The organism is Thermoproteus thermophilus (genome assembly GCF_055392855.1).
The window spans coordinates 1,316,273-1,535,527 of the sequence record NZ_AP042466.1 but is presented as its reverse complement, the minus strand read 5'-3'; the positions used below and the strand labels follow the sequence as shown (position 1 = coordinate 1,535,527).

Below are 219,255 nucleotides of genomic sequence, written 5' to 3'. Positions count from 1 at the left end.
TGTGAGATCGCCGTACGCCCACGCGAGGGTCAAGAAGGTCGACGCCTCGGAGGCCTTGGCCATGCCGGGGGTCGTGGCGGTCTTCACGCCGCAGTCGGGGAGGCCTTTCGATTTCGCCCCCGGCGGCAAGGTCAGATACCAAGGAGAGGCCGTAGCTATGGTAGTGGCCGCGGACAGATACGCGCTCTACGACGCCTTGGAGAGGGTCTACGTGGACTACGAGCCTCTGCCCGCGGTCGTGGACCCGTTGAGGGCCATGGAGCCCGGCGCGCCTCTAGTCGACGAGTCCCTCGGGACCAACGTATCGCGCAGGGAGAAATACGCGGCGGGGGACGCCGAGAGGGCCTTGTCCTCGTCGGATAGAGTCGTCGAGGAGACGTTGGTCATAAATCGCGTCGTGCCATCGCCGATGGAGCCGCACGGCGTTTTGGCAGCCTATGACGGGAAGACGTTGTTGGTGTACGACTCCACGCAGAAGCCCCACGTGGTCAGGAGGGAGATAGCCAAGAGCCTCGACGTGCCCCTCTCGGCGGTCCGCGTAGTGCAGCCCGACGTCGGGGGCGGCTTCGGCTCCAAGATACAAGTGTACCCGGAGGAGATAAGAGTGGCGGCAGCGGCCATGGCCCTAAGAAGGCCCGTCAAGTGGACGGCGACTAGGAACGAGGACTTCAAGATGACCACTTACGGCAGGGGGCTAATACTTAGGTACAAGGCGGGCTTTACGAGAGACGGCGTGTTGAAGGCCATAAAGGGCGAGGTCATAGCCGACGCCGGCGCCTACGATTGGTTCGGCTTCGAGCTGGCCTCGACGGCGGCCACCATGTTGCCGGGCGCCTATAAGGTGAGGGACCTCGACGTAGACGCCGTATCTGTGTTGACGAACAAGCCGCCGTTAGGGCCCTATAGAGGAGCGGGCAGGCCCGAGGCCACCTTCTTCATAGAGAGGATAATGGACCTAATCGCAGACGAGGCTGGGCTCGACCCCGTCGAGGTGAGGAGGAGGAATTTAGTGGAGGCTGCCCCCTACGAGAACCCGCTGGGCCTTCGTTACGACACCGGCGAGTACTTGGCGGTGTTCCAAAAAGGCGTGGAGGCGACTGGCTACTACGACCTCGTCAAGATCGCGGAGGCGGAGAAGGCGCGCGGGCGGACGCTCGGCGTCGGCCTCTCGTTCTACATAGAGATAACCACTTACGGCCACGAGGTGGCGATAGTGAGGGCCGAGAGGGACGGGAGCTTCACGGTGGCCTTGGGCATAGCGCCTCACGGACAAGGAGACGCCACGGGCATAGCCCAGCTCGTGGCGGACGAGCTTCAAGTGCCCATAGAGAAGATCAGAGTAGTTTGGGGCGATACGGACCTAGTCCCCGACGGGCTTGGGACCGACGGGAGTAGGTCGCTCACCGCTGGGGGGTCCGCGGCCGTCTTGGCGGCGAGGAGGCTCTTGTCCGAGCTGAGGAGAGCCGCCGAGGAGCTACTCGGAGGACCTGTCGAGTACTCCGACGGCGTCTTCAAATCAGGCGACAAGTCAGTGTCGATAGGCGAAGTGGTCGAGGCGGTGTATAGGGGCAAGGTCAAGGCCCAGCTAGAGGCGATGGAGGTGTACAAGGCCAAGCCCACGTTCCCCTACGGCGTCGGCGTGGTGTTGGTGGAGCTGGACCCCGAGACCGGCCTCGTGAAGCCGCTCTTATACCGCTCCTACGATGACGTCGGGGTCGTCGTAAACCCGTTGCTAGTGGAGGGTCAGATACACGGCGGCGCATTGCAGGGCATTTCGCAAGTACTGTACGAGGAGGTGGCGTACGACCAAGACGGAAACCTCTTGACGCCCAACTTCGCGTTCTACCACATACCCAAGGCTGTCGAGGCGCCGCGTTACGAGCCAAAATTAGCCGAGTCGCCGCACAAGTCCGAGCATCCGACCGGCACGAAGGGCGTAGGCGAGGCGCCCACCATCGCCGCGGCCGCCGCGGCCATAAAGGCGGTGGAGGACGCCATAAGGAGGGCCACCGGGAGGAGGGTGAGGCTCACCTCGACGCCCGTCAAGCCCGAGGATATCTACAAGCTCATACGCGGTTGATCCTCGGCTCGACCAAGCCAGCGAGGACCCCTCCTATTATCCCGCCCAAATGCGCCACGTAGTTCACTCTGGGGAACATGGAGGAGAGTAGGAACAACACGACGAGGAGGGCAGGCCCAGCCCACCCCACATCGCGCGTCCTCGCCATGTTCCTGGTGACGTAGAAGGAGATGAGGCCGAAGATGCCTCCCGAGGCGCCGGCGGATAGCGTTTCGGGCGGGTAGAGGAGGACGGTGAGCGCGTTGCCCAGAGCCCCCGAGAGGAAAAACACGGCGTACTCCGCGGATCCGGCCTCGGAGCCGAACAACAGATAGACGGCGTATAGCGATATGGCGTTGAGAAAGAAGTCCAGAAAAGACGGCGTGATCAAGACGGCGGTCAATAGCTCGTAGTAGTATCCCGAGAGGACGGCCTTGTTGTAGAGGACTAGGTACGGCAAAAGCCAAGGGGCTCGCGCCTCCACCAACGCGCCTACCAGATAGCCGAGGGCCACCAACAACATTAACCGCAACGTGGCCTTCATCAGACCGCCCTCTTGAGCAAATACCAAGTGCCCAGGGCCTTGGCCACGAGCCTCCCCGACGCGTCCCTCACCTCGCCCTCGGCCACCACTAGTCTGCCCCCTCTCCTCACGACTTGGCCGCAGACCCTATAAGGCCCCTCCCTCCCCGGCTCTAAGAAGTTCACCTTGAGCTCCACGGTGACTTGGTCGGCTTCCTCGTTGACTGTGAGAACCGCCATGCCCATGGTCTCGTCCAAGACGGCCGCTATGACCCCGCCGTGGAGCACGCCGCCGGCCCTCTGCACGTTCTTGCCGTGGTCGAACTCGGCGCATGCGCGCCCTTGCGACACCTCGACGAGCCTATAGCCTATGAAGGCCATGATGGGCTCCGCCTCCTTGATGAAGGAGTTGGCCCTCTCGACATCCGTGGGGTACATACCGGGTTAATGGAGCTCATTTATGAGGATAATCGCCGAGCCTAATTGTTGTCGCACTCGCTCTTAATATTGGGCATATTCTTTAAAAATAGGATTGAGAAAGAATTATGGAAAAGGGAGCTATATTATTGAAGAAATGGACCCGCATAATGCCAATTATATGGATCGCCTACCTCCTCGCGTTTATAGATAGGGTGAACCTCGGCATAGCCTCGCTCGGGATGAAGCAAAGCTTGGGCCTCACCGATGCCGACTTCGGCCTCGCCGCCGGCATCTTCTTCATAGGATATTTCATATTGGAGATACCCGGCACGTACATAGTCGAGAGGTTCAGCGCGAGGAAGTGGATCGCCAGGATAATGATCAGCTGGGGCATCGTAGCCTCCCTCACCGGCCTGGTGCAAGACAGATGGCAACTTTACGCGGCGAGATTCGCCTTGGGCCTCGCCGAGGCGAGCTTCTTCCCAGGCATAATAGTATACTTGACGCATTGGTTCCTCGAGGATGAACGGAGCAGGGCGGTGGCCTATTTCATGAGCGCCATAGCCGTGGCCAACGTAATACTCTCCCCCATCTCGGGATGGCTCTTGACGGTCAATTGGCTAGGCTTAGAGGGGTGGCGTTGGGTGTTGATATTCGAGGGCATTCCGGCAATTCTCTGGGGTCTCGTGGTCTTGTTCCTTCTGCCCGATTGGCCGAGGGATGCGAAATGGCTCTCCCTCGACGAGGCCAAGTGGCTGGAGGAGGAGCTGAGAAAAGAGCGCGAGCTCCATCCGCCCGAGAGGATCTCCTCGTGGATAGTCGGGCTCAAGACGCCCATAGCTTGGCTACTCGCCTTGGTCTACTTCTTGGCCACCAGCGGGCTTTACGGCATTACTTTCTGGTCTCCGCAAGTCCTCAAGTCCTTAACAGGCGGCAACTCCGTAGTGATAGGGGCGCTCAACGCGGTGGTCTACCTAATAGCCTTGGCCTCCATGATCGCCGTGGGCAGATCCTCAGATAGGAGTGGCGAGAGGTTCCTCCACTCCTCGATCCCGTTGTTCCTCGGCGCCGTGGGCCTCGTCTTGGTGGCCCCGCTCTCGTCCAAGCCGCAATTGGCCTTCGTAGCGTTGGCCCTCGCTGCCGCTGGAACCTACGGCTTCTATCCGCCGTTTTGGCCCATACCCCAGCGCATGTTAGCCGGCGTCGCCAGGGCCGTGGCCGTCGGCTTGATAAACTCGGTGGGCAATCTGGGCGGCTTCGCGGGGCCTTATATCGTGGGTTATCTCAACACGTTGGCCAACTCCAGCTACGCGGGCCTCGCGTATTTAGCCGGATCGGCCGCGGCGGCGGGCCTCTTGTTGTTGTCGACCAAGCGCCTTATCGCGAAGTAGAGGTTATATCTCGAACGAAACGCCGGCGCCGCCAGGCGCGGCCACGCCCGGCATTGCGGATTGAAGAGCTGCGATGCCGGATATCCCGGTGCAATGGGTCCCCGCCACTAGGCGAGGGCCTTTGTTTTTTAGATATTGGACGGCCTCCTTGATCCTCGACTCGGGTAGCCCCATGAAGTGCAATCCGCCGATCACGGCAAGGAGCCTATCCGCCCCCGTTATCTGGAGGCCGTACTCAACTATGTTCTCAACGCCTGCGTGGCCGCACCCAGTTATCGCAACGAGGCCATCCGGGCGTTTTATATACAACGCCATGTCGTCGGGCACTAGATCGGACACAACCCCTGTGTGGGACGGGCCCCACCGCCTCGGTATCTCGCCCGAGGCCCAGACCCCCTCGGCGATCTTATAAGGGCCCTTAATTAATATCAGCCGAGCGCCCTTGGACTCCAGCTCTTCTCGCGTGAAGTTCACGCCTATCTCCACCTCGCCCTTTTCGTCCTTAGCGTAGGCCTTTGCGAACAAGTTCTCGTGGGCTATCACCGTCAACGGCCTCGATCTGGACGCTAGCAACGCCTTGACGCCGCCCGTGTGGTCTATATGGCGATGGCTGAGCACGAGGTAGTCGGGCTCGTCGGGGCTTATGCCGAGCGCTTTCATGTTGTTGAGGAGGGCGGTCCCGCTTAGGCCAGTATCGTATAGTATCTTGTAGTCGTGTACATACGCGGCGAAGCCCCACTCGCTTAACAGCCTCAACCTAAGCGAAAGTAGTTGAGTTAGGTAGTTATCTACTAATATAGTTATCTTCATAATGGCGATTATTTAACTTTTTATAGTTTCACATCCTATCCTCACGTGGGCCTTCGTAGCGGCTAGCTCCAGAGTTCTCCTATCCGCGCGAAGCCATCGCGCTAGTGCCTCGGCCCACGCCGGATCAGCGCACGGCCCGGCCCTTTGTAGCTCCCTCATCAGCCTATAGACCTTGTCCCTCTTCGCCTGCGCTCTTATTATGGCCTCCTCTAGGGAGAGGCCGGCGTATCTGACCGCGAGGACTATTTCTATTATCTTGTTTATCCTATCGGGCACGCCCACGATAGAGCCCTTGAGCTCTATCCTGCACCTCCTCGACGCGCCGGCGGACGCGGCGAGGCGCGCCGTGGCGCCCTTGTACACCCTCTCCTTGTCCACGACGCCGCCCACGACTATATCGGAGGCAGTCCTCAACAACTCCTCATTGGCTACGCAAGGCCCTTCGGGGTCGAGGTAGACGGAGGTCGCAGGCGGCGGCGCCCCGATTACGCGGACTGCGTGCCTCATGCCGCGCATAGATCTGCCGAACCTCTCGAGGAACTCGGGCGGCGCCCTGGCCAACACCAAGTTGCCGTCCCAGAGCTGACTCCTCACGACGGCTATAGACGCCGCCACTTGCTCCACCAGCTCGTTCTTTTCCGAGTCCGTGTGGACGTCCCAGAGGCCGAGGTCTATGTATATCCTGGGCTCTTGCGGCGGCTCCAACCTCACTTCGAGAGGCCGGCAATCGGCGTCGGCTTTCGCCAAGACGGCGCCGTCTGGGCCCTCGCAGAGCTTGTAGCGCCCCAGCAAGAGCCCGACCGCCGCGCACTGCTCAAGCTCGTGCTTGCACTTGAAACGGCGCGGGTAGACCAATTTCCGAACGCCGAGGCGTTCCAGCTCGCCCAGCAACATATCGCCGAGTATTCCCACATGTTGCGGGCCGCGATAAGTTTTATAACGGCACGCCCCGGCGAGTTGCGGACAGACGGGCGATTCGGCGCGAGGGGTTTTAATTCGTGAGTTATCCCGCACATGAAGGTCTACTCGAAGGAGCTCCGAGTCGAGACCTCGTCGAGGCGCTCCCTCGTCAACATAACGGATAAAGTCGAGGCGGTGGTTAAGGAGTCGGGGATATCGGAGGGGATAGCGTTGGTGTTCTTGGCCCACGCAACGGCGGCGCTTTTCGCCAACGAGGACGAGCCCAGGATACGTAGAGACTACGAGGCGTTCTTCGAGAGGCTAGCGCCGTCCTCGGGCCAATACGAGCACAACGCCATAGACGACAACGCCGACGCCCATTTGCTCAGCGCTTTGCTCAAGCAGTTCTACGTCTTTCCGGTAAAGGGCGGAAAGCTGGTAAGGGGGACTTGGCAAGAGCTCTTCTTAGCAGAGTTCGATGGGCCTCGGCTGCGCCGAGTCCACGTAGTAGTGATGGGCCAATGAGGGTGGTCTGCGCCCGTTGCGGCTACGAGAGGAAAAACGACGAGCTCAGATGCCCCAAATGCGGAGGGCCCTTTACTATAGAGTTGGATTTCTCCTATCGGGAAAAGATAAGGGATAACTTCCCCTATATATCTAAGTGGATAAGCCTCGGCGAGGGCAACACGCCTCTGGTAGAGGTCGAGGGGATCAAGTTCAAGCTGGATTTCTTGAACCCGACGGGCAGCTTCAAGGACAGGGGCTCGGCTACGTTGATATCGGCGTTGGCGGCTAAGGGCGTCAAGAGGATATCCGAGGACTCATCCGGCAACGCCGGGGCCTCGATAGCCGCGTACGGGGCGTTGGCAGGCATGGAGGTCGAGATCTACGTGCCCGAGACGGCGAGGGGGAACAAGGTGAGGCAGATAGAGGCCTATGGGGCTAAGGTGGTCAGAGTTCCGGGCACGCGCGACGACGTGGCCAAGGCCGCTGAGACCTCGGGCGCTTACTACGCCTCACACGTCTGGCGGCCGGAGTTCAGGGACGGGATAAGGACGTTGGCATACGAGCTGGTAAGGGATTTGGGAAAGGCCTTGGAGGAGGTCTATCTGCCCACCTCGGCGGGGACTCTGCTCCTGGGAGTCTACTCGGGCTTCAAGCACTTGCTGGACTCCGGCGTCGTGGAAGAGATGCCGAAGCTCATCGCAGTGCAGACCGAACAAGTGAGGCCCCTCTGCGCGGCGGTAAAGGGCGAGGCCTACGAGCCGCCTCCGAGGATCAACTCGATCGCAGACGCGTTGGTGTCCACGCGCCCGCCCTTGTTGCCAGAGATGGCGCGCGTCGTTGAGGAACACGGCGATTGCGTGTGGGTGTCCGAGGGCGAGATAGAGGCGGCTTGGAGGTGGCTGGCCAAGAGGGGGCTCTTGGTCGAGCCGTCTTCGGCCGCGGCGTTGGCCGGCTATTGGAAAAGAGGCGGCGGAAAGGGCTCAGTGGTGGTGCTCACCGGGAGCGGCCTCAAGGCGATATGAGCTGGGGGAGATCCATCGCGATAGCCTCTGAGAGCTTCCAGGCGACCTATCTAGGGCTCAAGATAAGCGAAATGGGCGGCAACGCCGCCGACGTCGCCGTCGGCGTCTCCTTGGCGCTTGCCTACTTGTTGCCGCATTTGAACGGGCTAGGCGGCGATTTCCTCGCCTTGTACGAGAGCGCCGGCTCCGTGAAGGCCGTCCTCGGCCTCGGCTGGGCCCCCTCGGGCGTCCCCGAGCGGCCTCCCGAGCGCGGCATATGCTCCGCCGTGGTGCCCGGATTCGCCAGAGGCCTTTGGGAGCTGCACAAGTCCTTGGGGTCCATGGAGTGGGGGAAACTCGTCAACTACGTGGCCGATCGCCTCGAGAGGGACGCGGTGATCCACCCATCCCTCGCCGAGGCCCTCTCCAAGACGGAGCTGGAGGGCCCCGGGGCTCGGCTCTACGCCTCGTTGCCCAAGGAGCCGGGGGCGCCGTATAGGCTCGACGGGCTGTTGAGGTTGATGAGGACGCTCGCGGAGCACGGGCCAGACGGCCTCTACGAGGCGTTGGCGGACTCCCTTTCCGGCACTTGTTTCGCGCGGGAGGATCTGCTCCGATATAAGGCAGAGCTGAGGGATCCCGTCAAGGCGGAGTACAAGGGATGGGCGTTGTACGAGGCGCCGCCGCCCTCCCTGGGCTTCGCGGTACTCCTTACCCTACGCCTTTCCGAGAACGAGTTGCCCAACGCTCCGTTCTCGTACGCGAGGATAAGGGCTGTGGTAAAGGCCGCCAGAAAGGCGCATTGGGCCCGCGATAAGTATCTGGGCGATGCGGAGGTGCCCGTAGAGGGGATCCTCAATGGCGAAGTGGAGCTCGGCGAGGCGGAGTCGCCAACGCCGACGCCCGGCACGACGTATTTCGCCGTCGTGGACGAGGAGACGACGATATCAGCCATACAGAGCATCTACTACAACTTCGGCTCCAGATACGTGGACAACTACGGCGTTGTGTTGAACAACAGAGCCTTCGACTTCACGACAGGCCCCAACGCGCCCGCGCCGAGGAAGAGGCCGGCACACACCCTTTCCGCGATAGTCGCAGTAAGGGAGGATCAAACTGCGGCGTTGGGCTCAAGCGCCGGCCACTACAGGCCCGTGATATACGCCCAGCTGGTCCAGAACCTCGTCGACTATTCCATGGACCCGCGCAGAGTCGTGTGGAGCCCTAGGTTCATCTGGACTGGCGGGTGGAGAGCCTTGGCGGAAAGGGGCTACGAGGAGGGGCCGGGGGTGGAGATAGTGGACTACCCGTCCAGACTAGGCGTCGCCGCCTTGGGGCTTAGGCGCGGGAGGTCCCTAGTAGCGGTTGCCGATATAAGGGGGGACGGGCTGGCCCTCTCGGTTTAATCATAAAATTTTTATTTGCTGATTGGCGGTGCGGTATGCTGAGGCTTCCGCCCGGGAGGAAGCCGCCCGACGAGATATACGTCTTCGTCGAAATACCGGCCGGCTCCAACGTCAAGTACGAATACGACGAGGAGCTAGGGGTGTTGAAAGTGGACAGAGTCCTCTACACCGCCCTCGTCTACCCCTTCAACTACGGCTTCATACCTGGCACGTTGTCGGAGGACGGAGATCCTCTCGACGTGGTGCTCCTCAGCGGCGCTGAGTTCGCCCCCGGCGTTTTGGTAGCGGCGAGGCCCCTGGGGCTTTTGGAGATGGAGGACGAGGAGGGTTTGGACTACAAGATCATCGCAGTGCCCCTCGAGAAGATAGACCCCTCCTACGCCGATGTTAAGGACGTGTTCGATTTGACTAAGCCGACTCTGGAAAAAATAAGGCATTTCTTCGAGAGGTACAAGGAGCTGGAGCCGGGCAAATGGGTTAAGGCCAGGGGATATCTGGGCGTAGAGGAGGCCAAGAAGTACATCGTCGAGGCCATCGAGCGGTTTAAGAAAAACTCGTAAGCTCGCTGTCCTCGGCTCGACCGACTACGAGGACCCCTCGTATATGTGGATAAACGTCGTACACGGGACTGGGAGGCCTAAGCCACAAGGGGCACCTTGGCCTTTCTCATAAGTTCCCTAAACTCCTCTATCCCCATCTCAGCGATCCTACACGCCCGTCTTATATCCCCCGTCTCTATGTAGTACATCAACGCAATTCTCTGCCTCGGCGGAAGCGAATTTATGAACTGCCAATCAGCCCTCTCCCTCCTAATCAGCCTGGCCTCCTCTACGTCCTCGAAATACCGCCGGAGCTCCTCCACAACAATTACACCGGATATATAAATACCCTTAAAACCGTCTAATGGACTCGAGCCTTTCAACTAGCCTCGAAAAATCCGCGGCCTCCGCCTATTTGGCGAACCTACGGCGTACGTGGACGTGCGCGCATCCACGTCGCCGAAGACGAAGCACCCTCCGTAGTAGACCGCTAGGGACAGACCGGCCCTCCTCGGCGCGTACCGTGGCCTTTACCTCGCCGTAGCGGTCGGCATCTCCACTTCCCTCGCCTCGGCGATGGGCCCCTCGGCCATGGACGCGAGCGCCTTGTCTTGCTCGTTTACGATCTCACGCAGCTCTTGCGGGAGGCGTTAGCTCGACCGGCTTAGCGCGAGAGGAGGGACATTATCGGCGTAATATTTCTAGATAACTAGCTTATTGCTAGAAGAACGCGTCGAGCGACGAGCTCTTGGCCTTGCCAAGCGCTCGCCTCAAGCGCTCCAGCCCCTTCTCGACGCGTTCTCTGCTGAAGTCGTGCTCCTCCACGAGTATCTCCAACACTTTGCCCTCGTCGGGCTCTCTGAACTCAACCTTGTACTGATCTGTGACAGGTGGGTTGAGGAACAACCTCTTGATCTCGAGCGGGTCCACGGGCCACCTGACGCCCTTTAGGACTGTCCTCAAGGCGTTCTCCAAGGAGCCGTGTTCGAGGATTATCTTATACGCCTTCTGAGGCCCTATCCCCGGCACTCCGTCCGGGTTGTAGTCGGTGCCGATGAGTATGGCGATGTCTATGAGCTGCTCCCTCGACTTGAGCCTCAAGGCCTTCAACACCCTGTCTAGTTCTATCAACTCGGGCGAGACCTCGACGTACTCCTCGCCTATTTTACGCCGCGGGGAGACTGCGAGGTTCCTCACGAGGCGGGGGGCCCCGAAAAGAAGGGAGTCGTAGTCCTGGCTACCGGCCCCCCACGCAGATCCCTTAGCGGCCATATGGGCTGCTTGGGCCTCTCCCTCGCTCGGCGCTTGGACCCAAGGTATGCCCATAGCCGTCAAGAGCGCCTTGGCGTCCTCGACCATCGCGTCGGTCACGTAAATAGCGCGTTTGGCGTACTTCGCGACCTCCTCGGCCTTCCCCTCGGCGGCGGCCCTCTCCATATGCTCCTTGGCCTTCTCCTTGGCGGCCCTCCTGGCCTCTATCTCGGCCCTCTTGAGCTCAGGGGGCTTCCCGTCGAAGACGTAGACGGGCTTGACCCCTGCCTCGACTAGGTTTATAGTCCTATAGAAAAGGCCGTTGAGGTGGCTCGTGATTCTGCCTCTGCTGTCCATGAGAGGGGTGCCGTCAGGTTGTCTTATAGAGGCTAGGAATTGATATAGGGCGTTGTAGGCGTCGAGGGCCACCACCCGCCCGGCCAGCTGCTCCAGCTTGACCTCGAGCTTCGCCTCTTGCGGTATGAGCTTGCCCAGCTCCGTGACTCCCACGTTGTCGAGGGCCCGGATATTTAAATCAGTGCCTTCGGGAGACTTGGTAGAACTCCCTGCCTCCTTTAGTTATCCTCCTCACGTACACCTTTCCGTAGAGCTCGAGGACCATCAAGGCCCTCCTCAGCTCCGCCTCGGTTATATCGGGCCTAGCCCTTTTGAGGAAGTCCATTATTTCGTCGGACGTGACGACCTCTTGTTTCTTCAGCTTGTACATCGTCTCGAGGACGTCGTTGACCAAGGCTACGATTATGTTTTTCATAGATAAAGCGGCGGAGTCGCCTTGGCCTTGGCGGCGGTCTGCAGCTGCCTGGCCCTCTCCAGCCAGCTCTCGTAGAACTTGAGCATATCTTGCGTTATGGACGGCTTGACCTTGTTGAGCGCCGCCTCGAAGTGCCTCATGGCGACCTCCTTGGCGTTTATATCCTCCCTCAACGCCATGAACGTGGCCTCCCTCACCACCAGCTCTATGTCGGCCCCCGAGTAGCCCTCGGTCCTCCTGGCCAGCTCCTCGAGGTCTACGTCCTTGGCCAAGGGCACGTTGCGGGTATGTATGAGGAATATGTCGAGTCTAGCTCTGAAGTCAGGCGGAGGCACGTATATTATGCGGTCGAATCTGCCGGGCCTCAACAAGGCGGGGTCCACGAGGTCGGGCCTATTGGTGGCGCCTATGACCACTACGTTCTCGAGAGTCCTCACGCCGTCCATCTCCGCCAAGAGCTGGGCGACTACGCGCTCTGTGACGAAGGAGTCGGCGCCTAGCCCTCTCGCCGACGCCAACGCGTCTATCTCGTCTATGAAGACCACGCAAGGCGCGGCCATCCTCGCCTTCTGGAATATCTCGCGTATCATCTTCTCCGACTCGCCGACCCATTTGGAGAATATCTCGGGCCCCCTCACGGCTATGAAGTTGGCGCCGGATTCCGTGGCCACGGCCTTGGCCAACAAGGTCTTGCCGGTGCCCGGAGGGCCGAAGAGCAATATGCCCTTGGGCGGCCTCAAGCCGAATTTCTTGAACAATTGCGGGTACTTCAAGGGCCACTCGACGGCCTCCCTCAACTCTTGTTTGACCTCCGAGAGGCCTCCGACGTCCTTCCAGCGGACTTTGGGCACCTCTATGTGTATCTCGCGGAGCGCCGACGGCACGATCTCCTTCATCGCCTCGAGGAAGTCTTGCATGGTCACCTTTATCTTCTCCAAGGACTCGGCGGGTATCGTGGGCTGGTTGAGGTCGACGATGCCGCCTTGTATGGCCCTCCTCAAGGCCCTCATAGCGGCCTCCTTAGCCAACGCGGCTATGTCCGCGCCGGTGTAGCCGTGGGTCATCTCGGCCAATTTTCTGAGATCCACGTCGGGACTTAAGGGCATGTTGCGGGTGTGTATTTGGAGTATCTCCAAACGCCCCTTGAAGTCGGGCGGGTTGATCCAGATCTCCCTGTCGAACCTCCCCGGCCTCCTCAAGGCGGGATCCACGGCGTCTGGCCTATTGGTGGCGCCTATGACCACTATCTGCCCCCTCTCCTGTAGCCCGTCCATTAGGGTCAAGAGCTGGGCCACCACCCTCTTCTCCACCTCGCCCGTGACCTCCTCCCTCTTGGGAGCTATGGCGTCTATCTCGTCTATGAAGATTATGGCGGGGGCGTTCTTCTTGGCCTCCTCGAATATCTCCCTCAACTTGGCCTCCGACTCGCCGTAGTACTTGGACATTATCTCGGGCCCGTTTATGGCTATGAAGTAGGCGTTGGCCTCGTTGGCCACGGCCTTGGCCAACAAGGTCTTGCCGGTGCCCGGAGGGCCGAAGAGCAATATGCCCTTGGGAGGCTCTATGCCCAAGTGCTTGAACAGCTCGGGGTGTCTGAGGGGCAGCTCGACCAACTCCCTTATCTTCTGCTTGGCCTCCTCCAAATCGCCTATGTCCTCCCAAGTGACAGGGGGGATCTTGACGCCCGAGACCGGCTTCTCGTAGAGCTGTATCTGCGTGTCGTCGGTTATGAGCAAGACTGCGTTGGCGGGACGCGCCTGCACGACTTGGAAGGTCAACGGCTGGCTCAACACATAGATCTGCAACACGTCGCCCTCCACGACTACGTAGTCCCTCAGCCTTTGTTTTATGTACTGGAGGAAGTTCGCGTCCACCGCTATGGTCATGGACACTGGCGCGAGCTTCACCGACTGGGCCGGCTTGGGCTCGACCTTCCTCACCTTGACGTTCTCGTTGAGGGAGACGTCCGCGTTCTTCCTCAATATGGAGTTCATACGGATTATCCCCTTCCCGCGATCCTCGGGGAGGCCGTTCCAGACCTTGGCGGCTGTCCTCCTCCTCCCGACTATCTCGACCACGTCGCCCACCATTATGCCGGCGCGTTCCATGACGTCGGGATCTATACGGACTATGGGCCTATTGGCGTCGCGGGCCTTGCTTTCGGCTACTCTGAGCTCTATCCAGCTCACGCGCTTGAGGCCATACGTCTATAAAAAGCTACATCCCGGAGCCTTCGAGGGCTAGAAGCCCAGCCTCGAGAAGTACTCCAGCTCTATGTTGCCGACTCCTTGGACCGATCTGAGGAGCTCCTCTACCTCGTCGGAGGTGTACTCGTCGGACTCTGGATGCCTTATGTAGACCTTGAGCGCAGTTATGCCGAAGCCTATGGGCTCCTCCTCTATCTTGTCCACCTTGTACTTGGGCTCTAGCCTCCCCTTTATGTCTTGTTTGAGCTTGGCCAGATCCACCTCGGCGCTATCGGGCAATACCCTATAGACCAAGGCCACCTCCGCCGACATGGGCCCCGTTCTATTGAGCCTTTAAAAATTTTGCCTAAGGCCCCTCGAAGCCGCAGACAGGGCACTTGTAGCGCACGCCCAGCTTCCTCGCCTTGTAGCTCCTGATGATCGTGGAGCGGCCGCAGTTGGGGCACACGAACTCCACGCCGCGCTCCAGCGGGGCCAAGGTCCAGTTCGTCGTCGTGTCGCTCGGCGGCGATGGGCCGTATATCTTGGCGCCTCTTATCGACATGCCCCGACTCGACTTGGGGTGTTTAAATCCATTGCGCCGAGAGAGGACAAGCTTTATTACCAGCTCTGCAACCCCGCCTCATGGATCTGTTGGCGGCCAGGTTGTTGTCGATAAAAAACGCGATAGCGCCCGCGGCCGGACCCGACGGCTCCATCTACTACCTCTCGGACTTGACGGGGCAGTACTTGATTTGGCGCTACGACGGGAGGAAACACGACGTGTTCTTCCCGTGGGAGGGACGAATAGGGGGCTTCGCGGTGTCCCCTAAGGGCAAAATCGCCTTCGCGGCCGACGTCGGGGGCGACGAGCGGTGGAGGATCTACACAGTCGAGGGGGATTCCGTGGCCGAGGTGTCGACCGAGGGCTTCAACAACCTAGGCGCCTGGAGCCCCGACGGCTCCCAGCTGGCCTACACCTCCACGGCCGAGAGGCCCGAGGACTTCTCCTTGTACGTCTACGACGGGACCTCCAGCAGAAAGGTCGCGGAGCTACAAGGGATAAACGCGGCTACTGATTGGTGCGACGAGGGGATATTGGTGCAACACTCCGAGTCTAGCCGCGACGGGGACGTCTATCTGGTATCGAAGGGCGAGGTCAAGAACTTGACCAAACACTCGGGCGAGGAGTTAAACGCCATGCCTAAGTGTTTGGGCAACGGCAGAATTGCCTACATAACTAACAAGTGGTCCGAATACGCCGGGATAGCCGTCATGGACCTCGGAAAGGGGGAGGCTAAACAGCTCGTCCAGCTGGATCGGGAAATAGAGATGTTCGACGTGTGGGGCAACTACATGGCCTACGCCGTTAACGAAGACGGCTACTCGGGCCTCTACGTAATGCATCTGCCCAGCGGATTGTCGTACAAGTTGGCGATGCCACCCGGCGTGGTGACCTACTTGAGCTGGCGCTACGGCAAATTGGTCTTCTCCTTGTCCGGCCCCCGCGTGGGGCACGAGGTCTTCGTATACGCGGGGGAGATAAGGGCTTTGACGGATCTGCCGAAATACGGCGTGGATATGTCGAAAAACGCAGTGCCGGAGGCCGCGAGGTTCAAGGCCAGCGACGGCGTGGAGATCCCCGTGCTCTTGTACAAGCCCCAATCCCCGCCTCCCTACAAGACGACGTTTTTGCTCCACGGAGGGCCGGAGAGCCAAGCTAGGCCCAACTTCGACCCCTTGGTCCAGCTCTTGGTCAGAATCGGCTACATGGTAGTCGCGCCGAACTTCAGAGGGTCTACCGGATACGGCAAGACGTACGTCAAGCTGGACGACTGGGGCAATAGGCTAAACGCCGTCAGGGACGTCCACGAGACCCTCGAGTGGCTGGCGGGGCGAGGGCTCGTGGCCGGCAAGCCGTGCGTGATGGGAGGTAGCTACGGCGGGTATCTCACCTTGATGTCGTTGGCCCTCTACCCCGACGATTGGGCATGCGGCGTCGAGATGGCCGGCATAGTCAACTTGGCCACGTTCCTCGAGAGGACGGCTCCGTGGAGGAGGCGCCATAGGGAGGCCGAGTACGGCAAGCTGGAGGACAAGGAGTTGTTGGCCCGGCTGAGCCCCATAACCTACGTCGACAAGATATCGGCGCCTCTCCTGGTAATACACGGCGTCAACGACGTGAGGGTCCCCGTATATGAGGCCGACCAGCTGGTGGCGAGGCTCAAGGAGCTGGGGAAGGCCGTGGAGTACCGGCGCTTGGAGGGCGAGGGCCACGTCTTCTCGTCTGCGGTTAGGCCGAGGATATACGGCGAGGTGGTCGAGTTCGTGAAGGCCCACCTGGGCCGATAACTCTTTTAAGCCGACGCGCCCCCGCCTCCATGATCGCGCAGAGGGGGAAAGAGCTCGTGTCCGCCATTAGGCCCGTCTGGGTGGAGACGGTCTCGTGGCACACGTCCTTGGCCATGCAGATAGAGGGCATTAGGCTCATGAAGAGGACCAAGTACCAAGAACTCGCCGTGATAGACACGGTCGACTTCGGGAGGGCCCTCGTCCTGGACGGCTTTATTCAGTCCACCTACGCGGACGAGCCCTATTATCACGAGTCCTTGATACACCCCGCCATGGTGGCCCACCCATCGCCGAGAAGGGTGCTCATATTGGGCGGAGGCGAGGGGGCTGCCTTGAGGGAAGCGCTCAAGCACAAGACCGTGGCCGAGGCCGTCATGGTCGACATCGATGGAGAGGTCGTCGAGGCCGCAAAGGAGTACTTGCCGGCGATGCACCAAGGGGCCTTCGAGGATCCCAGAGCCAAGGTGTTGATAATGGACGGCGCGAAGTACGTAGAGGAGGCGTTGGCGCGCGGCGAGAAGTTCGACGTCGTGGTGATGGACTTGACAGACCCCTACGGCCCAGAGATAGCGCAAGGGCTTTACTCGGCCCAGTTCTTGAAGAAGGTGAAGGGAGTGATGGCGGACGGCGGCGTTTTCGTGACCCAAGCGGGCAGCAGCTTCTTCTTCGAGGAGGAGTACGAATCGGTGTTGCGCAACGTATTGGCCAACTTCAAGATCGTCGTGGAGTACACCGCGTGGATCCCCTCTTTCGGCTACGCCGTTAATTTCGTGTTGGGCAGCGACGTCGTGGATCCCAGGACCTTGACGGCGGAGGAGGTGGACAAAAGGCTAGCGGACAGGGGGGTCTCGACGCTCTTCTACTCCGGCAGAACCCACGTCGCCCTGATGAACTTACCCGTGTACAAGCGATTCAAGAGGGCCTAGCCCTCTTCGGCCTCGCCGACATTAACGCCTTGACCAGCTCGTAGTGTTTGAGCTCGTCGAACTCTATGGACTTGAGCAACGCCCTGACCAAGGGGTCCTCTATGCTCGAGAGGGCGGCTAGGCTCTCCCGCATGCCTCTCTCCTCGCGCGAGATCTCCTCCAACTCCTCTTGCGTTAAGGCCATCTCGTCGGCTTTTATCCTCCCGGAGAGGTAGTCCAATATCGTAGTGAGGATCTCGGCGTGGCGGAGGCTGTCCATGGCTATCTGCATGAAGAGGGCCCTCACGAGGGGGTTGGCGGCCTTGTAGGCCAACGCCATGCTCCTATTGGCCGTCTCTTGCTCCAGCTTTACCCTCTCCATTATCAACAACATGACGTCGACCCCCGCGGCGCTCGGCGCCTCGAAGACGTTCTTGACCGCTTGCGCCAAGTCCGTGAGGTCCAACACGGCCTTGCTCCCTCCCTCGGCTATGGCGTCCACGTAGGACTTGATTATCGACATAGCCCTCTCGTCCGCCTCTATCCTCGCCGCAAGTTCGCCGCCTCTCTTGCCGCTGGCATATAGCGATACGGCCGCCGCAGTAACGCCGAGGAGCCTAGCCGTCTCGTTGACGGAGAACCCCTTCTTGACGAGCTCCTTGGCGATAACGGCCCTCACGGCCGATATGTACTTGTCCAGAGACACCACGAGGCCCGCCTCCGCGAATTTAAAGTTTTGGCTCAAGGGGACGGAAACGATATATATCGCGACGCACCGGGGGGCATGTACAGGGTCTACGAGAGGGCCGTCGAGGTCCCCATCAGGATCTCCAAGACCGCCGACGAACAAGCCAGGCTCAGGAGGCTGGAGCGGTGGCCGAGGGAGAGCGGGTTGAGCCTAGTGCTAGACGAGTCAGGGAGCAACTTCAACAAGCTCATGCAGATGTACGCCTCGGACTACGGCCTAGAGCTCGGCGAGAAGAAGTGGAGCGCCGACACGTCAGGCGACGAGGTCAAGGCCAGCCTCGAGGTGCCTTTCCTCAAAGCCGGGCAGACCAAGGGCAGGGCCGTCATGGAGGCCAGGATACCCAAAAGCCCGAGCGGAGAGGAGGGGAACAACTACGTGTACACGGCCAAGGTGTTGTACTACATAGAGCTGGAGGACGACGTGTTGGCCGAGGGGGCCACCAGCGGCATGGTGGAGTTCACCCTATAGGTAGGCCTCCCCGAGGGCGTGTATCCCCAGCTCGCCCATCCCTTTCTCCACCATCCTCTTGTAAAGCTCCAACGCGAGTGCCGTCGCCGGCATCGATAAGTTGGCCCTATGGGCTAACTCCATGGCGTAGGCCAAGTCCTTCTTCAAATGCACGGCCTTGAAGCCGGGGCTCAGATCGCCGCTCAAGAGCTTGGGGAGGTATAGCTCTATGGAGCCCGACCTGGCGGCGCCCTCGGCTAGGACTTGCGCGACTTTCTCCATGTCGAGGCCCAAGGCCTTGGCGAGCCTCAAGCCCTCCACCATGGCCACCGTGTTGAGGGCCACCACTACTTGGTTCACGAGCTTCATGGCTTGGCCGAAGCCCACGGGCCCTGCGTAGATCACCCTCTTGCTGAAGGCCTTGAACACCGGCAACAAGCGTTTGAACGCCTCCTCGCTCCCGCCGACCATCACGGTCAAGGCCCCCTCTTGGGCCCCCTTCTGGCCGCCCGTGACGGGCGCGTCCAAGAAGTCCACTCCGTATTTGGCGAGCCTCTCGGCGAAACGCCTCGCCCACTCGGGCGAGTTGGTGGACATGTCCACCACCACTTGGCCGGGCCTAGCCCCCTCCACGACGCCCTTGGGACCGAAGAGCACTTGCTCTACATCGGGCCCGTCGGAGACCATGACGATGACGACGTCCACGGCCCTCGCCAGCTCGGCCGGGGACTCGGCCACGTGCACCCCCAGCTTCGCGAAGGGCTCGGCCTTGGACCTAGTCCTGTTATAGACGGCGACCAGGAACCCGGCCTTGTGCAGGTGCATGGCCATAGGGGCTCCCATAATGCCCAAGCCCACGAAGCCGACCCGCATATGTAATATACCAATAGAATATATAAAAAGTGGTGACAACGCGGTTATATGCTCGGCGCTCCTCAACCAGTAGTTTCGTACAGCACCGTCAGGGAGGTCAAAGGGCCTTTGTTGGTCATAGAAAAGACCAGGGGAGTGGCCTACGGCGAGTTGGGCGAGGTCGTGGGGCCCGACGGCGAGCCGAGGCGCGTCCAAGTCATAGAGGTTGGCACCGATTACGCCGTCGTGCAAGTGCTGGGCCCAACTCTGGGGTTGCCCGCCAAGGGCTCCACTGTTAGGTTCTACGGCAAGACCTACACGCTCGGGGTCAGCGAGGAGCTCATAGGCCGTATACTCGACGGTAAGGGCCAGCCCCGCGACCACATGCCGTTGCCCCCGCCGCAAGACTTCAGGGACATCAACGGCGAGCCCTTGAACCCATACGCCAGAGAGTACCCGGAGGAGCCCATAGAGACCGGCATATCGGCGATAGACGGGCTCTACACCTTGGTGAGGGGGCAGAAACTGCCCATATTCTCCGGCACGGGCCTACCCCACAACATCATGGCGGCGCAAGTGGTGAGGCAAGCCGCGGTCAGGGGCAGCGAGGAGGGATTCGCCGTGGTCTTCGTGGGCATAGGCATCAGGAGCGAGGAGGCCATGTACTTCATGGACGAGTTCAGGAAGACCGGCGCCTTGAGGAGGGCCGTGGCCGTGATAAACCTAGCCTCCGACCCGGTGTCCGAGCGCATCTTGGCGCCGCGCATCGGCTTGACCATAGCGGAGTACTTGGCGTGGGACTTGGGCTACCACGTCCTCGTCGTGATGACCGACATGACGAACTACGCCGAGGGCCTCCGCGAGTTGTCGTCGGGGAAGGGCGAGCTGCCCGGCAGGCGCGGGTACCCCGGCTATATGTACACCGACTTGGCCAGTATATACGAGCGCGCGGGGAGGGCCAAGGGCAGGAAGGGCTCGGTCACGCAGTTCCCCATTCTCACCATGCCGCACGACGACATAACCCACCCGATACCGGACCTCTCGGGGTATATCACCGAGGGCCAGCTGGTGTTGAGCAGATCCATGTGGAGCAAGGGCATCTACCCGCCCTTCGATATAATAATGTCGTTGAGCCGTCTGGCCAAGGACGCAATAGGCGAGGGCAAGACCCGCGAGGACCACAAAGACGTCGCCAACACCCTCATAGCGGCCTACAGCCGCGCCTTGGAGATAAGGAGCTTGGCCACGTTGGTCGGCGAGCGCAACTTGGGCTGGCGCGAGAGGCGCTACCTCCGTTTCGCAGACGCCTTCGAGCAGAAGTTCGTCAAACAAGGCGTCTACGAGAGGCGCACCTTCGAGGAGACCTTGGAGATTGGCTGGGACGTGCTCTCCATACTGCCTGAGGACGAGCTGACTAACGCCAGGCCGGAGATAACGGCTAAGTACTACCGCAAACACATATTCGAGTCGGTACGGCTCTGAGGTTTTCCGCAACGCGTCGTCCTCCCGAGGGCGATCCGGGAGCGGCCTCGAGGCGGACGAGCGTCGGGGAGGGCCCACCGCGCGGAAGCGGCCGACGTCGGCGATAGGAATATCGAAGTATTACCTGGGAGACCGATATAAACGCCCCTCTTCCTTAGTCCATGCCCAAGAATAAGGGGCAGGAGAAGATGGCGCTGATATCCGTGCACGTCCCCAAGAGGATGTTGGAAGAGCTCGACGAGCTCGTCAGGAAGGGCATATACCCCAATCGTTCCGAGGCCATAAGGGCGGCTATAAGGGAGTTGCTCTACAAGGAGTCCCTAAAGCCGACTCCAAAACAACAAGTCGTCGAGGAGGTGCAAGACGAGGGAGAGGAGATCGAGGTTTTAACAGGCCGTTAGCCTCCGCCTAATTCTTATTAATCCGCCCAGTTTTAGCCGTGGCCTTGGTCTCGCCGATAGAATACGCAGTATTGAAAGCCGCAGAGCGGGTCAAGAACTTGAGGGAGGTCGCTGCAGAGGTCGGGGCGAGGCCGGAGGACCTCATGAGGTACGTGGAGTCCCTAAGGGCGAGGGGCCTTCTGGAGGTCGAGCGCAAGCCCGTGGAGGTGTACGAGTTGACCGAGGAGGGGCTCAAATACGCGAGGGAGGGCCTCCCCGAGCTGGCCCTCTTGAGGGCCGCCAAATGCGGCGAGATGTGCGTGGTCGAGGCGCCCGACACCCAAGAGGGGAGGATAGCGTTGACGAACTTGGCGAGGCTCGGGCTGAGGCCGCGCGGCAATAGGATAGAGGCTGGCAAGGAGGAGGTCGAGAGGGTCCTCAGAATACTCGAGGAGAGGCAAAGGCAGCTCTCCGCGCTGGCGTCGGGGGGATCCGCGTCGCCCGAGGCGCTCCAGGAGTTCTTGAGGCGTAAGCTGGTCAAGAAGTCGACGAGGACCGAGATATACATCAAGAGCTTGGTCGACGCCTCTTCGTTGAGGGTAGTCCAGATGAAGACGACGTTGACCTCCGAGGACCTCAAAAGCGGGGCTTGGAGAGAGGTGGTCCTCAAGCCCATAGACGTCACCGTGGAGGTCCCGCCCGCGCCTGCGCCGGTGCCCCACTTCTTCCAAGAGTTCTTGAACTACGTGAGGGAGGTCATGGTGGGGCTGGGGTTCGAGGAGGTGAGGGGGCCTATCCTCGAGTACGAGTTCTGGAACTTCGACGCCCTCTTCCAAGCCCAGGACCACCCGGCCAGAGAGGTCCACGACACGTTCTTCGTGAAGTGGGAGGGCCCCATGCCCGAACCCCCTCCCGAGGAGCTCATGGAGAGGGTGGGCGGAGAGCACGAGGCGGGCTGGGGCTATAAATGGAGCCGCGAGAAGGCGTTGGGCTTGGTCCTGCGCAGCCAGACCACGGCGACGACCATCAGAGCGCTCGCCGAGAGGGGCGAGGGGACCTATAAGGTGTTCTCCATCGGGAGGGTCTTCAGGCCGGAGCACATCGACGCGAAGCACAACGTCGAGTTCCACCAACTGGACGGGATAGTGGTGGGCCCTGGGCTCTCCTTCAAGCACTTGCTCGGCCAGCTCGAGCAGATAGCAAAGGCCTTGGGCATGGAGGAGGTCAAGTTCAAGCCGGCGTATTTCCCCTTCACGTCCCCCTCGGTGGAGGTCTACGCGAGGCACCCGAGGCTGGGCTGGGTGGAGTTCGGAGGAGCAGGGATTTTCAGGCCGGAGGTCACGAGGCCTCTCGGCGTGGAGAAGAGCAGAGTGTTGGCGTGGGGGTGGGGCCTCGACAGAGTGGCCATGATACTCTTGGGCATCGACGATATAAGGGACCTCTTCACGGTCGATCCGGAGAAGTTGGCCGAGTACTACCGCAGATGGAGCGCGTTCAAGAGGACCGTGGGATCCGTCGGCGGGAGGTTCACGCTCTAGCGCCGCGCCGCCTCTAAGACCGCCGCCGCTATGGCGCCGGCCACGTCCACTCCAGTCACCCTCTGCACGTTCTTGAACTCGGGAACGCCGTTGACCTCGAGCACCTTGTAGCCCTCCTTGGACTCGACCACGTCCACGCCGGCGTAGAGGGCCCCGACGGCCTCGGCGGCTTTCGCGGAGATCTCCTCCAACTCGGAGTCGATGGGGGCGGGCTCCGCCTTGCCGCCCCTAGCCGTGTTGGTGCGCCAATCGTTAGAGGCGATACGGTATATGGCAGCGACGGCTCTGCCCGCCACTACGGTGACGCGGATGTCCCTCCCCGGCTTCTCCACGTACTCCTGCACCAAGAACTCCTGCATGGAGGGCTCCAAGTGCCTCTTGTGCTCTACTATAGCGGCGAGGTCCTCGGGGGATTTGGCCAAGTTGACCAATCTGCCCCAAGAGCCGTCCGTGGGCTTGACTATGACGGGGTAGCCCAGCTCCTCGGCCGCCTTGAGCGCAGGCCCTAGCCCGAAGGCCAAGACGGTCTTAGGCGTCGGGACGCCAGCGCGCTTGAGCGCTAAGTACGTGAGGTACTTGTCGTGGGAGACGTAGAGGGAATGGGCCGAGTTTATGGAGATGCCCCCCGCGGCCTCGTACGTGTGCGCCAAGGGGAGGACCTTGGACCTCCCGGCCACTCTGATGAGCCCCACTCGGCCTAGGCCGTCCGGCGCGGCCAAATCCTCCGCGTTGACGAGCCTCACGGAGGCGCCGCGCTTCTTGAGGGCATCGACGAGCAGACGCTCGTCGAGCCTGAACAAGTCGTAGACGAGGTCTATTTCCCCGACATCGCCCTCGAGAGGGCTCGTCTTTTTAAGCTTAATGTTGACATTTGGCGAGCTTATCCACAGCCGATTTCCTAACCGCGTCGGGGTCCGGGGAGCCCAACACGGGCCTCTTGACCGCCTCCTTGGGGTCCGGCAACTGCGCGGAGCCGCCCTTGACGGCCTCGGCCACTTTGAAGTAGGCCTCTCTGAAGGGGGTCCCCGAAAGCGCCATCCTCTCCGCCGCGTCCGACGACGTGGTGGGGAATTTAGACGCGTCTTGATAGGCCTTATCGCAACGGAACTTCATGCCCTCCAGAAAACCTCCGAGGACCTCCAGCCCCTCCTCCGCGGTCTTGAAGACCCGCCACAAATGCCGCGTGGCCTCTTGTAGGTCGAGGCTGTAGCCGTAGCCTATCTTCTCCTGCACCGCCAACAAGGCCAAGGCGTCGGCAACGGCTTCCGATATGCGGGCGCGCAACACCTCCAAGGTGACCGGGTTCCTCTTGTGGGGCATTATGCTGCTCGTCGAGACGTGCTCCGGCGGGGGCTCTACGTAGCCTACGAGGGGGCTCGACCAAGCTATTAAGTCGTCCACGAACCTAGAGAGCTCGACGAGGGCCGAGGCCACGGCCGAGGCGGCCAAGCTGGCGAAGAAGCGGCTGGACGAGGCGTACAACGTGTTCTCGACGACGCCTCCGAAGCCGGCCAACTCGGCCAGCCGGGATCTATCCAAAGGGGCAGAGGTCCCGCCGGAGGGGCCGGAGCCCAACGGCGATTTGTCGACTATAGGCCTCACGGCGGCTAGGGCCGCTACGAGGTCCGAGAGGAGCTCGTGGAGGGCCAAGAGGTAGTGGCCGAAGGTGATCGGCTGGGCGGGCTGGAAATGCGTGAACGACGGCATGACGCAATCGGCGTACTCGACGGCGCGGCGCGCGGCTGTGCACATGAGGCGCTCGGCCGAGGCCCTCAACGCGTCTATATGGCGGAGGAGCCTAAGCCTTATGGCGGCGGCCACGTGGTCGTTCCTGCTACGGCCGAGCCCTACCCATCCGCCGCGGGGGCCCGCCTTCTTTATGAGGTAGTCCTCGAGGGCCTCGTGGACGTCCTCGTAGCCCGGCTTGAGGAGGTCCTCGGCGTCGGCCTCCTCCAAGGCCTTGAGTATGGCCTCTCCGTCCTCCTTCGGCACGAGCCCCCTCTCCACTAGATGCGCCACGTGCGCCCTCATCACGGCTATTACCTCCTCCGCTATCTCCGCGTCGTCTTGTATGCTGGAGGTGTACGAGGAGACCACGTCGCTCCTACCGCCTATCCATTGCCTATATAGGGCCATGGAAGTAGGGAATTCCAAAAAAATATTCCCGCGAAAAACTTATATACTTCAAATGTCCAGCTGGCGATGTCGCAGGGGCGAACCATAGGGCCTACCTAGTGCTCGAGGACGGCACCGTCCTAAAAGGGAAGGCGTTCGGGGCCGATAAGACGGCTGTGGGCGAGGTGGTCTTCACGACCTCGGTGGTCGGATATCCCCAGTCCATAACGGACCCGAGCTATAAGGGGCAGATCTTGGTCTTCACGCATCCCCTAATAGGCAACTACGGCGTGTCCGAGGACCAGTTCGAGTCGGACGGGCCGAAGGCCGAGGCCGTGGTGGTGTACGAGGCCACTCGGCCCAGCCACTATAAGGCCGTCATGTCCTTGGACGAATGGCTCAAGGCCAGCGGAGTCCCGGGCATCGAGGGCGTGGACACCAGGGCCTTGGTGCTCAAGTTGAGGGAACACGGCGTCATGATGGGGGCGGTCGGCCAAGAGCCGCCGGAGGAGCTCTTGGAGAGGTTGAGGAGATCGCCGAGATACGACGAAGTGCCCTACGCCTTGATGGTATCGCCGAAGGAGCCGGAGGAGCTCGGCGACGGGAGGATCTGCATCGGCGTCGTGGACTGCGGGGTCAAGAGGAGCATACTCAAGGAGCTAGTCAAGAGGGGCGTGAGGGTGTTGAGAGTGCCGTGCCTTAGGTGGGACCTCGCCTTGAGGTGCGACGCAGTGCTCTTCGGGCCCGGCCCCGGGAACCCCAACCTATTCGACCGCGTGGCGGAGGGCGTCAAGGCGGCCGTCGAGATGGGCCTGCCCGTGATGGGCATCTGCCTAGGCCACCAACTAGTGGCGAAGGCGCTCGGCGCGGAGCTTTACAAGCTCAAGTTCGGCCACCGCGCGTCCAACAAGCCCGTGAGGGATTTGGCGTTCACCGGCAAGACGTACATAACAACGCACAACCACGGCTACGCGGTAAGGCCGGGCGACAGCGGGCTTAGGCCGTGGGCGGTCCAGCCAGACGACGGGACCGTCGAGGGCCTATACCATCCGGAAAAGCCCATCTTGACGACGCAGTTCCACCCAGAGGCGGGGCCCGGCCCCCGCGACACCACATGGGTCTTCGACAAGTTCCTCAAAATCGTGAATCGGTAGGCCAAGCCGATTTGTCGGTTAGATAGCGTTTTAGAGCCTCCGGGCCCAGCTGGCACCCGTTCTTCTTGAGCCAAGAGGACCAGAGCGAGATGATTATATCGGTGTTATGGATCCCTATCAACTTCTCGAGGACCTCGTAGGCGCGCCAGGGCTCCTCCACCAACACCTTGTCGAACGGATACCCCAACATCGTCACGGACCTGAAATGTATGAGGAACCTCAAGGTGTAATCCAACGAGGAGTAGGCGCGGACGAGGAGCTCCTTGGTGAGGCACATATTTGTCTGATCAAGAGTTACATAAAACTTTTGCGTTAGTCTTAAAGGATCCGGCTAGACGTGCTCGACGGCGCGCGCCCCGCTCGCCTATAAAGATTTAAAGGTATGGCAAAAAGACGGCCATGTCCAGCGTTGTCAGGATAGTTGAAAAGCAGTTGGACGAGATATTGGCCATAGCCAAGAACCCGGCCCAGATACGAAACGCGGGAACTCTGGCACACGTGGACCACGGCAAGACCACCACGTCGGACTCGTTGTTGATGGGCGCCGGCCTCCTTTCGCCGAAAGTGGCCGGCAGGGCGTTGGCCATGGACTACGTTGAGATAGAACAGCTGAGGCAGATGACGGTGAAGGCCGCGAACATATCGCTCTACTTCGAGTACGGCGGCAAGCCGTATCTCATAAACTTCGTCGATACCCCAGGCCACGTGGACTTCACGGGGCACGTGACGAGGTCGTTGAGGGTCATGGACGGCGGCCTCGTGGTGGTGGACGCCGTGGAGGGCGTAATGACCCAGACGGAGACCGTGGTGAGGCAAGCCCTAGAGGAGTACGTCAGGCCCGTGCTCTTTATAAATAAAATAGATCGCCTCATAAAAGAGCTCAGGCTTTCGCCGCAAGAGATAATGCAGAGGATATTAACTATAGTTAAAGAGTTCAACTCCCTTATCGAGATGTTCGCGCCTCCGGAGTTCAAGGACGCCTGGAAGGTCGATCCGGGCAAAGGGCAAGTGGCCTTGGGCTCCGCCTTGCATAAATGGGGCATCACGATACCCCTAGCCCAGAAGACCGGCCTCAAGTTCAGCAACATAGTAGACGCCTACGAGAAGGGCTATGTGGACAAGCTGGCCGAGGAGTACCCGCTCTACAAGACGCTCTTGTCCATGATAATCGAGCACATACCGCCGCCCAACGTGGCGCAGAAGTACAGAATACCGAGGCTCTGGAGAGGCGACTTGAACAGCGATGTGGGCAAGGCGCTCCTCGAGGCGGACCCCAACGGGCCCACGGTGATAGCGGTGAGCAAGGTCAACGTGGACCCGCACGCCGGCCTCATAACCACGGGCCGCGTCTTCTCGGGCACCATAAGGGAGGGCGACGAGGTCTACATAATCGGCGCTAAGTCCAAGCGCAAGGTCCTCCAGACTTATATATACATGGGCCCGTCCCGCATCGTCGTCCCCTACATGCCCGCCGGCAATATAGTGGCGCTCTTGGGCACCGACGACGCGAGGGCGGGCGACACCATCGTCGCGACCAACTTCTCCGACAAGATCCCGCCCTTCGAGCGCATGCGGTACATCTCGGAGCCCGTGGTCACGGTGGCCATAGAGCCCAAGAACCCCGCCGACTTGGCCAGGCTCGTGGAGGCGTTGAAGGAGCAAGTGATAGAGGACCCGACGCTGGACGTCAAGATAGACCAAGAGACCGGCCAGATATTGTTGTCCGGCGTGGGCACGTTGCACTTGGAGATCGCCACATGGCTACTCAAGGAGAGGACGAAGATAGAGTTCACGGTGTCCCAGCCCTTGATAAGGTTCCGCGAGGCGGTGAGGGCTAGGTCTGACGTGTTCGAGGGCAAGTCGCCCAACAAGCACAACCGCTTGTACTTCTACGTGGAGCCCCTCGACGAGACCACCATCGAGTTGATAGCCACGAGGGAGGTCACGGAGGACATGGACCCGAGGGAGAGGGCCAAGGTGTTGAGGGAGAAGGCCGGCTGGGACACGGACGAGGCCAGAGGCATATGGGCCATAGACGACCGCTACTTCAACGTGCTCGTGGACAAGACCTCCGGCATCCAGTACTTGCGCGAGATCAGGGACTACATAGTGCAAGGCTTCCGTTGGACCACCGAGGCCGGGCCCTTGGCGCAAGAGCCGATAAGAGGGCTCAAGGTGGTCTTGACCGACGCCATAGTCCACGAGGACCCGGCCCACCGCGGCCCCGCCCAGATAATGCCGGCGACGAAGAACGCCATATTCGCTGCGATACTCTCGGCTAAGCCGACCCTCCTGGAGCCCGTGCTCAAGCTGGACATCAAGGTCCACCCAGACTACATCGGGGCCGTGACCTCTGTGCTCAACAAACACAGGGGGAAGATACTGGACTTGGCGCAGGAGGAGTACATGGCCATGATAAGGGCGGAGCTGCCTGTGCTCGAGTCCTTCACGATAAGCGACGAGCTCCGCGCCGCCGCGGCGGGGAAGGTGTTCTGGTCCATGCAGTTCTCCAGATGGTCGCCAGTGCCCGAGACGATGTTGTTGGACTTAGTGAAACAGATACGCAAGAGGAAAGGGCTGAAGGAGGAGATACCCAAGCCGACCGACTTCATCGAGTCCTACTAGAGTTGTAGCGCGCCACCGCTTTTCTGACCTCCTCGGCCGAGCCCGAGGCTATCACGACGGCTTTTTCCAAGTCTACCTTGGCCCCGCAGAAGGGGCACCCGTGGCTCTTGGCGCCCGCCCTCGCGGCGCTCGCCATTCCGCACCGCGGGCACACCACGGCGATGTATTTCATCTCCTCAACGCCAAGGCGCGGTCCAAGACCGCGCGGGCCAACTCCCTCTTGTGGGCGGGGCCCAGCCTCTCCGTCCTCCCGTCGCTATATATGACTATGTACTGGTCTTGAAGAGTGCCGAAGCCCAGCTTGGAGACGTCGTGGGCCAAGACGAGGTCCCAGCCGCCTTCCTCCATCCTGGCCTTGGCCCTGCGCAAGAGCTCCTCCTCGGGCACGTCGTGCTCTGCCTTGAAGCCGATTATCACGGCCCTCGGGTTGAGCCTCCTGGCCTCCGCCGCTATCTTGGGCGCCCTCAAGAGCCTCACGACGTACTCGGCGAGGTCGCTGCTTATCTTGCCGGAGGCCCTCTCGGCCACGTAGAAGTCCAGGGGCGCCGCCGCGAAGACCATGAGGTCCTGCGAGGGGGCAAGCTCGACGACCGCCTTGTACATGTCGAGGACCGAGGTGGCGGGGATCGCCTTGACGTTCGGAGGCGGCCTAACGCCGGGGCCCGCGACGAGCACCACCTCGGCGCCTCTCGCGGCCGCCTCGCGGGCGAAGTATATACCAGTCAGGCCGGAGCTCGGCGTTGATATATACTTAATATCGTCTATGTGCTCGTGGGTGGGACCCGCCGTGACTAAGACCTTGAGCCCCGACATATCGCGCGGGGCCGAGGCGTCTATGACAGACTCGGCGACTTCCTCAACTTCGGGGTACTTGGCCTTGCCCTCCTCCATCTTGGGCTCCACGACCATTACGCCCCAGGACTTGAGGCGCGATATCGCCTCTTGTAGAGCCGGGTTGCGCCACATGGCCGAGTTCATCGTCGGGACGAACACGGCGCGGGCGCCTGCGCCCAACGCGGCGTGTATACACGCGGTTGCCACCCCGTCGGCTACGCCAAGGGCCGCCTTGGCTATAGTGTTGGCCGTGGCGGGGGCGACCACCAGGATATCGGCCTTGGCGCAGATCGATATGTGCTCGGCCCTCCCTGTCAGCTTATACACAGGCCTCCTCCCCGTGGCCCACCTGAAGAGCTCCGGGCTCACCAGACGCGCGGCCTTGGCCGAGAGCACGGCCGTGACGTCGGCGCCATGTCTGATCAAGAGGCGGGCGAGGTCTATCGACTTATACAACGACACCCCCGACGTGACGACTAGGGCGACCGATTTGCCGGCCAGCAAACGCGAATACGAATATCTAATGGGCTCGACCTCGGCCACCGTCTCGAGGAGGCATCAGTTAAAAACATCGCCGTCGCTAATATTTTGTGGCCGTAATGTGAAGAAAAAAGAAAACTATTTTATAAGTTATTTTATTGTGATACTAATTAAGGAATTTAAAAGCACATGAAGGCGGTAGAACTAAACACTAAAAGAACTATGTTGAAGATAATACAAAGCGGCATACTGGCCGTCGCTCTGGCGTTGGCCGTCGTCGGCGTCGTGAAGCCGACTGGCACAAACGTTGGTGTCGGCATTGCCTAAAGGATCACGTTTTCGTTCATGGCTTGATAGACGTGCTTTTTCTTGATCGCCTCCGGATCGGCCACGTCGGCTATTATGGTCAGTTCCGCGTATTGAGCCATCGCTCCCACCACGGCTATGTAGTCAAACAAGTCGCCGGGCGCGATGTTCTCCAACGGGACTAGTCCCGTCACGACGATATATTTAGGCGTTATTTTCCCCCTTACCAGATCCGCGAGGAACTTCATTAATGTACTAAACGTCCTAGCCGCCACGACCCTTCCAGGCGGCGCGACGAGCCTCCTGGCTATGCTCACAGGGGAGAGGACCACTAAATAGGAGCGCTCGTCGTTTAGGAATTCTTGGACCCTCTGCGCGAGTAGGGACTCGTCGGCCGAGAACATGCCGATCTCGGCCCCCTTGAACGCGACGACCTTGAACTTCTCGTCCTCGATGGCTATTCCCTCGGTGGTCCCCTCAGCGGGCACGTCCACTGGCGAGATCCAAACGAGGCCCACGCCCTCCACTATGTCGAAGATATAGCGAGGGCTAGGAGGCCTTTTCCTGGACTTAACGAGCTGTATATACCTTATGACGTGGCCTACTGAGTTCACCTTGTACCACACCTTCACCACGTGGTCCACGACGTATTGTAGCCCCTTGTTCGGCGTCTCGGCCACGGCTATCACCGGCATATTCCGCGATACTTGATAAAGCGTGGTGTGGAAGAAACCGGCCAGATCCCCTCCCGGGCCCACCATGCCGTTTACGGAGTCCACCACGAGCGCGTCGTACTCCCCCACGTGCTCCAGGACGTACTTCGCTATGTTCTCGCGAAAAGATCGAGGGAAGTGTAGGAAGTGGAACTTCGTGCGCGTAGTGTTCAGTCTGTCGAGGAGCTTGTTGAAGAAATCCTCGTCCTCGTTCGTGGACACCCAGAGGACTTTGCCCTTAGCCATCGAGGCCAAGCGGAGGGCGAAAGAGGTCTTCCCGCTGCCCGGAGGTCCGTAGATCATTGTGGAGCCCGTCAGCAGATCCGCCATGAAGTCCACGAAGGATTACGCTCTTGGCTTTATATTCCTTGCGGTGTGCCGACGGCCGCGGCTTCCAACCTTTATATCCCAGCTAAGCGGACGACGCATGAGCCCTCTCTACGTGCTCCTCCACGCCCTCATAGCGGCGCTTATAGGGATCTTGGGCTATCTCGTCGGCAAGTTGGCGAGGTGGGCTTTGGCGAAAGGCTTGGCTCGCGTCGGCTTCGACGATTGGTTCAAGAGGTTCAACATAGGGCGGGCCGTTTTGCGCTCCGGCTACGCCGCTGGCGAGTTCTTCGGCTCCGTGGCAGCTTGGATTATCTACTTGGTCTTCCTCCTCTTGGCTGCGGCCTATTTGGCCTACTCCTTGGGGTATTCGGGCTGGGGCGACTCCTTGCTGTCCGTAGTCTACGTCTACATCTACGGCTTCGTGAAGTTCTTCATAATAGCCATAGTGGGCTTCATACTCGTAGACGGGTTCGTGGAGTACATCTACAAGGGCGCCTTAATTAAGGAGGACGCGAGGCTCTTGGCGCCCGTCGCCGAGTACGTAAGGGTCGTGCTCTACTTGGTGGTCATAACCTTCGCCCTCCAACAAGGAGGCATAGACGTCTCGACGCTCAGCCAGATGTTGATACCCATCACGTGGGGCCTCGTCGCGTCCATGGTGGCCATAGCCGTGCTCCAAGCGATCCGTAAATGAACCTCCTAGTAGCCGCGCCTCAGACCTCCAGCTACCGCGGGGCAGAGCTCACGGCGGCTAGGATGGTCAAATGGGCCTTGAGGCTGGGGCACAAGGCCTGGCTACTCACCAGCGCGTTCCACGACTGGGAGCCCGTGGTGCCCGAGAGGGAGCTCGACAGGAGCCTCTCGGGCTACGCCTCGTTCGAGAGGGATCCCAAAGCCGGCGTCCCCTCGCTCAGGGCGATCAGCTCCCGCTCCGTCATCCCCGCCAGGAGGATCACCATGAGGGACTTCTTCTCGGTTCTGAGGCGGATAGACGAGGACGTAGGAGTGGACGCCGCGGTCTTCCACTCGACTTTCTGGAACGGGCCCGAGGAGGCGGCGCGTTGGGTGGCCTGGAAGGAGGAGTTGGCCTCGATAGGCGAGGAGGTCAAGCCCACGGCCTTAGCCTATATGCCCCATCTGAGGCCCGTGGAGCTCGCCGCGAACCCCGTGGAGAGGACGTTGAGGATGGCGTGGAACGCCACGGCCCTTCCGAGAGTCCTCAGATCGGCCCGGCTGGCGCTCTGCGAAAGCCCTCCGGAATGCGACGACTTGTCGGCGGCCGGCGCGAGTAGGGAGAAGCTCGTCCACTACAAAGGCCTTCTCGACGACGATTTCGCGCGCCTCGTGGACGAGGCCAAGCCCGACCTCGTGAGGGATAAGCTCAGAATAAGGGAGGACTACGTGGCCGCGTTCGTGGGCCCTCTGGAGCCCCGGAAGAACCCGCTCGCCTTGGTCCACATGGCCAAGAGGCTCTCCGGCAAGGGAGTAGCCGTGGTGGTCGCCGGCGCGGGCGAGGAGGAGGAGAAGTTGAGGAGGGAGGCGGCGTCTGTGCGCAACCTCTACGTAGCCGGCGTCTTGTCGGAGGAGGAGAAGGCGTCTCTCGTGAAGGCCTCCGTCGCTAACGTGATACTCTCCAGGTCCGAGACCTTGGGCATAACTCAGCTGGAGTTCATGTACGGCGGAGTCCCAGTGGTGACGAGCGCGGCCTACGGCCAGAGGTGGCTCGTGAGGGACGGCGTGGACGGGATACACGTGAGGGGGCCCGACGACGTGCAAGGGGCCGTGGACGCCGTGGAGAGGCTGGCGAGGAACGCCTCGTTGAGGGAATCCCTGGGGAGGAACGCCAGGGAGAGGGCCAAGGAGTTCCTCATGTCGAGGCACTTGGGCGAGCTCCTCGACAAGATGAGGCCCTAAAGGATATATACCATTTATTCCTTCTCGGCGATGTATATAGCTAGGGCCCCCTCCACGAGCGCCAACTTGGGCTCGGGCTTCGACGTAGTGGCGGTGGCACACGACGCCTATTTCGCGGAGGCCTACGCGTCCGTGGGCTCCGGCTGCGGCGTGCACGTGAAGTTCAAGGGCTTCGACCCAGGGCCCGACAACACGGTCTCCAAGGCCTTCGAGAGGCTCTTCGCTATTTTGGGCATATGTAAAGGCGTCGAGGTCGTCGTCGAGAACGGGATACCCGTGGCTAGGGGGCTCGGCAGCAGCGGGGCCTCGGCCGTGGCCGCCCTCTCGGCCTTTTTGGCAGAGGCGGAGCTCGAGGTGGATCCCAGAATCGTAATAGAGGCGGCTGGATACGGCGAGGTCGCCGCGGCGGGGAGCCCCCACTTCGACAACGCGGCGGGCGCGGCGCTGGGAGGGGCCGTGGTCATAACGTCGCTCTCGCCCTTGGACGTGGTGAAGTTCTCGCCGCGCTTCACCCTTATCGTCGGCGTCCCTGACGTCCCGCCTATGCCCAACAAGACGAAGGCCATGAGGGAGGTGTTGCCGCGCGCCGTCGATTTCCCCGTCTACGTGAAGCAGATGTCCAGGTTGGCGGCGCTCGTGGCGGGCCTCGCCAAGTCGGACCCGAGGCTAGTGGCGAGGGGCATGGAGGACGACGTGGTGGAGGCCGCCAGGGCGCCCTTGGTCCCGGGCTACCGGAGGGTCAAACAATACGCCCTAGAGGCGGGGGCCCTCGCCGTGTCCCTATCAGGCGCCGGCCCCTCGATAGTGGCCCTAGTCGACGACAAGGACGCCGACGCTGTCCAGGACGCCGTGTTGAGGGCCTACGCCGAGGAGGGCATAAAGGCGGAGGCCAAAACCGCCTCGATCGCGGAAGGCGCCTTGTCCGTAGCGGGGAAAAGACTTATCTAGAAGCCGCGGACGCATCGTGGGATTTCAGAAGAACATTATCGAGAGGATAGCCTCGTACGTGCCCGGCTACGCTGGCTATAAGGAGAAGGAGCTCAGGAGGGAGGCCGACGCCTTGGTCAGAAGGCACGTGGCCTCCGTTTTGTCCTCGGCTAAGTCCAAGATGGTCTTGACGCCGTCAGCCGCCAGGGTCGTGGCGGCCAACCCCGACGCGAGGTACCTCTGGGACTCCGCGAAGGCCCTCTTCGACAGAGTGATACAGAGAATAGACAAAGCGCCGGAGGGCTATTCGGGGTTCTACGACTTGGTCAAAGTGGACGAGGCCTCGCTCGACGCGATTTATCAAATGGACTTGTCCTTGATCGAGAAGGCCAACGAAGTGGCGAAGCTAGTGGACGAGCTCTCGGCGGCTCAGCCCGGCTCCGACGCTTGGGTCCAAAAGCTCCGAGAGCTCTCGGCCGCGCTCTCCGGGCTGGACTCGGCCGTCGACGAGAGGTCCAACTTCATAGCCGGCTACACGCGCCGACAAGCCGAGGAGGCGGGCAAGGCCGTTGGCGTCGGCGGCTTGTTGAAGAGGCCTAGGGGCGAGTAGCCATGCCGCAAGTAATCCAGTGGGTCAACCCGAAGGAGGACGAGATAATCTGGCGCTATCCCGTGGACCGCATCGAGTGGGGCGCCCAGCTCGTGGTGGAGGAGTGGCAAGCCGCCGTCTTCTTCCGCGACGGCAAGGTGTACGACGTATTCCGCGCCGGGAGGCACACCCTCACCACCTTGAACCTACCCTTGTTGACGCAAGCGTTGAGCCGCATAGCAGGCTTCGACAAATCGCCCTTCGTGGCCACCGTCATATTCGTCTCCTTGAAACAACACCAGCTCCTCTTCGGCGGCAGGGCCCAGACGGTCGAGCTCGCGCCGATACAGTTCCACGGCTCCGCTTGGTTCAGAGTATCCGACCCTGCCCTCTTCGTGACCCAAGTGGTGGGAGGACAAGGAGTCTACACCACTGAGGACTTGCAGAAGTTCCTCCGCGGCTATTTCAACGAGTCCCTCATGGCCGAGCTCTCCAAGCAGTCGATCTTCACCATGTATCAATCCCTGGAACAAGCCTCCTTCGTGATCAAGAACGCGCTGGACCCCTATTTCAAAAGACTAGGGCTGGAGTTGATAGACCTCAAGTTCGAAGGACTCGACGTGACTGACCCAATATGGCGCGATAGGCTCTTCTACATCAGAGCGGCCGGCGTCAGTCCCTCCGACTATCTCCGCATGGAGGCCGTGGAGAAGGCCGCGGAGGCGTTGGGCAAAAGCCCAGGCGCGGCCGTGGGCGCAGGCATAGCGATAATACCTCCGCTCTTCGGCCCGACGTCCGGCGGCCAGCAGGCAGGCGGCGCGGGAGGGGGCGGAGGAGGGGGCGCCCCTCCGTCGACTATGGTGTCGAGCCAACTGGCGGCGCGGGGGGTCGTCTGCCCGCAGTGCGGATACGTCAACCCGCCGGGGGCTAAGTTCTGCATAAACTGCGGCGCTCCCTTGCCGCAAGAGAAGACGTGTCCCAAATGCGGCTTCAAGAACCCGCCGAACGCCAAGTTCTGCATGAACTGCGGATCGCCGTTGACATGAGGGCCCAGGACTACGCCTTGGCCGCCGCGATGATCGCGGAGGGGGTTTACCTCGTCGCCGCCTCGCTGGGCTTGGCCCCGCTCTCGGCCTACTTAGCCGCGGGGATCCCCTTGACGGCCTTCGGCGTTGTCTATTTGGCTTTAGGCGACAGGAGGGCGGCCCTTTGGGGAGGGCTCGTGGCCCTCGCCGGCATAGCCTTGGCCGCGGGCGGCGCCGCATCGCCCCTCTTGGTCGTGGGCGCAGTGCTCTTGTTGATAGGCCTCTTCGCCTTGGCCGGCCGTGTCGGGAGGGCTTAGGTGTTCCTATTGCGGAGCGCCGCTCGACGTCGGCCCGGACTCGGTGGTGGTCGTCTGCAAGTACTGCGGCAAGCCCAACCTAGTGGCGGCCGACGCCGACGTGGGGGAGGTGGCCATGGTCCCGACTCTGCGCGGGGATGCGGTGGCCAAGAAGGCCGTGGAGGCGGCCAAGCGCGAGCTCCGCCTCAAGCTGAGGCTAAAGAGGGCCGTCTTCGGGGACCCGGACTTGTTCTACGTGCCCTACTACTTCGTCGAGGTCTCCTTGAGGGCTTGGTACACGGCGAAGGTGCGCGTGACGTATACGAGGATTGTGGGCGGCGCGCGGGGGGCGAGGACGGAGGTCGTCACGAGGAACGTCTCCGTGTCGGGCGAGGTCTCCTACGCCGACACGATCCCGGTCCTCGCGAGGAGGGCGGCCGGAGGCGCGGCGGCCGAGAAGCTGGCGCGCCACTACCTCTCGACGAGGCCTAATGCGGTGGGCTTAGAACAAGGCGTAGATTACGGGATCTCCAAGGCCTTCATGGCGGCCGAGTTCGGGAGGGCGAAGGCGAAGGCCGTGGCGTTGAGGGAGGCCGTGGACGAGATGTTGAAGGAGGTCGAGGAGGACGCCAAGAGGAGGGCCAAGAGGGCCGTGGGTCATCCCGAGGCGAGCGCCAGCGTCGTCGACAAGGCCGTGGACTTCGAGGTGGAGAAGGCCGAAGCGCCTCGGCTGATCTACTTGCCGATTTGGCTCGTGCCGTACGTGATCGACGAGTCCCAATACTATTTCGCCGTGGCGGGATGGGACGGCGCGCTCCTCGCGAGCACAGAGCCCGTCTTCTTAGAGCAGAGGATGGCCTATATAGCTGGGACGGCCTTAGCGGCGGGCCTCCTGGGCGGCATAGGCGGCGCGCTGCTCCCCAAAAGCCTAATCATAGGCTCGGCGTTTTTGCTCCTCGGCGCCGCCGCGGCTTATTACGTGGGGAGCAAGTCGACTAGGGCCTTCGTGGTAAGGGCGTGAAGGTCCGTTGCCCGTACTGCGGGGCGGAGTACGAGGCGCCCGACTATGCCCAGTACTTAGTCTGCCCGTATTGCGGCACGGTGTTGAGGGAGGGGAGGGTCTTCGAGTCCGTGTACATTTTCGAGCCTCGTTTGGACAAGACGGCCGCCTTCGAGAAGGCGTTGGGCTTCAGGCCGTGGGCCTCGCCGAGGGATCTGGCCTCCTCCGCGAGGCCGGCGGATGCGGAGCTCCACTTCGTGCCGTTGTACCTCTACTACGTCTACTTCGAGCCCCTCAAGGAGTTGGCCACGTACGCGACGGCCTTGGCCTTGGAGAAGCCGCCGTTCTACATACCGGAGGACTACGAGTTCCCGGCGCGGTGGAGGACGGCCTTTAAGCCCTCCTTGGAGAGAAAGGCCACGTTCCACCAGCCCCAGCTCGACCCCGAGAGGGCTTGGGAGAGGAGGTCTAAGCAGTTCTCGAAGGAGGCCAGGGGCTACGCCTCAGCGTTCAAGATCAAGGTAGTGGACAAGACGAGCTTCGAGGGGATAGTCTACTACCCGTTCTGGAGGTTGAAATACGCGTATGGGGACAAGGAATACGCCGCGGTCGTGGACGCGGCCGAGGGCGACGTGGTCTACATGGAGTACCCGATCTCGCGACGGGGGAGGGCCGCCTCGTTGGCCGCCGCGGCGGCGATCCTCTTCGGCTCGGCTATCGTCGGCGGCATCTCTGGCTCGTTCTTGTTCGCCGTGAGCGAGCTGGCCCCCGTCATGGGGCTCCTCGGAGGCCTCCTCGCCGGCATCGGGGGCTCGATCGGCGTGTTGAGATACGCGGTCGAGCGCAAAGCAGTGTACAAGCAAGGACGAGCGGTGGAGCTTTTGTGATCAACCCACGACCAGCTCCTTGAGCTCGTCCAGCCTATAGCGCCTCAACAGCTCCACCAACACGCGAGCCGCCTCGGCGACGTCCACCCCGTCCCTCTGCGCGGCCCTCCTCAACTCGCCCAAGAGGGACTGCGCCCAGCCCTCGTCGCGACCGTAGCCGTACTCGGCCGCGTGTTGCTCATAGGCTATTCTGGAGAGCCCGTCGGCCTCTCTATTATCCTCGCGGGGGATCCACTCGATCTCCCACTTGGAGAAGCGCCGGAGTAGCCCCTCCACCTCCTCCTTCAGCTCGAGGAGCCTCAACGAGTTGACGCCCCACTCGCCCCTCATCTGCCTCACCACCAGTTGGCTATCGCCCTTGATGGAGACCTCGTCGCATCCCAGCTCCAGGGCCTTCTCCAAGGCCTTCCTCAACGCCGTGTACTCCGCCACGTTGTTGGTGCAGCCCTCGCCGTGGCAAGCGACGCCGTATCCTCTGGCCAAGCGCCTCCCCGCCTCGTCGTACACGACGTAGCCGTACGTGCCCAGCCCGCCCGGGTTTACGGGCTCGCAAGCCCCGTCGAAATAGACGACGCACTTCACGGACGCCTCCAGACGTAGGGCCTAGTCCCCTTCCAGAACTCCTCCTCGACCTCGGGGGGCAAGTCGTACTCCACGGGGTCCCTCACCCCGTTTATCTTGAACGCGAGGCGCCTCATGTAGCAAGGCCCGCAACGGCCGCAGTGTTTGGGCCCTTTGTCGTAACAACTCCACGTTAGGTGCAAGGGGGCTCCTGTCTCGAGGCCCAGCTTCACGATCTCGTGCTTGACGAGGCCTCCTACGGGCATCAACAACTGGACCCTCCTCTGGGGGCCTGTGGCGTAGGGCAGGACTTGGTTGAGGAGCCGTATGAACTCCATCTCGTTGTCGGGATAGGCGCCCGCCTCCTCCATGTTAACGCCGAGCGCCACGTAGTCGTAGCCCCAGGCCTCGGCCAACGCGACGGCCAACGCTATGAAGACGAAGTTCCTAGCGGGGACCCACTCGTGGGCGAACTCGGCCCCCTCCCTCCCCATGTCGACTCTGTTTATCTCCCCCTCGCCGAGGAGGGGGGAGCGCCTTACTATCTTGAAGAAGTCCATGTCCACCTCGATCAAGGGAAGCTCCATGGCCTTGGAGATCTCCCTCACTGCCCTCCTCTCGGGGTCCTCGGCTATGTGGCCGTAGTTGAAGTGGAGCAACGCCACCTCGTAGCCCTGCCTCGCGAGGACGGCGGCCGTCGTGGTGGAGTCGAGGCCTCCGCTGGCCACCACCAAGGCCCTCCTACGCGGCTTAGGCTCTACGTCGGCCTTCCAGAGGCTCGCGGACCTCCAAGTCTTGTCGACGCCCGCCTCGACGACCGTGTAGGGCTCCAGCCTCTTGACGTAGTTCCCCTCCCACGGCGGCACGTCGCCTTGTAGATACGCGTCTGAGCTGGCGAAGAACAAGGCGTTGAGGTGGCGATCCCACATGTAGTAAAGGGGCTTGAAGTTGGCCGCGAGCCACAGCCTCCCCGGCCTAGCCGAGTCCAAGACGGCTAGGGCGTAGCTCCCCACTACCTCGTCCCTCAATATGCGTTGGAGCCCCTCGAGGGTCCCGTCCCATATCCTCTCGAGGAGCGGCGGGAGTATCGCCGTGTCTATCCTCGACTTGCGCTTGAGCCCGTACTTCCTCTCGAGCTCCGCGTCGTTGGCTATCGTGCCGTTGTGGGTCACGGCTATCCTCTCCCCGATCATGGGCTGTATGTCGTCTTCGGTCTTCCTCTCCACGTGCTCCGTAGTGGGCTCGGCCCTGTTGTTGAATATGGCCGCGACCGCGTCCTCGTCCAACACCCTAGGCATGTCCTTGAGGGCCTCCGGGGCCGACCTCCTGTCCTTATACGCCTTGTAGCGGCCCGATCTGCTCAACACCACGACGCCGAAGCTGTCCCTGCCCCTCTCGGCCGCGGCCTCTGCGATGGACCTCAGCTTGGCCTCTATCGCCGCGGCCCTCTCGGAGTCCAGCTCGCCGAATATTAGGACGCCGCCTATCGAGCACACGGCCTTAGTGTTCGGTATAAATATTTTGAAGATTTTTATATCGCGATCGCGAAGGGCCGTGTCGAAGGGCTTCAAGAGCTTGACCCCCGTCGATAAGGCGGTCTCAGAGTTCCTCGCCAGGATATCCCACAAGCCGCCGGTGGTGGAGCTGCCGTTGGGCGAGGCGTTGGGCCGGTATTTGGCCAAGGACGTGGTGGCCGAGGTGGACGTGCCCCCGTTCGACAGAGCCGCCTTCGACGGCTACGCCGTGAGGTCCGTCGACACCCTCGGCGCCAGCAGGACAAACCCCGTGGTGTTGAGAGTCGTCGGCCGCTCGACGCCCGGGAGCCCGTTCCTGGGCTCGATCAAGGAGGGGGAGGCCGTGGAGATAGCCACCGGGGCGCCCCTCCCCGAGGGCGCAGACGCCGTCGTGCCCTACGAGGAGGCCGCCGACAGGGGAGGCTCCATAGAGGTATACAGGCCGGTCCCCCAGTATTACTACGTCTCTAGGAGGGGCGAGGACCTCTCCAAGGGCGAGCTCGTGTTGAGGGCGGGGACTAGGCTGAGGCCTTGGGACCTAGGCGTCTTGGCCTCCTTGGGCATGTCGCGGGTCCCCGTCTACCGAGTGAGGGCGGCCGTGATATCGACCGGCGACGAGCTCGTGGACGTGGAGGACGTGAAGGGCGCTCCGCCGCCCGGCAAAGTGGTGAACTCCACCAGGTTCGCCCTCGTGGGCCTCTTCCGCGAGATGGGCGCAGACGCCGAGTACTTGGGCCTACTGCCCGACGACGAGGAGGCCATAAGGAGGGCGCTCGAGAGAGCGCTCGGGGATTTCGACATAGTGGCCACCACAGGCGGGGCGTCCGTGGGAGGGCCTGACGCCACCCATAAGGCCGTGTCCTCAATAGCGGATTTCTACGTAAGGGGGATAGCTGTGAGGCCCGGGAGGCCCAACGGGGCCGCCGTCGTGGGCGGCAAGCCCGTCGTGGTGTTGTCGGGCTTCCCGGTGGCCGCCATAGTAGGCTTTGAGCTATTCGCAAAGCCGGCCGTGTTGAAAATGGTCGGGGGCAGGCCAGAGCCTTTGCCCTCGGTCAAGGGCGTGTTGACCAGGAGGATCACGACGCCGATAAACGTGAGGACCTACGCGAGGGTCAAGGCTTACGTGAAGGGCGGGAGGATCTACGTGGAGCCCTTGGCGGTGACCGGCAGCGGCGTCTTGTCCACGCTCACTAAGGGTAACGCCTTGCTCGTAGTGCCCGAGAATAGAGAGGGGTACGACGAGGGCGACGAGGTGGAGGTCCAACTGATCAGAGGACTCGAGGAGGCGTGAAGGACGTCGAGTTCTCGCCTTTCGAGGCCAAGGTCTCCAAGGGGAGGTTCCGCGAGGAGCTCAACGTCGAGTTGAGGATCAACGGCGTCTATTTCTGTAGGGTCAAGTTGTTCAAGGGGAGGCCTCCCCACTACGGCGCGTGGGCCGAGGTGTTCCACCTCAACCCCGCCTTCATCAACACGCCGTGGGAGGAGCGCCTCTACCGCGCCCTCTACGAGGCCATGGACCCCGGCGACGTCCTATACGTCGAGTACGTGGACGACTCCGAGACCTACGAGGCGCTCTACAAGGGCGTCCCTCCGCAAGAGACGAGGTTGGGCAAGCTCTTGGCCAAATGCGGCTTCCGCGTGGTGAAGGACTGGTATTTCCCCGAGGGGTGGCTCGAGGGAGGGCCGAAGCTACAGGCCGAGAAGGGCTAGCGCCTCCTCGCCGCCCGCTCTACTGCGTTTTTGTACTCGAGGCTGTGCCTCCTCAGCTCCTCGAGGATGTCCGGCCTCTCCTCGACGGTCGTCTTTGACATAAATGGATTATCTAATTCCTATTAAAGTATTATGGATCGTTGAACGTTCAACAAGACATAAGAGGTCCCCTCCCGGGCCCTCTATGTCGGTCGCGGACGGGTTCGAGTACTTGGAGAAGCTCAGGGATTTCTTCTACGGCTTGGCGGAGCTCAGGGATAGGCTCAAGGAGAGGGGCTTCAAGTGGCCCAGGCCCTACCCCGCCGACGGCGTGGCGACCGGGACCGTCAAGGTCAAAGTGGGCTTCCCCGCCATGTTGAGAAACGGCGTTATAATGGACGTCACCAACGTGGAGCAGGCCCAAATAGCGGAGGAGGCGGGGGCCGTGGGCGTCATGGTCTTGGACAAGCTCCCCTACGACGTCAGGAAGGCAGGGGGAGTCGCCAGGATGGCCGACTTGAAGATAATCGAGGAGGTCATGAACCACGTGACGATACCCGTCTCGGCCAAGGTGAGGATAGGCCACTACTACGAGGCGTTCTTGCTCGAGAAGATCGGAGTGGACCTAATAGACGAGTCCGAGGTGTTGACCCCGGTCGACGAACAACACCATATAAACAAGTGGCTCTTCACGGTCCCCTTCGTCAACGGCTGCCGCGAGCTGTGCGAGGCGTTGAGGAGGATATCGGAGGGGGCCTCTATGATAAGGTCCAAGGGCGAGGCCGGCACGGGCAACGTCAGCGAGGCTGTGAAGCACTTCAAGGCCTTGTACAAGGCCATAGACGAGCTGAGGGCCGGCGACGAGGAGAAGTTGAGGGACTACGCCCGGCAGTGCCAAGTGCCCTTGGAGCTGGTCGCGTTGACCGCTAGGCTGGGGAGGCTGCCCGTCATAACCTTCGCCGCGGGGGGCATAGCCACGCCGGCCGACGCGGCGCTCATGATGTGGCTCGGAGCCGACGGCGTGTTCGTAGGGTCCGGCATATTCAAGTCGCAAGACCCCAAGGAGAGGGCCGAGGCCATCGTGTTGGCCACGGCGCGTTGGGACGACCCGGAGGCCGTCGTCGAGGCCCAGAAAATGGTCAGCGAGAGGGCCTCCATGGCCGGAATAGACGTCAAGGCCTTGAGGCCCGAGGAGCTCTTGCAGACCAGGGGGATATGAGGGTCGGGGTTTTGGCCCTACAAGGCGACGTCGAGGAGCACGAGCGGGCCTTCAAGAAGGCGGCGGCGGAGCTAGGCTTCGGGATAGACGTGGTCAAGGTGAAGGAGGCGGGGCAACTACGCGATGTGAAGGCCTTGGCGATACCGGGCGGGGAGTCCACCGCTATAGGCCTATTGGCCAAGCGCACTCACCTCCTAGAGGAGCTCAAAAACGCCGTTGAGGGAGGCCTCCCCGTCTTGGGCACGTGCGCGGGCGCTGTGTTCATGGCCAAGGAGGTGAGGGACTCGACTGTGGGCGAGACGGGGCAGCCGATACTCGGCGTCATGGACATCGCGGTGCTCAGGAACGCATTCGGCAGACAAGCCGATTCCTTCGAGGTCGACTTAACGGTCGAGGGCCTCGGCCCAATGAGGGCGGTCTTCATCAGAGCGCCGGCCATAACTAGGACTTGGGGCTCCGCCAAGCCCTTGGCCTACGTCGAGCACCCCAAGTTGGGCAAGGCCATAGCCGCCGCCCAGCAAGAGGCCATGTTCGCCACGGCCTTCCACCCGGAGCTCACGACGACTTCTTTCCACAAGGCGTTGTTGGAGGCCGCCCTAGGGAGGCGCTAGTGGATCTCGATCACGTAGGGCTCTTTCTGGGCCTTGCTCCTGATTATTTTCACCCAGACGTTGCCCCTGGGGTCCATAAAACCGAGGCGCTGCGCGGATATATAGTCCTCGGACGAGAAGAGGTATTAGAACTTCAGAACCATGTTGTCCTCGGCCACTATCGCGGGGCGGCCGGCCCTCCTAACGTCCTCGCGGACCGTCGGGTTGAAGAGCTCGTCTATGTGGGTGAGGACCAAGACCTCGGCCATCACGACGTCGGCTTCGGCCAAGGCTTGGTAGGTGGTGGTGTGGGCGTACTTGGCGCAGACCTCGCGGTTCTCCTCGTTGCAAGTGGCCTCGTGTATCAAAACGTCGACGCCGGCGCCGAGCTTCTCCAACGGGGCGCAGCCCGGCGACGTATCTCCGGAGAAGAGGAGGTCCACGTCGGCCCTCACCCTAAAGCCGTAGGCCTCCTCGGCGGTGTGGTGACACGCGGCGGCCGACTCGACCTTGAGCCCGGGGAGGTCCAAGAGCGTGCCCGGCTCTATCCTCTTGATCTCAACGGCGTATCGCATGTTCTTTAAGATATGGGGCGCCGCGGCCTTTATGACGTCCTCGACCCTCCTAGGCGCGAAGACCGTGAGGGGCTTAGTCCTGCCCTCTATGTGGGCTTGGAAAAGCGCCTCGGGCAGGCCCAAGAAGTGGTCCATGTGGCTGTGCGTGACGAACACGTAGTCTATCTCCTTGAGCAAGCCCTTGTCGGAGAGGCGATAGTGGCACCCGACGCCGCAGTCGACAACTACGAGGTAGCCGTTGGCATCCACCAAGTTGGCGGCTCTCCACCTCCTCGAGCCGGGGCTCCCGCCAGCGCCCGAGCCCAATATGTGGACGTACATCACCTCGCGAACCTCAACGTTTTTTCTAGATCTATGCCGAACCTCACGGCCTCGCCCTCCTTGAAGTCTACTGCGGGAGGCGCCCTCGCCTTGATCCGGAATCCGTTGTACTCGAGCTCCACCAGCTTGTAGGGGCCCAAGTACTCTTGTCTCACGACCCTCGCCACGTAGTCCCCGGACCCCAACGCCACGTCCTCCGGCCTGAACCCCACCAGTTCGTCGCCGCCGAGGCCCAACGCCTTGGCGGGCAGAAGGTTGCCGATGCCGAGGAAGTTGAACACGAAAAGGCTCTTGGGCTTTCTGTAGAGCTCCTGGGGGGTGCCCACTTGTTCCACCCTTCCGTTGTTCATCACGACCATCAAATCGCCCAAGGCCATGGCCTCCTCTTGGTCGTGCGTCACGTGGATCACAGTGGCGCCCACGTTGCGTTGTAGCTCCTTCAAGAACCCCCTGACGTCGAGCCTCAGCCTGGCGTCCAAGTTGCTGAGCGGCTCGTCCAAGAGGAGGATCTTGGGCTCCTTGACTAAAGCGCGGGCTATGGCGACTCTTTGTTGTTGTCCTCCCGAGAGCTGATGGGGGTATTTATGGAGCTGATCCTTTATGTTCAACACCTCGGCTATGTGCTCGACCCTCCTCCTTATCTCCTCCTTGGGCAATTTCTTGTTCTTCAAGGGCATGGCTATGTTCTCGAACACGGTGAGGTGTGGGTACAACGCGTAGTTCTGGAAGACTATCCCCACGTCCCTCTCCCAGACGGGCAACTTGGTTATCTCCTTGTCGTCGAGCCAAATGGAGCCCTCGTCGGGCCTCTCGAGGCCGGCTATTAGGCGCAACAACGTGGTCTTGCCGGAGCCGGAAGGGCCTAGGACTACTGCGTAGGTCTTGTCGGGCACCACGAGCTCCTCCACGTATAGCGTGAACCCCTTGAAGGATTTCTTTAAATTCTTCAAGATCAACATATCATCCTGCTCCCCAGATCCTCTCGAGGTTGCGCCTCACCGCGATTAAGTAGATCAGAGGAGGCGCGATGCTCACTATTCCCGCCGCGGCGACTTGGCCGTAGCTCAAAGTCACGGGGCTCATCAACATGCCTATATATATCGAAAACGTCTGGGCCCCGCTGAAGCTGAGCGGTTTGGCTAAATTATACGGCGTTTGGGCGAAGGCCAACGGGAAGATCAAAGCTCCCCATGAGAATAGAAATGCGTATAGACCCGCGACGCTCATGCCGCTCTTGCTGAGCGGGAGCACCACCTTGACAAAGGCCTTTACCTTGTTCATGCCGTCGGCCAACGCGGCCTCCTCCACTTGGCGGTTGAAGCCCGAGTAGTAGTTGTAGAGTATCCATATACCGTAGGGGATCGTCATGATGGGGTAGGTCAGCACCAAGGCCCATAAAGTGTCCAACACGCCGAGTTCCCTCAACATGAGGTAGAGGGGTACTATATATATCAACGTCGGAGTAGACATAAGATAAAGTACGTACGCCATTAGCTTATATCCGCCGAAGCCGTGTACCCTCATCTGATAGGCCGTGGCCGCGGCCAATAGGACCGTCAAGGCTGTGTTTATAGCCGACACGTAGAGGCTCATCAACAAGAACGGAAGCCCGCCGGTGAACACTTGTACGTAGTTATCGATCGCCAACCTGGACGGGAACACCGACGGAGGCACTTGTATTATCTCGCCCGGCGGCTTCACCGATACGAGGAACAACCAGACGAACGGGACGGCGACGAAGGCCAAGGCGAGGGCCAACACTATCGAGTGCACAGCCTTGGGGACCTCCCTCCTCGGAACCCATGCCGGCAAGGGCAATTTCACGAACGTGCGGGCGGAGAGGGCCCTCATATAGGCGAGGGAAAGCGCCGTGCCCACCAACGTCATGACCACTATCAACGTGGCCGAGTACCCGAACTCGCCCGAGGCGAACGCCTCGAAGCTGTAGTACGCCAAATTGTCCAATATCCGCGGGCCCACTTGCGCCGTGCCGATATATATGGGGTCGAAGGTGAAGAACCCGGTCAACGCGGTCAGGACAAACGCCGTCAGTATCTGGGGGGAAATCAAGGGGAGGTCCACCGCGAGGAACTTCCTGGGCCCGGCCAAGCCGTCGGCCAACGCGGCCTCCTCGACGGATTTGGGTATCGCCTTGAGGCCGGAATATATTATCAACGTAGCCGTGGGGTACGCGCGCCACACGTCGATTAGGACTATGGCCCATATGGAGGATATGGGGTTGGCCTTGATGAGCCCCCAGCTCATCAAGTAATACCCGAGACCGTAGAGCGGGTTCAACAAGAGGTACCAAGCCATGGCGGCGGTCACCGGGGGTATAAACGCGGGTATCATTATGGGGAGGAGCCACTTCCCTCCGAGCCTCCTCAAGGCCAGCGCAGTCGGCACGGCCAACGCTATAGCTATGGCCGGGGTCGCGATCGTGTACACCACGGTGTTCCCCACTATGAGGGGCCCATAGGGGTCCTTCTCGAAGAGCCAGACGTAGTTGCCTAAGCCGACCCACTTCAAGCTCCCCTCGTAGGTCCGCTCGTAGAAGCTGAGGGCCAAGTTGCTGGCTATGGGGTAAAGCGTGAGGACGAGGAGGTAGACTACTGCAGGGAGGGCCAAAAAAAAGAGTTTGTTTATCCCTCATGAAATCTTCATTATGCTGAGCCAAGTGTTGTATATGTTCATCTGCGTGGTCTCGGCGTCTTGTTGGCCTCTTAGGTAGTTGGCCACTTGGTTGATGAAATAGGGCCTCAAATCGGTGAAGAAGTTGGTGACTCTGTTGACCAAAGTAAGCCGTTGTATATCGGTTACGTTGACGCCGGCTTGCAACAAGGGTATGAAGGGCTTGAGCCAGCTCATCGAGGGCACCTCGGAAGCCGCCTTGATGCCGCTGAGGGTGGCGGGCACGAAGCCCACCTTCTCGGCGCCTAGCTTGTACATCTCAGGGGATATCAAGAACGCTATGAAGCGCGCCGCCAAGTCGGGGTCCTTGGCGTAGGGGTTTATGCCTATAAACGTCGGGGCGAGCCCAGTGCCGTACGGGTACTTGCCGCCCGGAAGCGGCGATATGGCTATGTCGCCGGCAACCTTGGAGATCGTGGCGTTGTTGTAGATGGGTATGAAGCTCGTCCAAGCGGCCACCATGGCGTAATCGCCTGTCAAGAACAAGTCCCTGAGCTGGTCGTACTCCATGGCTTGCACCGTGATGGGCGGCTGGAACTGCACCAATTGTTTGTACGTCCTAAGCGCTTGGAGGAAGGACGGACAGCCCACTGTTATGTTAACGGAGCCCGTGGGGGTATAACGGAAGTAGGCCCAATAGCCTTGAGTGGGCACAGCGCCCTTGGCCACGTCGGCCGGGATGCCGACGCAAGGGTCGTTCAAGGCGTAGGTGTAGAAGATCGTTATGAAGCCGTTGAATATGGCTTGTTGAAGGCCGTCGGGGAACAAGAGGGCGTATTTAGCCACGTGTTTGGACTGGAGGAACTCGGCGGCGTCTATTAGCTGATCCCACGACGACCAGGTGAGCGGGTTCAAGTCGAACCCATACTTCTGCTTGAACTCCGCCTGCAACGTCGCGTTGTTGAATATCGACTTCCTGTACACGAGGACGTACCCGAACACCATCTGGAACGGCACGCCGAATATCTTGGTCACCGTCCCGTTCTTGGAGACCGCCATGACCGAGATCAACGCGCTGGTGGGTATGTCGGATCTATTGAGGACGCCGGAGTTGAAATAGGGCCTGAGGTCTAGCAGATACGGCCCCAGAGTGGACGCCTGCGATGGGTAGAAGATTATGAGCGACGGGTCCGGGTTCTTGTTCTGCAACGCCGTGAGGGCCGTCTGGACCATTTGGCCGAAGGGCACGGGCTGTATGGTTATCTTGACGCCTGGGTACCTCTTCATGAACTCGTTCGCGGCGAGTTGGATGTAGGGCATGAGCGTGGGGTCGCCGGTCGGCACTAGGACAGTTAAGGACCCGCTCAACTGCGTCGAGGTCGTCTGGGCCGATGTAGTCGAGGAGGCGCCGGGCGGTTGTTGCGACGGTTTTTGTAGGAGGAACAAGGCGGCTATCGCTATTACCGCTATCACCACAACGGCTATTGCCAGAACGCGCGTGTTGGACGCCATAGTCGTAATTGCTCAATACAATTAAAAATTATGCTATGAGCCTAAAGATATCGTGCTTATCGGCAACACGTCCCTCTTGAGGTCCTCCAAGAGGGATCTCAGCTCCTCCACCGCCGCCTTCAGTATGGCCTCGCCCTTCTCCTTGGAGGCCCTCGAGGGGTACCCCTGCACCGCCTTCTTGTACATCAGCTCGTAGGCCCTAGCGCCGTACACTGCGTATTTGACCTCGGCCCACTCGTCGGCGTCGCGGGGGACCTCCTTGACTAAGTGAGGGTACGCGGCCATGACCTCGCTGGTCTCGTCCTCAGCGGCGTGGCCCTCCGGCGTCTCGAGGACCTTGCGCCGCGCCTCCTTGGCCAAGTCCACCCACCAGTTGACGATCACGACGGTCAGATCCGATGACTTCGCGACGTCCTTGGCCGCCATCCTCAAGGCGTCTACGTTGCCGCCGTGCCCGTTGACCACGACGAGGTACTTGACCCCGTTTCTGGCCACTTCGAGGAAGACCTCCTTGTACAGCCTATATAGCGTCTCCGCCGATATGGATATAGTGCCGGGGAATTTGTCCAAGACGTAGGTAGTGCCGTACCAAATAGGCGGGAGGAGCAGAACTCCGGCCTCCTCCGCCGCCTTCTCGGACACGTACAACGCCATGAGGGCGTCCGTGCCCAAGGGCAGATGGGGGCCGTGCGCCTCGATCACGCCGACCGGCAACACCGCGACTTTCTTGTCGGCCTTCTCGAACTCGGGCCAAGTGAGCTCGGCCCACTTCACGCCCAACTCGTCGATTAACTTTTTAAGCACTTGCGCCTCCGACGGCGAGAGGCCATGTCCGTGCTCGACGCCTTGAGGAAAGCCGTGGGGGAGATAACGGGAGTCTTCGACGCGCCCGATTGGCTCGCCGCGGAGATATTAGGCGATCTGCCCGGCTGGGGCTCTCTAAACGAGGAGGTGATCCGCCGCGCCGTGGAGTTGAACTCGCCTAAGATATTCGGCGCGTTGCGGAGGAACCTACAGCTCTATCGCCCGGGCAGATCCAGCGTGAGGAAGGCCGCGCCCTACCTAGTCGCGGAGCTCCTGGAGGCGAACGGCTATAGGCCGGCCTTCTTGAGGCTGTTCGGCGCCGTGGTCCCCGCGGCGTATAGAGGGCGCGGGCTCTACACGCCGGTTATCCCGGTCGTCGAGGCCAAGAGGGCCGTCCTGAACAGGATCGCCGCCTTGTCGAGATATCCGGGGGCCTACGTGGTCTTGTCCGCGGTGGACTCGGTGCCTGGGCTTAAGCTAGAGGTGAGGCGCGTCCAGAGGCCTCCCTACTACTACGCAGTGGCCGAGGGGCTGGGCCGAGCCTTAGAGGCCGCGGGCGCCTTGAGGGCGAGGCAAGACGAGCCGACGGCTAGGCTCTACTCTTTCTGGAAGAAGTACAGATCGCAAGGCTATTTGGTGTTGGCGGGGAGGGAGGTGGGCGGCGTGGTCGTCGACGTGTTGGCGGTGGGGTTGGGCAAATACGGGGCCGTGGCCAAGGCGAGCAAGAGGAGGATAAACAGGCTCTCCAAGTTCTTGGACGAGGTCTACGAGGTCTGAGCCTTGGCGGCTCTCCTCTCCCGTATCTCCTTGATCCTCCTCTCGTTGAGGTCCAAGTGGAAGGACAACTCCTCTATGCCGTATCTCTTGGCTATGTCCCTCCCTTGTTTTATCAACTCTTCCGCCTCGTCGAGTTTCCTCTCGGCGATTAGGCTCTGGACTTGGTAGACGAGGCACTCGACTAGCTTCTCCTTGAACTCCAAGGCCTTCGTCTTGTTGTTCTGCCTCTCGGCAGACTGCATTAACCTCTCCCACTTCTCGCAAGCCATAGGCCCATGAAGGGCGGAGCTAATAAACTTTACAAGACCATCAACTGGGCCTTGAGCTTTAGTATCTTTGCGTAGACCTCGTCGAGGCCCATCCTCTTGGCTGTCTTGGCGGCCTTGACCAGCTGTCTGTTGAGCTTGGAGACGTATTCGGGGTTCTTTATGACCAGCCCCATGGAGAGCTTCTTGAGGTAGTCCTCGGCGTCGCGGACCACCCTCTCCAGCTCTTGGACGGCCAACTCCTCCTCCAGCTCGTCGACGCGCGCGGTCTTGGCCACGTTTATGTTCAACACTATGGGCTCCACGAGGATTTTCCTCTCCGGGCGGACTATGTTGTATTTGCCCATGAGGTAGCCGGCTATTAGGTAACGCACCAGCTCCGAGACGCCGTCTAGCCCCTCCCTCTGGGCCAACTGCTCCAAGACCTCCTTGACTTTTTTATGGACGCGGACCGAGACTATGGACCCCTCCTTGTCGGGAGCGCTGAAAAGTTGTTCGTACGTGAGGTCGAACTCCTTGACGCCCGCCATGGAGGCGAACGCGCCGAGTTATAAACTGGCAACTTGTAAAATGGACATGGACCGCGATCCTACGCGCGGTAAACGTTGGCCATATAAATCGCGGCAACGTTTTAATACGACGGGCGTCCCGACGGCGTGATCGTCGAGCTGCTCGTCGCCGCCGCCGTGGTCCTCGCGGCGCTCGCGGCGGCCGGCCTCTACAGAGAACGCGAGTTCTGGTCGGCGCGGGAGTCCTTCGAGCAGAAATGCGAGGAGGTGGACGTGGTGGTCCCGTTGAGGGGGGCCCCTCCGGGGCTCGAGGAGAACTTAGCGGCTATCGCTAAGCAGAGGACGAGCGCGCGGAGGACGCGTTTCCTATTCGTAGTCGATAGCCCCGACGACCCCTCTATCCCCATAGCCTCTAAATACGGCGAAGTGTTAGTGGTCGGCGAGGCGCCAGGGCTCCCCGGCAAGAGCTGGGCCTTGGCGAGGGCGTTGGCCGCAGTCGACGGGGATTGCGTGGTGTTCGCAGACGACGACATAAGGCCAGGCCCGGGATGGCTGGAGGGCCTCACTGCGCCTCTATCGGCCTACGAGGCCGCGACGACTTATAGATGGTACGTCGGGTCCGGCCTCTGCACCAGGGCCAGGGCCGCCGTCAGCAACACGGCCTTTTCGGCCATGCAGGACCCCCGCTCGAGGTTCCTCTGGGGCGGCTCCACGGCCTTGCGGCGCGAGGTCGTCGAGAAGGGCGGAGTGGCCGAGAGGCTGCCGCGCTATATCAGCGACGACTACGCCACGTACAGCGCGGTGAAGGAGCTGGGCGGGAGGATCTGGTTCGCCCGCTCGTCCATAGCGCCGACGCCCGACCCCCAGTGCTCGTGGCGCGAGATGTTCCGCTGGGCTGTGAGGCAGATCCTCATGGTGAAGTGGTACGCGCCCAAGGGCTGGGCCGTGGGGCTGGCCATATACACGCTCAACTTCGCCTTCGGCTTAGCCCTCCCGTTGATCGGCCTAGCCGTCGGGGAGCCCCTCTTGGCGATAGGCCTCTCCATACCCTTGATCAACTTAGCGAAGGACTTCGTCAGGGCGAAAGGCGTCGAGGAGAGGGCGGGGATAAAGACGTCGGCCCGCGACGTCGTCGCCACTTGGGCCTTGGGGAACTTCGTCATCCCTTTGGCAGTATGGGCCTCGGCATTTGTCAAATGCGTTAGGTGGAGGGGGCGCGTCTACTGCGAGGAGGACGCGAGGAGGCTCCTGGGACAAAGATATAAACAGGGCCGCCCCTAGACGCATGGCCTGCGTGGGCGAGGAGGAGGCCGTCAAGGCGGCCAAGAAGAAGGCCCTGGGCCTCCTCAGCTCGATGAGGAGCAAGGAGGCCGTCGTGGTCAAAGTCGGCGAGGATTGGCTGGTGGGCTTTATATCGGCCAAGCACAAAGGCGACGAGACCTCCATAGAGATCAAATGGGCCTACGTGGACTGCAAAGGCGTGGCGCTCGAGCGAGTGCCCCAAGACCTCGAAGGGGCCTTGAGGGGCCTTCTGGAGGATCTGCCCGCGATACTCAAGAGAGAGCTCGGCGATAGGGCGCGGCGATGATCTTGGCCATAGACGTCGGCGCGACTTGGACGAGGGTCTTTTTGGTGGAGCGCGACGGCTCCGTCAAGCGCAAGGAGAAGATGAGGACCACGACAAACCCCGTGGCCGACGCGGCAAAGGCCGCGGAGAGCTGGGATTTCGAGGCCGTGGGCATCGGCTCGATAGGCCCCTTGGACCTCAAGACGGGCTGGGTCGTCGGAGCCCCCAACTCCCCGGCCAGTAGGTTCCCCCTCGTGGACCCGTTGCTCAAGTTCAAGAAGCCGATATACGTGGCCAACGACTGCGTGGCCGCCGTCTGGGGCGAGTACGTGTTGGGGGGATGGGGCGTCGAGAACATAGCCTACCTCACCATCTCCACAGGCCTCGGCGTCGGGGCCGTGGTCAACGGGCATCTGCTCTTGGGCAAGGCCGGGAACGCGCACGAGCTGGGGCACGCTGTGTTGGACCTCTCGGGTGGCGTCAAGTGCGGCTGCGGGGGGCTGGGCCACTGGGAGGCCATGGCCAGCGGCGCCAACATACCCAAGTACTTCAAGACATACGCCGAGAGGCTCGGCAAAAGGCCGCCCGACGTCAAGAGCTCCGAGGAGGTGTTCAAGCTCTACAGAGAAGGCGATCCCTTGGCGCAGGCGTTCATAGACCATTGGCTCGAGGTCAACGCGGCGGGCATAGCGACGATAACCGCGGCGTACGACCCCGAAGTGCTCGTGGTGGGGGGCTCCGTGGCGTTGAACCACTGGGACGTGTTCAAGGCCGTCGAGGACAAAGTGAGGAAGTACACGCCGTTGGACCCGCCCGCGATAGAGAAGGCCAAGTTCGGCGACGACGAGGTGGCCATGGGCGCCGCCGCGTTGGTCATAAACCCGCCCGACACCCTCAAGAAGTTTGGCTACCCGAGGACGTAGCCAAGGCCGTTGGGCGAAAGACTTTAAAAACGCGACGTAACCAGAACTGGCGGCGGTAGCTCAGCCTGGTTGGAGCGCCCAGGGGCTTAGCCCCGCGTAGGGCTCATAAAGGGCCCGGCCCGGGCAGCCGGGAGGACCCGGGTTCAAATCCCGGCCGCCGCACTGCCTCCTTCCGCCCTCGTCGGTCGGAGGGGTTGGCCTATTCCGTTCAAGGGCGGTCAACGGCGCGTCCGCGACGACGCCTCAGCACGACGGGTCGCCGGAGGCGAGCACAAGCCCCTCTAGCGCCGAGCGGGCCGCCGAAGGCTTGCGCCAGTCGGCTGGCATGTTTTTAAATCCGTCGTAGCGCATGTACGTGGAGAGCGCTCGGCGCCCTTCTGGACAACGTCGTTTTGAAGAAGTTGGAGAAGGGCGAGAGGTTAAAGACGGAGGACCTAGTGGTGTTGATGTTGGCCACTTTTAGGGAACAGACGAAGAGGATAGACTCAATCGCCGATTCGTTAAACGACAGAATCAACGAGACAAACAAGAGGATAGACGCCGTGTTCGACTCCCTAAATCGTAGAGTCAACGAGCTACAAGGGCGCATCGACTTCCTCGCCGATTCCTTGAACCGCAGAATAGACGAGACTAACAAGAGGATAGACGATTTACATCAGAGGGTATACGACCTCCAGAAACGCGTAGACGCCTTGCAACAAGGGATGGAGGATTTACGGAGGCGTACGGACGAGATACAGAAGCGCATGGACGATTTAGAGAAACGCATGGACTTACTGCAACAGAGGATAGACGATCTTCAGAAAAGGATGGACGACCTCCAGAAGACCATGTTGGAGATCCAGAAGCTGTTGGTGGAGATGAACAAGACCATGTTGGGGATACAAGCGGCGGTGCTGGAGGCGTTGAAGAGGAGGGACTAGCCGCGCTTGAGCCGACGTTCGGGTCATCCGCTGATGGGCCGCGGCGCCGGAGCCCTAAGTTTCTACAACGACCCGGTGGGCCGCGCGCTTAGGCCGACAACTCCCTTATACGATATCCCGTCCGCCGCCTCCCGCGGCGCCTCGTACTTACCCCCAATACGCCGTCTCGGATCGCCGAGGCGGCCGGGGCTCCGCGGCCTCGGAGGAACGCCGGCGCGGCTTGCCGGAATCCGCGAATCGCCGGACCGCAAGAGGTCCGCTGGATAGGGCCTCGGCTCCTAGAAGGACAAAAACCGGCGGCGCGGACGTAGTCCCCTAAATCGCCTGCTCCGCGTCGTCGACGCGGAGGACCTGCCGGGACCTCGCGGCGCTTCCGCCCCGTCACGAGGACAAATCCCCGAGCGGATCAAGAGACGTCCTCTAGGCCTAGCGAGGAGGCCTCGTACACATAGTCTAGTGCATCCGCCTTGTACCTGAGGCATCCGTCCTCGGTCCTCTCGGTGACGCAGATCTGGAGGCCTGCGTGGGCGTGGAAGTTGCGCCTGAAGCGGTCTTTTTGTTGAAGTATGTTTACGCAGTCGTGGGGGTCCCACAAGCTTTGTCCGCAACTCGACTGACGCTTGTCGACGTAGTAGTCAAAGGCGTAGAGCTCGTAGCCTATCTTTAACCTTAATGCTTCGTCTTTTCCGAATACCCTCTCGGCGATTTCCCCCACGTCGCAAACTTTATCCCTACTTCGTTTCATTCCGGCGAATTTTTCCAGGATGCTCGCCAAGTACCAGACTCTGGCGAGGTGTTCGAAGTCCTCGGTCAGAGAGACTCCGTGTCTGATCTTGACCCAGCCGTCTCCTGCCTCTACCTTGGTGTTGTCGATGTAGAACTCCTCGGCCCTCCGCAACGCGTCCCTCAGCCGCGCCGTGTCGGGAAACGCGTAGGCTAAGACGAGGGGCAGGCCGTGCACCACGGCCCCCACAAATGCATTCAACTCTTTCGCCGGGAGTTTGTCGATCTCCTCAGCGACCTCACTTGCCTTGACCTCCGCCATCTTGCCGAATTTCAGCGGCTTAACTCTTCCTCTGAACCTCATCCTCTTCACCATCGGCTTGACCTCCCTCCTGTGCAGGACTTTGTGGATTGTCAAGGATTGGACTCCCTTGATGTGAGGGTCTGAGTTGTAAACCTCTAACTCCACCTCCTTCACGTACGCCGTCATCTGGGCCAAGTCCTCCACCGCATAGTACAAGAGGGTCGGCATGTAGTTCATCCCGTGCGACAAGTCGAGGGCGATCTTCACTTTCTCCTCGGAGCCCAGCCTCTCCAAGAGCCAACTCGCCAACTTGTAGTACGCGTAGTGTTTAAAGTCGACTAGCCGCCCCTCTATTTGAAGCGCCACCTCGCCGCCGCACCCCTTGTTCCTGAAGTTGCCCTTTCCGGGGACCACGACGAAGTCCACGCCGTCTATTCCCATAACCTTTGCGGCCTCCCTGTACATTTCCTCCACCTGCCGTTGCAATTCGCGGTAGTCGACTGCCATCTTCTCGGCGTATACCGTGTCTTGCACCACGACGACAACTCCGTCTGGTTGCAACTTCTCAATCAAGGGCTTGAGGGTGGACCTACTCCGCTCCTTTTGTTCGTCCTCAAACACATACGCCACCTCCTCCCACCACCAGCTCCTCACTCCGGCGCAATACTCCGTCCACGGCAGTCCCCACGCGGCGATGAGAAGCCTCCTCTCGCCCATATCAATTACAAGACGTCGGTATATATCCTTCTTCGCCTTGAGGTCGTCGTCGCCGCGGGCGCGGCTAAGTCGAGGCGTCGAACGCGGGGCCCGAGACGCGTTGAAAGCCCGACTCGAGAGGCCTTCCAGACGCCGCGAAGCCCGGCCCCGCAACGATGCGAGATGATTCTCCTCAAGCCGTCGTCCCTCAATCGCCTTGCCGCCCCCTCCAGCGCTACGTTAGTTGCACGCGCCGTATCGACGCCTATCGCCGATAGCCTCCTGGACTCCCGAGGCCTACGAGGCCGGCTCGTGCGCGAGGCCGATGACCCCCGTCGAGGGGCTCGAATCCCGACCTCAACAACGGCCGTACTCGTCAGAATGGGCCGGCGAATCGCGCCTAGTGGGCACTTGGGCCTGGAATATTGTGTAATCGCCGGATACCAGATAGGCTATGGCCGCGGTTATCATGGCCGCGGGCAGTAGGTTGTAACTGCCCGTCATCTCCACGACCATGAACATCACGGCCACGGGGGCCTTCGACGCAGCGCCGAAGAACGCCAACATGCTCACTACGACGAAAGGCGTTGGGCTGGGCGCCAGGCTGGGCGCTATGTAGTGGAAGAGGAGCCACGTGTCGTAGCCGACGAAGGCGCCGATGACTATGCCGGGGGCAAACACGCCGCCGCTACCGCCAGAGCCTATTGAGAACGCCGTGGCCAAGATCTTGAGGAACGGTAGGAGGGTGAGGAGCAGTAATAACGGCATCGGGATCAACGATACAAAGGCATCTACCTTGTCGAACTCCGCTAGGTTCAACCAACCGTAGCTGGTGCCCAGGACCTCGGGGGCCACAAGCCCTATCAACCCAGCCGCCAAGCCCCCAATCACGGGCTTTGCGTAGTTGGCGACCCTCATCTTCTTGAAGAGGCCGTGTACTGAGTAGAAGGTTTTAACGTATAGTATCGCCATTAGGCCGTCAACAACGCCGAGAAGTAAGTAAAGGGGCAACGTTGATGGGTCGAACTCGCCGAGGTAGTAGCCGAACAGCGGCGTGAAGCCGAACACGGAGCCGAAGATCACGTAACCCGCCGCCGAGGCTATGAGGGCCGGGAAGATGACCTCGGTCTCGAAATCCCTCTTGTACAAGATCTCCGAGGCCAGCAACGCTCCGCCGATGGGCGCCTTGAATATGGCCCCGATACCGGCGCCTATGCCCACCGCGACCGCAATCCTCCTATCCCGTTCGGACAAGCCCAGCAAATCGGCGATTAATGAGCCAATGCCTGCGCTCAACTGCGAGGCGGGTCCCTCAGCGCCCGCGCTGCCCCCCGATCCAATAGTTATCGCCGAGGCGACGAGCTTTATCGGCGGGACCCTCCTCCTAATCTTGCCCCCCAGCCTGTGGAACGCGTTTATGGCCGCGTCCGTGCCGTGGCCCTCGGCCTCGGGGGCCCAAGTGTAGACGATAAGCCCCGACAGCAAGCCGCCGAGCGCTACCGAGATCGGTATCAGCCAAGGCCTCGACGCGTGGAACGAGTAGTTTAAAGAGCCGCCCTCGCCCAGCGGCTCGGGCAGTTGCAAGCCCACCAGCTCGACCATGAAAAGGCGCTCCGCGAACTTCAAAGCGAGGTAGAAGACCGCGGCGGAGATCCCCGAAACTACGCCGAGGATTACCCCCAAGATGAGCCACTTGACGTAATACGATTGGGGGAGCCTCACGGCGGTGTAGTTATTGATTCCGTTTAGAGTTTGTCGCTATCCTCATCGCCGCGGTCGAGAACTCGGCGGATTAACGGGCGGGACTAACGGGCGGCGCGCCGCCGTCGCGGCCAGAGCTCTCGGAGGTCGAATCCGTCGCGGCCGGCCACTCGCCGGGACGGGCTCCGCCTTGGCCGCTTGGGTGATCCGTTCGCGGGTCGCTGGGCACGGCCGAGGAAGAGACAGGCCCCGGCCGTAGAGGCCTCACGGCTGGCATCGCCGCGGGGCACAGGGGGAGCGGCCGCGCCCCGTTGAGCTTATTTACCTTTAGAGTATTATACTTGTGGAGTCAAAATAGATAGGGAGGCCGAATTGCAATGGCTCGAGGAGGCCTACAAGGCCCCCACGGCGCAGTTGTTGGTGCTCTACGGCAGATCGGCAAAACCGCGTTGGTGGTGCAGTTCCTAAGAGGGAAGCGCGGCATATATCACATGTGCACTTACGACTCCGTCGAGAAAAAGAGCTTTTGGACAAGTTGGCGAAGCTGACTGGGCGGGAGTACCTCCGCCACTTAGAGCCGAGGCTCGACGTGTTCTTAGAGGTGGCGGCGCAAGAGGCCGGGGAGAGGCTGGTGTTGGCGCTGGACGAGTTCCAGTACTTAGTGGAGCTGGACCCCGCAGTGCCCTCCGCCTTGCAGAAGGCCTGGGACCTCGCCTTGTCCAAGACGAAGATCTTCTTGTTGTTGGTGGGGTCCAGCGTTGGGATGATAGAGGAGGAGGTGCTCTCGCGTAAATCGCCCCTATACGGCAGGCGCACTGGCAGTTGGAAACTAGGCGAGCTCCCCCCTGGGAGGATACACGAGCTCCTACCCGGCTGGGGCGAGGAGGACGTCTTCAAGGCGTGGGCCGTAGTCGGCGGAGTGCCCTACTATCTCGCCCAGTTCGACGCGGGGAAGAGCTTCGAGGAGAATTTAACGCGGTTGTTCAGAAAGGGCGGCCTCCTCTACGAAGAGCCCTTGTTCCTCCTAAGAGAAGAGTTGAGAAAACCTCGCGTCTACGTGTCTATACTAGAGGCCATAGCCAAGGGCCGGTACGCGCTCGGCGAGATAAGCGATTGGGCCGGGCTGGACAAGAGCAAAGCCTCTAAATACCTATGGGTCCTACAACGCCTAGATATTGTGCGCAGAGAAGTGCCCGTGGGCAGGAAGAGAGGCCTCTACTACATCGCCGACAACCTCTTCCGATTCTGGTTCCGTTTCGTGTACCCCAACTTATCGGCGCTGGAGCAAGGCGATGTGGAGCCGTTACGAGACCAACAAGCCCTCTCCCAATACTTCGGCGAGATGTTCGAGGAGTTCGTGAGGCGCTACTCCCCCCAGATCTTCGGCGTTAGGCTAGAAAAATATGTAAAAGGCGACCTCGACATAGACCTCGCCGGAGAGGCCGCGGGCTGTAGAATATACGGAGAGGTGAAGTGGTCGCAGGACGTGGACGCGGAGGCCGAGACGAGGAGACTCGCGAGAAAAGCCGACGGGGACGTCTACGTGGTGATAGCCAAGGGGTTCAAGCAGAGGACCCCCTACTCCTACACGTTGCGGGAGGTCCTCCACGCCCTGAGGGCGGGAGAGAGGATACAACTCTGCCCGAGGAGATAAACGCGCCGCGGCCGCGAAAGCGCCTGGATTATTGGCGATAGGCATATATCTCCCTTCCCAATATTTGTGCGTGTTAGAGAAACTTTACCAATATATACAACATTGCGAAAATGAAGAATGTATCAATAAAGAATTAGCGGACCTCTTAAGGGGGCGGCAGAGGGTTCTCGTCAAGGTTGGAGGGCTCAGCCTCTACGCTGACGCAGCGAAGGACTCGGAGGCGTACGAGGTCAAACTAGACGCAGAGCCCTACGACGGGATAGGCCAAGCCTTGGCGTACAAGTCGGCGGGGTACAAGGCCCACCTAGTGCACGTGTTGGATAAAAGGCGCGACCAATTCGATCTATACGTCGAGCTGTACCGGAGGCTGTCCTTGGACTTCTGCGTCCACGTAATCACCAAGGACGGCAAGTACTGGAGCTCATGCCCGCGGTGATCCCCGTAATCTCGGCGTCGGGAGGAGCCGGGAAGACGACGATATCCCTCCTGCTCGCCTACGTTTTGAAGAAACACGCCGGCGTCGACCCCAAGAGGATATTGATAATCGACCTCGACCCGACGGCGGGCCTCTCGTTGAGGACTTTCGGCGACGAGGAGTACGACGAGATTTGCAGAAGGAGGAGGACCCTCTACCACATGGACCAAGACGCCGATACTAAAAACGTGAGGATAGAGGACTACACGAACGCGCCGGGGAGGTCGGCCGAGAGCATCTCGAACGTCGCGGTGTTGCCCCCGGGCGAGGACTCGCAAGGGGGCTTGTCGTCGAGGATAGAGAAGTGGTTCACCTTCGCCTACAAGGAGAGGCTAAAGGCGCTTCTCGAGAAGGCGGGCGCCCTGTCCCGATACGACTACATAATAGTGGACTCGGCGCCTTTCTTCGACGCCAGGTATACCGTAGTCGCCTTGGCCACCTCGGACGCAGGCAAGGCGGTCGTCCCCTTGAGGCCCACGCCGGTGGACATCAAGAGGACTATAAGAATGGTCAAGACGTTGCGCGAATACATGCGCGTCGACCCCGTCTTCGTCTTCAACTTCGACAAGGATAAATTAGTCAAGGAGGCCGTGACTTTGAAGAGCTTGGGCTTCGACGTGCCTAAACCCGGAAGGGCCAACCCGTCCGAGCAGTTAAAGAGGCTAATAGGCGAGTTGGAGAGCTACGGCGACGCGGTCAAGTCCGCCATGGTCTATTACAAGGATCTATCGGACGTGGCGTTCCCGCGCGAGGAGCCCGAGAGCACTACGATGTTGGCGATCTGCAACCCGATAGTGGATGTGCTCAACGCCATGGGGGCGAACGTGCCGCCGTGCCAGGCGAGGGTGGAGGAGGGATAGGACGCGCCGAGAGGCCATAGACGGCGCTACGCGGCGAATCCCACTCGGGACGAGGCGGCGTGGGCGACATGTTGACAGGTCTGGTCGGCCGATTCGCGAAGACGTAGGCGGCGGGGCAGCTGGATCTTGTAGCTCGTCAGCCGCGCAGTAGTCCCATAGCCGTCGCGTCCAGGCGGACGGATCTCGGCTAGAGGCGTCGAGGATCGCGGAAGGGGCCGAATGCCGTAACTTATATAGTAGGGGGCCCGCCCCACGAACCCCCTCGCTGCGTCCCCTTGGGACCGGATGCCGTATCTGACGTAGCATACCGCCGTGCCCAAAAGGCGGACCCGGCCGACGAGGAGCGCCGCGACTTCGCCGAATATCCCGTTTTTAAATCGTCGTGCAACTAACTCTTTACAACAGCCAATATTTCAACTCTTGCCGGCGTATGTCGTTTATAAACGCCGAATGTCCAATTTAAAAAACGCCGTGCGGCCGAAAGGCGGCGCCGAGCCCTCGACCCCAGTTTTTCAACTCCTCTAAGGAGCTCCTCGAGCTCTCAAAACAAGAAATGGGGAATATAGAAAGACCGAGCGCTCGACGGAAAAACGCCGAATTTTCGAGGAAAAAATTTAAAAATACGAAAAACATAAGACCACGAAGCCCGGAATCTCAAAGAGAGGATTGAAAGTAAACAAATTGGCGATACTGGCCAAATTAAGCTAGCGCGATTGAGGAATCTCAAAGAGAGGATTGAAAGCCGCTACCTGGAGGAGCTGTGTACTCTGCGGCACGGGCGCGAGCTGGAATCTCAAAGAGAGGATTGAAAGGGGTACGAGAGGATCTACATACCCGCGGGCGCCGCGCCTGTCGAATCTCAAAGAGAGGATTGAAAGGTTCAGAGCAGACACGTCGTACATAAGCGTGCCGACTGGCTAGGAATCTCAAAGAGAGGATTGAAAGTAGTACACCTTGAAGCCGCGGCGACGGAGCTGAAGCGCGAGGATCGAGAATCTCAAAGAGAGGATTGAAAGTCATACATGTACGTCTTCGCCGTCATGCTGACGCTGATAAGCGAATCTCAAAGAGAGGATTGAAAGTGTACTTCGCTAAATCGCGCCACTTCATGCAGATTTCCCTGGTGAATCTCAAAGAGAGGATTGAAAGCGATCGTGACCATCGTCGTGTTGCCGACTAGTAGCGAAGCTCCGAATCTCAAAGAGAGGATTGAAAGTTGAAGCAGTTGTTGCAATAACGCACTGAATAGCTCACGACGCCGAATCTCAAAGAGAGGATTGAAAGCTTATGCAACAGCAATGATACCAGGTACGCGGCTACGAATCTCAAAGAGAGGATTGAAAGAAACACACTTCGGCCTCCCCTATATCAGTATCAGACGTGATGAATCTCAAAGAGAGAATTGAAAGTTGGGCTGATCTGGGGCGTCGAGTACACGCCGTTCTGGAAGGAGCGAATCTCAAAGAGAGGATTGAAAGAGGTGGGCATAGACGTCGAGGCGCTGTGCGCTGAACTAGGGGGGAATCTCAAAGAGAGGATTGAAAGAAAAAAGAGGGTAGCGGATACTCAATCACACATGAACACAGAATCTCAAAGAGAGGATTGAAAGTAGCTATATATGCCGACGCGTACATGCATATGACACGACTCACTGAATCTCAAAGAGAGGATTGAAAGGTCGTCCCGGGCGTTCACGTAGGCGCCGTGCTGAATTAGAAGAATCTCAAAGAGAGGATTGAAAGTTCCTGTACTATGGCCGCGAGCATCTCCGTGCGTTGGTGCAGGAATCTCAAAGAGAGGATTGAAAGGACGTTGGGCGGATTGACAACACGCGACACCTTCTGGCTGGAATCTCAAAGAGAGGATTGAAAGTTATCCTTGAAACAACCTCGTTCACAGTTAGAGCATGCTCTTTGAATCTCAAAGAGAGGATTGAAAGCCATTTTTCTCCCACCGTCTACGTCAACGCGAAACTACGCGAGAATCTCAAAGAGAGGATTGAAAGCTGTACACTTTAGCCTTAGCTTTACCTGGAGGAGTTTGTTGGCGAATCTCAAAGAGAGGATTGAAAGCGCCTCGTCTCCTCTATACGTGCATAGATACAGCAAAGGAATCTCAAAGAGAGGATTGAAAGACTTAAGTAGTAGCTTCTTCTCAACGGTATCGGTTACTACAATCTGCGAATCTCAAAAAGATAATTGAAAGGACGGCGGGCTCACCGCGAGGCAACCGCCCGTTAGCGTCTTGGAATTTCAAAAAGAGGATTGAAATGTAATTAGCAAGCCGAAGAGGCTAGACATGTGTCTAGACGAGATAGATGTGTGACGTGAGGTGGAGGCGCGCCCGGACCCCTCCACGCGCCGCGGAGCATAGAGCTACGCATCCCCACCTAGTATTTGCAAGACGTACTGGTCCAAGGCCGTTGTAGCGGCGATACAGCGCCGGGCCTTAGGCGCGTCGCGGCTTGAAGTCGTACGGCGCGGCTCTTCGCCGCCGTCGGCCGAGGCGCGTGTTTTGAGCCGGTCGCCATTGTGAAGCTTAAATTTGTATGCACATGAAAATTGGTGCGGCTTGCCGTCACGGTGGGTTTCGACTCCCGTCTTGTGGTGAGGGCTTTGGCTGACATAAGGGCCGGCTATGGCGAGAGGTTCAGAGGTAGCCCTCTAAGAGCCTTCGGGAGGAGGCTGGCGATATGTGCGTTGAGGCTTGTGGAGGTTCTTTGACTTGGGGGGTAGGGCTGGATGTCGTAAAACAACGCCCCTCTAACACGATAAAAACTAAGACTTACACAACTTTTCCCAATTATTTGAGCAGAGTTCCCCTTCGGTCAAAATTATTACACTTAAATCGTTGCATTGAGGTATTGGGATTAGTGGGAACATCCCCACTAGAACAGTTATTATCTTGGAAGCAGACAAACCACACCCCACCTTTTTATTACTAATACAACTTGTTACCATCTCCGACTTAAATTCAATTCCAATTATCCTTCCGTCATTACAGCGAAGGATGCAGTCAACTAATCTATCCTCTCGGCATCCACAATTAGTTTCTTGACAAGGCTCTACTTTTTGTTTAAAATGAAGCCACTCATTCCCATCGTGGACTTCAAGCTTGGAAATAAGGTAAAACTTAGTCTTATTACCTAAGCGCACCCTTACAACACAAGGACATCCACAAATACTACTCATACTTAACCAAAGCTCCTCCGTTTATTTTCTCGACCTTGGCTCCATAAACCTTTAATATGTACTCAGTATAATTCTCAATGTAAGACGCCAAGACGTCGATCTTTTCTATCTTACCCTTAACAATATTATAAATCGCTATGTCAGAGGCCTTAATCTCCGAGCCAAAAATTTTATTCACATAATACACGCGGCGCAACATGTCAACGAACAACAAGTCGTGTGTAGCCACCAGCACAGTCTTGCCGCACCCTGCGAGACTGTGTATCAATAGAGCCAGCCTGGCCTGCGCCAGGGGGTGCAAGGCTACCTCTGGGTTATCCATTAGGAAGACGTCGAATTCGTCGAGCACCCCCCTTAGGAACATGTTTTCTAATGCGCCCAGCTTCACCACAGTGGTGGATGAGAGAATAAGCGGAACCTCTAAATTCTTTAGTACCTCATAATTTTCGAAGCCTCTACGCCTAAAATCGAACTTTCCCTCAAGTTTGTCGCCTGTAACTACTTTTAAGTACTCATTTGCACATTCAAGTTGCTTCGGGGGGAGAGACATCTTTATCCACGCGCTGCGGAGCGGCTCGTAGCTCTCGAAGGGGGGCCACCCGCCGAATTTTAACAAGAGCTCATACTCTGTGGGCAAGTAGAACGGCTTTAATCTTTCAGTGTATCCATACTTGGCACATTCATAATCCTCACACACTAGCTTCAAATTATCTATCTCAATTGTCGCACTTCTCACCAAGCCCAATTCAGCAGGCTCATTTCCATAGTAATTCGCGTAGAGCGCGTCAAAGATAAGTCTAAACAACGTAGTCTTTCCAGACCTTGGCGGACCCACCACGATGGTTACTGGCGCCAGCTCCACTTCCCCGCTGAGTCTGCCTTGAATTTCTATTTTTACTTTCATGGCTTTTACCAACTCCACGTACTTATATCTTTTCTAAAATCACCTTTGCAATGCGATTTATATCGACCCAGTTTTTTCTCCTAATGTTCCATCTTGTTAGCTCGCGGATGACTTTGTACGGGTCGCCGCCGAACAAAATATACTCTGTGAGGAGCGCCAAGATTTCGGGCTCGGTGTCTGCTATTTCCTTGACTATTTTTGGCCACTGCGGCACCTCGAGTTTAACCTCTGCTATGAAGTCCATTAGTTTTGTCAAGTTGATCGTAGACGCCTCCTGCGACCTGATGAAATTGCCACTTCTAGAGGTCCGCCATACGATTAACTCCATTGGGTTGTCTATTGCGTAGAGCGTCTCGCCGGTGGACAGCCAGTAGATGGGCGCAGCTAGAGTGGGCATCTCTGCATGAGCCTCTCCGTAGCCCTCTGTGAGCCTCTGGATTGTCAATATGTCGTAGAAATCGGCGCGCTCGGCCGGCACGGGCGACATGAAGATCACGTCTAATTTATTCCCGCTTCTGTAAACTATGGCAGTTGCGCCGAAGATAAGGCCGAGGTTTGCCGATAGAAAACACGTACTACACACGCCGTACTGCTTGTCTACCACCCCCATGTTCTCTTGGACGTATTTTCCAAATGTAGACGAGAGGGAGATGTACAACGTATGTAGCTTCTTTGACTTGCTCCTCCCTTCTTTTTCTATTTGTTTATGGTCTTGGCGTTTGTAAGTAGATAAGTTAAATTCGCCTATAGCCTCGGGCAGAGACGTCGCCCACGACTTAAAAGCGCCAGGGTTGACGTTTGTAGCCGCCAGTTTCTCCAACAGCCCGGTTGCTAGGTCGCGGAGGAGGTACACCTCAGCCGAACGGGCAAGATAGTGCAGGATATCTACGTCTTTCACGTCGCAGTCGGCTCTGATCTCAAACCTCTCCCCAGCTCTAACCACCTCCCCGTCGTATACGCCCGCGCTCGCGCAGAGCCTCACCACGCCGTGCATAATCAACGCGTCGGCAATGACTCCGTGGCCCGGCGTGTAGTAGACTACGGACATAGCTTCTGCAAGGCGTTCTTATCGAGAGGCTCCGCGCCAGACAGCGCCGCTCTTACCACCTTTGTCCCCGCTTCCTCTCCGCACTTGCCGCAGATAGCCCTCCCCCAGTAGGCGGCGATGCCGTCGGCCACTACTAGTGGGTAAAGCACGGCCGCAATTTTTGCGCGCATGACATGGGCCCTTTCAATTCCGCCCACGGTGGCCTTTACTAAGACACGTCTCAAAATCTTTATAACGTCGGCGACGTCGAGGCCCTTCTTGTCCCACCGCTCTAGCTCATCGGCGAGGCAACTACTCCACCTCTTTACGTAGCTAGCGACGTCTTGGTAGTCGCAGCCCACCGCGAGCTCGTCTTGTAAAAATTCTAATGTCCTCTTCACTATGTATAGAGGCATGTAGCTCTCGCCTAGCTGTGTGATATAAGCGAAGGTGATTATGGGCTCGTGGTGAAGCCACACAGCCGCCGACACCGCCGTCTTTGCCTCCTCCGGCCCTTCGAAGCATTTATACGCAAAATAGGCGCTTACGACCTCGTGGCGGTAAAAACGCCTCTTCCCCGCTTGATATGCACGAGCCAGCTTCCCGAAGTCGTGTACCAGCGCGGCGTATAAAACGGGGTCTCCGCCCACGCCCAGCGCCCTCTGCACAGGTAGAAGGTAGTAAGGCTTTAACAACTCCCACACAGCCACAACTCTTTCTACATGGTCGACGAAGGACTCAGAACAGCCCTCTTTTGAATACGCCAAACACTTATTCATGCTCTGCCGCGGGAACTTCTCTTCCTCCTACCCCTCGAGGGCTTTGCCGACTCCTCGGCCTTCTCCACTCGAAGACCCGCCGCGTCGTACACGTCGGATAAGTCGTTGCAAACAGCCACTACATGCCCCAACCTATATACGGCGTTTATGTCCCGCCCCCCGGCTTCTAGTCGCGCGAAATCCCCCTTGACGTCTTTTATTCTGTATTTTTCACAGCTATCTAAGAGTTGCCACACTTTTTCCACCCTCGACTCTTCGCCGAATTTCGCGGAGATCCTAATCCTGGAGTTTTGCAGTACGTCGAGCTTAGCCCTCGTCTGCGCCTCGCCCTCAACCGCCACATCTCCCTTACTTAGCAAGTAAATATCTACGTAAAATGAGGGACGAAGGAATGGCTCCTCCTCGGGCGGGAGGGCGAAGAGGTGCAGCTTGTACAAGTAGTCCATAGTTTTCACGTAGAACTCGTCCCCCCTTCTCGACAACTCCTCTACCAAATCGTCGTCATATACGGCGTCTAGCAACTTCCTCGTCTTGTCCACGTCGCCTAGCGCTTGCACGAGGCTCGAGGCGTCTTTAACCACCTCCTTAGTCCTCTCCATTACCACACGTTCGTATGGGAGCGGGTCCACATTCGTGTAGACGTACGCCTCGGCCTTCTGGCCCCCTCTGCCAACACGCCCAATTCTCTGAATTAGGGCGTCGAGCGGGGCGAGCTCTGTATAAAGCCGCCTAAACGAGAAGTCCAGCCCCACCTCCACCGCCTGGGTTCCCACGAGAATCACGTCCTCTAGACCTCCCTCCTCCTCTTTGGCCAACTCATTTACAACCCTGTCTCTGTCCCCCCTCTTCATCAACGAGTGCACGATCATCACCCTCTTCCCCTTGCAGCGCTCTGTAAGGGATTTGTACATCTCTCTTGCCCTCTCCACCGTGTTTACCACTACTAGAGTACCCCCCTCGCACTCCACATCTCCCGCCGTCAGCTCTCTCTCGCGTATCTCTACGGCGACGTTCCTCTTCTTCCCGGGGAGTCGCGCGCTTATGATGCTCCTCCCGCACCTCTCTTCAAACAATTTGCGAAACGCTGTAGGCAACGTGGCCGTGGAGACGGCCACATATGCCCCGGCCTTGACTAAGAAACATGCCACATCCGCCAACACCCGGGGGCCTAGGAAGACCTCGTCTTGAATTACGTGCGCCTCGTCGAAGACTGTAAAGGCGTTCATCATAACGCCGACGGGTAGGGTGTATCTCCCAGTCTCCGCTCCCCCCTCCACCCACGTATCAACACGTTTGGCCAAATAGCCGTAGACGTAGGAGTCCACCGTAGTCAAAGTCACAGGGGCCGTGTAGAGATACGTGGGCTTCGCCACCTCTCCGTGGTCCTCGCCCACGTTGAGGCCGAATAGCTTGCCGTATACCTCAAACCTCCTACTCATCTGCCTCAACAAGGCGTGAACCGGCTCCACGACGAAAAGCCTCCCGGAGTGCCACCGCCCCAGCCTCCATTGCGCAAAGAACAACGCCGAGAACACCTCGGTCTTGCCCGAGCCGGTGGGCCCCTCTAAGAGGACGAGGCGGCCCCCGCTGTTGGCATAGAAAGCCTCTAGAATTTTGGCCGTAGCTTCGGCCTGCCGCTTGAGGACGCCCTCGTCTAGCGACGGGGACTTGCCCTTAGCCTTCGCCCAGCCCTCTACTGCGCTTTTTATTACCTCCTGCGACGCTTCAAACAAGTCACCAGTCATGGCCCTCTGGGAAGCGCACATCTTCGACGCATAGAACGCCGCCCTTTACCTGCACGCCAGCCGGGACGTACACCCCGCCTTGTCTAGAGATTACCGGGAAGGCGAACTGCCGCCTCTTACCTTCTTCGTCCTCGGCGATCTGCAACACGAAGCTACCCCCGGCAACCGCCTCTCGCCTCACCGCGACGTTCACGGCTTCGTCGCATTTCTCGGCCCTCACTACAGCCACGTCGTATACGGCGACTAGCGACTCGGTGTCGCCCAGCCTCTCCAGAAGCCATAACGCCTTTACCAGCTCGTCCCGCCGCTCCCTGGGCAAGATCAAGAACTTCTTCTCGGCGACGTAGACGTATTCCCTATTCAAGGCGTCGAAATAGCCCATGGCCTCCTTGAGTGAAGTCGGCATTTTCCCCTCCTCTAAGACGCCGCGCGCCCTCTTTAATATGACGCCGAAGCGCGCGGCCTCCACTGCGACGTCCCTGGCCTTGAGCACTAAACTCCTCGCCTTGGCCATACACTCCTCCCTCCCGCTGCACGCCCCTACGAGGGCGAGCCCTCTCCCCACGGCGCCTACGATTGTAGAGGGCGGCGCCATTGGGTAAGACACGGCGATTTGATAAGTCTCTAGATGCCGCACGGAGAAGAGAGGGGCTCTGGCCTTAACTAGAACCGCCTCCATCCACCTCCTTCACCAACTCGTCGAACAACTCCTTCAAAGTGTTCTTCGCCTCGACGCCCGCGCACGGTTCGCCGCCGTAGTACAACACCTTTATATTCCCACCGTCAAACGCCTTATACGCGTTCAACACGTCCATCGACTTCTTGCAATAGTCGGGGTAGGCTGGGTGGATCAAGTTGGGGATGGGCCTCGTCGACACGGCAGCCAAAACCTCCTTGACGTCGACTACGGGTAGGGCTCTGGCTTGCTTGGACCCGGCCCCGGTCAAGAGCTTCAACAAGGCAGCCACCGTAGCCCTCCTCCTGAGCTTAATCTCATCATCCTTTTTAATTTTACCTGCGCCCTCTGACTTATTACTACAAGTCTCAAACATAGGCGTAAGGACTTTATCTAAGTCTAATCTTACGTAGAAGCCATAAAGCCCAGAGGCGTATTCTTGTTTAAACAACATCATGGCCTCTCCCTCCTTTATTGCCCGCCTTACTTGTTCAGGGGCTACTCTGTTGTGTTGCACCGCGAACTTCGAGACGGCCTCGAGGTTCTTCGCCTCGAGGACGGGCACCATGAAGGAGGCCTTGACTAACGAGTCCCTCTTCGTGGAGCGCCCCTCAGCCGCTATTAGAAAGCCGTGGAGGTCGTTACAGAAGTCCATTATCGCCTCGCACTCGTTGGAGGCCAGTTGTAAGTTATCCAGAGTGGAGTCGTGTTTGTAGCCGCGGACGCCTATGCCCAACTTACAGAGGTCGTTGGCGTATTTGCCCCCCATCCGGACGTACTCCTCTGCGGCGTATACGGCGTGCCAATGTTTCAAGGCGTTGCCCGTCATGACGGGCACCTCGTAGGCGGAGCCGTCGTGCAACACCTTGGCCACGGCCACTTGGTTGTAGTTGCCCACCTCGCCTAGGCCGCTCAAAGCCGCCACGTTCACCACTACCCTGGCCGCGAACCTGACGAAGGTCATAACCCCAACAATTGCTTCAGCCTTAGCGTATACCTGTCGGGGGCTACGGCCAACGCGGCGAATTTCTTAATCTCCTTGGCCCGCTCCTCGTCGTTGGGCAGCTCCTCTAGGTATTTTATTAAGTCCTTCTCCTCTAAGGCCCAACTGCTCACCTTGCGCTCTAGGTAGTCCAGCGCCTCCTTTAGCTCGTTATCTTGTTGGTTGGACTTTATCTTCTCCCGTATTTTCGGTATGTCGTTCAAGACCTTGGCCGACAATCGTGATAGTTTTTGTAAAGAGTCCACGTACCTCCGCGGATTGCTCGCCATTTCGTCCAACACGTCGTAGGCCATCTCTATGTGGACCAGGAGCCGCGCTGTGTCGGCCGCCCGGTAGATTATCTCCGAGGACATAGAGGCTTTTTCAACTAGATTTTTATTCATTTCCCTTTACAACATCAGCGTGCTTTCGTTGTAAGTAAAGTTTAGCTAAAGTGGATATCAAGTTATCCGCGCTGAACACGGATCGATTCATTCTGACCACAAGCCCCCTCTGCTCGAGCGCGTTCAAATGCCTAAGCGCTGTGGTGGAGTCGAGCCCCATTCTGCCGGCCACTTCGCGGTAGTCTGCAGGCCTCTCCAACGTGGACAAGACCGCGAGCTTAGGCCCAGTCAACGCCCCTAGCTCCGTCAAGTGGACCAACGGGGAGAGGTCCACCACCTCCTCTTGGTATTCCGGGACTACGTAGATCTTGCTCCGTTTCACCACAGCGGCCACGAAGGCCAAGAGGACCAACAGCCTCGGCCCGCCGGCCAACACCACCACGTCGAAGTCCAAGTCGGCGAGTTTCTTCAAGGCGGAGGCGGGATCCCTTAAATCCACGGCGATGCCGGACCCGGTCCTCAACACCTTGACCACCGAGTTCACGGTATCAAGGCTCCTCTTGTCGTTCTCCCCGCCTGTCACCGCGTGGAGCAGATACAGCTCGTCCCCAGACCCCAGCTTGGCCAATGCCCTGATCACGAACGTGGCGTCGAAGCCCACTGTGACGGCCGTCCGCATTAAGTTGTAAACGCCTGCAATTTAAACCGTATGCGTTGCTGGACGACACGGATATTACTAGAGATCACTGAAACTTCGTGTTAACTCTCCTGGAAATCGCCAGGCTCCTCAAGAGGGCCAAAATAGTGGCAGGCTCAGGGGAGGTGTCGCCGGAGCTCAGGGGGTGGAGCTTCGACAGACCGCCCGTGAAGCCGCCCGCCTATTCAGGGCTGGCCCTCTCCGACTTCGCCTATTGGTACTGCCCCACGGGCAGATCCCTCTACTTGAAATACGTATTGGGGGAGCGGGGCTCGACGAACAAGACGCTCGCCGAGGGCCAACACCTGCACTCGGTCCTCTACAAGGCCGTGGAGGACTTCAAGCGGTTTGTGTACTCGGGGCAGCCCATGTCGCCGTCGTTCGAGGCGTTTCCGGAAGAGGTGAGGCCCAAGGCGGAGGCCCTTTATAAGTACGTGGCGACGCGGCTTTTGGGCGAATACCAATACGTCACGGCCGCGCGCATAGCCAAGAGCAAGGACTCTGCCGTCTTTTACGCCGCGCCTCTCGCCATGCAGGTGGCGGTGGACGGCGCGCCTCTCGGCCTCAGCACCGTGGTGGCGGATGGAGTAGCGCTCGGCGCCGTGGTGGAGTTCAAGTTCGGCCCCTCGCAGAACTTAGACGCGGCGTTGGCCGGATACGCCATGGCCCTCGAGGCGGAGTGGGGAGTGCCCATAGACTACGGCGTTCACGTCCAGATAAACGTGAACCACGCGGTGGAGTACAAGGCCGTTGCGTACTTCCTCGGCGACGCGGCCAGGCAGAAGTTCCTCGAGTTGAGGGACGAGGCCATAGACTTGGTGGAGTCCAAGAGGGATCCAGGCCCCGCGCCCGAGTGCCCCAAGGCCTGCCCCTTCTACTCCGCGTGTCATGCAGATCGTGGTCGCTAGCTACGGGGCGAAGATAGCCTCGAGGAGGGGGCTCTTGTTGGTGAAGACCAAGGAGGGGGAGAGGCAATACCCGTTGCACCAAGTAGACGAGGTCTTCTTGTTGACCGGCGGCATATCGGTCACCACCAAGGCGTTGAGGGCGCTCTTAAGGGCGGGCGCCACCGTGGCGGTCTTCGACGGGAGGGGGGAGCCGCTGGGGGTGTTTATGAAGCCAGTGGGGGACGCCACGGGGGAGAAGAGGCGGTGCCAATACGCCGCGGCTCTCGACGGCAGAGGGCTTCAGATGGCCAAGAACTGGGTCTGGAAAAAGATCAAAGGTCAATTGGATAATATAAAAACGTGGAGGAGGAGGCTGGCCGACTACGGCGAGTACGTGGAGCGGATCGGCAAGGCCTTGGAGGCCTTGAGGGCGGCCGCGACGGCGAGGGAAATCATGGAGGCCGAGGCGGCGGCAGCCGAGGCTTATTGGTCCGCCTATAGGGAATTGACGGGGTTTCCGGGCAGAGATCAAGAAGGCGGCGACCCCGTGAACTCGGCGTTGAACTACGGCTACGGCATCTTGAAGGCCTTGTGTTTTAAGTCCTTGCTCTTGGCCGGCCTAGACCCCTACGTGGGCTTTCTACACGTGGATAAATCGGGGCGGCCATCGCTCGTGTTGGACTTCATGGAGCAGTGGAGGCCCAGGATAGACGCCGTCGTGGCCAAGACGAAGGGCTTGAGGACCGACGGCGGCCTCCTCGTCCACGAGTCCAGGAAAGCCGTGGCGGCCGCCGTGTTGGAGGAGCTCGGCGCCGGCAAGAGCCCGATCTCCGCGGAGATACACAGAGCGGCGCGCGCCCTCGCCAAGGCCCTATGTACTTAGTAGTGGTGTACGACATCACCGAAGACCACGTGAGGAACAAAGTGGCCCAGATACTCCAGTCCTTCGGCCTGGCCAGGATGCAGAGATCCGTCTTCGTCGGCAGGCTGCCGCCCGCCCTCGAGAAAGAGCTCGCGGAGAGGCTCAGGCGGGCCATCCGCGGCGCCAACGCAGACATCGCCATATTCAAAGTAGACCGCCGGACATTGGAGAGGGCGGTGAGGATAGGCGGACATGCTCTGCGTTAGCCCCTCCCTAATCCGGCAGTATTTGTTCTGCCCCATGGCGGCTTATTTCATAATCGCCGGCATCGCCGAGCCGCCCACGGAGAGGATGAGGCGAGGCAAAGAAGCACAAAGAGAAGCCGTAGAGGCCGCGGCCAAGGCCCTCGGCGCCGAGAAAATACAACACTCAGCCCAGCTCAGAGGCGCAGGGATATGCGGAGTCGTAGACGCGGTGTTGTGGATAAACAAAAGGCCAGCCCCCCTAGAAGTCAAATACACTACGCCCCCCAAAAAAGACGCCGCTAAGCCACAAAGCCCAAGCCGCGGCCTACGCCATAGCCGCCCAAGCCGTCTACGGCAAGGCGGCCACCGCCGCGTATATCTACTACGCAGAGGCAGGCGAAATACGCGCCGTCTACCTAACCAAAGACCTAAAAGACTTAGTACAACACGTCACACGACAGATACAGAAAATCGCCACGGGAAAACACGCCCCACGGCCAAACCAACCACCAGCAAAATGCCAAGGATGCTGGTACAGAAAATACTGCGGCCACATAAAAGACACCACTATAGAAAAAATCTAAAACAAGCCCCCTACCCCCTCCCTCAAATCTGTAAAAAGACACATACGAGTATTTTTCCAATTCCTCATTCAAGATTCGTATATATCTCCGCCGCCACAACATCGCATGAATATATACGCCCTTCAATCCTCTTTTTGAGATTCCTCGATAAGCTTAGACAAGACCGTAGCGTGGCCGTCCTGGGGCTTTCAATCCTCTTTTTGAGATTCTCGCTACGCTCGTGCACTACGTGCCGTCAGCAATGCAACGCATCTTTCAATCCTCTTTTTGAGATTCACGACGATGTGGTTGTGTTCACTACCGGACTGGCCGAGGAGCTGACTTTCAATCCTCTTTTTGAGATTCACGACATTTGAGTCAGGATCAAGTATCTCAAGTGTATGGAACTTTCAATCCTCTTTTTGAGATTCAGGTGAAGCGCGAGGACGCCATATCGTTCCGAGAAGCGCTCTGCTTTCAATCCTCTTTTTGAGATTCGTTACGCCTGATTCGGGTTCTTGTATCTCCAGGATATGGAACTTTCAATCCTCTTTTTGAGATTCCGTATAGAAGCGTGTATTCAACGATGCTACGATTAGAGAGAAACTTTCAATCCTCTTTTTGAGATTCAACGCCTCGCTCTTCAGCATGGCGTTTATCGTGTTGACTGCTTTCAATCCTCTTTTTGAGATTCTGCGACGCAATCGCTATGAGCCGCATGCGCACCCTCCGCTTTCAATCCTCTTTTTGAGATTCACGCCAAAATCGCGACAGGGGCTATCATCGGAGTTGAGCTAGCCGTCTTTCAATCCTCTCTTTGAGATTCCGGGGTTGTGGTTTTTGTTTTTCGCGGATTTTTAAATTTTTTTCTTGGCTGGCGTGGCGCTCTGTCGCGGCCGCTTCTTGATGTTTAGTATCGCCGGCTTTGTATTTTATTCGCGGCTTCGTCTCGTCCACGAGAGTCGAAAGCGCGTTTCGACCCGCCGGCGGCGCTATCCGCTTTTCGGCCGCACGGCGTTTTTTAAATTGGACATTCGGCGTTTATGAACGACATACGCCGGAAAGAATTGAAATATTGATAATCGCCAAGAGTTAGTTGCACGACGATTTAAAAACGGGATATTCGGCGAGGCCTTCGTTGAATATTATTTGTGTTGCACGTCGTTGGATTTTTGAATCGGATGTCGTGTATGCGAGGGTTAGGGACGTCCTTGGCCTTCACGTTAGGCATGGAGTCTCTCCAGAAGACGATGTGCAGGTGGCCGTGGAGAAGCTGAGGGGGAGGGCCCCCGCCAAGCTACTGGAAGAGATGATTAGTATAGTCAATGCCCAGGTTTTGTAAAAGCGAGAGCCCCGCCAAGCTACTGGAAGAAATAGGCGTGCTCTACGTGGCGGCTGGTGTTAGTTTTTTGGTTTTTGGGCGTCGCATTGGAGGGGGGTTATCTTGACGACGCCTAGTCCCATGCCCCTGCCTGTGCCCACGTTGAAGGTTTCTATTAGCCTTAGCACGTGCCACATGTCCTCTAGCCTCTTTTGGTTGAAGGCTTTGTAGAGGGCCCATCCCACGAAGCCTCTGGCTATTCCGCCTTTCGGGAGCCTTACGGTGTGGACGCATCTGCCTTGGCATCCGAAGTCTGTCAATGCGACATATGTGTAAATCCACTTGAGGAAGGGGATTCCCAGCTTGGTTAGTCCTAGCTGCCTCGCGTGTTTTACTGCGGATTTGAACAGGGTGAGGGGTCTTGGGAGGAATTCGAAGACTGGGCGTCTCCTCTTGTACAGCGGGGGCGTGGCGAAGCGAAGGGGGGTTTGGAATTCGGCCTTGAAGCAGGGGGTCCGGGGGAGGGGTTCTAGGTATATATGGCTGAATTCTACTGCTTCTATGGCGAGCTTCTTGCCGAAGAGTTCTACTGTGTCGAGCGAGTCGACTAGCTTCTGGACGAGCTTCTCGTCGGCGGCTCCTACTCTGAATTCCAATAAGTCGCCGGGGGCCACGGCGGCGGCGTCGATGATGGGCTTTCCGTTGTGGTAGAGGGGGGTTACGGAGATGGGCTTCGGCTTTGCGTCGTGTAGGGCTGGGTCTAGTTTGCTCACCACTAGGGATAGGACCACGGTGCCGGTGAAGCCCACCACGACGATGGGCTCCAAGGCTCTGAGCATAACTTTAATGCGGTACGGCATACGTACACGCTTATGCGGGCATAAAAGCTTGGTGGCGTGTTTATAAACAAATGCGTAGTTATTTGTGGATATCTCTGAGTTTAGGCCGGTGGTTGGCGATGGCCGAGAGGACTTCGAGGTCGGCGGCTGGAGACGCCGAGGCTGGGGATTACAACTGGGCTTGTTTCAAAGCCCATCAAGCGGGGGGATATGCCGTGAAGGCGCTTTTATACGGGGTCGGGAAGCCGGCGAGGGGGCACGCCATTACGAAGCTCCTCCAAGAGGCGTCTCAGTTCGTTAAGGTGGGCGAGGAGGTGTGGGAGTGGGCTGCCTTGTTGGATAAGTTCTACGTCCCGACGAGGTATGTGGATGCTTGGAGTGAGGGGGCGCCCTACGAATACTATACGAGGAGGGACGCCGAGGCCGCGCTAAGGGCCGCAGAGGGTCTTATCCTGTGAAGGGAGTATGGACATCTTTGAGTGGAGGGCGAGGCTAATGGAAGCTGCCCTAGAGGTGGCGAGGAAAGTCGCGTCGAGAGTGCAGGGCACCGTGTTTCTGGTGGGTTCGTATGCCCGGGGGGACTTCTCGGCCGACAGCGACGTGGATCTCCTCGTGGTGGCGGAGTTCTCAGAGCCGCCTCATAGGCGCCTTTTGGGGGTCTGGGCGCCGGGGGTGGAGGTCATCGCGTTGACTCCTGGCGAGGTTTTTAGAGTGGTGGAGAAGTGCTACCCCCTTGCCCGGGACGTCGCGCTGGGGGTTGTGTTGAAAGACGACTTGGGCATAGCCGAGAGGCTCGTGGCGCTGGCGAGGAGGTGCGTCTAGATCGGCGCGGCCCGCATTAACTTCTCCGCGCCGGGGCTACCGCCCTTGTTGCTTCCTGATGTGTCCCCTTAGGGGGTGGATAGCGGGTGTTTGATTACTAGCCCGTAGTGTGGGACGTTTGGGTTTCATTTTGAGTTAGCACTTGGCTGACTTGTTCTTTTTAGGAGTAGTTTTGCGAGGCCGCTCGCGGCCTCTACGTACCACTCCACTTCTTCGGGGGCGAGGTATAGGGGGGGGTTGTGTGGGAGTATATGTTGGCGAGCCGCCAAAGTCCTTGGAAGATTTTTTCAAAGGCTTCCCCGACGTCGTCGTGTCCGTATATCTTTTCAAAGGCTATCTTATCGTCGTCTTTATAGGTGTCGGGGATTTTCGCCTTGACGGCTTCTAGGGTTTTTCTAACTGCTGTGAAGGCGAGGCTGGGGCTAGTTCGCAGTGCTCCCCTGGCCTCTTTTATGAACTCCTCCACTTCAACAACAGCGTCGCTGGGCTTGTCCCTCTAGTTCTATTTTAAACAGCGCCACCCAGTCGTTTTTGTCTATGCCGCAGATGTAGAGCCGAGAGCCGTCGCTTGCGTAAGACGTTTGCGTAATTTCGATTTCAAGTCAAGCTCTGCAAGGCGACGGAGGTGCCTATCGTGAACTGTCAAAGCCCTTATGGGGGTCTGGGAGGGCTCGGCTATCAGATAGTCTCCTACAGCTGTCATGATCCGCGTCTCTGCGCTGTGGATTATTTTGCCTTGAGGATCCGCCGCGTCCGTCTTGGACTCCGCTCGTCTTCTCAAGTAGGCACATATGTTTTGGCGGCTGGCTACTACTTTCTTGAGGTGAGGAGTTGGCCTCCTCGGGGCTTCCAAGCCGCGCCGCCTCGTCCAACGCGATCGGGCCGGAACGCCGCGCGGGCCCGCTACACCAGCGGGATTCCGGCTTCTCTAGCCACGTCCAGGAACTCCTCCAGCCTCAAGCCTGCTAGTTTAGCCGCCGTGCGGAAATCCCCCGTCTCTACGTAGTACATCAACGCAATTCTCTGCCTCGGCGGAAGCGAATTTATGAACTGCCAGTCGGCGGACTTCCTCCTGATCTCCCTTGCCTCCTCCAAGAGCTCGAGCCACTCGGCCACAGCTACGCCTCGCTCGTCGAATATAAACCTTCTCCCAAGCCGTATTGACGTGGCCGAGTTGCTCGAGAGGCTACTTCCCTTCCCCGGCCTTCGTCCGCGTTTCGGAGGCCTGGCGGAGTCGATCGCAGGGGGTTCTTGAGGCGGGTCTTGTGAGAGGCGTCGCGGGCAAGGCCTTCCGGGCGCGGAGGACTGCCCTCTCCGCCCTAAGGCTAGAGGCGGATGGACTCAAGGCCGAGGCGGGGCGTCTCGCGGCCCCTAGAGCGCCCGCCATGAGGCGTCGCCCTCATCGGCGTTGGAGGACGCTGCTACGACCTGGACGCAATCGCGTCGACGCCCGTGTGTAAAGCCCCTTGAGCCCGCGGCGTCGACGAGGCTCTACAGCCCGGCGACGAGGCGGCCCGCCTACGGGCTAAATGAACGAGCGGTACAGCCTGCCGTATCTCCCCGGCTTGCCCCTCACGGGTATCTCCTTCCCGCACTTGGGGCATCTCCCGTCCGCGAGCTCTATTCTCACCGCCCTATCGCCGGCGCGTTTAATCACGGGGTACCCGCAGTTGGGGCAGTAGGTGTGTTGTCCGGGATGCCCCGGGACGTTGCCCACGTATACGTAGTCCAGCTCCTTCCTGGCCCTACGCCATATCGCGTCCAAGAGCTCCGCCGGCGTGGGCGGGCGGAGGAGCCTATGCGCCGGGTAGTAGGCGGTTATGTGCAGAGGGGTCTCCCTGCCGAAGGAGGCCGCCGCCTCTATCACCTCCTCGGCCTCGTGGTCGTTGACGCCGGGGATTACGAGGTAGGTGAACTCCACGTGGACGCCTAGGCTTTTCGCGTAGCGCGTCGTGGAGAGGAGTTTGTCCAAATCGGCCGCCAGCCACCTCCTGTAGGTCTCCCTCCCGCCTTTTATGTCGACGTTCATGCCCTCCATGCCCGCCTCCGCCAAGCGCCTCACGGCCTCCTCCGAGAGGTAGCCGTTGGTGTTTATCGAGCAGTGCAGCCCCTTCCTCCGGGCCAGCCTGAACAAGTCCTCCGCGTATTCCGCCAACATCGTCGGCTCGTTGAAGCTCACGTTCACTCCGGAATCGCCGTTCTCCAAAGCCCACTGCACTACTCTCTCCGGGGGCGCGTATACGCCGACGGGTGAGGCCGTCTTGGAGAGGCTCCAGTTCTGGCACCACGCGCAGGGGAAGTTGCAGCCCCAAGTGCTTATCGTCAACGCCGATGTGGACGGGTAGAAGTGGAACAAGGGCTTTATCTCCACGGGCCTGGACTCGGCCGCGGTCAAGAGGCCGTACGCGGCCGTGTACAACACGCCTCCGTAGTTGAAACGCATGCCGCACGCCCCCACCGCGCCGTGCCTCAACGCGCAACGCCTGTGGCACAACGTGCAGACGACGGCGTCGCCTCGACTCTCCGCGTAGGGGGAAGGCCTCACGTTGGGGAGCCCGAGCAGCTCCTCCCCGACGCGATACGTCGGGATGGCCCAGGAATATACGGGCATACATACGCCGAGGCCGATATTTAAGCCGTTATCGAGGGCCCGCGGCTACCGGTCGTGCCGAGGCCTCGTCGCGTCGGCGTGGGGATAAGAGACGGCGCATCGCCGTAGACCCCCTCCCGGAGGAGCGCGGCGGGAGCTCGTCCAGCCGGCTCCAAATAGGAGGCCCCGCGCGGCTTCTCGACGCGCCGAGGAGGACGCCCCGGCCTCTTCAATTTATATCCACGTCCTCGTCCGAGGTGTGGTACTTGGTCGAGATCAAGGCCAAGGCCTTGTCGCCTTGCTTGCTCTCCGGCTGGAGCGGGTCCTTCGCTTATAGGCTCTTCCTCGACGCCATCCGCTCCGTGGCCGAGCCCAAGGATAGGCTCTACGCCCACCCGCTCTACCTCGGCGATCGCCCCGTGCTCTCCGGCGTGTCCGGGAGGGCCGTGGCGTTGGCGCCCGGCAGCGTCTTCGCGGCAAAGGCGGTCCTCTCCCAACACGACTTGAGGCTCCTCCTCGAGGCCGTCGCCGGCGGGTCGGTCAAGTCCAGCTGCGACGTCGCGATGGAGGGCCTCTCCTTCGAGGAGCTGCCCCAGACGTTGGGGGAGTCCGCCGGCTTCGCCGTGGTTTATCTGAAGTTCGCCCCCACCGCCTTCATGTTCCACGGGCGGGACGTCTTGTACCCGTCGCCGCAGAGGATGGCCTACTCCTTGACGAAGACATACCGGGAGCTCTTCGGCGCGGACCTCAAGACGCTCGCCGACAGGTCCTCCACGGCCTTGGAGCTCGTGGGCCTCTCCGTCAGGCAGGTGTGGGTAGACATAGGCGAGGCCAGGCGAGTGCCCGCCTTCATGGGCAAGGCCGCTTTGGCCATATACGGCGACGTGGACAAATGGCTGGGGCTCTTGAAGCTTGGCGAGGCCATGGGCGTCGGCATATCCAGGGCCATAGGCTTCGGGAAGTACAAAATAGAGAAAGTAGATAGGGCGATCTAGCGGCGGGCCCGCGCCACCTCCACCCCGCGGCTCGCCAAGGCCTTGGCGTCCTCCACGTACCTCCTGCGGGAGCGGGCGCGCTCTAGCTCGGCCCTCTCGATCTCCACGACGTATATCCCCGGCGCCTCGCCGAATTCCACCACGTCGCCGTTCGGGGAGGCCACGAAGGAGCCCCCCGCCACGGGCCTCCCGTCGGGGTACTCGTAGCCCGTGCCCAAGGCGGCCGCGACGTATACCGAGTTCTCGAAGGCCCTCGTCAGCCCGACGGCTCGCCAAAGCCCTCGCCTATCGGCGGATATGCTGGCCGGGTTGGCCAAGACCTCCGCGCCTTCTAGGACCAGCCTCCTGGCCAGCTCGGGGTACAACAAATCGACGCAGACGAGGCACCCCGCCGTCCAGCCCCCGGCCTCGAACAAGACGAGCCTCCCGCCGCCCGATACCCGCGCCCTCTCCCCCGTGGCGGCCGAGGGGAAGACCTTCTCGCCCAGCCCCAGAAGGCCGTCTTGGTCCACCACGGGGCATACCGACTTGGCGACCCCGTCTAGGTCCACGACGACGCTCCCCGCCACCACGACCCCGCCCACGGCCTTGGCCGCTCGGGCCATGCGGGACGCGTACTCCTCGAGGGCCTCCTCGCCCATGGCCTTAGTCCCCACCCAGTACTCGGGGAGCACCAACAAGTCGGCTTCCACGGCCCTCCTCAAGACCCACTCCACGGCCTTGTCCACGTCGTTGAAACGAGGCGTTTGCCCTATGCCGATCCTCACGGGCTAAAACCGAGGGGTAAAAAGTATCATCCTCGTCTGGAGTGTGGCCTTAAATCCGGGCGCGCCCCGATATGCGTGTTGTTGAAAAGGCGATTCTACGACGGCGCTTGGTCCTACTACCCGGTGGACAAGCCCTTGGACCTCTTCTCGGTCTTCGAATTCGTCGTCTACATAAGGGGGCAGGGATATAAGAAAGTCAGAGGGTTTTACGAGGAGAAGGACGCCTACTATTTGGCGTTGCCCGTAGACGCTGAGGAGGTGGAGGTCCTATACGTCGACTGGTCCTTGTGACTCCTGTGGCGGACCAACGGCGGGAGCGACCTGAACATCACCGCGTGCGTCCTGAAGACGTAGCTCTTGGCCACGCCGACGCCGTCTAGCGCGTATAGGAGATCCCCTGCGTAGTCCTTCAGCCCTATCTTCTCCAACACGTCGACGTCGCTCCTCAAGCCTATCTTGGTGTTGGTCAACTGGAGCACCAACGAGTTCAAGTCGGCGGGGGTGTGGGTGGCGAAGACAACGCCCAGCCTCCTCACCCTCCCCAGCCTCGTCAACTTGTTTATCATGGACTCCACCACGTCCTTCCCCACCTCCCTCCCAGTCTGGGGGAAGTAGTTGTGGGCCTCGTCTATTAGGACTAGGGTGGGCTCCGCGCGGCCCTTGGAGAACTCCTCGTCCTTTTTGTCGAATAGCGAGGAGAGCAGCCGGTACACCACGATGGAGGCCGCCGTGGGCTCCTCTCTGAAGAGCCTGAGGTCCACGTCCACGAACCCCTGGAAGAGGGCGCCGTAGTCGGGCTCGTCGAAGATCACCCGGAACTGCGGGGCTTTCCTCTCGGCGCTCTCCTTCTTGAACCACTCCACGTCGAATATCCCCGTGGCGTGCGCCGCGTAGAGGCTCCTGGCGATGTTCTCTACTTGCTGGCGGTGTAGGGGGAGGCCGCTGGTTACGTTTTCCAAGTTGTCGAGCAGCCTCTGCAACGTGAGCTCGCCCCCTCTCTGCTTCTGGAGCTTTCCCTTGGCTTGCTCCACTATCTTGGGGAACAACAACGTCACCTTCTCGGTGAAGGTGGTCAAGAGGTAGGGGAGCTTCTCGGCCACTTTCTCGAACCTCAAGGCCCACGGGTATAGGCTGAGCTCGAAATGTGTATCTCCAACTTTCAACTCCATATCGACGCGTTTCGCCTTGGCGGTCCCCTCGTCTATTTTCTCCACGACGGGCTCCAGCTTCAAGACGTCGGCGCCCGGATAGGACTCCTCCACGAAGAGCCTCGCCATTCCCGCCAACACGTACCTCGCGTACTCCTCCACGTCGCTTATATCGTCGAGGGAGTAATCGCCGTCGAACTCGGCCGCCTCGCCCAACAGCCCCTCCCACAACGCCTCCTCGGCCTTCGTCCTGACGTCTTCGTAGCGCCGCCTTACGAAATAGCTCGTTACGGGCCAAACCGCCGTGAGCTTCTCCAAGGGGCGATAGCCCTTGTACTGGAAGCCCGGGAGGGTCATGTGTAGGTAGTCCCCTTGTAGGTCGAAGGCCACTACCGAGGCCCCCACGTCGAGATGCGCCGAGAGGGCCAAGTTCTTCAACAAGACGGTCTTCCCGCTGCCCGTGGTGCCCACCACTAGGAGGTGCTCGTATAGGGAGTGCTCCGGGAGCCTCACCTCCACCGCCAACTCCCTTCCCCCTGCGTAGAGCTTGCCCAACAAGACGCCCTCTTTCGGCAGCCCTAAGAGCTCCGCCACGGCGTCGGGCTTCGGCTTGGCCACAGGGCTCAGCGGATCTATCGGCGTGTACACGGGCCTCGGATCGCAACTCCCCGCGTCGCACTCGGTTATGAGCTCGAGCTTGATCTTGGCCGGCGTCAAGAGGCCCGAGTACTCCTCGGCGCTGTGCCAGTCCGAGCTGAGGGGCGCCACGTTGGCTTTAGCCAACAAATGCTCTCTCTCCACGGCGACTGCTCTGCCCAAGATGAGCCTACGCCTCGCGGCGGCGACTATCAAGAGGAAATCCCCTATGTTTATCTCGTGGGCCAAATAGGCGTCGGCAGGTATCTCTATGGCCACGAGCCTCCTCTCGGCCGAGACCTCGACGGGCTCCGCGTAGTCGACGTAGCCGATCAACTCGCCGTAGGACTTCGCGATCTCCTTGGCCTCTTCGACCAAGCCCTTTATCTGCTCCGCGTCCATCACGGCGTTTGCAACGCGGCGTAGTGCTCGTAGGCGTCGTGCGCAGGCGATAGGCCCTTGAATAGGCCGGCCTCGAACACGCCCTTGAAGATCGCGGCGGACGCTAGCTTGGCCAACCTATCGGCCACGTCGACGCCCAAGGGGAGGCCCCTCTCGGAGAGCTTCGAGGCTAGATAGCCCGCTAGCTCCTCGGCGAGGCTTCCCTTGTCGTAGTGCTCTTTCAAGACCTCGATTCTGAAGACCTTGCTGAAGATAGGCGTTTTGATGTAGACGTACCAGAACACCTTGTCGGGCAGCTCCAACCCCCCGGAGTGGGGGTGCGCGGCGGGGCTCTGCGTGGAGCCCCTGCGCCCCGTCTTGTAAGAGGCGAGGAAGGGGCCTAGGAGGAGCCTATCCACCCCACGGCTGTGCGCCAAGTGCTCCACAACGGCGGCGTCGTTGTGCCCCTCCAGGCCGGCCCAGGCAGATAGGAGGTGGGCGTTTTCTACTCTCTTCACCACGCCGACCACTAGCTCGCGCCTCTTCAAAGCCTCTATCCTCTCCTGGAGGAGGGCCCTCTGAGCCCTCACTCTGGGATCGTCGCCTCTGTACACGCCGGGGTACGCGAAGTAGACCGGCCCGTCCACCACGACCGCTTGGCCCTCGGCGAGCTCCTCGAGGGCCCAGGTCTCCAAGCCGGCGCGCAGCTCGGAGGCCGCGTGCTCCTCGTCGTAGTCCTCGTCGTAGTAGTCGCCCGCCGGCGATTTGACGATGACGACGCCCTTGAGCTTCTCCTCGACCTCCTCGAGGACCTCCTTGGGGGCCTTCAAGGCCAAGAAGGGCCTACGCAGTTGTCCGTACAGAGTGGGGTAGACGCGCTCCCGTCGCCTCACGTCGTATACTCCCACCGACGCTATGAACAAGACAAGAGAAGTAAAAGGGAGAGTGCGCGATGAGCCGTCCACGGCCACGTACTCCAGCCACTCGGCCCTCCCCGGCGACTTGAAGGGGTTCTCGTCCAGGGGCTTCACCTCGGCCTCCACCTCGACGAGCTCCCCGCCTCTCACTCTGCGCAAGGGCCTCGGCCGCCTCGCGACGGACGCCAACACGTCGACGACGTGCGAGACCACGGACACAGAAAAAGAGAGGGGGGAGTGAACAAAAACTTATCGCCAAGAGCGTCGGCGGCTATTAAGGCGACGCCGAGGCGCGGCTACCTGCACTTAATCCCGGGGGCCGCGCGCCTCAGCACCGGGTCCGCCACCACGTACAACTCGCCTCTTTTTTCGAGAAAGCCGTAGTCCACCAAGTTCCTCAACAACTTGGTGACCTCGCCGTCCGTCACCTCTCTGCCCTCCGCCGCAGTCAAGAACCTCTTCACTTCGGACCACCTCGCCCCCTTCGCCGCCAGCTTCAAGACGTGGACGTACCGAGGGCTCCCGGCGTATTTCACGAACTTGCAGAACTCGGACTCGGCCATCCTCATAGCGTACGCGAGCGCCTCCTGCAACGCGTTGTCGGGATTCCTCAACGCCTTGAGGCCGAAGTACGCCAGCCAGCCCACCACGCCGTCGAAGACGTCCACCGCCTCCTCCAACAACCGCCTCTCGACGGACGCGCCCGCCGCGGCGAAGCCCTCCTCTAAGTACTTCAACGAGGCCTCGCGCGTGAAGGGGCCCACGTCTATCCTCTCGAGGTATCTGCCGAAGAGCGGGGACTCGGGCTCGTCCAACTTCAAGAACCGGTTGAGGAGGCCCGCCTTGGAGCCCGAGTAGACCACGGTCAAGTGGCGTAGGTTATCGTAGGCGTAGGCCAATACCGGCAAGAGCGACCTCCCCCTCATCTTGACCAGCTCTTGCGCCTCGTCCAAGATCAACAAGACCTTCTCGCCCCTCTCCTCGCCCAGTCTGTCCAACGCCTCTAGGAGGTCGGCGAGGCGGGGGGCCTTGCCGCCCCTCTCGAACTCCACTCTTGCGCCGGCCGCGGAGACCCCCTTCACCGATTTCAACAACTCGACCGCCCTCCTATACAGCGGCGTGATGGAGCTCAAGGCCTTGGAGAACAAGGCCAAGAAGTCGTCGTAGGCTATGTGCCCCTTGTCCTCGAAGGCCCTCACGTCGACGTAGATCCTCAACGCGTCGCGGGTGGCCGCCTTGATTATCGAGGTCTTGCCCACCCTCCTCATCCCCACCACCAACACGGCTGCTCTGTTCTTCACAGCCGACAAGAGCTCCGAGACCTCGCGCTCTCTGTCGAACAACTCCTCCAAGGTCTCCGCCGGCCTTTCGAGGAACACCATACCTATGTAGTAACTACGTAGGTATATATCCCCTTTCGAGGCCTCGTCGCCTAGAGCCGACGCCTCGCGGGCATCGCGCTATACGTTGTGGACGAGGGGGACGATTATCGGGACCAAGACCGTGAGGATCGCCCCGTTGGCGAAGGCGTATATCGAGAAAGACGAGCCGTAAAGCGCCGTGTACAACGGCAACGTGTTGTCCATGGTGGTGGCGCCTCCCATGGCCAACACCCCGGTCCTCCCGAATTTCCTCGCCAATAGGGGGGCAAAGATATATGTAAACTGCTCTCTTAGGAAATTGACCAAAAGGCCGTAGGCTCCCCCCACGGCGTCTCCGGCCCTCGCCAAATAGGGGCCCGTGAAGCTGTACCAGCCCAGCCCGAAGGCCACGGCGGGGGAGATGCCGAAGGCCGCGAAGAAGATGAGGCCTACCAACGCAGCCGAGAGGAGCGCCACGACGGGCGCCGCTAGGGCCGACGCGTCCAGCTTGATCTCGACCCCGGCCATGTCGGCGCCTGCGGCGAAGAGCAAGAGGTAGAGCAACGGGTCTATCGCCGCGGAGTAATCCGCCTTGAGGAACCCGCCTATCAATATGCCGCTGATCATCGAGGCGGCTGCGTAGATGGATATAGAGGGCCTCCTCGCCTTCTGGAAACCCCCGCCCCTCTCGAAAACAGACCCCAGTGCCGCGGCGGCGAGCACTAAGGCCAACGCGTAGGCTGCTGAGACCGCCAAGAAGAGGCCCGCGTTCCTCCAGACCACATCGGCGGCGTTGGCGGCCACGAAGAAGACGAGCAACACTACTAAGGCCGTGAAGAGCGCCTGGGGAGGCCTTCTGCCCAAGGCCTTGCCCGCGGCGTAGCCCGCGGCGATGGCCAAGGCGTAGAACGCCGCGTTGAACACGCTCAGCTCGAAAAAGCGGTTTTTAACGCTTGAGCTCCTCGCGGCAAGCGCATGCCTCGTTCTTATCGACATCCGTTGCGCCGACTCGGCGCTCGCAGAAGCCTAATGCGCTAAGCCCTCCTCAACCTCAAGGCGTTCAGCGTCACCGATATGCTGCTCAACGCCATAGCCAGTCCTGCAAACTCCGGGCGGAGGTACAACGGGTAGAAGGCCCCGGCGGCGACGGGGATCAACGCAGTGTTGTAGACGAAGGCCCAGAAGAGGTTGAAACGGGCATTCCTCACGATCCTCCTGGAGAGTTGTACGAACTCCACCACCTTGGCCAAATCGCCCTTCTTGACCACCACGTCGCCCGCCTCCTTTGCCGCCTCGGTCCCCGAGGCAACCGCTATGCCCACATCGGCTACGGCCAAGGCGGGGGCGTCGTTTACGCCATCGCCTATGAAGATCACGCCGCCGGTCCTCCCGAGCTCCTTGACCACCTCCGCCTTCTCGTCGGGGGTCTTGCCGCCGAAGTATTTCCTAATGCCCAACCTCTCCGCCGTCTTCGCCACGGCCAACTCGTGGTCGCCCGATATCACCACAGGCTCGTACCCCCACCTCCTCAGCCTCTCCACCACCTCCCGCGCCTCTTGTCTGACCTCGTCGCCCACCACGAAATACCCCCTCACCGCGCCGTCGACGATTATGTAGGCCACGGTGTAGCCCTCGGCCCTATGCCGCTCCGCCTCGCGTCGCATCTCCTCGGGGATCTCAACGCCGAGGCCCTCGGCGAGCTTCTCGTTGCCCACCCCCACCACGGCTCCGTCCACCTTAGCGTAGACGCCTTGGCCGGGGAAAGTGTCGTAGACCTCGGGCTCCAAGAGCCGGACGCCCCTCTCCGCCGCGAATTTCACCACAGCCGCCCCGATGGGGTGGGCCGACTTGGCCTCTGCCGAAGCCGCCAATGATAACGCCTCGTCGTCCCCCACGTATTTGACCACTTTGGGCACGCCGATAGTGAGAGTGCCCGTCTTGTCGAACGCCACGTACTTGGCCCTCAAGGCCCTCTCCACGGCCTCTACGTTCTTGATCAACAGCCCCTTCTCGGCGGCTCTCCCAACGCCCACGACCACCGCCAACGGCGTGGCCAAGCCCAACGCGCACGGGCAGGCCACGACGAGGACGGCCACTGCGAACAAGACGGCGCGCCAGACGGGCGCCCCGGCCAGCATCCACCCGGCGAAAGTGGCCGACGCAATCGCGATCACGGCCCAAGTGAAGACCCCCGCGACCTTGTCCGCGAGTCTCTGTATCGGCAACTTGGCGTTCTGCGCTTGCCTCACCAGCTTGACCACCTCGGCTAAATACGTAGCGTTGCCGGACCGCGTGGTCCTCACCAGAAGCCTCCCCTTGACTAAGGTAGTCCCCGCCAGGACGAGGTCGCCCGGCTTCTTCTCGACGGGCAGAGGCTCCCCGGTGAACGCCGATTCGTCCACCGCGCCGACGCCGTCGTCGACATAGCCGTCGACCGGCACCCTCTCCCCCTCGCGCACCTCCACCACCTCGCCGGGCTTGACCTCCGAGGCCTCCACCTCCACCCAGCCTCCTCCTCTCCTCACCCTAGCCCTAGGCGGCTGTAGCTGAGCCAGCTTCCTGACAGCGTCGCCTGTGCGCAACTTCATTAAACTCTCGGCGTATCTCCCGGCCAGTACAAAGGTTATGACCACCGCGGAGGCCTCGAAGAAGGTAGGCCCTCCGAAAAAGAGGGCGTATGAGCTGTAGAGGAAGGCGGAGAGCGTGCCCAACGTGACGAGGGTGTCCATGTTGGCAGTCTTGTTCCTAAACGCGCGGAGGGCGCCCGAGATGAACCTCCATCCCGAATAGAACTGCGCCACGGCCGCCAACGCCATCTGGGCCAACGGCGGGATTAACAACACGCCGAACATGGCCGGCACGAGCAAGACCGACGCCGCGGCCGCCGGAACGAGCCGACGCTCGAGGTCCTCGGCCTCCAGCTCGGCGGCGCGCCTATCGATATCCGCCTCCACCTCGCCCTTCTTGACCTCCTTGACCCTATACCCGGCCTCCTCCAGGCGCTTCGCCACGACGTCGGCGTCTACCTCCAAGGGGTTGTACTCGACGTAGACCACGCCCGTCGCCGGGTTGGCCCTCGCGTAGAATACGCCCCAGCCCCCAGCCCGCCTCTCCACGGCCTCGGCCTCCTCGGGCCTAAACTCCGCAACGATATACGCCGACTCCCTAAATACGTCGTATCCCACGCGCCTGACCGCCTTGAGCAAATCGGCGTAGTTTATGTCGGGGTCCACCACGAGCCTCGCCTCGTTGCTGGCCAGGGAGGCCTCGGCCCACTTCACGCCGGGCGTCGAGAGCAACGCCTTCTGTACGGTGAGGGAGCAAGTGGCGCAGTGCATGCCCAAGATCTTCAACACGGTCTCGCGCCCCTTGACCTTGACCCCTACTGAGATCTCCACGGGCTGTACTCGATCTGGGGGATATATTCTTGCGCTGAAACTCGCCCAATGTTGGACTTCACTCGGCCGATATCGCCTTTAAAGAGCCGGCACGCGCCCCTTCCCGGACTGCGTCCTTTTACTAACAAATCGAGGAGGTGACGCGAAGCTCGACTTGAGGAGGATCGCCTTGTCCCAAGACGTCCTCGATGCCGTGGAGGGCCGCCTCCTGGACGTCATCATAATCGGAGGAGGCCCCGCCGGCCTCGCCGCGGCCATATACGCCGCGCGCTTCGGCCTAAACGCGCTCGTCATGACGGAGGAAGTAGGGGGTCAGTTGACTAAGGCCGGCCTAATCGAGGACTACCTCGGCTTCCGGAGCGTGCGAGGCCCCGAGTTGGCCGAGATATTCGAAGCGCATTAAAACTTCGTAGCGGCTAGACGGGGGCCGCTCTCGGCCGCGGCTAAACGGCGTATCTCCATACGCCCCTCCCCTTGTAGTTGAACACGATGGTCTTATACGCGGTCACCGCCTCTACGCTGTACCCGATGCCCTCCCTGTACACGCCGCTTTTCTTCCTGCCGCCGAAGGGGTAGTACCCGACGCCGTGTCTAGGCATATCGTTCACGTAGACGGCGCCCACCTCGAGCAGCCGAATGGCCTTGCGGATCCTTGTTATGTCCCTCCCGAATATGCTGGCGTCGAGGCCGAAGGGCCTCCCGTTGGCCAATTGAATCGCCTCGTCCAAGTCCTTGACCTTCACCAAGAGCGCGACGGGGGCGAAGACCTCCCTTCTGTACAGCTCCATGTCCTTGACCTTGTCGGCGGGCGCCTCGACTAGCGTGGGCTTGACGTAATTAGGCCCCAGCCTCTCGCCGCCGGCCAACACCGACCCGCCCTTCCTCACCGCGTCCTCTATCGCCTTGAACATCTCGTCCGCGACGTCGGGGGATATCAAGGGGCCCATGTCCACGTCCGGGTTCCTCGGATCGCCGACCTTGACCTCGCCGAGCTTTTTGGCCAACCCCTTCTTCAAGTCCTCGTAGATCGCGCCCTCGGCCAACACGAGCTTTATCGCGTCGCACCTCTGCCCGGCGTAGCTGTAGATGCCGGCGGCTATTCTGTCCACGGCTAAGTCCAAGTCGGCGTCGTCGAGGACTATGGCCGGGTCGCCTCCGCCCAGCTCGAGCACGTACTGCTTGACGCCCCCCGCCCTCACTATCTTCTCCCCCGATTCGGTGCTGCCCGTGAAGCTAACCGCGGCCACTCTGTCGTCTGCCACGAGCCTCTCCGCCTCCGCCCCCGATATGGGCAAGACGGCCAACGCCTCGGGCGGATACCCCGCGTCCAACAAGGTCTTGGCGAACATCAAGGCCGGGAGGGGCGTCGACGACGCGGGCTTTACCAACACGGCGTTGCCGTAGATGAAGGAGTAGACCACCTTGTTAACCACGTCGAAGAGAGGATAATTGAACGGAGTTATCGCGAGCACTACGCCCAAGGGCTCCCGCCTGACGATGGCCTCGGTCTCCAGAGTGTCCTCGGTCCAATCCCCGGGGACGTAGTCGCCCGAGACTCTCTTCAAGTCGAGGTCGGCGAGCCTCAGCCTATTGATGGAGGACTTCACCTCGCCCCTGGCCTGCGCCCTGGTCTTGCCAGCGTTGAGGACGAGCACCTCCTCGTACAGCTCGGCGTTTTTCTCCATCAAATCGGCGGCGTTGCGCAGTATCTTGATCCTCTTCTCCCCCGGCAAGTCCCGCGCAGCCCATCTGCCCTTGGCGTAGACGACCTCGACGGCCTCCTCGAGCTCTTGGAGGCTGGGCGAGGCGACTTTAGCCATGACCGACATATCGATCGGCGATCTCACCTCCTTGACCGCTCCTTTGCCTCCCCACCTTCCCGCCAGATAGCTCAAGAACAACGGCACCTCGCCGCCGATAACGGCCTCCCCTAGTCCTTCGAACCTCATAGTGATAATCGCGAATGCGCCTTAAACCTTTACGCCCCGCCGGCCGACGCCTCCTCGAGGAGGGGGCGGCTCGTAGAATTCGACTCTTGAGGCTACGTTGAAAGGATACGCCTCGGCCCGTAGTCGTCTTGGCCCTTGTAGAGGCCGCGGCTCGTCCGCGCCCTAGCCCTTTCGGCGAGGGGCTCGAGCCTCGACGTCCTCCTCACCGCGCCACGCCCTTCCCCCTCCGCCGACTTAGCCGGCATCTGCTCGCCGCTACGATCCAGCTCGTCGCGTTGGGGCTCGTGGAGGCTACGCGCAGTGCCGGCGCACTGCAGAGGCCCCTCCCCTCTAGTCGCGAGGGGCTCCTCGGGCGAGGGCCCGGCGGGCATAACCGCTAGCTCGGCGTATTTGCCCTCCTTCTATTCCGCGACTAAGTCGCCGCCTCCTCGACCTCTGCCCCCTTGCTTGTCGCCGTAGTTGTGCGCGTAGTAGGGGCCGCGTCGCTCTCGGCACATAAAAAGGGGCTTACCCGCCGCGATTCAGAGATCGCGTAGGCGCCTCTGCGCCCAATCGCTCTTCGACGGAGCTGCGCCTCTTATCGCCGCCTTGCGCCGCGGCGACGGGGAAGAAATTATTTTTTAGAGGTCGGCGTGAACGTGAACTTCTTATTGGAGAACGCGAGGTCTTTCTGGAGGGCGGCGGGCGTCATGTTAGAAATGGGGGAGTTCAACTTGGCGCTTTTCCACTTAGAACAAGCGCTACAGCTCTGCCTTAAGTATAGGATATATGAAAAGTACGGGGATTTCCCTAAAACCTATGGCCTTAAACGCCTTTTAGCCGAGGCGGGAGCTCCGGCTGAGATAGACGCCGTAATAGTCGACTTGCTAGAAGACGCCTATATTGGGTCGCGATGCGCGCCCGTGAGGTATTCCGAGGAGACCGCTCGCAGAGCCTATCGAGAAGTGGAGAAAGCCCTCCGGAACTTGTCATGTCTTTAGACCTATATCGCAAAATGTGGGAGAAGAGGAAAGAGGAGTTGGAAAAGCTGTGGGAAGTCCTCGAGAGGATTAAGGCGAGGGCCAAGGAGTTGGACCCAGATGCTGTGGTCTACGTTTTCGGGAGTTTCGCCAGGGGGAGCCCCCGTCCGGACAGCGACGTGGACGTCCTAGTGGTTACGCGAGCGGCCTCCACGGAGCAAGGGCGGATATACGTCAGGGCTGAGCTCGGCAGAGTCCTAAGCCCTTATTCCCCCGTGGAGCTCCACGTGGCGTCTCCGGAGGAGTTGAAGTGGTATCTCCAGTTCATGGACGCCTTCGTGGAGGTGCCGTGAGGGCCAACACTCCGCTAAAGAGCCCGTCCCGGCGGCCCCCGCCGCTACGGCGGTAGCCGCTGGACGTAGACAAGGCTCGTCAAGTATTAAACACTACTTGGAAATAATTCTTTTATTTGTTCATATGTCCCCTTCTATGATCGAGCCGCACGGAGGGAGGTTAGTGTACAACGTAGTTGAGGATAGAGACAAGGCGGAGGCCGCCGTCAAGGGCCTCGCCAAGATGGAGATCGAGCCCACGTACGGCCCAGACGGCGCGCCGATCAGGAACCCCTATCGCGAGATCATGTCCATCGCCTACGGCTTCTTCAGCCCAGTGGAGGGGTTCATGACCAGGAACGAGGTAGACTCTATCATAAAGGAGAGGCGCCTCCTCTCGGGTTGGCTATTCCCCTTCCCCTTGATATTCGACGTGGACGAGGAAAAGCTCAAGGCAGTCGGCGTTAAGGAGGGGGATGAGGTCCTGCTCACGCTTAAGGGGAAGCCCTTCGCCATGTTGGAGATACAGGAGATATACAAGCTGGGAGACCGGAAAGAGCTCGCCGACGCGGTGTTCGGGACTCCTGAGAAAAACGGCGAGGTCGTGAAGAGGCGCTTCGACGAGAAGCACCCGGGGTGGCTCATATACCGCATGATGAGGCCGCTCGCCATCGCGGGCAAGGTCGTAGTGGTCAACCCGCCCAAGTTCAAGGACCCCTACGCCCGCTTCTGGACCCCTCCGCATAAGTCTAGAGAGATAATCGCCGCGAAGAAGTGGAAAGTTGTAGTGGCCCACCAGACGCGCAACGTGCCCCACATAGGCCACGAAATGCTCATGAAGAGGGCCATGTTCGTGGCCGGAGGCGATAGGCCGGGCGACGCGGTCCTCGTGAACGCCATAATCGGCGCTAAGAGGCCCGGCGATTACGTGGACGAGGCGATCCTCGAGGGGCACGAGGCCTTGAATAAGGCCGGCTACTTCCACCCCGATCGGCACATCGTGACCATGACTCTTTGGGACATGCGCTACGGCAATCCCCTCGAGTCCCTCCTCCACGGCGTGATCAGGCAGAACATGGGGGCCACGCACCACATGTTCGGCCGCGACCACGCCGCCACAGGCGACTACTACGACCCCTACGCCACGCAGTATTTGTGGACGAGGGGCCTCCCGAGCTACGGGATAAACGCCCCGCCGCACGAGGTCGACAAAGGGCTGAAGATAAAGCCGGTCAACCTCGGCGAATTCGCCTATTGTCCCAAATGCGGCGAGTACACGTATCTGGGCATATCCTACGGCGACTACAAGGAGGCTCCCCTCTGCGGCCACACGCCGGAGCGCATCTCGGGCTCCTTCCTACGCGGCATAATCATCGAGGGCCTCAAGCCGCCGAAAGTCGTCATGAGGCCCGAGGTGTACGACGTGATCGTGAAGTGGTGGAAAGTCTACGGCTATCCCTTCGTCACAGACCGCTACCTCAAAATTAAAGAACAAGAGCTCGAGGTGGAGCTATGACGTACAAGATCGGGCTGCTAATAGACGAGAAGAGATACGAGGCGATCAAGGACCTGCCCTTCGCCTCCAATCTCAAGTCCATGTTCGGCGGAGAGATCAAGATCTTAGAAGTTGAAGTCGACGAGGAGACCGCCAAGAGGATACTGGCCGAGTTCCCCTCGGCGCGTGTGGACGCCAGGGGCTTTCTAGAAGACCTCCCCGTGGCCTTCAAGAGGGCCCTCTTCCAAGCCGTAGTAGAGACGAAAAGCACTGGGAGGGAGGCTTTTGAAAAGGTGTTCGCGAGGCTGGCGGAGATAAAAGAAGCAGCCGCCAAGGAGAAGGAATACGTCCCGCCTCCCGCCTAACTTAAGATTTTTATTGTCCACATCTACTCATGCCTAGTTCCTCATCTCCAGACTCCTCGTACAACAAGTCTATCAACTCGTCGTAGTCTCTGTGGCTATAGTGCGGCAACCCGCGTTTCTCCGCAACGGCGCTTAACAGCGCAGCCACTGCGCCCCAGTACTTCTCGCCGGCTTGCGGCAAGTCGCCTTTGGCGTACAGCTCCTCCGCCTTGGCGAGATATTCTTCGTGGAGCTTTAGGTATAGGTCAACGCGGCTTGGAGGGTCGAGGCGCTCCGTCAACAACTCGGCGAGGACAGCTCCAAGTCCCTCCCCTTGGCCGCTCTCTTCAATATCTCCGCCAAGGCGGGGGACAACACGAGGGCCACGCCCTAACCCGCCTCTGGATTTATAAGCGTGGCGGCTCTTGGCGCTGTGCAGATGTGTTCTTAACGGCCTGCATGACGTTGTGAAAGCGGCTTGTCGCCGTTAGGGTTGCTCCCTCGACATCCCGATCAGCAACAGGCCTCGCCCTCGGCGACTTTCGGAGAGTTCAAATGGGGGAGAAAAAGAGGGGTTTAGCCCGAGGCTATCTCTTCGGCCTTCTTGATCACCTCGTCGTAGGGAGGCTCGTTTCTGGGATCATCGCTGTACCACACATACCTAATAGTGCCCTCCTTGTCGATTATATATACAGCGCGTTTAGCTAAGTGGTATAGCGGCAGGCCCAAGAGGTTTGCTTGCACCACGTCGTACATGCCTATCACGATGCGGTTGTAGTCGGAGAGCAACGGGAAGTTCAGCCTATTGGCCTCCTTGAAGGCCTTGAGCGCGAACGGGCTGTCCACGGATATCGCCAACACCTCTGCGTTGGCCTTATTCAAGAGGGCCATCTTATCTCTGAAAGTGCAGAGCTCTTTCGTGCACACCGACGTGAACGCCCCTGGGAAGAACAACAACACCACGGGCCTCCCCCTCTTGAGCACCTCCGAGAGCCTAACTGGCTTCAGCTCCTCGTTCAACAGCTCGAAGTCCGGCGCTTTGGCCCCGACCTGCAACGGCATAAAGTCGTATCGATTTCTTCTTTTAAATTTTTCTAAAAAAGATCATAATTCGAGTTCACCGCGGAGATCCTAGCATTTCTTCGAATTCTTGCGGGTTCTCTTTTATGTACTTCAATAAGAGGTCCACCTCGACGGGGTCCGTGTACAACATCCTCACGCCTAACGACGTGAAGTAGTTGTGGCTGGTCTGGCAAGCGCCCGCGGCGATAACGACGTCTACGTCCGGGAGCACCCTCTCCCTCAACCACGCGTACTTGGCGATGCCGTGTGCGTGGTGGTGCGGGCCTGCATCTAGGTCGGGCACTTCGCCTAGCGGGTTCGCCCTCTCCTCCAGGAGCTCCACGCGGCCGCCTTCTGCGTAGTTGTATATCTTAAATACGGGAGCGTGGGCGAAGTGGCCGTCGAAGATAGTGCCCTCCCTAGTAGCCGCCACAGCGATCTTCATTAGACACTATTCGATAGAAGTTAATAAATGTTTAAAAACATGGCCGGATGTAGCTTGCTCGAATACGTGTAGGCCGCCGCGGCTTCTTAAATGCCGCGCGAACCCTCCCCGTCAAGGGCTTGGGCGTAGAACTGCCCTCGTGTAGTGCAGACGTGGGGGTGTCGAGAGGCGCCTTCGGCGCCTCTCCACTTCTTAGAGCTCGGTCTGCGTGAAGGCCTCCCTAACCTGAGCCCTACCTCGGCGGCATCGCGCATTACACAAACCGCCGCAATGTAGGGGGTTCTATGGGTTTCACCAACCGAAAATTAAAAGGAATAATCGGGGGGATGCGTGGAGTGTTCCGAAATTAGGGTGGAGAGGCCTTGGCCTCCCAACCAAGTGAGGGCGCGTCGCTTTATCATTTACGACGTGTTCGACCCCCCGGACGTGCCGCCCGAGAAGCACGTCATCAGAATAGTGGGCATGGTCGAGAGGCCTCTCGAGATCCCGATGCCCGAGCTGCAGAAGAAGTACCCCTGCGTGGACGTGGTAGCCCCCTTCCACTGCGTCACCGGCTGGTCGATAGAGAAGGTGGTCTGGAGGGGCGTCCAGACGAAGGTCTTGTTGGAGGAGGCGAGGCCCTACGGGCCCTACGCGCTCGCGTGGGGGATAGACGGCTACAGCGCATCCCTCCCCTTGGAGGCGTTGATGGAGGAGAGCTCGATAGTGGCCTGGGCCATGAACGGCCAGCCCCTTCCTAAAAAACACGGAGCTCCCGCCCGTTTAGTGGTGCCGACGCGCTACGCGTGGAAAAGCGTCAAGTACTTCGGCGCCGTGGAGGTGCTGGAGGGCCCAGTTCCAGGATACTGGGAGGTCTCGGGCTACTCCATGAACGCAGATCCCTGGAAAGAGGAGAGGTTCGACTTCGGCAGGCCGCGGATGGCTGGCAGGAAAGTCGACTTGTAGCGCCTCTCCGCGAGGCCGTCCCCGCCCGTTTACTCGGTCCCCGGAGGCGTAGGCCCCCTAGAGGAGCCCCCGTTCGACATAGATGGTAGTGGCGCCGATCGCGCTCCTTGTTGATGGTATCGTTCTGGTTCTAAATATCGTTCACAGCGCTCATAGTCTGCTGGCTCTACAAGAGAATCAGCAAGGGCTACGCCGCTGGCTTGTCCGCGCGCTTCTCAAGCCCTCGGCAGGCCTCCGAGCGGCCCCTCTAATCGCCGATTTTTAAGCCTCGGCTTTCGGCCCGCCTTCAGCAATCGCCTCTGAGGCGGCGTAATTCTCGACGACAGTTGCCCGAGCGAAAAACGCCGTATGGTCTCGAGCCGTCGATCTTGCTGTGCAGAAGCGCTGGGCCCTCTCGGCCATCATTCCATCCGGCGCGAGCGGCTTGTGACCGTAGGCCGCTACAATCGCGCATTTGCTGGAGGGCTTGTTTCCTGTCTCCGAAACTCCGGACCGTAGTCGATATCACATCAGACATTTATGGAATAATCAAGTACTTCGTCCATGAAATGGTCGATAATAACGGCGTTGATCGCGTTGGCGGCTAACGTCTATGCCCAATGCCCGATGTGCGGCGGCTGGTGGGGCGGTTGGTGGGGCCCCGGCATGGGGTGGTGGGGCTTCTGGTGGATGTTGTTTGGATTCGGCCTATTTGTGTTGTTTATATTGCTTATAGTGTTTGTCGTATTTTGGCTTTATAGACAAATCGTCAAGGGGCAACAGCCGCACCACTAGCCTACCGGCGCGTTTCTCCAACGCTACGAGTTTTTTCTCGGCAAGCCTCTGCGCAGCCCTCCAAGCCCTGAGTTTTCTAAGCCCAAGCTCCTTGGCCACCTCGGACAAAAAGGCCTCGCCGCCTTTTTCGTATACTTTTATATATATAGATCTATCTGGCTCTTTAAGTAGATTTGTAATTATGGCAAGCGCCGGGCGTTTAGGTTCAGCCGGCTTGAACCCGTGATAGTATAAAAAGTAGAAGATCAAGACAGTGGGAGCGATCAGGAGGACGAACACAGGAAACATGGGCGATGGGAAGGAGCACCACGTACACATCAACCTCACATGGACGTAATCCAATGCGAGGGCCGTGGCCAAGATAAGCGCTATCAAGAGCGGAACTGTCGGTTTCATATGCGTAAGGGAATTCTGTGTTATAACTTTTCACGAACACGTCGAAGGCCTCGCCGGCGGTTTCACATAGCCCATATGTAGATGTCCGTACAAGACCGCCATGGGGCCCAAAATCTTAATAGCAACAACGGCGGCGGTGATAGTACTAATAACAGCTTACATGGCATACGCTACGTGGAACGCGGCCATGTACAACGAAGCGGCTGTCGGGATGATGGGGGGACCTATAGGAAGTATGCCGATGGGAGGCGTTGCGGGATCTGGAATTGGCTACTCGGCGAATTGGTGGGGCGCTCCGATAGGCATGATGGGCGGTCGCCCCATGATAGGCTGGCAGGGCAACGCGGCGTACGTCAACGACAGTAACATAGTCGAATACGTGGAACAAAGGACTGGGTACAACGTGATTTCTGTAGAGAAGTATAGTAATGGCTACTACGTAATTATCGGAGCTGACGATAAACCTCTATACGAAATATTAGTGTTTCCCAACGGCTTTATACATCCAGAGCCGCAATCCGTGATGTGGCACGGAGCTCCCATGAGGATTACAGAGGAGGAGGCCGAGTCTATAGCTGAGAATTGGCTGGCCCGCTACTTCCCTGGCTCGAAGATCGAGGAGGTCTACGTCTTCCCGGGCTACTACACTTTCCATTTCGAAATAAACGGCGATATGCAAATGCTGAGCGTAAATGGATACGACGGAGCAGTCTGGTACCACGGCTGGCACGGCAAATATCTAGGCGAGGTCGCTTTGGGGCATCATAGTTGAAATCGGTATTTTTCAACTCTTTCAGTCTATATAAAGCCCATGAGGTCGGTAGCGTCGGCGTAGTGGGAGTTAGGCCTCCCGGCGGGCGAGGCCGAGCGTTGTACCCAGCCCTTTGATTGAAATGCGGCTGGACCGCCGGCCGCTCCACGATCGGTTTTCCGAGATTTTAGGGACCGATCGCGGCCGCCCTCTGCCAACGGCTCGGCCGATCCTCGCATCTCGTATTCGACAAATTGCCCTATTTGGAAAAATTTTTTCAAAAGTATTCGAAAAAGTGCATGAGCGTTAAATACGACGTAGTGGTATTGGGGGGCGGCAGCGCGGGCGTCGCGGCGGCCGTCAAGGCCGCGCAGTTGGGGGCCAAGGTGGCCGTGGTCAACAAGGGCCTCTTAGGCGGGACGTGTGTTAACGTGGGCTGCGTCCCCTCGAAGTTCTTGATCAGAGCCGCGCAGTTCAAAAAAGAGGTGGAGAGGCCCTACTTCAAGGGATTCGCGGCCAAGCTGGAGGTGGACCTCAAGGCCTTGTGGGCCCACATGAAGGAGGTGGTGGAGACGTTGCGGAGGGGGAAATACGAGGAGGTCTTGAGGTACTACGACGTGGAGGTGGTGGAGGGCGAGGGCGTCTTGGTGGGCCCCAAGGCTGTTAAGGCGGGCGATAAGGTGGTGGAGGGCGAGAGGATAATCGTGGCGACGGGGGCTAGGCCGAGGATCCCCGACATCCCGGGCCTACGCGAGGCCGTGCAGAAGGGCCTCGCCTTCACCAACGAGGAGTTCTTCAGAATAGACCAGATGCCGTCCTCGGTCGTCTTCATCGGCGGCGGGGCCATAGCGGCGGAGTTATCACAAGCGCTCGCGAGGCTCGGCGTCGACGTGGCCGTGATCTACCGCACCGCCTTATTGAAATACGAGGAGGAGATAGCCTCTAAATTCGTCGAGGAGCTCTTAGCCGAGGAGGGGGTGAAGTTGGTGAGGGCCGAGGCGTCTAGGATAGAGGTAAAAGACGGAGGGGTGGAGGTGAAATACGCAGGGGGGACCGTCAAGGCGGAGGCCTTGTTCGTGGCGACCGGCAGGGTGCCCAACGTGGAGGCGACCGGGGGCTTGTTGAGGCTGGGCCCCCACGGAGGGGTGGAGGTGAACGAGAGGATGGAGACGTCGTTGCCGGGGGTGTACGCCGCCGGCGACGTCACCGGGGGATTAGGCGGCGCGCGTTATCTGGAAAACGTCGCGGCCAGGCAGGGGGTAATCGCCGCGATAAACGCGCTGGGCGGCAAGGCCGAGTTCAACCCCATGGCCGTGCCCCGGGTCGTCTTCACGGACCCCGCCGTGGCCAGCGTGGGGCTGAGGGAGGAGGACATGTTGAGGAGCGGCATAGGGTGTAGGTGTAGGGCGGCCCCCATCGAGGCCGTCGCGGCCGGGTGGACCAGAGGGCGCGTGGGGGGCTTCATAAAAATCAACACCTATCCCGAGACGTGGAAGGTATCCGTTAAAAGAGGCAAAATCGCGGGCGCCCTCGTCGTCGCCCCAGAGGCTGAGGAGTTGATAAACATATTCGCCTTGGCGATACAAAAAGGCCTCACTGTAGACGACCTCATAGAGTGGCTCCCCAGCTTCCCTTCGTATGCGGAAGCCGCAAGACTGGCGGCCCTAGCCTTCTATACGGACCCCACAAAACTAAGCTGTTGCGGAGGCTAAACCGCCAAGCGGCACCCAAGTTTTAAAATAATTGAGTAGGCGTGGACGTGGTCGAGTTGATCGAAAGACCCCTCCCAAAGCCTTCTTCGCTTGGGTACGCCTCCGCTCGAGTTCTGGAGGCTCTTGTAGAGGCCGGGCTTGCCTTGCGGTTTTTAGAAATGGGGCTTACTAGAAACGCGGCCGGCAAGGCTTTCCAAGCGTGGAGGGCCGTCCTCGCCGCGCTTCTAAGAATAGAATTAGATAGGCTGAAGGCCGCGGCGCAAAGCGAGGAGGAGAAGAGGCGGCTAGAGGGAAAAGCAGTGCCGAGACTCCCCACAACAAAGATGATATCACTCTCGCAGAGGCTGAGGGAATTGGGATACGGCGACGTGAGCGGCCTTACTGCCATAGCCCTCAACCTACACGATTATCAGTACCACGGCCCTGACCCGGACATGGCTCTGTCCAAGTACAGGACGAGGGAGGAGGCCGCCGCGGCCGTCGTAGAGATGGTCGAGGCGGTGTTGAAGCACGCCGAGGCGCTGAGGATGAGGGTTGCGTGGGGGGAAGAACATGAAAAAGCCGCGCGGGAGCTTAAAGAAAGGCTTGCAACAATATACGCTGAACGTCGGCAGTAGCAGCAAGTTCCACGCGCCGGTAGCGCCCACAGATTGATCTTTGATGTAGATGTGTAGATTGGAGATAGGCGCTATCGGGGCTAGTAGACGCCGGCTCCAATGGCGAGGCGCTGGTCAGTAGGAGGGCGGCCGAGGAGGACGGCCTCTGACCCTTAGGGCGAGGGAGAGGGTGTTGGCCGATGGGAGGGGGTAGGGTAGAGGTGGCGGTGGTTGTGGCAGATTAGGAAAGAGGGGACGGAGGCTTTTATAGAAATCTCGGCTAATTGCCCCCGACGTGTTAGTCGGCGCCTGGGCCCTGGAGTGAGGTATGTGATGGTGCACGGCGATTCCCGAGGCGTGCATTAACGCGTTGATGAGCGCACATTCTACTTTCAACACGTCTGGCAGAGGTCCTCTGAAGCATATACTTTCCTCCGCAACCTCTGCCCGTCCGGCATGGCGTATACCACGTCTAATTACAGCCCCTCCTCCAACTCGATGGGTTTGACATCTATTTGCAATAGAAATGTAAAGCGGCTAGGGCCTTAGCAGCCGTTTTGAAATCCAACCCTCTTTGGTCTTTACAAAATCTCTAGTCACCTCGGCGGCGAGCAGGCGTAGCTCGTCGAAGAGCCTCTCGTCGCCGCAGAGGAGGCGGCCTTCATAAAAGGCGTCTGCAAACACTGTGTTAAACGCCGCCACCAGCCTCCTGGCCTCCTCCGCCGTGGCGAAGTGCGCTTGTATTAAATCGTGAGGAGGCTCCCCCGGCGGCGCGTCGCCAATTACTACCAAGTCCCAGTCGCTGTGATTCTCTCTTCCCCCCTCGCCCTGGAGCCGAAGAGAATTACGGTATACCCCCTTGCGCACAGCTCCCTAATCCACCTCTCCGCCTCCGTGTGCGCCGCCAGAAACGCCTCTCTAAACACGGCCCCAAATAGCCGTCATACATCTTATACACTCCTCGGCGTCGTCTCTGTCGTGTTCCAACATCCTCGCATCCGGGTACCTCGCCCCTATGTACTGCTCCGTAAGATACTTTGCGCACCTCGCCAACTCTACATCTACCGCCACGCCCAGCGTCTGGGCTAAAAGGCTTAGCAGTTGTAAAATAGAGTACGTATACGGCCTAGAACCTGTGAGTTCTACAAGCTTGCCCTTCAGATACAGCTCTATAGCTTGTTGTGCAAAAAACACGCCTCTGCATAAAAGCCCCGTTGTAAAAATTCCTCGCTTAGCTTCTTGTAACGCTCCGCCTTCGTGAACCACCGCGAAGCCACGTTTACATATAGTAACTTATTTAAGTACGCGCAGGTCACAACTCCCTTTAGAGGAGTCTAGATGTGCTAGGTTTTTAGCCAAGTACTGCCTTCTCGGGGTGGAGCATTAGGCCGAGGGTTGCGCCCTCTGCCACGTCTATTATGTCGTCTACGGAGCCGTCGAGTTTTCTACGTATTTAAACACGGCGCGGCGGGAGCCGACTGGGATATACTTGCCCTCGCAGTGGGCCGCCGGCGTATAGGCTATTTCTCTCCTCTCATAGAGGAGGGTGAGAGGGTTTCGTTGTCTGTCACGCGTACGGGGACCCGCTTGCTGACGAATCCTGGCGGGTCGTTGGGGAGGAGAGCGTTTGGCAAAAACTCCGCCTCTATTATTGAAAGCCGATGTCTGCGTGTCTTGAGTTTCGGCGTTATGATTATCTAGGAGGCCGGCGTTTCTAACTCCTGTAGTGTTCTTCTACGAAGCGGTCGGCGTATGGGCCTTCGGGTAGTAGGGGCTTTGAGATGATGCAAGCAAGGCTTTCCGTGGACGACTTGCGGGATGGCCCCTAGCCTCCCCTCATACGGCGAGGCCGGCGGCTCTGGCATACCCAGAGCCAGCAAAACTAAGCCGTCGCGGAGGCCAAGCGTTTGGCCTATATCGCGAGGCCGCGATTCGTTAGCGATGATGCGGCATCCCCTGGGGGCCGTGTTTTAGATAATGTTCGGGATCCTTCTCGAATGCGTCTTTACACATAGGCGAACAGAAGTAGTAGACTTTCCCCTTATATAGCATCTTGTATTTAGCCGTGGCGGGGTCCACCTCCATGCCGCATACGGGGTCTATTTCCTTAGGCATATACACAAATCATTATTAATATAAAAGTGTCGCGAGGCCGCGATTTCGCGAGCGCGAGGCCTTGTGGGGGCGCCTATCCTCTAAGCCTCCTCCCGCCGTCTACTGGTATAACTGCGCCGTTTATCCAACCGGCCTCGTCCGTCAACAGCCATATCACTACCTTGGCCACCTCCTCGGGCGGGGCTTGGGGAGCGCCTAGGCGAGGCCTCTGGTACTGCCTCCCAGGCGCGAAGTCTTTAGACATGCCTCCCGGGGCCACTACGTTGACCCTAATCCCCCTGTCGATCAGCTCGGCCGCGAGGGACTCGGCGGCTTTGGCCACCGCGGCCTTGGCCGCCACGTAGGCTATGTGTTTAGGCCACGCCGCATATGCGCCGCCGATGGAGGAGACCAACACCACGGAGGAGCCCTCCGCCATCAGCTTCGAGAACGCCTTGACGGCGTAGAGGTGGGCCTTGAGGTTCCTGGCCAACATGTCCTCTAGTTGTTCGGGCTCGAGCTCCTCCACGCCCCCCGCCACGTATCCCCCAGCGGCGACCACGAGGCCGTGTACGGCGTCGAAGACCTTGGCCGCCTCCTCCGCCGCCCTCTTAGCCTCGGCCCAGTTGGAGAAATCCGCAACGCCCGTATACACCCTCCCGTATGGGGACATGGCGCGTGCCAACTGGGATAGGAACTCCTTGTTTCTCGCGAAGCCGTATACTTGCGCCCCCTCCCTTAACGCCAAGTACACTACGGCGGAGCCTAGGCCGGGGCCCACGCCCACCACTACTAAGTTCCTCCCAGCTAGCCTCATATACGCCTGTGCGAATTTACTTTTAGTTCTTGACTCCCGGCCCAGCCGCCTGGGCGAACGAGATGTATTCCCTGCGCGAGCCATTTCGGAGGCCCCGGCCGATTGCCCCCTTGCCCCTCATCCCGATCGGCCGCCGGCCTATCCTCGGGGCGGTCCGCGGCTCGCCGGGGAGGAGGCGCGCCTCAGCCCCGCTCGACCGCGGGCGCCTTTCGCAATACTTGAGCCCTAACGCGCGGTGCTATCTCGCCCGTCCCGCTCGGCTACGCGTGAGCCGCGGCTAGAAGACCTTCCAGCGCCCTGTCTCGTTGCCTCCGCCCACTATATCGACAAAAAATAGAAAGGGAAAAAGGCGTTTATTCCTGTCCCTTAGCGGCCGCGCACTGGCCCAGTCCCTTTAACACGGATATGAAGAAGCCTAGCCCTCTCTGTACGTCCGGATCCCTCAAGGCCGAGAGCAGCCCCATCAATCCCACCTGTTTATTGGTCTCCGCGGCGGCTATGGCGTGGGTTAAGCAGTCGAGCTTAGCGGGGTCTTGCGAGAGGTTAACGCCGGCGAGCAACGCCACGTTTTGTATCTTGGCGATGTTCTCCATGAACTCGCGGGACAACAGCCCCTCCGTGATGAAACGGAGGGTTGGCCGCCGCGTTCAACAAGTCGTCCAATACGCCGCTCCTCTTGAACTCCCAGAGGGTCTCCACTAAGTCTTTCATCACGTCGATCTTCTCCACTATGGCGGCGAGGGAGTTCTGCACCTTGGGGTCCTCCAGTAGTTTCAGCAGCTTCTCCTCCGAGCTCATAGCCCGCACCTCATCACTCCCCATATAGAGTAGTTGGTCAAGTCCTTCAGCCTCGCGAAGAACCCGCTCGCCGGCGGCATCACCGGGCCGTACTCCGTGGTGATCCCTGCCTATAGGCGGAGCTTCGCCTCCAGGACTGGGGAGGCGTTGAAGAGGATATTCTTGCTTATACACGTTGACCGCGTCGGATAGAATGGTCTTGCTCCTTCTTATTCCACTGGGGGATCTGGATAGCCCTCTTGGGCCGCCTGTCGATGATAATCCCGCCGGAGCAGTTCGGCGTGCCGAAGGAGCTCCACGAGGCTATTGCGCATTATGTGGGCGGCGCCGCCGGCGTCGTCGCCCTTTTGGGGGCTCGTGGTCCTCCTCGCGCGCAGAATCGCTAGGCCTGACGTGAGGAGGTTGGGCTTTCTAGACGATTGGTTCTAGCGTTGCTACTGGCCCTAGTAGCTCTTGGCGACTACCAGACGTTGGCGCTCCATCCGCCCTACATGGAGGCCATCTCGCCGTGGTTGCAGGCGATTTTGACCGGAAACCCCATGGCTGGAGTGACCTACATTGCGGAGGCCAACGTAGTCGCGAAGGTACCTGCTCGCCATAGTGTTCATGGCGTATGTGCCTCTGGGGAAGATGATGCATCCGTTTTCGTTCTTAGCTATGCCGACGTTGTGGAAACCCCCTACCGTTCTATATGGATATTTACTTGCACATCTTAAACAAAAAATAAATAATTAAAAGAGTAAAGATAATATTATTCATTTAGTACTTAAAAGAATCGCTAAAACATTTGACTTTTACATAGTTTATAGGTTAAATTTATATAGCTTATTTATCGTATAAATATGCCTATGTTTCCCTCGCTGGATCATAACGAGAAGTTGATTCTGGGCTACATCGCGTTAAAAGGTCCTATTACTATGTACCGCGTCGCCAGGGATCTCTCCTACCATTTTTCTCATACATATAGAAAGGCGGCCAAGCTGGAGAAACTCGGGCTTATTAGGAAGGGGCCGCTCGGCAGAGCCGCCCAGTACGAGGCCACTATTTATGGATATATGTATTGCTACGCGAACGGGATAGAGCCCAAGGAGGTTTTGTTGGCAAAGATCTCTAAGTTGCTGGGCCTCAGCCACTTCACGTTGGAGGAGGTGGAGGGCTTCTTGAAGTTCTACCTCTCCATAGCCGATAACCACGCCCCTGTCAACGGCTTCTTGACAATGACCTCATACATACTCGAAAAATGTAATTGGGATCCCATGTCTTGTCTGAACGGCGGCTCCAAGGAACAAGTGTTGACCAGTAGGGTGATCTCGTACGGCATAGTGTCTCTAATCAAGCGCATTTACAACCACAACGTAATAGTGGCTGATGACGACTACTTCGTGGTGTTCGACACGGAGAAGTGGAGAATCGTGGCGGCTCATTGCAAGCTCTGCGGCAGGGATAAATACTGTAGCCTAGACCCGTGCCCAACTCTTACTAAAAAAGTAGAGCTGAAGCTCAAGGCCTTGCTCGGAAAGAGCCCGTTACCCAAGCCTCAATTAATAAGTTTTAAGAATTACATGGACCCGTAACTTATGCCGAAGACGTTAGTGGATTTTATCCCCGCCCTTAAGGAGTACGTTAAACGGGTGGGCACGCCTTGCGACTTACGAGGCGAGCTAGTCCTCTGGGACGGCTTGTTTCTGGGCGAGGAGTTCATATCAAGCAGGGGGCGGTGCCTAAAAGCGCCGGATCTGGCGGAAGCCCTCCGCGTCACGGCGACGCCGTTTTGTGTGGAGAAGAAAAGGAGTAAAGTAGGGCCTCCGTATCTAGAGTACTTCTCTTCCCGGGACCTCGCCGTCTTGGCCGCCGTGGGCGAAGACGGCGTATACTTAGTGGAGAACATAGACGGCTCCGTGAGCTGTTTACGTAAAACCGATATGAACCCCGACGATTTCATACGCGTCGTGGAGACCCTCGCCAGATGGCTCGAGGTATTCCGCGAGAAGAGACCTCCGCATGGCCGAGATGTGGCTAAGGCTTTGTAAAACCAAGTCGATTCTAGACTACAGGCCCGTTGTGTTCCTAGAAGGACTGGGGCCCTACGTCGAGGTGCGCAACAAAGACGGCAGGAGGGCCGTGGCAAGGGCGGTGGAGGGCCCGTGTAGGGGCGTGTCCAGAGAGATCGCCTACCTCTTATACCCCTACTACGGCTGGGAGAGGATGGACGTAGAGGCCGAGTTCCACGTAGAGCCTGCGAGCCCCCCGGAGGCGACTAGGGTTGTGATGAGGGTCCCCTTCGGCATAACGGAGCAAGTAGTGAGGAGGCAACTGGCCGGCTTCCCCGTATACGAAGGCGCCGTGGCTTTGGAATACCTAGAACATATAGAATTCGGCGAGGTGGTCCACGTGGAGCCGCAAGCCTTCTCTGTAGTGGGGGATAACACTAAGTTCAGGCTCGTGGAGGTCCCCGTGGATCACGACGTCGTCGTCTATATGCGTAGGTAATCGTTGGCCCCGCCCTCCAACAATATATATCGAAGTCGAGGTATGTACATGAGTCGCATAAAATACATAATTAAGGGCGTTTGGACACACGACGGGGCCGGGGTGAAGCTCTTCCGAGTCTTCGGCGGGCTTGAGCTGGCCGAGTTGACAGACCCCTTCCTCCTCCTCGACCACTTCGGCTCTCGGTATCCGCATGAGTACATCATGGGCTTTCCTTGGCATCCCCACAGAGGCATTGAGACAGTGACCTACTTGCTGAAGGGAGAAGTGAAACACGCAGATTCCACCGGCGTGGAGGGGGTAATTAGAACTGGCGACATTCAGTGGATGACCGCGGGAAGCGGCATATTCCACGAAGAAATGCCGCGCCCAGCAAAAGTCAAGCGCGGCGATATGGAAGAGGAAGACCCCGAGGTATCGGGCTTCCAGCTGTGGGTGAACCTCCCACGGGCGAAGAAGATGACGGACCCCCGTTATAAAAACCTAAGGAGGGAGCTGGTGCCGAAAATTGCCACAGATACGGGAGCCGAGGTGGTTTTAATTGCAGGCAGGGTCTACGAGCCGGGGACTGGGGTTGTGGAGGGCCCGGCATCGGATCTACACGTCCCCGTAGTCTACATGGACGTGAGGTTGCAGGAGGACACGTCCTTTACTTTTAACGCAAGAGAGAGCCATACAGTGCTGGCGTATGTCTACGAGGGCCGGGTGTGGCTAAACGGAAGAGAGGTGGGACAGAGAGAGCTGGCGATCTTCGACAGAGAAGGCGGAGAGGTAGTGGCCAAGGGCAAGGGGAAGTTCCTCCTCCTCTCGGGCGAGCCGCTGGAGGAGCCAATAGCGTGGAGGGGGCCCATCGTGATGAACACCTGGGAGGAGATATGGGAGGCGTATAGAGAGTTGCGGGAGGGGACTTTCGTAAAGAAGAAGGCGGTGGAGTACGACTACTTTAAATGATCTGGCTAGCCACCGAGGACGGGCTATACCGGGTGGATAGAGGCAAGGCAGAGGGGGTGTGTTGTCCTGGGACTTGGCTAGTGGACGGCGTGAGACGGGGGGAGGGGCTATACCTCTGCTCGCCAGACGTGGGGGTTTTAGACGGCAAGGGCAGAGTCTTGCTCAGAGGCGAGTGCTGGGCCTTGAAAGAAGTCGAGGGGCGCCTAGTGGCCTCCCTAGGCGGGCCCCGGCTAGTGGACGTAGAAAGCGGCAGAGAGCTGGGGGACTACTCCGCAGTGGGAAGGGAGAGGGGGTGGTACTTCCCCGAGCCTCAGTACAAGCCTCACTTCACCGACTTGGCCAAGTTCGCGGGCATGTGGGTCGCCTCTACGGAAGTGGGGGATTTAATGACGGGGCCTTCGCTGGGCGAGCTGAGCCCAGCCCCCCTATACGCAGACCAACACGTGATGTTGATAGCGGGTAGCCGCTTGTTGGTGGGGACGGCCTCCGGGATTTATCACACGGAAGACCTCCGCGAGTTCGAGGAGACCAACGGGGCCTGGGGCTATATACACGGCTTGTTGAAGTGCGGAGAGCTATATGTGGCGCAGGAGATGTCGCCTAGGCCCCTTTGGGTTTCTAAAGACGGCGTAGTGTGGGACAACCTCCCCCTAGTGTTAGAGAGCCCCACTTTCGGTTCTACAAATATTGCATGTCTGGGCAGCCGCTTGGTCTATGCATCCCGCCGGGTGTATTACATAGACCTCGCAGAGTGGAAGGCGGAGCCGCTTGGCGTAGAGGTGCCGAGAGTTTATAAAATTATATAAATATATACAAAACGAGTTTTTCATGGTTCTGAAATACGCCACGTTGGCCGCATCTAGTTTAAAAGATGCCGAGGAGTTTTATAAGAAGATCCTAGGCCTAGAAACGAGGCTCGTGGGCGATGTCCTCTGCGTGGGCGACTGCGTTTTGAAAATCGTGGAGGGGACCGCCGGACACCCCCAAGGCACTTTCCCGTACCACGTGGCGCTTAGGTTGCCGGATAGGAGGGGCTTGGGCGCGGTTCTGCGCAGAGTTTTAGAATTCGAAGAAGTAGTAGAGGGCTTCGCAGACCACTTAGTATCAGAATCCATATACGTCAGAGATTTCGACGGCATTGGGGTAGAGCTCTACGTGGACAAGCCCAGGGAGCAGTGGCGAATAGACGAGAGGAGGCACGTGGTCATGGACACCCTCCCCCTAGACGTGAGGCGCCTTTTGTCTGAGGCGGGGCCTTCGCCCGGGCGGCCCGCGCTGGGGCATGTACACATGAGGACCGACAAAGTGGGCGAGGCCGAGCGCTTCTACGCCGGGCTTGGATTTAGGGTAACTGGCAGATGGATGGGCGCGGTGTTTATGGCATACGGCGACTACCACCACTTAGCCTTCAACGCGTGGCCTCTCCAGCCGCCGAGGAGGGGAGCGGGGATTGTGGAAATCGGCGTCGAAATAGCTGTGGATTCGACGGATCCCTTGGGGGTTAGGGTGAGGGGGCCGTGATCCCGCCGTGGCTAACCGTCAAGGCCGGGGACTACGAGAAGATAAGAGTGTGAGAGAGGCGCTTGACAAATACGGCGTCTACACAGTATGCGAGGGGGCTAGGTGTCCCAACATCTTCACCTGCTGGGGGGCACTGCCACTTTTATGATCCTGGGAGAAGTCTGCACAAGGGCGTGTAGGTTCTGTGCTGTAAAAACCGGCAACCCCCGGGGGTTTGTAGATTTTACAGAACCTCTAAGAGTGGCGGAGGCTGTGAGGGGCTCGGCTTAAGGTACGTAGTGATAACCTCCGTGGATAGAGACGACTTGCCGGACGGCGGGGCCGCCCACTTCGCGTCTACTATAAGGGAAGTGAAGCGGCTATCCCCCGGCGCTGTGGTAGAGGTGTTGACGCCGGATTTCGTCCGAGAGATATGCCTAAGATGGCAAGCGCAATTACTATGGGATCCGCGGAGCCGCTAAGTGCGTAGACCATGAAGCTCGAGGCGGCGCTCAAGATGTAAATAGAAGCCGAGAGAGCCACGGCGAATCTCAGAGGTAGGCCTGTTAATAAGTTTAACACGGGGACCAAGACCCAGCCGCCCCCAGCCCAAAGGCCCCTCCGATGAATCCCGCTAAGAAAAGCGCGGCCCCGGTCGGTTTAAGCCTCTTTGCTCTATACCTCACCACCCCGTCTCCTTCTCTATATTCGCCCAGAAGTCCAGGCCTCATGGCCCGCTTGTCAACATCCGAAGACTCCACAAGCTTCGGCTTTACTGTTAACATTATAAAAATTATAAAAATAAGGATAAATCCTAGAGATATTCTCACCAACGCCTCGCCTAGGGAGCCAAAGGCCTCGACCAAGCCGATCCCAACTACGGCCCCGACCACGGTGCCCAGCGACGTGAAACTAGCTATAAATACCAAAAAGTTTAGATTCATAAATCCTGTGTTAGCAAAACGACGACCTGCAAATATAGATGTAGTCATAGCAAGGGCAAGCCCTGCAGCTCTCACCACGTTGGAATTTATATTTGAAAAGCTAGAATAAGCGGAGTGAATAACACGCCTCCGCCCACCCCCGACAAAGCGGCAACTACGCCGATTGAAAAAGAGGCTAGGAATAGGAAAAGCTCGAAATATATGAAGTCCATCGCCTACGGCGGGATAATGTGTATCACTGGGGATATCCTAAAGCTCCACTGCCCAGTCTTGGGGTCGCGGCGGACGTGCGTAAAGACGTGCCAATTCTCCTCGTCGATATAGGGGTAGTCGGCGTTTAGGTAATAGCCGCGGGACTCCTTCCTGTTCATCATGGAGAAGGTCACCGCCTGCCCCACTATGAGGCGGTGGTACACCTCCCAGACGCGCAGGAGCTCGTGTAGCGACGCAGCCGCCGCGTAGCGGAAGTCCTCCTCCAACATCTTGAGGAGCTCCCAGCCGCGGTTGAGCAAGTACATGTTCGTGGTGTAGAACATGCCCCAGCCCGCCACGTACTCGTCCATGATCTTCTGCAGCCTCACCAACAGCTGGTACCAGTTTAGGTAGTTGGGGTGTATCTCAAACCAGTTGGTATACTGCGGCGGCATATCCGGCGTCGTCGTCAAGGGCTTGTTTTTGTGGTACCACTCCAACGGTCTATACACAATCTCCTTGTAGCGCTCGATAGTGTCGTTGCTCACCACCGGCTTATAGTCCTTCCCTGCGCCTAATAATACATACCTCACCGCCGACTTTCCGGCAATACGGCCCTCGGTGAAGGAGCCAGAGGAGAATTTGTGGCCGCTTGCGCCCACGGTGTCACCCGCGCCGAAGAGTCCCTCCACTGTCAACATCCTATTTGGACCCCACTTGTACTCCTCAGGCGCTATGTCCGGCGGCCCCGCGGCCCACATGCCAGCAGAGGAGCCGTGGCTCCCCTGTTGATATGGCTCAGTGGGCATGAGCTCAGACGGCGTCTTCTGCGGGTGGATGTTCTGCGAGGCCCAGTAGAGGGCTTGCGTCGGTGTCATGTCCAAGTAGTCCTCGAACAACACCTTGAGGGACTCCTCGTCGGGGAGCCTCTCTTGAGTCTGCATGAGGTCTGGCCCTCGCCCCTCCCTTAGGTTCTGGATAGTGACCCAAGTCCTTATAGGCGTGGGCGTGGGCCTGGCGTAGGCGTAGTCGTAGAAGATCTTAGCCAACTTCACCTTCTCTTCGTCGGGCAAGGGCTCCCACTGTTTACCCTTAACGTCAGTGGACCTCATCTTGAGGAGAAGGTAGGGAAAGCCCACGGGGCCGTAAGCGTCTTTGAAGCGGACTACTACTAGCCTAAATTCAAAGTTCACGGTCTCGGCGCCGGCGAGGAGGGGTATGGCATATGCCGATCCGCTGGCCCAGGTGGGGTACCAGGCACGACCCAGCCCCTCCCCCACGCTCCTCGGCCTGTAGAGAAGCGAAGTGCCCCCCGCCGCCACTATGACCGCCTTTGCCTTAAAGACGTAGAAAGTCCCGTCCCTAACGCCGAAGCCCACCACCCCCGCAATTCTATTCGGCTTCTCCTCGTCGAGGAGCGGATGGGTGACGAAGACCCTTTCATATACCTCGTCGGCGGATTTCTTACACGGCTCCGCAATTATCGCCTTGTAAGACTCGCCGTGGATGGGGTGTTGCCAGCGGCCTGTGCGGAGGTACTTCCCCGTCTTTGGGTCTCTCCACAGGGGTAGGCCCCACTCGTCGAAGAGCTTTATTGTAGACGTCATGTGGCGGGCTATGTCGTATACCAAGTCCTCTCTCACCACGCCGAGCAGGTCGTTTCTGACGTATTGCACAAACTCCTCCGGCTTGGGGTCGTCGGGGTCTGTGGAGAAGACGCCCAGGTTGGTGGCGCTGAGCCCCATCCCCACCGCGCCGCTCTTCTCCAAATTGGCCTTCTCCACGAGGGTCACTTTGCACTTGCCCCTGCACCAGAACTTGGCCTCAAACACCGCGCCGCAGCCGGCCATCCCGCCGCCTACTACTAAAATATCAGTCTCGACGACCTTTGTGGGGAAGTGAAGTGCGGACATACTACTTCCCGCCGGCCTTGGCCTTTAAGATGCTCCCCACAATTCTCACCATCTGTTTAGGCCTAGGGAGCTCGGGGAAGCCCAGGTACTCCGGCTTGTCCTCAAGTGCGAGGAGCTCGGAGTCTAGGTCTTGCCTCTCCGGGAAGTCCAAGGCCCCCTTGGCGGAGCCCCAAGGAGTGGTCCTTATCGGCGAGGCGAAATCGTACACGGTCCCGTCCCTGAAGACGATGCGCCAGTATATGATATTCTTCTTGGTGTCGCGGACGACGCCCACCCTAGCGCCAAGGGGGGCAAAGTCGCTATAGGGCCTCACGTCTACGGCGTGTTCTGGACAATACTTAACGCAGTTCATACACTCGGCGCAACTGACGGGGTCGGCGTTATAGGCCTTTCTAATTTTCGGATTATATTGCATATTATCGGCGGGGCATATGTCAACACATTTACCGCAACCCTTGCAGAGAGAGGCATATACAAATGTAGGCATATTCCGGACCGAGATTGTGATAAAAAAAGATTTGTTATCTACATTTTGGGAATAATGCTTTTTTAGCATCAAACAGCGTACGCCAATGCCGGTGGAACAATGCGGCATCTATACTTGTGTCGCGAGTCCTGTTGGGTGGTCCGTCGTCGACGTCCTCGCCGCGATTACGGTGTTGTGGATAATCGCGACGTTCGTGTACAAGGGCGTTAGGCAGTTCAACGTAATGCGATATCCCCAGATCGAGATCATGATACCCTACCCCGAATGGGATAGAAGGCTTTTGGCGAACAAGCCGCCGATCGGCGCGGGCAAGGCCGTGGCCTTGTTCTTCAAGACGCTTTTCGTAGACGTCTTGGCCATGAACATCTTGAAGTGCGAATACGGCCGCTCTGAGGCGGAGTTGGTGAGGACGAGGGGGATTAAGCGGGCGGCTAAGTTGTTTATGGTGTGGGGCTTCGTCTTCGCCGCTATTTCCACCACGATAGCCTACTTCACGTTCCCCAGAGACATGATAGTCCTCGACCTCACCCACCCCGCCAGGATCGCGGGTATGTTGGGCGGAGTCCTGATGATAATCGGCGCCTTGATGTGGATCTCAGTGCGTTATAAAGAGGTGAAATACGCCGGGCGGTTTACGCCGAACCGTTGGGAGTGGACAGGCGCCGATTATTTGCCCCTCATGGTGTTATTACTGGGCGTCTCCGGATTTGTTCTACAAGCGGCCATATACGTGTGGGCATATAGCTCCTCGACGGCGGCTACGGCCTTCCTCTATTCCGCCATCCACTTCCACGCCGTATTGGTGGCCGCCTTTTTCTGGCTCTTCTTCTGGACGAAGGCCGATCACATCATATACCGCTTCTTCTGGCGTATTTACGAATACGCAGACAAGGAATTCGCCGGGGCCAACACCAGGCTTCCGCCCACTACTCTAAAACCGTTGAACAGAACCGGCAAAGAGATCCCGCCCGGGTATTAACCCTCTTTTCCGTCCTCAACTCTGCAGAGGCGGACACAGCGCGGAGTGGTTCTGCCCTAGGCACGCACTGCCTTCTCGCGTCCAAGCATAGAGTTTTCGCCTCAGCGAAAAGACTAAACGAGGCGTCCTCGATACTTTAGTCGATCCCCCTCGCCGCGGCCCAACTCGTGCGCGTCGTGGCGCCATCCCTCCGCAACGGATTTCCCCAACCGAACCGCATAGAAGATTTGACGTAAAAATAGAGCGGTAGCCGAGCGGCCTTTCCCGTCGGCTTTCTTCTCGAGGGCCTCTACTACGAAACTTTTTATATATCGACTTATCGGTTTACGATGAAGGCCATTGTTGTTGAGGACTTGGTCAAGCGCTACGGGAAAGTGGAGGCGTTGAGGGGCATCTCCTTCGAGGTGAACAAGGGGGAGATCTTCGGCCTCTTGGGCCCCAACGGCGCGGGGAAGACCACTACCATAAAGATCCTCACAGGGTTGACCAAGCCCACATCGGGCAGAGCGTTTGTGGCAGGCTTCGACGTAGTGGAGAAGCCCGCCGAGGTCAAGAAGAGGATCGGGTGGGTGGCCTCAGAGGTCATCGTCGACGACGAGTTGACCGGCTGGGAGAACTTGGAGATACAAGCCGGTTTGGCCAAGGTCAAGAACTGGCGCGAGAGAGCCGCCGAGTTGTTGAAATACTTCGGCCTCCTCGAGGCCGCGGACCGCCCCGTGGGGAAGTACAGCACGGGAATGAGGAAGAGGCTCGAGGTGGCCATGGCGCTCCTCAACGCCCCGGAGATCCTCTTCATGGACGAGCCCACCGTGGGGCTGGACGTGGGGGCTAGGCTGGGCTTGTGGGAGGTCATAAGGCAGATAAACAAGGACTTCGGCGTGACTGTGTTGCTCACCACCCACTACATGGAGGAGGCAGAGGAGTTGTGCGATAGGGTGGCCATACTGAACAACGGCAAGATCGTCGCGTTGGACACGCCCGACGGGCTGAAGTCCAAATACGGCGTGGACGTGATAGAGCTGGAGGTCGAGGGGCAAGTCGACTTATCGGCGCTGAGCGCCTTGGGCGAGGTCGCTGTCAAGGACGGGAGGGTCTTGATAAAGACCAAGAACGCCGAGGAGAAAGTGGCCGAGGCCGTGAAGGCGGCGGGCCAGGTGAGGAGCGTGAGGGTTAAGAAGGTCAGCCTGGACACTGTGTTCGTCAACTTGACGGGCGCCACGATAGAGGGGGAGCAAGCCGATATAAGGCGCCTCTACGCAAGGGTCAGGCTGGCCAGGCGATGATCCCCGAGCTCTACTCGCTCTACAAAAGGGAACTGCTCAAGCTAATCCGCAGCAGATTCATGTGGGCTATGATAATAGCCCAGCCTCTCATGTGGATGATATTCTTCGGGAACAGCCTAGCGGGGCTCCCCAGGGGGTTCCTGGCGCAGTATTTCGGCGTGGAGAACTACTTGGCCTTCATGTTGCCCGGCATGATCTCCATATCCATGATGTCCACGGGGATGTTCGCCTCGATGAGCATCGTGATGGATCGGCGTCTGGGATACCTCAAGAGGGTCCTCACGACGCCCACCCCCCGCTCGGCGGTCTTCTTGGCGAAGGCGCTCGGCGGCATGACTAGGGGCATCGCCATGGTCCCCATAATATTAGCTCTGGGGGCGGCCCTCGGCGTCCAGTACAAGGTCAACTTCGCCGCGCTCGCCGCGTGGCTAGTGGGGCTCGTGGCGCTCGGCGTGGGCTTCTCGGCCCTCTTTGCCGTGTTCACCGCCAACACCTCCGACGTCCACGCCCCTGGCGTCGTGGCTAATTTCATAACGATGCCGTTGATGTTCACCTCCACGGCCATATTCCCCAGCCAATTCTTCCCCAGTTGGCTCAAGGCGATAAGCGACGTGAACCCCCTCACCTACGCCACGGAGCTCGGGAGGGAGGCGCTGATATACGGCGCTCCGCCCGACGCGGGGGCTCTGGCGGCGTTGTTGATATTCGCGGCCGTGACGGGCATCGCGGGCGTCGTTGTCGTCGAGATGCGCCTATCGCCTGACTAGCGCGGCGCCGTGTTCGGTCGATCCCCGAATCGCGAAGCCGCCATGTTCGTGGACCTCCACGAGGACATAGCCTATTACTTCTTGACAGCCGCGGATCCGCCGGCCTTCGACGTCGACGCCGAGGGCAGACAAAGCGATTTGCCCAAGCTCAAGCGGGCCGGCGCCGAGCTGGTCTTCGCCTCGGTCTTCCCCTTCGTCAACGCCTACGGCTCCCTCTCGCCGAGTTTGGAGCTGGCGTTGGACGAGCTAAAGGCGTACTACTCGATCTCGGAAAAACACGGCGTGAGGATCGTGGAGGGACGCGGCGATTTGCACGCGCCGGGCTTGAAGCTCCTCTTGGCCCTCGAGGGCGCCGACGTCTTGCGCTCCGTCGAGGACTTGCGGTTGTTCTACAAGCTCGGCGTCAGGGCCGTGGGGATTACGTGGAACGTCGACAACAAGTGGGGCCATTCGTGTTACTCCAAAAAGGACAAGGGGCTCACGGCGTCGGGGCAAGAGCTGGTCGAGGCGGCCCAGAAGCTCGGCGTGGTGGTGGACTTGGCCCACGCCAGCAAGCGGACTGCCCTAGACGCCATCGAGGCCGCCAAGAGGCCTGTGGTGATCAGCCACGCCAACGCGGCCGCCGTGGCGGCCCATCCGAGAAACGTGGACGACGAGGTCTTGAAGGCCTTGGCCGACAACGGCGGCGTTTTGGGGCTCACCTTAATACCCAAGACCATAGGCGACGACCCCTCGCCGAGGTCTCTCGCGAGGCATGCTAAGTACGTCAAGGAGAAATTCGGCGTAGAGGCGCTCGCGATAGGCACCGACTACTTGGGCATACCCGCGGCGCCCCCTGGCCTCGAGTCCGTGGACAAGATAGGCCGCCTCCTCGACGCGTTGAGGGAGGTGGGCTTCACCGAGGAGGAGGTCGAGGCCGTCGCTTGGCGTAACGCCTATAGGGTGTTGGCGGAGGCCCTCGCCTAGCTGCGCGGTTATCCCCACGCCTCCAACAAATATATCTTTAGGATCTCGCCCGGACCCGCCCTAAATCCTACGTAGGCCGGCGCGGCGGGGCTCTGGCACCCGAACCTGGCCAATATGTTGCCGTAGGCGTTTCTTATGATCACATCACCGAGGCCTTGCAACGGCCTGAGCTCCACGTATCGGCTGCCGGGCGGGCTTGCGCCGAAGATGCAACCGGACGTAGAGCCTCGCCAATACACGCCGAAGGACGGCGTCAGCGCAGAGGTAAACACGGCGTATGTCCCGACGCCTGTGAAGTTAGCCACATACGTCAAGGCGCCGGAGACTAGGGGGACTACGGCATATCCCCCCGACACCAGCAGATAGTTGTTAGAAACCCAGACGTTTCCTCCAGCTATCCAACCGCTGGGCGGAGGACATGCGCTGTACGTAATCGATAGATTGTCCCAAAAGACCCAAAAGTCGTCTAAAGTCCCCGGACCGTTATACGCAGCGTCCACTACGCCGAACGCTACGCCGACTATCGCCCCGGGGATGTCGCCGAGCTGTATATTCCAGCTATACGTATTGCCGCTGGACATGGGGCCTAGATATTTGAAGTAGTACTGCGTAGTGTTCGTACACGTGTTTACGCACACCAGGGAACCTGGGCTGATGAACGAGCTGACTATGGCAAAGGGAGCGCCATCTGTACGATAGTATATATATTCTCTATCGGGTTTTCCATCCCCGTTGAGGTCCACCGCCACAGACACAAAGGCCGCGTTGTTCTGGGCATCGGTAGAGTTTCTTATGTAGAGGCCCAACACAGATATAGACGTACCGGCCGCCGGGATTTCTTGCGGAAGCCAGTACTGCGCCACGGCGTAGCCGTAATCGGAGGATACATTGCCGGTGTTGCCGTAGGCGTCGACCTCCGTGGCTAAAGACGGGGGACTGGCGGGGCTCAAGGTAAGAGAGATATAGACGCTGCTATTAGGCGCGCCGTGAGTATACGGCTTAACATTTGGCGGAAGTGCACACGCGCGGAAGTTGTCCACCCAGCCCCTCGTATTTCCATACGGTGAATATATGACCACCGCAAGCCCCACTACGTAGCCGCTACTATACGTCGTCAAAGAGACGGGGGTCCACGTTTTTGTCGGAAAGGACGTGCCGAGGAGCACCGTTCGGTTCTGCAAGGCGTAGCCGTATATGACGCTGGATAAGGCGACAGGGTTTCTGCCGTTCACCGAATAGTAATAAATCACCTCCAAGTCGGGTTTTCCATCGCCATTTAGGTCTATGAAGAAGTTGAGCTGTATATAGTCGCTACCAGTTATGGCCGCTTGCATAAAGATCTCGATAGAGTAAGTCGACGAAGCCAGCTGAGGCCCCATCCACTGGCTGACGTTTATGAAGACAGCCCCCCACCCATTTTGGCCTTGCAAATACACTGAGGGGGGCGGATTACCCGTAGTGTTGTCGTATCGAGCTACGGAGTTTTTACCGCTCGTATAGAACTTTACCCAGCTGACGGGCGTGTCGAATCCCCAGCCCTTACATGAGGCGGAGAAATCCTCTATGTACGTGCTATTACCGCAATAGAAAGTCCATTGCGCCAACTCTCTCATCGGCTCGGCTGTGAAGTTCACAAGTTGTTGTACGTATACACCGCTTTGGTTAAACCAAGCGCAGGCCAACACGGAGTATCTAGAGGTGGCGACGGTGTACCAATTAAGCGGCGCGGTGAGCGGCGTGTACGGGCCGGCGTCTTGGCTCTGGGTTATCTGCACCGCGTTGCCCAACGCGATGGCGTAGACGCCGGAGCCCGACCTGCCGATTGCCTCCAGCTTGCCCTGCCAGCTGGCGCCTCTAGCCGCGAAGGCTCCCACCGTGTACAGCTCTGGCCAGCCGGGCATGAACTTCATGTAGTAGTAGGTCACGTTATACGCGCCCGCGTATTGGAACCAAGCGTTGGCCAACGGGTACAACGAGGAGTTGAAGACCTTGGACGCGGGGGACAAAGTGGCGTTCACGACCCATTTAGCGTTGTTCGCGAAATACAAGGCCGCGTAGATGGCAGCTCCCCCGAGCGCTAAAAGGGCGAGGAGCGCCGCGTTGATCGCGGTCCGCATCACATAGCCGCCATGAACTCCAGCTTCTCCCTATCCTCTGGGGAAAGGACGGCGGGGTCCACGGAGGCTAATATCACCTCGGCCGCCGACTTGGGGTTCGCGTAGTAATACGTAAATGGCCCTATTTTAATCGAGCGGAGCTTCCCCTCCCTCTCCAAGACGTACACGTGCCACTGCACGGACCCCCACGACTTCCCGACGGCCTTCACTATCTGCGACAGAGTGGCGGCGCCCATCCTCTCCACCACCCGCAGAATCTCCATACGGACGGGGTCTTGGGCCGCGGCCCTCTTGACCCTGGCTATAATGGGGAGGAAGGGGGCGGCCAAGAGCTCCCTCCTACTGCTGAGCAGATGGCTGAGGCCCGCTACGGCGAGCGTGCCCACGGCCGACGCTAGGATGGGCGCCTCGGGGGCCGGCGGCTTGGGCGGCGGCGGGGCGTAGAGGCTAACCGAGATGACGCCTTGCAGCGGCGCCGGCTCAAGGCCTTTATTCACACACGCTATCGTCACCGTCGCGGGCCCTTGCACCGTCAAAACCCCCGTGGCGTTACAGATCGGCGGAAGCGACGCGGTAATTACGGCAGTGGAGTTGGCGGGCACCGCCACTGGGAAGAGCCAAACGGACAGAGGGACCAAGATCAACGCCAGCGTCACGTTCATACGAAAAACGGATCTCCCAGCCCTAGCGCCTTGGCCACCGCCGCTAGTATAATGATATAGATCCAGGCCGCCGTTGCGAAGAGGTACATGGTCCATCTCTGTCTATACATCCCCCAATATGTATATACAATAGAGGTGAGCAGAAGCGCCAAGGCCAAGAGGTAGGTGAGGCGCAAGTAGAAGAGGCTCCATTGTAGTACTAGAAGCGTGAATATAAACCCCGCCACGAAAGAGGCCAAAACCCCGCTCCACACAACGAAGGTCACGGGCTTAGTGTAGTAGTAGAAATATATCAAGGGGGCTAACGCCACGATGGCCCCTCCGGCCGCGGAGAACAACACCATCTCGACAGGCTCCACGACTATATTTCTAGCACTATTTAAAATAACCATAGGCTATAGCTCCCCACCGCCAGCGCCGCGATGTACAGGGCGAATAGATATACATAGGGCGCGCAGGACAAGACCGCGAGGTCCAAGTCCTTTCTGGTGGGCCTAAGCGCTATGTGTATTTGTATCAACTGAGCCGCTACCACGAGAGCCATGCCGACCATGGCGGAGAGCTTCAAGGACGACACGCCGCCGTAGGCCGCGGTGAGCCACGCCGCGTATACATTAGCCGTAGTGGCGAGCACCAAGAATGGCACCAAGACGTCTCTGTGCTCGAACAAAGCTTGCGGGGAGACCCCCAGCTCCTTGGCCAACTCCCCCTCAACGTACACCCGCCCGAAGGCCACCGCCATCCCGACCGCAACCCCCACGATGACGACTACCCAGTTCATGGCCCCCACTTCCCTAACGCCTCTCTAGTAACGGACAACACGGTCGGCCATCCGCCCCACTTGCCGCTGGGGTCCGCGACTACGTATATCGAAATCCAGCCGGAGGGGACTCCGCAAGGCGGATTGCAAGCGTAATACGGCCTCTCGCCGCTCACCCAGTACGTGATGTTGCCTTTGTAGATCCAATAATTCCCCGCCTTGAACGGCCCCGCCGCGTCCACGGGCTTGAACAAGGAGACCTCCGTGGTCAATAAGACTGAGAGGGAGAAGTCGAAGTGGAGGACGGCGCCCCACATGCCCACAGGCGTGTTGTAGACGTAGAGGTATAGCTTGTACAGCCCAGCTTGCGCCGTGGTGTAGTTGATCGCCCTGAGCTCCGTCTTGAAGGTCGTGGAGTTCGCCGCCGTCGGCGCGTCGAACGCAGGCCCACCGCGCCCCGGCACCAAAACGCCTATCCTCGCCCTAAGCGGAGGCGGCTCCTGCACCGACACGCCGCCGAGGTTCGCACAAGGAGCTTTATATATATACAACGTAGATGTGTCGTTTAGATATATAAAGACGCCGTATCGTTCAATACCCGACGCCGCGGGGGCGAAGACGGGAGGCGAAATCCCTTGTTCTAGCTCTGTATAATAGGCCTTATCGATGAGGAGGACCGAGTTGTTGTACACGAAGACGCAGCCGGTCATCGGCAGCCTCAAATAGGGCCTCTCCCAGATGTATAGTTGCCCGTCTTGATCCACTTGCACGAACTGCCACCCGGAGCCGTTCAGCTTCACCGCGACTCTCTCGGGCGCGTCGGGATACCAGTCTATCAACTTAACCTTCAACTCCACTGCGTCCCGCAAGCCGGAAGGATATGTGAAGTTCACCCAACAAGTCCCTTGGAAGCCCGGAGGGATCGACAAGTCGATGGGGTAGACCCCGGGAGAGCCCCCTACGTAGCCAGGGGCCACTGCGCCGCACGTCGACGAGACGTAGACTTGCGCTGGGTAGAAGAGCGTGAGCTCCAACGCCTCGGGATAACGCCAAGGCCCATAAGGAGAGCTGTACAAGTACAGGGTTTTGTTCGAGGCCCCTACGTAGAAGAGGGACGAACCTATTTTCACGTCCCCGAGAGGGCCGGATCTGAACACGTAGTCGCCTCCCGGGGCCGTAAGTGCGATCAAAAATATAAGAGAGGGCAAGAAAAAAATCAACATCCTTTTTACGCTAGACATTAATTTTACGAAGTTTGCATTTGTACGTTCACTTGGTACGTGGCCAACACGGTCTTGCCGTTACGGGCACTTGACGGCAAATTGGGGTCTATCAAGAGATAGACCCCTGCCGACGCGCATTGGCCAGGATTGAGCGTCACCGCGGCGGACTGGGAGTATGTGGTGGCGCCCACAAAGCCCGCGCCCGGTTGCATATACGGATTTGTCCAATAGACATAGAAGGCCTTGACGTAGCTGCTATAATTTCCGGAGACTTGTCCTACGTATACTAGTTTAGCGGTCACAGGCGTCGGTCCGTAGTAGTTGCACACCCTTATCACATCTGTGTAGTTCGTGGGATCGCCCGTGAACCCGATCACCGAAATCCTAGTTATGTTGTAGCTCGTGTTGGGGTCGTAGTAGTAGCTCACTTTCACGTACGAGCCATTGGCGATGCCGACGTCGCTGCCGGCGTACTTCATGACGGGGGGCAACGTGGCGTTCACGAGCCAGTACGTGACGTTGGTGAACGTCACCGCGGCGGCTACAAACGCAGCTATCGCTAAGGCCGTAAATATCGTTAATAAGTACTTTTTCCTCGCAATCATTATAACGCCAAAGCTCGCCCATATATATATCTTACGTAGTGAAATCTTCACGTCTCCGCGGCGTTCGCCGAGCCTGTATGCAACTCTGGAGCCGAGCTCGAGGAGCGCCGCATCGATTGCTGACGTCGAGCGCACGTCTAGCGCTCCTCGGCCCGCGGCGCCTCGGGCCTACGCAACGCCTACGCGTCGCGATGGGCTTGACGACGTTATAATCGCCGATTCGGCCTACCGGGGACTTCGTGATGTCGCCTACACCTGGCCTCGTACGCCTCGGCCCCTCCCACGAGGATTCGGGGGCCGTCGGCCGGCCTCCCGTCGATAAGCCTCTGGGTCCTGGTGGCGGGCCTCCCGCAGATCTTGCACACGGCCGTCAGCGAGATCACCTTGTCAGCATAGGCCATGACCCTCATGGTGGTCTCGAAGGGCTCCCCCCTATAGTCCAGGTTGAGCCCGGCGGCTATCACGAGCTTCTCGTACGCGAGCTCGTCCAACACCTCGGCGAGGGATTGCGGGAAGAATTGAATTTCGTCGACCGCCACTACGTCGTGTTTAGCCCCCTCCCTCGCTATCGTCCTCACGCCGTCTTCGTCGTTGGGGACCACCAAGGCCTTGAGCTTGAGCCCGTTGTGGGAGACCACGGAGGACGCGTCGTAGCGCGAGTCGAGGGCCGGCTTGAATATCACGGCGCTCCTCCCAGCTATGATCTGCCTCTCCACCAGCCTGATCAGCTCTGTGGTCTTCCCCGCGAACATGGGCCCGACTACGACGACCAACACGTTCCGCCCGCGAGCGCGTTTAACGATTTAATCTTCAATTTAGGAGATAATATGGAACGACAAATGGCCAAGGCCTTGGAGGAGCTCGTCTTGAGGCCTCTAGGCGATATAGAGAATAGCGCTGAGGGGATTCTGGAGGCCTACGCCGAGCAGTTGGGCGTCCAGAGGCCCAAGGTGATAGCAGTCGCGATCCCCTTGGACGAGTGCGGGGGCGGGCAAGGGCCTTGTAGATCGATCCTGGGGGCGTACGAGCCGGGAGTGATAAGGATCTATTACAAGGCCGGCCTCGACACGTTGTTCCACCTCTTCGCCCACCACCTACAAGCCGCCGAGCTGGGCGATAGGTTCTTGGCGCTCAGGAGGGCCGAGTCGGAGAGGCTTCCCTGGGAGCTGAGGCCTCTCGAGATCTCGGCGGCTTTGAGATCGGCGCAGTTGGCCAGAGGGGCGCCGCCAAGGGTGAGGCGCATCTGGGAGGAGGAGATCAAGCCGAAGATAAAAGAGCTCGACGAGAACCTCGCCAGGCTGAGGGCCGAGCTCGACGTCCTCTACAAACGGCTCGAGGCATACGCGAGGCCCTAGACGGCGGTTACACGTAGCCGTTCGCCGACAGCTTGTCCACGACCCATCTCCACATCTCGTAGCCCTTGGGCGATATCGCGAAGTAGAAGAAGGCGGCCGAGAGGCCCAACAAAACGGCCGAGTAGACGTCGGCGGCGGCGTACAACGCGCCCGAGAGGGCCGGCAGATAACGGGCGGCCACGGCGAGGCCGAAGGGGGCCGTGCTCAACCCTAGGGCAAAGAAAAGGGCCAATACCAAGACGAATTGCCTCAACGAGAGCCTATATGTGGACTGAGCCACGTCGAGCTCCCTAATCTGCGGCGCCTCGGCGTAGGCCGACACGATCCACCCAAGCGCCGGCGCGTACAACGCGGCCGAGCCCAACGCCACGGCCAAGTAAACCGCCGGCCTGAACCAGAGGCCCTCCAACGCGTACGCGACGATCCAAGGGCTCGTCAATACGGCGGCCAACGCGGTCGTGGCCGATATCTTGTACTTGAAATACCGAGCCGGGTCCGAGGATAGGCTTATCCACAAGCGCTCCCTCTGCGGAACGCCCGAGGAGCCTGCGAGAAGGATGACGAATACTAAGTAGAAGGAAAAGCCCGCCGAGAAGGCGAGGAGAGGGCCTTGATCGCCCATGTAGGCCGCCGCGAAGTAGTAGGCCGCGGCGCCTACGGCCGAGACGGGGAGGAAGACCTTTATGGCGTTGACCCTGCTGGCGTACGCCCCTCGAGGCGCCCTGAAAGACGGCGATTTGACCGTGACGGTCCAGACGGCCCCCCAGAAGCTCTTGGGCAGACCCGCCCCCTTGACGGATCCCGCCGCGGCGGGCTTGAGAAACGCCGGCCCTCCCAACAACTCGTAGGCGTTGGAGGCCAACTCCTCGACCGCCTTCCGAAGAGGAGCCGCCGACGCCAAGAACAAGGCCAAGTCGTACGCCGCGTATAGGGGGCTGGGCTCGTACAAGCCGTAGAGCGGCGAGAGGGCCGGCATGTAGACGCCCAGACCTAGCAAGACGATGAAGGCGGGGGTGATGATATAGCCGTATAGCCTGGTGTAACTCGCTAGATACATCATCGAGGAGATAGCGCCGACTAGCGACAACAAGCTCACAGCGTAGTAGAGGGCGTCTAGCCCGCCCTTGACCGCCGCGAGCGTATAAGCCGACAAGACCAAGAAGTACATCAAGCCGTCCGCCACTGATTTCATCAAGAACACTTCCAGGGGTTTTACGGGCGTCGTGAAGACGAAGTCCAAATCGGATTTTACAATCGAGGCGCCGCCGGCGGCCGCGCTCAGAAACAAGGACATCACGATTACCGTGAGGTAAGGCAGCTCGACTACGTTGTGACGCCCCAACAAGCCCGCGATGAATATCAAGGCTAAAAAGGCCAAGAGCCACTTGGAGTACCGCATTTTCAGTTGAAAGTAGAGCGCCTTGAGGAGCCTCATCTCATCAACCTCGCGACCACCTCCTCTATCCTCTCGCCGGAGCCGGCCGCCAAATCGCGCAGCTCGGCCATGGACCCCCGCCAGACCACTACGCCTTTGTTTATGACGAGGACCTCCTTGGCCAACCTCTCGGCAATGGCCATTATGTGCGTGGAGACGAGGATCGTGGCGCCGTTGGCGTTCATTTCGTTGAAGAGCTTGATCACGGCCTCTTGGGCGGGTATGTCCAAGTAATTGAGGGGCTCGTCGAGTAGGAGGACTTTGGGGTTGTGCATTACGGCGAGGGCGATGGCCAACCTCTGCCTATTGCCCCTCGAGAGCGACGAGGCGAGGCGGTCCGCCAAGTCCTCGAGGCCCAGAGCCTTGAGCGCCTTGTCGACGGCCGAGTCGTCCAAGCCCCTCAACGCGGCCATGTACTCCAAGTTCTCCCTCACTGTGAGGTTGAGGAACGGCGAGGGGTCCTCGGGGAGATAGCCCATACACGCCTTGGCCTCCCTGGTCTGTCTCTGCACGTCGTATCCACAGACTCGGGCGGTCCCCTCGTCGGGCTTGAGCAAGCCGGCCAAGATCCTCAAGGTGGTGGTCTTCCCAGCTCCGTTGGGGCCTAGCAGAGCCGCCGCGACTCCGCACGGCACCTCGAAGCTGACGCCGTTCAGCGCGACTATCTTGCCGAAACGCCGTTTAAGGCCGCTGGCCGAGATACACACGCATCTACATTATGTTTTATATTTTGCGCCCTCGGCGTCCTCGTCGGCCTGTAGCTGTGCGCCCGCGCCCGAGGCCTCCGCCGGCGCTCCTCCAAGGCCTCGAGGCGTGCGGCCGTATCCGCCTCCCTCTAGGAAGCTCGCCGCGAAGCTCGAGGAGGCCTCCCGGGCCGAGGGCTAAAGCGCGACGAGTCGCCGCTAGGCGAGGCCGCTACGGGCTTAGGTCCATCTCGACGTACTCCTCTGCGATGATCTTGGCCTCCTCATACGACGCCTCGACTCCTTTCAACACCTCGGACCTCCCCCTGCACTTGACCACGACCACGGGCCTCTCCGAGATGACGGCTATCTTCCACCTAGGCCTCGCGTAGTCGGCGATTGTGCGGCCGGCGATCGGCTTGGCGTAGACCTCCCCCTCGGCCTCGGGCCTCTCGCCGCATTCCACAACTCCGGTCGCTACGTAGAACAACCCCTCCCTCCGCGCCAGTTTGTGGGATCTGTACAAGATGACGGCCGCCACGTGGGTGCATATGTCCCGCGCCCTCTTATGCCCCCACTCCGTCAGATAACAAGTACAATACCATCTGCCCTCCTTCGCAGAGAACCAGACTCGATATTCCGGGTATCGATCGCCGAGCTCGGGCCTCCCCTTGACCGTATAATAGCCGGGCCCTTCCGAGACGTCGCGGACCCTCGCCAAGGCCCTCTTGAGCCAACTCTTGGACTTGCCGGGGAATCTCCTCTTGAGGGGCTCGAGCGGATCCACAATATAGCAAATCCTTAAAATTATGCCCTAGCCTCCTCGACGTACCACTCCAACACCATGTCGTGGGCGTCTGCGAGCCTCAACGCTATCCTATACGCCGAGGCCCAATCCTCGAACTCCCCCGCCAACTCCCACCCCTCGTCGATGAGGTCTAAGTCCTCCTCCTTGCCCGTGACCAAGACCCTCCAAGTCCTCTCGTCAACGAGGACCCGGAACATGTATACGGGAAGTATACGGGTATTTAAGACCCTCAGGCGAGAAAACGCCCTCCTCTCCTGAGTACGTTTAAACTTTCTGCGAGCTCTTCCGTGTTAATTTTGCATTTTTAGAAATTGATTTTATTTCGAAAAAACTTCGCCACTATGCCCGAAAAGAGAATACCCAAGGGGACTAGAACCTACGAGAACCTCAAGATCGGATTCCAAGGGGAGTCCATGGCCAACAGGAGATACCTCTACTACGCCAAGTTGGCCAAGGAGAAGGGGTTAAACGAAATAGCCGAGGTCTTCGAGAAGACCGCCAACGCCGAGACGGGCCACGCCTTCGGCCACTTGATGTTCTTGGGCGTGGACCCCGTGGCCGAGATAGAAATAAACGACATAGAGGACGCGTTGAGGGCGGCCATATACGGCGAGACCTACGAGTGGACCCAGATGTACCCCGGATTCGCGAAGGTCGCCAGGGAGGAGGGCTTCGCCGAGGTGGCCCAGTGGTTCGAGACCTTGGCGAAGGTGGAGAGGCTACACGCGGGGAGGTTCAACGAGGCGCTCGATAAGTACTTGAGGTCCAAGGGCGTGAGGACCGAGGTCGACGACGAGGTGTTGGTGAGATGAAAGACTTAAGGGAGCTGGCCCGGTCGATCCTCCCGTCTAATCGTTATGGAGAGGTCAGGGACGAGGTGTTGGAGGCCGTAGCGCGCTACAAGGAGCGGAGATACTTGGACCTCTCGGACAGAATAACGCTACTCTTCGAGGACGCAGTGACTGTGTGGTTTCAAATCGAGGAGGTCCTATACATGGAAGGCGGGGAGGCCCCCGTCGACGAGGTCGTCAAGGCCTACGCCCCCATAGTGCCGAGGAGGGGGGAGATCTCGGCCACATTGATGGCGAATCTGTACGGAGAGGAGGAGCTAAGGACCTTGTTGCCCAAATTCGCCGGGATCCAAGACTCCTTGTATTTCACGTTAGACGGCAAAGAGGTCAAGGCCGCTCCGATATTCCCGGAGGACTACGCCGAGGACGCCTTGCCTCGTAGCGTACATTACCTCAAGGCGCCGTTGCCCGACGTCGAGAAGCTGGGGGTCGTCTTGAGGCATCCGGCGGCCTCGATCTCCGTGCGTTTAGACGACGCGGTCGTGTCGGCGATACGCAGATCTATGACCGCGGAGGAGACCAATTGGGCCTCGACAACGCGGACCTAGCGGCTCGCGCGTACTTCTTGGCCTTCTCGGCGTCGACGCCGTCTTTTCCTTTCACGTAGGTCCCCACGATGAAGCCGTAGGCGCCGGCGAACTTCTCGAGGTTCTCCGGCGTCGTGCCGCTGCCGACGTAGACAGGGAGGCCCGACGCGGCGGCCTCGGCCACGTGCGAGGGGTCAGGGGGCGAGCCCGTCCTCGAGCCGGTCACCACGACGGCTGACGCCCCTCCCCTCTCGGCGCAGTCCAACGCGACTTCCGAGATGGGCCGGTCGTGGAGCGGGGATCCGTGTTTCACGTGGACGTCCGCCAACACGGCGACGCGCGCCCTCAGCCTGGCCGCCACCTCGGCGACTTCTCTGGCCACGGGCTCCAAGATCCCCTCGGGCGCCGACACGACCTCGCACAGCGCGTTGGCTCTGATGAAGGAGCCGCCGGCGAGCGCGGCGATGGCCATCGCCTCGGGGGCGCTGTTCCTGAGCAAGTTGACGCCGACCGCTATCGAGACCGACTTGGCCACGTCCCGCGTTATCAAGGCCATGGCCGCCAGGGTCTCGGGCTCCTCGACCCTCGGCTTGAAGGGATAGTCGTTGAAGTTCTCCAAGATCACGCCGTCGAAGCCAGCCTCCTCGAGGACCCTCGCGTTCCTCACGGCGAACTCGACTATCTCCTCGAAACGCCCCTCATATCTCGGCGAGCCCGGGAGGGGCGGCAAGTGGATAGTGCCGACGACTCTCGGGAGGTTCATCTAGCCTCGATCCGTTTGACCTCGTACTTGGCGAACACGTGCCCGCATTGGGGACACCTCTTCACGACCAACGCGCCGTCCCTCACTACCTCCTCGTCGACGGACTTCCTGCAGACGGGGCAGTACCTCTTGGCCATGAAGCTGCTGGCCCTCGCCCTTTAAAGAGGACATCATAATATTAAAATGATCCATTATGGAGCCCCGCTCCATATACGACTTAACCGACGAGGAGGACCGCCGGGAGGCCGCCCGCTTCATAGCCATGGGCGCGACGGGCTTGGCCTTCGCCATACCCGAGGACTTAGATACGGGGTTGTTGGAGGACCTTTTCAAGAAGGCGGGGGCGTCGACGGTCGTGGTCGACGCATCGGGGTGGCCTCGAGAGGTCGTGGCGTCCACGGACAAGGGGCTCTTCCGCTTCAAGAAGGTCGAAGAGGGGGTGTACCGCCTAGAGCCCTCCCTGCGGCGGCCATGAGGGCTATGGAGGCAGTAGCCAAAAACGCCGAGAGGATAGGGGATAGGTGCATGGCGCCTACGGTTATCGCGTAGCTGTACACGACGCCGCTGGCGAGGTAGCCGAGGCCGAACGCCGCGTTGACGACGCCGAGCGCCGTAGCTCTGAAAGCGCCGCCGAGCTCCGCGGCGCGGGCCTTGGCCACTACGTCGGCGTACGAGGTGGCCGCAGAGTAGGCGAGCGCCCCGGCGAAGCCCGCGGCGAGCCCGCCGGCCGAGAACGCCGTCGTGGCTAAGAGGGCCGCGGCTGGGCCCAAGTACAGAGCCCAAGGCGCCGACTCGTACAGACGGCCCCAGGCCAACGAGGCGGGTATCTCGAAGGCCATAGCGGCGAAGTATATCGCAGAGGCTACCCAAGGAGCGCCCGGCGCCTCGTACATCTCCAAGCTGATGTGCATGAGGGAGGCCCCGAACAAAAACTGCGATGCGGCGAAGAGGGCCAAGGGCTTGGCCAAGGCGCCGCGCCGCCCTCCCTCCCTCCGGGCCGGCCTAACGCCTTGCGCGTACGCCGCAGTTAAAGCCGCCAACGCTGCGACGCCCGGGATCGTCAAGAGCAAGAAGACGTCGCCGTAGGCGAGGCCGACCGCCAACGCTAAAAGCGACGTGAGGGAGCCCAGCACGGCCCCTATTTGGTCCAAGGACGCGTGGAGGCCGAAAGCGAAGCTCTGCCTCCCTCCGCCAGCCGACGACAATATCGCGTCCCTGGCCGGAGTCCTCAAGGCCTTGCTGGCGCGCTCCAACATCACGAGGGCTACCGCGGCGCTGAGCCACGGCGCATAGGCTAAGCCGGCTATGGCGGCGACTTGTAGCGCGTAGCCGGCGAACGCCTCTCCCCAGTAGCCGCCTCGCCTATCGGCCAGAGGGCCTGTCGCGAACCTCAACAAATAGCCCAAGGAGTCCCCCACTCCGAATATCAGCCCCACGGCCAACGCGGAGGCCCCGAGGGCTTTCAAGTACTGGGGCAGGACGGCCCTGGCGCCTTCGTAGAGCCAATCGGCTAGAAGCGAGGTCAAGCCCAACAAGAGGATCAACCTATAGTTCGGGGCATGCACGGAGCCGCGGCAATTGTCGCTAAAAAATTTTCACAAAAGATAATAATACGAGAAGTAATAAGCCTATGCCCAAGAGGGCGATCCCGCTGAGGGTCTCGGACGTCATGGTGAGGGAGGTGGTCGCGGTGGGCAAAGACGCCCGCCTCAAGGAGATCGCAAACCTCATGTACGAGAGGAGAATAGGCAGCGTCGTCGTGGTGGACGAGGCCGGCAAGCCGGCGGGTATAGTGACCGAGAGGGACGTCGTCTACGCCTGCGCCAAGGGGCTCTCCGCCGACACGCCCGTCTGGATGGTGATGACCGAGAACCCGGTGACTATAAACGAGGACGCCCAGTTGATAGACGCAGTGGAGAAGATGAGGGAGCTCAACGTGAGGCACCTCCCTGTGGTGAACAAGGAGGGCAAGCTAGTGGGCATATTGAGCGTGAGGGACGTGTTGGACCTAGCAGCCTTCTTGGTGAGGATTAGGGAGTAAAAAAGGGGTTTTTACGAGCTGAAGAGCGGCTGTCCTTGCGGGTAGACCGTTATCTGGCCGGTGGTGCCGTCGTAGAAGCCGGCGTTTATCCAAGTCGGCGTCCCGTTGACTATCGCAACCCCGGTTATCAAATACGACGCGTATATTCTGTCATGGTATTGGTCCAAGTAGACGGGCCCGGTGACGCCGACGTAGGTCCCGTTCTTGCCCCATTGCTCCAACACGGAGTTTATGACTGTAGGATCGGTGGAGCCGGTAGCGGCTATGGCTTGCATGATTATCATCGCCGTATCGTAGTAATACGGGTCGTAACCTGTGGGGACGTGGCCGCAGAACTTCTTGAACTCGTCGACGAATTGGAGATAGCGCGGATCGTTGGGGTTGGGCGAGGCCACAGCGCCTAGGAACTTGGCCGAGGCGAGCGCCTGGCCCCCGGCTTGTAATATCGCGGTGCCGTAGACGTTGCTGTCCGTGCCGAACCACCTAACCTTGGAGAGGACGGGGTCGTTCATGGCGGCTTGGACCACCGCAGCGCCGTCTTGGTCGAAGGAGACTATCTCAAAGGCCGCGTCGGGGCCGGGCGTGCCTAAAGCGGCAGAGGCCTTCTGGACGGCGGCTTGCTCGGCGGCGGGCATGGCGGAGGGCGACGGGTCGTAGCCGAAAGCGCCGACTACTTGAATGCCGTACTTCTTGGTCTCGTTAATTATGGCCCTGGAAAGGCCTTGGCCCCACGCGTCAGATCTGTATACTATCACCACTCTTTTTATGCCCAGCATGTGATACAAGGCTGCGAGGACCTTAGCCTGCGCGTTGTCGGTGGGCGGTAGCCTGAACAAGTACGGCTTAGGCACGGCCAACAACGGCGAGGTCGATACGCTGGTTATCAATATGCCGTTCTGCTCCGCGAAGCTCTTGACAGCCGACAACTCGCTACTACAGGTCAACCCGGCCACGAACCTTATCCCTTGCGAGTAGAGGGTCTGGAGCTTCTGGAGCGCCGTGTTGGGATCGCAAGCGGAGTCCTGCACCACCAGCTGGAATTGAATGCCCTTATTTGCGAACATCTTGTTGGCGTCTTGCACGGCTAACTGTATAGCGCACTGGCCGCTGGTGCCCATGAATTGAAGGGAGCCCGTCAACGGCAACAAGGCGCCGATGGTGATCGTCTTAACCGAAGTAGTCGTCGGCTGGGCTGTCGTCGTGGCGTACGTAGTGCTCATAGTGGTCGTCGGCTGAGTCGTCGACGTGGTGCCGGTAGCCGCGTAAGTAGTGGTCGTCGGCGGGGCTTGCGGCCTGTAGGTCAACGCGGCGATCGCGGCCACTATTACTATCACCACCACGACGATCGCTATCCAGAGAGTTCTGGAGGCCATGGAGTGGGTAAATAAGGTTTATTTAATCGTTCTAGATCTTATCTTCTCCTTTATTTTATTTAAATCGACCGTCTTAACGGGCTTCTCGGGGACAATTCCTTGAGGCCTATACATAAGTACCAGTATTATCGCGATCCCGAATATAGCATAGGCGAGGTAGGTCGGATCTGCATGTAGCACAGCTTGAAGGGAGTTTTTGTATATGTCCAACAAAGTCTGAACAACATAGTAGACGACCACGCCTACGACCGCGCCGATGTTGTTGCCGAGGCCGCCGAGGATTAACATAGTCCAACCTATGAAGGTGTAAATGGGCAGATAGGTCCCCAATATCGTGTAGTCGAAATAATAGGCCAAAAGCGCTCCGGCCAGCCCTGCGAAGGCCGAGGCTAAAGCCAAGACCCTAATCCTGAATTTGACGATGTCCTTTCCGAACACCGCGGCGGCCGTCTCGGAGTCGCGTATAGCTCTCAGAGCTCTGCCGAAGGGCGAATTGCCCACCGTGTCGAAGACGAAGAAGGTCGCGGCCAAGAACGCGGAAGTCGCCGCGAAGTACACCAAGGTCCTGGTCTCGCCGGAAGCCCACGCGAATGGATCCGGGATCACTGCGCCGTTGACCCCGCAGGCGACCGGAGTTGCGTAGTAAGTGACTACTCTGAGGAACTCGCCGCTGACCAGCAATAATATTCCTAGGTAATCCTCCCTGAGCCTTATGGCGGGATATGCGAAGAGCACGCCTAGAGCCGCCGAGAGGACCATGGCGAGCGCGATGCCGAATAGGAAATAGCCGAGGCCTATGGCGGGGTTCTGGGCCAATATCTGGTTGATCACCGACGTCACCGAATATTGATACAACATACAATAATCGCCTATCTTGGCGAGCGGGTATATGCCCATGACCTTAAACACTGCGTTTTGATAGGCCAACAAGACCAGCTTAGTGGCGATGCCCCCCACCGCGATAGCCCCTATGATGAGGAACATGACCTTCCCGAACTGCGGCAAGCCGAGGTAGCCGACCTCTAAGTTCAAGCTGATGACGTAAATTCCATATATAGCAATATATATGATTATATTTTGCAGTAGGACGCGGACGTCCCTCGGCAGAGGCGATAAGAAGGCCAATACGCCCACGACCACTAGGGCGGCGATGAGCGCGGCCGTCTTGATGAGGATGTCCCTCATCATGTCCTCCCCCTCCTAGCCGCGATCAACCCCGCTATGCCTTGAGGCGCCAACAACAACGTGGCGATGACTATGGCGAAAGGTATGGCCAATTGATACTCGGACGGCAGATTGAGCGGGTTGAGGATGTAGTTGAAGCCGAGGACCATGCTCCATCCCACTATATAGCCCCCGATAACGCCGCCGTATATGCTGGACAGTCCTCCCACGATAACGGCGACGAATATTATCGGGAGCCTCAACCACCCCAGCTCCTCGGTGACGGGGAAGATCATGCCCATGTATATCCCAGCTATCCCCGTCACGGCGCCGATTATCAGCCAAGAGATCGCGTACACCCTCTCCACGTCTATGCCCAAGGCCCGGGCCAACGGGGCGTTGTCTATGCTGGCCCTCATGATGACGCCGAACTTCGTCTTGTTGAGGAGGTAGTATAGGGCGGCCAAAGTCAAGAGGAGGACTACAGTGGTGGTGATGGCCGTGGTCTCGCTCTGCGTCAGCCCGGGTATCTCGACCTCCCCGGAGCTCAGCAAGTAGTTGCGGGTGTTCCAGCCGTACGCCGTCTGCGCTATGCTGTCCAATATCGCCAACACGCCGAATATGAGGAAGTGTAGCCCGAACGAGGCTATCATGAGCACCGTTATGCTCGCGCCGCGTCTTATCATGGGCTTGAAGACTCCGATATAGGATAGATAGGCTACGGCCGCGCCTGCGAGAGCCGCTATCGGCATGGCCAAATACACAGATCCGGGCCTTATCCCTCCGAAAAGGAAGTAGAGGAAGTAAAACGCCGCATAGGCCCCGACTGAGGCCAAATCGCCGTGGGCGAACGAGGGTATCTTGGTGGTGATATAGGTCATGCTCAAGCCGATGGATGCCAGAGCGTAGATGTTAGAATATATCATCGCTGGGATAACTACGTTGTTTAGGAAATCATGTAGGTTAAACATAGCGCGCCATCGATCAGCCTATTTTAAAATATTGCCGCCTATATCGTTTATTTATTTCTATATATTTTAAAAGTTTTTATACCAAAATGATTCTGCGCCATGGCCTCCAGAACTCTCTGGATAGCGATCGTCGTGGTGGTGATAGTAATAGTGGCCGCGATCGCCGCGTTGACCTACAGGCCGCAAGCCCCGCCGACGACCACTACTTACGCGGCTACCGGCACCACGTCGACGACTCAGCCGACGACCACTATGAGCACTACGTACGCCACGACGACAGCCCAGCCGACGACTACTTCGGTTAAGACGATCACCATCGGCGCCTTGTTGCCGTTGACGGGCGCGCTCCAAAGCTACGGCCTCGGTTCCCAATGCGCCGTGCAGTTAGCCGTGCAAGACGCCAACAAGATGTTCGCAAATAAGGGCATTCAATTCCAGCTGGTGGCGCAGGATACTGCAACAGATCCCAACACGGCGCTCCAGAAGCTCCAGACCCTCTACTCGCAAGGGATAAGGTTCGTCGTAGGGCCTATGGCAAGCTCTGAGGTCTCAGCTATAATGAACTTCGCGGAGCAGAACCACATAATAGTGATCAGCCAATCCTCAACATCGCCGGCTCTGGCCATCCCTAAGCCGTATATATTCAGGCTGGTCCCCACCGACTTCTACCAAGGAAACGCCATAGCGGCTCTGCTACACTACTTAGGCGTGAAGAGGATAGTAATCGTCTATAGGTCGGATACGTGGGGCCAAGGCCTTTCCAGGGCCATAGCCAACGCCTCTGCTAAATACGGCATACAGACGTTGGGCATCTTCGGCTACGACCCGTCGCCCTCCGCCATGCCCGCCGCCGAGCAAGCCGCCGTCCAGAAGGCCTCTGCCGCTTTAGGCACGCCCGGCCCCGACGCGGCCTTTGTTATGGTTACGTTCGAGCAAGATGGAGTTGCCGTAGCGCAAGCAGCTGCGAACGACCCGGTCCTCTCCAAGGTTAGGTGGATAGGCACTGATGGAGTTGCCGGATCGTCGACGTTAGTCCAAGGCGCGGGCCAGGCGCTCGCCTCGGCCAAGTTCTTGGCCACGATAGCCGCGCCCAACCCCAACGATCCGCGCTATCTCCAATTCGTCGACGAGTTCAAGAAGTTCTGCGGCTCTCCGCCCGTGGCGTACGATCCGTACGCCTATGACGCCGCGATGATAATCATGCAAGCCATAGCCGCTACCGGCTCCACCGATCCTACAGTCATAAACTCCGTGTTGGAGCAATGGGGCAAGAACGGGACCTACGTCGGCGTCACCGGGCCCGTCTACTTGGACCAATACCATGACAGAATATACGCGTCGTATTTGATAACCGGGGTTGCGATAGTCAACGGGACGCCGACTTGGATAAACGCCGGCTTCTACGACGGCACCACCGGCCAGATAACGGTCTACCCGCAAGGACAGCCGCTCTTCAGCTCGTAAAATATATCAGAAATTTTTTAAAAACTATTTTCCTTCGCCTTCGTGCTTGAAATCAAGGGCGTAGTTAAACAGTTCGGAGCATTTAGAGCACTCGACGGCGTTGATATGACAGTCGAGAAGGGCAAGATCACGTTGCTCATAGGGCCTAACGGCTCGGGCAAGACTACTTTGATCAACGTAGTGACTGGGGTCTATAAGCCCGAGGCAGGCCGCGTGTTGTTCCACGACGAGGGGAAGGCGTTGGACATAACTGGGTGGCCCTCCCACAAGGTCTTCGCGCAGGGCATAGTGAGGACTTTCCAGATCCCCCAAGTGTTCCAGAAATTGACCGTCATAGAGAACCTCTTGGCCGTGGCCAGAGGGCAGATCGGCGAGGGGGTCCTCAACGCCGTCCGCGAGCGCAGATGGATTAGACAAGAGGAGGAGCTGGCCGAGAGGGCGTTCGAGATACTCGAGCTCGTGGGCCTCGGCGACGTCTGGGACCGCTACGCCTATTCCCTCTCGGCAGGCCAGATGAAGTTGTTGGAGCTCGCCAGGGCGCTCATGGCCGGGGCTAAGCTGATCATCTTGGACGAGCCCATCGCCGGCATACCCATAGCCCAAGCGCATTCCATATTCCAGACCATAAGGGACATAAACGCGAAAGGCGTGACTTTCTGGGTCGTGGAACACCGCATAGATATAGCCTTTAAGTACGTCGATTACGTATACGCCATGGCCAGCGGCAGGGTCATATCACAAGGGACGCCAGACGTCGTGGCCAAAGACCCCAAAGTGATAGAGAGCTATATCGGCGGATAATATGCCGCTCTTGAAGATCACCGAGCTCAGCGCCGGGTACGGCAAGTTCCACGTGCTCAACGGCGTCTCCTTGGAGGTGGAGCGCGGCGAGATAGCCGTGTTGTTGGGCCCCAACGGGGCCGGCAAGTCCACGTTGCTCAACGCCATAGCCGGCTTGGCCACGATATACGGCGGGACTATAGTGATCGACGGCAAGGACGTCACGAGAGAACGTCCGAGCGAGATACAAAAAGCCGGCGTGGGCTACGTGATGCAGTCGCCCAACAACTTCGGCACTCCTAACATCTTCCCGGAGCTGACGGTCAAGGAGAACCTCGTGGCGGCGTCTGTCGGCGTTTCGCCCGAAATAGCTGAGAAGACCCTCGGCGAGGTCCTGGAGCTCTTCCCCAAGCTCAAGGAGCTACAAAACCGCAAGGCCAAATTCCTCTCCGGCGGCGAGAGGCAGATGTTGGCCATATCCATGGGCCTCATGAAGAGGCCGAAGCTGCTCATGCTCGACGAGCCCACGGCCGGCCTAGCCCCCAAGGTGGCGTCGGACGTCTTCTTGGCCATAAAATCCATAAGGGACATGGGCATCACCATACTCCTAGTGGAGCAGAACGTCAGGAAGGCGCTCGAGATAGGCGATAGGGCCTTCGTCATGGTGACCGGCCGCCTCCGCTATTCCGGCCCGGCCAAGGAGCTCGACGAGGAGAAGCTGGGGAGGCTCATAATGGGTCAATAATTCTTTTATATGGAAAAAATAAACTACTTATGCCACATCCGCTCGACGAGAGCCCTTGGAGGAGGTCGCACTGGTTCCTCTTCGCCATAGTCTCCCTCAGCTTCCTCCTCGACGGCGTCCTCTTCAGCCTAGTGCCCCTCGTCGCCTACCTCTTGCCGGATCTGGAGCAGTACGCCACGTATGTCTTCGCGGCGAACTCCTTGGCCTACCTCCTGGGGGCCTTGGCCTTCGGGAAGATCTCCGACGTGTTGGGGAGGAGGGCCGGGCTCGTGGCCTCGTTGGCCCTCTACACGGCCGCTTCCATCGCCTTCGTCGCCGCGTATTGGCTCAACGCCTTGGGGCTAGCCGCGGCCTTCCTCTTGACGAGCATCATGAATTTCGGAGTCGGGGGCGAGATAGGGCCTGCCTTCTCGGCCCTCGCCGAGTTCGCCCCGGCTAGGCACAGAGGCAAGGCCTTGATGCTCGCGGCGAATTTCTGGAACATAGGAGCCGCCGTTATAGCGGCCTTGTCGTTGGTCTACGTTGCCCTCTCGAGCGACGTCCACACGATTATCCTCTGGATATTCGGCACGGCCGTGGCCTTGGCCTTAGTGGTCCTCGTCGCCAGGCTCCACCTCCCGGAATCTCCTAGATGGCTCGCGGCCCGCGGGAGGATCGCCGAGGCTAGGGCTGTGGTCGCCGCCTTCGCGGGCGTCGAGGCGGACCCGCCGCCTCAGCCAGAGGGCGTGGGGTTGAGGGAGGCGATGAGGACTAGGGCTTTGGGCCTCGCAGTCTTGGCCACCGTCAGCGCGGCCAACGTGACGACCTACAACATAGCCGCCTATTACCTCCCCTATGCTCCCGGCTTCCCCTACGGCGCCGATTCCGCGCCTCTCGCAGTGGCGGTCGCCAACGCCGGGGCCTCCATAGGCGCCTTCCTCCTCCTGCCCTTGATCGATAGGTCGAGGAAGATCTCGCTCACGTCGGCCTATCTGGGAGGCCTCCTCACGGCCCTCCTCTTCTGGTACTTGGCCCTGAAAGCCGTGCCGCTCGCCCCCTTCTTGGCCGCTATTTGGGCCAACGCCATATTCGCCGAGTGGTCTTGGGGATCCTTAGGCGTCCTCGAGAGCGAGTTGTTCCCGACGGGCGTCAGGGCGACCGTGGTGGGCCTAGTGACCGGGATAGCTTGGGGCGTCAACACCGCGCTAGTCGCCGTAGAGGGATACGTCGACGCGGCCACCTTCATGGCCATGAACGCAGCCGTCTGGGCCGCCGGCGTGGCCGCCGCAGTTTTATGGCACTTGAAGGGCCGGGAATCGGCCATGAGGACCTTGGAGGAGCTACAGAGCGCCGCCGGCTAAGCTTTATAGCCGCTACCTCTTTTTTTGTCGTGGACGGCCCGGGGCTGTGATAGATCCGCAGAGGTTGCTCGACCTAGTCTTGAAATACGCCGTAAAGGAGGAGGGAGGAGTAGTCTATAGGCGATATAAGAGGTTCCGCGCCGATAGGTGGTACGGCGGCATAGCGACCGCGGACGTCGTCGGCTGTAATCTGAGATGCGGCATGTGTTGGGCGTGGCGGAACACCTCCTTCGCGCTCGTCGGCGGCGAGTGGCTATCGCCGGACGATGTGGCGAGGAGGCTCGCCGAGGTGGCCAAGAGCAAGGGGTATCGGCAAGTCAGAATCTCGGGGGGCGAGCCCCTCATAGCGCCAAGGCACGTGTTGAGGGCGATGGACTTGTTGCGGGACTACGTCTTCGTCGTGGAGACGAACGGTTTGTTGATAGACGAGGCCTTGGCCAAGGAGCTGGCCTCTAGGCCCAACGCGGTGGTCAGGGTGTCCATAAAGGGGGCGACGCCGGAGGAGTTCGCTAAAATCACCGCGTCTCCTCCTCAGTACTTCCGCAAACAACTAGAGGCTATACGTCTATTGGTGGAGAGCGGCATGGAGCCCTGCCGCGACGTCTACCCGGCGGCCATGTTGGGCTTCTCGACGGACGAATCGACGAGGAGGCTAGTCGAAGCCCTCGGCGAGATAGACCCGAGGCTGTCCGAGTGCGTCGATGTGGAGTACGTGATACTCTACCCCCACGTGGTGAAGTTGATGAGGGCTAGAGGGCTAGTCCCCACGAGGGCTGTTACGCCCAAGGGGGTACCGGCGTTTATGATATGAACTGCTTGGACTTGACCTTGTACCCCAGCTTGACCTTGGCCCTCCTCGACGAGAACTACGTGAAGAGGTTCGGCGCGAGGAAAGGCGTCTACGCGGGGGACGACCAGTACCTATCGGGCAGATGGTACAACCCTTGGCGGTACATAAACGACGCGGACGGCGATGTGAGGGACAAAGCGCAAGAGCTCGTCGAGAAGCTCGGCGATTGTGTAAGCATATCCATATCCCCAGGCGACGAGCACTTGATCTTCATCACGGCGTTCTTGACCCAGAACACCTCCTACCACGGCAACGTCCTCAAGTGGACCAAGGCGCTTTTCTCCAAGACGGAGGACCCTAGGGGAATCGCCGAGGAGGCCCCTAGGGTCGGCAACAGCTATCAACTCCGGAGGCTGCCGGCGGCCGTGGAGGAGTACTTATCGCTCAACTCGCCGAGGGACAGATCCGTTTTGTTGAGGATAAAAGGGGTGGGGCCCAAGGTGGCCGATTTATTCCTCCTCTTCACCGGCGACACGACGTCGGCGCCTGTGGACAAACACTACATGCGCGTGGCCCCTAGGCTAGGGCTGAGGGGGAGGGCGCCTGAGCCCTCCTATTGTAGGAAGTACGCTTGTCACGAATGCCCGTTGGCGCGTAGTTGTCTGAGGTGGTTGTCGTACTCCAAGCTGGGGAGGCTGGCCGGGTGGGTCCAGACCGTGTCGTACCTACTAGACAAAGGAGTCGTCAACGCGTAGAGGCGGCTCCTCGACGGCGGATTGCTTATAAACTGGACAAACCGTTGCCACAGCATGGGGTGGACGAGTTCGTCGTAACGCCGTGGGAGGTAAAGGGCAGAGTCGACTACGATAAGCTGTTGAAGCAATTCGGCGCCAAGCCCCTCACAGCCGAGGAGGTGGCCTTGTTGGAGAAACACGCAGGCGAGGTCCACCCGTTGATCAAGAGGGGCTTCTTCTACGCGCATAGGGATTTCGACTTCATAATGCGATGGCACGGCGAGGGCAAGCCGTGGGCCCTCTACACGGGCCGGGGGCCCAGCGGGCCTGTGCACATAGGCCACATGGTGCCGTGGATCTTGTTGAAGTGGCTCTCGGACAAGTTCGGCCTAGAGGTCTATTTCCAGATGACCGACGACGAGAAGTTCTACGACGATCCCGAGATGTCCTTGGACGAGACGAGGAGATGGGCCTACGAGAACGCGCTCGACGTGATAGCGCTCGGCTTTGGGCCCGACAAGCTCCACCTGATAATAGACACCTTGGACATCAAGCCGTTGTTCCCCATAGCGGTGAAGACCGCCAAGAAGCTCACGTGGAACACCGTGAAGGCCACTTTCGGCTTCACGGACTCCACCAACATAGGGCTTATATTCTACCCCTCGTTGCAGATAGCGGTCTCGTTCCTCCCCACCGAGCTGAGGGGCGAGCCCACGCCCGTGTTGATACCGTGCGCCATAGACCAAGACCCCTATTTCCGCCTCGCGAGGGATATAGCAGACTCCTTGGGCTACCCCAAGCCCGCGACCCTATACTCCAAGTTCATAATGGCGTTGACGGGGGAGAGCAAAATGTCGGCTTCCAACCCCGATTCGGCGATATACACGATAGACGACGAGAAGGCCGTCAAGCGCAAGATCATGAACGCCTTCACGGGCGGGAGGCCGACCGCCGAGGAGCAGAGGAAATACGGCGGCAACCCCGAGATATGTCCGGTGTTCCACTACCACATGCTCTTCGACCCCGACGACGCCTCCGTGGAGAAGATAAGGCGCGATTGCAAGTCCGGCGCCCTCCTCTGCGGAGAGTGCAAGCTCATGTTATACGACAAGATCAGCCGCTTCCTCAAGGCGCATAAAGAGGCGAGGGAAAAGGCCAAGGACAAAGTGGACCAGTATAGGCTGAGCGCGAAGCTCAGATAGCTAGGCTACTATCTTGGCGATCGCGTACGTCCCGCCTACTTTCTCTATCTGGACCTTCACGCGCTGGCCGGGCTCGGCGCCTGGGACGAAGACTATGAAGCCCTCGACCTTGGCCACGCCGTCTCCCCTCCTGGACTTCTCCACTATATCCACCTCGATCACGTCCCCTTCTTTGACCGGTTTCGGCCCTCTCGGGCCGCCGCGGCCTGCTCGCCGCGGCCTTCTCCTTTCGCTTTCCATTAGCCCTTAGGATTAGGGGTATAAAAGCCTTTTCACCTCGGCGTTACGAAATTCCTCCCGTCGCGTTTCTCCACGGAGACCAGCCCGGCGCGCTCCAGCCGTCTGACTGACTTGAATACGGTGGTCCTGGGGAGGCCGAGGTTGCGGGCGATATCGGACTCGTAGGAGCCGCCAGTCCTCCTTATATAGGAGAGGACGAGCTTGTCTGTGTCGTTGAGGTCGAGCGCCGCGCGGCGCCCTCTGCGCAACACATAGGCAGCTGAGGCCGCAACCGCCGCGATGGCGACTGCCGCGAGCCAATAGATCGGCGAGCTGGAAGTCTGCGCGAGGCCCGGTTGCGACTGCACGGCGCTCGTCGACGTCGTAGTGCCCTGGACGGTCGTCGAAATTCCTTGAGCTGTCGCGGCGCTCGTCGACGTCGAGGTCTTTTGGATTATCGACGTCGCGGAGCCGTTTCCTCTAGCCGTCGCGTTGCCGGACAAGGCCCGGCCTTGTAAAGTATAGGCGACGACGCCCGGCCCCTTGGCCACCACGATAAGCGCGTCGTTCGACTTAGTGTAGTTCAGTATAGTGAGCGTCGGCGTCAACAAAACGCCGCCTTGGGCCCAGATCACGTAGATCCCGTCCGTCACGTTGAAGGAGATTATCCCGTCCAAGGTCCTTACCCTTGGCACGTATTCCACCGTGATCAAGGCCCGGCCCAGCACAGGCACTAGTAGGGTCGTCCCGTTGAGCACGGCCGCCACCGGCGTCTTGTTGTTGAGGACGACGGGGGCCGAGAGAGGGGGCGCGGGCAGGGACAGGGCGTACACGGTGCCCGTCAACGTCTGGTTGAAGACCAATAAGGCTGTCCCGTTGGCGAACAGCAGGATGGCCCACAACATGCGGGGAGAGGAAAAAGGGGTATATCTTGGTTTCGTTAATCCTCCTGCCCGGACTCGCCCGAGCCCTGCTTGTTCACGGCGTTGTCCTCACCGCCGCCGGAGCGTTTCTTGTCCCCGCCCTTGCCGCCAGCCTTGTCATCGCCGCTTGACGGCTTGCCCTTGCCGGCTTGTCCCACGCCCTTATCTTCGCGGTCCTGCCCTACGCCTTTGTTATCGCCGACGCCTTTGGCCTTCTGGTGGTCGCCGTGTTCCTCCCCGCCGATCTGCACCTCTATCTTGTAGCCGCGGCCCGTCTTGTGCACCTCTATGCTGGTGCCGTTGGCTAGTTTGACCTCGAGCTCTTTAATCGTCGTGGTTATGTTGGCCAAATAAGCAGCCGCCTTGGCGAGCTCGGCAGCCGTGGCGGGGTCGTAGGGCTGAAGCTCCTTAGATACCGACATCAAGAAGCTTGCTAGTTGCGACATATTGCCGGCGAATGCCTTCACCTCCAGCTCGTTGCGGGTTCCGTTCAACGCGGCCAGCTTCTTGTCTACCTCGTACTCCACCTTGGCCTTGAGGTAAGTTGCGTTGGGCCTCGTGGCGTTGAGCGACTTGGCGGTCACCATTATGTTGACCTCCGCCTTCTTGGTGGCGTTGCTCGAGGCTATGTATCCGCCCAGTTGTTTCAAGAGCGATAAAGCCGTCGTCGTGTTGCCCGACTTGAGGGCGTTGGCTATCTGCGACAGTATCTGCGACACGTACGTGCTGTTGAACGCGCCGATCGCGTGGCCGACCACGTGTATGTAGTAGGCCGTCGTGGCGTTGTACACCACGGTCTTGAGGTTGACCGTGATGACGTTCTTGTTGTAGTTTATCACTAGATGTGTTCCGTTCGATACATAGACCAAGTGGATAGTGCCGGACGGCGTAGTCACATAGACCACGGTCGCGTTGGCCGTCTGGGTCACGTTGGCGGCCGGCGCCGTCAAGTTCCCAGCATAGCTGACGGTCGCATTGACGCCGCTAGTTGAGTTCGTCGTTGTGGCGTTGGCGGCCAGGGCCGTGTGGAGGCCGGCCGCCATGAGCGCCAACACCGCTATGGCCAACGACATGGCCAAGGTTTTGAGCTCCTTCATGGTTCGGCGTCGCGAGGAGGGGCTAAAAGGAATATCTTCACGAGAAGTCGTGAACGCGCAGCTTCGAGGCGTGAACGAGCCCGCTTGCCGTGTATTCACGCAGTGAACGACTACGGCGACGCCGGCCGCGCGCCTCTGCGGTATATAACAACTCAGCGCGTTTCTATATCGCGGCCCTCATAGGATCGGCACTCTAAGGCGTTGTAGAAGTGCGGCCGCCGGGACTTGAACCCGGGACCGCCCGGTCTTCAGCCGGGCGCTCTCCCGCTGAGCTACGGCCGCTTTACCTTTATGAAATTAGCGAGTTTAAAATTTTACGCGACGCCTCAAGAAGGCGCTAAGCCGACGACGGGAATTAGGGAGTCGGCCGCCCCAGCTCTCGGGCCCGCGACGGCTTGGACCTCGTAGCTCCCCTTAAGCAAGAGATCCCGCGCCTAGAGCTGTCTTACAAGTTTTATAACTAAGTTCAATTCATGGAGCTCTCGGTATTCTCAGGCTTCACGTTGATATACGGCGCTCCCGGCACCGGGAAGACCTCGTTGGCCCTCCACATAGCCGACAAGCTAGGCAAGAGGATTATGTACGTTGGGATGTACGAGGACGGGGAGAGGATCAGGAACAAGCTCCGGTACTTGGGCCTCGACACGGCCAAGTTCATAGTCTACGACTTCATCAACGTGTCGGAACACAGGGCCGTCCTCGAAATGGTAGGCGATGCGTACGTGAGGGAATTGCCGGACTTAGTCGTCATAGACGGCGTCAACTACTTCCCCGACGATAGGGAGACGGCCTCGGCCCTCTATCGTATGTTCGAATCGCCGGTGATAGCTATCGGCGAGGAGCCCACGGGCGCGAGGCCCTTGGCCTATATGGCCGATTTGTTGATAGAGGTGGGGCAGAGGTTCCGCAAAGGCGCGCGTTATAGGTACGCTAGGTTCCTCAAATCGAGGCTCGGCCCGCCGCCCGCCTCGGAGCTCTACTTCGTAGTGATTAAGGGCGGGCCCGTCTTCGTGGAGCCGTGGGATGAGGGGAAGACTTCGTCGAGGCTCGCCGCAACGCTTCCCATGAAACGGGTTGTGTTCTCGGAAGACGCCGTGAAGGCGTTGACGAGCGCGAAGCAGGATTACACTAAGCCGGGCCTTTTGGAGGGCTCGAGGGTGGCCGACTTCATAGGCACCGCCCCTGAGGACATAGCCTTGGCCGCCGCCTTGTTCTGCGACTACGCCGAATCGGCCAAGGCCGTGTTGGTCCAGACAAACCCCTCCGTCGAGCGGTTCCTCAAATGTGGGCTGGAGAGGCGCCTCGTGCCGGCGGAGGAGCTGGACGACGACAAGGGGCTCGAGGCCGTCAAAGACGCCGTGGGCGACGCCAAGGTGCTCCTCCTATACGGCGCGGAGCAAATAGTGAGGAGGTACGGCTCGCCGAGGCTCAAGCTGTTGCTCGATTTCCTGCACACAATCCGCCCCGACTTGGCCATCCTCGCCGTCTTCTCCGGCCTGGAGCCGAGGCCTAGCCTCAACGCCATGTTCAACACAGTCTGGAGAATCGAGGGCGGGAGGGCCGACGTGGTGAAATCGACGTTGGGGTGGCCCGTCAGGAGCTTCAAGATGGAGAGGAGGGAGGGGTCCTTCTACTTCGCCCCGGCTTAATTTATATAGGCCGATTATTGGACGTGAGGCTGGTGTTGTTGGCGCTCTTCGCCGAGTACGCTCTCCTGGCCCTAACGGCGGCGCTCGGCTACGCCTACCACCACGTAGTGCCTCAGCAGCTCATAGACGCGTTGAGGGGCTACATGAACCAAACCGCGACGGGCCCTCTGCAGATCTTCGGCCACAACGCCGTCATAATGGCGGCGGATTCGATCCCCTTCGTGGGCCCCATAGCCCTCGCCGTGTCTATATCCGCCACGGGGTTCATACTGGGGGCTATCGTTGGGTATTCGCCTCTCGGCCAGATGGGCCCCTTCGCGTTGGCGTTGGCCTATCTGCTCACGGCGGTTATGCCGCACGGCGTACTGGAGCTCTTCTCCTACGCCTTCGCCGCGGCCGGCTCCGTGGACGCCACGGCGAGGATCTTGAGGAGGCGAGGCGGCGCGTTGCGGAGCTGGTCGATCCATTTCGCGGCGGCGTTGGCCTTGCTCCTCGCTGCGGCGTACGTGGAGTGGCTGGAGATAAAGGCCTTGAGCTCTTTCCTGCCCCGCTTTTGATTGCGGAAAAGCATATATTCGAGCTAGGGGGCCGGTCCATGGAGTTGTCGAGCCCTGCGTTCAAATACGGCGAAGTGATCCCCCGCAAGTACACCTGCGATGGCGAGGACGTCTCGCCCCCGTTAGTCATATCAGGAGTCCCGCAAGAGGCCAAGGCGCTGGCGCTCATCATGGAGGACCCCGACGCCCCGATAGGCCTCTTCACCCACTGGGTCCTCTACGAGATACCGCCGACTGTCAAGGAGCTCCCCGAGGGCGTCCCCAAGAGGCCCGAGGTGCCCGGCCTCGGCCTCCAAGGCGTTAACGACTTCGGGAGGGTCGGATACGGCGGCCCTTGTCCTCCTAGAGGCCACGGCCCTCATCGTTATTTCTTCAAGCTCTACGCGCTCTCGGCGCCGTTGGGGCTAGGCCCGAGGGCCTCCCGCAAGAACGTGCTCGACGCCATGCAGGGGAAGATCCTCGCGCAAGCGGAGTATATGGGCATATATAAAAGATGACAGGAAGAATTTACTTCAAATATTGTAGTTATCAGAAGGAAATATAAATTGCGGACTTCATTGGCGCATGGCGAAACAGAAGCTGAAGTTCTACGACATAAAGGCCAAACAAGCGTTCGAGACCGACAAGTACGAGACCGTCGAGAAGAACACCGCCCGCGGCCCCATGATATTCGCCGTGGCCACCTCGCCGTATACCGGCATAAAGGTCTGGAGGCTGATCGGCAAGAAGAAATAAGGGGGCAAACCCTCCTTTTTCCCTCAACTCTTTCCTCGACCGACGTCGACCAGTATCCTCATTAAGCTATGCGCTCTGCCGAACGTGATAAAGACGTTCGCTTGGCTGAGGGCGCGCCAAGCCCGTTGGGATCTCGCCAACAGCGGCGTGGCGCCCCTCGACTTCGAGGACTACTTGGCGGAGCCCGGAGTCGACTTAGTGGAGCTTATATCGGACGTATACGACGTCGATAGGCGGTCCATCGCCTTGACCTCGGGCGCACAAGAGGGCAATTTCTTGGCCCTATGGGCGTTGCGGAAGAGGGCCGATCGCGTTGTCGTGTTCCCGCCCGAGTACGAGCCCATAACGGCGTTGCCGGAAGAGCTCGGACTAAAACGCATCGAAGGCGTCGGCGATCCCTTCGCCTACGTGGACAAGGGCGTCGTGTTGTTCTTCTCGAACCCGAGGAACCCCACGGGCAGCTACTTATCGCAACGGGAGCTGGCCGAGCTGGCGGACGAGGCGAGGAGGAAGGGGGCGTACGTAGTCGTTGATATAATCTTCGTGGATTTCGTCGACGCGGAGCCGAGGGGGTTCCCCTCCGAGAACGCCGTCTTCAACTACAGCACCGACAAGTTCTTCACCAGCCAAGTGAGGATAGGCTGGAGCTTCGGCGATCCCGTAGTGGTCGCGGCAATGGCAGAGGCCAAGGACTTGTTCAACCCCGGGCCCAAGGAGCTCGAGGTGAGAGCCGGCTACGGCTTTTTGTCCAAGAGAGGCGAAATAAGGCAGAGGAACATCGCTTGGATATCGAAGAACTGGGCCGCCTTGAGGAGCGCGTTGGGCGATGTCGGCGTTGAATACCGGGAGCACATGCCCATAGCCTTTCTGCGCCTCGGATGCGACGGCCTCGCGTTGGCCGAGCGGTTGGCGGCTAGGGGCGTAGCGACGGTGCCCGGGCGTTATTTCGGCGTGGAGAAGGCGTTACGCGTGGGTTTAGCCAGAGTGGAGCCGGAGAAATTCGGCGAGCCGTTGTCGGTACTGGTGGAGGAGCTTGGCTCGTGTGGCCGACCGCCTAGGAGCCGCTAACCGCAAGATCCTCGAGACGGGGGGAAAAGCTTAAAATCCACGTGTTTGGCTCGCAAAGGGCCCGTAGTCTAGCGGCTAGGATTGAACGCAGTTCCCTAAAGCCCGCCTGACGCGCGGGAGATCCCGGGTTCGAATCCCGGCGGGCCCACCACCGGGCTTTTAAGGCCAAGGCGTTTCATAACCCCTCAGCGCCTAGACGCGCCCCTCCGCCGTTCCTCCACGGCTCGCCGCGGCCTTGAATAACGGATCCCCCTGTTTGCTTTAGTCGCAACTACGTTGGGACCCGGCGGCGTATATGGGGGTCTTAATAGCGGTCACGGTTCTACTGTGCACGCGGGCGACTATATCTAGGTAGTTAAGAAGGCCCCACTCCTCAGCGAGGGATATAACGGCCGCTATGCCCATGGCTTTTACGAGCTTTATGAACTCGAGCAAGACCGTGTAGAAGACCTTCTCGCCGAAGAACCTCGCCAAGATGTCCAAGCCGTCCACGAACAAGGCGTCGGCCTTATGCTTAACGGCGAGGGTATAGACTTGTAGCAAGAAGGCCTCTACGTCGAGCGGGGCGTTTAGGACCTCTACGTTGTACTTGCCCTTCAATATATCCGCGTCGCCTAGGAAGCTCAGGTAATATACGCTCCTCTCCGCCCTCTTCAAGCTCTCGGCCGTCTTGAGCATAATGCTCGATTTGCCGGAGCCGATTGGGCCCACCAACGCCGTCACGGCCCCCTTCATGACGCCGCCTAAGGTCTCGTCGATACAAGGCACGCCGGTCTTTATCGCCTCGCCGGGTCTCGACAAGGGCGCGGCCTTTATCAAGACGAACCCGAGGCCTTCGGTTATTGCGAAGGGCAGGGCATAGCCTGCCCTCCCTCCTCTTATCTTCCTCACCACAAGCTCCCTCACTGTGCCGTAGGGATAGACGTCGTACCTCAGCTCTATGACGTTGTCGGCGATGTACATAATCCGCTCCGCCACTTGCCTCTCGGCGGTGGCCAATACGTCCATGCCGGCCGTCTTGATGAGCTTGTATATGAGGTTGTGCAAGACCTTAACGCCGCCGTCAGGATGATCGCCGTATGTAAGCTCCGTTATGGAGTCCAGGACGAGGAGGTCGGGCTTTTGCTGGAACGCGACCTCTATCAGAGAGCGGGAGAATGCCTCTAGGTCCTCGACGAGAGGCGCCTCCCAATAGACGAGCCTATCGCCGAAGGCATAGCCCAGCTTGGCCATGTTGGCGCGGAACGTCGGCTCGTCCTCGAACGCAGAGACCCAGAGGGTCCGCCTATAGTTGTTGTAGGCGTACCAAGCGGCGAAAGTAGTTTTCCCCGCGCCGGCGGGGCCGTATACTAACGTCACGCCCTTCAGCTTCAGCTCTTCCATAACCCCTTATCGCTGAGGTATTTCCTCAACGTTTCTTGGTCCATGACGCAGCCGTTTCGCCTCAACCACTCAGCCAACATGAACAACACAAGCTCTGCGTTATGTCGCCCCAATAATTTCACCAAAGTTTCGTACATCCTCCAAGGCTCATCCGCCAGCACTTTGTCGAAAAGATAGCCCAGCATAGTGATAGATCTATAATGTATAAGGAACCTCAACGTGTACTCCATGGAGCCGTAGAAGCGGAGGAGGAACTCCTTTGTGAGGCACACTGAATTCTTCCGCTCACTATGGATATTTATAATTTACGCTGAATGAATTTTTCATGTATTTAAAGATGAATCAAATAGTACATAGAAAAGAATTCCCATTAAAGGGCTGTATATTAAGCCCGCGAATATCATGACCGATAACGGGTCGAGGGAGAGCCCGCCTATTTGCAAAACGCCGAGGGGGCTGAATGAAAAGCTTGGCGGCTGTCGTCGTAGCGGCCGCGGGCTTATTCCTTTGGCTCAAGCGCCGAGGATCCAGAGCCCGGCGGGTTGGCCCCCAGCTGCCCCTCTAGCCGGGAGGCCCGCGCCCTAAGGAGGTCTTCTTGGCCCAAACCTTTCTGGGGTCCACGCGGTAGAACACCCTCCCGGCCCCGTGCAGCAACAAGTTGGTCCTCTCGAGCACGGGCCCCCACTCGTCCACGAGGCCTTCGCGCACTTTGACCTTGAGCGCCTCGAAGACGTAAAGCCTGACCTCCCCCACGTCCAGCTTGGCCGCGACCTTGGCCTCGTATATGGCTATGGAGCCGTCCAAGCCGGGCGCCTTAACCACGTCGCTGGGTATAAGCCTAACGCCGAAGGCTGATATCTTGTCCACGTCCCTCCCGCTGACGGAGCCCAAGGCGTACGCCAGATCGGCCATGTCTATAGGAACCACGTTTATGGTGGCCTCGCCCGAGTGCTCTAAACACTGGAACGTGTAGCTCGACTTGTCCACGGCTACGGCGATGGTGGGCGGCTCCTCGGACACCGGCGTGTTCCAGCTGGCCGGCATCGCGTTGAGCTTGCCGCCCGGGCACTCCGCTATTATGACCACCGTGGGGCGGGGGTGGAGGGGGCGGTAGAAGACGCCTTTGTACTCGACGTACATGGACCTAGGTGAGACTTAATTAAAAAAGAAGAAACGGATAACACATGGAGCGCACGAACGGAGTGGCCTTCAAGACGAACTTGCCTCCCGACAAGGTGAAACAGCTAGTGGAGGTGCTCCGCGGCATCTACGACCCCGAGATACCCATCAACGTCTACGACTTGGGCCTCATCAGGGAGATAACCCTCGGGGAGGACGGCACTTTGAAGATAGTGATGACGTTGACGGCCGTGGGGTGTCCCGTGAGCGCCAACTTGGCCAACGAGGTCGGCCTCGCCGTGCAGTCGGTGGTGCAAGAGGCCAAGGACGTGGAGGTGGACGTGGACTTCGAGCGGCCTTGGGACCCCACCCAGATGACGCCCGAGGGCAGGGAGATGTTCAAGGCCATCTACGGCTACGACATAGTGGAGCAGTACCTCAGACAACAACAAGAACTGGCCCAGCAGTAGCGCGCGTAGTCCATCTTTATATACTACGCGGTGTAGTGGCCCGTGTTGGCCATATTCGGGGGGAGGCCCGTCAGGGAGAAGCCCATAGTGGCCAAGCCGGTCGTCTACAGCCCCGAGCTGGTGAAGGAGATCGAGGAGGTGTTGAAGTCGGGAGTCCTCGTGTCGACTCACGGGAAGTGGGTCAAGGCCTTCGAGGAGGAGCTGGCGGGGTTCCTCGGCGTTAGGCACGTCTTGGCCACGACCAGCGGGACCACCGCGCTCCACTTGGCCCTCAAGGCCATCGGCGTGGGTCCAGGGGACGAGGTGGTCACAACGCCTTTCACCTTCGCCGCCTCCGCCACGGCGGTTCTACACGCCAACGCGGTCCCCGTCTTCGCCGATATCGACAGAGAGACCCTCAACTTGGACCCCGCGTCCGTCGAGGCCAAGATAACCGACAAGACGAAGGCCGTTGTCGTGGTGCACTTGGCCGGCTACCCGGCGGAGATGGACGCGTTCGCCAAAATCGCCGAGAAGTACGGCGTGTATATAGTCGAGGACGTGGCGCAAGCGCTGGGGGCGGAGTACAGGGGCAAGAAGGCGGGGGCTCTCGGCCACATCTCGGCGTTTAGCTTCTACGCCACGAAGCACATAACCGGCGGCGAGGGCGGCGCCGTGGCCACCGACGTTGCGGCCTACGCCGAGCGGGCGCGCCTCATGAGGGCCCACGGCGAGGTCGGGAAGTACTGGTACGAGCTGTTGGGCTACAACTACAGGATGACCGAGCTCCAGGGCCTGCTCCTGTACCACGAGCTCAAGAAATTCGGCGAGTTCCAGAAGGCGCGGGAGGAGTACGTCAAGGCCCTCTTGGACGGGCTCGCGCGCTTGGAGGGCGAAGGCCTCCTCTCTGTCGTGAGGCCTAAGCCCTACGTGAAGCACAGCTGGCATCTAGTGCAGATACTGCTATCAGTGGAGAGGTTGAGCAAGCCGCGTGACTTCGTGGTGGAGGCGTTGAGGAGCGAGGGGATAGGGAACGTCTTCGTGGCCTACCCTGTCCCGTTGTACAGGACCCCCCTCTTCCAGAAAATGGAGGGGCACGGCAGAGGGTGTCCTTGGAGTTGCCCGTTCTACGGGAGGAGGATCGCCTACGAGAGGCTCCCGAACGCGGAGTGGGCGGCCGAGAGGGTCGTCTCGTTGCTAGTGTTGCCCAACTTGACCCCCGAGGACGCGGCGGACACGGCCAAGGCCTTCGAGAAGGTGTTGGGCGAGCTAAGGCGTTGAGCCCTTGGCCTCGGCCCTCAGCTTAATCACGACGTTTAACTCCCCTCCTTTCTCGACCTCGCAAAAGCCCTTGATGTAGATATCGTAGACGCCTGGCGCTATTTCTAAAGGCGCGTCGTAGCCCAGTATCAAGACCATCGCCCTGATGCACTGGCCCGTGCTCACGGCGCACGGCATCTGGACCACGTACTCCTTGGGCCCGGCCAGCCTCGCCGCGAGCCCGCCGACTATGCGGGCGCTCCCCTTGGCCTCGACCGAGAACTGCACCTCGGCCGGCGCGTCGGCCCTCAACGTCGCCACGTGGATCTCCTTGCCGGAGCACAACGCCTTTGACGTCGTTTTCCAATAAGGCGGCGACATCTCCACGCCGTTTAGGACGCCCACGAGCTCGGCCGAGCCCTTGAGCCCTCCGCTGTTGGCCAACAAGGCGACGAGCACAGGCGCCGCCAGCAACGCCCAGATAAACCTCACTCCCGCGCCCGAGCGCATCCTTCGAAAGTTATCGGCGGAACAGCTTGTCGTACACGGCCGCCGCGTTCTCGAAGATCCTCTCGAAGTACTCCTCGGAGGCCAGCCCCTTCTCGACGGCCTTCCTTATCTTCAAGGCCAAGCTCCACGGCGGTATCACCGCGCCCGGCCTCTTGTTGTCGTCTATGTAGTCGCTCTCCACGAGGTAGACGGGCTCGAGGCGCAGCGCCTCCTCGAACTCCCCCCTACGGCCTATGGGCACCGAGGGCACTAGCCCGAGCTCCTTGGCCGCGAGGACGGCGCGGGGCTCTATGTGGTGCATCACGATCGAGCCGGGCCTCGCGTTGGCCCTAGCCGCTATCTCGGCCACGCTCTTCGCGGTCTCGACGCCCTTGCGCTCTAGGTGTAGGTGGACCACGGCGCCGACGTCGCGGGCCTTGGCCAAGACGTACTCGAGCACTCTGTCGCACAACTGGACCAACCGCTCGTCCGCGTCCCAGTGGGGCCTTCCGTATTCCCCGAGCCCCACCGCCTTCCCCTCGGCCACGTAACGCGCCGCGAGGTCGACGGTCCACCTCATGAACTCCTCGACCTCAGCCTCGCTCCACCCGGCGTCCCGCAAGGCGGCGCACTCGGCCGGGTGCACCCCCACCACGGCGCCCGAGATGAGCCCGATCCGCCTCGCCGCCTCGCTGTTCTTGACCGTGTGTTCGTAGAGCTTCTCCACCCACGCCTTATCCCCCGGCGATCCGCCAATGGACCAAGTCAGGAGCGCCACGAAGATTATGCCCGTGCCGCCCGCTTTCTTGAACCTCTTGGCCACCTCCTCGGCGCCGAGGCCTGTCGCCTCGTTGGCGTGGGCGTGGTTGTCGAACACGCGCATGGACCGCCTGGGGGATAAGCTTAAATATCAACGCGCCGTCTCCCATATGGCGAGGAGGCGGAGGAGGGGCGATCTGAACCTCTTCACGGCGGCGGGCCTCTTGAACTTCTCAAGAGAGGGCGAAATAGAGAAGTACAAGCTGAGCCCGAAAGCCGTGGTTATAGGCGCTGTAGTGGTAATGGGGGTGGTCATCGCCTTGACCCTCTTGAGGATTTGATGAGGACTCCGCCTAGGATAAAAGTGCTCGAGGCCCTCTCGGCGCTCGCCGACGGCAGAGTGAGGCCGATCGGCGAAAAGGAGGCTGAGGTGATCTCATCGGACGGCTCGAGGACCTATAAGGTGTTCGTGGACTTGGGCAAGAGGGTGGCCTACAGCGACGACAACGGCACTATGTACAGGGGATATATAGGCTATCCCATTATATCTTTCTTGATGGCCCGCGGCGTTTTGCCGGTGGACAAGAGGATAGGGGAGGCGTTGAGGGGGATCCCGTGGAGGAAGCTCAACGAGGAGTACAAGAAATACGACGTCGTGATGGGCTTAGTGAAGGCCCAGTTGAAGGAGAGGGGGATCTCGGAGGAGGAGGTGGAGCGCTATATCGACTTGGTCTTGGCGTATTTGAAGAAGTTGGGCTTGAGGCTGGAGAGGCCGGCGGATCGAGGCGGGCAAACTTTTTAACCATCTGGGTTGTTGAGGACTGGCGGGGGTGCCCGAGCCAGGTCAAAGGGGCAGGGTTGTCGGTATTGCCGGCCCATAGGTCCCTGTGGCGTAGGCCTGCGTGGGTTCAAATCCCACCCCCCGCACCACGGTTTCCTCCACTGGACGCGCGTGTTATACCGCAAGCGCAGCCTACACGACCCCGATACCGCAGCCCGGACTCCATAGAGGTATGGGAATAGGGAGGCGGCGGTCTGGACGGGCGAGTCGGCGAGGGCGGCGTTGAGCTGCCGAGGCTTTGAGGGAGTCGCGGGATAGGGAACACGGGGAGGCCGCGCGGGAGTCCCCCGCGAGCCGGCCTCGAGGGGCGAGCCGCCGCGTCTGCTCGGCGTAGACTCCTCGTGGCGCTTTTAAGGCCGCGTGGGGTCGGCGAGCCCTCGACGGATTGAGCGGGGCGCATAGAGCCGGCGGGCGCGGCGTCCGGCCATCTCGCGAGGACGAGCTGGAGGCCGGAAAGGCTTGTCGGGCGAATTCATCGCCCTCTCGACGAGGGGACTGGAGCGTCGTCAATGGCGAGGGAGTTGAAGTACAAACTGCACGAGCCTGTCGGCGGGCGATCGCATAGTTCGGCCGTTGGGCCTACGTCTCGACGATGGGCTGAAAGTAGTGAAGAGGCCGCGTACTGGGCGGAGGGTCTTCCCCGCGTATTAAGGCGCAATCCTCCCTCGATAGAGAGGCGGCGGGGGACGCGGTATGCGCGATATGCCCCTCCGCTTTGGCCGCGCGCCCCTAGCCTTTGCCCCTCACGGCCTCTTTGTTGCTCCAGCCGATTAGTGGCGCCTTCCGCCGGCCTTTGGCCTCGTTGGAGCCTCCCTAGGAACGCCGCGCGGCCAACGCCGACGGTGCCCTCGTCGAATTCCTCTCGCGTAGTCCAGCTCGGCGTAGGGCCAAACGGCTCGTCGAGCGGCGGTCGCAGAAGTACGCTGATGTTCGTCGCCGTTATATATTTATTGTATCAGTAAAATAGTAGTATGAAGTGTCCCTATTGCGGCTCCGTCGATGTGGAGGTTGTTAAAAGTTGGAAGATGCCGAGGCAGGGATACGACGTGACGCACTACCGTTGTAAGAGCTGCGGGGGGCTCTTCAACCACTACGTGGGCAAGGGCAGGGAGTTCGTGCTCAGAGTCGGGCCGAGGAGGCCGGCGGGGCGGCGATAGGGCTGAGTTGCGCGAGGCGAGGCGCTGAGGCCCGTATGTCGACGCTTCCACGAAAAGGCTCGTCTTGGGAACCGTTTTTTACCGCGGTTACCGCCCTCTTTCTTGAGGGACATTGCCGAAGACGTCGCGCTGCCCTATTCTTTAAAAAACTGACATACTATCAACGATGGCCGATCAGCGGATTAATATGATAATAGAAGATATTTTCCCGCTCGACGAGGTTAACCAGTACGCGGCGGTGGAGAAGGGCCCGGGCAGGCCGCCCCACTGGGAGATGGTCTTCTGGTGGACTAGGAAGCCCCTCAGCTCCGCGCGGGCCGTCATAGCCGCGGCCTTGCTCCCCGCAGATGCGTATTCCAACGGGGAACAATTCCTCAACGACCTCTTCCCGTGCCGTAGCGACAAAAAGACGGTGCACGCCTGTAACCCCTCGCCCAGACTCGTGGAGAAGCTCAAGGGCAAGAAATTGCTGGACCCCTTCGCGGGCTTCGGCTCTATACCCCTGGAGGCCCTCCGGCTGGGGCTCGACGTGACCGCCGTGGAGCTGTTGCCGACCGCGTACGTGTTCTTGAAGGCGGTGTTGGAATACCCCAAGCAGTGGGGGCGCCTAAAGAAGAAGATGGACGACAAGGAGGCCAAGGAGCTGGGGCTAAAAAGCGGCGAGATTCCCCTCCTCGTCTACGACGTGGCTAAGTGGGGCAAATGGGTCGTCGAACAGCTTAGAAACGACCCGGACGTCAAGGAGCTATACGACGAAGACGTCGCGGTGTACATAGGCACGTGGGAGGTGAAGTGCCCAGTCTGCGGGAGGCACACGCCGCTAGTGGGGAACTGGTGGCTAGCCAAGGTGAAGGCCGGCGGTAGAGGCTACGAGAGGCTGGCGTGGATGGAGTTCCGCAACGGCGACGTGGTCGTGGCGGACCTAAATAAAGAGTTGAAAACGCCGATCATAAGCGCCGAGGTCGCGACGAGGGGCGAAGAAGGAGAGAGCGGCTTGGTCAAGCTGAAAAACGGAAAGACGTACGTCGTGCCGCGGCCTAACGTAAATGCAAGAAGCGAGACGGCGCAGTGCCTCTTCTGCAAAGCGGAGATAAACCACAGAGTAGTAGACGGCCGGGTTGTAAAAACAACGAAGAAAAAAGAAGGCGTCTGGTACGTGAAGTGGGCATTAAAGCAATGGAACGAGAATTATGAGAAATACTTGAAAGGCGAATTAACACTGGAGGAGTTAAGGAATTCACCAGCAAGACCCACACTACTAGTCAAGGTTAAGGTGAAGAATGGCGACTTAGAATTCGAACCAGCGGGCAGGGAGGATAATGAGAAGCTATGGAAGGCAGTGGAGAAGATCAAACAATTGTGGGGAGACCCAGACATACCAATAGAGGAGTTATGGAAATATACTATGGGAACGGCAGGTGCTTTAAGGATAATAGTATGGGACTTTGATAAATTCTACAAGCTCTTTAATCCGCGCCAACTCCTAGCCCTGGTTAAACTCGTCAAGCTAATACGCGAGGCTGGCAAGAAGGTGGAGGAAGAGAAACTGAGAGAGGGACGTGACAAGCAGGAGGCGTTAGAGTATGCAGAAGCAGTGACGACATACCTAGCAATAGCACTAGTGAGATACGCTGAACATACATCATTAGCTACGCCCTGGACTTCCTCTACAGGGTTTGGTTCATCTCTTGCGTTGAAGCCTGCGAATATAATGACTTACCGTGGAATCGCTATGGTATGGAACTGGTGTGAAACATCACCATTCATGGACTTTGCAGGTAGTTATATAAGAGGATTAAAGACGAATATTGATGGTTTATCTTATCTTACCCACGCAGTTTCCAATAGCCCGGGCACGGTCAAGGTCTTGCTCGACGACGCCACGACGTTAAGCAAGTTGGGAGATGAGAAATTTGACGTAGTTGTTACCGACCCGCCCTACGCCGATGACGTGCCGTATGCGGAGCTTAGCGACTTCTATTACGTGTGGCTCAAGAGGGCGCTCTCCGACGTTGACGGGGGGCGTCTCGTGCCTAGGTTTCTGCCGGAGGCCTTCTTCGACGAATTCGGCGAGGAGATTACCACGCAGTGGAAAGTCTTCGCAGCGAGGGAGATCTCCGAGAACGAAGGTAGGCGCAAGTTCTTCAACAGCGAGCCGTTCGACGTGCTTTTGTCTAGGGCTTTCTCCAACATCCTCAGATTCCTTAAGTCGGAGGGCTTGCTCGTCACCTACTACGTCGCCAAGAGGCCCGAGGCTTGGGAGGCTTTTATAAAAGCGTTGTGGGAGGTGAACGGGCTTGAGCTTGTGGCGGCACACCCCGTGGCTACTGAGAGCGAGGAGAACATCGTGGCTAGAGGCAAGGCCTCGGTCCTGGGGGGCTACGTCTCGGTCTGGAGGAGAAGGCAACGCGCCGAGCCGTTATCTCTCGACGACTCCGCCGTGGACGAGGTCGCGGACATCTTAAAGCGCGTAGCCAACAGCGTAGAGGGCCACACCGCGTGGGTTTACGCCTACCTCTCGGCCCTTAGCTATTTGACCAGACACGCCGCGGTGATCAGCGGAGGCGTCAAGTTGGATTTACGCGGCGTTATCGACGAGGCGGTCAACTTGGCCTTCCAAGCGCTTCTGAGGAGAGCCGGCGTGAAGCACTTGGACTCCTATTGTAAAGCCTACTTGATGTTGAGGATAGTCGAGAACGAAAGAGGCGTAGTGGACAGCGATGTCGTCTCGCACGTCGAGAGGGCCGTGGGCCTACGCGACGTCGATTTGGCCAAATTCGGCTTGATCAAGCCGATGGAGACCGGCGGGCCCAAGGTCGCCAAGAGGAAGGCCTTCGAGGTGTTGGCGCCTAGGAGGGATACCGTGGACGAGTTGAGGAGGGTCTACTCCTATCAGCGAGGCAAATCGCCGGCGCTGGACTGTTTTAGGCAACTCCAGCTCAACGCCTTGGCGCGCACGCCCGCGTCGTGTTCGCCGGTGCACAGAGAGGCTGCCGTGGAGTTGGCGAGAGCTCTCGTCGAGTTGGCGAAGGCCGGGCTGCTCGACGGGGAGGACCCAGACGTCAAGATCTCCAAGGCAGTCCTGGGAATGGAGTGGTGGCAATGAGCTTAGTCAAGGCGCTCGCCGAGGGCAAGGTCAGCTCCGCCGTCGACGTCTACGAGGTGTACAAGGCGTTGTTCAAGGGCGAGAGGCCTCTGCCCGTCTACGAGCCGTATTGCGATCCCGACAAGTTCTTCTCGATCACCTACGTAACGCCCGCGTTTAAGCAGTATTTGGCAGACTTCCTCCGCAAGCTCAGCGCCGGCGAGTCCGAGATCTACTTAATGCCCGCGATCCTCGGCGCCGGCAAATCCCACTTCTTGGCCTTAGTCCTGCACTTGGTCAAGCTTTACGGCGTTTGTCGCGGCGATGGCGGCTGCGTCAAGAGGGAGTTGGCCAAATACGGCGTGGACATAGACGCGCCGAATATAGGCAAGGCGCCCGTCGTGTACGTCTTCCACGGACAATACGAGGCCGCGGGCGAGGCGAAGGAGTTGATGAATATCCGGGACAAGGAGAAGTTGAGGGGCTTCTTGAGGGGCAAGACGCCCGTGGTGTTGGTCTTCGACGAGACTCAGTATCTCGAGCGCAAGAACGAGGAGTTCCCGTTGTGGATCCAAATGTTGGCGGAGGTGGCCAGGGAGTTGCCCGGCGTCTTCCTATTCGTCTCGTTCTCCCTATTCCCCGGCGAAAGGCCGGACCTCTCCACGGCCAAGTCGCAAGACGCCGTCAAGAGGGTCAACCCCGTCACCATCTCCCTGGATACTGTCAACAACATCGCGTCGATCTTCAGGCGCTGGGCCGGGCTATCCGTCAGACAAGTCGACTCAACGCCGTTGAGGGGCGTAGTCGACGATAGGCTCTTGGCGGATTTCGACAAGAGGATCAACGAAACTTATCCGTTCAACCCCGTATTCCTTGACGTCGTGTTGCAACTCGCCAACGAGTCGATCGTGGAGAGGACCCGCGTCCAGTTAACCAGGGAGCTCTTGCGCACGTTGGCGCGCGCCTACCTCAAAGCCAACGACAAGGAGCTAGTGGTGTTCGCCCATTTGCCCGAGCTCAAGGAGATCTTGGTGATAGGAGGCGCCCTCGCCGGCTTTTGGGACGCTTTATTGAACATCTACGCCCAAGACCTGGAGAGAGTCAAGAGCCGCGCGAGGGAGGAGCCGGGCTTCGAGAAGACCGCAATCTCTGTGCTCAGACACGTGTTGTTGGTCACGTTCCTCAACAAGCTGTTGCCCAGCCCAGTGGCGTATCCCTCCGAGGACGACGTAATTGCGGGCAACTACAACGGCGTAGATATCAGGCCTGCGGACATAAGGCGTTTCCTCCAAGAGGCGGCTAAGTTGGGCCTACACGTAGAGAAGCTCGCCGGCAATAGGTACATCTATTGGTATATCGGCGACGAGGTCGACGCGATTCGCGAGGCCATGTTAAAGTTCGGCGACGACAAGGCGCTCGACTTCGTGGCCAACTTAGTGGCCTCCGTGTTGAGGGACAAAGTCGACATGTTCTCGAGGGTGTACATATCAGGCCTAGGCGAGTCGAGCTCCCACGGCAAGATACAAGTCGTAAACAAGGACGAGTGGGAAGAGCTCCTCAAGGATCCCGATAGCTCCACGTTGGCCGTGGACATCTTGGACTTTGGCGTCTCCGTAAAACGCAACAACCTCGTCGTTATACGCCACAACGATAAGGCGGAGATACCCCCCGTGGTCGAGGAGATCTTGAAGGAGATCTACAAGGAGCCCGGCGATTTGAAGAAAGCCGTCGTGGAGCTGGGCAGGGCCGTGCTCGCCGTGGACGAAGTCGCCAAAAACCTCCACGACTATTTCAAGGACCTCCTCAGCGTCGAGGACGACAAGCTGAAGAGGGAGTTCGAGGAGCTGCTCAAGAGCAGGTTGGAGAAGTGGAGGGAAAACCTCCAGATAGCTCTGCGCTCGGCCGTCACTAATTGGTTGAGCTCCGCGACTATAGGGTTCAAGAACGCGAGCGATAGGCTAGATAAACTCCTCGGCGATTTGCGCAAGAGGAAGAAGGACGTAGAGGCCACGTTCGTGGAGCAATTGTTCGAAAGCGGCGTAATCCAGTGGAACTCCTTCGTTAAGCTGGGCGACCTCTGGAGCATGTACCTCAACAACGAGAGCTTCCCGGCCATCCCTATCTCGTTCGACGAATTCAAGAGGCTTGTCAAGGATTATTGCGACAGCAATTGCGGATGCATCTTCGAGGTCGACGGCAAGATCCGCTGGCTCGTCGAACACGGCTGCGACAAGACGGTCCTCAGCGGCGGGGACGTGAAGAACGTGGGCCTGGTGCCCGTATTCGTCGGCGGCAAGCTCAACGACTGGGCTATAGAGAAGTATCTAAATCAATTAGCACAGGATCCCGATAAAAACTATATAATTATTTATAAAAAACCCTCTGGTGAAGTAAAAAAGCCAGTTCACAATTTATTGATGGAAAGAGGAGAATGGGACTACCTCATGGAGGGGCGCCTCGAGGTCGAGGCGAGGCGGGGCAGGCGGATCACGGTGTACGTCGACGGCGTCCCCACCTTAACTGTGGATAGACAGCCCGGCTCGGTCCTCAACGTGAGCATCGAGGCCGACGCCGACATACGCTCTGTGGTTTATAGATTAGACTACTTGGAGAGGGAGTTGGCAGTCCGCGGGAAAACAGCGACTTTCAGCGTAGTCGCGCCCAAGGAGCCTGGAGAGCACTTCTTGGATTTAGACATAGTATTCGAGGACGGCTACAAGGAGGCGCGCAGAGTCAAGGTCGTCGTTAAGGGTAAATGTAAAAAAATAGAGAAAACTTATAGAATAAGTGAAGGAGACTTAATTAAGAATATTAGAGTTAGTACTACAAAAAGTGCAAGCGATCTCGTAGATTATCTATTGCGCAAGAACATCGCCTTCGTCGTAAAGCTGAACTCGCGCAAGGGCGAGCAGAACGAGGAGTTGTCCATGAGCGCCAAGTTCGTCGTAAGGGACAGAGATGCTCGGGACAAGGTAATTCGCCTATTGAAGGCCGTCGAGTACATAACCCCCTCGATAGACGGCGTGTTCGAGTTCGACGACGCCGTCAAGGCGGACGCCGATATGGCCAACTGGTTCAAGACTAGGAGCGATGCGTCGTTCGAGGTCGAGAGAGAGGCCGAGTGTTAGCGCATGCCTTCCCTGATCGAAATACTTAAAGAGGCCGGCAAGAACTTATACAAACATCAACTAGATTTCGTCTCGGACGTCATCCTGCTTCCGAACATCAAAGTGCTTTTGGCCGATGACGTGGGCTTGGGCAAGACCATACAGGCCTTGCTCTTGACGAGGGCTCTCATGGACCTCGAGAGGGTCAACACGGTGTTGATAGTGGTGCCCCGCGCCGTGTTCGGCCAGTGGTCCGAGGAGCTGGAGCGTTTCGGGATCGACTACTATCCCATCGAGTCAGAGGACTTCCCCATAGGGCATAGGGTTTACTTGATCACGCTCGATAGGGCCAAGTCGACGGGCTACATGGAGAGGCTCTCCAAGCTGAGCTGGGATCTCGTGATCGTCGACGAGGCCCATAAGCTGAGGCTCGAGACGCAGAGGATAAGAGTTGCGGATTTATGTAAAACGGCCGCGAACTGTCTGCTCTTGACCGCGACGCCGCATACAGGCGACGAGAGGGACTACGACTTCTTGAAGGGGTTGGTGAACGGCTTCGCGATCAGAAGGGAGAAGAAAGACGTAGAGGAGTACGAGGGGAAGAAGATATTCCCCCGCCTTCAGTACTGGATCGTCCAGGCGAAGGCGTCGCGCGAGGAGGCCAAGGCGTTGAGCAGAATACTAGGCGTGTTAGATAGGCTAGACGTCGAGAGCATAGTGAAAGTAGTCGCTGAGAAGAGGGCCATGTCCAGCCCCCTCTCCTTCTTGTCGACGTTGTCCAAGATAGTAGGCGGCAGTTGCACTCCGAGCGAGCTCGAGGAGGGGGAGTTGGACGCGTGCCTCGGCAACATCGCCGGGCTCAAGGAGTTGAAAGATGCCGTGAAGGACTACGTGGAGCTCCCGGACACGAAGCTCGAGGCGTTGAGGAAGTTGATATTCGAGTCGAAGGAGTTGGAGGGGAAGAAGATCCTCGTCTTCACGGAGTATGCGACCACCGCCGAGTACCTCTTCGACAAACTGCGCGGATACTTGTCCAAAAACGGCGATTGCCCGATCCAAGACGCTGGCGAGGGGTTCGCCAAGGCCAGTTGCGGCAAAGTCGGATTGATGTATATCACGTCCAAGGCCAGGGAGAAGCTCGACGTCAACATCGAGGCGCTCAACTTGGCGAAATCGCACGACTTGGCGATCCTCATCTCGACTGATATAATGTCCGAGGGCGTCAACCTACAAGCCTACAACGTGTTGATAAACTACGAGGTCGTCTGGAGCCCCACTAAACACGTGCAACGCATCGGCAGGATCTGGCGCTTCGGCCAATCGGCCGACCAAGTGACCGTAATAGACATGGTGTTGAAGACCGGTTTACAACGAGACGAGTACTCCTATTACGTCTACCTCTTGGAGAAGTTATACGAGATATCCGTGGTGGCCCTTGCGCCTCAGAGCTACGGCGAGTACTCGATCTACAAGTTCGATGAGGGCAAGCTCGAGAGGATCCTGGAGATCGGCTCGTCGGTCTATCTGGACGAGTACGAGGTATTCAACAGCGTGGCGGACAAGAAGTTGGATGAGCTCAAGCAGAAGATAAGCAAGATATTGGCGAGGAAGGAAGAGCTCAAGTGGAAGCCTAAGGATCTGGTCGAGAAGGGTCTCCGGGTCAAATTGGGCTATCCGGCCAGGAATAGGCCGGAGGCGGGCAGCGGCTACTACCGAGTGGAGTTGAGGTACGTGTCCGGAGGCGTCTTGTTGAACAAGGAGGCCTTGTTAGTGAGGTTGCCCACGCCGTTGAGCAAAAGCCGCGAGCTGCCTGAGGCTCTCCTCAGAGAGGCCGAAGTGCCGTGGGATAACGTGGAGGTGGAGGTCGGCGACGTCAAGGAGGACGAGAAGAACGAGGTGGAGCGCAAGGTGTACAGGGAGTTGGTGATCCCGTTTAGGAGTTACGTGGAGCTCTTGAAGAAGTACATGCCGCTGGGCAACGTGGATCTAGAAATGGGGCTGATCACGAGGGCGTTAGTAAAACCAGGAGAGGGGATCGTCTTGTCGGGCGACTTCGAGGAGCTGGTGTGGAGGGAGGTGAGGGCGAGCAGGGGCAGGGCTAAGGTGGAGTATAAAGCGGTGGAGTGCAGCAAGGCGGAATTGAGGAGGAGCGGGTATCAGATCGTGGAGGACTACGTCAGCGCGCCGAGGCCCTTCGATTTAGTGGTGAGGAGGAACGGGGTTATATACACCGTGGAGATCAAGGGCAAACGCGTGGAGAGGGCCAACGAGCCGTTGTCCTTCACGGCGAACGAAATAGACTGGGCCTCGCGGTTTCCGGATAGGCACATAATATGCGTGGCGTATGTAGACGATTACGGATGCCGAAGTACGGAGTGCGCGACCTTCGAGGAATTCCAAAAACAGTGGATCTTGGAGACCGTGAGGGGTTTGGAGTATAAGTTCAACGCGAGGAGGAAGTAGTTTCCGCAACGTCGAGCGGTCCTCGAGGCTCGACCACGGTCCAGCGGCCGGCGCTCGTCCAAGCGCCGCGAGGCGGCTACGCTTTTGGCCGGACTTCCAGTATATTATTACGAGAAAAATATAAAAACCTCTTACTCTTGCAATATATGGATTTCCAGACAGCTAATAAATACTTATATGAAGGATATCTCTATACGTTAATACTAATTATAGCGTCGGTCGTCCTCGTTATGGCGTTGATAATAGGGCTAGTAATCGCAACGCCGCAAGTTCTTTACATTCCAGAATTTCCAGGATTTCCGAACATATCGTCGAGCGCCTCGGCCTTTGCGGGCCTCGGCGCCGTGCTCTTCGCTATAATAGTGCTAATCGTCGTCTACCTCGTCATCTTCTTCCGTTACATCTTCAGAGGCTATATGGCCTTGCATAGGCTCGGGATAAAATGGGCTTGGTGGCTCGCCTGGGGCCCGATAATCGTCGGTATCATCGCGTTGGCGCTTCTCGGCTCTGTCGCCGCTATCGCCGCCTCGCCCCCCCGGCTAGTGCAGCCCGTCGGCATCGGGGGGATGTTAATAGGGCTGGCCGTCGTCGCGGTTGTCTTGGCCGCATTTGGGATCTTTGTATCTGTTGCACATATATTATTTCTTGACAATATGCATGAATATACTAATATATCCTTATTTCGCACTGCATTTATTCTATATATAATATCTTTAGTGCTCTCCTTTATCCCCTACGTCAGCATAGTAGACGGGATCCTCTTCCTAGTCGAATACATAATCGAGATGTTGGCCTATAGGGAGGCCTCGAGGTGGACTCCGCCTAGCCCTCAACAACCCCCCTCTTGAGCCAGCTCAACGAGTTCACGTCGACGGCGCGGCCGGTCTTCAAAAGCGATACCATGTTCCAAGTGATGAGCGCGATGATTATATGGCGGCAGATCTTGCCGCCGAAAGTGTTGGCCTCGCAAGTGCACTTGGCCCCGTAGGGCCCGACCGATACGTAGTGCCAGACGCCCTTCCTCGTGCTGGACTCGACAGCCATCCTTACGCCTATCACCTTGTCCTCGTCCTCCACGATCTCCAAGATCCTGGCCTTCTTGGGCTGTATGGAGAAGTACAAGTCCAACACCTTGGACAGCCTAACGCCCAAGGCGCCCGATAGGTCCAACAAAAAACGCCTAGCCCCCTCCTCGATCTCCGCGGAGCTCATCTACGAACTCCCGCGCGCCTGCCAATAAAGATATGCCCCTCGCCTCCAAGGAGTGATCTCCTAATATCACGTACTCCATGCCCAAGGCGCGGCCGATGAGGAGCGCGGCCGCCACGTCCAACATCCTCAACTTCCCTCTGAGGTCCGCGAAGCCGACCGCGGCGCCTATGCCGGCGAGCAGGAGCTCGTAGCTGGAGCAGCCCAAGCTCCTCGCCTTTAAGCCCATGGAGGCTATGCGCGAGTACAAAGACGGCGGGACCGACTCCCCCATAGCCACGAAGGCCACGCGCGCGGGCGCCTCCCGCCTCTTGACCACGACGCCGTTTCTGGATGGGGGCTGGCCGGGGCCGACGACGTAGATCTCCCCCCGCGGGGGCACTGCGAGGACGGCGTATTCGAGGTCCTCCAGACCGCCCGTCTTGTAGCGGCCGGCCGCCAAGGATATGGCGAAGACGGGGATCCCCAGAGAGTAGTTGAGGGACCCGTCGAGGGGGTCCAACACGAAGACGTACTTCTCGTCGCCCCATCTGTACACGCCGCCCTCCTCGGCTATGAGGACCCCGCCCTCGAAGGAGCTCCTCAACGCCGCGTATATGTACTGCTCCATCTCCGCGTCGATGGCCCTGGTCACGTCGTCGGCGCGGCTGGCCACGACCTCGAGCCCTCTGCCGTTCCGAAAGCCCTCCCAGAGCATCCAAGAGGCCTTGGCGGCTATGGCTTGCAATCTGCCCAACACGACGGAGATGAGGAGCGTATATAAATCAGCTAAAGCGCCATCGGCCATCTATGCCCGTAACCCTGACTACATCACCAACCATAAATACGGCCGTGTTTATATACGCGATGAGGAGGAGCGACGCGCCGATAGGTGAGGACTAGGAGGTGAGCTCCGATAAACGTTATATATAGGGCCGTACGGGGACTAGTGGGAGGTCGGAGAAGGAGGAGGAAGATTATACAGAGGCCCAAGAGGACTCCGCCCAAGATCTTCGTGTGCCCCAACTGCGGAGCCCAGACCGTTAACGTGAAGAAGATAGGCGAGGGGAAATACGTCGTGGTGTGCGGCACGTGCGGCTTGAGGGAGGAATTCGACGAGCGCCCCCGCTGGAGCTCCGTCGATTACTACAACGCCTTCGTCGACCACTTCCTCGAGGGCAAGATAAAGCCGCCCGAGCAGACTGCCGGAGAGGAGGGAGGGGAGGATGAGGGTTCTTGAATACCTCTCGGACGGCGTCAAGCACTTCACGTTGATAGACCCCGACAAGTCCGTCGATTACGTCAAGATAGCCAAGACCGCGCTGGAGGCGGGCACAGACGGCATCCTGGTCGGAGGCTCTCTGGGGATACCCTCGGAGGAGCTAGACGCCGTGGTGAAGGACCTCAAGTCCATATCGCATGTGCCCATAGTGCTTTTCCCGGGCACCGTGTGCCAGCTGACGCCTAGGGCCGACGCCGTGTTGTTCTTGAGCGTGTTGAACTCGCAAGACCCCTATTTCATAGTGGGGGCCCAGCTACAAGGCGCCGTGATATTGGCGAAGCACTACCCGAACCTCGAGGTGATATCCACGGCGTATCTCCTAGTAGGCGACGGCGGCGCGGCCGGCTACATCAGCGCGGCCAGGCCCGTGCCCTTGAGGAGGCCCGACATTGCGGTCGCCTACGCCCTCGCCGCGAAGTACATGGGCTTCAACGCGGTCTACCTCGAGGCCGGCAGCGGCGCGCCGGAGCCCGTGCCGATCCCGATGGTGAGGGCCGTGAGGAGGTACTTGGACCGCGTACTGATAGTGGGAGGGGGCATCCGGTCCGGCAAAACCGCGGGCGAGATAGCCAAGGAGAGGCCCAACGTGATAGTCACGGGGACGATAGCTGAGGAGCAGCCCGAGAAGCTGGGCGAGATCGTGCGCGCGATAAGGGAAGCCGCTGGGCGTTGACCCGGGCGACGATCCTCTGTTGCTTCTCGCCGCGTCGCGAATACGATGGGAGGATCGGCCGCGGCGTTTTTCTAAACGCGAAAAAGCTTTAAGCAGAGGAGTTCTCTCGTACGGGCGGGGGTGCCCGAGCCAGGTCAAAGGGGCAGGGTTTTCGGTGCGGCCGGCCCATAGGTCCCTGTGGCGTAGGCCTGCGTGGGTTCAAATCCCACCCCCCGCACCACGGTTTCCTTCTTTGAGCATTACTCTGCTCACGGGCTCTCTATACGCGCTCGTCGCCCATATTCGCCGTCGATAGCCGCCTCTCAGCCGAGTTGTCGACGGCGTGTCGTGGCGATATTCGACGTCCACAGTGGCTGACTGCGCGTTGACGTTAATATCCCGGGTCGACGTCTCCGCGATGATCTTGGTGTTGGCCGAGGCGGCGTTGGAGCTCGTGCCCAGGGAGCTCTGGCGCCACCCAGCCGTCGTCAAAGACGCGAGGAGGCGCGGGAAGGAGCCCGGCCGTATACTCCTCGACAGGGCGAGGCACCACACCGCTATGGCGACGCTCCGCTCGTCCGAGCGCAGGGGCAGGCCCGACATAGTGCACATGTGCATGCTCGCCTTCCAGTACTCTCTCCTCAACGCGGCGGGGAAGGGGTCTATGTTCGTCCACGCCATCAACGACGTCGTGATCAAGATAAGGCCCGACACGAGGCCTCCAAAGAACTACTACAACTTCGTGGGCCTCATGGAGCAGCTGTTGGCCGAGGGCAGAGTCCCCCCGCGAGGGGACCCCCTCATGGTCGTCGAGAGGAAGAAGTTGAGGGACCTCTTGGAGGAGCTGGGAGGGCGATGGGTGGTGCTACACGAGCGGGGGCGGCGCGCGGACCCCCTAGAGCTGGGCAGAGGCCTCGCCGACTCGGTCGTCGTCGTGGGGGGCTTCCCACACGGCGATTTCGAGAACAAATGGGTGGTGGAGGAGGCCGCTGGCGTCTACCGAATAGGCGATAGGCCCCTCGACGCTTGGCAAGTGGTGGCCAAGGCTGTGGCCTTGGCGGAGATAGCCCTAGGCCTTATTTAGCCCCCTCAACGCCCTCAGCCAAGTCGCTATGGACTCGCCGCCGGCGACGAGCTTGTTGCGGATTAGGTAATACTGAGAGGCGGCCCCCCTCTCCACCAACCACGCCGCGAACATGTTGACGAGGACCCTCTCGCCTCCTCTTTTCAACATGCCCATGGCGTAATCCACGACGTAGTCCTTGGCGACTGGGTTCCCCTTGGCCGCGGCTTGTCTGGCCCGCTCCAACAAGAGCTTGGGCCCCATCTCGGCGAGCCATTTCTTGAACTCGGGGAGCTCCTTCTGGAACGCCTGCGCGATGGGCGTCTGCGCGAACTTGTCCCAATAACGGTCGAGCTCGTCGGCGATCATCCTATCCTCGGCCATGAGAGGCGCTATCTTATATCATTTAAACATTTCCCGTGGACAAGAAGGAGCTAGCCGCCGTGCTCGACGCGTTGCCGGGATTCGCCAAGCCCAAGCTCGGCCTAGAGCAGTACGCGACGCCCGGCGATATAGCGGCCACTATAGCGTGGACTATGTACATGCGCGGCGAGCTCGACGAGGGCTGGACGGCCGATCTCGGCTGCGGGACCGGCAGATTGGCCTACGCCGTGTTCGCCCTCGGCGGCAGAGCTGTATGTATAGATATAGATCCAGATGCCTTGAGGATAGCGAAAGGCCTAGGCCTAGACGTGGCCCTCTGCGACGCCAGATCGCCTTGCGTCAAGAGGGGCGTCAAGGTCGTCATGAATCCCCCTTTCGGCGTCTGGCGCCCCCACGCCGACGTGGAGTTCCTGAAGGGGGCCTCGCAAGTGGCGCCCGTGATCTACACCATACACAAATACAGCACGAGGGAGTACGTGGAGAGAGCGGCCCAGCGCCTCGGCTATAGGCCCAGCCTCCTCGACGCGGCGTTCATAACCATACCGCCCATGTATAGGCACCACAAGAAGAGGTCCCACAGAGTGGAGGTCGCGATCTTCAGGCTGGAGCGGGGCTAGGCCAAGAGCGACTTCTCGAGGGCCTCCAGATCGCCCATTATGGCCTGGACCGCGCGCCTTATGGCGTCCAACGGGCTCCCGTTGCGCGTCTTCAGCTTGAAGGTCACGTCCTCCAGGAGGGGGTGGCCCACGTCGAAGATCACGTACTCCACGTCGGGATCCTCGGAGAGGTATTCCACCAAGGGCGAGAAGAGCGTGTAGGTCTCGCCCTTGGTCTTGATCTCTATGTAGTGCTCCTCCAGTTTGACTATCTCAAGCGACATCACGAGGCCTCCCCGAAAAACGCCCTTTTATTTTTTCCCCACCAACGCTCTGAGCCTCTTCTTGGCCGTCTGCAAGTCGACTGCTAGGCTGTACACGCGCCCCTTGTTCAGAACCCCGCTTGCGGCCAAGCGCTCGAGGGCCTCCTCGGGCCTCGACTTAGTGAGCGCTATGTACACCGCCGTTATGCGCTTCGCGTGGGGGCTCACGGCGGCCTCCTCCAGCGCCTTGTAGGCGGCCGAGAGCTCGGACACCGCGGCCTTCACTTGTTCCAGAGACGCGTCCGTCACGATCTCGCCGCCTTTCAACCTCGCTGTGAAGCCCCTCGCGGCCAAGTAGTCGGCCAAGACGTCCGGGGGCACGGGCGACTCCACCTCCGCCTCCTTGAAGACCACCTCGAGGGGGTAGGACCTCATCGGCCTCAGCCTAGCCCTCGCGATCCCCGCCAAGGTCTTCACCGCGGCGATGGCCCTCTTTATCTCAGCCGGCGAGCCGCTGAGCTGTATATAGACGTTGGTCCCCCTGACGATGGCGTAGTACTCGACGCCGACGTATTTGGGAAGGAGCTCCAAAAAATGCTCGAGCTCCTCCCTGTTGGCCAACTTCACCGATATCGTCCTATACATAAAAGCCTTGGGCTATCTTGCGCACGTCGACGGCCCCGCAGACGGGGCACACGAGCTGGGCCCCGCGCCTCTTCATGACGTTGCCGCATTTGGGGCAAATGGCCCTGACCACGCCGTATGTGGGGCCCTTTATCGACAACAAGAACGGCGGCCCTAAGCTGGACACCACGCGCGCCCTCACGTAATCGCCGATGCCCACCTTTCCGTCCGCGAACTGCGGCGGTATAATCGCCGAGACCGGGTACTTGAGCTCCTCGACGCCTTTCCCCTCCTTGGCGACGCACCTAGCACTGAGGGCTTTAGCTCCCTTGGACGTCACGACGCAGTACACCGTATCCCCTTGTCTCGGATAGCTGTTGTCCCTCAACGGCTTGACCAAGGCCGTGTGCCCCCTCTTGTCGTATATGGCCACGCCGAGCGCCGCCGCGCGGAACACGCCGTCTAGGTAAGCTCTGCCGTCTACGACGAACTCCTCCGGCGTGGCGACCTCCTCGCCCGGCAACACTAACTTGCGCTGGATCTGCACGAAAGGCTAATAACGCACGTTAAAATTGTTTATCGAGCCCGATGACGACGGTCTTTAGTAGCTACAGATGCGCGGGAACCCACGATCCGAGGGTTATAGGAGCCCCAGCCTCGACAACAAATCGAAGGCGTTGTGCTCCGGGGACAACTTGACTACGGCCTTCTTCTCGCCCCTCGGCGTTATCACGGTGTTGACGTACTCGACCTTGACGCCGTAGAGCTTCTCGAACTGCTCCTTGACGGCCTTCTTGGTGTCTGACCTATCCACCACCACCGTTATCTTGTTCTCCTTTTCGGCGAGCATCAAGGCCTTCTCCGTCAACACGAAGCGCCGGATCATAGGAACAAGCCCTTGAGCTCCTCGAGGGATTTCCGAGTCCACAGGGTCAATCTGCCGGGAACGCCGCCGGGCGCTAAATGCAACACGCTAAGCGCCTTGACGTATGTAACATCCACCCCCGGCAAGTTCCTAGCCGCCTTCACGAGGGGCGCGCCCGGGTCCGACACCACGAACAACAAGCTCTTGGGCTCCTTGTAGCGCCTCCCCCTCATCTTGCCGATGCCGGACCTCACCCTGATCCTCTCGGCGGCTCTCTCGACGTCGGCCCAGACGTGCAAGGCCGACAAGATCCTCCTCAACTCCTCGGTCCTGCCCACCTTCTCCACGTCGTCTACGACGACGAGCGGCAACTGCTCCAAGCCCTCCACGACGTGGCCCCTGGCCTTCACCAACGGCAAATACGCCGTCGCGGCTATGGCAGACCTTATGGCCAACCTCCTCTCCTTCTTGTTGATCTCCTCGTGTAGCTTCTTCTCGACCCTCGGAGGATGGGCCCTCCTGCCGCCCACGGTGTTCGGCGCGAAGCAGCCCCTGGGCCAGAGATGTCCTTTATACCTCGGGATCCTCGCTATGCCGAGCCCAACGCCGAAGGATTGGCAGCTGTGGCTTTTGCCCGCCTCTGGGCTGACGCCCTTGGGCTGGAATCTGGCCGACAAAGCGCTCAGGAAGGCCCTCTTGATGAGGTCGGGCCTCACGGGCTCGAAGAAATGGGGCGGGAGCTCCACCTCGCCTATCTTGCTCCCGTCGAGGCCGTAGACGGCGACTCTCTCCGGCGGCGGAGAGTAGAGCGGCTTTATGAGCGGCGATAGGTCCTGGTTCCTCAACTGGAGCAACAGCCTATCGATCGACACGACCGCCATATCCGACCGGTATTTAAGCTATACCTTGTACCGAGAGCCAGACCACTTGCGGAGCCGTCGTGGGCGCCTTGGGCGGCGGCCTGACGGGGTGCCTCAACACGACCAAGCGCTTCTGTACTCCGGGGACGCTGCCGGCCAACACCACGAAATCGCTCTTGACGAGGCCGTAGTGCGGCCAACCTCCCTTGGGGTTTATCTCCGCCGGGTTGGCGCCGATTTTCAAGATCCTCTTGTTGTACTCCGTGCGTTGGTGGAAGCCCATCTGGCCGGGCCTCGGCTGGGTGAACATGAGCGCCGGGCTCTGCGGGCCTATGGTGCCCGTCCTCCTATGGCCCTTGCGGTGTTTATGCCAACGCGGCAAGATCTTGACGCCGAACCTCTTTATGACTCCTTGCCAGCCCTTGCCCCTCGTCACCGCTATGACGTCCACGAGGCGCCCCTCCGCGAAGACATCCGAGATCCTCACCTCTTTGCCCAAGACGTCGAGCGCGTACTTGAGCCGGTCCTCCAACGAGGGGACTCCGCCTATGGGTATCTCGAGGACCTCGGGCGTCTTCTTGCCTATGCCGGCTAGCCTCGGCTGCGTCGCCACGATAGCCCTCACGTCCACGGCCAACGGCTTGACGGCCTCTATCTTCTTGAGCTGGGCCTCTAGGTCGAACTTCTCCGGGAGCGTCTTGACCGCCCTCCGCACGTCCTTGGGGATCTCCGGGGCCCAGGCCTCGGCCAAGGCCTTCCTATAGCCGTTGGTCGGGTCCAGCCCGTAGAGCCTCACGGCGAGCACTCTAAGCGGAGGCGCCTCGAGGACCGTGGCGGCCCTGACTACTTCCTTGCCGAAGAGGGGGCTCGTCTGTTCGTCCTCGACTACCACTGCGTGGAGCATCCCGACCTTATAGGCGGCGAACCCCATGAGGGCCGGCTTGCCGAGGTCCACGTAGGGCCACGTCCTCACCCTGGGCACTATATCCGCTGCGCGCTTCCTCGGGTATACGCCCATCGAGCCGCGGCGCGGCCTATTTATCTTAAGGCCCATGGCGTCTCGCAAGAGCTCGATTTATAAACTTAGACACGCCGTTCAGCACAACGACCCCGCTCTCCTCGTCGTGGCGGCGAGGCGCCGTTGTCGAGGGGCTTCCCAGGAGGATCCCGCTAGGCGGAGGGGCCGCAGTCTAGGCCGAGGCACGGGGGGCGTATATACCTCGGCGAGGGAGTAGACGAGCTCATATAAACAACGCGAGGGAGCCCGCCTTGTCGAAACGCGCCGCTACGAAGACGCGCCCGGGGGCGTCGCCTAGCCTCGCAAGCGCCTCAACACCTTGGGGTTTATGAGGTCCCTTATGGAGATCACGCCTATGGCCTTGCCTCCCTCCACCACTACTAGGTGCCTTATGTTGTTCGCCCACATGAGCTCCGCGGCCCTCTCCACGTCGTCGTCCGCGTTGACGGTTATCAGCCCCGTGGACATGAAGGCCTCGACGGGGGTCGACAACGGCATCCTCATGCTTATGGCCCTCACTATATCGCGTTCGGACAACACGGCGACGGGGTTGCCGGCCGCGTCCGTCACCAACAACGCCCCTATGTTGTGCTTAGTCAAGGCGTCCGCGGCCTCCAGCAACGTGGCCGTCTGCGAGATCGTCACGGGAGGCCTCTTGATTAAGTCGCGTACTTTTAGTCCTCGGGAGGAGGCCACCATACCCTATCGCCCAAGGCCCTCAGCGCTTTGTCCTCTAAGAAGTCCCTTATGGAGACCACGCCCTTCACCCGGCCGTCCTCGCCCACCACGATGAGGTGTCTAACCCTCCTCTCCCTCATCTTCTTCAAGACCTCGTACACGTCGTCGTCTGGAGTCGCCGTGAGCAAGTTGGAGGTGGTGCCCACCTCGGCGGCCTTGGCCTTCAGCCTTCCGTACGCTATGGCCCTCACTAGGTCCCGCTCCGTCACGATGCCGGCAGGCCTCCCCTCTTCGTCCACCAAGACCACCGAGCCCACGTTCTTCTCCGCCATCAGCCGGGCCACCTCCTCCACCGTGGCGTCCGGCCTTGCGGTCACGAGCTGGCCCTTGATATATTCATTTATTTTAGACATATGAAGTAGGCATTACAAGATTTATTAACATTAACCCAAGAATTTGCGGTATTTGCCCAACGCTATTATGTTCGGCTCGCTCCTCGGCATTCTCAACAACGCCAAGTAGGCCGAGCTGGGCTTGACGTCTATGCCCAAATAGTCGGCGAGCTCCACGGCCGCCGCCACGAGCTCCGCGCTTAGGTATCTCTGGGCCGTCTGCGGGTCGAAGAACTCGTAGTCGTATTCGAGCTCCCTCCTATACGTGGGGAGGTGTTTGAGGACTAAATCGAGCTTATCGGCCTTGGCCAACTCTAGCAGATACGGGGCGTCCGCCAACGTCGGGGGGAAGCCCATGGCGTACCACGTCGAGGTGTACACTATGGCGCGGGGCATGTGGACCGCGCGCTCCCCGTCCAGGATAGATCTGCCGTAGTCCTTCCAGCTCACCCTATCCCTGGTTGTGGGCACGAGCCTCGCCACCTCGACCACCCTCTCCGCGTGTTTGAGCATCTGGAGCTTGTACTTCATGGAGGCCTCTTGTATAAGGGACAACACGTCGTCCCCGACAGGCGCTCTGACCCCGCAACAGGCGTTCAGGATGGACTCCCTAACTCTTACGTACTCGTCCAGGGACGCGTCGTATCTGACAGCGGATTGCACAGTCGCCGTGTGGTAGCCCGAGTACTGCACTACTTCCAGATGCGCCAGCCGCGGGTTGTTGAGCCCGCCTCTGAAGGGGGGAGAGCCCATGCCCAGTATGGGCCTCACCTTGATCCCCGCCTCCGCCTCGAACTCCTTCAGCCTCGACATGGCGTATAGTATAGCCAAGGCCGAGGCCAAGTGGCCGTGCTTGACCGCCGAGTCGGACTTGCCCAAGAAGACGCGCACCTCCTCGACCTCCTCGCCCTTGAAGACCTCGCCCACTATGGCCTTGGCCTTCACTTGGACGAAGGCGTCCTCTATGAGGGGGATCACCTCGATGTCGCCCACGTCGACGCCGGTCTCGGACTTGTAGATCTCGGCCTTGCGCTTCAACATCCTCCTCACCAACATGACTGTGTCGAGGTCCTCCACCATGGGCAACACCACCCACCTCACGGCCTGGACCTCGGCGTATTTTCTCGAGAAGTAGTTGGCCACGATGGCCGCCTCAAGCGACAACATGGCCCTGTCGAACTCCTCGAGCTTGGGGTTGGGGAGCCTCACGGTCACGTAGAACTTCTCCCCCAAGGGGATCTCGCTCTTGACGGCCTTGGTCACGATCTCCTTGGGCTGGCTATAGGGCGTCATTTTGCCCTCGTAGTCCACCATTATCTCGTCGCATCCGTACGCAGTGTAGGCCACGATGGCCTCGTCCACCTCTTCGTTGGCCGTGATCTTGACGGTGGTGTCAGGATGTTGAGTGCACATGAGCCTCGGCACGGGCATCGCCTTAAATATGGAGGAGTTTATAAACATTTCATTTTTAGTTAGTTTTATAAAGTTCTATAATTACAATAGTATATTAAATTAGATATGTAGTTTGTATATTTAAAAATAGGACGAAGAGCGCGGGACATGAAGGCGGCGGTGTTACATGAATACAACAAGCCCCTCTCGGTCGAGGAGGTGGACGTGGCGAGGCCGCACGAGGGCGAGGTCTTGTTGAAAGTCAAGGCGGCCGGCGTGTGCCACAGCGATCTCTACGTGCTCGAGGGCGCCACGCCTGTGCAGCCCCCATTGATACCGGGGCACGAGGCCGTCGCAGTAGTGGAGGAGGTCGGGCCCGGGGTTACCAACTTCTCGCCAGGCGACGTCGTGGTCACCTCCTTCGTGTGGCCGTGCGGCCGTTGCAAGAACTGCGCGAGGGGGATGGAGAACCTCTGCGAGAGGTTCTCCGAGGTCAGGCTCAAGGGGACTCTGCTGGACGGCGAACACCACGTCTTCTTGAAGGGAAGGCCCTTGAGGGTCTTCTTGGGAGGGCTCTGGGCCGAGGAGGCCGTAGTCCCCGCGTCTGCGTTGGCCAAGCTGCCCAAGCCCCTCGCGGACAAGCCGGAGATGGCCATGCTCGGCTGCGCCTTCTTGACAGCGTACGGGGCCGTGGTGAACTCGGGAGGCGTGGGCCCCGGCGATGTCGTCGCTGTGGTGGGCACCGGCGGCGTCGGGCTGGCCGTAGTGCAAGTGGCCAAGGCCGTCGGCGCCAGGGTGATAGCCGTGGGGAGGAACCCGGCGAAGCTCAAGCTGGCGAGGGAGCTCGGCGCTGAGGTCGTGGACATCAGAGGGGTCGACCCGATAAAGGCGGTCAAGGACCTCACTAGCGGGAGGGGGGCCGACGTGGTGGTGGAGGCCGTGGGGTCCGAGGAGACGATCGACATGTCCGTGGAGATGGCCGCGGCCGGCGGGAGGGTCGTGTTGGTGGGCCTCATGGCAGTGGGCAAGAAGGCGCCTGTCCACGTGGCGAGGGTGGTGAGGGCCGGGATATCCTTGGTGGGGAGCTACGGCGCAAGGCCCAGAGTCGATCTGCCCAAGGTCGTGTCCCTCGTCGAGAGGGGCCTCCTCAAGCCCGAGCTGCTCGCGGGGCCCTTCTACGGCTTGGAGCAGATAAACGAGGCCGTGGAGGCCTTGAGGTCGGGCAAAGCGGTGAGGCCCATAATTAGTCTAACAGCCTAGCGACGGCGGCTAAGGGGTGCCAGACAGGTCCCGTGAAGGGCATATAGGAGTACTCGGCGAGGATCGCGGACGAGATGGGCTTTCCTATGAACTGAGCGGCCAAGTCGACGACGGCCGCGACGTAGGGGGTTAAGCCGGCCGCCTGCACGCCGACTAGGATATCGCCGACCGCCACGGCCTTCACCCTTATCTCCTTGCCGTTGGGCATGAAGGCCGCCCTATCTCTCGCGACCAACACGGCCGAGCGCGCTTTGCCGAGCTCCCTCGCCTCCGCCTCGCCTATGCCGGCCCTCCCCACGTACATGTCGAAGAACTTAGTGACGGAGGCCCCGACCACCGGCGGGAACTCGAGGACCCTCAGCCCAGTCCCCGCGTTGGCCCCCGCCACGTAGCCCATTTTGTTCGCGTAGGGGGCCAAGGGCAGCCACACGGGCTTCCCCGTCACGGCGTTCGTGGCCTCCGCCACGTCCCCGGCCGCGTACACGCCAGGCGCCGACGTCTCCATGTACTTGTTGGTCCACACGGCGCCGGTTTCGCCGAGCTTTGCTCCAAGGGCTACGGCGAGCTCCACGTTGGGCCTAACGCCCGTCGCCAAGACCACCGCATCGGCCTCGACGACGCTCTCGGTGGTCTCCACGTACTCCACAACGCCGTTCCTCCCGGCGATTCGCACCACCCCTTCGCCTAGCCTCAGCTCGGCCCCCTTAGACCTCATGTACTCGTTCACCCACCGGCCGAGCTCCTCGTCGACCATTTTGTTCAAGACCCATCTGCCCGACTCCACCACGACCACTTTCTTCCCCAGCTTCAAGAGGGCCTCGGCCATCTCCACGCCTATGTAGCCGCCCCCCACTATCACCACCTCGGAGGCACGCTTGAGCCCCTCCTTTAATTCCCAGACCTCCGCGGGGTGCCTCACTGTGTAGACGCCCCTCAGCTCGACCCCCTCTATTCTCGGAGCCTTGGGCGATGCCCCCGTCGCTATGATCAAGGCGTCCCACTCCAACAGCCCCGTGCGCGCGCCCGACAGCTTTATCTTTCCCCCCTCGGCGGCTTCGGCCTTCGTGTTGACGTAGACCTCGACGCCCCTCTCCCGCGAGAACTCGTCGGCGGTGTATAGGTACGGCTTCACGAGACGGCTGAGCGCGTAGGGCATCGCGCACGGCGCGTGCGTCACGTAGGGGCTGGCCTCGACTAAGACGACCTTGGCCGAGGGGTTCGCCCTCTTGGCCTTGGAGGCCGCGGTGGCCCCCGCGGCGCCGCCCCCTACGACGACGATGCGCCTCATGGCCGCATTGCGTTTCTTCTATTTAATTTTTATTTGTTTTATTTATTTTTGAAAATCAACTACAAGATCTTTAATTATATTTTTATCATGAATTGGTTCTATCAATATATCTTGAGTTCCCAAATCCATTAACTTCGTCGCGCAGGCCAAGACCGGCCTTCCGTTGGCCTTGACGGCGCACGCTCCGCATATGCCCATCCTACACGCGTATCTAAACGCCACGGTCCCGTCGAGGTCCTCCCTTATCGTTATCAACGCGTCCAACACCGTGATGGTCGGCGGCGCGTCTACGACGTAGGTCTGGACGTACTGGACGCCGTCTTTATACCTCCTGATAGATATCCGGTACCTCATAGTTGTCTAGCCTCGGGGGGCCACCTCTCCATTCTGACCGGCTGGTACACAACGCCGTAGCTCTCGCCGATTTTGTACACCAACGTGTGGCGGAGCCAGTTCTTGTCGTCGCGCCTTGGGTGGTCCAATCTGTAGTGGGCCCCCCGCGACTCCGTCCTAAAATAGGCGCCGAGGAGCACCGCGTATGCGGCGTGGAGCATCCCGTCCAGCTCTATCACCTCCCTCAACTCCATGTTGTACACCTTGCTTGAGTCGTTCACGTTCACTTGCTTCAAGGCGCCCATGAGCTTCACGACCTCGGAGAGGGCCTCGGCCGTGGTCGAGGCCTCTCTGAAGATCCCCGCCCCCTTCATCATGGCGTTCTGCAAGGCGGTCTTTATCTGCGACGCGGGCACCCCGCCGCTCTCCTTTCTGCCCAGCGCGTAGAATATGCGTTTTTCCTCCTCATCGGCTATGCTCCTCAAGTACTCCTCTACCGCGCCTCCCCTCTTCTCCATGGCGTATCTGGCCGCCGCTTCGCCCGTCAGCCTCCCCCACACCGCGCACTCGCTGAGCGAGTTGGAGCCCAGCCTGTTGGCCCCGTGGACGCTGACTGAGGCGGCCTCGCCGGCGGCCCAAAGCCCCTTGATCCAGTTGCCCGACGCGTCCAAGACGCGCCCGTAGAGGTCCGTGTTCACGCCGCCCATGAAGTAATGCACGGCGGGGGCAACCGGGATGAGCTCTTGCAACGGGTCTATCCCCGCGTAGGTCCTGACTACCTCGAGCAGAAGGGGCAACCTCTCCTTGACCCTCGCGGGGTCGAGGTGGCGGATGTCCAGCCCCACGTAGCATAAATCCCCCTTCCAGAACCCGCGCCCCGCCTTGCACTCCATGGCTATGGCGCGGGACACGACGTCGCGCGGGGCCAACTCCATCTGTTGCGGCGCATAGCGCTTCATGAAGCGCTCGCCCAGCTTGTTGACCAAGTAGGCCCCCTCGGCCCTGGCCGCCTCGCTGATCAGTATACCGCTCGGCACCAAGGCCGTGGGGTGCCATTGGACGAACTCCATGTCCTTGAGCGGTATCCCCTCCCTCAAGGCGAGGCCGAGGACCTCGCCGGTGTTGAGGTGGCCCATGGTGGTCAGCCGGAACATCCTCCCGCCCCCTCCGGCGGCCAGGACGCCCGCCGGCGCCTTGAAGAACTTCACGTCCCCCCTCCTCATGTCCAAAGCCACGAGCCCGTAGAATCGCCCGTGCTTCACGACGATTTTGGTCACTAAATGTTCTTCATAAAACTTTATATTGAGAAATCCCCTTGTATATTTATAAAGTGTTGTCATTATATAGAAGCCTGTTTTGTCCTTAGCAAAGACCGTCCTGGGCTTGCTCATACCTCCAAAACGCCTCAAGGCCAAGGTGCCGTCGGGCTCCCTCGTCCAAGGAACGCCTATCTTCTCGAGGAATAAGACCTCCTTAGGGGCCTCCTCCGCCAACAAGAGCGCCGCGTCTTGGTCCACCAAGAACTCCCCGCCTTTGACCGTGTCGTAGGCGTGTAGTTGCGGCGAATCGCCCGTCTTATCCGGGTACATAACGGCGGCCATGCCCCCCTCGGCCGATATGCTGTGGGATCGGGGGCCGACCGCCTTGGTCACGACGCAGACCTCCAGCTTCTCGTCGACGCTCGCCGCTGCGACGGCTGCCCTAAGCCCGGCGAGCCCCGATCCTAACACTACTACATCACATACGACAATTTCCACATATAACAATGATAAAATATTTTAAAGATTTTTGCTAATGATTAAACAAAATTAAAAATTATAATTATTAATCGCCGACGGCCGAGCTGTTTTCCGCTTGCAAGTCGGCGTAGCTCGCTGTGTCTACTAGGATCTCCTTCTCCCTCAACAAATCCCTGATGGACAAAACCCCGTAGAGCCTCCCCTTGTCGGTGACCACGAGGTGGCGGATGTTGTGCTTATAGAACAACGCCGCCGCCTCCTTCACGTCGGCATTGGCCTCTATCGTCACGACGTTCTTCGTCGCGATGGCCTCGACGGGTAGGCCTAAGTCCAAGCCTTGGGCCACGGCCCTCACGACATCCCTCTCCGAGACCACGCCGGCCAGCTCGTCGCCTTTTACGAGCACCACTAGGCCTATCCTCCTGCTCGCCATTATGGCGGCTATCTCCCTTATCGGCGTTTCGGGAGGGGCTGTCACGGGAGGGGAGCTGGCCAAATAGCGGACTTTCATCTCTCCGCGTCGCTCTTCTTGTGCGGCTCCACCCTCTTGTCGACCGGGCGATTGTCCATGCGCGCGAGGTATTTCGCTATCTTCTCCGCGGCCTCCAAGTCGTAGAGCCTCTGCATGGAGATCCTCTGGGCTTGCGGGCTGCCGGCCCCGTGCACGGACTCTATCAAGTACCCCACGCTTATGCTGACGTTCTCCAAGAGCCTCAACATGCGGAGGCGCGCCTCTGCGGAGAACTCGGGCACGCCTTGGAGGTACTTCTCGATCAACTGCTTGATCTCGGGGTTCTTCAAGTCGAACTCGCTGGGAGCTGTGCCGAGTACGCCGCCCGCTATGTCGTGGGACAACCTGGCTATCTCGTAGGGGAATCTGGTCACCAAGTGCTTGGTCACGTTGGCGAACATGGGGTTCACCCAAAAGCCCCCGGGCCCGTCGGCGAGTTTCCTCCCCTCCCAGCTTGCGGCCAACCCCGCCGAGTACATGGTCTCGTTTAGGAATATCATCTCGGTTATCTTCTCCTGCACGTGGGGCTTGTCCGCAACGCCTATTTGTTTGGCCAAGTTGTGGGCAGCGCCGATGATCACATCGCCTAGGCCCGACTTGCAGCCGGCGTAGCCTTGTCTATGATAAGAGGAGAATATCTCCACCAACACCCCGGCCTCTTTCCAGTCTCTGTATAAGAAGACCCTATCCCACGGCACGAACACGTCGTCGAAGATTAGGAGCCCTTCGTGGTTGAACATATACGGCAAGCCGTCTATCTCGCCGCCCTCGAGCCTCCTCGCGTCGTTCAATTGTCTTCCTACTACTACCTTGACGCCCGGCGAGTCTAAGGGCACGGCGAAGGAGATCGCGTAGGCCTCGTCTTTTTCCGTCATGGCGCGGGTGGGCATGACCACGACCTCGTCCACTACGGCGACGCCCGTTATGTTGGCCTTGGCGCCTCTGACTATTATGCCGTCGTCCCTCTCCTCGACCACGCGGACGTAGGCGTCGGGGTTGGGCTGTTCGCTGGGCCGTAAAGTCCTCACGCCCTTGACGTCAGTCATGGCGCCGGCCAGGGCCAGGTCCTTCCTCTGCACGTCCGCCAAGTACTTCATGAAGTTGTCGTGGTACGTCTTCTTGCCCTTCTCGGCGAGCCTCTTGGTCACTATATAGAGCGTGTTCAAGGCGTCCCAGCCCACGCACCGCTGGAAACAAGCGCCGGTCTTGTGGCTTAGCTTCCTGAGCAACTTCACCTTGGCGACGAGGTCTTGCGGTCCTTGATGGAGCGAATTGAACCGGTTCACCTCTTCGCCTATTATGGGGCTGTGGACCCTGGCCAAATCCCTCGTGTCCTCCTCGAAGGCCGCGTCGAAGGTGGCCTTGAAGGAGAGCACGGAGGGCTTGAGGAAGAGGTTCGTCGTGACGTCGGAGATCCTCTTGCCCATGACGTATATAGCCGCGTGTTGCCTATGCCTTATCCCCTCGACGTACTGGTCGCCGGTTCTTAGACCCATAGAGGGCGAGGGCGCGGAATATATAACGTTTCTATCGCTTTACATTGTTGTTATTATTTATCATTTTAAATAATTATAGAGTTAAAGCATTAATATACATAAAAGAAATTCTTAATAAACCCCATAAAGGCCGGCGCATGTCGAAGGAAGTGCTGGTCTTCAACCCAGCGACGGGCGAGGTGTTGGCCGCGCTCAAGTCGGCCACTAGGGAGGACGTGAGGCTCGCGGTGGACGCGGCCTACGAGGCCTTCCACAAGTGGTCGGCCTTGCCCCTCAAGGCGCGCGCCAAGCTCTTGCTCAAAGCCGCCGACTACCTGGAGATCTCCTTCGACGAGGTCTTGAGGACTTTGGTGGCCGAGTCGGGGAAGCCCATCAAAGACGCCGCGGCCGAGTTGTGGAGGGCCGTGGAGATAATCAGGTCCAGCGCCTACGAGGCCAGGTTCGTGCTCGAGGGCCACGCGCCGCGCGTCGACGCCTACGACTACCCTCCCGGCAACGAGTCCAGGCTAGTCGTCGAGAGGAGAGAGCCCATAGGCGTCGTGGGAGGCGCTCTGAGCTACAACAACCCCGCCTCCACCTTCGCCCACAAGGTGGCGCCGATAGTGGCAGCCGGGAACACGGTGGTGGCGAAGCCCTCGACGCACACCCCTCTGACCGCGCTCAAGCTCTACGAGGTGTTCAAGAAGGCCGGCTTCCCCGATGGCGTGATCAACGTAGTCGTGGGCAGCGGGGAGGAGGTCTTCGACGAGCTTTTGGAGAACCCGAAGGTGGCCGGGATAACCTTCACGGGCAGCACCGCGGTGGGCCTACAAGTGGCCGCCAAGGCCGCGGGCAGAGGCAAGAAGTACATGATAGCCCCCAGCGGCTCCGACCCCGCCATAGTCTTCAAAGACGCCGACTTGGAGAGGGCGGCCGTCGTCGTCGTCAGGGCTAGGTTCGAGAACGCGGGCCAGAACTGCAACGCCACCAAGAGGCTCTACGTGGAGAGGGGGATATTCGACGAGTTCGTGAAGATGGTCGTGGAGAGGACTGCGGCCCTCAAAGTAGGGGACCCAATGGACGAGAGCACCGACATGGGCCCGTTGATATCGGAGAAGATGGTCAAGGCGATGGAGGGCTTCGTGGAGGACGCCGTGTCTAAGGGCGCGGTCGTCCTCTACGGCGGACGGAGGATGAACAGAAAGGGCTTCTTCTTCGAGCCCACGCTCCTAAGAGTCGACGACGGCAATGCCGACATCAGGGCGTTGAGGGAGGAAGTGTTCGGCCCAGTGTTGCCCATAGCCCCCTTCGAGGACGAGGAGGAGGCGGTGGAGCTGGCCAACTCCACGCCCTATGGGCTACAAGCCGCCGTGTTCACCGGCGATTACAAAAAGGCGCTTAGAGTCGCGTCGGCCATAAGGGCAGGCTCCGTCATGATAAACGACTCCACCAGAGTCAGGTTCGACGCGCTCCCCTACGGCGGCGTCAAGAACTCGGGCTTCGGCTGGCGCGAGGGCGTCAGGGCCACTATGTTCTACTTCACGGAGCCCAAGTACTACGTCTTCGGGATCTAAGCGTTATCGCCCGGTATTTAGCCTTCTTAGATCCGCCGAGTAGGGGCCCCTCGCCGTTGAGGGATTGCTGGAGCTCGGGCGCCCGTCGTGGCGTTGAGGTCGCCCCCTCGTCGAGCTAACCGCGAATCGGCATGTTGGGCTAGGCGTTATGCCAGTTCGGTGAGGGTTCGATGAGGCCGATGCGCGACAGTCGTGGAACTGGAGTGGTTAGCGGATTCGGCTCGCTCGCCGCCTCGACGCGCGTCGTGGCAATCGAGGGCTATCGCCCCCGCCCCTCATAAGAAGCCGTTTAAGTCCGGCGAATCACAAAAGCTTTTCGAGGAGCGGGTTGAGCCGTCTAGCTCCTCCCACTGCCTCCAGAAGCCCAACGGCCTCTAGGTGTTTCACGTCGAGGCCGAGCTCCCTTGCCAGCTTGTGCTCGTCGATCTTTCCGCTAGCGAACTCGGCCACTGAGCCCCTCAGCTGAAGCGGTATCATGGGGAGCTCCACTAGTTTTCTGAAAGTCTCGTGTATGTAGAAGACGCCGACGGCCCCGGTCAAATAGGCCGCCAGCACCGCAAAAGTGGACTCCGGCTTAAAGCCGCCGCTCGCTATTAAGTACGCCAGCCTGCCCTCCCTCCTCGCCTCTGCGAAATCGTTCTTTATGACTGCGGCCAGCTCCAAGAGCGACTCCTTGAACTCCTCCTCCCGGCCCAGCCCCTTGATCACCTTGATCGAGCCCTTGCACTTGCCCTTCTCGTCGAATTTGCCCGCGACGCGGCATATCACGGCGTCGATGACCTCGGCCGCGAGCCTCCCTTGTTCCGTATCGGAGGCGTAAAGGGAGTATCTAAGATCCGACGCCATCCAGGGCCATTTCTCCAACACGGCGACTATGGTGTTCAGCTCGGCGCAACACTCCCTCGGGCTCTGCGCCGCGTATTCCACCAAACTTTGCTTGTCCGGCCCGTCGCGCAGTAGCCCCTTCTTGGACGCGTTGGCCAGAAGCGATGCGCCGACCGTCACGCCTAAGAATACCGGGACCATGGATTGAGGACCTCTTTTAAATATAACGCACAAGCCCGTCGACGGGGACCTCGAGCGGCTAAGCCCGCTGAGATCCGCCGATTCCTCCACGCCGTCGACGACGCGTAGCAGCCTCGGCGATTATAGGCCAAGCCCCACGAGCTCTATCTCGGACGCCTCGCCGTTGATCGCCAGGGCCGAGTACCCGCCCCTCCTCGCGGCCTCGACCTCTCTTTTGCCGTCGACTCTAGCCCTCTCCACGACCGCTCCATATATCACGAGCTCCCTCACGAACAGCGGGCGCGAGAACGAGACCTTGCCCCCCTTGCTTATCGCCTCGACGCCGCCTAAATCGGCCTTCCCCTCGCCGAATACGAGCAAGTCGTTGCCGGACAAGGGACTTATTGCCCTTGAACTGGAAATCGACCGGGGGCAAGGGCTCGTTCACCTTGATCTTGTAGACGCCCTCGCCCTCTTCGACCTCCATCAGCATATCCCCGGCGCGGCTCGCCCTAAAATACTTAAATTGGGCGAGTCCCCATGGCGCCGATGAGGAAGAGCTTTTTGTTGTCGTCTTGGCTGTTCGGCTTCGCCAACAGCCTCTCGGCTCCGCTCCTGGGACTCTACGTCTACGTCAACTCGTCCCTAGAACAGACCTTGGAGTTCTTGTTCATGAGCTCGGCCTTCATCTTGACCGGCTACATAACGGTGGGCTATCTCGTGGCCTTCCGCAACAACGCAGCGACCTACATGGGGCTGGGCATATGGCTCCACGTGGCGTTCTACTCGTCTTTGTTGGCCCTAGGGGTGCGGGTCGTGGACGTCCTGCCCTTCATAGCGGCGTTGTACGGCCTAGCTCAAGGCTTTTACTGGTGCGGCTGGGACGTCGTGTTCTATAACGTCGTCGATAAACTGCAGTTCTTCAACAAGTCGTTCTATCTGGGCCTCGTGACGAACTTCGCCTCGCCCGCGATATACGGCGCTGTCCTCTCGGCGTTTCGCAACTCGGGATACGGCCTCTTGTTCCTCATGACGGCCGCGCTCCTCGTCCTGGCGATCTTCTTAGTCGAGGACGCCAGAATCAACGCGAAGGTAGACGTAAAGAATGCCGTTTTCGTGATAAAGAACGATAAGGGGATGTATAAATACACGGCGACTGCCTTGGCCCTAGTCGGCGGGGCCAACTACGTCTTGGGGAACCTCAATACGATTCTGCTCTATCAAGTTACTAAGTCGTATCGCTACTTCGCGTTGACCAACTACTTGTTGACCGCGGCCTCGGCCGCTTCGGTGTACGTGTTGAGGGATAGGCTCGTGCACAAGATAGGCCCTCGCCGCTTAGTTGTGTCGTCGTCGATTCTCTTGTCGTTATCCGGCGCATCGCTCCTCCTCGGCCTCCCGTTGATTTACTTAACCGCGTACTACGTCGCATCGCCGTTGATATACCCAATAGTCGACGTCTATACCTGGAACGCCATGGATAAAAGGCGCCTAATGGACTACTTAGTAAATAGACAAATAATGCTGAACGGCGGGAGGATGTTGCTCTCGTTGTCCGAGATCTTGATGGCCAGCTCCGTAGGCGGCGGGGCGGCCTTAGGGCTATCCGTTATACTGACCGCGTCGCTCATCTTCGCGAGGGCCGGCCCCTTAAGGAAATTAGCCCCTCTGCGCTAGCCCCCCTCGGCGAGCTCGTCGACCCGTATCGCCCTCCCGCGTAGACGGCGGGAACGCTCGAGGACGGCCTCGGCGGAGCTCAAGCGTATCCCCACCTCCTCAGCTTCTTCAACATCTCCGCGTCGTCGGTGAGCATTTGCTCTAGGAGGTCCGCGACGTATTCGTCCACGTTGTGATAGCCAGCGGCTTCGGCGGCTTTCCTCAAGGCCTCGTAGAGGCGCTCTGGCAAACGCACGCACATAACCGAACTCGATGAGATATCTAAATAACAATTATTCCCCGCGCTCCTCCCGCGCCTCGGCGGCCGCCGCGGCTAAGACTTCCCAAAGGGCGCCTCGGGCCGATGGACTAGTCCTCGCCCCTCACTACGCCCACAACGAAGAGCGGGACCTCGAACTCGCCGCCGTGGAAGTAGAACAAGAGGATCTTGGTTATCTCCCTCAACATGAGCATCAAGGACCCCCTCCTCACGTTAACCGCCTCGGCGGCTTCCTTCCAAGGCCTTGCTTGAAGGACCTTGGATATAAGCATAAGCTCCAAGGCCTCGTCCAACGAGGGCCTCTTGCTCTTGGGCGAATAGAAATACTTCACGGCCAAGAAGTAGAGGGCGTCGGAGACGTTCTCGAACGTCATGGGACCCACCGCGTAGGCCACCAGCCTATCTATTTGGTTCCTCGACAGCTCCGGCTTGGGCTCTATCCCCCAGCCCCAGTCCTCCAAGAGCATTCTGGCCTCGGCCGGGTCGAGGTCGCTGTAGGGCCCCATCAACGAGTGGATCAAACGCCTTCTGAACTCCACGTTCGCGTATTTAACGAGCTCGGCCGCCTTCTCGTTAAGCGGTTTTATGAGGAGGACGCTGTACTCCCCGGACACCGGGTTCCTCTCGGGCGATATGTGTATGGGGATATAGCCGTTCTTGATCCAGAACTTCAACAACTTCCCGTGGACGCCGAAGCCCACTCCTACCCAGTCGTACCCCCTCTTGGCGGCCTCGGCCTCGACCATCTTGAGGGCCTCGGTGCCCAGCCCCATGTCCTGCGCCGCCGGGTGGGTCGCTATTCTGACTATGCGCCACCCCTTCAACTCGGCGAATTCGGGAAGGCGCCAGTACTTGAGGAACCTATCTGGCAGTATGTTCCCTGGCAGCTTCAGCCCCCTCAGCGCCTCGTCCACGAAGTCTTCGCCCAGCCCTCCCTCCTCGGCCAACTCCAAGGAGACGACTATTTTGCCGTTCTCGAGCGCGACGGCCCGCGCAGTGTGGTGGGGCGCGTCGAGCAACATGCCCAAGTCGTCCGGCTCGTTCCTGTAATGGGCCTGTACGTATATGCCGAAGAACCTCCTCAGCCTCTCCTCGTCGGAGACCACGTCGGCCTCGTCGAGGTACTTGAGCCTCTTCTCCCTTATCAGCTCGTAGTCCTCGTCGCCTAGCTCCTCGGGCTCGGCGTCTAGGAGGAACGTGTCGAATAGCCACCTCTCCACGGGATCGCCGCGGCCGTAGCGGATGGGCTCCTCCATCTCGTAGATCTTCACGTCCGTGTCGGGGTCCTTCTTGAGGCTCTCGAGGAACCTTATGGAGAAGCCCCTCCCGGCCCCCTCGTACCCGTGTATGGTCGTGGCGAAGACAAGCCTATCGAACTTCTTGTGGGCCGCGTAGAGTATCGGCAAGGGGATGGCGGCGGCTTCGTCTATGGCGACCACATCGGCTTTCTCCCTCTTCAGCAACTGGTAGGGGGTTATGAAATCCACGAATATCCCCTTGGCCTTCACCGACTTGATCTCGCCGTTCTCCTTCTCCACGCCCGGCTTATAGCCGAGGGCCTTCAGCCCCTTCAAGAGGAACTCGGCCAACGTCTCCACGTTGGTGTACTCCATGGCGCTCACGACTATCTGCGTCTGCGACTTCGCCTTCCTGAGCCTATGCCCCAGCCCGGCGAGGCCTAGCCCGAGCGCGGCGCTCTTGCCCCTGCCCCTATCGGCTATGACCACCAGGGCTTGTTTCCGCTTCGGCTTCTCGTATAGCCCCTCCATTAGCTTGAGGACCTCTACTTGGTCTTGCGTGGCCGCCAACTGGTAGATCTTGACAGGGATCACGGCCTTGTCCGGCACCTTCACCTCGGGCTTTACCCACTCCGGGGGCTCCGAGACGGGCCTCCGCAACACCTCGCCTCTCTCCGCGTCGTATACCACAATGCCGTCGTGTTCCCAGAGCTTCCTCCAGAACCTCTCCTTCATCCTGTGCCTCACGTCGTTGGGCCTATACTGGGGTACCAAGAGCGTGGCCTGGAACTTCGTGATGTAGCTCCTCCAGACCTCCAGAGGCGGCAACGTCAACACGTACAGCCCCCCGCCGGCGACCACTCCCCCGAGCCTCCCCACGTCGTTGGGCTTCAAGTCGTTGATGAGGTCGAGCACCGCGAAGTCGTATGTCTTGCCCAACAACTTCGGCGTGTCCTTATAGGGGCGGAACTCTATCTCCAACGGGGAGTCCTTCATCAAGTCCCTCACGTAGTTGTGCCTCCTATTGGCGTCCGCGTACTCGGGCTGGAACATGTACAAGCCCCTCCCGCTGTCCGCGATCGATTCGAACGCCTCGAGGGCGTCCGCCACCGCCTCGGCCACTTTCCGATCGTCGACTCCGACCACGGCGACGAGCCTCCGGTGGCGGGCCCTCTTCGCCTTGGACAACTCCTCCGCCACGACCTCTTTCAGCACTCTGGGACTTCTGTTAGAGGGCTTAAAAACCTTAGGGCCCGGCTACGCGATCCTCCCCGTGGTCGTCGCTGAGGCGCGCCTATGCGAAACGGGAGAGGAGCTCCTTTATCTTCTCTTCGGGTAGCTCGAGCGGCGCCTCTATGGGCGGCCTCCCGCCGAGCAGTTTGGCGACTTCCTCCTCGTAGGGAGGTAGATCCTCCCTCTTGTAGAATACGCCTATGGGTATCTTACCGTTGGGGTCCAACGTGGGCCACTCCAGCGCTCTCTTATATGCTTGCTCGAAATCGGCCGGGTCGTGGCCCACGGACTCTAGCTTGTAGATCCTCGCCCTGAACCAGTCGTACGTGTTCACCCGGTTGAAGGTCACGCAAGGGCTCAGTACATCTATTAGGGCGAAGCCCTTGTGCCTCAAGGCCTCGACTATTATCTGGGCTAGGTGAGCCACGTCGCCGCTGAAGCCCCTCGCCACGAACGTGGCCCCGGCCGATAGCGCCAAAGCCAACGGGTTGACCGGTTCGTCTATGGAGCCGTATGGAGTGGTCTTGGTCCTCATGCCCTTCAAGGACGTGGGCGACATCTGGCCCGTCGTGAGGCCGTAGACTTGGTTGTTGGAGACCACGTAGACGACGCCCACGTTGCGCCTCGCCGCGTGTATGAGGTGGTTGAGCCCTATGCCGTAGCCGTCGCCGTCGCCCCCTACGCCTATCACGGTCAGTTTGGGGTTCGCCGCCTTGATGGCTGTGGCCACGGGCAACACGCGGCCGTGTATGCCGTGTAGGCCGTAGGTCTTCATGAAGTGCGGCAACTGCGAAGAGCAGCCTATCCCCGACACGATCACCACCTCCTCGTTCTTGGCCCCCACCTCGGCGAGGGCTCTCCTCAAGGCCTCCAGTATGCCGTAATCGCCGCAGCCCGGACACCATATGGGCTGCCTAGCCACGGCGAAGTCCATGGGCTTTTTGCTCACTTGGACTTTAATCGACGCCATGGCTACACCAGCTCGGAGAGCTCGTCTACGCTGAACGGCTCGCCCCACCACTTCAAGATCCTCCTCTTGAACTCGACGCCGAGCTCCCTCTTGAGGTACAACGCCAGTTGGCCCTCGTAGTTGAGCTCCACGTCGACGAGCGTCTTCGATCCGTCGAGCGCCCTCGAGGCGGCCTCCTTGTTCAACGGGTATATATCCCTGAAGGCGACCACTTGCACGTCGTTTCTGGACGACGCGAGGTCCAACAAAGGCATGGCCGTAGAGCCCCAGGTGACCAGCGCCATTTCGCCCGACCCGAAGACGGCGGGGCCCTCCATCTCCTCGACGACTTTTGCCATCTTCCTCATCCTCTTGTCGTGCATGGCCTTCCTTATCTCGGGCAAATGCCTATCGGTTATCACGTCGCCCCTCTCGTCGTGCTCGTCGCTGGTGGCCACGTGCATCCCGCCGGGGACGCCCGGTATCACTCTAGGCGACACGCCGCTCTCGGTCAATTTATAGCGCTTGTAATCCTCCCACACCACGGGCGAGGTGACCAGCTCGCCCCTCTCTATCTTGAACCTCCTCCAATCTATGTCGTCTATGGTCGTCAAGGACTCGTTGAAGTAGAGATCCGTCATGACGATGACGGGGATCTGGTACTTCTCGGCCAAGTTGAAGGCCTTGGCGGCGGCGTATAGCCCATCCTCTATAGTATACGGCGCCAAAACGGCGTGGGGGTATTCGCCGTGCGAGGGCGATAGGGCCATTAAGAGGTCCGCTTGCTCTGTCTCGGTGGGGAGGCCGGTGCTGGGACCGCCCCTCTGGCTCAAGAACACCACTGCTGGCGCCTCTATCATGCCGGCGAGGCCGAAGGCCTCGTGCATGAGGTCGAAGCCGCCGCCGGAGGTGCCAGTCGCCGCCCTGACGCCGGCGAAGGAAGCGCCGACGACCATGTTCATAGCCGCTATCTCGTCCTCCGCTTGCAACACAGCGACGCCGAACTTGGGCCCCACTTCGGCCAAGAAATGCATGATGGGGCTCGCCGGCGTCATGGGGTAGGCAACGTAGAACCTCATGCCGGCCAATATAGAGCCCACGGCTAGGGCCTCGGCGCCTGACATGAGTAGCTTGGGCTCCCCGGCCTTGCCCAAGCCGAAGGCGCCCCCCGCCGTCTTAGCGGCGTGGTCGAAGCCCATTTGGGCCGCTTGTATGTTCTGTTCTGCGATTTTCCCGCCCTTCTCGCCGAACTCCCTCCTCAAGAGGTCCTCGAGCACTGAGAGGTCCGCCCCCAAGATGCCCATAAGGGCTCCTACGGCCACCGTGTTGCGCATTATCTTGTTGCCGGCCTTCACGGCATAGTCCGTCAACGGGACCGGCACCTCGCCCTTCCTCTGGGGCGTCTGCCTATCGGCCGAGTCGTATATCACATATTTCGCCCCGCCCTCGTAGGCGGCCAAGGCGTTCTTGTTGAGGGCCACGAGGACGTCGAAGGACCTCCAACGGCCGTGGCTGTGTATCTTCGCGGTGGACGCCCTGATTTGGTAGAACATCGTTGGGTTGCCCTTGATTATCGACGCATATTGGCGATACGCGAATACGTGATAGCCGAGCCTAGCCAAGGCTTGTGCTGTTAGGCGGCCGGCCGACTCTACGCCTTCGCCTTGCGCTCCGCTTATCCGGATAGTCAATTCCATGAATCGAATTTCGATTTTCATTAATATTAATTATGGATTTAGGGAGTAGGCGTGAGGTGATATGGATACATACACCGGCGTCGTGAATACAAAGCGAAATACAGGGATGGTCCTCGGCGAAATCCCCCAGCCGGCTCCTAGACGCAATCCCGGAGAACGATATATAAAGGTTTAACGACGACTTAGTTCACGCCGTGAACTTGACGGTTCACGGCGTAGCGCGCGCCGTGAACTTCACGGATCCTTTTATATCCCGACGATTCGGAGGGCATGATCGTCCTCGAGTACCACGCCCCGGTAGGGCTCGCCCTCATTGCCAGAAAGGCCGCCTGCGGGCAGATCGAGGTGGAATACGCCGCGCTCCCCCCTCCTCCCGTGAAGCCGCCGGCATATGTGGACGTGCTCCGCGCCCCCAACGGGGGCGTGGCGCTTGTGAACCCCAGACCGCTCTCGGAGGAGGAGCTGGTTCTGGATCACGCAGACCAGGCAATAGAGGGGGAGATACGGAGAGGGCGGCTGGAGGGCGTCGTGTGTAATAAAAGAGTGACTATGAGGGTGCATATCCCCTACAACGGCCCCGTCCTCGCTTTGGTGCCAGTCCGCAAAATAGGGAGAATTCCGAGGGAGGCCTTCCGCCTTATCGCCTACAAGCTGGCGTTGCCTTAAGGCCGCATTCGTCTCGGGAGCTTGAGCGACGGCACTCGCGCGCCTACGCTTTCGGAGTTCTGGGTCGCGCGTATGAGGCCCATTTAATAGCCCAAGCGGCATTTGGCCTTCGGAACGCGCCGAGATCCTCAAGGCCGTCGACGAGCCCTCTGCGCCCGATCGACGAGCGCTAAATGCTTGGCGTTTGTCTGCAGAAAAGATAAAAACACGGGATCTCAAGCAATCGGCCCCGGTAGCTCAGCCTGGTTGGAGCGCTCGCTTGGTAAGCGAGAGGTCCCGGGAGGGAGTAGAACCCCGGGAGTTCAAATCCCGGCCGGGGCTCCACGCGTTTTCACCGAGGGCTAGACCCTCACGAGCCTACTGCGTTTCTGGTACAAGGGCAACGCCTCCGGCGGCCTTACGTGGACCTCGAAGGGAGGCCCTATCCCGGCCCGCCACAACCTCTCCAAAACTACGGGCGGATCCGCCGTGGTGACCACCAAGACGTCTATGTCGCTGGAGAGGACGTGTCTCCCCTCGGCCACGGAGCCGAAGAGGTAAACCTCGGCGTTTGGGTCCAACGATTTGGCCACCTCCTTAATCGTCGAGAGGTATTTCTCCAAGTTCTCGAACGCCTCCCGCCTCCTCTTGGCGTCCTCGATTAATAAATCAAAGCCCACTGTTCATTATTTCGAGAACCACTTTAAATAATCTCTCGGCCTCATCTCTCGTGTATTCGCGGGGGATATAGCGCGAGTTTATATACGCGTCCTCCAAGGCGCCTAGCTCTAGGAGGTATTTATCGAGCAGCTCTCCCGCCAAGCGCCCCCTCTCCCCTTGCGCGACGGCTTGCAAGAGCTTGAGCAACTGGCGGAGGCTATGGGTCCTCGGGTACTGGACGCCGAGCTCGAGGAGCTTGGCTCTCAAGAAGAGCTGAAGCGCTTGCTCTAAGTTGAAGACGGCGAGATCGTAGATCCCGACGTCGATCTGGAACCTCGCAGTCCTTAAGAAATCCCTGGCCTCCGCAACAAAGTCTCCACCTCGTCCCTCGCGCCCACATAACATAATTTCCCTTTTATTTGAGCCGCTGGCGGGCTTCGCCCAAACCGCCTCGGGAAGTCGTCGGCCTCGAGGACGCGGCCTAGCCCATAGGCCCTTGCGCCAACGGCTCGGCGGCAACCTTAAAGGTCGTTGCGTCGTCTTGTACGTGTCCGAGGAGGTCAAGCCGATATTCGCGAGGGCCTTCTTCCACATGGAGCCCTCCGGCCGCGTCGCGCAGTACATGGTGTTCTACTACGACGACCCCCGCGCGTATTACGCCGGCCTCACGAGGAGAGAGCTGGAGAGGGAGCGCGAGATCGTGTGGAGGAATATGCAAGCCTTTCTGGACGAGGAGGAGATACGCATCAACGGGAGGAGGGTCGAGGCGAAGGTCGTCTACGTCGACATAGGCCTCATGGCCATAAATCGGCCCTATATAGTCTTCTTGATAGAATTCGGCGGAGAGCTCCGACGCGGCGTCAACGTCTACGAGGACTTCTACGAGGAGGAAATCGCGGAGTACCCCTACGAGTTCCTATGGCGGCTGCCCGGGCGCGTGTTGAGGGCCTCCATGGCCGGCGAGGCGAGGGCGGTTGGGAACCTCCTATTTGTGAGAGTGCCGGCCGGCGTCAAGGTCGGCGGGAGGGAGGCGATAGAGTTCTACGTGGATTAATCAGCGTTTGGACGACGCGGCTTGCGCGAACCTCAACAAGAACTCCCACTTGCGGTCTATCTCCTCCTCCATCTGGCGTATTTGCTCCTCCGTCAAGTGGGCGAACCTCCCCTGTAGCTTCAAGTACTCGATAAGCGGCTTTCTTCTCTTCTTGTCGATAAGGGCGGAGCTAGGCGGATTTAGTCTAAACTCGCCGTTGTCGTACTCCCATAGTATAAACGCGCCGGTCTCCACGGCCTTTCTGGCCACCTCGACGGTCAACGACGGGTCGAAGTGCCACCCGGGCGGACAAGGCGCGAATAGATGGATGAACCTGAAGCCCCTCCTCTCCGACGCCTTCTTGATCTTGTTGTAGAAGTCTTGTGGATAAGCTATGCTGGCAGTGGCCACGTACGGAACTCCGTGGGCCAACAAGATGAGGGCCACGTCCTTCTTCCCCTCGCGTTTGCCCGTGGGCGTCGTCGTGGTCCACGCGCCTCTTGGCGTTTCGCTGCTCCTCTGTATTCCGGTGTTCATATAGGCCTCGTTGTCGTACATTATGTACAACACATCGCTGTTCCTCTCGGCGGCGGCGCTCACGGCGGCGAACCCTATATCCGCCGTGCCGCCGTCGCCGGCCCACACCACGGCCTTGCCGTTGATCCCCAGCTGTTTAAACGCCTCCGATATGCCCGTAGCCACCGAGGCGGCCGAGGCGAAGGGCACGTTCAATATCGGCATGTTAATACCCGACTTGGGGCCCAGCCCTTGAACTACCGACGCGCAGCTAGCCGGTATCGAGAGCACCGCCTCCTCGCCCAAGGCCATCCCCAACACCTTAAGGCCTATCATCATGCCGCAGCCGGCACACGCCGAGTTGCCCGGCATCACGTACTTCTTCTTGGGCAGGAGGTCTATCCTTATCATAGCAACAACACGCGCTCGCCGCCCTCTATGGCGTATTTGATGGCCTTGCGGAACTCCTCGGCCTTGAAGTCCACGCCCGCTAGCCCGGCCAACACGTTGACCACTTTATCGCGCCCCAACACCGACGCGACTTCTCTGCCCAAGACGCCCCCCGCGGGGGTGATGTCGCGGTCGAAGACCACGACTTTGTCGAAGCTCGATAACTCCTCCAGCTCCTCGTCGGGGAACGGCCTCACGAAGCGGAGCCTCATGAGGCCCACGGGAACTCCGTCGCGCCTCAACGACTTGACCGCCTCCTTGGCGTCGCCGCACCACGCGCCCATGCAGACCGCCGCGTATTTGGCCCCCTCCAGCTCGAACTTCTCCACCAAACCGCCGTATTCGCGGCCCGTCAACTCGCCGTATTCGGCGTCTATCCATTTCACGAGCTTCTTAGCCTCTTGGTGCGCCTTGTATATGTTCCTTAGATGCTCTGCGTGTATCCTATCGTCCGAGGGTATGTTGCCCATGGTGATGGGCTCGCCGGGCCTGAGCCTCAAGGGCAGATCGGGATTCCTCGGCGGTAGGAACTTGTCCACGACCTCCTGCGGCGGGAGCTCCACGGTCTCCACGGTGTGCGATAACACGAAGCCGTCCAGCCCCACTGCGACGGGCAAATAGGCGCTTTCGGCGAGCTTGAAGGCTTGGATCGTCAAATCGAAGGCCTCTTGAACGCTGGAGGCCATGGCTATGGCCCACCCGGAATCCCTTATGGCCAATATGTCGTTGTGCTCGTCGTGGATGTTCCACGGAGGCCCTAGAGTCCTCGTGACCACGGCCATGACTATCGGCGCGCGGCTGCCGGCGGCCCACCAGAGCATCTCGTACATGTAGAAGAGCCCGTGGCTGCTCGTCGCTGTGAACGACCTAGCGCCGGCCATGGCGGCGCCGTAGACCACGGCCAGCGCCGAGAACTCAGACTCGACGTTGACGAAGCTCGCCTTGAGCTCCCCCTTTTCCACGAACTCCGACAACTTCTCGACTATGGTGGTCTGCGGCGTGATGGGATAGGCCGCTATCACGTGAGGCCTCGCCATCTTGACGGCGTGGGCCACGGCGTAGTTGCCCGTCAACGCCGTCTTGAAGACTTGCAACGCCTTCATAGCCCCGCCTCGGGGACCATGTCTATGGCCTTGACTGGACATTCGTGGGCGCAAATGCCGCAACCTTTACAGTACGTGTAGTCTATTTTTATTTTTTGTCCTTTTTCCCAATCGATTACCGACTCGGGACAATAAAGCCAACATATACCGCAATCTATACATTTATCTAAGTTGACCACAGGCTTATACGTACGCCACGTGCCGGTCAGCCCGCCGGAGCCCGGCGCGGGTCTTGATATGGGGACTAACGCGAGCCCCACGTAGGATTAATCGATTGTGGTATTTATGTTTTTTATATAGACATATAGAGATTGAGGTTTGCTTTGTTCTTGGACCTATTCCGCCTCATAGGAGGCAATTTTGTATCTCCTCCCACAGAGTTGCATTTAAAACTATACTAAGTATTTAGTCATCTTATACGACCTCTTCTCGGCGCTATATAGGGCTATAAAGGTTATAAGACAAGTCGTTCTCTTATGGCATGATCGAGGTGGTGTTCTTCGGGAGAGGTGGCATGGGGGCCGTCACCGCGGCGCAGCTCCTCGCCCGCGTGGCCACGATAGAGGGCAAGTTCGGACAAGCCATTCCCGAGTTCGGGGCCGAGCGCAGGGGGGCCATCGTGAGGGCCTACCTGAGAATAGACGACAAGCCCATCGAGGTCCACTCTTCGGTTTCATCCGGCGACTACGTGGTGGTGCTCGACGACCGCATAATCTCGCAGACCAACGTGAGGGCTTTCGGGAAGCCCAACGCTATATACATCGTCAACTCCAAGGAGGAGGAGCCGTGGTATATAGCAATAGACGCCACGTCCATAGCGTTGAAGCACGGGCTAGTGGCGGCGGGCTGGCCTCTCGTCAACATGATCATGGCCAGCGCCTTCGCCGCTGTCAGCAAGGCGGTGACGATCGACGGGATCATAAAGACGATCCCCGAGTTCGTGCCTGCGCGCGCCGCCAAGGCCAATGTGGAGGCCGCCAAGGAGGCCTACGAGATCATGTCTAGGAGGATCGCCGCCAGGGCCGTCTGACTAGATAGGCGATTAACGCCGCGGCTAGCGCTACGACTACCAGGTACACGACAGGCGTCGTCGCCTTCGCGGCCGTCACGGCGGGCGAGGTCCACGCGGCGACCTCTAGCCCGCATTTAGAGGGGGGCTTTACGTAGCCCGGCACGTCGTATGCGCTTATCGGGAGGTAGACGACGTACTTCGTCGCGTTGATGAACGATATCTCGTTGACGCCAGGCTTCAGCTCGGCCTCGATGCACCTATCGCCGACTCCCAGCGCCAACTTGATAGGTCGCCCGAGGTCGTTTTCGACGACTAGAACAGCGCCGTTCTGCGTCGGCTCGATAGACTTGAGGCGCACCAAGGCCAACGTAGCGTTTATCGAGCTGAGTATCGCGTCGACGTATATCAACGGTTGTTGGCCGAACCAGCCGGGGCCGTAGTTGGGCGGGCCGGTCTGCCAAGTCCAATCGCTGCCCTCGGCGATGTACAAGTAGTTCCAGAGAGTCGAGAGGAGGTCAGTGGAGTTCGGGGCTTGTGCGGGGCTTAGCGATACTGCTGGGGACGGCCTCCCGCCCAGCGCCTTAGTGAAGGCCACTAGGTACTCCCTCGCCAAGGCGACCGCGCGCCATATGGCTATTTTGCCGGGATAGCCGTTGTTCCAATTGTTGAGGTTAAGCGCCCATGAGCTCTCGGGCAAATTCGTCACGACGTACTTGGAATGGCTCGCTATTGCTTGCGAGATCGTCTGCGTGATAAGCCATTGGCCCGAGTACTGGGACAAGGCCTCATATATAGCGTAGAGGTCCCTCGGGCCCGTCATGTAGTTGAATATGAGCGGGTTCTCGCCGTCGAGCGCGACCACCACGACGGCGCCTGGGCGCTCCATATATATCTTAGCCAAATATTGTATTAGTAGTTGTTTTACTAATTCTGTATCTGTTAAAGTAAATAGATAAAAGGAAAATAAATTGGATAGACTATCGTCTCTGAACAACACGTATACGCGATTCCCCATGCTATCCTCCACGATATAGGGGACGTAGGGCGTCTGGGATCCGTTGACATAGGTAGCCGAGGGCAAAAACGCCTGCGCGTCGAGGACTGTGCAGTTGATGCCGGCCTCTCTGTAGAGGTGCACGAGGCCCATGTTGAAGGCCATCTCGGGCGTCCAAACGCACGACGCCCTCACGTCGAATACCTTATAGGTCTCCTCCTCGCCCATGGCGAGCTGGGCCAAGAGGTCGTCGGCCCAACCGTTATCATAAACTATGGCCTCAAGTGGATGATAGAAAGGCGCTGTCAACACCTCGACCCTCCCGCTCTTGACGAGTTCTCTGTATAGGGTCAAGGTCCTGTTCACCGCATAGATGTCGTGAGTTATATTGCCGGGGTACTCGCCCAGATATCTAAACCCTCTTGGGCCCTCTGCTAAGAGGGCCTCCCACTGGTAGAGGAGGACGGGCGTGAAGACTATGGAGACGTTAACGTCGAATTTGCTCAACAGAAGGGCTTGGAGCTCGTACGAGCCCACATATCGGCCTTCCCATTTGAAGTCCTCCCCCGTGTGCAACGGGACCCACGGCATGGCCCACGTCCCGTTGGGCTCGATGTAGAGTGGCTGGTGCATGTTCCAGACTATGACGAGGCTGACGGGCTGTTTGCCCGTGGTGTTCAGCACGTAGAACTGGGGCAGAGTAGTGTTCAACAAAGTGGCGTTGCCCGCGACCACTTTCACCGTAGGCGTGTACACGCCTTGAGGCATCTGCACCGGCACCGTGAAGTTTACGAGGTTCAAGCCGCTCGAGAGGGCTATTGCCCTCGACGCCTTGAATGGGCCTATCGACAACTCGACTACGGCGTTTAGAGGGCCTAGAGAGTTCTGCAAACCGATGGACACGCTGGCCGCCTCGCCTACAGTGTAGACATATTTATCGTAGGGATATCTGGGCGCCAACGAGAGCGGAGAGCACGAGGCCTGCGCTGCGAAGTTCAAAGTGCCGTTACGTATCAAGAGGCCCGAGGACTTATCGTAGTAGACCCACTGCACCCACTGGCCGGGCCGGAACGGCCCTATCGTGGCCGTGTAGTTGCCCCATAGCGGGTTGTACTCCATCGCGATCTCGCCGATATTCGACCAAGGGAGCCCAGTCTGCGGGCCTGAGGTCAAGCCGTAGCGCAAGACCACCTCGTCCGGCGCGCGCCCAATGGCGGTTATAAAGAGGGTACAATTGGGCAATACGCGCGCCGACGTAACGCCCACGTTGGGCGGATTTATCTGGACGTTCCAGTTCCAGAAGGGGGTTCCCCGATAGTTTATCCAGACGCCCGCAGTCGCGTCGTAGAAAACGAAGGCGACCCAAGTGCCGTTCTTAAAAGGCCCTATCGTGGCCGTGTAGTTGACGCCGTTCCAAGCCATCGCGGTGTCGTTTATAGTAGTCCAAGGGCCTTGGGGATATGGCTCAAGGCCCCAGTGGAGGAGGACCTTGTGGTTCTGGGGGATGCCGGCTATGTACACTGTTAGATAGCCGTCGTGGGTCACGGAGAAGGTAACGGCGTATTGGGCCCAGACGAGGGCGGATATGAGCAGGATCAAAGCCCACGCCCTCATGGACCGCGCTTGGACTCCGCCTAAAAATTTTTCTCATATAGGTCGTCTTTTGTCGATAAGCTTATGCGATATCGGAAGGAAAAAAAATTAAATAACTTTAATGAATTTACGTATCATGAGGGGCTTAAGTAGAACGGCTTCTATAGCGATCGTCGTTGTCGTGGTGGTGATCGTCGCCATCCTCGTCGCGTATTACGCCTCGCGGCCGCCCGCCCCCGCTCCGCCGACCACCTCCTCGCAAACGCCCTCGGCAACCTCCCCGACGGCCTCCGCCACGACGACCCGGACCGAGACTTCCACAACGCCGCCGACAAGCCCGCCGTTTAGCCTAAGCAGCCTCCTCAACCCCAACTTCGTCTGCAATCAACTCCTCGGGGGTAAGACCGTCACTATAACCGTCTGGGACACCTACGGCTCCACCGAGGACCAAGCCTTTAACGCAACGCTTGCTTCTTTCGAGCAAGCATATCCCTGTATAAAGGTCCAAGTTACTTTTGGTGTTTCTATAGCAACGGCGAATTTCGTGTCGGCGGCTAAAGCCGGCCAAGCGCCCAACGTCTATAGAGACACCAGCGATGATGCGGGGAAGCTATTCGCCGGCGGCCTTCTGCTCAACGTCAGCAAATACATGAACCCGGCCGATATAGAGGCCTCGTACATACCCGTAGCCGTCGAGAACTTCAAGCTGGGCAACTCCATCTACGGCCTCCCAGACAACGTCAACTATATCGTTATGTTCTATAACAAGAAGTACCTCAATAACACGCTGACCCAGAAGCTATTCGGAGTAAACGTAGACCAGCTCAACACCGATCAGCTCTTGCAGATATGCAGCCTCATAAACTCCACGTATAAAGTATGGTGTATAGCCTACGGGGCGGGCCAAGAGTGGGGCTATAGGTTCGCGGCGTGGTTCGCCGGCTTCGGCGGCCGGATATTCGACGACAAGGGCATGCCGCAGCTCAACTCCTCGGCTATGGTCAAGGCCATGGAGTTCTGGTACGACTTGACCTACAACAAGAAATACAACGCCCCAGGCGTGACCCCCAGCATAGAGCAACAGCTCTTCACGCAAGGGATTGCGGCAATAATCTTCGACGGGCCTTGGGACCTCAAAATATACGAGAAGGCCCTAGGGCCTAACCTAGGCGCCGCGCCTCTGCCCGTGATATCCGCGACCGGCAAGAGGGCCGCGCCCTTCATAGGCTCAACCGGCTGGGTCATAGCATCGCAGAAGGCCAGCGGCGCCTCGCAAGAGCAGATATACGCCTCTTTGGCCTTCATAGCCTACGTCACGAGCAAGAACGCCGAGATGAACCTCTGGAACTACGCAGGCGATATCCCCGCCCAGAAGGACGCCTACAACGCCGTGATGTCGCAGTTGGCCTCGGGCGCGTTGCAACCGGCCTACATGAACGACGTATATAAGGGCATATTGGAGCAAGCCCAATACGGCCAGAAGTTCCCCAACATACCTCAGATGGGCTTCTATTGGCCATGTTTCCACCAGTACTTCACCCTGTACTTCGCCAATAGGACCATAACCGCGACGCAAGCCGCACAGGAGATGCAGAGTTGTATGATAACCAACATGCAACAAGCCGGGCTGCTCCCGTCTTCCTAATGGCCTCCATAAAGACTATTTTTTCTAATTATTTTTATATTTTACCTGTTATTATAGTGGTAATATTTCTTTATTTATATCCAATTATATATACTATATATATTTCTTTTACTAACTTTAATTTATATCATTTTTTCGAGTATCAGTGGGTCGGGCTCTCCAACTACATCGCGGTGCTCACCTCGAGCACCTTCGCGCAGATCCTCCTAAACACCGCGATATGGACCGTGGGTAGCTTGATACCCATGATGACCGTCGGCTTTCTGCTAGCGCTTATACTCAACCAGAGGGACCTCAAGGGGAGGGGCGTCTTCTTCACGTTGCTCCTAGTGCCCTGGGCCTTCCCCGCGTTCATATCCCTCATAGTCTGGCAAGGCATGTGGAATTGGAAGTTCGGGATAGTCAACAAGATATTGTCTCTGTTCGGAATAAGCCCCATAGACTGGTTCGACGTAGTGCCCATGGCTTGGGTCATGTTGATACTCACCAACCTCTGGTTGTCCTTCCCCTACTACACCTCGGTCTTCTTATCTGCCCTACAGAGCATACCGGAGGAGCTCTACTCCATCGCTGAGATAGACGGCGCAAGTCGCCTCGCGCGCTTCCGCTACATAACGTTGCCGTTGATGAGGAGGACCATCGCGTTCGTGGGCATAGGCGGCTTCACCTTTACTTGGAATAACTTCTACCCGATATACATCTTGACCGGCGGCGGGCCCGGCAACGCCACCAACATACTGGTGGTCTACGCCTATCAAGCCGCGTTCCAGAACAGCCTTTATAACTACGCGGCCGTGTATTCCGTAATAGACGCGGCTATATTGATAGCCATGGCGGTGATAATGCTTAAGTTCTCCGGTGTGTTGGAGACGATAACATGAAGATCTGGGACGCGATCCGGCTAGGCGTCTCGTACGTCGTCTTGGCCATATCGGCGATAATAGCAGTTTTCCCTATCTACTACATAATCATCACTTCGTTAAGCGATGTGCCAACGATAGCCTCTATAAGCGTCAACAGCCTAATCCCGCAACCTAAAAGCCTCACGTTAGACGCATATAGGAATATACTCTTCTCAACGTTCTTCCAAGGAACAGGCTTCTTCGTTTGGTTGAGGAACAGCTTGATCTTGGCAAGCGGCACTGTGGCCTTATCGGTGGCGTTAGCCTTCCTATCCGGCGTGGCCCTCTCGAGGCTAAACGTGCCGGGGAAACGCGCCTTGATGGTGACGGTCTACGTGTTGACCTTCTTCCCCATGACGGTCACGGTCCTCCCGCTCTACCTCATGTTCGCCTCGCTTCACTTGATAAACACGTACTACGGGCTTATCTTGGCCTACTCGAGCGGCGTATCGGTCTACGGCGCTTATTTGGTGAAGCTGTTCGTCGACTCGATACCCAAGGAATACGAGGAGGCCGCCTTAATAGACGGGCTCTCGCGCTTCGGCGCTTTTACGAGGATCCTCTTGCCCCTCAGCAAGCCCGTCCTCGCCTTCATAGGGCTTTTGGCCTTCATGGGGGCCTACACCGATTACGCCATGGCCAACGTCTTCATAACCAGCGGCGATATGTGGACCTTGACGTTGGGCATGTGGTACCTCTCGTTCACTAACAGATCTACGCTCTACAACGTCTTCGCCGCCTTCGCGGTGCTCATGGGCATACCGATCATGGCCGTGTTCCTCGCCTTCCAGAAGTACCTCACTAAGATGTATACGATGAGCGGAGTCAAGGGATAGCCCTAGATCGCGAGCGTCAACCGTCAACAACGCCGTCTTTCTTCATGCGAATCCGCCTTATATCTCCCCACCGGCCAACGCCCGCCGTCTATTGAATATATCGGTATATCAGCCTCGAGCACCCCTCTGGCGTCCACTATGACTGGCGTTTTCATATGTCTAGCGAGCTCGCTGGCCTTGACCTTATAGACGCTGTGGTCCGTGGACACCACGGCTAGGGAGGCGCCGGCCAACGCCTCCTCAAGATCGGCGGTTAGCTTTATCCCGAGTCTCTCCAGCGTCTTGTCCCTCCTCACGTATGGGTCGTGGACCACTATGTTGGCCGGCCTTATCCCGAATTCGAGCAAGCCCCTGAGCAGATCGTACGTGGGGCTACGCCTAGTGTCGTCCACGTCGCCTCTGAAGGCCAGCCCCAACACGGCGATTTTCGCCTCGACGGGGTTGACGCCTTCTCTTATCATGGCCTTGACCGCGGCCTCGGCCACTCTGTAGGGCTGGGCCTCGTTCACGGCCCTCCCCAAGGCCGTCAAGGGGAGATCCACGCCTAGCTTCTCGGCCGTCCACATCAAGAAGTAGGGATACACGGGGATGCAGCTCCCGCCGACTCCGGTCCCCGGCTTGTGGACGTGGCTGTAGGGCTGGCTGTTGGCGGCGACTCTGGCCTCGGCGAAGGATACGCCCAAGGCGTTGGCTAGATTGGCCATCTCGTTGGCCAAGGCTATGTTCAGATCTCGGTATACTCCCTCCAACAGCTTCTCGAACTCCGCGGCCTTTATCGACGAGAGCTTTATAACGCCCTTCTTGGCCACCTTCTTGTAAAGCGCCGCCGCGACCTCGGCGCTTTTCGGCCCAACGCCGGCCACTATCTTGGGGTAGTTCTCCTCTATGTCCTTGAGCGCGTGGCCCACCATGATCCTCTCGGGGCTATAGGCGAGGTAGAAGTCCTCCTCGGCCGTCAGCCCAGACTCCTCGAGTACCGGCCTCACTACCTCCTCCGTGGTGCCGGGCGGCACGCTGGACTCCACGACGACGAGATCCTCCCTCTTCAGCCCTTGCGCTATCGCCTTGGCGGCCGATATAAGCGCCGAGAAGTCCACTTGTATGCTGGGGCGGGTCGAGGCCAAATATACGGGCACTGTGATGAACTTGGCCTTGCTCCTGATAGAGGCCATCTCGCCGTCCGTCGTGACCTCCATCCTCCCGGCCTTGACGGCCTCCGAGATGGCGCGCCTCACGTCCTCCTCGACGTACTCCACCACTCCGTTCGACAACGCGGCGACTTTCTCCGCGTCCACATCCACGCCTATTACCTTGGCCCCGGCGCGCGCCCACGCCGCGGCGAGCGCAAGCCCCACATAGCCGAGGCCGTAAACGGCGACGGTCAACTCGCCCCTCTCCAACAGCTCCACGAGCATGAGGAGGAGGGGCGGCCGATTTAAAACTACTACGCCAAGTAGGGCCTATACCACTCGTCCGCGAGGGCCGGCCTAACGACGCTAGAGGTCCCCTCCACGACGCCTGCGCGTTTAATAACAGCATCTCTGACCAAGGCCAGATCCAGCGGCAGGCTGGGGCCGTAGTGGGCCAACGTGTCGTTGGGCACCAGCAAGACGTCGCCTTTTGCGCACGCCCTACATCTAGCGCGCCTTATCCACGCGGCCTCCTCTGGCCTCGGCGCCTTGGTCTTGCCCTCGTAGAGCACCAGGGCCGGGTCGAGCCTCTCGACGAGCTCCACAGCACTCTCCAGCGAGCCCAAGAATCGGTATACGCAGTGTATCCCCTTGACGTATTTTATCCCCACCGCCTCCAGAGCAGACGCCGTAAAGGACTCGCGGCACGCCACGTCGTATCCGTCCAGGTAGAAGACCGCGAGCGCGTCCTCGGCGACGGGGCCGCCTCTGAGCAGATCCTTATAGACCCCGGCCACGTGATCGCCGAGCTCGTCGGCGTCGAGCAGCCTCGATACGAACTTGAAGTTGCCCAAGACGTCGTCGACGCTGGCGGGCGTCTCCACGACGGCTACCGGGGCTATCTCGTCCAGTCGGCCCACTAGGTCTTTCTGGACGGGGTAATACGCTATCACTAGATCGGGTCTCAGCTCCCGAACCGCGCCGATGTCCGCCGTAGTGAAGGACCCCACGTGCGGGACCTTGAGGACATCGCGGGGCCTGTACGAGAAGACATCTCTGCCGACTAGACGATCCCCGAGCCCTGCGACTAGGAGGAACTCGGTTATCGAGGGGTTCAAGGACACCACGCGGCGGGCTACGCCGTCTAGAGGCCGAGTCAACCACGGCATATCAAGGCCTCAGAACGGGGGTCTTGCCGAAGCCCGGCACGTCGAAGTACTGGCCCGAGGCCGGGAATACCCTCACGCCGACGGCTCTGCCCTTGCTCTTTGCGATAGCCTCTAGGTCTAGGAGGATCCTCCTCAAGCTGTTCTCGTCGGCTTCTATCGGCACCATGTCGAGGCCGGCCACGCACACTGAGGCGTACGAGACGAGTTTGCGGAGATCCAAGACGCCCTCCTCGACGAGCCTCTTCAACTCCTCGTCCTCAGCCAACGGCAACATCACCTCGCTGAAGCCCAGCAGCTTGACCCCCGAAGACCATATGGCCTCGTTGAGCGCCCTTATGGCGGCCATGGCGCCCCAATCCCCCACCCTCACGCCGAAAACTCTATGTATGGCCTTTGCGACGGATTTCTCGCCCCAAGGCGAGAGGCTCCCGTCGACGCCCAGGAAGGGCTCGCCGATAGAGGAGGCCAAGGATTCGCCGAGCTTTTCGGCTAGCCTCAACGCGGCGGGCACATCGTCGAGGGAGTTGATATCGTCGGGGTAGAGCGCAGAGAGCGCGACGCCCTCTCTGTCCACTATGGCGGCTGGATAATAGGGCGAGTCGTAGACGCGGCCTCCCAACAAGAGCGCCACGTTTCTGGCCAAATACGGCTCGCCGGCCTTATCTATCCTCTTCAAGAACTCCAGGTATCTGCCCACGGACGTAACCGTCGCGAACACGTCGTAAGTCCTCACGAGGTCCTCGAGGTCGTCGGCCTCGTAGACGCCTATAGCGGCGTACTCTACGCCAAGCTCCTCGAGGGCCTTTAAGGTCTGGACCACGCCTCCCCTCGGCGGGGTGGCCACCGAGACTCTTATCGTCAAGGGGCGCATCCGCCTCGCCGCGTCCAAGAAACGCGATATCCTCTCCGGGTCGAGCCTCCGCACGTTCAAGGCGATCGCCCTTATCTCCATGGCCGACACGAAGGACGGTTTTTAATAATACCAAGTGAGGGCGTGGGCGTGCTCCGGCGGGTATTGGCCGAGGGAACGGGCCTTGCACACGGCCTTGAACGGGCATTCGTCGCACTTGGGCCTATCCCTAACGCAGACCTTTCTGCCGAACGACCACAAGAAGTCGTCGAGCGTGAAGGGGTCGATCCCTGAGAACTTGGACACGAGCCTCCAAGCCAGCTTCACCTTCCTCCTCGCCTCGACATCCTCCTCCCGGCTCAGCTCGACGCCCTCGAATAGATAGCGGTAATCGACGTCGGCGATGCCCAACCTATAGGCGATTCTGGACAAGTGGTTGTCCACGGGTACGTCGAAGTTCTCCGGGTCCTTGAACTCCACGAGGCCCCTCCCGTCCAAGAACTTGGCCAAGAGGAGCGCCTTCTTGGCCACAGGGTCCTCGTACGCCCTTATGCGCCTCAGCCTCTCTATGAGCTCCGAGACTTTGTCGGGTATCAAGGCCTCGAAGCCCCCGGCCCTCAAGGCTTTGCGGCCCAAATCCCTCAAGAGGAGTAGCCTGACGTTGATATCCCACACCGGGATGCCGCCTATGGAGAAGAGCCTCTTGGCGTCGTCCGGGCCCAGCTCGGCCAGCCTCTCCGCTTTGAAGAGCCCGTCGTCGTAGGCCAACCGGCCGAGCCTCCAAAGGGCGTCTGCTCCGTGGAAGAACTCCCCGTTTATGTAGCCCTCGAAGGGGCCGAACGGCGTCGAGGTCCTGTGGTCCACGGCCACCATCGCGGTGAAGTAGGCCAGCTGGTCCTCCCTAGGGTCCGAGGGGGGCGGGTAGAACCTCTCGTCGAGGTATCTATCCCTTTTGAGGCCCAAGCCCCTCACCACGTCGGCCACCTCGCGTATCTTGTCGACGTCTATCGCGACGTCCACTGCCCGCGGGAGGTGCATAATTAAAAAACGTATAGGCGGCTCCCCCCATGCGCCTATGCGTGATCGTCAAGGGCTCCGTCTCGGTGGCGATAAGGCCCTCTTTCTCGGCCGTCAAGGGGGCTCTACACGGCCACGACTACGTCGTAAGGGCCGCCTTCTGCGGCCCCGACGATGTGGACTACTTGACCGACGCCGAGGAGCTCCAGCGGAGGCTCTGGTCCCTCTTGGCCGAGATGGACGGCAAGTACTTGAAATCTGCCCGGGAGCGGGGCGCGCCCGAGCCCTACTACGAGATCCCTTGCGGCCCAGAGGGCGCCAGCGGCGAGTGTTTGGCTAGATATATAGCGAGGACGCTCGGCGCTACTTGGGTCGAGGTATGCGAGGGCGGCTTGGCCACTCCTTGTTTCTACTACGGGCCGTAGTCACTGCCGTAGTTGCCCCCTGAGCTGCGAGTCGGCTTGGGCCAACCGCCCCGAGAGGGCCCTCCTCCACAAGGCGTTGAACTTCACGTAGCCCGTCGCCCTCTCCAAATAGACCTCCTTGGCGAAGTGGCCGTTCAGCGCCTCCTCCACGACGCCGCGGGCTAGCCGCCGCAAGGCCTTCCCGTATGCGCCGGCTCTGAGGAGTTGGCCGTAGGCGTCGACCGGCGATTGTAGGCGCAGAACGCCGTAGGGCCCCACCAAGGCCATGAGCCTCCCCAACTCGCCCAACTCCCCCGAGGCGTAGAGCTCCAACGCGGCGAGCTCTTGCGGCACGCCGGCCTCGACCATGGCCTCGAATGCGACCTCCAACGCGGCGAGCAGCGCCGCCTTGAGTATCTGCTCTCCTAGAAGATCGGCCAAGGCCTCGTCCCTCGCAGACGCCTCGACCGCGAAGCCTCCTTGTCTGAAGGCCCCCGCCAAGTCAGCGACGGCCAGCGCTATGTCCAACGCGTTTCCGGACGCGTCTTGGACAACCCCGACCACTGCGGCGAAGCCCCTTCCCTGCAGGTATCTGTCCCGCATCGCGGCCCCGGGGATCTTGGGCACGAACAACGCGACGTCGACGCCGCCGGGGGTCTCGAGCAAGCCGTAGGCCGCCGGGAAGCCGCTGGTCAAGACGAGGGCCTTCCCCGAATGTAGCCCCGGCAGCACCTCCGTCCGAAATATCTCGGGGGCCGCGTCGTCGGGGAGGGCCAACACCACCACGTCGCCCAGCTCGGCCGCCTCCGGCACTGGCCTCGGCTCGAAGCCGTCGGACTTCGCCCTCCTCGCGTGCTCCCCGCCGAGGAGGTCGCCCACGATGACCGACGCCCCGGAATCCCGCATGTTGAGCGCCAACGACCTCCCGACGTTGCCGTAGCCGATGACGGCCACGGCCCTCCCCTTGAGGAGATCCCCCTTGCCCTCTCTGTATATCTTGACCATATCGCCGTCGTCAACCCTATTTTAAAAAGACGCCGTCCGTGCGTGCGCGTGAAGGTCAAGATAATGGCCCCCCTATACTTCGGGCTGAATTCCGTGGACCAAATCTCCCTTGATTTAAACCTAGCGGATGGGACAAGCGTTGAGGACTTGGTGAATATATTAAATGAGATATATCCTGGCTTTAAGGATAAAATAATAAAAAATGGAAAAATATTGGAGATGCATGATATATTAGTAAACGGAAGATCCGTGGACTTCCTAGACGGGCTCAAGACGCGCCTTAAGGACGGCGACTTCGTCCTAATAGTCTCGCCATTTGGCGGCTAAATATTAATGATAAGATAAAAAGTTTTTTATAATAGATGAAATCATCTATATATGGCGGTATTTCGAGTTGCTCGAATAGATCTACATACCGAAAAAGTTACAGAAGAGGTGTACAAGGACGACATCCTCAAGAAGTTCCTCGGAGGCAGAGGGCTCGGCTCCTACTTGGCCCTCAAGGAGATACCGAAGGGGATAGACCCCTTCTCGCCGAGTAATAGGCTCTACATATTCGCCGGGCCGCTCTCCGCGATGGTCAACCTGTCGACGAGCCGCGTCACAGTCGTCACCAAGTCGCCGCTGACGGGCTCCTTGACTCACGCCAACGCAGGCGGGAACTTCGCGTATTGGTTGAGGAAGTCAGGCTACGACGGTCTGATAATAGAGGGCGCCGCCGAGGACCCCGTCTACGTGGTCGTCAAGGACGGCGATGTGGCCATAAAGCCCGCTAAACACCTCTGGGGCAAATGGACGGGCGCCACTATCAAGGCCCTCTTGAGGGAGAACGGCTTCCCCGAGGAGGAGAAAGCTGCCGGCGCCGCCGTCATCGGGCCGGCCGGCGAGAACTTAGTGAGGATAGCAGGCATCAGGATGTCCGACTACGAGCGCTTCGCCGGGAGAGGCGGCGTGGGCGCGGTCATGGGCTCCAAGAAGCTGAAGGGCATATTGGTCTGGGGCACCCGCGATCTGCTCAAGGACGTGAAGGACAGGGCCAAGTTCATAGCCGAGTCTACCAAGTTGGCCCAGAGGCTTATGTCGGGCCCCACGGCCAAGGCGCTCCACATATACGGCACCAACTTGCTGACGGCCGTCATAAACTCCATAGGCGGTTATCCCATTAGGAACTTCGAGACGGGCTACGCCGAGGAGGCCGACAAGCTGACCGGCGAGTACATAAAGAAGAACTACGTGGTGGAGACGCACGCGTGTATGATGTGCCCCATAGCGTGTACCCAACACGTGATGGTGAAGAGCGGCCCCTACAAGTTCGTGGGCAAGGCCAAGTACGAGTACGAGAACACTTGGGCCCTCGGCGGCAACATAGGCCTCTTCGACCCCGAGGCGGATCTGAGGCTCCAGAAATTGGCCAACGAGCTAGGCCTCGACACGATCTCGTTGGGCAACACGCTCGCGGCCGCGATAGAGTTGGCCAAGAGGGGGAAGCTCAAGCTGGACGTGGACTGGGGAGATGCCGGAGCTCTGGTCGATCTAGCCATAAGGACGGCCAACAGGAGCGATATAGGCGACGACCTCGCCGAGGGCGATTACAGGCTCGCGTTGAAGTACGGCGAGCCCAGCGTCTTCCGCGGCTCGAGAGGACAAGGCCTCCCGGCCTACGACCCGAGGGCGTTGAAGGGATTCGCCTTGTCCTACTTCACCGCCAATCGCGGCGGCGACCACCTCGAGGCGTATTCGCCCACGTGGGAAGTGCTCGGCGTTCCCGAAAAGGTGGACCCGCTCTGCGAGACTCCCGAATGTATCGAGAAACAAGCGAGGATAGTGATATACGCCCAACACCTCATGGCTTTGACGGACTCGGTGACCTACTGCAAGTTCGCCACGTTGGACCGCGAGGGCATATTCGAGAAGGACTTGGCGTATCTCTTTAACTTGGCCTACGACTGGGACGTCACGCCCGAGGATATGTTGACCATAGGCGAGCGCATATTCAACGTCGAGAGGCTCTTCCACGTCAAGGAGGGCAAATGGGTTAAGGACGAGCTCAACCCGCACTTCAGGAACCCGATACCCACGGGCCCGGCCAAAGGCCACTCTGCAGCCAAGATGTTCGACGAGGGGATAAAGGTGTACTACAAGCTGAGGGGCTGGGTGGACGGCAAGCCTACCTATGAAACTCTGAAGAGGCTCGGCCTAGAGGAGTTCCAGTACCTACTTTGAATTTTTAAATACATATACGTTTTTTCTCATGAGGATTAAGGTGAGGTATTTAGCAACGCTCTACGACCTAATGGGTACCATGAAGGACGTGTTGGAGGTGCCCGACGGGTCGACCGTGATGGACCTAATCAAGGCCATAGACGAGAGATACGGCGGGAGGTTGTCCAAGGAGATACTCGATGGCGAGAGGCTCAAGGACGAGTACAACGTGTTGGTCAACGGGCGATCCGTCGAGTACCTCGCGGGCTTGGGCACGAGGCTCAAGGACGGGGACGAGGTCGTCTTCTTGCCGCCAGTGGGCGGCGGCTAATCGCTCGGGGAGCTACGTTTGGCCTTCCATTTCTTGTACATCTCAATCCACCTCTTCGCCGTTCCGTTGAAGTACATCTCCAAGGCGGCTCTTATGGCCTCGTTCCTCGTGACGAAGATGCCCTTCGTCACGAGGAAATCGACTTTCTTGACGGTGTTCTTGGTGAGGGTGAAGGAAACGAGCTTCATTCTATCCCCCTTCTTCTGCCTCATGTGTTGTTCATTGATTTGTAATATATATCTTACGTTAGATCCTCTATTAACTAATACAAGTCAAGCCTTTACTTCGTATCTACCGTCGGGCCAGACGGTCGCAGTAGCTCTCCTAGTGGCCCAACACGAGAAGACCACGGCCAACGCGAAGGTGGCGGGATGTCTATACGCGTACTCTATATGGACGTCCAACGCCGTTATGTTCCCGCCAACGCCGTGGGCGCCTAGGCCCAGCTTGTTTATGGCCTTGAGGAGGGCCTCCTCCATTTTGGCGACCTCGGGGTTCTGGTTCCTGGAGCCGACGGGCCTAAGGGTAGCGGCCTTCTTGGCCAACTTAGCCGCGGCGTCGAGGGTGGGCCCGATGCCTATGCCCACTATCACGGGCGGACAAGGCATGGGCCCCGCGTCTATGACGGACTCGAGCACTATTCTGGGCAACTCCTTGAGCGCCACGCCGGGGGGCAAGACCATCGCCTTGCCCGGCAGCTCCGACCCGCCTCCTTTGGGCACGTAGGTGAACTGCAGATAATCGCCGTCGAACAGCTCGACGTCGAATACCGGAACGCCGATGCCCGTGTTATCCCCGGGGTTCCTCTCGACGAAGGGATCCGTCGTGTTGGGCCTCAGCGGAAGCTCCTTTGTCGTCTGCCTCACGGCCTCTGTGAGTATGGAGAGGACCTTGCTCCTGATGGGGAAGCCGTCTCCCAGCTTCACGAAGAAGGTGGGGACGCCCGTGTCCTGGCAAACGGCCGACGTAGTCGCCGTTGCTAGTTCTATGTTTTTGAGGATCGCGCCCAGCTGCACCTTGGCCGCCTCGGAGGCCTCCTCGCCGTGGGCCCTCCTCAACGCGCCGACCACGTCGAGGGCCGGGGAGATGCTCGCCTTGACGATGGCCTCCTTTGCGGCCTTGAGGACTACCTCTTCGAGGTTCATGTAGCTATCCACTAGATAAAAAATATTGCTAACTCCATCAACTCCTTTAGGCCGGAGACGATGGGAAGACCTAAAATAACTTAGTCTTCATTTTCCATGGCCACGTACAAGCTCACGACGCCTCTCGGGGACGAACAAGTGGAGAGGCTGAGGGTCGGCGATACGCTCTACATATCGGGCATTATCGTGAGCGCGAGGGACGCGGCGCACGCGAGGATGTTGGAGTACATCAAGGAGGGCAAGCCGTTGCCCGTCGACTTGAGAGGCGGCGTGATATACCACGCGGGGCCCGTCGCCAAGAAGGAGGGGGATAAGTGGAGGATAATAGCCATGGGCCCCACCACGTCGGCTAGAATGGAGGCGTTCGAGGCCGATGTCATAGAGAGGCTCGGCGTTAAGCTGATAATAGGCAAGGGCGGCATGGGCAAAAGGACCGCCGAGGCCATGAGGAAGTACAAGGCGGCTTACGCGATCTTCACCGGCGGGGCGGGGGTGTTGGCCGCCCAAGCGATAAGGAGAGTCGTCGACGTGCACTGGCTGGACCTCGGCATGGCCGAGGCCATGTGGGTCCTCGAGGTGGAGGACTTCGGGCCTCTCACGGTCATGATAGACTCTACGGGCTATAACTTCTACGACGAGGCGAGGGAGAAGATGAAGGCCAAGGTGCCCGAGCTGGTGAAGGAGCTGGGCGAGGTCTTCAAGGCGTAGTCGATTGTACAACGACGACGGAGCTCCCCGGCGCTGGCCGCCTCAAGTTTAACCTAACGGTGCACACCACATCTCTACACGATATGGAGGCGCCCATCTTTCTGGCTATGGCGAGGGCCTTCACGTTCTCCCTGAAGACCTCTGCCTTAACGGCGTCGAAACCCAAGCGGGGGAGCAAGGCTGCGAAGAGCTCCGCTATCCTGGTGCCGTAGCCCTTCCCTTGTAGGGCGTCCACGACGACTAGCCCCGCCTCGGCAACCTCGCCGCAGGGAACCACGTCCACGACGGCCAAAGGCGTTCTGTCCCGCAAGACCAAGAAGGTTCTGCCCCCGCAAGACCATATGCGCTCGTAAACGGTAGCCGGGTCCTTCACGGCGGCGAGGAATCTGAGGTATCTGCTCTCCTCGCCGACCATGGAGTAGAACCTCCTTATCTCGTCGTAAAGGCCTGTGATCTCGTAGTAGTCGAGATCCACGTGTTCTTACATTATATATCTTTAAAAATCTTATTATTCCCAAAAATGAATTTAGTTAAGTTAATAAATTCTATGAATTTTTAAAAGATACTGTTTTTATTTGTCTAGAAGGAAGTTTTTATAGATATAGAAAGATGTCCATTTTTAAGAATACCTCAATCGTGCGAGGCCGCGACGGCCGCGCCCTTGACGGCCTCCGATACGTACCTCTCGCGGTTCTTCTCGAAATCGTCGGCTTGATAGGCCTTGATCTTGGCCAATATCTTGGGGAGCGTCGTGTACTCCATCTCCTCGGGCGGTAGGCGATGGGGCTGGAACGGGCCCATGCGGCGTATGTACTCGGTTATCTGCGCGGCTAGTTGGCGCGTGTAGTCGAAGGCGGGGTCGTCGAAGAGGTCGACGGGGCCCTCGAGGTAGCCGTCGTGTAGCTGCCAGCCCAAGGCGCCCACTTTGGGCGGGCCGTCGAACCTGGTCATCTTGGCGCCAATCGCTATCCTCTTCTCGGCGTCTATTTGATAGAAACGCATGGGCATGAGCGGCCCGGCGTGGGATCCCCTCATCCATCCGTGGACTAAGTGCGGATAGGCGAAGGCCTCCAACACCTCGCCGACTGCCGGCATTCCGTGTTGGGCCCTCACTATGGCCACCGGGTCGTCCTTGCCCACGTAGCGGCCCGCTATGAGGTTCAGCCTCTCGACGCTAACGGCGGCTGCCGGCGCGCCGTCCGCTCGCCTGTACACGCGCCTAATTATATAACGACCCGTCGTGCCTATAAGGCCCAGGAGGGAGTAGGACTCCTCCGGCGCCCTCAATAGATATACTTTATGTTCATACACGTCCAACACCTCGAAGAGGAAGCCCTCGTGCATAGCGGGGTCTATCACTAAGCCCGCCGTGTTGAAGGGGTCGGCGAACATCTTATACATGGGTAAGTTAAAGGCGCCCGGCTCGGTCTTATCTGCGGCGAAGGTTATAATAGGTTCGGAGGGCCTCTCCTCGATCTCCAGCTCCGCCACTTGCGGCCCCATGCCCCTCACGTTGCCCGAGAAGGCCTCCTTCAGCAAGTCTTGCCCGGCGCCGTAGAGCTTGTACCTCCTAGCGACCTTCTCGGTCACCTCCTTGAATATATCCCAAGCCAGCCCGTGTATCTCGGGGTTGTCGGGGCCTTTCGTATGGGTCATGAGCAAAGATATGTCGTCCCCCACGTTGTAGGCGAAGTAGTCTATTAGGAGCCCCCTCTTCTGCGCATCCTTGAGCCTCTCCGCGGCCAGCTCTAGCATTTTGGGGTGGACCCAAGCGTGGCCGGGCCATCCGCCCACGTCGGCTTTTATGATAGATATCGTGACCTTCATGAGTCGGCCGGCTGGTGCGTCTATAAAAGTTTTGGTAGTACAATTACAGTTTACTCAATCGTTATTACAAGTTAATTGAAGTATACTGTATAGCATTAGGAATGTATGAGCTTAAAAATATACATACCGTAGGCGCTTCTGATGCTATACGGGACAGTATTCCTATCTCTGATGCTGAGTAGATTAGCAACTAATTAGGTCTATATAGGTATATATAAATGATTTTGTACATAACTATCATTATAGATATTTGTATTTTCTGTGGAACATTTTATCATACTTTCCTGAATCTATCTTGTAGATTGGTTTATCCTAGAAATAGTTGTTCCTATAAATATATAATAAATTAGTTTAATTATATATATAATCTATTTTACTAAGATTTTCAGAGAATATTTATAAAAACAATTTATTCTAATCTTCTATGTCCCTGGAAGAGAAGAACTTGCCCTTCGAGGAATACGTCGCCAACGACAAATGGCGCTCGCGAACGATCGACGTAAAGGCCTATTGGGAGTTCCACAAGAGGTCCGTCGAGAACCTAGAGGAGTTCTGGGCCTCGATAGCCAGAGAGCTCGAGTGGTTCAAGCCCTGGGAGAAGGTGCTGGACGCCTCGAACCCGCCGTTCTACAAGTGGTTCGTGGGAGGGGAGTTGAACCTCTCGTACCTAGCGTTGGACAGACACGTGAAGACTTGGCGCAAGAACAAGCTGGCCTTGATATGGGAGGGCGAGCCGGTGGACCAGTCGGGATACCCCACGGACCGCCGCAAGTTCACCTACTACGACATGTGGAGGGAGGTCAACAGAGTGGCCTACATGTTGAGGAACAACTTCGGGATAAGGAAGGGGGACCGCATAACTTTGTACTTGCCGATGATACCCGAATTGCCCATAACCATGTACGCAGCCTGGAGGATAGGCGCGATAACCAACGTCGTGTTCTCGGGCTTCTCGGCCGACGCTTTGGCCGATCGCATTAACGACTCCCAGTCCCGCCTCGTCATAACCGCGGACGGCTTCTGGCGTAGGGGGAAGGTCGTGAGGCTGAAGGACATAGTGGACAAGGCCTTGGAGAAGGCGCCCTCTGTCGAGAACGTGATAGTGTACAAGAGGCTCGGCCTAAACGACGTGCCCATGACCGAGGGCAGGGATTGGTTCTGGGACAAGGCGATGGCCGGCGTGCCCCACAACGCCTACGTGGAGCCCGAGAGGATAGAGAGCACGCATCCCTCCTATATGCTCTACACGTCGGGCACCACGGGCAAGCCCAAGGGCATAATTCACGATACGGGAGGCTGGGCCGTCCACGTATACGCCACTATGAAGTGGGTGTTCGACTTGAAAGACGACGACATCTACTGGTGCACGGCAGATATAGGGTGGGTGACCGGGCATTCGTACATCGTGTTGGGCCCCATGCTAATGGGCGCTACCCAGGTCATGTACGAAGGAGCGCCGGACTTCCCGCAGCCTGATCGTTGGTGGGCCATTATAGAGAGATATGGGGTGACCGTGCTCTACACCTCGCCCACGGCCATAAGGACCTTCATGAGATTCGGCGAAGAGTGGCCCAGGAAACACGACCTATCGACGTTGCGCATAATACACTCCGTGGGAGAGCCGATAAACCCCGAGGCGTGGAGATGGGCTTACACGAACTTGGGCTATCAAAACGTGGCGTTCGGCTCCACTTGGTGGATGACCGAGACGGGCGGCATAGTGATATCCCACGCGCCCGGCCTCTACTTAGTGCCCATGAAGCCCGGGACCAACGGGCCGCCTCTGCCCGGCTTCGAGGTAGACGTCGTCGACGAGAACGGCAAGCCGGTCCCGCCCGGCGTCAAGGGCTATTTGGTAATCAAGAGGCCTTGGCCCGGCATGCTGCACGGCATTTGGGGAGACCCGGAGCGGTACATAAAGACCTATTGGTCTAGGTTCCCCGGCATGTTCTACGCCGGCGATTACGCCATAAAGGACAAGGACGGCTATATATGGGTCTTGGGCAGAGCGGACGAGGTCATAAAAGTGGCCGGGCACCGCTTGGGCACCTACGAGCTGGAGTCCGCCCTGATCTCGCACCCCGCAGTGGCAGAGGCCGCGGTGATAGGGGTGCCCGACCCCATCAAGGGCGAAGTGCCCATAGCCTTCGTGGTGCTCAAACAAGGAGTGGCCGGCACCGACGAGTTGCGGAAAGAGCTGAGGGAGCACGTGAGGAGGACGGTGGGCCCGATAGCCGAGCCCTCGCAGATATTCTTCGTCACGAAGTTGCCCAAGACGCGCTCGGGCAAGATAATGCGGAGGTTGTTGAGAGCCGTGGCGACCAACGCCCCTCTAGGGGACGTGACCACGCTGGAGGACGAGACCTCCGTGGAGGAGGCGAAGAAGGCGTACGAGGAGTTGAAGAAAGAAATACAGTAATAAATATAGATTTTGTTTTAAAACATTTACTTTTACATTATTAAAGAGTTCTACATCAGCATCAATATTTAAAAATACTTGTTATCTTATACATATGGGCAACGGAAGTACTGCCAATCCAGCCCCTCTGGGCCTATCGGGCTTCGCGTTGACGACGTTAGTGCTCAGCTGCTTCAACGCGGGCTTGCTCAGCGGCCAAGGCGTGCCGGTGGTCCTCGGCCTCGCGGCGTTCTACGGCGGTCTCGCCCAGCTAGTCGCCGGGATATTGGAGTACTTCAAAGGTAATACGTTCGGCTACGTGGCGTTCTTCACATACGGCGCCTTCTGGGAGTGGTTCTATCTAACCGTCGCCTACTTCCCCTCGTCCTTGGCCTACATCTCCATAGTGCTCTGGGCCTTCGGCATCTTCACCTTCGTGATGTGGATAGGGACCTTCAGGGCCAACGCGGCGTTGTTCGTTGTATTTCTACTCTTATGGATAACTTTCTTCCTCCTAGCAGCCGGCGCCACCGTCGCGGGAGGCTACGTGGGCATATTGACTGCGCTGGCCGCTTGGTATACCGCGTTCGCCCAAGTCATAGCCGAGATGTGGGGAAAGGCCGCAGGAGCCTTCTTGGGCCCGCCTGTGGTTAAACCCAAAAAATAGCCTTTTTTAAACGCCCCGGCTTTTGCAGAGGTTTATAGACCCTCTAGATCGAACTGACGTGACTCCCCTCGAGTTCGCGGGCATAGTAGCGCAGATCTACGCCATCGAGAACCCGTTGGGCAAGTTAGGTCTGGTGGGCGAGATGGCCATGGATAGACCTCAAGAATTCGAGAAGGCCATAAGGGCCATGGCGATAACCGTAATGGCGTTATCGACTGTGTTCTCCCTCATAGGCGGCCCGCTCCTCTCGGCGCTTAACGTCGACTTGGTCAGCTTCAAGATAGCGGGCGGCTTGATAATCCTATCCACGTCTGTATTGACGTTAGTCCACGGGAGCACGACGACGTTGAGCGGAAAGCTCGAGGAGGCCGCCGTGGTGCCGTTGGCCACCCCCCTCATAGTGGGGCCCGGCACAATGACGACGCTGATACTCTACTCGTCGCTTTACGGCCCGTCCATAACCCTCGCGGGCGCCTTGACGGCCTCGGCCCTCTCCGTGGCCACTCTATACGCCGGCGCTCGGCTCGTGAAGTCGTTCGGGCCCATCCCGGCCAGAGCGTTGGGCAGATTCATGGCGTTGATCATCGCCACGACCGGCACAAAGCTGATGTTGTCGGGCATATCGCAGTACGCGGCTGGGCTCCGTTGAACGCGCATTAGTAGTAGATATAAAGGACTAAGCAAGAGATAATTTTTGTAAACTGTTTACATGATACAAATTTTTTATTTGAATTTCTCGAGTAGCTTATATTTTATTTCTGATTAGTTCGTTGACATATATCGAAGTGAAAATATTAATACACATATTTACAAGATAGTTAATGGTAGAAATCAGCTTTTTGGTCGGCGGGCCGCAGGGCAAGGGCGTCGAGACGGCCTCGGTGATGCTGATATACGCCGTGGGCTCGGCCGGGTATTACGTGTACGGCAGAAGGGAGTTCTGGTCCAACATAGCCGGCGGCAGGCACAGCTACTTCGTGGGCAAAATAAGCGATAGGTGGCCCCCGGGCGGCATAACCAATAGGGTGAGGCTGGCCCTCCTCATGGACGGCCACTCGGTGTTCGAGCACATGTTCCACATCGAGCCAGGAGGAGTCGTCGTCTACAACACGGAGGAGGACGGCAAGACCTTGGAGTCGTTCGTGATGATGTCGAGGACGGCCCAAGAGAGGCTCAACGCGTTCTTCAAGAGGCGAGGCCTGGAGCCCACGGTCAAAAACGCCGTGGAGTACATGAAGTCGCAAGGAGCGAGGATCGTGGGCTTGCCCTTCAACAAGGTCTTGTTCGAGATAGGTCGAAAGATAGGCGTCACGTCCCCCGTCATGTTGTCGCGTTTCGTGAACACCTTGGTCGTAGCCGTGGGGGCATCCCTCTTGGGCCTATCCGTGGAGCACGTGGAGAAGGGGGTGGCTTTCGCCTTGGGCAGGAAGAAAGAGGTCATAGAGCAGAACAAGATGGTGGCGGCGGAGGTCGCGAAGCTGGTGAACGAGCGCGTCGAGACGTTGACGCCGAGGACGCCGGAGGTCAAGCGCATCTACTGGAACGGCAACGAGGCGGTGAGCGTCGGCAAGATCATGGGCGGCGTCAGGTTCATATCCTTCTACCCCATCACCCCATCGACCGACGATCCCATGTTCGCCGAGAGGAAACTGCCCTATCCGGTCCTCCCGGCCACAGAGGAGTTGAAATCCATGGAGCGAACAGGCGCCGTGGTTCTGCAGACGGAGGACGAGCTGGCCGCCATAGCTGCCGCGGCCGGGGCCGCCATGGCGGGCGCCAGGGCCGCCACGGCCACGTCGGGGCCGGGCATGAGCTTAATGGCCGAGACCATATCCATGTTGGGCATGGCGGAGCTGGGCGTCGTGTTGACGCTCTGGTCCAGGGCGGGCCCCAGCACTGGGCTGGCCACTAGGACGGGCCAGCATGATTTGTTCTACTCCATATTTATAGGACACGGCGAATTCCCCAAGATAGTCCTAGCGAGCGGCGACCTCGAAGAGGCCTTCTACGACGCCATTAAGGCCGCGAACTGGGCCGATAAGTACCAAGTGCCCGTGATACACCTAGTGGACAAGGACCTCTCCAACACGTTCGCCGTGATGCCCGTCCCCGATCCCTACTCGGTCAAGATAGAGAGGCCTCAGCCGATCGTGTTCCCCGAGGAGAGGAACGCCAATAGGTACGAGATAACCGAGGACGGCCTCCCCGTCAGGCTCCTCCCCGGCGTGTCCAAGGCCGTCTACCACGTGGTTTCGCTGGAGCACGACCCCGAGGGCGATCCCGACGAGGA

Annotated in this window: 234 protein-coding genes, 6 tRNA genes, 5 pseudogenes and 2 CRISPR repeat arrays (2 of these 247 only partly in view); of the genes and pseudogenes, 119 read left to right on the top strand and 126 right to left on the bottom strand. The window is 59.4% G+C overall.

The features are described from left to right. On the top strand, positions 1-2,080 hold the 3' portion of the coding sequence (gene cutA / locus ACZ5PA_RS08870; protein ID WP_464929978.1) for a glyceraldehyde dehydrogenase subunit alpha. 110 nt of this gene lie to the left of the window's left edge; the window shows 2,080 of its 2,190 coding nt (coding positions 111-2,190); the start codon falls outside the window, past its left edge; its stop codon occupies positions 2,078-2,080. Here cutA and ACZ5PA_RS08865 read toward each other — a convergent pair. Beyond that, a complete protein-coding gene (locus ACZ5PA_RS08865) occupies positions 2,067-2,603 on the bottom strand; it encodes a rhomboid family intramembrane serine protease (RefSeq protein ID WP_464929977.1) in 537 nt (178 codons plus the stop codon). The genes cutA and ACZ5PA_RS08865 overlap by 14 nt on opposite strands. Continuing rightward, positions 2,603-3,019: a PaaI family thioesterase gene (locus ACZ5PA_RS08860; RefSeq protein WP_464929976.1), complete on the bottom strand. Its 417-nt coding sequence runs from the start codon at positions 3,017-3,019 to the stop codon at positions 2,603-2,605. Before ACZ5PA_RS08860 ends, ACZ5PA_RS08865 begins: the two co-directional genes overlap by 1 nt. A gap of 107 nt (positions 3,020-3,126) precedes the next feature. Between ACZ5PA_RS08860 and ACZ5PA_RS08855 the strand changes: the two genes are divergently transcribed. Continuing rightward, positions 3,127-4,392: an MFS transporter gene (locus ACZ5PA_RS08855; RefSeq protein WP_464929975.1), complete on the top strand. Its 1,266-nt coding sequence runs from the start codon at positions 3,127-3,129 to the stop codon at positions 4,390-4,392. A gap of 3 nt (positions 4,393-4,395) precedes the next feature. Here the strand turns inward: ACZ5PA_RS08855 and ACZ5PA_RS08850 are convergent, their stop codons facing one another. Together ACZ5PA_RS08850 and ACZ5PA_RS08845 are read right to left on the bottom strand one after the other, a co-directional pair. Then, on the bottom strand, positions 4,396-5,202 hold the full coding sequence (locus tag ACZ5PA_RS08850; RefSeq protein WP_464929974.1) for an MBL fold metallo-hydrolase: 807 nt from the start codon (positions 5,200-5,202) through the stop codon (positions 4,396-4,398). A gap of 12 nt (positions 5,203-5,214) precedes the next feature. Further along, positions 5,215-6,114, bottom strand: coding sequence for a tRNA (guanine-N1)-methyltransferase (locus ACZ5PA_RS08845; protein WP_464929973.1), 900 nt, complete (start codon positions 6,112-6,114; stop codon positions 5,215-5,217). Between the two features lie 102 nt (positions 6,115-6,216). On the opposite strand from ACZ5PA_RS08845, the gene ACZ5PA_RS08840 reads away from it, so the two are divergent. The 4 genes from ACZ5PA_RS08840 to ppa are packed head-to-tail and all read left to right on the top strand — an operon-like array spanning position 6,217 to position 9,576. Beyond that, entirely contained in the window at positions 6,217-6,627 is a 411-nt protein-coding gene (locus tag ACZ5PA_RS08840; protein ID WP_464929972.1) for a secondary thiamine-phosphate synthase enzyme YjbQ, read from the top strand. Then, entirely contained in the window at positions 6,624-7,631 is a 1,008-nt protein-coding gene (locus ACZ5PA_RS08835) for a pyridoxal-phosphate dependent enzyme (RefSeq protein ID WP_464929971.1), read from the top strand. The genes ACZ5PA_RS08840 and ACZ5PA_RS08835 overlap by 4 nt, the downstream gene beginning before the upstream one ends. Then, positions 7,628-9,016, top strand: a complete 1,389-nt coding sequence (locus tag ACZ5PA_RS08830; RefSeq protein WP_464929970.1) for a gamma-glutamyltransferase — start codon at positions 7,628-7,630, stop codon at positions 9,014-9,016. Before ACZ5PA_RS08835 ends, ACZ5PA_RS08830 begins: the two co-directional genes overlap by 4 nt. Before the next feature lie 38 nt (positions 9,017-9,054). Further along, positions 9,055-9,576, top strand: coding sequence for an inorganic diphosphatase (gene ppa / locus ACZ5PA_RS08825; RefSeq protein WP_464931244.1), 522 nt, complete (start codon positions 9,055-9,057; stop codon positions 9,574-9,576). Positions 9,577-9,653: 77 nt separating this feature from the next. On the opposite strand, the gene ACZ5PA_RS08820 is transcribed toward ppa, so the two are convergent. The 6 genes from ACZ5PA_RS08820 to ACZ5PA_RS08795 all read right to left on the bottom strand — a co-directional run bounded on the left by ACZ5PA_RS08820 (position 9,654) and on the right by ACZ5PA_RS08795 (position 14,329). After that, on the bottom strand, positions 9,654-9,878 hold the full coding sequence (locus ACZ5PA_RS08820) for a hypothetical protein (protein ID WP_464929969.1): 225 nt from the start codon (positions 9,876-9,878) through the stop codon (positions 9,654-9,656). A gap of 397 nt (positions 9,879-10,275) precedes the next feature. Beyond that, positions 10,276-11,316 carry a flap endonuclease-1 gene (fen, locus tag ACZ5PA_RS08815; RefSeq protein ID WP_464929968.1) on the bottom strand — a complete coding sequence of 347 codons (1,041 nt, stop codon included), beginning with the start codon at positions 11,314-11,316 and terminating at the stop codon, positions 10,276-10,278. Between the two features lie 25 nt (positions 11,317-11,341). Continuing rightward, positions 11,342-11,578, bottom strand: coding sequence for a hypothetical protein (locus ACZ5PA_RS08810; protein ID WP_464929967.1), 237 nt, complete (start codon positions 11,576-11,578; stop codon positions 11,342-11,344). Beyond that, positions 11,575-13,767 (bottom strand): CDC48 family AAA ATPase, encoded by a 2,193-nt coding sequence (locus ACZ5PA_RS08805; protein WP_464929966.1) that lies wholly within the window; start codon positions 13,765-13,767, stop codon positions 11,575-11,577. The genes ACZ5PA_RS08810 and ACZ5PA_RS08805 overlap by 4 nt, the downstream gene beginning before the upstream one ends. A gap of 51 nt (positions 13,768-13,818) precedes the next feature. After that, positions 13,819-14,097, bottom strand: coding sequence for an elongation factor 1-beta (locus ACZ5PA_RS08800; RefSeq protein WP_464929965.1), 279 nt, complete (start codon positions 14,095-14,097; stop codon positions 13,819-13,821). Positions 14,098-14,131: 34 nt separating this feature from the next. After that, a complete protein-coding gene (locus tag ACZ5PA_RS08795; RefSeq protein ID WP_464929964.1) occupies positions 14,132-14,329 on the bottom strand; it encodes a zinc finger domain-containing protein in 198 nt (65 codons plus the stop codon). An 80-nt stretch (positions 14,330-14,409) separates the two neighbouring features. Here ACZ5PA_RS08795 and ACZ5PA_RS08790 point away from each other — a divergent pair, with 80 nt between their 5' ends. Next, a complete protein-coding gene (locus ACZ5PA_RS08790) occupies positions 14,410-16,116 on the top strand; it encodes a S9 family peptidase (RefSeq protein ID WP_464929963.1) in 1,707 nt (568 codons plus the stop codon). Between the two features lie 29 nt (positions 16,117-16,145). Next, on the top strand, positions 16,146-17,042 hold the full coding sequence (gene speE / locus ACZ5PA_RS08785; RefSeq protein WP_464929962.1) for a polyamine aminopropyltransferase: 897 nt from the start codon (positions 16,146-16,148) through the stop codon (positions 17,040-17,042). On the opposite strand, the gene ACZ5PA_RS08780 is transcribed toward speE, so the two are convergent. Further along, on the bottom strand, positions 17,029-17,727 hold the full coding sequence (locus tag ACZ5PA_RS08780) for a transcriptional regulator (protein WP_464929961.1): 699 nt from the start codon (positions 17,725-17,727) through the stop codon (positions 17,029-17,031). The genes speE and ACZ5PA_RS08780 overlap by 14 nt on opposite strands. Positions 17,728-17,805: 78 nt before the next feature. Between ACZ5PA_RS08780 and ACZ5PA_RS08775 the strand changes: the two genes are divergently transcribed. Continuing rightward, on the top strand, positions 17,806-18,237 hold the full coding sequence (locus tag ACZ5PA_RS08775) for a hypothetical protein (protein WP_464929960.1): 432 nt from the start codon (positions 17,806-17,808) through the stop codon (positions 18,235-18,237). Here ACZ5PA_RS08775 and ACZ5PA_RS08770 read toward each other — a convergent pair. Further along, positions 18,232-19,089, bottom strand: coding sequence for an NAD(P)-dependent oxidoreductase (locus ACZ5PA_RS08770; protein WP_464929959.1), 858 nt, complete (start codon positions 19,087-19,089; stop codon positions 18,232-18,234). The two genes, ACZ5PA_RS08775 and ACZ5PA_RS08770, sit on opposite strands and share 6 nt — an antisense overlap. A 48-nt stretch (positions 19,090-19,137) precedes the next feature. Between ACZ5PA_RS08770 and ACZ5PA_RS08765 the strand changes: the two genes are divergently transcribed. From ACZ5PA_RS08765 to pheS, 3 genes are all read left to right on the top strand, one after another. Next, a complete protein-coding gene (locus ACZ5PA_RS08765; protein WP_464929958.1) occupies positions 19,138-20,550 on the top strand; it encodes a V-type ATP synthase subunit B in 1,413 nt (470 codons plus the stop codon). Positions 20,551-20,711: 161 nt separating this feature from the next. Continuing rightward, entirely contained in the window at positions 20,712-20,951 is a 240-nt protein-coding gene (locus ACZ5PA_RS08760; RefSeq protein WP_464929957.1) for a ribbon-helix-helix domain-containing protein, read from the top strand. A 38-nt stretch (positions 20,952-20,989) separates the two neighbouring features. Next, positions 20,990-22,468 (top strand): phenylalanine--tRNA ligase subunit alpha, encoded by a 1,479-nt coding sequence (gene pheS / locus ACZ5PA_RS08755; RefSeq protein ID WP_464929956.1) that lies wholly within the window; start codon positions 20,990-20,992, stop codon positions 22,466-22,468. Here the strand turns inward: pheS and lysX are convergent. Next, positions 22,465-23,268, bottom strand: coding sequence for a lysine biosynthesis protein LysX (gene lysX / locus ACZ5PA_RS08750; RefSeq protein WP_464929955.1), 804 nt, complete (start codon positions 23,266-23,268; stop codon positions 22,465-22,467). The genes pheS and lysX overlap by 4 nt on opposite strands. Before the next feature lie 58 nt (positions 23,269-23,326). Further along, positions 23,327-24,604, bottom strand: coding sequence for an argininosuccinate lyase (gene argH / locus ACZ5PA_RS08745; protein ID WP_464931243.1), 1,278 nt, complete (start codon positions 24,602-24,604; stop codon positions 23,327-23,329). Between the two features lie 98 nt (positions 24,605-24,702). Here argH and carA point away from each other — a divergent pair, with 98 nt between their 5' ends. Continuing rightward, complete coding sequence (gene carA, locus ACZ5PA_RS08740; RefSeq protein ID WP_464929954.1) at positions 24,703-25,737, top strand: glutamine-hydrolyzing carbamoyl-phosphate synthase small subunit; 1,035 nt, start codon at positions 24,703-24,705, stop codon at positions 25,735-25,737. On the opposite strand, the gene ACZ5PA_RS08735 is transcribed toward carA, so the two are convergent. Then, a complete protein-coding gene (locus ACZ5PA_RS08735; protein ID WP_464929953.1) occupies positions 25,718-26,014 on the bottom strand; it encodes a hypothetical protein in 297 nt (98 codons plus the stop codon). The genes carA and ACZ5PA_RS08735 overlap by 20 nt on opposite strands. 122 nt (positions 26,015-26,136) lie before the next feature. On the opposite strand from ACZ5PA_RS08735, the gene ACZ5PA_RS08730 reads away from it, so the two are divergent. Then, on the top strand, positions 26,137-28,362 hold the full coding sequence (locus ACZ5PA_RS08730) for an elongation factor EF-2 (RefSeq protein ID WP_464929952.1): 2,226 nt from the start codon (positions 26,137-26,139) through the stop codon (positions 28,360-28,362). Here ACZ5PA_RS08730 and ACZ5PA_RS08725 read toward each other — a convergent pair. Beyond that, positions 28,346-28,534, bottom strand: a complete 189-nt coding sequence (locus ACZ5PA_RS08725) for a hypothetical protein (protein ID WP_464929951.1) — start codon at positions 28,532-28,534, stop codon at positions 28,346-28,348. The genes ACZ5PA_RS08730 and ACZ5PA_RS08725 overlap by 17 nt on opposite strands. Continuing rightward, positions 28,531-29,739, bottom strand: a complete 1,209-nt coding sequence (gene coaBC, locus ACZ5PA_RS08720; protein WP_464929950.1) for a bifunctional phosphopantothenoylcysteine decarboxylase/phosphopantothenate--cysteine ligase CoaBC — start codon at positions 29,737-29,739, stop codon at positions 28,531-28,533. The genes ACZ5PA_RS08725 and coaBC overlap by 4 nt, the downstream gene beginning before the upstream one ends. 126 nt (positions 29,740-29,865) lie before the next feature. Here coaBC and ACZ5PA_RS08715 point away from each other — a divergent pair, with 126 nt between their 5' ends. After that, the gene (locus ACZ5PA_RS08715; protein ID WP_464929949.1) at positions 29,866-30,003 is read left to right on the top strand and encodes a hypothetical protein; all 138 of its coding nucleotides are present in this window, start codon (positions 29,866-29,868) and stop codon (positions 30,001-30,003) included. Here ACZ5PA_RS08715 and ACZ5PA_RS08710 read toward each other — a convergent pair. Continuing rightward, positions 30,000-31,025, bottom strand: a complete 1,026-nt coding sequence (locus ACZ5PA_RS08710) for an RAD55 family ATPase (RefSeq protein ID WP_464931242.1) — start codon at positions 31,023-31,025, stop codon at positions 30,000-30,002. The two genes, ACZ5PA_RS08715 and ACZ5PA_RS08710, sit on opposite strands and share 4 nt — an antisense overlap. Positions 31,026-31,122: 97 nt before the next feature. Between ACZ5PA_RS08710 and ACZ5PA_RS08705 the strand changes: the two genes are divergently transcribed. Genes ACZ5PA_RS08705 through ACZ5PA_RS08670 form a run of 8 tightly spaced genes read left to right on the top strand, consistent with a single transcriptional unit; the run spans position 31,123 to position 37,663 of the window. Further along, positions 31,123-31,719, top strand: coding sequence for a mechanosensitive ion channel family protein (locus ACZ5PA_RS08705; protein ID WP_464929948.1), 597 nt, complete (start codon positions 31,123-31,125; stop codon positions 31,717-31,719). Beyond that, positions 31,716-32,939 (top strand): glycosyltransferase family 4 protein, encoded by a 1,224-nt coding sequence (locus ACZ5PA_RS08700; protein WP_464929947.1) that lies wholly within the window; start codon positions 31,716-31,718, stop codon positions 32,937-32,939. The genes ACZ5PA_RS08705 and ACZ5PA_RS08700 overlap by 4 nt, the downstream gene beginning before the upstream one ends. 30 nt (positions 32,940-32,969) lie before the next feature. Beyond that, positions 32,970-33,887 (top strand): homoserine kinase, encoded by a 918-nt coding sequence (locus ACZ5PA_RS08695; RefSeq protein ID WP_464929946.1) that lies wholly within the window; start codon positions 32,970-32,972, stop codon positions 33,885-33,887. A 16-nt stretch (positions 33,888-33,903) separates the two neighbouring features. Next, a complete protein-coding gene (locus ACZ5PA_RS08690) occupies positions 33,904-34,476 on the top strand; it encodes a hypothetical protein (protein WP_464929945.1) in 573 nt (190 codons plus the stop codon). A 2-nt stretch (positions 34,477-34,478) separates the two neighbouring features. Further along, complete coding sequence (locus ACZ5PA_RS08685) at positions 34,479-35,501, top strand: SPFH domain-containing protein (RefSeq protein ID WP_464929944.1); 1,023 nt, start codon at positions 34,479-34,481, stop codon at positions 35,499-35,501. Then, the gene (locus ACZ5PA_RS08680; RefSeq protein ID WP_464929943.1) at positions 35,498-35,797 is read left to right on the top strand and encodes a hypothetical protein; all 300 of its coding nucleotides are present in this window, start codon (positions 35,498-35,500) and stop codon (positions 35,795-35,797) included. The genes ACZ5PA_RS08685 and ACZ5PA_RS08680 overlap by 4 nt, the downstream gene beginning before the upstream one ends. Next, a complete protein-coding gene (locus tag ACZ5PA_RS08675; protein ID WP_464929942.1) occupies positions 35,781-36,797 on the top strand; it encodes a zinc ribbon domain-containing protein in 1,017 nt (338 codons plus the stop codon). The genes ACZ5PA_RS08680 and ACZ5PA_RS08675 overlap by 17 nt, the downstream gene beginning before the upstream one ends. After that, positions 36,794-37,663, top strand: a complete 870-nt coding sequence (locus ACZ5PA_RS08670) for a TFIIB-type zinc ribbon-containing protein (protein ID WP_464929941.1) — start codon at positions 36,794-36,796, stop codon at positions 37,661-37,663. The genes ACZ5PA_RS08675 and ACZ5PA_RS08670 overlap by 4 nt, the downstream gene beginning before the upstream one ends. Here the strand turns inward: ACZ5PA_RS08670 and rnhA are convergent, their stop codons facing one another. Continuing rightward, on the bottom strand, positions 37,664-38,245 hold the full coding sequence (gene rnhA, locus ACZ5PA_RS08665) for a ribonuclease HI (protein WP_464929940.1): 582 nt from the start codon (positions 38,243-38,245) through the stop codon (positions 37,664-37,666). After that, positions 38,242-39,720, bottom strand: coding sequence for a 7-cyano-7-deazaguanine synthase (locus ACZ5PA_RS08660; RefSeq protein WP_464929939.1), 1,479 nt, complete (start codon positions 39,718-39,720; stop codon positions 38,242-38,244). Before ACZ5PA_RS08660 ends, rnhA begins: the two co-directional genes overlap by 4 nt. A gap of 58 nt (positions 39,721-39,778) precedes the next feature. On the opposite strand from ACZ5PA_RS08660, the gene ACZ5PA_RS08655 reads away from it, so the two are divergent. The 4 genes from ACZ5PA_RS08655 to pdxT all read left to right on the top strand — a co-directional run bounded on the left by ACZ5PA_RS08655 (position 39,779) and on the right by pdxT (position 43,257). Continuing rightward, positions 39,779-41,029, top strand: coding sequence for a molybdopterin molybdotransferase MoeA (locus tag ACZ5PA_RS08655; protein ID WP_464929938.1), 1,251 nt, complete (start codon positions 39,779-39,781; stop codon positions 41,027-41,029). Continuing rightward, complete coding sequence (locus tag ACZ5PA_RS08650; protein ID WP_464929937.1) at positions 41,026-41,448, top strand: DUF1122 family protein; 423 nt, start codon at positions 41,026-41,028, stop codon at positions 41,446-41,448. The genes ACZ5PA_RS08655 and ACZ5PA_RS08650 overlap by 4 nt, the downstream gene beginning before the upstream one ends. A gap of 184 nt (positions 41,449-41,632) precedes the next feature. Continuing rightward, entirely contained in the window at positions 41,633-42,646 is a 1,014-nt protein-coding gene (gene pdxS / locus ACZ5PA_RS08645) for a pyridoxal 5'-phosphate synthase lyase subunit PdxS (RefSeq protein ID WP_464929936.1), read from the top strand. Further along, positions 42,643-43,257 carry a pyridoxal 5'-phosphate synthase glutaminase subunit PdxT gene (gene pdxT, locus ACZ5PA_RS08640; RefSeq protein WP_464929935.1) on the top strand — a complete coding sequence of 205 codons (615 nt, stop codon included), beginning with the start codon at positions 42,643-42,645 and terminating at the stop codon, positions 43,255-43,257. Before pdxS ends, pdxT begins: the two co-directional genes overlap by 4 nt. A gap of 125 nt (positions 43,258-43,382) precedes the next feature. On the opposite strand, the gene ACZ5PA_RS08635 is transcribed toward pdxT, so the two are convergent. From ACZ5PA_RS08635 to ACZ5PA_RS08615, 5 genes are read right to left on the bottom strand one after another with little or no spacing between them, the layout of a single operon-like run. Next, positions 43,383-44,132: an MBL fold metallo-hydrolase gene (locus tag ACZ5PA_RS08635; protein ID WP_464929934.1), complete on the bottom strand. Its 750-nt coding sequence runs from the start codon at positions 44,130-44,132 to the stop codon at positions 43,383-43,385. Then, the gene (locus ACZ5PA_RS08630; protein WP_464929933.1) at positions 44,132-45,091 is read right to left on the bottom strand and encodes an ABC transporter ATP-binding protein; all 960 of its coding nucleotides are present in this window, start codon (positions 45,089-45,091) and stop codon (positions 44,132-44,134) included. Before ACZ5PA_RS08630 ends, ACZ5PA_RS08635 begins: the two co-directional genes overlap by 1 nt. Position 45,092: 1 nt before the next feature. Next, positions 45,093-46,760 carry an ABC transporter permease gene (locus ACZ5PA_RS08625; RefSeq protein WP_464929932.1) on the bottom strand — a complete coding sequence of 556 codons (1,668 nt, stop codon included), beginning with the start codon at positions 46,758-46,760 and terminating at the stop codon, positions 45,093-45,095. 21 nt (positions 46,761-46,781) lie between these two features. Then, positions 46,782-48,275, bottom strand: coding sequence for an ABC transporter substrate-binding protein (locus tag ACZ5PA_RS08620; RefSeq protein WP_464929931.1), 1,494 nt, complete (start codon positions 48,273-48,275; stop codon positions 46,782-46,784). Positions 48,276-48,308: 33 nt separating this feature from the next. After that, positions 48,309-49,049: a creatininase family protein gene (locus ACZ5PA_RS08615; RefSeq protein WP_464929930.1), complete on the bottom strand. Its 741-nt coding sequence runs from the start codon at positions 49,047-49,049 to the stop codon at positions 48,309-48,311. 54 nt (positions 49,050-49,103) lie between these two features. Here ACZ5PA_RS08615 and ACZ5PA_RS08610 point away from each other — a divergent pair, with 54 nt between their 5' ends. Then, positions 49,104-49,856: a hypothetical protein gene (locus tag ACZ5PA_RS08610; RefSeq protein WP_464929929.1), complete on the top strand. Its 753-nt coding sequence runs from the start codon at positions 49,104-49,106 to the stop codon at positions 49,854-49,856. Here the strand turns inward: ACZ5PA_RS08610 and ACZ5PA_RS08605 are convergent. Beyond that, a complete protein-coding gene (locus ACZ5PA_RS08605; RefSeq protein WP_464929928.1) occupies positions 49,844-50,125 on the bottom strand; it encodes a hypothetical protein in 282 nt (93 codons plus the stop codon). The genes ACZ5PA_RS08610 and ACZ5PA_RS08605 overlap by 13 nt on opposite strands. Positions 50,126-50,154: 29 nt before the next feature. Next, entirely contained in the window at positions 50,155-50,652 is a 498-nt protein-coding gene (locus ACZ5PA_RS08600) for a ribbon-helix-helix protein, CopG family (protein WP_464929927.1), read from the bottom strand. Positions 50,653-50,781: 129 nt separating this feature from the next. Here ACZ5PA_RS08600 and ACZ5PA_RS08595 point away from each other — a divergent pair, with 129 nt between their 5' ends. The 5 genes from ACZ5PA_RS08595 to ACZ5PA_RS08575 all read left to right on the top strand — a co-directional run bounded on the left by ACZ5PA_RS08595 (position 50,782) and on the right by ACZ5PA_RS08575 (position 54,044). Then, entirely contained in the window at positions 50,782-51,912 is a 1,131-nt protein-coding gene (locus ACZ5PA_RS08595) for a glycosyltransferase family 2 protein (RefSeq protein ID WP_464931241.1), read from the top strand. A gap of 4 nt (positions 51,913-51,916) precedes the next feature. Then, a complete protein-coding gene (locus tag ACZ5PA_RS08590; RefSeq protein WP_464929926.1) occupies positions 51,917-52,219 on the top strand; it encodes a hypothetical protein in 303 nt (100 codons plus the stop codon). Continuing rightward, a complete protein-coding gene (locus ACZ5PA_RS08585) occupies positions 52,216-53,121 on the top strand; it encodes an ATP-dependent glucokinase (RefSeq protein WP_464929925.1) in 906 nt (301 codons plus the stop codon). Before ACZ5PA_RS08590 ends, ACZ5PA_RS08585 begins: the two co-directional genes overlap by 4 nt. Positions 53,122-53,170: 49 nt before the next feature. Next, positions 53,171-53,283: transfer RNA gene (locus ACZ5PA_RS08580), tRNA-Met, on the top strand. Between the two features lie 230 nt (positions 53,284-53,513). Next, positions 53,514-54,044, top strand: coding sequence for a hypothetical protein (locus ACZ5PA_RS08575; RefSeq protein ID WP_464929924.1), 531 nt, complete (start codon positions 53,514-53,516; stop codon positions 54,042-54,044). Between the two features lie 406 nt (positions 54,045-54,450). On the opposite strand, the gene csx1 is transcribed toward ACZ5PA_RS08575, so the two are convergent. Both csx1 and ACZ5PA_RS08565 read right to left on the bottom strand, forming a co-directional pair. Beyond that, complete coding sequence (gene csx1, locus ACZ5PA_RS08570) at positions 54,451-55,788, bottom strand: CRISPR-associated CARF protein Csx1 (protein ID WP_464929923.1); 1,338 nt, start codon at positions 55,786-55,788, stop codon at positions 54,451-54,453. Between the two features lie 348 nt (positions 55,789-56,136). After that, positions 56,137-57,489 (bottom strand): annotated as a pseudogene (locus ACZ5PA_RS08565) (chloride channel protein); the annotation flags it as partial. Positions 57,490-57,994: 505 nt separating this feature from the next. Between ACZ5PA_RS08565 and ACZ5PA_RS08560 the strand changes: the two are divergent. From ACZ5PA_RS08560 to ACZ5PA_RS08545, 4 genes are all read left to right on the top strand, one after another. Further along, positions 57,995-59,122 carry an ATP-binding protein gene (locus ACZ5PA_RS08560; RefSeq protein ID WP_464929922.1) on the top strand — a complete coding sequence of 376 codons (1,128 nt, stop codon included), beginning with the start codon at positions 57,995-57,997 and terminating at the stop codon, positions 59,120-59,122. 70 nt (positions 59,123-59,192) lie between these two features. After that, on the top strand, positions 59,193-59,558 hold the full coding sequence (locus ACZ5PA_RS08555; protein WP_464929921.1) for a hypothetical protein: 366 nt from the start codon (positions 59,193-59,195) through the stop codon (positions 59,556-59,558). Further along, a complete protein-coding gene (locus ACZ5PA_RS08550) occupies positions 59,546-60,457 on the top strand; it encodes a ParA family protein (RefSeq protein WP_464929920.1) in 912 nt (303 codons plus the stop codon). Before ACZ5PA_RS08555 ends, ACZ5PA_RS08550 begins: the two co-directional genes overlap by 13 nt. A gap of 649 nt (positions 60,458-61,106) precedes the next feature. Next, a CRISPR array of direct repeats spans positions 61,107-62,728; the repeat unit is 24 nt; unit sequence GAATCTCAAAGAGAGGATTGAAAG. Between the two features lie 293 nt (positions 62,729-63,021). Beyond that, positions 63,022-63,180: a hypothetical protein gene (locus tag ACZ5PA_RS08545; protein WP_464929919.1), complete on the top strand. Its 159-nt coding sequence runs from the start codon at positions 63,022-63,024 to the stop codon at positions 63,178-63,180. Positions 63,181-63,640: 460 nt separating this feature from the next. On the opposite strand, the gene ACZ5PA_RS08540 is transcribed toward ACZ5PA_RS08545, so the two are convergent. From ACZ5PA_RS08540 to csa3, 8 genes are read right to left on the bottom strand one after another with little or no spacing between them, the layout of a single operon-like run. Continuing rightward, positions 63,641-64,570, bottom strand: coding sequence for a hypothetical protein (locus ACZ5PA_RS08540; RefSeq protein WP_464929918.1), 930 nt, complete (start codon positions 64,568-64,570; stop codon positions 63,641-63,643). A gap of 4 nt (positions 64,571-64,574) precedes the next feature. Further along, positions 64,575-65,600 carry a hypothetical protein gene (locus ACZ5PA_RS08535; RefSeq protein WP_464929917.1) on the bottom strand — a complete coding sequence of 342 codons (1,026 nt, stop codon included), beginning with the start codon at positions 65,598-65,600 and terminating at the stop codon, positions 64,575-64,577. Beyond that, on the bottom strand, positions 65,591-66,358 hold the full coding sequence (locus ACZ5PA_RS08530; RefSeq protein WP_464929916.1) for a CRISPR-associated endonuclease Cas3'': 768 nt from the start codon (positions 66,356-66,358) through the stop codon (positions 65,591-65,593). The genes ACZ5PA_RS08535 and ACZ5PA_RS08530 overlap by 10 nt, the downstream gene beginning before the upstream one ends. Next, complete coding sequence (gene cas3 / locus ACZ5PA_RS08525; protein ID WP_464929915.1) at positions 66,355-68,103, bottom strand: CRISPR-associated helicase Cas3'; 1,749 nt, start codon at positions 68,101-68,103, stop codon at positions 66,355-66,357. Before cas3 ends, ACZ5PA_RS08530 begins: the two co-directional genes overlap by 4 nt. Then, complete coding sequence (gene cas5a / locus ACZ5PA_RS08520) at positions 68,093-68,782, bottom strand: type I-A CRISPR-associated protein Cas5a (RefSeq protein ID WP_464929914.1); 690 nt, start codon at positions 68,780-68,782, stop codon at positions 68,093-68,095. Before cas5a ends, cas3 begins: the two co-directional genes overlap by 11 nt. Beyond that, positions 68,763-69,743 carry a type I-A CRISPR-associated protein Cas7/Csa2 gene (gene cas7a / locus ACZ5PA_RS08515; RefSeq protein ID WP_464929913.1) on the bottom strand — a complete coding sequence of 327 codons (981 nt, stop codon included), beginning with the start codon at positions 69,741-69,743 and terminating at the stop codon, positions 68,763-68,765. Before cas7a ends, cas5a begins: the two co-directional genes overlap by 20 nt. Continuing rightward, on the bottom strand, positions 69,740-70,135 hold the full coding sequence (locus tag ACZ5PA_RS08510; RefSeq protein ID WP_464929912.1) for a CRISPR-associated protein: 396 nt from the start codon (positions 70,133-70,135) through the stop codon (positions 69,740-69,742). Before ACZ5PA_RS08510 ends, cas7a begins: the two co-directional genes overlap by 4 nt. Positions 70,136-70,157: 22 nt before the next feature. Beyond that, entirely contained in the window at positions 70,158-70,784 is a 627-nt protein-coding gene (gene csa3, locus ACZ5PA_RS08505) for a CRISPR-associated CARF protein Csa3 (protein WP_464929911.1), read from the bottom strand. A 77-nt stretch (positions 70,785-70,861) separates the two neighbouring features. On the opposite strand from csa3, the gene cas4a reads away from it, so the two are divergent. The 5 genes and pseudogenes from cas4a to ACZ5PA_RS08480 all read left to right on the top strand — a co-directional run bounded on the left by cas4a (position 70,862) and on the right by ACZ5PA_RS08480 (position 74,701). Further along, on the top strand, positions 70,862-71,710 hold the full coding sequence (gene cas4a, locus ACZ5PA_RS08500; protein ID WP_464929910.1) for a type I-A CRISPR-associated protein Cas4/Csa1: 849 nt from the start codon (positions 70,862-70,864) through the stop codon (positions 71,708-71,710). Next, positions 71,691-72,572 carry a CRISPR-associated endonuclease Cas1 gene (cas1, locus tag ACZ5PA_RS08495; RefSeq protein ID WP_464929909.1) on the top strand — a complete coding sequence of 294 codons (882 nt, stop codon included), beginning with the start codon at positions 71,691-71,693 and terminating at the stop codon, positions 72,570-72,572. Before cas4a ends, cas1 begins: the two co-directional genes overlap by 20 nt. Then, positions 72,563-72,817, top strand: a complete 255-nt coding sequence (gene cas2 / locus ACZ5PA_RS08490; RefSeq protein WP_464929908.1) for a CRISPR-associated endonuclease Cas2 — start codon at positions 72,563-72,565, stop codon at positions 72,815-72,817. Before cas1 ends, cas2 begins: the two co-directional genes overlap by 10 nt. 305 nt (positions 72,818-73,122) lie before the next feature. Next, a pseudogene (locus tag ACZ5PA_RS08485) lies at positions 73,123-73,380 on the top strand (Dna2/Cas4 domain-containing protein); the annotation flags it as partial. Positions 73,381-73,499: 119 nt separating this feature from the next. Continuing rightward, positions 73,500-74,185: direct repeats of the CRISPR family, unit length 24 nt; unit sequence CTTTCAATCCTCTTTTTGAGATTC. Positions 74,186-74,455: 270 nt separating this feature from the next. Further along, positions 74,456-74,701: a hypothetical protein gene (locus ACZ5PA_RS08480; RefSeq protein ID WP_464929907.1), complete on the top strand. Its 246-nt coding sequence runs from the start codon at positions 74,456-74,458 to the stop codon at positions 74,699-74,701. A gap of 59 nt (positions 74,702-74,760) precedes the next feature. Here the strand turns inward: ACZ5PA_RS08480 and cas6 (ACZ5PA_RS08475) are convergent, their stop codons facing one another. Then, positions 74,761-75,540: a CRISPR-associated endoribonuclease Cas6 gene (gene cas6 / locus ACZ5PA_RS08475; RefSeq protein WP_464929906.1), complete on the bottom strand. Its 780-nt coding sequence runs from the start codon at positions 75,538-75,540 to the stop codon at positions 74,761-74,763. A 98-nt stretch (positions 75,541-75,638) separates the two neighbouring features. On the opposite strand from cas6 (ACZ5PA_RS08475), the gene ACZ5PA_RS08470 reads away from it, so the two are divergent. Both ACZ5PA_RS08470 and ACZ5PA_RS08465 read left to right on the top strand, forming a co-directional pair. Continuing rightward, positions 75,639-75,977, top strand: a complete 339-nt coding sequence (locus ACZ5PA_RS08470; protein ID WP_464929905.1) for a HEPN domain-containing protein — start codon at positions 75,639-75,641, stop codon at positions 75,975-75,977. A 7-nt stretch (positions 75,978-75,984) separates the two neighbouring features. Beyond that, positions 75,985-76,341 (top strand): nucleotidyltransferase domain-containing protein, encoded by a 357-nt coding sequence (locus ACZ5PA_RS08465; protein ID WP_464929904.1) that lies wholly within the window; start codon positions 75,985-75,987, stop codon positions 76,339-76,341. Positions 76,342-76,534: 193 nt separating this feature from the next. Here ACZ5PA_RS08465 and ACZ5PA_RS08460 read toward each other — a convergent pair whose 3' ends face one another. From ACZ5PA_RS08460 to amrS, 3 genes are all read right to left on the bottom strand, one after another. Then, positions 76,535-76,807, bottom strand: a complete 273-nt coding sequence (locus ACZ5PA_RS08460; protein WP_464929903.1) for a hypothetical protein — start codon at positions 76,805-76,807, stop codon at positions 76,535-76,537. Between the two features lie 437 nt (positions 76,808-77,244). Continuing rightward, positions 77,245-77,457: a hypothetical protein gene (locus tag ACZ5PA_RS08455; protein ID WP_464929902.1), complete on the bottom strand. Its 213-nt coding sequence runs from the start codon at positions 77,455-77,457 to the stop codon at positions 77,245-77,247. 409 nt (positions 77,458-77,866) lie between these two features. Next, the gene (amrS, locus tag ACZ5PA_RS08450; RefSeq protein WP_464929901.1) at positions 77,867-78,952 is read right to left on the bottom strand and encodes an AmmeMemoRadiSam system radical SAM enzyme; all 1,086 of its coding nucleotides are present in this window, start codon (positions 78,950-78,952) and stop codon (positions 77,867-77,869) included. A 236-nt stretch (positions 78,953-79,188) separates the two neighbouring features. Between amrS and cas6 (ACZ5PA_RS08445) the strand changes: the two genes are divergently transcribed. Continuing rightward, positions 79,189-79,926 (top strand): CRISPR system precrRNA processing endoribonuclease RAMP protein Cas6, encoded by a 738-nt coding sequence (gene cas6, locus ACZ5PA_RS08445; protein WP_464929900.1) that lies wholly within the window; start codon positions 79,189-79,191, stop codon positions 79,924-79,926. On the opposite strand, the gene ACZ5PA_RS08440 is transcribed toward cas6 (ACZ5PA_RS08445), so the two are convergent. Next, positions 79,923-80,693: a carbon-nitrogen hydrolase family protein gene (locus ACZ5PA_RS08440; protein WP_464929899.1), complete on the bottom strand. Its 771-nt coding sequence runs from the start codon at positions 80,691-80,693 to the stop codon at positions 79,923-79,925. The genes cas6 (ACZ5PA_RS08445) and ACZ5PA_RS08440 overlap by 4 nt on opposite strands. Before the next feature lie 75 nt (positions 80,694-80,768). Between ACZ5PA_RS08440 and ACZ5PA_RS08435 the strand changes: the two genes are divergently transcribed. Continuing rightward, positions 80,769-80,984 (top strand): hypothetical protein, encoded by a 216-nt coding sequence (locus ACZ5PA_RS08435; RefSeq protein ID WP_464929898.1) that lies wholly within the window; start codon positions 80,769-80,771, stop codon positions 80,982-80,984. Here the strand turns inward: ACZ5PA_RS08435 and ACZ5PA_RS08430 are convergent. The 5 genes from ACZ5PA_RS08430 to ACZ5PA_RS08410 all read right to left on the bottom strand — a co-directional run bounded on the left by ACZ5PA_RS08430 (position 80,921) and on the right by ACZ5PA_RS08410 (position 88,534). After that, positions 80,921-82,879: a helicase HerA domain-containing protein gene (locus ACZ5PA_RS08430; protein WP_464931240.1), complete on the bottom strand. Its 1,959-nt coding sequence runs from the start codon at positions 82,877-82,879 to the stop codon at positions 80,921-80,923. The genes ACZ5PA_RS08435 and ACZ5PA_RS08430 overlap by 64 nt on opposite strands. Further along, positions 82,879-83,994 (bottom strand): DNA double-strand break repair nuclease NurA, encoded by a 1,116-nt coding sequence (locus ACZ5PA_RS08425; RefSeq protein ID WP_464929897.1) that lies wholly within the window; start codon positions 83,992-83,994, stop codon positions 82,879-82,881. Before ACZ5PA_RS08425 ends, ACZ5PA_RS08430 begins: the two co-directional genes overlap by 1 nt. A 77-nt stretch (positions 83,995-84,071) precedes the next feature. Beyond that, positions 84,072-85,157 (bottom strand): AAA family ATPase, encoded by a 1,086-nt coding sequence (locus tag ACZ5PA_RS08420; RefSeq protein WP_464929896.1) that lies wholly within the window; start codon positions 85,155-85,157, stop codon positions 84,072-84,074. Between the two features lie 78 nt (positions 85,158-85,235). Next, entirely contained in the window at positions 85,236-86,060 is an 825-nt protein-coding gene (locus ACZ5PA_RS08415) for a LysO family transporter (RefSeq protein ID WP_464929895.1), read from the bottom strand. 110 nt (positions 86,061-86,170) lie between these two features. Next, positions 86,171-88,534 (bottom strand): heavy metal translocating P-type ATPase, encoded by a 2,364-nt coding sequence (locus ACZ5PA_RS08410; protein WP_464929894.1) that lies wholly within the window; start codon positions 88,532-88,534, stop codon positions 86,171-86,173. Positions 88,535-88,688: 154 nt separating this feature from the next. Between ACZ5PA_RS08410 and ACZ5PA_RS08405 the strand changes: the two genes are divergently transcribed. Next, on the top strand, positions 88,689-88,937 hold the full coding sequence (locus tag ACZ5PA_RS08405; RefSeq protein ID WP_464929893.1) for an FAD-dependent oxidoreductase: 249 nt from the start codon (positions 88,689-88,691) through the stop codon (positions 88,935-88,937). A 40-nt stretch (positions 88,938-88,977) separates the two neighbouring features. On the opposite strand, the gene gapN is transcribed toward ACZ5PA_RS08405, so the two are convergent. After that, a complete protein-coding gene (gene gapN, locus ACZ5PA_RS08400) occupies positions 88,978-90,483 on the bottom strand; it encodes an NADP-dependent glyceraldehyde-3-phosphate dehydrogenase (protein WP_464929892.1) in 1,506 nt (501 codons plus the stop codon). A 92-nt stretch (positions 90,484-90,575) separates the two neighbouring features. After that, positions 90,576-90,854 (bottom strand): hypothetical protein, encoded by a 279-nt coding sequence (locus ACZ5PA_RS08395; protein WP_464929891.1) that lies wholly within the window; start codon positions 90,852-90,854, stop codon positions 90,576-90,578. Positions 90,855-91,121: 267 nt separating this feature from the next. Here ACZ5PA_RS08395 and ACZ5PA_RS08390 point away from each other — a divergent pair, with 267 nt between their 5' ends. The 4 genes from ACZ5PA_RS08390 (at position 91,122) to ACZ5PA_RS08375 (ending at position 93,634) form a co-directional block, all read left to right on the top strand. After that, the gene (locus tag ACZ5PA_RS08390; protein ID WP_464929890.1) at positions 91,122-91,463 is read left to right on the top strand and encodes a HEPN domain-containing protein; all 342 of its coding nucleotides are present in this window, start codon (positions 91,122-91,124) and stop codon (positions 91,461-91,463) included. Beyond that, positions 91,454-91,795, top strand: a complete 342-nt coding sequence (locus ACZ5PA_RS08385) for a nucleotidyltransferase domain-containing protein (RefSeq protein ID WP_464929889.1) — start codon at positions 91,454-91,456, stop codon at positions 91,793-91,795. Before ACZ5PA_RS08390 ends, ACZ5PA_RS08385 begins: the two co-directional genes overlap by 10 nt. A 136-nt stretch (positions 91,796-91,931) precedes the next feature. After that, the gene (sat, locus tag ACZ5PA_RS08380) at positions 91,932-93,290 is read left to right on the top strand and encodes a sulfate adenylyltransferase (protein ID WP_464929888.1); all 1,359 of its coding nucleotides are present in this window, start codon (positions 91,932-91,934) and stop codon (positions 93,288-93,290) included. After that, positions 93,287-93,634: a DUF6955 family protein gene (locus ACZ5PA_RS08375; protein WP_464929887.1), complete on the top strand. Its 348-nt coding sequence runs from the start codon at positions 93,287-93,289 to the stop codon at positions 93,632-93,634. The genes sat and ACZ5PA_RS08375 overlap by 4 nt, the downstream gene beginning before the upstream one ends. Positions 93,635-93,668: 34 nt before the next feature. Here ACZ5PA_RS08375 and ACZ5PA_RS08370 read toward each other — a convergent pair. The 3 genes and pseudogenes from ACZ5PA_RS08370 to ACZ5PA_RS08360 all read right to left on the bottom strand — a co-directional run. Continuing rightward, a pseudogene (locus tag ACZ5PA_RS08370) lies at positions 93,669-94,000 on the bottom strand (PaREP1 family protein); the annotation flags it as partial. Positions 94,001-94,189: 189 nt separating this feature from the next. After that, positions 94,190-94,675 carry a peroxiredoxin gene (locus ACZ5PA_RS08365; RefSeq protein WP_464929886.1) on the bottom strand — a complete coding sequence of 162 codons (486 nt, stop codon included), beginning with the start codon at positions 94,673-94,675 and terminating at the stop codon, positions 94,190-94,192. 55 nt (positions 94,676-94,730) lie between these two features. Beyond that, positions 94,731-95,120 (bottom strand): NifB/NifX family molybdenum-iron cluster-binding protein, encoded by a 390-nt coding sequence (locus tag ACZ5PA_RS08360; RefSeq protein WP_464929885.1) that lies wholly within the window; start codon positions 95,118-95,120, stop codon positions 94,731-94,733. Positions 95,121-95,450: 330 nt separating this feature from the next. Between ACZ5PA_RS08360 and ACZ5PA_RS08355 the strand changes: the two genes are divergently transcribed. Beyond that, complete coding sequence (locus tag ACZ5PA_RS08355; protein WP_464929884.1) at positions 95,451-96,065, top strand: molybdopterin-dependent oxidoreductase; 615 nt, start codon at positions 95,451-95,453, stop codon at positions 96,063-96,065. 687 nt (positions 96,066-96,752) lie between these two features. Here the strand turns inward: ACZ5PA_RS08355 and ACZ5PA_RS08350 are convergent. Then, positions 96,753-97,235 (bottom strand): helix-turn-helix transcriptional regulator, encoded by a 483-nt coding sequence (locus ACZ5PA_RS08350; protein ID WP_464929883.1) that lies wholly within the window; start codon positions 97,233-97,235, stop codon positions 96,753-96,755. 100 nt (positions 97,236-97,335) lie between these two features. On the opposite strand from ACZ5PA_RS08350, the gene ACZ5PA_RS08345 reads away from it, so the two are divergent. The 3 genes from ACZ5PA_RS08345 (at position 97,336) to ACZ5PA_RS08335 (ending at position 100,315) form a co-directional block, all read left to right on the top strand. Beyond that, positions 97,336-98,007 (top strand): hypothetical protein, encoded by a 672-nt coding sequence (locus tag ACZ5PA_RS08345; RefSeq protein ID WP_464929882.1) that lies wholly within the window; start codon positions 97,336-97,338, stop codon positions 98,005-98,007. A 278-nt stretch (positions 98,008-98,285) separates the two neighbouring features. After that, positions 98,286-99,698, top strand: coding sequence for a mercury(II) reductase (gene merA, locus ACZ5PA_RS08340; protein ID WP_464929881.1), 1,413 nt, complete (start codon positions 98,286-98,288; stop codon positions 99,696-99,698). Between the two features lie 47 nt (positions 99,699-99,745). After that, entirely contained in the window at positions 99,746-100,315 is a 570-nt protein-coding gene (locus ACZ5PA_RS08335) for a PaREP1 family protein (RefSeq protein WP_464929880.1), read from the top strand. A 516-nt stretch (positions 100,316-100,831) separates the two neighbouring features. On the opposite strand, the gene ACZ5PA_RS08330 is transcribed toward ACZ5PA_RS08335, so the two are convergent. The 6 genes from ACZ5PA_RS08330 to ACZ5PA_RS08305 all read right to left on the bottom strand — a co-directional run bounded on the left by ACZ5PA_RS08330 (position 100,832) and on the right by ACZ5PA_RS08305 (position 104,003). Next, positions 100,832-101,161, bottom strand: coding sequence for a nucleotidyltransferase domain-containing protein (locus ACZ5PA_RS08330; protein WP_464929879.1), 330 nt, complete (start codon positions 101,159-101,161; stop codon positions 100,832-100,834). 51 nt (positions 101,162-101,212) lie between these two features. Next, positions 101,213-101,488 (bottom strand): HEPN domain-containing protein, encoded by a 276-nt coding sequence (locus ACZ5PA_RS08325; RefSeq protein WP_464929878.1) that lies wholly within the window; start codon positions 101,486-101,488, stop codon positions 101,213-101,215. Between the two features lie 741 nt (positions 101,489-102,229). Beyond that, positions 102,230-102,409 (bottom strand): YHS domain-containing protein, encoded by a 180-nt coding sequence (locus ACZ5PA_RS08320; RefSeq protein ID WP_464929877.1) that lies wholly within the window; start codon positions 102,407-102,409, stop codon positions 102,230-102,232. Between the two features lie 73 nt (positions 102,410-102,482). After that, positions 102,483-103,205 (bottom strand): SDR family oxidoreductase, encoded by a 723-nt coding sequence (locus tag ACZ5PA_RS08315; RefSeq protein WP_464929876.1) that lies wholly within the window; start codon positions 103,203-103,205, stop codon positions 102,483-102,485. A gap of 353 nt (positions 103,206-103,558) precedes the next feature. After that, positions 103,559-103,798, bottom strand: a complete 240-nt coding sequence (locus ACZ5PA_RS08310) for a helical membrane plugin domain-containing protein (RefSeq protein ID WP_464929875.1) — start codon at positions 103,796-103,798, stop codon at positions 103,559-103,561. After that, the gene (locus tag ACZ5PA_RS08305) at positions 103,749-104,003 is read right to left on the bottom strand and encodes a hypothetical protein (RefSeq protein WP_464929874.1); all 255 of its coding nucleotides are present in this window, start codon (positions 104,001-104,003) and stop codon (positions 103,749-103,751) included. Before ACZ5PA_RS08305 ends, ACZ5PA_RS08310 begins: the two co-directional genes overlap by 50 nt. Positions 104,004-104,036: 33 nt before the next feature. Here ACZ5PA_RS08305 and ACZ5PA_RS08300 point away from each other — a divergent pair, with 33 nt between their 5' ends. From ACZ5PA_RS08300 to ACZ5PA_RS08265, 8 genes and pseudogenes are all read left to right on the top strand, one after another. Beyond that, positions 104,037-104,195: a hypothetical protein gene (locus tag ACZ5PA_RS08300; RefSeq protein WP_464929873.1), complete on the top strand. Its 159-nt coding sequence runs from the start codon at positions 104,037-104,039 to the stop codon at positions 104,193-104,195. A gap of 650 nt (positions 104,196-104,845) precedes the next feature. Continuing rightward, a complete protein-coding gene (locus ACZ5PA_RS08295) occupies positions 104,846-105,577 on the top strand; it encodes a hypothetical protein (RefSeq protein WP_464929872.1) in 732 nt (243 codons plus the stop codon). A 3-nt stretch (positions 105,578-105,580) separates the two neighbouring features. Continuing rightward, complete coding sequence (locus ACZ5PA_RS08290) at positions 105,581-106,033, top strand: hypothetical protein (RefSeq protein ID WP_464929871.1); 453 nt, start codon at positions 105,581-105,583, stop codon at positions 106,031-106,033. Next, positions 106,005-106,493, top strand: coding sequence for a hypothetical protein (locus ACZ5PA_RS08285; RefSeq protein WP_464929870.1), 489 nt, complete (start codon positions 106,005-106,007; stop codon positions 106,491-106,493). Before ACZ5PA_RS08290 ends, ACZ5PA_RS08285 begins: the two co-directional genes overlap by 29 nt. 42 nt (positions 106,494-106,535) lie before the next feature. Continuing rightward, on the top strand, positions 106,536-107,444 hold the full coding sequence (locus tag ACZ5PA_RS08280; protein WP_464929869.1) for a pirin family protein: 909 nt from the start codon (positions 106,536-106,538) through the stop codon (positions 107,442-107,444). Continuing rightward, positions 107,441-108,250, top strand: a complete 810-nt coding sequence (locus tag ACZ5PA_RS08275; protein ID WP_464929868.1) for a hypothetical protein — start codon at positions 107,441-107,443, stop codon at positions 108,248-108,250. The genes ACZ5PA_RS08280 and ACZ5PA_RS08275 overlap by 4 nt, the downstream gene beginning before the upstream one ends. 22 nt (positions 108,251-108,272) lie before the next feature. Further along, complete coding sequence (locus ACZ5PA_RS08270) at positions 108,273-108,965, top strand: VOC family protein (protein WP_464929867.1); 693 nt, start codon at positions 108,273-108,275, stop codon at positions 108,963-108,965. Continuing rightward, positions 108,962-109,366: pseudogene (locus tag ACZ5PA_RS08265) on the top strand (radical SAM protein); the annotation flags it as partial. The gene ACZ5PA_RS08270 and the pseudogene ACZ5PA_RS08265, both read left to right, overlap by 4 nt. On the opposite strand, the pseudogene ACZ5PA_RS08260 reads toward ACZ5PA_RS08265, so the two are convergent. The 3 genes and pseudogenes from ACZ5PA_RS08260 to aprB all read right to left on the bottom strand — a co-directional run bounded on the left by ACZ5PA_RS08260 (position 109,305) and on the right by aprB (position 112,480). Next, positions 109,305-109,936, bottom strand: a pseudogene (locus ACZ5PA_RS08260) (TSUP family transporter). The pseudogenes ACZ5PA_RS08265 and ACZ5PA_RS08260 sit on opposite strands and share 62 nt — an antisense overlap. Before the next feature lie 167 nt (positions 109,937-110,103). Further along, entirely contained in the window at positions 110,104-111,993 is a 1,890-nt protein-coding gene (gene aprA, locus ACZ5PA_RS08255; protein ID WP_464929866.1) for an adenylyl-sulfate reductase subunit alpha, read from the bottom strand. Between the two features lies 1 nt (position 111,994). Continuing rightward, the gene (gene aprB, locus ACZ5PA_RS08250; RefSeq protein WP_464929865.1) at positions 111,995-112,480 is read right to left on the bottom strand and encodes an adenylyl-sulfate reductase subunit beta; all 486 of its coding nucleotides are present in this window, start codon (positions 112,478-112,480) and stop codon (positions 111,995-111,997) included. A gap of 85 nt (positions 112,481-112,565) precedes the next feature. Here aprB and ACZ5PA_RS08245 point away from each other — a divergent pair, with 85 nt between their 5' ends. The 4 genes from ACZ5PA_RS08245 to ACZ5PA_RS08230 all read left to right on the top strand — a co-directional run bounded on the left by ACZ5PA_RS08245 (position 112,566) and on the right by ACZ5PA_RS08230 (position 116,475). Continuing rightward, a complete protein-coding gene (locus ACZ5PA_RS08245) occupies positions 112,566-113,459 on the top strand; it encodes a hypothetical protein (protein WP_464929864.1) in 894 nt (297 codons plus the stop codon). A 329-nt stretch (positions 113,460-113,788) separates the two neighbouring features. Next, positions 113,789-114,742, top strand: coding sequence for an ATP-binding cassette domain-containing protein (locus ACZ5PA_RS08240; RefSeq protein WP_464929863.1), 954 nt, complete (start codon positions 113,789-113,791; stop codon positions 114,740-114,742). Then, positions 114,739-115,509: an ABC transporter permease gene (locus ACZ5PA_RS08235; protein WP_464929862.1), complete on the top strand. Its 771-nt coding sequence runs from the start codon at positions 114,739-114,741 to the stop codon at positions 115,507-115,509. Before ACZ5PA_RS08240 ends, ACZ5PA_RS08235 begins: the two co-directional genes overlap by 4 nt. A 42-nt stretch (positions 115,510-115,551) precedes the next feature. Continuing rightward, positions 115,552-116,475, top strand: coding sequence for a dipeptidase (locus tag ACZ5PA_RS08230; RefSeq protein ID WP_464931239.1), 924 nt, complete (start codon positions 115,552-115,554; stop codon positions 116,473-116,475). 8 nt (positions 116,476-116,483) lie between these two features. Here the strand turns inward: ACZ5PA_RS08230 and ACZ5PA_RS08225 are convergent, their stop codons facing one another. From ACZ5PA_RS08225 to ACZ5PA_RS08195, 7 genes are all read right to left on the bottom strand, one after another. After that, a complete protein-coding gene (locus tag ACZ5PA_RS08225; RefSeq protein WP_464929861.1) occupies positions 116,484-118,592 on the bottom strand; it encodes a hypothetical protein in 2,109 nt (702 codons plus the stop codon). Further along, the gene (locus ACZ5PA_RS08220; RefSeq protein WP_464929860.1) at positions 118,592-119,254 is read right to left on the bottom strand and encodes a transcriptional regulator; all 663 of its coding nucleotides are present in this window, start codon (positions 119,252-119,254) and stop codon (positions 118,592-118,594) included. The genes ACZ5PA_RS08225 and ACZ5PA_RS08220 overlap by 1 nt, the downstream gene beginning before the upstream one ends. Continuing rightward, on the bottom strand, positions 119,251-119,613 hold the full coding sequence (locus ACZ5PA_RS08215) for a hypothetical protein (RefSeq protein WP_464929859.1): 363 nt from the start codon (positions 119,611-119,613) through the stop codon (positions 119,251-119,253). The genes ACZ5PA_RS08220 and ACZ5PA_RS08215 overlap by 4 nt, the downstream gene beginning before the upstream one ends. 20 nt (positions 119,614-119,633) lie before the next feature. Continuing rightward, positions 119,634-120,035, bottom strand: a complete 402-nt coding sequence (locus ACZ5PA_RS08210; protein WP_464929858.1) for a hypothetical protein — start codon at positions 120,033-120,035, stop codon at positions 119,634-119,636. Further along, positions 120,032-121,144: a hypothetical protein gene (locus ACZ5PA_RS08205; RefSeq protein WP_464929857.1), complete on the bottom strand. Its 1,113-nt coding sequence runs from the start codon at positions 121,142-121,144 to the stop codon at positions 120,032-120,034. The genes ACZ5PA_RS08210 and ACZ5PA_RS08205 overlap by 4 nt, the downstream gene beginning before the upstream one ends. Before the next feature lie 116 nt (positions 121,145-121,260). Next, positions 121,261-121,842 (bottom strand): hypothetical protein, encoded by a 582-nt coding sequence (locus ACZ5PA_RS08200; RefSeq protein ID WP_464929856.1) that lies wholly within the window; start codon positions 121,840-121,842, stop codon positions 121,261-121,263. 206 nt (positions 121,843-122,048) lie between these two features. Beyond that, positions 122,049-122,618, bottom strand: coding sequence for a thymidine kinase (locus ACZ5PA_RS08195; protein WP_464929855.1), 570 nt, complete (start codon positions 122,616-122,618; stop codon positions 122,049-122,051). Between the two features lie 51 nt (positions 122,619-122,669). Here ACZ5PA_RS08195 and ACZ5PA_RS08190 point away from each other — a divergent pair, with 51 nt between their 5' ends. Further along, complete coding sequence (locus ACZ5PA_RS08190; protein ID WP_464929854.1) at positions 122,670-123,197, top strand: hypothetical protein; 528 nt, start codon at positions 122,670-122,672, stop codon at positions 123,195-123,197. A gap of 7 nt (positions 123,198-123,204) precedes the next feature. On the opposite strand, the gene ACZ5PA_RS08185 is transcribed toward ACZ5PA_RS08190, so the two are convergent. From ACZ5PA_RS08185 to ACZ5PA_RS08170, 4 genes are all read right to left on the bottom strand, one after another. Beyond that, positions 123,205-124,632 (bottom strand): hypothetical protein, encoded by a 1,428-nt coding sequence (locus tag ACZ5PA_RS08185; RefSeq protein ID WP_464929853.1) that lies wholly within the window; start codon positions 124,630-124,632, stop codon positions 123,205-123,207. After that, positions 124,629-125,339: an ABC transporter ATP-binding protein gene (locus tag ACZ5PA_RS08180; RefSeq protein WP_464929852.1), complete on the bottom strand. Its 711-nt coding sequence runs from the start codon at positions 125,337-125,339 to the stop codon at positions 124,629-124,631. The genes ACZ5PA_RS08185 and ACZ5PA_RS08180 overlap by 4 nt, the downstream gene beginning before the upstream one ends. Before the next feature lie 208 nt (positions 125,340-125,547). Next, complete coding sequence (locus ACZ5PA_RS08175) at positions 125,548-126,102, bottom strand: hypothetical protein (RefSeq protein WP_464929851.1); 555 nt, start codon at positions 126,100-126,102, stop codon at positions 125,548-125,550. A 20-nt stretch (positions 126,103-126,122) separates the two neighbouring features. After that, positions 126,123-126,320 carry a hypothetical protein gene (locus tag ACZ5PA_RS08170; protein WP_464929850.1) on the bottom strand — a complete coding sequence of 66 codons (198 nt, stop codon included), beginning with the start codon at positions 126,318-126,320 and terminating at the stop codon, positions 126,123-126,125. Positions 126,321-126,464: 144 nt separating this feature from the next. Between ACZ5PA_RS08170 and ACZ5PA_RS08165 the strand changes: the two genes are divergently transcribed. Further along, complete coding sequence (locus tag ACZ5PA_RS08165; protein ID WP_464929849.1) at positions 126,465-126,935, top strand: rubrerythrin family protein; 471 nt, start codon at positions 126,465-126,467, stop codon at positions 126,933-126,935. Next, complete coding sequence (locus ACZ5PA_RS08160; protein WP_464929848.1) at positions 126,932-127,522, top strand: DUF3501 family protein; 591 nt, start codon at positions 126,932-126,934, stop codon at positions 127,520-127,522. The genes ACZ5PA_RS08165 and ACZ5PA_RS08160 overlap by 4 nt, the downstream gene beginning before the upstream one ends. On the opposite strand, the gene ACZ5PA_RS08155 is transcribed toward ACZ5PA_RS08160, so the two are convergent. After that, entirely contained in the window at positions 127,476-128,264 is a 789-nt protein-coding gene (locus ACZ5PA_RS08155) for a BtpA/SgcQ family protein (RefSeq protein ID WP_464929847.1), read from the bottom strand. The two genes, ACZ5PA_RS08160 and ACZ5PA_RS08155, sit on opposite strands and share 47 nt — an antisense overlap. Next, the gene (locus ACZ5PA_RS08150) at positions 128,261-128,401 is read right to left on the bottom strand and encodes a hypothetical protein (RefSeq protein WP_464929846.1); all 141 of its coding nucleotides are present in this window, start codon (positions 128,399-128,401) and stop codon (positions 128,261-128,263) included. Before ACZ5PA_RS08150 ends, ACZ5PA_RS08155 begins: the two co-directional genes overlap by 4 nt. Before the next feature lie 56 nt (positions 128,402-128,457). Here ACZ5PA_RS08150 and ACZ5PA_RS08145 point away from each other — a divergent pair, with 56 nt between their 5' ends. Then, positions 128,458-128,739, top strand: coding sequence for a hypothetical protein (locus ACZ5PA_RS08145; protein WP_464929845.1), 282 nt, complete (start codon positions 128,458-128,460; stop codon positions 128,737-128,739). Here the strand turns inward: ACZ5PA_RS08145 and ACZ5PA_RS08140 are convergent. Beyond that, entirely contained in the window at positions 128,684-129,829 is a 1,146-nt protein-coding gene (locus ACZ5PA_RS08140) for an MFS transporter (RefSeq protein WP_464929844.1), read from the bottom strand. The genes ACZ5PA_RS08145 and ACZ5PA_RS08140 overlap by 56 nt on opposite strands. 65 nt (positions 129,830-129,894) lie before the next feature. On the opposite strand from ACZ5PA_RS08140, the gene ACZ5PA_RS08135 reads away from it, so the two are divergent. Beyond that, positions 129,895-130,305 (top strand): CBS domain-containing protein, encoded by a 411-nt coding sequence (locus ACZ5PA_RS08135; protein WP_464929843.1) that lies wholly within the window; start codon positions 129,895-129,897, stop codon positions 130,303-130,305. A gap of 11 nt (positions 130,306-130,316) precedes the next feature. Here ACZ5PA_RS08135 and ACZ5PA_RS08130 read toward each other — a convergent pair whose 3' ends face one another. The 3 genes from ACZ5PA_RS08130 to ACZ5PA_RS08120 are packed head-to-tail and all read right to left on the bottom strand — an operon-like array spanning position 130,317 to position 133,813. Then, positions 130,317-131,678 carry an ABC transporter substrate-binding protein gene (locus tag ACZ5PA_RS08130; protein ID WP_464929842.1) on the bottom strand — a complete coding sequence of 454 codons (1,362 nt, stop codon included), beginning with the start codon at positions 131,676-131,678 and terminating at the stop codon, positions 130,317-130,319. Between the two features lie 18 nt (positions 131,679-131,696). Beyond that, positions 131,697-132,866, bottom strand: coding sequence for a branched-chain amino acid ABC transporter permease (locus ACZ5PA_RS08125; RefSeq protein WP_464929841.1), 1,170 nt, complete (start codon positions 132,864-132,866; stop codon positions 131,697-131,699). Continuing rightward, a complete protein-coding gene (locus ACZ5PA_RS08120) occupies positions 132,863-133,813 on the bottom strand; it encodes a branched-chain amino acid ABC transporter permease (RefSeq protein ID WP_464929840.1) in 951 nt (316 codons plus the stop codon). The genes ACZ5PA_RS08125 and ACZ5PA_RS08120 overlap by 4 nt, the downstream gene beginning before the upstream one ends. A gap of 99 nt (positions 133,814-133,912) precedes the next feature. On the opposite strand from ACZ5PA_RS08120, the gene ACZ5PA_RS08115 reads away from it, so the two are divergent. The 7 genes from ACZ5PA_RS08115 to ACZ5PA_RS08085 are packed head-to-tail and all read left to right on the top strand — an operon-like array spanning position 133,913 to position 140,868. After that, on the top strand, positions 133,913-135,277 hold the full coding sequence (locus tag ACZ5PA_RS08115; RefSeq protein WP_464929839.1) for an ABC transporter substrate-binding protein: 1,365 nt from the start codon (positions 133,913-133,915) through the stop codon (positions 135,275-135,277). Positions 135,278-135,319: 42 nt separating this feature from the next. Then, the gene (locus tag ACZ5PA_RS08110) at positions 135,320-136,078 is read left to right on the top strand and encodes an ABC transporter ATP-binding protein (RefSeq protein ID WP_464929838.1); all 759 of its coding nucleotides are present in this window, start codon (positions 135,320-135,322) and stop codon (positions 136,076-136,078) included. A 1-nt stretch (position 136,079) separates the two neighbouring features. Further along, positions 136,080-136,802 carry a branched-chain amino acid ABC transporter ATP-binding protein gene (locus tag ACZ5PA_RS08105; RefSeq protein WP_464929837.1) on the top strand — a complete coding sequence of 241 codons (723 nt, stop codon included), beginning with the start codon at positions 136,080-136,082 and terminating at the stop codon, positions 136,800-136,802. 29 nt (positions 136,803-136,831) lie between these two features. Beyond that, positions 136,832-138,142 carry an MFS transporter gene (locus tag ACZ5PA_RS08100; RefSeq protein ID WP_464929836.1) on the top strand — a complete coding sequence of 437 codons (1,311 nt, stop codon included), beginning with the start codon at positions 136,832-136,834 and terminating at the stop codon, positions 138,140-138,142. Between the two features lie 46 nt (positions 138,143-138,188). Further along, the gene (locus ACZ5PA_RS08095; protein WP_464929835.1) at positions 138,189-138,953 is read left to right on the top strand and encodes a radical SAM protein; all 765 of its coding nucleotides are present in this window, start codon (positions 138,189-138,191) and stop codon (positions 138,951-138,953) included. Then, the gene (locus ACZ5PA_RS08090) at positions 138,950-139,687 is read left to right on the top strand and encodes an HhH-GDP family DNA glycosylase (protein WP_464929834.1); all 738 of its coding nucleotides are present in this window, start codon (positions 138,950-138,952) and stop codon (positions 139,685-139,687) included. The genes ACZ5PA_RS08095 and ACZ5PA_RS08090 overlap by 4 nt, the downstream gene beginning before the upstream one ends. Before the next feature lie 59 nt (positions 139,688-139,746). Continuing rightward, entirely contained in the window at positions 139,747-140,868 is a 1,122-nt protein-coding gene (locus ACZ5PA_RS08085; protein ID WP_464929833.1) for a tryptophan--tRNA ligase, read from the top strand. Here ACZ5PA_RS08085 and ACZ5PA_RS08080 read toward each other — a convergent pair whose 3' ends face one another. From ACZ5PA_RS08080 to ACZ5PA_RS08065, 4 genes are all read right to left on the bottom strand, one after another. Next, positions 140,869-141,108: a TRAM domain-containing protein gene (locus tag ACZ5PA_RS08080; RefSeq protein ID WP_464929832.1), complete on the bottom strand. Its 240-nt coding sequence runs from the start codon at positions 141,106-141,108 to the stop codon at positions 140,869-140,871. It abuts the gene before it with no gap. Between the two features lie 32 nt (positions 141,109-141,140). Continuing rightward, on the bottom strand, positions 141,141-141,992 hold the full coding sequence (locus tag ACZ5PA_RS08075; RefSeq protein WP_464929831.1) for a helix-turn-helix transcriptional regulator: 852 nt from the start codon (positions 141,990-141,992) through the stop codon (positions 141,141-141,143). Between the two features lie 35 nt (positions 141,993-142,027). Continuing rightward, positions 142,028-143,107, bottom strand: coding sequence for a hypothetical protein (locus tag ACZ5PA_RS08070; RefSeq protein WP_464929830.1), 1,080 nt, complete (start codon positions 143,105-143,107; stop codon positions 142,028-142,030). 210 nt (positions 143,108-143,317) lie between these two features. Beyond that, positions 143,318-143,389: transfer RNA gene (locus ACZ5PA_RS08065), tRNA-Phe, on the bottom strand. A gap of 191 nt (positions 143,390-143,580) precedes the next feature. Here ACZ5PA_RS08065 and ACZ5PA_RS08060 point away from each other — a divergent pair. From ACZ5PA_RS08060 to ACZ5PA_RS08035, 6 genes are all read left to right on the top strand, one after another. Next, positions 143,581-144,756 carry an RAD55 family ATPase gene (locus ACZ5PA_RS08060; RefSeq protein ID WP_464929829.1) on the top strand — a complete coding sequence of 392 codons (1,176 nt, stop codon included), beginning with the start codon at positions 143,581-143,583 and terminating at the stop codon, positions 144,754-144,756. Positions 144,757-144,779: 23 nt separating this feature from the next. Next, entirely contained in the window at positions 144,780-145,313 is a 534-nt protein-coding gene (locus ACZ5PA_RS08055) for a hypothetical protein (protein ID WP_464929828.1), read from the top strand. A 38-nt stretch (positions 145,314-145,351) separates the two neighbouring features. Next, positions 145,352-145,810: a YbhB/YbcL family Raf kinase inhibitor-like protein gene (locus tag ACZ5PA_RS08050; protein ID WP_464929827.1), complete on the top strand. Its 459-nt coding sequence runs from the start codon at positions 145,352-145,354 to the stop codon at positions 145,808-145,810. Between the two features lie 67 nt (positions 145,811-145,877). Beyond that, complete coding sequence (gene cc1, locus ACZ5PA_RS08045; RefSeq protein WP_014126241.1) at positions 145,878-146,048, top strand: DNA-binding protein CC1; 171 nt, start codon at positions 145,878-145,880, stop codon at positions 146,046-146,048. Positions 146,049-146,132: 84 nt separating this feature from the next. Further along, on the top strand, positions 146,133-147,116 hold the full coding sequence (locus ACZ5PA_RS08040) for a pyridoxal phosphate-dependent aminotransferase (protein WP_464929826.1): 984 nt from the start codon (positions 146,133-146,135) through the stop codon (positions 147,114-147,116). Positions 147,117-147,173: 57 nt separating this feature from the next. Beyond that, a tRNA-Val gene (locus ACZ5PA_RS08035) sits at positions 147,174-147,267 on the top strand. Between the two features lie 110 nt (positions 147,268-147,377). On the opposite strand, the gene ACZ5PA_RS08030 is transcribed toward ACZ5PA_RS08035, so the two are convergent. The 3 genes from ACZ5PA_RS08030 to ACZ5PA_RS08020 form a co-directional block, all read right to left on the bottom strand. After that, entirely contained in the window at positions 147,378-148,499 is a 1,122-nt protein-coding gene (locus tag ACZ5PA_RS08030) for an RAD55 family ATPase (RefSeq protein WP_464929825.1), read from the bottom strand. Next, the gene (locus ACZ5PA_RS08025; RefSeq protein WP_464929824.1) at positions 148,487-148,771 is read right to left on the bottom strand and encodes a hypothetical protein; all 285 of its coding nucleotides are present in this window, start codon (positions 148,769-148,771) and stop codon (positions 148,487-148,489) included. Before ACZ5PA_RS08025 ends, ACZ5PA_RS08030 begins: the two co-directional genes overlap by 13 nt. A gap of 289 nt (positions 148,772-149,060) precedes the next feature. After that, entirely contained in the window at positions 149,061-149,639 is a 579-nt protein-coding gene (locus tag ACZ5PA_RS08020; RefSeq protein WP_464929823.1) for a flavin reductase family protein, read from the bottom strand. A gap of 44 nt (positions 149,640-149,683) precedes the next feature. Here ACZ5PA_RS08020 and ACZ5PA_RS08015 point away from each other — a divergent pair, with 44 nt between their 5' ends. Continuing rightward, positions 149,684-150,088, top strand: a complete 405-nt coding sequence (locus ACZ5PA_RS08015; protein WP_464929822.1) for a metal-sulfur cluster assembly factor — start codon at positions 149,684-149,686, stop codon at positions 150,086-150,088. Positions 150,089-150,130: 42 nt separating this feature from the next. Further along, positions 150,131-151,348 carry a DegT/DnrJ/EryC1/StrS family aminotransferase gene (locus tag ACZ5PA_RS08010; RefSeq protein ID WP_464929821.1) on the top strand — a complete coding sequence of 406 codons (1,218 nt, stop codon included), beginning with the start codon at positions 150,131-150,133 and terminating at the stop codon, positions 151,346-151,348. Here the strand turns inward: ACZ5PA_RS08010 and ACZ5PA_RS08005 are convergent. Together ACZ5PA_RS08005 and ACZ5PA_RS08000 are read right to left on the bottom strand one after the other, a co-directional pair. Beyond that, positions 151,337-151,819 (bottom strand): hypothetical protein, encoded by a 483-nt coding sequence (locus tag ACZ5PA_RS08005; protein WP_464929820.1) that lies wholly within the window; start codon positions 151,817-151,819, stop codon positions 151,337-151,339. The genes ACZ5PA_RS08010 and ACZ5PA_RS08005 overlap by 12 nt on opposite strands. Before the next feature lie 28 nt (positions 151,820-151,847). Then, positions 151,848-152,699: a TatD family hydrolase gene (locus tag ACZ5PA_RS08000; protein WP_464929819.1), complete on the bottom strand. Its 852-nt coding sequence runs from the start codon at positions 152,697-152,699 to the stop codon at positions 151,848-151,850. Positions 152,700-152,745: 46 nt separating this feature from the next. Between ACZ5PA_RS08000 and ACZ5PA_RS07995 the strand changes: the two genes are divergently transcribed. From ACZ5PA_RS07995 to ACZ5PA_RS07960, 8 genes are all read left to right on the top strand, one after another. After that, the gene (locus ACZ5PA_RS07995; RefSeq protein ID WP_464929818.1) at positions 152,746-152,916 is read left to right on the top strand and encodes a preprotein translocase subunit Sec61beta; all 171 of its coding nucleotides are present in this window, start codon (positions 152,746-152,748) and stop codon (positions 152,914-152,916) included. Then, positions 152,916-153,377: a hypothetical protein gene (locus ACZ5PA_RS07990; RefSeq protein WP_464929817.1), complete on the top strand. Its 462-nt coding sequence runs from the start codon at positions 152,916-152,918 to the stop codon at positions 153,375-153,377. Before ACZ5PA_RS07995 ends, ACZ5PA_RS07990 begins: the two co-directional genes overlap by 1 nt. 22 nt (positions 153,378-153,399) lie before the next feature. Further along, positions 153,400-153,505: transfer RNA gene (locus ACZ5PA_RS07985), tRNA-Leu, on the top strand. Positions 153,506-154,387: 882 nt separating this feature from the next. Further along, a complete protein-coding gene (locus ACZ5PA_RS07980; RefSeq protein ID WP_464929816.1) occupies positions 154,388-154,573 on the top strand; it encodes a hypothetical protein in 186 nt (61 codons plus the stop codon). 166 nt (positions 154,574-154,739) lie between these two features. Then, positions 154,740-157,679, top strand: coding sequence for a DUF1156 domain-containing protein (locus tag ACZ5PA_RS07975; RefSeq protein ID WP_464929815.1), 2,940 nt, complete (start codon positions 154,740-154,742; stop codon positions 157,677-157,679). Further along, on the top strand, positions 157,676-160,786 hold the full coding sequence (locus tag ACZ5PA_RS07970) for a DUF499 domain-containing protein (RefSeq protein WP_464929814.1): 3,111 nt from the start codon (positions 157,676-157,678) through the stop codon (positions 160,784-160,786). Before ACZ5PA_RS07975 ends, ACZ5PA_RS07970 begins: the two co-directional genes overlap by 4 nt. 3 nt (positions 160,787-160,789) lie before the next feature. Then, positions 160,790-163,228, top strand: a complete 2,439-nt coding sequence (locus tag ACZ5PA_RS07965) for an SNF2-related protein (RefSeq protein WP_464929813.1) — start codon at positions 160,790-160,792, stop codon at positions 163,226-163,228. Positions 163,229-163,374: 146 nt separating this feature from the next. Continuing rightward, positions 163,375-164,076, top strand: a complete 702-nt coding sequence (locus ACZ5PA_RS07960) for a hypothetical protein (protein ID WP_464929812.1) — start codon at positions 163,375-163,377, stop codon at positions 164,074-164,076. On the opposite strand, the gene ACZ5PA_RS07955 is transcribed toward ACZ5PA_RS07960, so the two are convergent. Together ACZ5PA_RS07955 and ACZ5PA_RS07950 are read right to left on the bottom strand one after the other, a co-directional pair. Continuing rightward, the gene (locus tag ACZ5PA_RS07955) at positions 164,051-164,440 is read right to left on the bottom strand and encodes an SWIM zinc finger family protein (RefSeq protein WP_464929811.1); all 390 of its coding nucleotides are present in this window, start codon (positions 164,438-164,440) and stop codon (positions 164,051-164,053) included. The two genes, ACZ5PA_RS07960 and ACZ5PA_RS07955, sit on opposite strands and share 26 nt — an antisense overlap. Continuing rightward, positions 164,409-165,176, bottom strand: coding sequence for an inositol monophosphatase family protein (locus ACZ5PA_RS07950; protein WP_464929810.1), 768 nt, complete (start codon positions 165,174-165,176; stop codon positions 164,409-164,411). The genes ACZ5PA_RS07955 and ACZ5PA_RS07950 overlap by 32 nt, the downstream gene beginning before the upstream one ends. A 189-nt stretch (positions 165,177-165,365) precedes the next feature. Here ACZ5PA_RS07950 and ACZ5PA_RS07945 point away from each other — a divergent pair, with 189 nt between their 5' ends. The 4 genes from ACZ5PA_RS07945 (at position 165,366) to ACZ5PA_RS07930 (ending at position 167,434) form a co-directional block, all read left to right on the top strand. Further along, positions 165,366-165,656: a hypothetical protein gene (locus tag ACZ5PA_RS07945; protein WP_464929809.1), complete on the top strand. Its 291-nt coding sequence runs from the start codon at positions 165,366-165,368 to the stop codon at positions 165,654-165,656. Beyond that, complete coding sequence (locus ACZ5PA_RS07940; RefSeq protein WP_464929808.1) at positions 165,643-166,371, top strand: phosphoglycerol geranylgeranyltransferase; 729 nt, start codon at positions 165,643-165,645, stop codon at positions 166,369-166,371. The genes ACZ5PA_RS07945 and ACZ5PA_RS07940 overlap by 14 nt, the downstream gene beginning before the upstream one ends. A gap of 114 nt (positions 166,372-166,485) precedes the next feature. After that, a tRNA-Leu gene (locus ACZ5PA_RS07935) sits at positions 166,486-166,591 on the top strand. A 177-nt stretch (positions 166,592-166,768) separates the two neighbouring features. Continuing rightward, entirely contained in the window at positions 166,769-167,434 is a 666-nt protein-coding gene (locus ACZ5PA_RS07930) for a 16S rRNA methyltransferase (protein ID WP_464931238.1), read from the top strand. On the opposite strand, the gene ACZ5PA_RS07925 is transcribed toward ACZ5PA_RS07930, so the two are convergent. Then, entirely contained in the window at positions 167,420-167,797 is a 378-nt protein-coding gene (locus tag ACZ5PA_RS07925; RefSeq protein WP_464929807.1) for a hypothetical protein, read from the bottom strand. The genes ACZ5PA_RS07930 and ACZ5PA_RS07925 overlap by 15 nt on opposite strands. Before the next feature lie 35 nt (positions 167,798-167,832). On the opposite strand from ACZ5PA_RS07925, the gene ACZ5PA_RS07920 reads away from it, so the two are divergent. After that, positions 167,833-168,414, top strand: coding sequence for an METTL5 family protein (locus ACZ5PA_RS07920; RefSeq protein ID WP_464929806.1), 582 nt, complete (start codon positions 167,833-167,835; stop codon positions 168,412-168,414). On the opposite strand, the gene ACZ5PA_RS07915 is transcribed toward ACZ5PA_RS07920, so the two are convergent. The 9 genes from ACZ5PA_RS07915 to ppcA all read right to left on the bottom strand — a co-directional run bounded on the left by ACZ5PA_RS07915 (position 168,411) and on the right by ppcA (position 174,524). Continuing rightward, positions 168,411-168,677 carry a DNA-directed RNA polymerase subunit L gene (locus tag ACZ5PA_RS07915; RefSeq protein WP_464931237.1) on the bottom strand — a complete coding sequence of 89 codons (267 nt, stop codon included), beginning with the start codon at positions 168,675-168,677 and terminating at the stop codon, positions 168,411-168,413. The two genes, ACZ5PA_RS07920 and ACZ5PA_RS07915, sit on opposite strands and share 4 nt — an antisense overlap. A gap of 27 nt (positions 168,678-168,704) precedes the next feature. Continuing rightward, on the bottom strand, positions 168,705-169,283 hold the full coding sequence (locus ACZ5PA_RS07910) for a DUF2067 family protein (protein WP_464929805.1): 579 nt from the start codon (positions 169,281-169,283) through the stop codon (positions 168,705-168,707). 10 nt (positions 169,284-169,293) lie between these two features. Beyond that, complete coding sequence (locus tag ACZ5PA_RS07905; protein ID WP_464929804.1) at positions 169,294-169,827, bottom strand: exosome complex RNA-binding protein Csl4; 534 nt, start codon at positions 169,825-169,827, stop codon at positions 169,294-169,296. Between the two features lie 93 nt (positions 169,828-169,920). Beyond that, on the bottom strand, positions 169,921-170,166 hold the full coding sequence (locus tag ACZ5PA_RS07900) for a 50S ribosomal protein L23 (RefSeq protein ID WP_464929803.1): 246 nt from the start codon (positions 170,164-170,166) through the stop codon (positions 169,921-169,923). Further along, positions 170,163-171,026, bottom strand: coding sequence for a 50S ribosomal protein L4 (gene rpl4p / locus ACZ5PA_RS07895; protein WP_464929802.1), 864 nt, complete (start codon positions 171,024-171,026; stop codon positions 170,163-170,165). Before rpl4p ends, ACZ5PA_RS07900 begins: the two co-directional genes overlap by 4 nt. 13 nt (positions 171,027-171,039) lie before the next feature. Next, positions 171,040-172,059, bottom strand: coding sequence for a 50S ribosomal protein L3 (locus ACZ5PA_RS07890; protein WP_464929801.1), 1,020 nt, complete (start codon positions 172,057-172,059; stop codon positions 171,040-171,042). A gap of 258 nt (positions 172,060-172,317) precedes the next feature. Continuing rightward, a complete protein-coding gene (locus ACZ5PA_RS07885) occupies positions 172,318-172,668 on the bottom strand; it encodes a CBS domain-containing protein (protein WP_464929800.1) in 351 nt (116 codons plus the stop codon). A gap of 29 nt (positions 172,669-172,697) precedes the next feature. Next, positions 172,698-173,114 (bottom strand): CBS domain-containing protein, encoded by a 417-nt coding sequence (locus ACZ5PA_RS07880; protein WP_464929799.1) that lies wholly within the window; start codon positions 173,112-173,114, stop codon positions 172,698-172,700. A 30-nt stretch (positions 173,115-173,144) separates the two neighbouring features. Continuing rightward, positions 173,145-174,524 carry a phosphoenolpyruvate carboxylase gene (gene ppcA / locus ACZ5PA_RS07875; protein ID WP_464929798.1) on the bottom strand — a complete coding sequence of 460 codons (1,380 nt, stop codon included), beginning with the start codon at positions 174,522-174,524 and terminating at the stop codon, positions 173,145-173,147. A gap of 129 nt (positions 174,525-174,653) precedes the next feature. Between ppcA and ACZ5PA_RS07870 the strand changes: the two genes are divergently transcribed. After that, positions 174,654-175,745, top strand: a complete 1,092-nt coding sequence (locus ACZ5PA_RS07870) for a zinc-binding dehydrogenase (protein WP_464929797.1) — start codon at positions 174,654-174,656, stop codon at positions 175,743-175,745. Here ACZ5PA_RS07870 and ACZ5PA_RS07865 read toward each other — a convergent pair. The 5 genes from ACZ5PA_RS07865 to ACZ5PA_RS07845 all read right to left on the bottom strand — a co-directional run bounded on the left by ACZ5PA_RS07865 (position 175,729) and on the right by ACZ5PA_RS07845 (position 181,112). Further along, entirely contained in the window at positions 175,729-177,033 is a 1,305-nt protein-coding gene (locus tag ACZ5PA_RS07865; RefSeq protein ID WP_464929796.1) for an FAD-dependent oxidoreductase, read from the bottom strand. The genes ACZ5PA_RS07870 and ACZ5PA_RS07865 overlap by 17 nt on opposite strands. Before the next feature lie 42 nt (positions 177,034-177,075). Further along, positions 177,076-177,387 (bottom strand): 2Fe-2S iron-sulfur cluster-binding protein, encoded by a 312-nt coding sequence (locus tag ACZ5PA_RS07860; protein ID WP_464929795.1) that lies wholly within the window; start codon positions 177,385-177,387, stop codon positions 177,076-177,078. Further along, positions 177,384-179,123 carry a succinate dehydrogenase/fumarate reductase flavoprotein subunit gene (locus tag ACZ5PA_RS07855; protein WP_464929794.1) on the bottom strand — a complete coding sequence of 580 codons (1,740 nt, stop codon included), beginning with the start codon at positions 179,121-179,123 and terminating at the stop codon, positions 177,384-177,386. Before ACZ5PA_RS07855 ends, ACZ5PA_RS07860 begins: the two co-directional genes overlap by 4 nt. A gap of 67 nt (positions 179,124-179,190) precedes the next feature. Further along, positions 179,191-179,616 (bottom strand): CBS domain-containing protein, encoded by a 426-nt coding sequence (locus ACZ5PA_RS07850; RefSeq protein WP_464929793.1) that lies wholly within the window; start codon positions 179,614-179,616, stop codon positions 179,191-179,193. Continuing rightward, positions 179,613-181,112 (bottom strand): 4-hydroxyphenylacetate 3-hydroxylase family protein, encoded by a 1,500-nt coding sequence (locus tag ACZ5PA_RS07845; protein ID WP_464929792.1) that lies wholly within the window; start codon positions 181,110-181,112, stop codon positions 179,613-179,615. The genes ACZ5PA_RS07850 and ACZ5PA_RS07845 overlap by 4 nt, the downstream gene beginning before the upstream one ends. A 137-nt stretch (positions 181,113-181,249) precedes the next feature. Between ACZ5PA_RS07845 and ACZ5PA_RS07840 the strand changes: the two genes are divergently transcribed. Further along, positions 181,250-182,665, top strand: coding sequence for an aldehyde dehydrogenase family protein (locus ACZ5PA_RS07840; RefSeq protein WP_464929791.1), 1,416 nt, complete (start codon positions 181,250-181,252; stop codon positions 182,663-182,665). 303 nt (positions 182,666-182,968) lie between these two features. On the opposite strand, the gene ACZ5PA_RS07835 is transcribed toward ACZ5PA_RS07840, so the two are convergent. Continuing rightward, complete coding sequence (locus ACZ5PA_RS07835; protein WP_464929790.1) at positions 182,969-183,691, bottom strand: putative CRISPR-associated protein; 723 nt, start codon at positions 183,689-183,691, stop codon at positions 182,969-182,971. 120 nt (positions 183,692-183,811) lie between these two features. Further along, entirely contained in the window at positions 183,812-184,051 is a 240-nt protein-coding gene (locus ACZ5PA_RS07830; RefSeq protein ID WP_464929789.1) for a hypothetical protein, read from the bottom strand. 168 nt (positions 184,052-184,219) lie between these two features. On the opposite strand from ACZ5PA_RS07830, the gene ACZ5PA_RS07825 reads away from it, so the two are divergent. Further along, complete coding sequence (locus ACZ5PA_RS07825) at positions 184,220-185,347, top strand: hypothetical protein (protein ID WP_464929788.1); 1,128 nt, start codon at positions 184,220-184,222, stop codon at positions 185,345-185,347. A gap of 79 nt (positions 185,348-185,426) precedes the next feature. Here ACZ5PA_RS07825 and ACZ5PA_RS07820 read toward each other — a convergent pair whose 3' ends face one another. The 4 genes from ACZ5PA_RS07820 to ACZ5PA_RS07805 form a co-directional block, all read right to left on the bottom strand. Then, entirely contained in the window at positions 185,427-185,588 is a 162-nt protein-coding gene (locus tag ACZ5PA_RS07820; RefSeq protein WP_464929787.1) for a ribbon-helix-helix domain-containing protein, read from the bottom strand. Positions 185,589-185,695: 107 nt separating this feature from the next. Continuing rightward, the gene (locus ACZ5PA_RS07815; protein ID WP_464929786.1) at positions 185,696-188,059 is read right to left on the bottom strand and encodes a tRNA(Met) cytidine acetyltransferase TmcA; all 2,364 of its coding nucleotides are present in this window, start codon (positions 188,057-188,059) and stop codon (positions 185,696-185,698) included. Between the two features lie 79 nt (positions 188,060-188,138). Continuing rightward, positions 188,139-189,047, bottom strand: coding sequence for a thiamine pyrophosphate-dependent enzyme (locus ACZ5PA_RS07810; RefSeq protein WP_464929785.1), 909 nt, complete (start codon positions 189,045-189,047; stop codon positions 188,139-188,141). A 2-nt stretch (positions 189,048-189,049) separates the two neighbouring features. Then, positions 189,050-190,723, bottom strand: coding sequence for a 2-oxoacid:acceptor oxidoreductase subunit alpha (locus ACZ5PA_RS07805; protein WP_464929784.1), 1,674 nt, complete (start codon positions 190,721-190,723; stop codon positions 189,050-189,052). A 270-nt stretch (positions 190,724-190,993) separates the two neighbouring features. Here ACZ5PA_RS07805 and ACZ5PA_RS07800 point away from each other — a divergent pair, with 270 nt between their 5' ends. Together ACZ5PA_RS07800 and ACZ5PA_RS07795 are read left to right on the top strand one after the other, a co-directional pair. Beyond that, positions 190,994-191,389 (top strand): hypothetical protein, encoded by a 396-nt coding sequence (locus ACZ5PA_RS07800; protein WP_464929783.1) that lies wholly within the window; start codon positions 190,994-190,996, stop codon positions 191,387-191,389. 226 nt (positions 191,390-191,615) lie between these two features. Then, positions 191,616-191,713: transfer RNA gene (locus ACZ5PA_RS07795), tRNA-Thr, on the top strand. A gap of 17 nt (positions 191,714-191,730) precedes the next feature. Here the strand turns inward: ACZ5PA_RS07795 and ACZ5PA_RS07790 are convergent. Next, complete coding sequence (locus tag ACZ5PA_RS07790; RefSeq protein WP_464929782.1) at positions 191,731-192,048, bottom strand: nucleotidyltransferase domain-containing protein; 318 nt, start codon at positions 192,046-192,048, stop codon at positions 191,731-191,733. Further along, entirely contained in the window at positions 192,038-192,433 is a 396-nt protein-coding gene (locus ACZ5PA_RS07785; protein ID WP_464929781.1) for a HEPN domain-containing protein, read from the bottom strand. Before ACZ5PA_RS07785 ends, ACZ5PA_RS07790 begins: the two co-directional genes overlap by 11 nt. Positions 192,434-192,575: 142 nt before the next feature. Between ACZ5PA_RS07785 and ACZ5PA_RS07780 the strand changes: the two genes are divergently transcribed. Beyond that, a complete protein-coding gene (locus ACZ5PA_RS07780; RefSeq protein WP_464929780.1) occupies positions 192,576-193,082 on the top strand; it encodes a hypothetical protein in 507 nt (168 codons plus the stop codon). Here ACZ5PA_RS07780 and ACZ5PA_RS07775 read toward each other — a convergent pair whose 3' ends face one another. The 3 genes from ACZ5PA_RS07775 to ACZ5PA_RS07765 are packed head-to-tail and all read right to left on the bottom strand — an operon-like array spanning position 193,083 to position 195,390. Further along, on the bottom strand, positions 193,083-193,988 hold the full coding sequence (locus tag ACZ5PA_RS07775; RefSeq protein WP_464929779.1) for a 3-methyl-2-oxobutanoate dehydrogenase subunit beta: 906 nt from the start codon (positions 193,986-193,988) through the stop codon (positions 193,083-193,085). It lies immediately after the preceding gene. Then, positions 193,985-195,130 carry a pyruvate ferredoxin oxidoreductase gene (locus ACZ5PA_RS07770; protein WP_464929778.1) on the bottom strand — a complete coding sequence of 382 codons (1,146 nt, stop codon included), beginning with the start codon at positions 195,128-195,130 and terminating at the stop codon, positions 193,985-193,987. The genes ACZ5PA_RS07775 and ACZ5PA_RS07770 overlap by 4 nt, the downstream gene beginning before the upstream one ends. Continuing rightward, positions 195,127-195,390, bottom strand: a complete 264-nt coding sequence (locus tag ACZ5PA_RS07765; protein ID WP_464929777.1) for a 4Fe-4S binding protein — start codon at positions 195,388-195,390, stop codon at positions 195,127-195,129. Before ACZ5PA_RS07765 ends, ACZ5PA_RS07770 begins: the two co-directional genes overlap by 4 nt. A 221-nt stretch (positions 195,391-195,611) precedes the next feature. Between ACZ5PA_RS07765 and ACZ5PA_RS07760 the strand changes: the two genes are divergently transcribed. After that, entirely contained in the window at positions 195,612-196,160 is a 549-nt protein-coding gene (locus tag ACZ5PA_RS07760) for a 2-oxoacid:acceptor oxidoreductase family protein (RefSeq protein WP_464929776.1), read from the top strand. Here the strand turns inward: ACZ5PA_RS07760 and ACZ5PA_RS07755 are convergent. Next, positions 196,132-198,750: a glycoside hydrolase gene (locus tag ACZ5PA_RS07755; RefSeq protein ID WP_464929775.1), complete on the bottom strand. Its 2,619-nt coding sequence runs from the start codon at positions 198,748-198,750 to the stop codon at positions 196,132-196,134. The genes ACZ5PA_RS07760 and ACZ5PA_RS07755 overlap by 29 nt on opposite strands. A 115-nt stretch (positions 198,751-198,865) precedes the next feature. On the opposite strand from ACZ5PA_RS07755, the gene ACZ5PA_RS07750 reads away from it, so the two are divergent. Genes ACZ5PA_RS07750 through ACZ5PA_RS07740 form a run of 3 tightly spaced genes read left to right on the top strand, consistent with a single transcriptional unit; the run spans position 198,866 to position 202,112 of the window. Further along, positions 198,866-200,374 carry an extracellular solute-binding protein gene (locus ACZ5PA_RS07750; RefSeq protein WP_464929774.1) on the top strand — a complete coding sequence of 503 codons (1,509 nt, stop codon included), beginning with the start codon at positions 198,866-198,868 and terminating at the stop codon, positions 200,372-200,374. Continuing rightward, positions 200,374-201,255, top strand: a complete 882-nt coding sequence (locus ACZ5PA_RS07745) for a carbohydrate ABC transporter permease (RefSeq protein ID WP_464929773.1) — start codon at positions 200,374-200,376, stop codon at positions 201,253-201,255. The genes ACZ5PA_RS07750 and ACZ5PA_RS07745 overlap by 1 nt, the downstream gene beginning before the upstream one ends. Further along, positions 201,252-202,112 carry a sugar ABC transporter permease gene (locus ACZ5PA_RS07740; RefSeq protein WP_464929772.1) on the top strand — a complete coding sequence of 287 codons (861 nt, stop codon included), beginning with the start codon at positions 201,252-201,254 and terminating at the stop codon, positions 202,110-202,112. Before ACZ5PA_RS07745 ends, ACZ5PA_RS07740 begins: the two co-directional genes overlap by 4 nt. 23 nt (positions 202,113-202,135) lie before the next feature. Here ACZ5PA_RS07740 and ACZ5PA_RS07735 read toward each other — a convergent pair whose 3' ends face one another. The 4 genes from ACZ5PA_RS07735 to ACZ5PA_RS07720 are packed head-to-tail and all read right to left on the bottom strand — an operon-like array spanning position 202,136 to position 206,299. Further along, on the bottom strand, positions 202,136-203,527 hold the full coding sequence (locus ACZ5PA_RS07735; protein ID WP_464929771.1) for a nucleotide sugar dehydrogenase: 1,392 nt from the start codon (positions 203,525-203,527) through the stop codon (positions 202,136-202,138). 29 nt (positions 203,528-203,556) lie between these two features. Beyond that, positions 203,557-204,411, bottom strand: coding sequence for an ABC transporter substrate-binding protein (locus ACZ5PA_RS07730; RefSeq protein WP_464929770.1), 855 nt, complete (start codon positions 204,409-204,411; stop codon positions 203,557-203,559). A gap of 1 nt (position 204,412) precedes the next feature. Then, positions 204,413-205,363: a DUF711 family protein gene (locus ACZ5PA_RS07725; protein ID WP_464929769.1), complete on the bottom strand. Its 951-nt coding sequence runs from the start codon at positions 205,361-205,363 to the stop codon at positions 204,413-204,415. A gap of 21 nt (positions 205,364-205,384) precedes the next feature. Further along, entirely contained in the window at positions 205,385-206,299 is a 915-nt protein-coding gene (locus ACZ5PA_RS07720; RefSeq protein WP_464929768.1) for an N-glycosylase/DNA lyase, read from the bottom strand. 29 nt (positions 206,300-206,328) lie between these two features. Here ACZ5PA_RS07720 and ACZ5PA_RS07715 point away from each other — a divergent pair, with 29 nt between their 5' ends. Continuing rightward, entirely contained in the window at positions 206,329-206,703 is a 375-nt protein-coding gene (locus ACZ5PA_RS07715) for a 6-pyruvoyl trahydropterin synthase family protein (protein ID WP_464929767.1), read from the top strand. Here the strand turns inward: ACZ5PA_RS07715 and ACZ5PA_RS07710 are convergent, their stop codons facing one another. Further along, positions 206,704-207,687, bottom strand: a complete 984-nt coding sequence (locus ACZ5PA_RS07710; protein WP_464929766.1) for an NAD(P)-binding domain-containing protein — start codon at positions 207,685-207,687, stop codon at positions 206,704-206,706. Positions 207,688-207,735: 48 nt separating this feature from the next. Between ACZ5PA_RS07710 and ACZ5PA_RS07705 the strand changes: the two genes are divergently transcribed. The 3 genes from ACZ5PA_RS07705 to ACZ5PA_RS07695 are packed head-to-tail and all read left to right on the top strand — an operon-like array spanning position 207,736 to position 210,220. Further along, positions 207,736-208,014: a MoaD/ThiS family protein gene (locus tag ACZ5PA_RS07705; RefSeq protein ID WP_464929765.1), complete on the top strand. Its 279-nt coding sequence runs from the start codon at positions 207,736-207,738 to the stop codon at positions 208,012-208,014. Positions 208,015-208,065: 51 nt separating this feature from the next. Continuing rightward, positions 208,066-209,910, top strand: a complete 1,845-nt coding sequence (locus ACZ5PA_RS07700) for an aldehyde ferredoxin oxidoreductase family protein (RefSeq protein WP_464929764.1) — start codon at positions 208,066-208,068, stop codon at positions 209,908-209,910. Between the two features lie 28 nt (positions 209,911-209,938). Then, positions 209,939-210,220: a ubiquitin-like small modifier protein 1 gene (locus tag ACZ5PA_RS07695; RefSeq protein ID WP_464929763.1), complete on the top strand. Its 282-nt coding sequence runs from the start codon at positions 209,939-209,941 to the stop codon at positions 210,218-210,220. Here ACZ5PA_RS07695 and ACZ5PA_RS07690 read toward each other — a convergent pair. Continuing rightward, complete coding sequence (locus ACZ5PA_RS07690; RefSeq protein ID WP_464929762.1) at positions 210,217-210,432, bottom strand: ribbon-helix-helix domain-containing protein; 216 nt, start codon at positions 210,430-210,432, stop codon at positions 210,217-210,219. The genes ACZ5PA_RS07695 and ACZ5PA_RS07690 overlap by 4 nt on opposite strands. Before the next feature lie 60 nt (positions 210,433-210,492). Beyond that, positions 210,493-211,365 (bottom strand): fumarate hydratase, encoded by an 873-nt coding sequence (locus ACZ5PA_RS07685; RefSeq protein WP_464929761.1) that lies wholly within the window; start codon positions 211,363-211,365, stop codon positions 210,493-210,495. Between the two features lie 96 nt (positions 211,366-211,461). Here ACZ5PA_RS07685 and ACZ5PA_RS07680 point away from each other — a divergent pair, with 96 nt between their 5' ends. Continuing rightward, positions 211,462-212,073 (top strand): FumA C-terminus/TtdB family hydratase beta subunit, encoded by a 612-nt coding sequence (locus ACZ5PA_RS07680; protein WP_464929760.1) that lies wholly within the window; start codon positions 211,462-211,464, stop codon positions 212,071-212,073. Here the strand turns inward: ACZ5PA_RS07680 and ACZ5PA_RS07675 are convergent. Both ACZ5PA_RS07675 and fbp read right to left on the bottom strand, forming a co-directional pair. Further along, positions 212,063-212,548 (bottom strand): GNAT family N-acetyltransferase, encoded by a 486-nt coding sequence (locus tag ACZ5PA_RS07675; RefSeq protein WP_464929759.1) that lies wholly within the window; start codon positions 212,546-212,548, stop codon positions 212,063-212,065. The genes ACZ5PA_RS07680 and ACZ5PA_RS07675 overlap by 11 nt on opposite strands. A gap of 155 nt (positions 212,549-212,703) precedes the next feature. Continuing rightward, the gene (gene fbp, locus ACZ5PA_RS07670) at positions 212,704-213,900 is read right to left on the bottom strand and encodes a fructose-1,6-bisphosphate aldolase/phosphatase (RefSeq protein WP_464929758.1); all 1,197 of its coding nucleotides are present in this window, start codon (positions 213,898-213,900) and stop codon (positions 212,704-212,706) included. A gap of 424 nt (positions 213,901-214,324) precedes the next feature. Here fbp and acs point away from each other — a divergent pair, with 424 nt between their 5' ends. The 4 genes from acs to ACZ5PA_RS07650 all read left to right on the top strand — a co-directional run. After that, positions 214,325-216,319: an acetate--CoA ligase gene (acs, locus tag ACZ5PA_RS07665; RefSeq protein WP_464929757.1), complete on the top strand. Its 1,995-nt coding sequence runs from the start codon at positions 214,325-214,327 to the stop codon at positions 216,317-216,319. Between the two features lie 94 nt (positions 216,320-216,413). Beyond that, positions 216,414-216,965, top strand: coding sequence for an acetate uptake transporter (locus ACZ5PA_RS07660; protein WP_464929756.1), 552 nt, complete (start codon positions 216,414-216,416; stop codon positions 216,963-216,965). Between the two features lie 58 nt (positions 216,966-217,023). Beyond that, the gene (locus ACZ5PA_RS07655; RefSeq protein ID WP_464929755.1) at positions 217,024-217,614 is read left to right on the top strand and encodes a MarC family protein; all 591 of its coding nucleotides are present in this window, start codon (positions 217,024-217,026) and stop codon (positions 217,612-217,614) included. A 172-nt stretch (positions 217,615-217,786) separates the two neighbouring features. Next, positions 217,787-219,255, top strand: the 5' portion of a protein-coding gene (locus ACZ5PA_RS07650) for a 2-oxoacid:acceptor oxidoreductase family protein (protein ID WP_464929754.1). It continues 439 nt past the right edge of the window; the window shows 1,469 of its 1,908 coding nt (coding positions 1-1,469); it begins with the start codon at positions 217,787-217,789; its stop codon lies off the right edge, out of view.

Coding starts and splice junctions, on each gene's coding strand:
- ACZ5PA_RS08865 (WP_464929977.1), bottom strand. CDS start 2,603: ATGAAGGCCACGTTGCGGTTAATGTTGTTGGTGGCCCTCGGCTATCTG.
- ACZ5PA_RS08860 (WP_464929976.1), bottom strand. CDS start 3,019: ATGTACCCCACGGATGTCGAGAGGGCCAACTCCTTCATCAAGGAGGCG.
- ACZ5PA_RS08855 (WP_464929975.1), top strand. CDS start 3,127: ATGGAAAAGGGAGCTATATTATTGAAGAAATGGACCCGCATAATGCCA.
- ACZ5PA_RS08850 (WP_464929974.1), bottom strand. CDS start 5,202: ATGAAGATAACTATATTAGTAGATAACTACCTAACTCAACTACTTTCG.
- ACZ5PA_RS08840 (WP_464929972.1), top strand. CDS start 6,217: ATGAAGGTCTACTCGAAGGAGCTCCGAGTCGAGACCTCGTCGAGGCGC.
- ACZ5PA_RS08835 (WP_464929971.1), top strand. CDS start 6,624: ATGAGGGTGGTCTGCGCCCGTTGCGGCTACGAGAGGAAAAACGACGAG.
- ACZ5PA_RS08830 (WP_464929970.1), top strand. CDS start 7,628: ATGAGCTGGGGGAGATCCATCGCGATAGCCTCTGAGAGCTTCCAGGCG.
- ACZ5PA_RS08810 (WP_464929967.1), bottom strand. CDS start 11,578: ATGAAAAACATAATCGTAGCCTTGGTCAACGACGTCCTCGAGACGATG.
- ACZ5PA_RS08800 (WP_464929965.1), bottom strand. CDS start 14,097: ATGTCGGCGGAGGTGGCCTTGGTCTATAGGGTATTGCCCGATAGCGCC.
- ACZ5PA_RS08795 (WP_464929964.1), bottom strand. CDS start 14,329: ATGTCGATAAGAGGCGCCAAGATATACGGCCCATCGCCGCCGAGCGAC.
- ACZ5PA_RS08790 (WP_464929963.1), top strand. CDS start 14,410: ATGGATCTGTTGGCGGCCAGGTTGTTGTCGATAAAAAACGCGATAGCG.
- speE (WP_464929962.1), top strand. CDS start 16,146: ATGATCGCGCAGAGGGGGAAAGAGCTCGTGTCCGCCATTAGGCCCGTC.
- ACZ5PA_RS08775 (WP_464929960.1), top strand. CDS start 17,806: ATGTACAGGGTCTACGAGAGGGCCGTCGAGGTCCCCATCAGGATCTCC.
- ACZ5PA_RS08770 (WP_464929959.1), bottom strand. CDS start 19,089: ATGCGGGTCGGCTTCGTGGGCTTGGGCATTATGGGAGCCCCTATGGCC.
- ACZ5PA_RS08765 (WP_464929958.1), top strand. CDS start 19,138: ATGCTCGGCGCTCCTCAACCAGTAGTTTCGTACAGCACCGTCAGGGAG.
- ACZ5PA_RS08760 (WP_464929957.1), top strand. CDS start 20,712: ATGCCCAAGAATAAGGGGCAGGAGAAGATGGCGCTGATATCCGTGCAC.
- argH (WP_464931243.1), bottom strand. CDS start 24,604: ATGGCCCTATATAGGCAATGGATAGGCGGTAGGAGCGACGTGGTCTCC.
- ACZ5PA_RS08735 (WP_464929953.1), bottom strand. CDS start 26,014: ATGTGCCTCACCAAGGAGCTCCTCGTCCGCGCCTACTCCTCGTTGGAT.
- ACZ5PA_RS08730 (WP_464929952.1), top strand. CDS start 26,137: ATGTCCAGCGTTGTCAGGATAGTTGAAAAGCAGTTGGACGAGATATTG.
- ACZ5PA_RS08725 (WP_464929951.1), bottom strand. CDS start 28,534: ATGAAATACATCGCCGTGGTGTGCCCGCGGTGCGGAATGGCGAGCGCC.
- ACZ5PA_RS08715 (WP_464929949.1), top strand. CDS start 29,866: ATGAAGGCGGTAGAACTAAACACTAAAAGAACTATGTTGAAGATAATA.
- ACZ5PA_RS08710 (WP_464931242.1), bottom strand. CDS start 31,025: ATGGCGGATCTGCTGACGGGCTCCACAATGATCTACGGACCTCCGGGC.
- ACZ5PA_RS08705 (WP_464929948.1), top strand. CDS start 31,123: ATGAGCCCTCTCTACGTGCTCCTCCACGCCCTCATAGCGGCGCTTATA.
- ACZ5PA_RS08700 (WP_464929947.1), top strand. CDS start 31,716: ATGAACCTCCTAGTAGCCGCGCCTCAGACCTCCAGCTACCGCGGGGCA.
- ACZ5PA_RS08695 (WP_464929946.1), top strand. CDS start 32,970: ATGTATATAGCTAGGGCCCCCTCCACGAGCGCCAACTTGGGCTCGGGC.
- ACZ5PA_RS08685 (WP_464929944.1), top strand. CDS start 34,479: ATGCCGCAAGTAATCCAGTGGGTCAACCCGAAGGAGGACGAGATAATC.
- ACZ5PA_RS08680 (WP_464929943.1), top strand. CDS start 35,498: ATGAGGGCCCAGGACTACGCCTTGGCCGCCGCGATGATCGCGGAGGGG.
- pdxS (WP_464929936.1), top strand. CDS start 41,633: ATGTCGGTCGCGGACGGGTTCGAGTACTTGGAGAAGCTCAGGGATTTC.
- pdxT (WP_464929935.1), top strand. CDS start 42,643: ATGAGGGTCGGGGTTTTGGCCCTACAAGGCGACGTCGAGGAGCACGAG.
- ACZ5PA_RS08635 (WP_464929934.1), bottom strand. CDS start 44,132: ATGTACGTCCACATATTGGGCTCGGGCGCTGGCGGGAGCCCCGGCTCG.
- ACZ5PA_RS08630 (WP_464929933.1), bottom strand. CDS start 45,091: ATGTTGATCTTGAAGAATTTAAAGAAATCCTTCAAGGGGTTCACGCTA.
- ACZ5PA_RS08620 (WP_464929931.1), bottom strand. CDS start 48,275: ATGGCGTCCAACACGCGCGTTCTGGCAATAGCCGTTGTGGTGATAGCG.
- ACZ5PA_RS08610 (WP_464929929.1), top strand. CDS start 49,104: ATGTCCGTGCTCGACGCCTTGAGGAAAGCCGTGGGGGAGATAACGGGA.
- ACZ5PA_RS08605 (WP_464929928.1), bottom strand. CDS start 50,125: ATGGCTTGCGAGAAGTGGGAGAGGTTAATGCAGTCTGCCGAGAGGCAG.
- ACZ5PA_RS08600 (WP_464929927.1), bottom strand. CDS start 50,652: ATGGCGGGCGTCAAGGAGTTCGACCTCACGTACGAACAACTTTTCAGC.
- ACZ5PA_RS08590 (WP_464929926.1), top strand. CDS start 51,917: ATGGCCTGCGTGGGCGAGGAGGAGGCCGTCAAGGCGGCCAAGAAGAAG.
- ACZ5PA_RS08585 (WP_464929925.1), top strand. CDS start 52,216: ATGATCTTGGCCATAGACGTCGGCGCGACTTGGACGAGGGTCTTTTTG.
- csx1 (WP_464929923.1), bottom strand. CDS start 55,788: ATGGGCGAGAGGAGGCTTCTCATCGCCGCGTGGGGACTGCCGTGGACG.
- ACZ5PA_RS08550 (WP_464929920.1), top strand. CDS start 59,546: ATGCCCGCGGTGATCCCCGTAATCTCGGCGTCGGGAGGAGCCGGGAAG.
- ACZ5PA_RS08535 (WP_464929917.1), bottom strand. CDS start 65,600: ATGTCCGTAGTCTACTACACGCCGGGCCACGGAGTCATTGCCGACGCG.
- ACZ5PA_RS08530 (WP_464929916.1), bottom strand. CDS start 66,358: ATGAATAAGTGTTTGGCGTATTCAAAAGAGGGCTGTTCTGAGTCCTTC.
- cas3 (WP_464929915.1), bottom strand. CDS start 68,103: ATGACTGGTGACTTGTTTGAAGCGTCGCAGGAGGTAATAAAAAGCGCA.
- cas5a (WP_464929914.1), bottom strand. CDS start 68,782: ATGGAGGCGGTTCTAGTTAAGGCCAGAGCCCCTCTCTTCTCCGTGCGG.
- cas7a (WP_464929913.1), bottom strand. CDS start 69,743: ATGACCTTCGTCAGGTTCGCGGCCAGGGTAGTGGTGAACGTGGCGGCT.
- ACZ5PA_RS08510 (WP_464929912.1), bottom strand. CDS start 70,135: ATGTCCTCGGAGATAATCTACCGGGCGGCCGACACAGCGCGGCTCCTG.
- csa3 (WP_464929911.1), bottom strand. CDS start 70,784: ATGCGGACGGCCGTCACAGTGGGCTTCGACGCCACGTTCGTGATCAGG.
- cas1 (WP_464929909.1), top strand. CDS start 71,691: ATGCAGATCGTGGTCGCTAGCTACGGGGCGAAGATAGCCTCGAGGAGG.
- cas2 (WP_464929908.1), top strand. CDS start 72,563: ATGTACTTAGTAGTGGTGTACGACATCACCGAAGACCACGTGAGGAAC.
- cas6 (WP_464929906.1), bottom strand. CDS start 75,540: ATGCCGTACCGCATTAAAGTTATGCTCAGAGCCTTGGAGCCCATCGTC.
- ACZ5PA_RS08470 (WP_464929905.1), top strand. CDS start 75,639: ATGGCCGAGAGGACTTCGAGGTCGGCGGCTGGAGACGCCGAGGCTGGG.
- ACZ5PA_RS08465 (WP_464929904.1), top strand. CDS start 75,985: ATGGACATCTTTGAGTGGAGGGCGAGGCTAATGGAAGCTGCCCTAGAG.
- amrS (WP_464929901.1), bottom strand. CDS start 78,952: ATGCCCGTATATTCCTGGGCCATCCCGACGTATCGCGTCGGGGAGGAG.
- ACZ5PA_RS08430 (WP_464931240.1), bottom strand. CDS start 82,879: ATGGACGCGGAGCAGATAAAGGGCTTGGTCGAAGAGGCCAAGGAGATC.
- ACZ5PA_RS08420 (WP_464929896.1), bottom strand. CDS start 85,157: ATGGTGTTCCTCGAAAGGCCGGCGGAGACCTTGGAGGAGTTGTTCGAC.
- gapN (WP_464929892.1), bottom strand. CDS start 90,483: ATGAGGTTCGAAGGACTAGGGGAGGCCGTTATCGGCGGCGAGGTGCCG.
- ACZ5PA_RS08395 (WP_464929891.1), bottom strand. CDS start 90,854: ATGCCCGCCGGGCCCTCGCCCGAGGAGCCCCTCGCGACTAGAGGGGAG.
- ACZ5PA_RS08385 (WP_464929889.1), top strand. CDS start 91,454: ATGTCTTTAGACCTATATCGCAAAATGTGGGAGAAGAGGAAAGAGGAG.
- sat (WP_464929888.1), top strand. CDS start 91,932: ATGATCGAGCCGCACGGAGGGAGGTTAGTGTACAACGTAGTTGAGGAT.
- ACZ5PA_RS08375 (WP_464929887.1), top strand. CDS start 93,287: ATGACGTACAAGATCGGGCTGCTAATAGACGAGAAGAGATACGAGGCG.
- ACZ5PA_RS08365 (WP_464929886.1), bottom strand. CDS start 94,675: ATGCCGTTGCAGGTCGGGGCCAAAGCGCCGGACTTCGAGCTGTTGAAC.
- ACZ5PA_RS08360 (WP_464929885.1), bottom strand. CDS start 95,120: ATGAAGATCGCTGTGGCGGCTACTAGGGAGGGCACTATCTTCGACGGC.
- ACZ5PA_RS08350 (WP_464929883.1), bottom strand. CDS start 97,235: ATGAAACCGACAGTTCCGCTCTTGATAGCGCTTATCTTGGCCACGGCC.
- ACZ5PA_RS08345 (WP_464929882.1), top strand. CDS start 97,336: ATGGGGCCCAAAATCTTAATAGCAACAACGGCGGCGGTGATAGTACTA.
- merA (WP_464929881.1), top strand. CDS start 98,286: ATGAGCGTTAAATACGACGTAGTGGTATTGGGGGGCGGCAGCGCGGGC.
- ACZ5PA_RS08320 (WP_464929877.1), bottom strand. CDS start 102,409: ATGCCTAAGGAAATAGACCCCGTATGCGGCATGGAGGTGGACCCCGCC.
- ACZ5PA_RS08315 (WP_464929876.1), bottom strand. CDS start 103,205: ATGAGGCTAGCTGGGAGGAACTTAGTAGTGGTGGGCGTGGGCCCCGGC.
- ACZ5PA_RS08310 (WP_464929875.1), bottom strand. CDS start 103,798: ATGGAGAACATCGCCAAGATACAAAACGTGGCGTTGCTCGCCGGCGTT.
- ACZ5PA_RS08305 (WP_464929874.1), bottom strand. CDS start 104,003: ATGAGCTCGGAGGAGAAGCTGCTGAAACTACTGGAGGACCCCAAGGTG.
- ACZ5PA_RS08295 (WP_464929872.1), top strand. CDS start 104,846: ATGCCTATGTTTCCCTCGCTGGATCATAACGAGAAGTTGATTCTGGGC.
- ACZ5PA_RS08290 (WP_464929871.1), top strand. CDS start 105,581: ATGCCGAAGACGTTAGTGGATTTTATCCCCGCCCTTAAGGAGTACGTT.
- ACZ5PA_RS08285 (WP_464929870.1), top strand. CDS start 106,005: ATGGCCGAGATGTGGCTAAGGCTTTGTAAAACCAAGTCGATTCTAGAC.
- ACZ5PA_RS08280 (WP_464929869.1), top strand. CDS start 106,536: ATGTACATGAGTCGCATAAAATACATAATTAAGGGCGTTTGGACACAC.
- ACZ5PA_RS08275 (WP_464929868.1), top strand. CDS start 107,441: ATGATCTGGCTAGCCACCGAGGACGGGCTATACCGGGTGGATAGAGGC.
- ACZ5PA_RS08270 (WP_464929867.1), top strand. CDS start 108,273: ATGGTTCTGAAATACGCCACGTTGGCCGCATCTAGTTTAAAAGATGCC.
- aprA (WP_464929866.1), bottom strand. CDS start 111,993: ATGTCCGCACTTCACTTCCCCACAAAGGTCGTCGAGACTGATATTTTA.
- aprB (WP_464929865.1), bottom strand. CDS start 112,480: ATGCCTACATTTGTATATGCCTCTCTCTGCAAGGGTTGCGGTAAATGT.
- ACZ5PA_RS08245 (WP_464929864.1), top strand. CDS start 112,566: ATGCCGGTGGAACAATGCGGCATCTATACTTGTGTCGCGAGTCCTGTT.
- ACZ5PA_RS08240 (WP_464929863.1), top strand. CDS start 113,789: ATGAAGGCCATTGTTGTTGAGGACTTGGTCAAGCGCTACGGGAAAGTG.
- ACZ5PA_RS08235 (WP_464929862.1), top strand. CDS start 114,739: ATGATCCCCGAGCTCTACTCGCTCTACAAAAGGGAACTGCTCAAGCTA.
- ACZ5PA_RS08230 (WP_464931239.1), top strand. CDS start 115,552: ATGTTCGTGGACCTCCACGAGGACATAGCCTATTACTTCTTGACAGCC.
- ACZ5PA_RS08225 (WP_464929861.1), bottom strand. CDS start 118,592: ATGCGGACCGCGATCAACGCGGCGCTCCTCGCCCTTTTAGCGCTCGGG.
- ACZ5PA_RS08220 (WP_464929860.1), bottom strand. CDS start 119,254: ATGAACGTGACGCTGGCGTTGATCTTGGTCCCTCTGTCCGTTTGGCTC.
- ACZ5PA_RS08210 (WP_464929858.1), bottom strand. CDS start 120,035: ATGAACTGGGTAGTCGTCATCGTGGGGGTTGCGGTCGGGATGGCGGTG.
- ACZ5PA_RS08200 (WP_464929856.1), bottom strand. CDS start 121,842: ATGATTGCGAGGAAAAAGTACTTATTAACGATATTTACGGCCTTAGCG.
- ACZ5PA_RS08190 (WP_464929854.1), top strand. CDS start 122,670: ATGGAACGACAAATGGCCAAGGCCTTGGAGGAGCTCGTCTTGAGGCCT.
- ACZ5PA_RS08185 (WP_464929853.1), bottom strand. CDS start 124,632: ATGAGGCTCCTCAAGGCGCTCTACTTTCAACTGAAAATGCGGTACTCC.
- ACZ5PA_RS08170 (WP_464929850.1), bottom strand. CDS start 126,320: ATGTTCCGGGTCCTCGTTGACGAGAGGACTTGGAGGGTCTTGGTCACG.
- ACZ5PA_RS08165 (WP_464929849.1), top strand. CDS start 126,465: ATGCCCGAAAAGAGAATACCCAAGGGGACTAGAACCTACGAGAACCTC.
- ACZ5PA_RS08160 (WP_464929848.1), top strand. CDS start 126,932: ATGAAAGACTTAAGGGAGCTGGCCCGGTCGATCCTCCCGTCTAATCGT.
- ACZ5PA_RS08155 (WP_464929847.1), bottom strand. CDS start 128,264: ATGAACCTCCCGAGAGTCGTCGGCACTATCCACTTGCCGCCCCTCCCG.
- ACZ5PA_RS08150 (WP_464929846.1), bottom strand. CDS start 128,401: ATGGCCAAGAGGTACTGCCCCGTCTGCAGGAAGTCCGTCGACGAGGAG.
- ACZ5PA_RS08145 (WP_464929845.1), top strand. CDS start 128,458: ATGGAGCCCCGCTCCATATACGACTTAACCGACGAGGAGGACCGCCGG.
- ACZ5PA_RS08135 (WP_464929843.1), top strand. CDS start 129,895: ATGCCCAAGAGGGCGATCCCGCTGAGGGTCTCGGACGTCATGGTGAGG.
- ACZ5PA_RS08130 (WP_464929842.1), bottom strand. CDS start 131,678: ATGGCCTCCAGAACTCTCTGGATAGCGATCGTCGTGGTGGTGATAGTA.
- ACZ5PA_RS08125 (WP_464929841.1), bottom strand. CDS start 132,866: ATGATGAGGGACATCCTCATCAAGACGGCCGCGCTCATCGCCGCCCTA.
- ACZ5PA_RS08120 (WP_464929840.1), bottom strand. CDS start 133,813: ATGTTTAACCTACATGATTTCCTAAACAACGTAGTTATCCCAGCGATG.
- ACZ5PA_RS08115 (WP_464929839.1), top strand. CDS start 133,913: ATGGCCTCCAGAACTCTCTGGATAGCGATCGTCGTGGTGGTGATAGTA.
- ACZ5PA_RS08105 (WP_464929837.1), top strand. CDS start 136,080: ATGCCGCTCTTGAAGATCACCGAGCTCAGCGCCGGGTACGGCAAGTTC.
- ACZ5PA_RS08100 (WP_464929836.1), top strand. CDS start 136,832: ATGCCACATCCGCTCGACGAGAGCCCTTGGAGGAGGTCGCACTGGTTC.
- ACZ5PA_RS08090 (WP_464929834.1), top strand. CDS start 138,950: ATGAACTGCTTGGACTTGACCTTGTACCCCAGCTTGACCTTGGCCCTC.
- ACZ5PA_RS08080 (WP_464929832.1), bottom strand. CDS start 141,108: ATGGAAAGCGAAAGGAGAAGGCCGCGGCGAGCAGGCCGCGGCGGCCCG.
- ACZ5PA_RS08075 (WP_464929831.1), bottom strand. CDS start 141,992: ATGTTGTGGGCCATCCTGCTGTTCGCCAACGGGACAGCCTTATTGGTC.
- ACZ5PA_RS08070 (WP_464929830.1), bottom strand. CDS start 143,107: ATGAAGGAGCTCAAAACCTTGGCCATGTCGTTGGCCATAGCGGTGTTG.
- ACZ5PA_RS08060 (WP_464929829.1), top strand. CDS start 143,581: ATGGAGCTCTCGGTATTCTCAGGCTTCACGTTGATATACGGCGCTCCC.
- ACZ5PA_RS08050 (WP_464929827.1), top strand. CDS start 145,352: ATGGAGTTGTCGAGCCCTGCGTTCAAATACGGCGAAGTGATCCCCCGC.
- cc1 (WP_014126241.1), top strand. CDS start 145,878: ATGGCGAAACAGAAGCTGAAGTTCTACGACATAAAGGCCAAACAAGCG.
- ACZ5PA_RS08030 (WP_464929825.1), bottom strand. CDS start 148,499: ATGGAAGAGCTGAAGCTGAAGGGCGTGACGTTAGTATACGGCCCCGCC.
- ACZ5PA_RS08020 (WP_464929823.1), bottom strand. CDS start 149,639: ATGTACGTCGAGTACAAAGGCGTCTTCTACCGCCCCCTCCACCCCCGC.
- ACZ5PA_RS08015 (WP_464929822.1), top strand. CDS start 149,684: ATGGAGCGCACGAACGGAGTGGCCTTCAAGACGAACTTGCCTCCCGAC.
- ACZ5PA_RS08000 (WP_464929819.1), bottom strand. CDS start 152,699: ATGCGCGTGTTCGACAACCACGCCCACGCCAACGAGGCGACAGGCCTC.
- ACZ5PA_RS07995 (WP_464929818.1), top strand. CDS start 152,746: ATGGCGAGGAGGCGGAGGAGGGGCGATCTGAACCTCTTCACGGCGGCG.
- ACZ5PA_RS07990 (WP_464929817.1), top strand. CDS start 152,916: ATGAGGACTCCGCCTAGGATAAAAGTGCTCGAGGCCCTCTCGGCGCTC.
- ACZ5PA_RS07980 (WP_464929816.1), top strand. CDS start 154,388: ATGAAGTGTCCCTATTGCGGCTCCGTCGATGTGGAGGTTGTTAAAAGT.
- ACZ5PA_RS07975 (WP_464929815.1), top strand. CDS start 154,740: ATGGCCGATCAGCGGATTAATATGATAATAGAAGATATTTTCCCGCTC.
- ACZ5PA_RS07970 (WP_464929814.1), top strand. CDS start 157,676: ATGAGCTTAGTCAAGGCGCTCGCCGAGGGCAAGGTCAGCTCCGCCGTC.
- ACZ5PA_RS07965 (WP_464929813.1), top strand. CDS start 160,790: ATGCCTTCCCTGATCGAAATACTTAAAGAGGCCGGCAAGAACTTATAC.
- ACZ5PA_RS07960 (WP_464929812.1), top strand. CDS start 163,375: ATGGATTTCCAGACAGCTAATAAATACTTATATGAAGGATATCTCTAT.
- ACZ5PA_RS07955 (WP_464929811.1), bottom strand. CDS start 164,440: ATGAGCTCCGCGGAGATCGAGGAGGGGGCTAGGCGTTTTTTGTTGGAC.
- ACZ5PA_RS07940 (WP_464929808.1), top strand. CDS start 165,643: ATGAGGGTTCTTGAATACCTCTCGGACGGCGTCAAGCACTTCACGTTG.
- ACZ5PA_RS07930 (WP_464931238.1), top strand. CDS start 166,769: ATGATCTTGGTGTTGGCCGAGGCGGCGTTGGAGCTCGTGCCCAGGGAG.
- ACZ5PA_RS07925 (WP_464929807.1), bottom strand. CDS start 167,797: ATGGCCGAGGATAGGATGATCGCCGACGAGCTCGACCGTTATTGGGAC.
- ACZ5PA_RS07915 (WP_464931237.1), bottom strand. CDS start 168,677: ATGTCGCTTGAGATAGTCAAACTGGAGGAGCACTACATAGAGATCAAG.
- ACZ5PA_RS07900 (WP_464929803.1), bottom strand. CDS start 170,166: ATGATCCGGCGCTTCGTGTTGACGGAGAAGGCCTTGATGCTCGCCGAA.
- rpl4p (WP_464929802.1), bottom strand. CDS start 171,026: ATGGCGGTCGTGTCGATCGATAGGCTGTTGCTCCAGTTGAGGAACCAG.
- ACZ5PA_RS07890 (WP_464929801.1), bottom strand. CDS start 172,059: ATGGGCCTTAAGATAAATAGGCCGCGCCGCGGCTCGATGGGCGTATAC.
- ACZ5PA_RS07880 (WP_464929799.1), bottom strand. CDS start 173,114: ATGTCTAAAATAAATGAATATATCAAGGGCCAGCTCGTGACCGCAAGG.
- ppcA (WP_464929798.1), bottom strand. CDS start 174,524: ATGCCCGTGCCGAGGCTCATGTGCACTCAACATCCTGACACCACCGTC.
- ACZ5PA_RS07870 (WP_464929797.1), top strand. CDS start 174,654: ATGAAGGCGGCGGTGTTACATGAATACAACAAGCCCCTCTCGGTCGAG.
- ACZ5PA_RS07865 (WP_464929796.1), bottom strand. CDS start 177,033: ATGAGGCGCATCGTCGTCGTAGGGGGCGGCGCCGCGGGGGCCACCGCG.
- ACZ5PA_RS07860 (WP_464929795.1), bottom strand. CDS start 177,387: ATGAGGTACCGGATATCTATCAGGAGGTATAAAGACGGCGTCCAGTAC.
- ACZ5PA_RS07850 (WP_464929793.1), bottom strand. CDS start 179,616: ATGAAAGTCCGCTATTTGGCCAGCTCCCCTCCCGTGACAGCCCCTCCC.
- ACZ5PA_RS07845 (WP_464929792.1), bottom strand. CDS start 181,112: ATGGGTCTAAGAACCGGCGACCAGTACGTCGAGGGGATAAGGCATAGG.
- ACZ5PA_RS07840 (WP_464929791.1), top strand. CDS start 181,250: ATGTCGAAGGAAGTGCTGGTCTTCAACCCAGCGACGGGCGAGGTGTTG.
- ACZ5PA_RS07835 (WP_464929790.1), bottom strand. CDS start 183,691: ATGGTCCCGGTATTCTTAGGCGTGACGGTCGGCGCATCGCTTCTGGCC.
- ACZ5PA_RS07825 (WP_464929788.1), top strand. CDS start 184,220: ATGAGGAAGAGCTTTTTGTTGTCGTCTTGGCTGTTCGGCTTCGCCAAC.
- ACZ5PA_RS07820 (WP_464929787.1), bottom strand. CDS start 185,588: ATGTGCGTGCGTTTGCCAGAGCGCCTCTACGAGGCCTTGAGGAAAGCC.
- ACZ5PA_RS07810 (WP_464929785.1), bottom strand. CDS start 189,047: ATGGCGTCGATTAAAGTCCAAGTGAGCAAAAAGCCCATGGACTTCGCC.
- ACZ5PA_RS07805 (WP_464929784.1), bottom strand. CDS start 190,723: ATGGAATTGACTATCCGGATAAGCGGAGCGCAAGGCGAAGGCGTAGAG.
- ACZ5PA_RS07800 (WP_464929783.1), top strand. CDS start 190,994: ATGATCGTCCTCGAGTACCACGCCCCGGTAGGGCTCGCCCTCATTGCC.
- ACZ5PA_RS07785 (WP_464929781.1), bottom strand. CDS start 192,433: ATGTTATGTGGGCGCGAGGGACGAGGTGGAGACTTTGTTGCGGAGGCC.
- ACZ5PA_RS07775 (WP_464929779.1), bottom strand. CDS start 193,988: ATGATAAGGATAGACCTCCTGCCCAAGAAGAAGTACGTGATGCCGGGC.
- ACZ5PA_RS07770 (WP_464929778.1), bottom strand. CDS start 195,130: ATGAAGGCGTTGCAAGTCTTCAAGACGGCGTTGACGGGCAACTACGCC.
- ACZ5PA_RS07760 (WP_464929776.1), top strand. CDS start 195,612: ATGATCGAGGTGGTGTTCTTCGGGAGAGGTGGCATGGGGGCCGTCACC.
- ACZ5PA_RS07755 (WP_464929775.1), bottom strand. CDS start 198,750: ATGAGGGCGTGGGCTTTGATCCTGCTCATATCCGCCCTCGTCTGGGCC.
- ACZ5PA_RS07750 (WP_464929774.1), top strand. CDS start 198,866: ATGAGGGGCTTAAGTAGAACGGCTTCTATAGCGATCGTCGTTGTCGTG.
- ACZ5PA_RS07745 (WP_464929773.1), top strand. CDS start 200,374: ATGGCCTCCATAAAGACTATTTTTTCTAATTATTTTTATATTTTACCT.
- ACZ5PA_RS07740 (WP_464929772.1), top strand. CDS start 201,252: ATGAAGATCTGGGACGCGATCCGGCTAGGCGTCTCGTACGTCGTCTTG.
- ACZ5PA_RS07735 (WP_464929771.1), bottom strand. CDS start 203,527: ATGCTCGTGGAGCTGTTGGAGAGGGGCGAGTTGACCGTCGCCGTTTAC.
- ACZ5PA_RS07730 (WP_464929770.1), bottom strand. CDS start 204,411: ATGCCGTGGTTGACTCGGCCTCTAGACGGCGTAGCCCGCCGCGTGGTG.
- ACZ5PA_RS07725 (WP_464929769.1), bottom strand. CDS start 205,363: ATGGAGATAAGGGCGATCGCCTTGAACGTGCGGAGGCTCGACCCGGAG.
- ACZ5PA_RS07720 (WP_464929768.1), bottom strand. CDS start 206,299: ATGCACCTCCCGCGGGCAGTGGACGTCGCGATAGACGTCGACAAGATA.
- ACZ5PA_RS07715 (WP_464929767.1), top strand. CDS start 206,329: ATGCGCCTATGCGTGATCGTCAAGGGCTCCGTCTCGGTGGCGATAAGG.
- ACZ5PA_RS07710 (WP_464929766.1), bottom strand. CDS start 207,687: ATGGTCAAGATATACAGAGAGGGCAAGGGGGATCTCCTCAAGGGGAGG.
- ACZ5PA_RS07700 (WP_464929764.1), top strand. CDS start 208,066: ATGGCGGTATTTCGAGTTGCTCGAATAGATCTACATACCGAAAAAGTT.
- ACZ5PA_RS07695 (WP_464929763.1), top strand. CDS start 209,939: ATGAGGATTAAGGTGAGGTATTTAGCAACGCTCTACGACCTAATGGGT.
- ACZ5PA_RS07690 (WP_464929762.1), bottom strand. CDS start 210,432: ATGAGGCAGAAGAAGGGGGATAGAATGAAGCTCGTTTCCTTCACCCTC.
- ACZ5PA_RS07685 (WP_464929761.1), bottom strand. CDS start 211,365: ATGAACCTCGAAGAGGTAGTCCTCAAGGCCGCAAAGGAGGCCATCGTC.
- ACZ5PA_RS07680 (WP_464929760.1), top strand. CDS start 211,462: ATGGCCACGTACAAGCTCACGACGCCTCTCGGGGACGAACAAGTGGAG.
- fbp (WP_464929758.1), bottom strand. CDS start 213,900: ATGAAGGTCACGATATCTATCATAAAAGCCGACGTGGGCGGATGGCCC.
- acs (WP_464929757.1), top strand. CDS start 214,325: ATGTCCCTGGAAGAGAAGAACTTGCCCTTCGAGGAATACGTCGCCAAC.
- ACZ5PA_RS07660 (WP_464929756.1), top strand. CDS start 216,414: ATGGGCAACGGAAGTACTGCCAATCCAGCCCCTCTGGGCCTATCGGGC.